General features: G+C 61.0%; 204 protein-coding genes, 6 tRNA genes, 2 other RNA genes and 2 pseudogenes (1 of these 214 cut by a window edge). 64 read left to right on the forward strand and 150 right to left on the reverse strand.

Annotation, left to right across the window (positions count from 1 at the left end; all coding sequences use genetic code 11):
* Positions 1–167: 167 nt before the first annotated feature.
* Genes hemG through pepQ form a run of 4 tightly spaced genes read right to left on the reverse strand, consistent with a single transcriptional unit; the run spans position 168 to position 4,155 of the window.
* Positions 168–701 (reverse strand): menaquinone-dependent protoporphyrinogen IX dehydrogenase, encoded by a 534-nt coding sequence (gene hemG, locus ABTW55_RS09240; RefSeq protein ID WP_033655124.1) that lies wholly within the window; start codon positions 699–701, stop codon positions 168–170.
* Positions 702–722: 21 nt separating this feature from the next.
* Positions 723–2,174 carry a Trk system potassium transporter TrkH gene (gene trkH, locus ABTW55_RS09245; protein ID WP_004934492.1) on the reverse strand — a complete coding sequence of 484 codons (1,452 nt, stop codon included), beginning with the start codon at positions 2,172–2,174 and terminating at the stop codon, positions 723–725.
* Positions 2,175–2,209: 35 nt separating this feature from the next.
* A complete protein-coding gene (locus ABTW55_RS09250) occupies positions 2,210–2,824 on the reverse strand; it encodes an IMPACT family protein (protein ID WP_060423377.1) in 615 nt (204 codons plus the stop codon).
* A complete protein-coding gene (gene pepQ, locus ABTW55_RS09255) occupies positions 2,824–4,155 on the reverse strand; it encodes a Xaa-Pro dipeptidase (protein WP_060423379.1) in 1,332 nt (443 codons plus the stop codon). The genes ABTW55_RS09250 and pepQ overlap by 1 nt, the downstream gene beginning before the upstream one ends.
* Before the next feature lie 430 nt (positions 4,156–4,585).
* Here pepQ and fadB point away from each other — a divergent pair, with 430 nt between their 5' ends.
* The gene (fadB, locus tag ABTW55_RS09260; RefSeq protein WP_041037161.1) at positions 4,586–6,775 is read left to right on the forward strand and encodes a fatty acid oxidation complex subunit alpha FadB; all 2,190 of its coding nucleotides are present in this window, start codon (positions 4,586–4,588) and stop codon (positions 6,773–6,775) included.
* A gap of 10 nt (positions 6,776–6,785) precedes the next feature.
* Positions 6,786–7,949 (forward strand): acetyl-CoA C-acyltransferase FadA, encoded by a 1,164-nt coding sequence (fadA, locus tag ABTW55_RS09265; RefSeq protein ID WP_025304928.1) that lies wholly within the window; start codon positions 6,786–6,788, stop codon positions 7,947–7,949.
* Between the two features lie 172 nt (positions 7,950–8,121).
* Here fadA and fre read toward each other — a convergent pair whose 3' ends face one another.
* From fre to pepE, 3 genes are all read right to left on the reverse strand, one after another.
* The gene (fre, locus tag ABTW55_RS09270; protein WP_004934474.1) at positions 8,122–8,823 is read right to left on the reverse strand and encodes an NAD(P)H-flavin reductase; all 702 of its coding nucleotides are present in this window, start codon (positions 8,821–8,823) and stop codon (positions 8,122–8,124) included.
* A 50-nt stretch (positions 8,824–8,873) separates the two neighbouring features.
* Positions 8,874–10,370, reverse strand: a complete 1,497-nt coding sequence (gene ubiD / locus ABTW55_RS09275) for a 4-hydroxy-3-polyprenylbenzoate decarboxylase (protein WP_025304926.1) — start codon at positions 10,368–10,370, stop codon at positions 8,874–8,876.
* Between the two features lie 86 nt (positions 10,371–10,456).
* The gene (gene pepE, locus ABTW55_RS09280; protein WP_033636709.1) at positions 10,457–11,182 is read right to left on the reverse strand and encodes a dipeptidase PepE; all 726 of its coding nucleotides are present in this window, start codon (positions 11,180–11,182) and stop codon (positions 10,457–10,459) included.
* Positions 11,183–11,427: 245 nt separating this feature from the next.
* Between pepE and rfaH the strand changes: the two genes are divergently transcribed.
* A complete protein-coding gene (gene rfaH, locus ABTW55_RS09285; protein WP_004934466.1) occupies positions 11,428–11,916 on the forward strand; it encodes a transcription/translation regulatory transformer protein RfaH in 489 nt (162 codons plus the stop codon).
* Positions 11,917–11,961: 45 nt separating this feature from the next.
* On the opposite strand, the gene hemB is transcribed toward rfaH, so the two are convergent.
* The 12 genes from hemB to udp all read right to left on the reverse strand — a co-directional run bounded on the left by hemB (position 11,962) and on the right by udp (position 22,582).
* Positions 11,962–12,984: a porphobilinogen synthase gene (gene hemB / locus ABTW55_RS09290; protein WP_033636707.1), complete on the reverse strand. Its 1,023-nt coding sequence runs from the start codon at positions 12,982–12,984 to the stop codon at positions 11,962–11,964.
* A gap of 14 nt (positions 12,985–12,998) precedes the next feature.
* Complete coding sequence (gene tatD / locus ABTW55_RS09295) at positions 12,999–13,781, reverse strand: 3'-5' ssDNA/RNA exonuclease TatD (RefSeq protein ID WP_033655127.1); 783 nt, start codon at positions 13,779–13,781, stop codon at positions 12,999–13,001.
* Between the two features lie 53 nt (positions 13,782–13,834).
* Positions 13,835–14,605 (reverse strand): Sec-independent protein translocase subunit TatC, encoded by a 771-nt coding sequence (gene tatC, locus ABTW55_RS09300; RefSeq protein ID WP_033649673.1) that lies wholly within the window; start codon positions 14,603–14,605, stop codon positions 13,835–13,837.
* Between the two features lie 3 nt (positions 14,606–14,608).
* Entirely contained in the window at positions 14,609–15,178 is a 570-nt protein-coding gene (tatB, locus tag ABTW55_RS09305; protein ID WP_049195236.1) for a Sec-independent protein translocase protein TatB, read from the reverse strand.
* A 3-nt stretch (positions 15,179–15,181) separates the two neighbouring features.
* Positions 15,182–15,445, reverse strand: coding sequence for a Sec-independent protein translocase subunit TatA (gene tatA / locus ABTW55_RS09310; RefSeq protein ID WP_033636704.1), 264 nt, complete (start codon positions 15,443–15,445; stop codon positions 15,182–15,184).
* Positions 15,446–15,525: 80 nt separating this feature from the next.
* A complete protein-coding gene (gene ubiB / locus ABTW55_RS09315) occupies positions 15,526–17,157 on the reverse strand; it encodes a ubiquinone biosynthesis regulatory protein kinase UbiB (protein ID WP_033655130.1) in 1,632 nt (543 codons plus the stop codon).
* Positions 17,154–17,762 (reverse strand): SCP2 domain-containing protein, encoded by a 609-nt coding sequence (locus ABTW55_RS09320; protein ID WP_033636702.1) that lies wholly within the window; start codon positions 17,760–17,762, stop codon positions 17,154–17,156. Before ABTW55_RS09320 ends, ubiB begins: the two co-directional genes overlap by 4 nt.
* 13 nt (positions 17,763–17,775) lie before the next feature.
* Complete coding sequence (ubiE, locus tag ABTW55_RS09325; protein ID WP_025304918.1) at positions 17,776–18,531, reverse strand: bifunctional demethylmenaquinone methyltransferase/2-methoxy-6-polyprenyl-1,4-benzoquinol methylase UbiE; 756 nt, start codon at positions 18,529–18,531, stop codon at positions 17,776–17,778.
* A 78-nt stretch (positions 18,532–18,609) separates the two neighbouring features.
* Positions 18,610–20,157 (reverse strand): DNA recombination protein RmuC, encoded by a 1,548-nt coding sequence (gene rmuC / locus ABTW55_RS09330; RefSeq protein WP_033655131.1) that lies wholly within the window; start codon positions 20,155–20,157, stop codon positions 18,610–18,612.
* 140 nt (positions 20,158–20,297) lie between these two features.
* Positions 20,298–20,828: a DedA family protein gene (locus tag ABTW55_RS09335; protein ID WP_033649669.1), complete on the reverse strand. Its 531-nt coding sequence runs from the start codon at positions 20,826–20,828 to the stop codon at positions 20,298–20,300.
* Between the two features lie 79 nt (positions 20,829–20,907).
* Positions 20,908–21,690, reverse strand: a complete 783-nt coding sequence (locus ABTW55_RS09340) for a tyrosine-protein phosphatase (RefSeq protein WP_033636699.1) — start codon at positions 21,688–21,690, stop codon at positions 20,908–20,910.
* 130 nt (positions 21,691–21,820) lie between these two features.
* Positions 21,821–22,582 (reverse strand): uridine phosphorylase, encoded by a 762-nt coding sequence (udp, locus tag ABTW55_RS09345; RefSeq protein ID WP_004934432.1) that lies wholly within the window; start codon positions 22,580–22,582, stop codon positions 21,821–21,823.
* A gap of 489 nt (positions 22,583–23,071) precedes the next feature.
* Between udp and ABTW55_RS09350 the strand changes: the two genes are divergently transcribed.
* Positions 23,072–23,899 carry a dienelactone hydrolase family protein gene (locus ABTW55_RS09350; protein ID WP_033655132.1) on the forward strand — a complete coding sequence of 276 codons (828 nt, stop codon included), beginning with the start codon at positions 23,072–23,074 and terminating at the stop codon, positions 23,897–23,899.
* Between the two features lie 84 nt (positions 23,900–23,983).
* Here the strand turns inward: ABTW55_RS09350 and metE are convergent, their stop codons facing one another.
* Positions 23,984–26,272, reverse strand: coding sequence for a 5-methyltetrahydropteroyltriglutamate--homocysteine S-methyltransferase (gene metE / locus ABTW55_RS09355; RefSeq protein WP_080289932.1), 2,289 nt, complete (start codon positions 26,270–26,272; stop codon positions 23,984–23,986).
* A 90-nt stretch (positions 26,273–26,362) separates the two neighbouring features.
* Between metE and metR the strand changes: the two genes are divergently transcribed.
* Positions 26,363–27,307 carry an HTH-type transcriptional regulator MetR gene (gene metR, locus ABTW55_RS09360; protein ID WP_033655133.1) on the forward strand — a complete coding sequence of 315 codons (945 nt, stop codon included), beginning with the start codon at positions 26,363–26,365 and terminating at the stop codon, positions 27,305–27,307.
* Positions 27,308–27,329: 22 nt separating this feature from the next.
* Here the strand turns inward: metR and ABTW55_RS09365 are convergent, their stop codons facing one another.
* The gene (locus ABTW55_RS09365; protein WP_033649666.1) at positions 27,330–28,190 is read right to left on the reverse strand and encodes a carboxylate/amino acid/amine transporter; all 861 of its coding nucleotides are present in this window, start codon (positions 28,188–28,190) and stop codon (positions 27,330–27,332) included.
* Between the two features lie 151 nt (positions 28,191–28,341).
* On the opposite strand from ABTW55_RS09365, the gene ABTW55_RS09370 reads away from it, so the two are divergent.
* Positions 28,342–28,671 carry a hypothetical protein gene (locus ABTW55_RS09370; protein ID WP_033649665.1) on the forward strand — a complete coding sequence of 110 codons (330 nt, stop codon included), beginning with the start codon at positions 28,342–28,344 and terminating at the stop codon, positions 28,669–28,671.
* Here the strand turns inward: ABTW55_RS09370 and ABTW55_RS09375 are convergent.
* The 12 genes from ABTW55_RS09375 to ABTW55_RS09430 all read right to left on the reverse strand — a co-directional run bounded on the left by ABTW55_RS09375 (position 28,652) and on the right by ABTW55_RS09430 (position 40,939).
* Positions 28,652–29,608 carry an AEC family transporter gene (locus ABTW55_RS09375; protein WP_033655134.1) on the reverse strand — a complete coding sequence of 319 codons (957 nt, stop codon included), beginning with the start codon at positions 29,606–29,608 and terminating at the stop codon, positions 28,652–28,654. The two genes, ABTW55_RS09370 and ABTW55_RS09375, sit on opposite strands and share 20 nt — an antisense overlap.
* A 60-nt stretch (positions 29,609–29,668) precedes the next feature.
* Positions 29,669–30,406, reverse strand: a complete 738-nt coding sequence (gene ugpQ / locus ABTW55_RS09380; RefSeq protein WP_033649663.1) for a glycerophosphodiester phosphodiesterase — start codon at positions 30,404–30,406, stop codon at positions 29,669–29,671.
* Entirely contained in the window at positions 30,406–31,476 is a 1,071-nt protein-coding gene (locus tag ABTW55_RS09385) for a sn-glycerol-3-phosphate import ATP-binding protein UgpC (protein WP_033649662.1), read from the reverse strand. Before ABTW55_RS09385 ends, ugpQ begins: the two co-directional genes overlap by 1 nt.
* A 5-nt stretch (positions 31,477–31,481) precedes the next feature.
* Positions 31,482–32,327: a sn-glycerol-3-phosphate ABC transporter permease UgpE gene (gene ugpE, locus ABTW55_RS09390; RefSeq protein ID WP_019455301.1), complete on the reverse strand. Its 846-nt coding sequence runs from the start codon at positions 32,325–32,327 to the stop codon at positions 31,482–31,484.
* Positions 32,324–33,211, reverse strand: a complete 888-nt coding sequence (ugpA, locus tag ABTW55_RS09395; protein WP_060423382.1) for a sn-glycerol-3-phosphate ABC transporter permease UgpA — start codon at positions 33,209–33,211, stop codon at positions 32,324–32,326. Before ugpA ends, ugpE begins: the two co-directional genes overlap by 4 nt.
* Positions 33,212–33,289: 78 nt before the next feature.
* Positions 33,290–34,609, reverse strand: coding sequence for a sn-glycerol-3-phosphate ABC transporter substrate-binding protein UgpB (gene ugpB, locus ABTW55_RS09400; protein WP_033636688.1), 1,320 nt, complete (start codon positions 34,607–34,609; stop codon positions 33,290–33,292).
* A gap of 188 nt (positions 34,610–34,797) precedes the next feature.
* Positions 34,798–35,985: a PLP-dependent aminotransferase family protein gene (locus ABTW55_RS09405; protein ID WP_033638994.1), complete on the reverse strand. Its 1,188-nt coding sequence runs from the start codon at positions 35,983–35,985 to the stop codon at positions 34,798–34,800.
* A 44-nt stretch (positions 35,986–36,029) separates the two neighbouring features.
* On the reverse strand, positions 36,030–36,731 hold the full coding sequence (livF, locus tag ABTW55_RS09410) for a high-affinity branched-chain amino acid ABC transporter ATP-binding protein LivF (RefSeq protein ID WP_033636687.1): 702 nt from the start codon (positions 36,729–36,731) through the stop codon (positions 36,030–36,032).
* A 1-nt stretch (position 36,732) separates the two neighbouring features.
* A complete protein-coding gene (livG, locus tag ABTW55_RS09415) occupies positions 36,733–37,503 on the reverse strand; it encodes a high-affinity branched-chain amino acid ABC transporter ATP-binding protein LivG (RefSeq protein WP_043148327.1) in 771 nt (256 codons plus the stop codon).
* Entirely contained in the window at positions 37,500–38,783 is a 1,284-nt protein-coding gene (locus ABTW55_RS09420) for a high-affinity branched-chain amino acid ABC transporter permease LivM (RefSeq protein ID WP_060423385.1), read from the reverse strand. The genes livG and ABTW55_RS09420 overlap by 4 nt, the downstream gene beginning before the upstream one ends.
* Complete coding sequence (livH, locus tag ABTW55_RS09425) at positions 38,780–39,706, reverse strand: high-affinity branched-chain amino acid ABC transporter permease LivH (RefSeq protein WP_015376290.1); 927 nt, start codon at positions 39,704–39,706, stop codon at positions 38,780–38,782. Before livH ends, ABTW55_RS09420 begins: the two co-directional genes overlap by 4 nt.
* Positions 39,707–39,823: 117 nt before the next feature.
* Positions 39,824–40,939, reverse strand: a complete 1,116-nt coding sequence (locus ABTW55_RS09430) for a branched-chain amino acid ABC transporter substrate-binding protein (protein WP_033636684.1) — start codon at positions 40,937–40,939, stop codon at positions 39,824–39,826.
* A 405-nt stretch (positions 40,940–41,344) separates the two neighbouring features.
* Here ABTW55_RS09430 and panM point away from each other — a divergent pair, with 405 nt between their 5' ends.
* Genes panM through ABTW55_RS09445 form a run of 3 tightly spaced genes read left to right on the forward strand, consistent with a single transcriptional unit; the run spans position 41,345 to position 45,010 of the window.
* On the forward strand, positions 41,345–41,737 hold the full coding sequence (gene panM, locus ABTW55_RS09435) for an aspartate 1-decarboxylase autocleavage activator PanM (protein WP_033636683.1): 393 nt from the start codon (positions 41,345–41,347) through the stop codon (positions 41,735–41,737).
* Entirely contained in the window at positions 41,734–42,951 is a 1,218-nt protein-coding gene (locus tag ABTW55_RS09440; protein WP_033655139.1) for a DUF3142 domain-containing protein, read from the forward strand. The genes panM and ABTW55_RS09440 overlap by 4 nt, the downstream gene beginning before the upstream one ends.
* A gap of 43 nt (positions 42,952–42,994) precedes the next feature.
* A complete protein-coding gene (locus ABTW55_RS09445; protein ID WP_110620907.1) occupies positions 42,995–45,010 on the forward strand; it encodes a hypothetical protein in 2,016 nt (671 codons plus the stop codon).
* Between the two features lie 63 nt (positions 45,011–45,073).
* On the opposite strand, the gene rpoH is transcribed toward ABTW55_RS09445, so the two are convergent.
* The 4 genes from rpoH to ftsY form a co-directional block, all read right to left on the reverse strand.
* Positions 45,074–45,931: an RNA polymerase sigma factor RpoH gene (gene rpoH, locus ABTW55_RS09450; protein WP_004934345.1), complete on the reverse strand. Its 858-nt coding sequence runs from the start codon at positions 45,929–45,931 to the stop codon at positions 45,074–45,076.
* Between the two features lie 317 nt (positions 45,932–46,248).
* On the reverse strand, positions 46,249–47,202 hold the full coding sequence (ftsX, locus tag ABTW55_RS09455) for a permease-like cell division protein FtsX (RefSeq protein ID WP_033636680.1): 954 nt from the start codon (positions 47,200–47,202) through the stop codon (positions 46,249–46,251).
* Positions 47,192–47,863, reverse strand: a complete 672-nt coding sequence (ftsE, locus tag ABTW55_RS09460; protein WP_004934337.1) for a cell division ATP-binding protein FtsE — start codon at positions 47,861–47,863, stop codon at positions 47,192–47,194. The genes ftsX and ftsE overlap by 11 nt, the downstream gene beginning before the upstream one ends.
* 5 nt (positions 47,864–47,868) lie before the next feature.
* Positions 47,869–49,629: a signal recognition particle-docking protein FtsY gene (gene ftsY / locus ABTW55_RS09465; RefSeq protein ID WP_060423390.1), complete on the reverse strand. Its 1,761-nt coding sequence runs from the start codon at positions 49,627–49,629 to the stop codon at positions 47,869–47,871.
* Between the two features lie 242 nt (positions 49,630–49,871).
* On the opposite strand from ftsY, the gene rsmD reads away from it, so the two are divergent.
* Positions 49,872–50,492 (forward strand): 16S rRNA (guanine(966)-N(2))-methyltransferase, encoded by a 621-nt coding sequence (gene rsmD / locus ABTW55_RS09470; RefSeq protein WP_033636678.1) that lies wholly within the window; start codon positions 49,872–49,874, stop codon positions 50,490–50,492.
* Positions 50,482–50,754, forward strand: a complete 273-nt coding sequence (locus ABTW55_RS09475; RefSeq protein ID WP_004934327.1) for a DUF1145 family protein — start codon at positions 50,482–50,484, stop codon at positions 50,752–50,754. Before rsmD ends, ABTW55_RS09475 begins: the two co-directional genes overlap by 11 nt.
* A gap of 3 nt (positions 50,755–50,757) precedes the next feature.
* Here ABTW55_RS09475 and ABTW55_RS09480 read toward each other — a convergent pair whose 3' ends face one another.
* Entirely contained in the window at positions 50,758–51,114 is a 357-nt protein-coding gene (locus tag ABTW55_RS09480; protein WP_033649654.1) for a DUF2500 domain-containing protein, read from the reverse strand.
* A 159-nt stretch (positions 51,115–51,273) separates the two neighbouring features.
* On the opposite strand from ABTW55_RS09480, the gene ABTW55_RS09485 reads away from it, so the two are divergent.
* Positions 51,274–51,900 (forward strand): lysoplasmalogenase, encoded by a 627-nt coding sequence (locus tag ABTW55_RS09485; RefSeq protein WP_033636676.1) that lies wholly within the window; start codon positions 51,274–51,276, stop codon positions 51,898–51,900.
* A 40-nt stretch (positions 51,901–51,940) separates the two neighbouring features.
* On the opposite strand, the gene ABTW55_RS09490 is transcribed toward ABTW55_RS09485, so the two are convergent.
* Complete coding sequence (locus ABTW55_RS09490; RefSeq protein WP_060423392.1) at positions 51,941–52,318, reverse strand: AprI/Inh family metalloprotease inhibitor; 378 nt, start codon at positions 52,316–52,318, stop codon at positions 51,941–51,943.
* Between the two features lie 55 nt (positions 52,319–52,373).
* The gene (locus tag ABTW55_RS09495) at positions 52,374–53,837 is read right to left on the reverse strand and encodes a serralysin family metalloprotease (protein WP_033636674.1); all 1,464 of its coding nucleotides are present in this window, start codon (positions 53,835–53,837) and stop codon (positions 52,374–52,376) included.
* A 681-nt stretch (positions 53,838–54,518) separates the two neighbouring features.
* Here ABTW55_RS09495 and ABTW55_RS09500 point away from each other — a divergent pair.
* Positions 54,519–56,828, forward strand: coding sequence for a zinc/cadmium/mercury/lead-transporting ATPase (locus ABTW55_RS09500; RefSeq protein ID WP_060423395.1), 2,310 nt, complete (start codon positions 54,519–54,521; stop codon positions 56,826–56,828).
* Positions 56,829–56,887: 59 nt separating this feature from the next.
* Here ABTW55_RS09500 and ABTW55_RS09505 read toward each other — a convergent pair whose 3' ends face one another.
* The 3 genes from ABTW55_RS09505 to tusA all read right to left on the reverse strand — a co-directional run bounded on the left by ABTW55_RS09505 (position 56,888) and on the right by tusA (position 57,667).
* Positions 56,888–57,163, reverse strand: coding sequence for a type II toxin-antitoxin system mRNA interferase toxin, RelE/StbE family (locus tag ABTW55_RS09505; RefSeq protein WP_060423398.1), 276 nt, complete (start codon positions 57,161–57,163; stop codon positions 56,888–56,890).
* On the reverse strand, positions 57,163–57,360 hold the full coding sequence (locus tag ABTW55_RS09510) for a hypothetical protein (RefSeq protein ID WP_033649649.1): 198 nt from the start codon (positions 57,358–57,360) through the stop codon (positions 57,163–57,165). The genes ABTW55_RS09505 and ABTW55_RS09510 overlap by 1 nt, the downstream gene beginning before the upstream one ends.
* A 61-nt stretch (positions 57,361–57,421) precedes the next feature.
* Positions 57,422–57,667: a sulfurtransferase TusA gene (gene tusA / locus ABTW55_RS09515; protein WP_025304890.1), complete on the reverse strand. Its 246-nt coding sequence runs from the start codon at positions 57,665–57,667 to the stop codon at positions 57,422–57,424.
* Between the two features lie 220 nt (positions 57,668–57,887).
* On the opposite strand from tusA, the gene ABTW55_RS09520 reads away from it, so the two are divergent.
* The 3 genes from ABTW55_RS09520 to ABTW55_RS09530 all read left to right on the forward strand — a co-directional run bounded on the left by ABTW55_RS09520 (position 57,888) and on the right by ABTW55_RS09530 (position 59,667).
* Positions 57,888–58,547, forward strand: coding sequence for a 7-cyano-7-deazaguanine/7-aminomethyl-7-deazaguanine transporter (locus tag ABTW55_RS09520; RefSeq protein ID WP_033636672.1), 660 nt, complete (start codon positions 57,888–57,890; stop codon positions 58,545–58,547).
* Between the two features lie 41 nt (positions 58,548–58,588).
* On the forward strand, positions 58,589–59,023 hold the full coding sequence (locus ABTW55_RS09525) for a GNAT family N-acetyltransferase (RefSeq protein WP_060423401.1): 435 nt from the start codon (positions 58,589–58,591) through the stop codon (positions 59,021–59,023).
* 80 nt (positions 59,024–59,103) lie between these two features.
* A complete protein-coding gene (locus ABTW55_RS09530; RefSeq protein WP_033636670.1) occupies positions 59,104–59,667 on the forward strand; it encodes a DcrB family lipoprotein in 564 nt (187 codons plus the stop codon).
* A gap of 35 nt (positions 59,668–59,702) precedes the next feature.
* Here the strand turns inward: ABTW55_RS09530 and glpC are convergent, their stop codons facing one another.
* The 3 genes from glpC to glpA are packed head-to-tail and all read right to left on the reverse strand — an operon-like array spanning position 59,703 to position 63,806.
* The gene (gene glpC, locus ABTW55_RS09535; protein ID WP_060423404.1) at positions 59,703–60,902 is read right to left on the reverse strand and encodes an anaerobic glycerol-3-phosphate dehydrogenase subunit GlpC; all 1,200 of its coding nucleotides are present in this window, start codon (positions 60,900–60,902) and stop codon (positions 59,703–59,705) included.
* Entirely contained in the window at positions 60,899–62,167 is a 1,269-nt protein-coding gene (gene glpB, locus ABTW55_RS09540; RefSeq protein WP_060423407.1) for a glycerol-3-phosphate dehydrogenase subunit GlpB, read from the reverse strand. Before glpB ends, glpC begins: the two co-directional genes overlap by 4 nt.
* A complete protein-coding gene (glpA, locus tag ABTW55_RS09545; protein WP_060423410.1) occupies positions 62,157–63,806 on the reverse strand; it encodes an anaerobic glycerol-3-phosphate dehydrogenase subunit A in 1,650 nt (549 codons plus the stop codon). Before glpA ends, glpB begins: the two co-directional genes overlap by 11 nt.
* Positions 63,807–64,170: 364 nt before the next feature.
* Here glpA and glpT point away from each other — a divergent pair, with 364 nt between their 5' ends.
* A complete protein-coding gene (glpT, locus tag ABTW55_RS09550; protein WP_033636663.1) occupies positions 64,171–65,526 on the forward strand; it encodes a glycerol-3-phosphate transporter in 1,356 nt (451 codons plus the stop codon).
* An 82-nt stretch (positions 65,527–65,608) separates the two neighbouring features.
* The gene (gene glpQ / locus ABTW55_RS09555) at positions 65,609–66,688 is read left to right on the forward strand and encodes a glycerophosphodiester phosphodiesterase (RefSeq protein WP_033649644.1); all 1,080 of its coding nucleotides are present in this window, start codon (positions 65,609–65,611) and stop codon (positions 66,686–66,688) included.
* A 54-nt stretch (positions 66,689–66,742) separates the two neighbouring features.
* Here glpQ and yigL read toward each other — a convergent pair whose 3' ends face one another.
* Together yigL and pldB are read right to left on the reverse strand one after the other, a co-directional pair.
* On the reverse strand, positions 66,743–67,540 hold the full coding sequence (yigL, locus tag ABTW55_RS09560) for a sugar/pyridoxal phosphate phosphatase YigL (protein WP_033636660.1): 798 nt from the start codon (positions 67,538–67,540) through the stop codon (positions 66,743–66,745).
* A gap of 4 nt (positions 67,541–67,544) precedes the next feature.
* Positions 67,545–68,588, reverse strand: coding sequence for a lysophospholipase L2 (pldB, locus tag ABTW55_RS09565; protein WP_060423412.1), 1,044 nt, complete (start codon positions 68,586–68,588; stop codon positions 67,545–67,547).
* Between the two features lie 148 nt (positions 68,589–68,736).
* Between pldB and rhtB the strand changes: the two genes are divergently transcribed.
* Positions 68,737–69,357, forward strand: a complete 621-nt coding sequence (rhtB, locus tag ABTW55_RS09570; protein ID WP_025304879.1) for a homoserine/homoserine lactone efflux protein — start codon at positions 68,737–68,739, stop codon at positions 69,355–69,357.
* A gap of 47 nt (positions 69,358–69,404) precedes the next feature.
* Here rhtB and rhtC read toward each other — a convergent pair whose 3' ends face one another.
* The 3 genes from rhtC to pldA are packed head-to-tail and all read right to left on the reverse strand — an operon-like array spanning position 69,405 to position 72,792.
* Positions 69,405–70,025 (reverse strand): threonine export protein RhtC, encoded by a 621-nt coding sequence (gene rhtC / locus ABTW55_RS09575; RefSeq protein ID WP_016929486.1) that lies wholly within the window; start codon positions 70,023–70,025, stop codon positions 69,405–69,407.
* Positions 70,026–70,037: 12 nt separating this feature from the next.
* The gene (gene recQ, locus ABTW55_RS09580) at positions 70,038–71,870 is read right to left on the reverse strand and encodes an ATP-dependent DNA helicase RecQ (RefSeq protein ID WP_033636658.1); all 1,833 of its coding nucleotides are present in this window, start codon (positions 71,868–71,870) and stop codon (positions 70,038–70,040) included.
* Positions 71,871–71,913: 43 nt separating this feature from the next.
* The gene (gene pldA / locus ABTW55_RS09585) at positions 71,914–72,792 is read right to left on the reverse strand and encodes a phospholipase A (RefSeq protein WP_039568129.1); all 879 of its coding nucleotides are present in this window, start codon (positions 72,790–72,792) and stop codon (positions 71,914–71,916) included.
* A 203-nt stretch (positions 72,793–72,995) separates the two neighbouring features.
* Here pldA and ABTW55_RS09590 point away from each other — a divergent pair, with 203 nt between their 5' ends.
* Together ABTW55_RS09590 and rarD are read left to right on the forward strand one after the other, a co-directional pair.
* On the forward strand, positions 72,996–73,466 hold the full coding sequence (locus ABTW55_RS09590; RefSeq protein WP_033636656.1) for a thioesterase family protein: 471 nt from the start codon (positions 72,996–72,998) through the stop codon (positions 73,464–73,466).
* A gap of 65 nt (positions 73,467–73,531) precedes the next feature.
* Positions 73,532–74,419: an EamA family transporter RarD gene (gene rarD, locus ABTW55_RS09595; protein WP_033636655.1), complete on the forward strand. Its 888-nt coding sequence runs from the start codon at positions 73,532–73,534 to the stop codon at positions 74,417–74,419.
* A gap of 16 nt (positions 74,420–74,435) precedes the next feature.
* Here the strand turns inward: rarD and corA are convergent, their stop codons facing one another.
* Positions 74,436–75,386 carry a magnesium/cobalt transporter CorA gene (corA, locus tag ABTW55_RS09600; protein ID WP_004934262.1) on the reverse strand — a complete coding sequence of 317 codons (951 nt, stop codon included), beginning with the start codon at positions 75,384–75,386 and terminating at the stop codon, positions 74,436–74,438.
* Positions 75,387–75,831: 445 nt separating this feature from the next.
* Here corA and ABTW55_RS09605 point away from each other — a divergent pair, with 445 nt between their 5' ends.
* Positions 75,832–76,305, forward strand: coding sequence for a WbuC family cupin fold metalloprotein (locus ABTW55_RS09605; protein WP_033636654.1), 474 nt, complete (start codon positions 75,832–75,834; stop codon positions 76,303–76,305).
* Positions 76,306–76,351: 46 nt separating this feature from the next.
* Here the strand turns inward: ABTW55_RS09605 and uvrD are convergent, their stop codons facing one another.
* The 6 genes from uvrD to ABTW55_RS09635 all read right to left on the reverse strand — a co-directional run bounded on the left by uvrD (position 76,352) and on the right by ABTW55_RS09635 (position 82,029).
* The gene (uvrD, locus tag ABTW55_RS09610; protein WP_033649640.1) at positions 76,352–78,514 is read right to left on the reverse strand and encodes a DNA helicase II; all 2,163 of its coding nucleotides are present in this window, start codon (positions 78,512–78,514) and stop codon (positions 76,352–76,354) included.
* Between the two features lie 78 nt (positions 78,515–78,592).
* Positions 78,593–79,309 (reverse strand): 5-amino-6-(5-phospho-D-ribitylamino)uracil phosphatase YigB, encoded by a 717-nt coding sequence (gene yigB, locus ABTW55_RS09615; protein ID WP_060423415.1) that lies wholly within the window; start codon positions 79,307–79,309, stop codon positions 78,593–78,595.
* On the reverse strand, positions 79,309–80,220 hold the full coding sequence (xerC, locus tag ABTW55_RS09620) for a tyrosine recombinase XerC (protein ID WP_016929495.1): 912 nt from the start codon (positions 80,218–80,220) through the stop codon (positions 79,309–79,311). Before xerC ends, yigB begins: the two co-directional genes overlap by 1 nt.
* Positions 80,217–80,930: a DUF484 domain-containing protein gene (locus ABTW55_RS09625; protein WP_033636652.1), complete on the reverse strand. Its 714-nt coding sequence runs from the start codon at positions 80,928–80,930 to the stop codon at positions 80,217–80,219. Before ABTW55_RS09625 ends, xerC begins: the two co-directional genes overlap by 4 nt.
* Positions 80,927–81,751: a diaminopimelate epimerase gene (dapF, locus tag ABTW55_RS09630; protein ID WP_004934244.1), complete on the reverse strand. Its 825-nt coding sequence runs from the start codon at positions 81,749–81,751 to the stop codon at positions 80,927–80,929. Before dapF ends, ABTW55_RS09625 begins: the two co-directional genes overlap by 4 nt.
* 71 nt (positions 81,752–81,822) lie before the next feature.
* The gene (locus ABTW55_RS09635) at positions 81,823–82,029 is read right to left on the reverse strand and encodes a lipoprotein (RefSeq protein ID WP_004934241.1); all 207 of its coding nucleotides are present in this window, start codon (positions 82,027–82,029) and stop codon (positions 81,823–81,825) included.
* Between the two features lie 78 nt (positions 82,030–82,107).
* On the opposite strand from ABTW55_RS09635, the gene cyaY reads away from it, so the two are divergent.
* Positions 82,108–82,428, forward strand: coding sequence for an iron donor protein CyaY (gene cyaY, locus ABTW55_RS09640; protein WP_033649637.1), 321 nt, complete (start codon positions 82,108–82,110; stop codon positions 82,426–82,428).
* Between the two features lie 36 nt (positions 82,429–82,464).
* Here the strand turns inward: cyaY and ABTW55_RS09645 are convergent, their stop codons facing one another.
* Positions 82,465–85,017, reverse strand: coding sequence for a class I adenylate cyclase (locus ABTW55_RS09645; protein ID WP_019452546.1), 2,553 nt, complete (start codon positions 85,015–85,017; stop codon positions 82,465–82,467).
* 316 nt (positions 85,018–85,333) lie between these two features.
* Between ABTW55_RS09645 and hemC the strand changes: the two genes are divergently transcribed.
* The 4 genes from hemC to hemY are packed head-to-tail and all read left to right on the forward strand — an operon-like array spanning position 85,334 to position 89,359.
* Complete coding sequence (hemC, locus tag ABTW55_RS09650) at positions 85,334–86,275, forward strand: hydroxymethylbilane synthase (protein WP_060423418.1); 942 nt, start codon at positions 85,334–85,336, stop codon at positions 86,273–86,275.
* Positions 86,272–87,012: a uroporphyrinogen-III synthase gene (gene hemD, locus ABTW55_RS09655; protein ID WP_060423421.1), complete on the forward strand. Its 741-nt coding sequence runs from the start codon at positions 86,272–86,274 to the stop codon at positions 87,010–87,012. Before hemC ends, hemD begins: the two co-directional genes overlap by 4 nt.
* A 22-nt stretch (positions 87,013–87,034) precedes the next feature.
* Positions 87,035–88,159 carry a uroporphyrinogen-III C-methyltransferase gene (gene hemX, locus ABTW55_RS09660; RefSeq protein WP_033636648.1) on the forward strand — a complete coding sequence of 375 codons (1,125 nt, stop codon included), beginning with the start codon at positions 87,035–87,037 and terminating at the stop codon, positions 88,157–88,159.
* 3 nt (positions 88,160–88,162) lie between these two features.
* Entirely contained in the window at positions 88,163–89,359 is a 1,197-nt protein-coding gene (gene hemY / locus ABTW55_RS09665; protein ID WP_033649634.1) for a protoheme IX biogenesis protein HemY, read from the forward strand.
* A gap of 727 nt (positions 89,360–90,086) precedes the next feature.
* Here hemY and ABTW55_RS09670 read toward each other — a convergent pair.
* The 19 genes from ABTW55_RS09670 to trxA all read right to left on the reverse strand — a co-directional run bounded on the left by ABTW55_RS09670 (position 90,087) and on the right by trxA (position 107,683).
* A tRNA-Pro gene (locus tag ABTW55_RS09670) sits at positions 90,087–90,163 on the reverse strand.
* 74 nt (positions 90,164–90,237) lie between these two features.
* Positions 90,238–90,324 (reverse strand) — tRNA-Leu (locus tag ABTW55_RS09675).
* A 41-nt stretch (positions 90,325–90,365) separates the two neighbouring features.
* A tRNA-His gene (locus ABTW55_RS09680) sits at positions 90,366–90,441 on the reverse strand.
* Between the two features lie 59 nt (positions 90,442–90,500).
* Positions 90,501–90,577: transfer RNA gene (locus ABTW55_RS09685), tRNA-Arg, on the reverse strand.
* 135 nt (positions 90,578–90,712) lie between these two features.
* Positions 90,713–92,116, reverse strand: coding sequence for an amino acid permease (locus ABTW55_RS09690; protein WP_060423426.1), 1,404 nt, complete (start codon positions 92,114–92,116; stop codon positions 90,713–90,715).
* A 365-nt stretch (positions 92,117–92,481) separates the two neighbouring features.
* Entirely contained in the window at positions 92,482–93,222 is a 741-nt protein-coding gene (gene wecG, locus ABTW55_RS09695) for a lipopolysaccharide N-acetylmannosaminouronosyltransferase (protein WP_060423429.1), read from the reverse strand.
* 14 nt (positions 93,223–93,236) lie between these two features.
* A complete protein-coding gene (wzyE, locus tag ABTW55_RS09700) occupies positions 93,237–94,604 on the reverse strand; it encodes an ECA oligosaccharide polymerase (protein ID WP_033649865.1) in 1,368 nt (455 codons plus the stop codon).
* Positions 94,601–95,686 carry a TDP-N-acetylfucosamine:lipid II N-acetylfucosaminyltransferase gene (locus ABTW55_RS09705; protein WP_047569827.1) on the reverse strand — a complete coding sequence of 362 codons (1,086 nt, stop codon included), beginning with the start codon at positions 95,684–95,686 and terminating at the stop codon, positions 94,601–94,603. The genes wzyE and ABTW55_RS09705 overlap by 4 nt, the downstream gene beginning before the upstream one ends.
* A complete protein-coding gene (wzxE, locus tag ABTW55_RS09710; RefSeq protein ID WP_047569829.1) occupies positions 95,683–96,933 on the reverse strand; it encodes a lipid III flippase WzxE in 1,251 nt (416 codons plus the stop codon). Before wzxE ends, ABTW55_RS09705 begins: the two co-directional genes overlap by 4 nt.
* A gap of 1 nt (position 96,934) precedes the next feature.
* Positions 96,935–98,065, reverse strand: coding sequence for a dTDP-4-amino-4,6-dideoxygalactose transaminase (rffA, locus tag ABTW55_RS09715; RefSeq protein ID WP_041037217.1), 1,131 nt, complete (start codon positions 98,063–98,065; stop codon positions 96,935–96,937).
* The gene (rffC, locus tag ABTW55_RS09720; RefSeq protein WP_033654007.1) at positions 98,052–98,783 is read right to left on the reverse strand and encodes a dTDP-4-amino-4,6-dideoxy-D-galactose acyltransferase; all 732 of its coding nucleotides are present in this window, start codon (positions 98,781–98,783) and stop codon (positions 98,052–98,054) included. The genes rffA and rffC overlap by 14 nt, the downstream gene beginning before the upstream one ends.
* Positions 98,761–99,642, reverse strand: a complete 882-nt coding sequence (gene rfbA / locus ABTW55_RS09725) for a glucose-1-phosphate thymidylyltransferase RfbA (RefSeq protein WP_033654006.1) — start codon at positions 99,640–99,642, stop codon at positions 98,761–98,763. The genes rffC and rfbA overlap by 23 nt, the downstream gene beginning before the upstream one ends.
* 49 nt (positions 99,643–99,691) lie before the next feature.
* Entirely contained in the window at positions 99,692–100,759 is a 1,068-nt protein-coding gene (rffG, locus tag ABTW55_RS09730; RefSeq protein ID WP_060423432.1) for a dTDP-glucose 4,6-dehydratase, read from the reverse strand.
* Positions 100,756–102,018: a UDP-N-acetyl-D-mannosamine dehydrogenase gene (wecC, locus tag ABTW55_RS09735; protein WP_033654004.1), complete on the reverse strand. Its 1,263-nt coding sequence runs from the start codon at positions 102,016–102,018 to the stop codon at positions 100,756–100,758. The genes rffG and wecC overlap by 4 nt, the downstream gene beginning before the upstream one ends.
* The gene (wecB, locus tag ABTW55_RS09740) at positions 102,015–103,145 is read right to left on the reverse strand and encodes a non-hydrolyzing UDP-N-acetylglucosamine 2-epimerase (RefSeq protein ID WP_033654003.1); all 1,131 of its coding nucleotides are present in this window, start codon (positions 103,143–103,145) and stop codon (positions 102,015–102,017) included. Before wecB ends, wecC begins: the two co-directional genes overlap by 4 nt.
* 84 nt (positions 103,146–103,229) lie before the next feature.
* A complete protein-coding gene (gene wzzE / locus ABTW55_RS09745; protein WP_060423435.1) occupies positions 103,230–104,282 on the reverse strand; it encodes an ECA polysaccharide chain length modulation protein in 1,053 nt (350 codons plus the stop codon).
* Between the two features lie 20 nt (positions 104,283–104,302).
* The gene (gene wecA, locus ABTW55_RS09750) at positions 104,303–105,400 is read right to left on the reverse strand and encodes a UDP-N-acetylglucosamine--undecaprenyl-phosphate N-acetylglucosaminephosphotransferase (protein ID WP_049233749.1); all 1,098 of its coding nucleotides are present in this window, start codon (positions 105,398–105,400) and stop codon (positions 104,303–104,305) included.
* 296 nt (positions 105,401–105,696) lie between these two features.
* Positions 105,697–106,956, reverse strand: coding sequence for a transcription termination factor Rho (gene rho, locus ABTW55_RS09755; protein WP_004934188.1), 1,260 nt, complete (start codon positions 106,954–106,956; stop codon positions 105,697–105,699).
* Positions 106,957–107,356: 400 nt separating this feature from the next.
* A complete protein-coding gene (gene trxA / locus ABTW55_RS09760) occupies positions 107,357–107,683 on the reverse strand; it encodes a thioredoxin TrxA (protein ID WP_033636629.1) in 327 nt (108 codons plus the stop codon).
* 131 nt (positions 107,684–107,814) lie between these two features.
* Here trxA and rhlB point away from each other — a divergent pair, with 131 nt between their 5' ends.
* Positions 107,815–109,101, forward strand: coding sequence for an ATP-dependent RNA helicase RhlB (gene rhlB / locus ABTW55_RS09765; RefSeq protein WP_004934183.1), 1,287 nt, complete (start codon positions 107,815–107,817; stop codon positions 109,099–109,101).
* Between the two features lie 5 nt (positions 109,102–109,106).
* Complete coding sequence (gene ppx, locus ABTW55_RS09770) at positions 109,107–110,603, forward strand: exopolyphosphatase (protein WP_033636627.1); 1,497 nt, start codon at positions 109,107–109,109, stop codon at positions 110,601–110,603.
* Between the two features lie 177 nt (positions 110,604–110,780).
* Here ppx and rep read toward each other — a convergent pair whose 3' ends face one another.
* Positions 110,781–112,805 carry a DNA helicase Rep gene (gene rep / locus ABTW55_RS09775; protein ID WP_033654001.1) on the reverse strand — a complete coding sequence of 675 codons (2,025 nt, stop codon included), beginning with the start codon at positions 112,803–112,805 and terminating at the stop codon, positions 110,781–110,783.
* A gap of 109 nt (positions 112,806–112,914) precedes the next feature.
* Between rep and ppiC the strand changes: the two genes are divergently transcribed.
* Entirely contained in the window at positions 112,915–113,196 is a 282-nt protein-coding gene (gene ppiC / locus ABTW55_RS09780) for a peptidylprolyl isomerase PpiC (RefSeq protein WP_004934175.1), read from the forward strand.
* A gap of 25 nt (positions 113,197–113,221) precedes the next feature.
* Here the strand turns inward: ppiC and ABTW55_RS09785 are convergent, their stop codons facing one another.
* The 9 genes from ABTW55_RS09785 to bcsR form a co-directional block, all read right to left on the reverse strand.
* Positions 113,222–114,724 (reverse strand): pitrilysin family protein, encoded by a 1,503-nt coding sequence (locus ABTW55_RS09785; protein WP_033636624.1) that lies wholly within the window; start codon positions 114,722–114,724, stop codon positions 113,222–113,224.
* A gap of 260 nt (positions 114,725–114,984) precedes the next feature.
* Positions 114,985–116,271: a dicarboxylate/amino acid:cation symporter gene (locus ABTW55_RS09790; protein ID WP_033636623.1), complete on the reverse strand. Its 1,287-nt coding sequence runs from the start codon at positions 116,269–116,271 to the stop codon at positions 114,985–114,987.
* Between the two features lie 274 nt (positions 116,272–116,545).
* Positions 116,546–118,552: a biofilm formation regulator HmsP gene (gene hmsP / locus ABTW55_RS09795; RefSeq protein ID WP_049301567.1), complete on the reverse strand. Its 2,007-nt coding sequence runs from the start codon at positions 118,550–118,552 to the stop codon at positions 116,546–116,548.
* Positions 118,553–118,781: 229 nt separating this feature from the next.
* Positions 118,782–122,255, reverse strand: a complete 3,474-nt coding sequence (gene bcsC / locus ABTW55_RS09800) for a cellulose synthase complex outer membrane protein BcsC (RefSeq protein ID WP_060423438.1) — start codon at positions 122,253–122,255, stop codon at positions 118,782–118,784.
* Positions 122,237–123,349 carry a cellulose synthase complex periplasmic endoglucanase BcsZ gene (gene bcsZ / locus ABTW55_RS09805; protein ID WP_039568333.1) on the reverse strand — a complete coding sequence of 371 codons (1,113 nt, stop codon included), beginning with the start codon at positions 123,347–123,349 and terminating at the stop codon, positions 122,237–122,239. The genes bcsC and bcsZ overlap by 19 nt, the downstream gene beginning before the upstream one ends.
* A gap of 5 nt (positions 123,350–123,354) precedes the next feature.
* Positions 123,355–125,661: a cellulose biosynthesis cyclic di-GMP-binding regulatory protein BcsB gene (gene bcsB / locus ABTW55_RS09810; protein WP_033649878.1), complete on the reverse strand. Its 2,307-nt coding sequence runs from the start codon at positions 125,659–125,661 to the stop codon at positions 123,355–123,357.
* A 62-nt stretch (positions 125,662–125,723) separates the two neighbouring features.
* Entirely contained in the window at positions 125,724–128,327 is a 2,604-nt protein-coding gene (gene bcsA / locus ABTW55_RS09815; RefSeq protein ID WP_060423441.1) for a UDP-forming cellulose synthase catalytic subunit, read from the reverse strand.
* Complete coding sequence (bcsQ, locus tag ABTW55_RS09820) at positions 128,324–129,064, reverse strand: cellulose biosynthesis protein BcsQ (protein ID WP_033653997.1); 741 nt, start codon at positions 129,062–129,064, stop codon at positions 128,324–128,326. Before bcsQ ends, bcsA begins: the two co-directional genes overlap by 4 nt.
* A gap of 3 nt (positions 129,065–129,067) precedes the next feature.
* A complete protein-coding gene (bcsR, locus tag ABTW55_RS09825) occupies positions 129,068–129,259 on the reverse strand; it encodes a cellulose biosynthesis protein BcsR (RefSeq protein ID WP_033649881.1) in 192 nt (63 codons plus the stop codon).
* A gap of 189 nt (positions 129,260–129,448) precedes the next feature.
* Between bcsR and bcsE the strand changes: the two genes are divergently transcribed.
* Genes bcsE through bcsG form a run of 3 tightly spaced genes read left to right on the forward strand, consistent with a single transcriptional unit; the run spans position 129,449 to position 132,859 of the window.
* The gene (gene bcsE, locus ABTW55_RS09830) at positions 129,449–131,017 is read left to right on the forward strand and encodes a cellulose biosynthesis protein BcsE (RefSeq protein ID WP_033649882.1); all 1,569 of its coding nucleotides are present in this window, start codon (positions 129,449–129,451) and stop codon (positions 131,015–131,017) included.
* Complete coding sequence (bcsF, locus tag ABTW55_RS09835) at positions 131,004–131,207, forward strand: cellulose biosynthesis protein BcsF (protein WP_004934139.1); 204 nt, start codon at positions 131,004–131,006, stop codon at positions 131,205–131,207. Before bcsE ends, bcsF begins: the two co-directional genes overlap by 14 nt.
* Complete coding sequence (gene bcsG / locus ABTW55_RS09840) at positions 131,204–132,859, forward strand: cellulose biosynthesis protein BcsG (RefSeq protein ID WP_041037239.1); 1,656 nt, start codon at positions 131,204–131,206, stop codon at positions 132,857–132,859. Before bcsF ends, bcsG begins: the two co-directional genes overlap by 4 nt.
* Positions 132,860–133,157: 298 nt before the next feature.
* On the opposite strand, the gene dppF is transcribed toward bcsG, so the two are convergent.
* From dppF to ABTW55_RS09915, 15 genes are all read right to left on the reverse strand, one after another.
* Positions 133,158–134,147, reverse strand: a complete 990-nt coding sequence (gene dppF, locus ABTW55_RS09845; RefSeq protein WP_033636613.1) for a dipeptide ABC transporter ATP-binding subunit DppF — start codon at positions 134,145–134,147, stop codon at positions 133,158–133,160.
* Entirely contained in the window at positions 134,144–135,124 is a 981-nt protein-coding gene (gene dppD / locus ABTW55_RS09850; protein ID WP_004934132.1) for a dipeptide ABC transporter ATP-binding protein, read from the reverse strand. The genes dppF and dppD overlap by 4 nt, the downstream gene beginning before the upstream one ends.
* Before the next feature lie 15 nt (positions 135,125–135,139).
* Positions 135,140–136,042, reverse strand: a complete 903-nt coding sequence (dppC, locus tag ABTW55_RS09855; RefSeq protein ID WP_025304838.1) for a dipeptide ABC transporter permease DppC — start codon at positions 136,040–136,042, stop codon at positions 135,140–135,142.
* An 11-nt stretch (positions 136,043–136,053) separates the two neighbouring features.
* On the reverse strand, positions 136,054–137,073 hold the full coding sequence (dppB, locus tag ABTW55_RS09860) for a dipeptide ABC transporter permease DppB (protein WP_319864525.1): 1,020 nt from the start codon (positions 137,071–137,073) through the stop codon (positions 136,054–136,056).
* Between the two features lie 170 nt (positions 137,074–137,243).
* A complete protein-coding gene (gene dppA / locus ABTW55_RS09865) occupies positions 137,244–138,851 on the reverse strand; it encodes a dipeptide ABC transporter periplasmic-binding protein DppA (RefSeq protein WP_019452584.1) in 1,608 nt (535 codons plus the stop codon).
* A 601-nt stretch (positions 138,852–139,452) separates the two neighbouring features.
* Positions 139,453–141,144, reverse strand: a complete 1,692-nt coding sequence (locus tag ABTW55_RS09870; RefSeq protein ID WP_060423443.1) for a glycosyl hydrolase family 18 protein — start codon at positions 141,142–141,144, stop codon at positions 139,453–139,455.
* Positions 141,145–141,569: 425 nt separating this feature from the next.
* Positions 141,570–141,698, reverse strand: a non-coding RNA gene (locus ABTW55_RS09875) — RtT sRNA.
* Between the two features lie 36 nt (positions 141,699–141,734).
* A non-coding RNA gene (locus ABTW55_RS09880) (RtT sRNA) lies at positions 141,735–141,863 on the reverse strand.
* 36 nt (positions 141,864–141,899) lie between these two features.
* A tRNA-Pro gene (locus tag ABTW55_RS09885) sits at positions 141,900–141,976 on the reverse strand.
* A gap of 120 nt (positions 141,977–142,096) precedes the next feature.
* Positions 142,097–143,428 (reverse strand): MFS transporter, encoded by a 1,332-nt coding sequence (locus tag ABTW55_RS09890; RefSeq protein WP_041037243.1) that lies wholly within the window; start codon positions 143,426–143,428, stop codon positions 142,097–142,099.
* Positions 143,429–143,523: 95 nt separating this feature from the next.
* On the reverse strand, positions 143,524–145,068 hold the full coding sequence (uhpB, locus tag ABTW55_RS09895) for a signal transduction histidine-protein kinase/phosphatase UhpB (RefSeq protein WP_033653994.1): 1,545 nt from the start codon (positions 145,066–145,068) through the stop codon (positions 143,524–143,526).
* Positions 145,065–145,655: a transcriptional regulator UhpA gene (gene uhpA, locus ABTW55_RS09900; RefSeq protein ID WP_060423446.1), complete on the reverse strand. Its 591-nt coding sequence runs from the start codon at positions 145,653–145,655 to the stop codon at positions 145,065–145,067. The genes uhpB and uhpA overlap by 4 nt, the downstream gene beginning before the upstream one ends.
* Before the next feature lie 124 nt (positions 145,656–145,779).
* Entirely contained in the window at positions 145,780–147,474 is a 1,695-nt protein-coding gene (gene eptB, locus ABTW55_RS09905) for a kdo(2)-lipid A phosphoethanolamine 7''-transferase (protein ID WP_033650007.1), read from the reverse strand.
* A gap of 226 nt (positions 147,475–147,700) precedes the next feature.
* On the reverse strand, positions 147,701–148,126 hold the full coding sequence (locus ABTW55_RS09910) for an organic hydroperoxide resistance protein (RefSeq protein ID WP_004934114.1): 426 nt from the start codon (positions 148,124–148,126) through the stop codon (positions 147,701–147,703).
* Positions 148,127–148,286: 160 nt separating this feature from the next.
* Complete coding sequence (locus ABTW55_RS09915; protein ID WP_060388282.1) at positions 148,287–148,751, reverse strand: MarR family winged helix-turn-helix transcriptional regulator; 465 nt, start codon at positions 148,749–148,751, stop codon at positions 148,287–148,289.
* A 97-nt stretch (positions 148,752–148,848) separates the two neighbouring features.
* On the opposite strand from ABTW55_RS09915, the gene ABTW55_RS09920 reads away from it, so the two are divergent.
* Positions 148,849–149,448, forward strand: coding sequence for an HD domain-containing protein (locus tag ABTW55_RS09920; RefSeq protein WP_033636604.1), 600 nt, complete (start codon positions 148,849–148,851; stop codon positions 149,446–149,448).
* Here ABTW55_RS09920 and ABTW55_RS09925 read toward each other — a convergent pair whose 3' ends face one another.
* The 4 genes from ABTW55_RS09925 to ABTW55_RS09940 form a co-directional block, all read right to left on the reverse strand.
* A complete protein-coding gene (locus ABTW55_RS09925; protein ID WP_373681961.1) occupies positions 149,449–150,819 on the reverse strand; it encodes a carbohydrate porin in 1,371 nt (456 codons plus the stop codon). It abuts the gene before it with no gap.
* 151 nt (positions 150,820–150,970) lie between these two features.
* Positions 150,971–152,374 carry a glycoside hydrolase family 1 protein gene (locus ABTW55_RS09930; protein WP_041037251.1) on the reverse strand — a complete coding sequence of 468 codons (1,404 nt, stop codon included), beginning with the start codon at positions 152,372–152,374 and terminating at the stop codon, positions 150,971–150,973.
* A 14-nt stretch (positions 152,375–152,388) separates the two neighbouring features.
* The gene (bglF, locus tag ABTW55_RS09935; RefSeq protein ID WP_033650002.1) at positions 152,389–154,251 is read right to left on the reverse strand and encodes a PTS beta-glucoside transporter subunit IIABC; all 1,863 of its coding nucleotides are present in this window, start codon (positions 154,249–154,251) and stop codon (positions 152,389–152,391) included.
* Positions 154,252–154,508: 257 nt separating this feature from the next.
* Complete coding sequence (locus tag ABTW55_RS09940) at positions 154,509–155,267, reverse strand: SDR family NAD(P)-dependent oxidoreductase (RefSeq protein ID WP_060423449.1); 759 nt, start codon at positions 155,265–155,267, stop codon at positions 154,509–154,511.
* A gap of 114 nt (positions 155,268–155,381) precedes the next feature.
* Between ABTW55_RS09940 and ABTW55_RS09945 the strand changes: the two are divergent.
* Both ABTW55_RS09945 and ABTW55_RS09950 read left to right on the forward strand, forming a co-directional pair.
* Positions 155,382–156,223, forward strand: a pseudogene (locus tag ABTW55_RS09945) (LysR family transcriptional regulator).
* 93 nt (positions 156,224–156,316) lie between these two features.
* Positions 156,317–157,066 carry an NAD(P)-dependent oxidoreductase gene (locus ABTW55_RS09950; protein ID WP_060423452.1) on the forward strand — a complete coding sequence of 250 codons (750 nt, stop codon included), beginning with the start codon at positions 156,317–156,319 and terminating at the stop codon, positions 157,064–157,066.
* A gap of 32 nt (positions 157,067–157,098) precedes the next feature.
* Here the strand turns inward: ABTW55_RS09950 and ABTW55_RS09955 are convergent, their stop codons facing one another.
* The 8 genes from ABTW55_RS09955 to ABTW55_RS09990 all read right to left on the reverse strand — a co-directional run bounded on the left by ABTW55_RS09955 (position 157,099) and on the right by ABTW55_RS09990 (position 165,049).
* Positions 157,099–158,265 carry an MFS transporter gene (locus ABTW55_RS09955; RefSeq protein ID WP_047569876.1) on the reverse strand — a complete coding sequence of 389 codons (1,167 nt, stop codon included), beginning with the start codon at positions 158,263–158,265 and terminating at the stop codon, positions 157,099–157,101.
* A 173-nt stretch (positions 158,266–158,438) separates the two neighbouring features.
* Positions 158,439–159,164, reverse strand: coding sequence for a nucleotidyltransferase domain-containing protein (locus tag ABTW55_RS09960; protein WP_230199964.1), 726 nt, complete (start codon positions 159,162–159,164; stop codon positions 158,439–158,441).
* Between the two features lie 19 nt (positions 159,165–159,183).
* A complete protein-coding gene (locus ABTW55_RS09965) occupies positions 159,184–159,696 on the reverse strand; it encodes a DUF962 domain-containing protein (RefSeq protein ID WP_060423458.1) in 513 nt (170 codons plus the stop codon).
* A gap of 71 nt (positions 159,697–159,767) precedes the next feature.
* Entirely contained in the window at positions 159,768–160,211 is a 444-nt protein-coding gene (locus ABTW55_RS09970; protein ID WP_060423462.1) for a universal stress protein, read from the reverse strand.
* Positions 160,212–160,232: 21 nt separating this feature from the next.
* Positions 160,233–161,006 carry a siderophore-interacting protein gene (locus ABTW55_RS09975; RefSeq protein WP_060423466.1) on the reverse strand — a complete coding sequence of 258 codons (774 nt, stop codon included), beginning with the start codon at positions 161,004–161,006 and terminating at the stop codon, positions 160,233–160,235.
* Complete coding sequence (locus ABTW55_RS09980) at positions 160,987–162,432, reverse strand: efflux transporter outer membrane subunit (RefSeq protein ID WP_060423469.1); 1,446 nt, start codon at positions 162,430–162,432, stop codon at positions 160,987–160,989. Before ABTW55_RS09980 ends, ABTW55_RS09975 begins: the two co-directional genes overlap by 20 nt.
* A complete protein-coding gene (locus ABTW55_RS09985; RefSeq protein ID WP_060423472.1) occupies positions 162,429–163,472 on the reverse strand; it encodes an HlyD family secretion protein in 1,044 nt (347 codons plus the stop codon). The genes ABTW55_RS09980 and ABTW55_RS09985 overlap by 4 nt, the downstream gene beginning before the upstream one ends.
* Positions 163,473–163,513: 41 nt before the next feature.
* Entirely contained in the window at positions 163,514–165,049 is a 1,536-nt protein-coding gene (locus ABTW55_RS09990) for an MFS transporter (RefSeq protein WP_033653979.1), read from the reverse strand.
* A 140-nt stretch (positions 165,050–165,189) separates the two neighbouring features.
* On the opposite strand from ABTW55_RS09990, the gene ABTW55_RS09995 reads away from it, so the two are divergent.
* Positions 165,190–166,092, forward strand: a complete 903-nt coding sequence (locus ABTW55_RS09995) for a LysR family transcriptional regulator (RefSeq protein WP_033653977.1) — start codon at positions 165,190–165,192, stop codon at positions 166,090–166,092.
* A 235-nt stretch (positions 166,093–166,327) separates the two neighbouring features.
* Positions 166,328–166,687, forward strand: coding sequence for a TonB family protein (locus tag ABTW55_RS10000; protein ID WP_060423474.1), 360 nt, complete (start codon positions 166,328–166,330; stop codon positions 166,685–166,687).
* A gap of 293 nt (positions 166,688–166,980) precedes the next feature.
* Here the strand turns inward: ABTW55_RS10000 and ABTW55_RS10005 are convergent, their stop codons facing one another.
* From ABTW55_RS10005 to ABTW55_RS10030, 6 genes and pseudogenes are all read right to left on the reverse strand, one after another.
* Positions 166,981–167,931, reverse strand: a complete 951-nt coding sequence (locus ABTW55_RS10005) for a retron St85 family RNA-directed DNA polymerase (protein WP_072021595.1) — start codon at positions 167,929–167,931, stop codon at positions 166,981–166,983.
* The gene (locus ABTW55_RS10010; protein ID WP_047569890.1) at positions 167,918–168,871 is read right to left on the reverse strand and encodes a retron St85 family effector protein; all 954 of its coding nucleotides are present in this window, start codon (positions 168,869–168,871) and stop codon (positions 167,918–167,920) included. Before ABTW55_RS10010 ends, ABTW55_RS10005 begins: the two co-directional genes overlap by 14 nt.
* Before the next feature lie 414 nt (positions 168,872–169,285).
* Positions 169,286–169,436, reverse strand: a pseudogene (locus ABTW55_RS10015) (Arm DNA-binding domain-containing protein); the annotation flags it as partial.
* A 149-nt stretch (positions 169,437–169,585) separates the two neighbouring features.
* Positions 169,586–169,680: transfer RNA gene (locus ABTW55_RS10020), tRNA-Sec, on the reverse strand.
* 98 nt (positions 169,681–169,778) lie between these two features.
* Positions 169,779–171,122: an esterase-like activity of phytase family protein gene (locus tag ABTW55_RS10025; RefSeq protein WP_049235498.1), complete on the reverse strand. Its 1,344-nt coding sequence runs from the start codon at positions 171,120–171,122 to the stop codon at positions 169,779–169,781.
* Positions 171,123–171,197: 75 nt separating this feature from the next.
* Positions 171,198–172,397 carry a cyanate transporter gene (locus ABTW55_RS10030; RefSeq protein ID WP_048322035.1) on the reverse strand — a complete coding sequence of 400 codons (1,200 nt, stop codon included), beginning with the start codon at positions 172,395–172,397 and terminating at the stop codon, positions 171,198–171,200.
* A 126-nt stretch (positions 172,398–172,523) separates the two neighbouring features.
* Between ABTW55_RS10030 and ABTW55_RS10035 the strand changes: the two genes are divergently transcribed.
* A complete protein-coding gene (locus ABTW55_RS10035) occupies positions 172,524–173,378 on the forward strand; it encodes a LysR family transcriptional regulator (RefSeq protein ID WP_033649519.1) in 855 nt (284 codons plus the stop codon).
* A 6-nt stretch (positions 173,379–173,384) separates the two neighbouring features.
* Here ABTW55_RS10035 and ABTW55_RS10040 read toward each other — a convergent pair whose 3' ends face one another.
* A complete protein-coding gene (locus ABTW55_RS10040) occupies positions 173,385–173,825 on the reverse strand; it encodes a hypothetical protein (RefSeq protein ID WP_041037267.1) in 441 nt (146 codons plus the stop codon).
* Positions 173,776–174,396, reverse strand: a complete 621-nt coding sequence (locus ABTW55_RS10045; protein ID WP_041037269.1) for a nucleotidyltransferase domain-containing protein — start codon at positions 174,394–174,396, stop codon at positions 173,776–173,778. The genes ABTW55_RS10040 and ABTW55_RS10045 overlap by 50 nt, the downstream gene beginning before the upstream one ends.
* Before the next feature lie 206 nt (positions 174,397–174,602).
* Here ABTW55_RS10045 and ABTW55_RS10050 point away from each other — a divergent pair, with 206 nt between their 5' ends.
* From ABTW55_RS10050 to ABTW55_RS10060, 3 genes are all read left to right on the forward strand, one after another.
* A complete protein-coding gene (locus ABTW55_RS10050; protein WP_060423477.1) occupies positions 174,603–175,991 on the forward strand; it encodes an amidohydrolase family protein in 1,389 nt (462 codons plus the stop codon).
* Between the two features lie 100 nt (positions 175,992–176,091).
* Complete coding sequence (locus tag ABTW55_RS10055; protein ID WP_060423479.1) at positions 176,092–176,643, forward strand: isochorismatase family protein; 552 nt, start codon at positions 176,092–176,094, stop codon at positions 176,641–176,643.
* Between the two features lie 2 nt (positions 176,644–176,645).
* A complete protein-coding gene (locus tag ABTW55_RS10060; protein ID WP_047569911.1) occupies positions 176,646–177,569 on the forward strand; it encodes a GlxA family transcriptional regulator in 924 nt (307 codons plus the stop codon).
* On the opposite strand, the gene ABTW55_RS10065 is transcribed toward ABTW55_RS10060, so the two are convergent.
* Positions 177,564–178,556 carry an acyltransferase gene (locus tag ABTW55_RS10065; RefSeq protein WP_060423481.1) on the reverse strand — a complete coding sequence of 331 codons (993 nt, stop codon included), beginning with the start codon at positions 178,554–178,556 and terminating at the stop codon, positions 177,564–177,566. The genes ABTW55_RS10060 and ABTW55_RS10065 overlap by 6 nt on opposite strands.
* A 217-nt stretch (positions 178,557–178,773) precedes the next feature.
* Between ABTW55_RS10065 and ABTW55_RS10070 the strand changes: the two genes are divergently transcribed.
* Entirely contained in the window at positions 178,774–180,021 is a 1,248-nt protein-coding gene (locus ABTW55_RS10070; RefSeq protein ID WP_033638635.1) for an MFS transporter, read from the forward strand.
* Between the two features lie 53 nt (positions 180,022–180,074).
* Here ABTW55_RS10070 and ABTW55_RS10075 read toward each other — a convergent pair whose 3' ends face one another.
* Complete coding sequence (locus tag ABTW55_RS10075) at positions 180,075–180,701, reverse strand: LysE family translocator (RefSeq protein WP_043148290.1); 627 nt, start codon at positions 180,699–180,701, stop codon at positions 180,075–180,077.
* Between the two features lie 121 nt (positions 180,702–180,822).
* On the opposite strand from ABTW55_RS10075, the gene ABTW55_RS10080 reads away from it, so the two are divergent.
* Positions 180,823–181,734, forward strand: a complete 912-nt coding sequence (locus ABTW55_RS10080; RefSeq protein WP_033636572.1) for a LysR family transcriptional regulator — start codon at positions 180,823–180,825, stop codon at positions 181,732–181,734.
* Positions 181,735–181,745: 11 nt separating this feature from the next.
* Here ABTW55_RS10080 and ABTW55_RS10085 read toward each other — a convergent pair whose 3' ends face one another.
* From ABTW55_RS10085 to fdnG, 10 genes are all read right to left on the reverse strand, one after another.
* A complete protein-coding gene (locus tag ABTW55_RS10085) occupies positions 181,746–182,021 on the reverse strand; it encodes a type II toxin-antitoxin system RelE/ParE family toxin (RefSeq protein WP_033636570.1) in 276 nt (91 codons plus the stop codon).
* Positions 182,021–182,281, reverse strand: a complete 261-nt coding sequence (locus ABTW55_RS10090) for a CopG family ribbon-helix-helix protein (RefSeq protein ID WP_041037283.1) — start codon at positions 182,279–182,281, stop codon at positions 182,021–182,023. The genes ABTW55_RS10085 and ABTW55_RS10090 overlap by 1 nt, the downstream gene beginning before the upstream one ends.
* A gap of 82 nt (positions 182,282–182,363) precedes the next feature.
* Positions 182,364–184,205 carry a selenocysteine-specific translation elongation factor gene (gene selB, locus ABTW55_RS10095; RefSeq protein WP_060423484.1) on the reverse strand — a complete coding sequence of 614 codons (1,842 nt, stop codon included), beginning with the start codon at positions 184,203–184,205 and terminating at the stop codon, positions 182,364–182,366.
* Positions 184,202–185,596 (reverse strand): L-seryl-tRNA(Sec) selenium transferase, encoded by a 1,395-nt coding sequence (gene selA, locus ABTW55_RS10100; RefSeq protein WP_033649528.1) that lies wholly within the window; start codon positions 185,594–185,596, stop codon positions 184,202–184,204. The genes selB and selA overlap by 4 nt, the downstream gene beginning before the upstream one ends.
* Before the next feature lie 69 nt (positions 185,597–185,665).
* Entirely contained in the window at positions 185,666–186,271 is a 606-nt protein-coding gene (locus ABTW55_RS10105; protein WP_033636563.1) for a glutathione S-transferase, read from the reverse strand.
* Positions 186,272–186,311: 40 nt separating this feature from the next.
* On the reverse strand, positions 186,312–186,962 hold the full coding sequence (locus ABTW55_RS10110) for a DcrB-related protein (RefSeq protein WP_033636562.1): 651 nt from the start codon (positions 186,960–186,962) through the stop codon (positions 186,312–186,314).
* 114 nt (positions 186,963–187,076) lie between these two features.
* Entirely contained in the window at positions 187,077–188,006 is a 930-nt protein-coding gene (gene fdhE, locus ABTW55_RS10115; RefSeq protein WP_033649531.1) for a formate dehydrogenase accessory protein FdhE, read from the reverse strand.
* A complete protein-coding gene (gene fdoI, locus ABTW55_RS10120; protein WP_004934017.1) occupies positions 188,006–188,641 on the reverse strand; it encodes a formate dehydrogenase cytochrome b556 subunit in 636 nt (211 codons plus the stop codon). Before fdoI ends, fdhE begins: the two co-directional genes overlap by 1 nt.
* Positions 188,638–189,540, reverse strand: a complete 903-nt coding sequence (gene fdxH, locus ABTW55_RS10125) for a formate dehydrogenase subunit beta (protein WP_004934014.1) — start codon at positions 189,538–189,540, stop codon at positions 188,638–188,640. Before fdxH ends, fdoI begins: the two co-directional genes overlap by 4 nt.
* Before the next feature lie 12 nt (positions 189,541–189,552).
* Positions 189,553–192,600: a formate dehydrogenase-N subunit alpha gene (gene fdnG, locus ABTW55_RS10130; protein ID WP_094887892.1), complete on the reverse strand. Its 3,048-nt coding sequence runs from the start codon at positions 192,598–192,600 to the stop codon at positions 189,553–189,555.
* Between the two features lie 415 nt (positions 192,601–193,015).
* Between fdnG and sodA the strand changes: the two genes are divergently transcribed.
* The 4 genes from sodA to ABTW55_RS10150 all read left to right on the forward strand — a co-directional run bounded on the left by sodA (position 193,016) and on the right by ABTW55_RS10150 (position 197,343).
* A complete protein-coding gene (sodA, locus tag ABTW55_RS10135; RefSeq protein WP_004934003.1) occupies positions 193,016–193,636 on the forward strand; it encodes a superoxide dismutase [Mn] in 621 nt (206 codons plus the stop codon).
* A 126-nt stretch (positions 193,637–193,762) separates the two neighbouring features.
* Positions 193,763–195,691 (forward strand): methyl-accepting chemotaxis protein, encoded by a 1,929-nt coding sequence (locus ABTW55_RS10140; RefSeq protein ID WP_049215033.1) that lies wholly within the window; start codon positions 193,763–193,765, stop codon positions 195,689–195,691.
* A gap of 99 nt (positions 195,692–195,790) precedes the next feature.
* Positions 195,791–196,462 carry a 6-hydroxyaminopurine reductase gene (yiiM, locus tag ABTW55_RS10145; RefSeq protein ID WP_033649535.1) on the forward strand — a complete coding sequence of 224 codons (672 nt, stop codon included), beginning with the start codon at positions 195,791–195,793 and terminating at the stop codon, positions 196,460–196,462.
* 101 nt (positions 196,463–196,563) lie between these two features.
* A complete protein-coding gene (locus ABTW55_RS10150; protein WP_033653965.1) occupies positions 196,564–197,343 on the forward strand; it encodes a class I SAM-dependent methyltransferase in 780 nt (259 codons plus the stop codon).
* A gap of 11 nt (positions 197,344–197,354) precedes the next feature.
* On the opposite strand, the gene ABTW55_RS10155 is transcribed toward ABTW55_RS10150, so the two are convergent.
* Together ABTW55_RS10155 and ABTW55_RS10160 are read right to left on the reverse strand one after the other, a co-directional pair.
* A complete protein-coding gene (locus ABTW55_RS10155) occupies positions 197,355–197,717 on the reverse strand; it encodes a YibL family ribosome-associated protein (protein WP_004933989.1) in 363 nt (120 codons plus the stop codon).
* Positions 197,718–197,790: 73 nt separating this feature from the next.
* The gene (locus ABTW55_RS10160; protein WP_033636555.1) at positions 197,791–199,257 is read right to left on the reverse strand and encodes a PLP-dependent aminotransferase family protein; all 1,467 of its coding nucleotides are present in this window, start codon (positions 199,255–199,257) and stop codon (positions 197,791–197,793) included.
* A 142-nt stretch (positions 199,258–199,399) separates the two neighbouring features.
* On the opposite strand from ABTW55_RS10160, the gene ABTW55_RS10165 reads away from it, so the two are divergent.
* Positions 199,400–200,008, forward strand: coding sequence for a LysE family translocator (locus tag ABTW55_RS10165; RefSeq protein ID WP_033649537.1), 609 nt, complete (start codon positions 199,400–199,402; stop codon positions 200,006–200,008).
* On the opposite strand, the gene ABTW55_RS10170 is transcribed toward ABTW55_RS10165, so the two are convergent.
* The 7 genes from ABTW55_RS10170 to ABTW55_RS10200 form a co-directional block, all read right to left on the reverse strand.
* A complete protein-coding gene (locus ABTW55_RS10170) occupies positions 200,005–200,559 on the reverse strand; it encodes an MltR family transcriptional regulator (protein ID WP_033638634.1) in 555 nt (184 codons plus the stop codon). The genes ABTW55_RS10165 and ABTW55_RS10170 overlap by 4 nt on opposite strands.
* 91 nt (positions 200,560–200,650) lie before the next feature.
* Positions 200,651–201,796: a mannitol-1-phosphate 5-dehydrogenase gene (locus tag ABTW55_RS10175; protein WP_033649538.1), complete on the reverse strand. Its 1,146-nt coding sequence runs from the start codon at positions 201,794–201,796 to the stop codon at positions 200,651–200,653.
* 58 nt (positions 201,797–201,854) lie between these two features.
* On the reverse strand, positions 201,855–203,774 hold the full coding sequence (locus ABTW55_RS10180) for a PTS mannitol transporter subunit IICBA (RefSeq protein WP_060423488.1): 1,920 nt from the start codon (positions 203,772–203,774) through the stop codon (positions 201,855–201,857).
* A gap of 542 nt (positions 203,775–204,316) precedes the next feature.
* Entirely contained in the window at positions 204,317–205,036 is a 720-nt protein-coding gene (locus tag ABTW55_RS10185; RefSeq protein ID WP_033636551.1) for a DUF3053 domain-containing protein, read from the reverse strand.
* Positions 205,037–205,381: 345 nt separating this feature from the next.
* Complete coding sequence (gene glyS / locus ABTW55_RS10190) at positions 205,382–207,451, reverse strand: glycine--tRNA ligase subunit beta (RefSeq protein WP_033649541.1); 2,070 nt, start codon at positions 207,449–207,451, stop codon at positions 205,382–205,384.
* A gap of 9 nt (positions 207,452–207,460) precedes the next feature.
* Positions 207,461–208,378, reverse strand: a complete 918-nt coding sequence (gene glyQ, locus ABTW55_RS10195; protein WP_004933966.1) for a glycine--tRNA ligase subunit alpha — start codon at positions 208,376–208,378, stop codon at positions 207,461–207,463.
* Between the two features lie 754 nt (positions 208,379–209,132).
* Entirely contained in the window at positions 209,133–211,121 is a 1,989-nt protein-coding gene (locus tag ABTW55_RS10200) for an autotransporter outer membrane beta-barrel domain-containing protein (protein WP_060423495.1), read from the reverse strand.
* 196 nt (positions 211,122–211,317) lie between these two features.
* On the opposite strand from ABTW55_RS10200, the gene ABTW55_RS10205 reads away from it, so the two are divergent.
* The 8 genes from ABTW55_RS10205 (at position 211,318) to ghrB (ending at position 218,757) form a co-directional block, all read left to right on the forward strand.
* Positions 211,318–211,884, forward strand: coding sequence for a DNA-3-methyladenine glycosylase I (locus ABTW55_RS10205; RefSeq protein WP_033636547.1), 567 nt, complete (start codon positions 211,318–211,320; stop codon positions 211,882–211,884).
* Positions 211,881–212,333, forward strand: coding sequence for an N-acetyltransferase (locus ABTW55_RS10210; RefSeq protein ID WP_060423498.1), 453 nt, complete (start codon positions 211,881–211,883; stop codon positions 212,331–212,333). Before ABTW55_RS10205 ends, ABTW55_RS10210 begins: the two co-directional genes overlap by 4 nt.
* Positions 212,334–212,582: 249 nt before the next feature.
* A complete protein-coding gene (locus ABTW55_RS10215) occupies positions 212,583–213,245 on the forward strand; it encodes an OmpA family lipoprotein (RefSeq protein WP_033631402.1) in 663 nt (220 codons plus the stop codon).
* Positions 213,246–213,371: 126 nt separating this feature from the next.
* Positions 213,372–214,406 carry a LacI family DNA-binding transcriptional regulator gene (locus ABTW55_RS10220; RefSeq protein ID WP_033653960.1) on the forward strand — a complete coding sequence of 345 codons (1,035 nt, stop codon included), beginning with the start codon at positions 213,372–213,374 and terminating at the stop codon, positions 214,404–214,406.
* A 166-nt stretch (positions 214,407–214,572) separates the two neighbouring features.
* Positions 214,573–215,325, forward strand: coding sequence for a sugar phosphate isomerase/epimerase (locus ABTW55_RS10225; RefSeq protein ID WP_033653959.1), 753 nt, complete (start codon positions 214,573–214,575; stop codon positions 215,323–215,325).
* 7 nt (positions 215,326–215,332) lie between these two features.
* Complete coding sequence (locus ABTW55_RS10230; protein ID WP_060423538.1) at positions 215,333–216,298, forward strand: sugar kinase; 966 nt, start codon at positions 215,333–215,335, stop codon at positions 216,296–216,298.
* A gap of 140 nt (positions 216,299–216,438) precedes the next feature.
* Positions 216,439–217,707: an MFS transporter gene (locus ABTW55_RS10235; protein ID WP_033636543.1), complete on the forward strand. Its 1,269-nt coding sequence runs from the start codon at positions 216,439–216,441 to the stop codon at positions 217,705–217,707.
* A gap of 72 nt (positions 217,708–217,779) precedes the next feature.
* Positions 217,780–218,757 (forward strand): glyoxylate/hydroxypyruvate reductase GhrB, encoded by a 978-nt coding sequence (ghrB, locus tag ABTW55_RS10240; RefSeq protein WP_016929588.1) that lies wholly within the window; start codon positions 217,780–217,782, stop codon positions 218,755–218,757.
* 1 nt (position 218,758) lies between these two features.
* Here ghrB and ABTW55_RS10245 read toward each other — a convergent pair whose 3' ends face one another.
* Positions 218,759–218,911, reverse strand: a complete 153-nt coding sequence (locus ABTW55_RS10245; RefSeq protein WP_019455508.1) for a hypothetical protein — start codon at positions 218,909–218,911, stop codon at positions 218,759–218,761.
* Between the two features lie 196 nt (positions 218,912–219,107).
* Between ABTW55_RS10245 and ABTW55_RS10250 the strand changes: the two genes are divergently transcribed.
* From ABTW55_RS10250 to ABTW55_RS10265, 4 genes are all read left to right on the forward strand, one after another.
* Entirely contained in the window at positions 219,108–221,171 is a 2,064-nt protein-coding gene (locus ABTW55_RS10250) for an alpha-amylase (RefSeq protein WP_060423501.1), read from the forward strand.
* A gap of 135 nt (positions 221,172–221,306) precedes the next feature.
* Positions 221,307–222,557, forward strand: coding sequence for a valine--pyruvate transaminase (locus tag ABTW55_RS10255; RefSeq protein ID WP_350429251.1), 1,251 nt, complete (start codon positions 221,307–221,309; stop codon positions 222,555–222,557).
* A gap of 75 nt (positions 222,558–222,632) precedes the next feature.
* Positions 222,633–222,854 carry a ribbon-helix-helix protein, CopG family gene (locus ABTW55_RS10260; RefSeq protein WP_039568270.1) on the forward strand — a complete coding sequence of 74 codons (222 nt, stop codon included), beginning with the start codon at positions 222,633–222,635 and terminating at the stop codon, positions 222,852–222,854.
* Positions 222,854–223,234 (forward strand): type II toxin-antitoxin system VapC family toxin, encoded by a 381-nt coding sequence (locus tag ABTW55_RS10265; protein WP_033649548.1) that lies wholly within the window; start codon positions 222,854–222,856, stop codon positions 223,232–223,234. Before ABTW55_RS10260 ends, ABTW55_RS10265 begins: the two co-directional genes overlap by 1 nt.
* A gap of 10 nt (positions 223,235–223,244) precedes the next feature.
* Here ABTW55_RS10265 and ABTW55_RS10270 read toward each other — a convergent pair whose 3' ends face one another.
* The 3 genes from ABTW55_RS10270 to ibpA all read right to left on the reverse strand — a co-directional run bounded on the left by ABTW55_RS10270 (position 223,245) and on the right by ibpA (position 226,012).
* Positions 223,245–224,903 (reverse strand): putative transporter, encoded by a 1,659-nt coding sequence (locus ABTW55_RS10270; protein WP_033649549.1) that lies wholly within the window; start codon positions 224,901–224,903, stop codon positions 223,245–223,247.
* A 166-nt stretch (positions 224,904–225,069) separates the two neighbouring features.
* Positions 225,070–225,498 (reverse strand): small heat shock chaperone IbpB, encoded by a 429-nt coding sequence (ibpB, locus tag ABTW55_RS10275; RefSeq protein WP_004933922.1) that lies wholly within the window; start codon positions 225,496–225,498, stop codon positions 225,070–225,072.
* Positions 225,499–225,598: 100 nt separating this feature from the next.
* Positions 225,599–226,012 carry a small heat shock chaperone IbpA gene (gene ibpA / locus ABTW55_RS10280; RefSeq protein ID WP_047569943.1) on the reverse strand — a complete coding sequence of 138 codons (414 nt, stop codon included), beginning with the start codon at positions 226,010–226,012 and terminating at the stop codon, positions 225,599–225,601.
* A gap of 310 nt (positions 226,013–226,322) precedes the next feature.
* Between ibpA and ABTW55_RS10285 the strand changes: the two genes are divergently transcribed.
* Entirely contained in the window at positions 226,323–226,670 is a 348-nt protein-coding gene (locus tag ABTW55_RS10285) for a YceK/YidQ family lipoprotein (protein WP_033636538.1), read from the forward strand.
* A 30-nt stretch (positions 226,671–226,700) separates the two neighbouring features.
* On the opposite strand, the gene ABTW55_RS10290 is transcribed toward ABTW55_RS10285, so the two are convergent.
* Positions 226,701–227,981 (reverse strand): DUF3748 domain-containing protein, encoded by a 1,281-nt coding sequence (locus tag ABTW55_RS10290; RefSeq protein WP_060423504.1) that lies wholly within the window; start codon positions 227,979–227,981, stop codon positions 226,701–226,703.
* A 90-nt stretch (positions 227,982–228,071) separates the two neighbouring features.
* On the reverse strand, positions 228,072–228,806 hold the full coding sequence (locus tag ABTW55_RS10295) for a phosphatase PAP2 family protein (protein WP_033636536.1): 735 nt from the start codon (positions 228,804–228,806) through the stop codon (positions 228,072–228,074).
* A gap of 218 nt (positions 228,807–229,024) precedes the next feature.
* Between ABTW55_RS10295 and ABTW55_RS10300 the strand changes: the two genes are divergently transcribed.
* Positions 229,025–229,993, forward strand: coding sequence for a threonine/serine dehydratase (locus tag ABTW55_RS10300; protein WP_039568273.1), 969 nt, complete (start codon positions 229,025–229,027; stop codon positions 229,991–229,993).
* Positions 229,980–230,686: the 5' portion of an ornithine cyclodeaminase family protein gene (locus ABTW55_RS10305; protein WP_060423507.1), read on the forward strand. 235 nt of this gene lie beyond the right edge of the window; only the first 707 of its 942 coding nucleotides appear in the window; it begins with the start codon at positions 229,980–229,982; the stop codon falls past the right edge of the window. The genes ABTW55_RS10300 and ABTW55_RS10305 overlap by 14 nt, the downstream gene beginning before the upstream one ends.

The following is a 230,686-nucleotide window of genomic DNA, read 5'->3' on the forward strand; positions in this document are numbered from 1 at the left end:
AGCGTTTATTTCGCTGTCTTCTCGCTGACCCGGCGGCTTGTCAGTCGTTGTTCCCGGTCAGTGGAGGCGCATTATAGGGAGTTCTCGGCAGGCCGCAACCCCTAAATGCAAAAAACTTTTCAAGCGCGGATTTTTTCGGCAAAACGCTGGCCAAACCCGCGTTTTTGTCACTTTTCGTACGGGATCTGGCTAAATTCCTGGGCGAAACGATCGACCTGCTGCCAATCGGTGTACTCCACTTCCTTACTGGTATCCGTTTCACCACCCGTCATACGCATAATAAATTGAATCATGATGCGGTCGAACCAGCGATAGCGCGGATAACGCAATGCGCCGGCAAACACCGCGCACTGTTTTGGCTGCCACGGCGAGGTCAGCAGAAACTTGCGGGTATAAGCGTTGGTTTGCGGCGAGCGCTTTTCCGGTTTGCGCGCCGTCAGGTTCACGGCAAAGAACGCGCTCGGCATTCGATTCAGCTGCTCGGCATGACGTTTGACGAATTTATCCAGCGCCGGGTTAAAGTGCCCGTAACGGATAGAAGCACCGATCATCACCAACTGATACTGATTAAGGTCGACCTGTTCCGCCTGCAGCAGATCGATCACCTCACAGCGCAGCGTATCCTGCAATTTGCTTGCTATATAAGAAGCGATAGCACGTGTTTGCCCGTCACGGCTCGAATAAAGTATCAATGCCTTCATGGCGTACTCCTTATATCAGGCTCACTCACGCCAGAAGGTTGGCGTGAACAGCACCAGCAATGTAAACACTTCCAGGCGCCCGAACAGCATCGTCACCACCAGGATCCACTTGGCCGCCGCCGGCATCGTGGTGAAGTTATCCGCCACTACGCCCAGGCCGGGGCCGAGGTTATTCAGCGTTGCCGTCACTGCGGCAAACGCGGAGAAATCATCAACGCCGGTAGCAATGATCGCCAGCATGCTGACGATAAACACCAGCGCATAGGCGGAGAAAAATCCCCACACCGCCTCCAGAATGCGTTCCGGCAGCGCGCGGTTGCCCAATTTGATGGTATAGACCGCGTTAGGGTGCACCAGCCTTTTCAACTCGCGCGAGCCCTGCAGGTACAACAGCAGAATACGGATCACCTTCAGGCCACCGCCGGTCGAGCCGGCGCAACCGCCGATGAACGCCGAGCACAACAACAGCATCGGCAGGAACAGCGGCCACTTGGCGATGCTGTCGGTCGTAAAACCGGCCGTGGTCGCCATCGATACCACCTGGAAGAACGCCTGATTGAGCGTTTCCATACCGCTCTTATAGACGCCATGTCCCCAGAGCACCAACGTGCACACCACCACCAGCGTCAGCTGGACGAAGATGAACATGCGGAATTCAGGATCGCGCCCGTATACCTTCAGACTGCGGCCGCTGAGCAAAGCAAAGTGCAGGCCGTAGTTACAGCCGGAAATCAGCAGGAACACGGCGATGATGGTGTTGATGGTCGGACTGGCGTAATAACCGATACTGGCGTCGTGGGTAGAAAAGCCGCCGATGGCGATGGTCGAGAAACTGTGGCCGATGGCATCGAACACCGACATTCCGGCTCCCCAGAGCGCCAGCGCACAGGCTACGGTCAGCAACACATAGATTAGCCACAGGGTTTTGGCTGTTTCGGCGATGCGCGGGCGCATCTTGTTATCTTTCAGCGGCCCGGGCATTTCTGCCCGATACAGCTGCATGCCGCCGACGCCGAGTATCGGCAGTATCGCCACCGCCAACACGATGATCCCCATGCCGCCCATCCATTGCAGCATTTGGCGATAGAACAGAATGGCCTTCGGCAGCGAATCCAGTCCCACCAGCGTCGTCGCACCGGTGGTCGTCAGCCCCGAGAAGGATTCAAAGAAGGCGTCGGTCAGCGACAAGTTGGGCCGTTCAGAAAACAGGAACGGCAATGCCCCCACGCTGCCCAGCACGGTCCAGAACAGCACGACGATCAGAAAGCCTTCGCGGGGTTTCAGTTCGTGTTTCTGTTTGCGGTTCGGCCACCACAGCATCAGACCGATGGTCAGCGCCACGAAGAAGGTTTGGCTGAACGCGCGCCCCGCCCCATCGCGGTAAATCAATGCCACCAGGCCGGGAATAAACATCGTCCCGGAGAACAGGATGACCAGCAGACCAACGATACGGGTTATGGCGCGAAAATGCATTTCAGCACGATCCTTAGCAATTCAATTGGGAGGAATTATTGCGAAATGGGGGTTAATTGCAAATTACCGCGACTAAGATCACGCAATTTATTCCCAAACAGCTCGACCTCCGTGGCCGGCAACGCCAGATGCAGCACGACGGCGGCGCCGTATTCACCCTGCAGGATCCGACCTGCGGTTTGCTGCAGCAAGTTCTCCACCAACGCCAACTGCGCATAGTCGCACTGCAAGATATATTCGGCTTCCGGCACCTTTTGAGTCAACGCCAGCTGCTTCAACGCCTGTTGAACACCGTTGCCATAGGCTTTCACCAATCCGCCGGTGCCCAACTTGACGCCGCCGTAGTAACGAACGACCACGGCGGTCACTTCCCCGATGCCGCTGCCCATGAGCTGCGCGAGGATCGGTTTGCCGGCGGTACCCGACGGCTCTCCGTCGTCGGAGAATCCCAACTGCTGCGAGTCATCGGGGCTGCCGGCGACGAAGGCCCAACAATGGTGCCGCGCCGCCGGGTGTTCATCCCGCACCTGCTGAATAAACGTCTTTGCCGCTTCTACCCCGCTGGTCGACGCCAGCAGGGTGATAAAACGGCTCTTCTTTATTTCTTCGGTAAAGCAGGTTGCTTCCGCCGGTATCGGATACGGCCGCATCAGGCCAGGTTCAGATCGCGCGTCATGTTCTCGATGCGCTTTTCGTGGATCACGATGTTGTCTTCGATGCGGATGCCGCCATACTGCTTCAGCGCATCGATGCGATCCCAGGCGAAGTGCTGCTTGAACTCACCGCTGCGCCACGGCGCCAACAGAGACTCGATGAAGTACAGACCCGGCTCGATGGTCAATACCATGCCCGGCTGCAACACGCGGGTGCAACGCAGGAACGGATACTTGGCCGGCGCCGCCAGATGGGTGCCTTGCTCGTCCTGCATAAAGCCGGCGGCGTCGTGCACCTGCAGGCCCAGCGGGTGGCCCAGCCCGTGCGGCAGGAACGGCGTGGTGATACCCGTTTCTACCATCGCCTCTTCGCTGAGGCCGTTCACCAGCTTGTGATTCTTGAGCAGCTTGGCGATGCGCTGGTGCATCTGCACATGGTAGTCGGTATAGCGCACGCCGGTTTTGATAGTGTCGATCAGCGCCAGCTGTTCACCGTTGAGATCTTTCAGCAGATGGGCGAATTCGCTGCCGCTTTGCGCTGCGTAGGTGCGGGTCAGATCGGCGGCGTAGCCGTTGTATTCCGCGCCGGCGTCGATCAGGAAACTCAGGGATTCGGCCGGCGGCTGATGATCCAGCTTGGTGTAGTGCAGTACCGAAGCGTGTTCGTTCAGCGCCACGATGTTGTCGTAAGGCACGTCGGTATCGCGGTGGCCTGTCGCCGTGAGGTAGGCCAGATTGATGTCGAACTCGCTCATGCCGGAGAGGAAGGCTTCATGCGCCGCACGATGGCCGATTACCGCCGTCTTCTGCGCTTCGCGCATGCAGGCCAGCTCGTAGCCGGTTTTGATCGAACGGTGGAAATCCAGGTAGTTCAACACCGCTTTCGGGTTGATGTTTTCCGAAGGGATGCCGAGATCGCGGGCGCGCTGTTGCGCATAGCCGATATAGCCCACGCGCTCGCGCTGCGGCAGAAGCTGCTGGGCGATAGCGTCGGTGTTGGCCAGCGGCATCAATTCAAGGGATTTGGTCCAGAAACTGTCCGGCAGCGGCTCTACACTGTGCCAGTAGTCGACTGGGGAGTAGAACCACAGCTTCGGCTTGTTGACGCCATCAATCCACAACCAGCAGTTCGGCACCGACGTCACCGGCACCCAGGCTTTGAAATGCGCGTTCACTTTGAACGGATAGCTATGGTCGTCCAAAAATACCTTTTGCAGTTCACCGGAGTGAATCAGCAGCGCATCCAACTTGTTGCGCTCCAGCACTTCGCGCGCGCGTTTTTGCAGCTCTGCCAGGTGGTCGTTATACAAAGAAGCCAGCGTTTCCATCACATTACCCTTATGCCTTAGCACGAAAGAAGTCATCTTAACACAGCGCTCCGGCGCACCAACCTCATCGCGTTGGGCATGCGGAGCCGCTCGCAATTCCCGGCAAATGCCTTTACATCCGCAGTTTAACCTTAGCCAGCCGAGTGCCATCGTCAGCCCCGCATCGTCGTCGCCATGACCCCAGCCGCCTTGTTCATACCTAACCTCGCCTGAATGATAAATCGCCGCTGGCAAGTGTATGAAGGCCGACAACCGCCAGCAAATGCCGATAGCACATAAAATATAACTTCGTTTTAAATCAAAACGCTAACTTGGTGAGATGTGATCCGACCAGCAAATATGCAATCTCTCATTTGCATATTTTTAACATAAAAACCACACTCCTCATCATCTGGTCATACCAGATCATACGCTGATTCAGGAGATAGACATGCTCTACCAAGGCGAAACATTACAACTGCACTGGCTCGATAACGGCATCGCCGAGCTGGTGTTCAACGCACCGGGCTCGGTCAACAAGCTGGACACCCGCACCGTCGCCAGCCTGGGCGAAGCGCTCACCGTGCTGGAAAACCAGCCTGAGCTGAAAGGGCTGCTGCTGCGTTCCTCCAAAGCCGCGTTTATCGTCGGCGCCGATATCACCGAATTCCTTTCTCTGTTCGCCGCACCGGCTGAAAAGCTGCAAGAGTGGCTGGTGTTCGCCAACAACGTCTTTAACCGGCTGGAAGATTTGCCGGTGCCGACCATTTCGGCCATTAACGGCTATGCGCTCGGCGGCGGTTGCGAATGCATTCTGGCGACCGATTTCCGCGTCGCCTCACCGGACGCGCGCATCGGCCTGCCGGAAACCAAATTGGGTATCATGCCGGGCTTCGGCGGTTCCGTCCGCCTGCCGCGCCTGCTGGGTAACGACAGCGCGCTGGAAATCATCGCCGCCGGCAAAGACGTCAGCGCCAAAGAGGCGCTGAAAGTCGGCCTGGTGGATGCGGTGGTGGCACCGGAAAAACTGGCCGAAGCGGCGCTCAACATGCTGCAACAGGCGATCGACGGCAAGCTGGACTGGCGCGCCGCGCGTCAACCTAAGCTGGAGCCGCTGAAGCTCAGCCCGATTGAAGCGGCGATGAGCTTCACCACCGCCAAAGGCATGGTGCTGCAGACCGCCGGTAAACATTACCCGGCGCCGATGACCGCGGTGAAGACCATTGAAGCCGCCGCCAAGCTGGGCCGCGATGAAGCGCTGAAACTGGAAACCGCCAGCTTCGTGCCGTTGGCGCGTTCCAACGAAGCGCGCGCGCTGGTCGGCATCTTCCTTAACGATCAGTTCGTGAAGGGCCAGGCGAAAAAGCTGGCCAAGAATGTGGATGCGCCGAAACAGGCGGCGGTGCTGGGCGCCGGCATCATGGGCGGCGGCATCGCTTACCAATCGGCGCTGAAAGGCGTGCCGGTGATCATGAAAGACATCAGCGACAAGTCGCTGACGTTGGGCATGAGCGAAGCGGCCAAGCTGCTCAATAAGCAACTGGAACGCGGCAAGCTGGATGGCCTGAAAATGGCACAGGTGCTGTCGACCATTCAGCCGACGCTGGACTACGCCGGCATCGAGCGCGCGCAGGTGATCGTCGAAGCGGTCGTCGAGAACCCGAAAGTCAAAGCCGCCGTGCTGTCGGAAGTGGAAACCCTGATCGGTGAGGACACCGTGCTGGCGTCGAACACCTCGACCATTCCGATTAATCACCTGGCAAAATCGCTGAAGCGCCCGCAAAACTTCTGCGGCATGCACTTCTTTAACCCGGTACACCGCATGCCACTGGTTGAAATCATCCGCGGCGAACAGACCAGCGACGACACCATCGCCAAGGTGGTGGCCTACGCCAGCCGCATGGGCAAAACGCCGATCGTGGTGAACGACTGCCCGGGCTTCTTCGTCAACCGCGTGCTGTTCCCGTATTTCGCCGGCTTCAGCCTGCTGCTGCGCGACGGCGCCGACTTCCGTCAGATCGATAAAGTGATGGAAAAACAGTTCGGCTGGCCGATGGGCCCGGCCTACCTGCTCGACGTCGTGGGCATCGACACCGCGCATCATGCGCAGGCGGTAATGGCCGCCGGCTTCCCGGATCGCATGAGCAAAGACTACCGCGACGCCATTGACGTGATGTTCGACAACCAGCGCTTCGGTCAGAAAAATCAGCTGGGCTTCTACCGCTACAGCCAGGACAGCAAAGGCAAACCGCGCAAGGACAACGACGAGCAGACCGATGCGCTGCTGGCCGAAGTGAGCCAACCGCGCCAGACCATCAGCGACGAAGAAATCATCGCGCGCATGATGATCCCGATGATCAACGAAGTGGTTCGCTGCCTGGAAGAGAAGATCGTCGCCAGCCCGGCGGAAGCCGATATGGCGTTGGTCTACGGCATTGGCTTCCCTCCGTTCCACGGCGGTGCGTTCCGCTATCTGGATACGCTCGGCACCGCCAACTACGTTGAGCTGGCCCAGCGTTACGCACACCTCGGCGCCCTGTATCAGGTGCCGGCCGGTCTGCGCGCCAAGGCCGAACGCAATGAAAGCTACTACCCGGTGGCGACACCGCTGTCCGACGTCGCTACCCGCCAACCGGCATGAGGTCATAAAGATGGAAAACGTAGTTATTGTTGATGCCGTACGCACGCCGATGGGCCGCTCCAAGGGCGGCGCCTTCCGCCAGGTGCGCGCCGAAGATCTCTCCGCTCACCTGATGCGTGAAGTACTGAGCCGCAACCCGGCGCTGGACGCCGCCGAGATCGATGACATTTACTGGGGCTGCGTGCAGCAGACGCTGGAACAAGGCTTCAACATCGCCCGCAACGCCGCGCTGCTGGCCGAGATCCCGCACCGCGTGCCGGCGGTGACCGTCAACCGCCTATGCGGCTCTTCGATGCAGGCGCTGCACGACGCGGCGCGCGCCATCATGGTTGGCGACGCACACGTCAGCCTGATCGGCGGCGTGGAACACATGGGCCATGTGCCGATGAATCACGGCGTGGACTTCCATCCGGGGCTGAGCCGCAGCGTGGCCAAAGCCGCCGGGATGATGGGGCTGACCGCCGAAATGCTGGCCAAGATGCACAACATCAGCCGCCAGATGCAGGATGAGTTCGCCGCGCGCTCCCACCAGCGCGCGCATGCGGCGACGCTGGCCGGCTACTTTAAAAACGAGATCATACCGACCAACGGTCACGACGCCGATGGCGTGCTGACCCGTTACGATTTCGATGAAGTCATTCGCCCGGAAACCACCGTCGAAAGCCTGTCGGCCCTGCGCCCGGCGTTCGATCCGGTCAACGGCACCGTCACCGCCGGCAGTTCTTCCGCCCTGTCGGACGGCGCTTCCGCCATGCTGCTGATGAGCGAATCGCGCGCCAAAGCGCTCGGTTTGAAGGCACGCGCCCGCATCCGCTCGATGGCGGTCGTCGGCTGCGATCCTTCCATCATGGGTTACGGCCCGGTGCCGGCCAGCAAACTGGCGCTGAAACGCGCCGGTCTGAGCGTGCAGGACATCGATCTGTTCGAGCTGAACGAAGCGTTCGCCGCCCAGTCGCTGCCGTGCATCAAGGATCTGGGGCTGATGGACAGCATCGACGACAAGATCAACCTGAACGGCGGCGCCATCGCGCTCGGCCACCCGCTGGGGTGTTCAGGCTCCCGCATCTCGACCACCCTGTTGAACAACATGGAACGTCGCGACGCGCAGTTCGGCCTGGCGACCATGTGCATCGGCCTGGGTCAGGGCATCGCCACCGTCTTTGAACGCGTTTAGCTGTGTCTATCTTGGGATGACCGCGTCACCACTTCAAATCGCGGCATCCCGCCAAGTTTAGTTGCCGTTCTTCCCGCCTGTCAGGGGCGGGTTTTTTATGCCTGACGTTTGCCGGCGCCCAAATAAAAACGGGGCGACCCTCGGCCACCCCGTTCACTGCGCATCGCATCGGTCAGATAAACGAAAACGCGTCACCGAACATATGCGCTTCCAGCGCGCCGCGCTCGGCGCAGAAACGCTCACGGGCGATTTTCGCCATCTCGAAACGCCCGGCGATATAGATGTCGTGCTCCGCCAGCGTGCCGAAATCCTGCAGCACCGCGCTGAGCACGGTGCCGCTGCGGCCACGCCATTCGGCTTCCGGCTGCTCGACCACCGGGATCACCTTCAGATTCGGATGCTGCAACGACAGCGCTTCCAGCTCGCTCAGATCGTACAGGTGCTTCAGCTCACGCCCGCCCCAGTAGATAGAAATATCTCGATCGGGCTGCTGCTCCAACGCGGTCAACAGGATTGAACGCGCATAAGAGAAACCGGTGCCGCCGGCAATCAGCACCAGCGGACGGCTGCCCTCTTCCCGCAGCCAGGCGTCGCCGTGCGGCACGTCGACGGTGATCGCCTGCTCTTTCAGAATGCGATCCATCACCGCCATGGCGTACAGATTCAGCTCCGAAGCGCCGATGTGCAGCTCGATGTAATCTTGCTGCGTCGGGGTAGATGCCAGCGAGAACGGGCGCTTGTCGCGCTCGTCCATTACCACCATCAGATATTGCCCTGCCTTGAAAGAAAACGGCTGCTCGGGCACCAGACGTACCCGATAAACCGTATCGGTAATGGCCTCTACCGAGGTCACTTTACAGCTCAATATTGTCATGCGTTCCCTCTGTCGGGTCATCAATGCAAAGCTGAGAACAGGGTCTGACGCTACAGCGTCGGTTCCCTGTCACTGAAGATTGCGAGCTCATCCCAGATTTCGTCGACGCGCGCACGTACCTTTTCATCCATCTGAATCGGACGGCCCCATTCGCGATCGGTTTCACCCGGCCATTTATTGGTGGCGTCCAGCCCCATCTTCGAACCCAGGCCGGAAACCGGTGAGGCGAAGTCCAGATAGTCGATCGGCGTATTCTCCACCAGAACGGTATCCCTTGCCGGATCCATTCGTGTGGTGATCGCCCAAATTACGTCGTTCCAGTCGCGCGCATTGACGTCGTCATCGCAGACGATAACAAATTTGGTGTACATAAACTGCCGCAGGAACGACCAGACACCCATCATCACGCGTTTAGCGTGGCCGGCGTACTGTTTCTTCATGGTCACTACCGCCAGGCGGTACGAGCACCCTTCCGGCGGCAGATAGAAATCGACGATTTCCGGGAACTGCTTTTGCAGAATCGGCACGAACACTTCATTCAGCGCCACGCCCAGGATCGCCGGCTCATCCGGCGGCCGGCCGGTGTAGGTCGAGTGGTAGATCGCGTTGCGGCGCTGGGTGATGTGGGTGACGGTGAATACCGGGAACTGGTCGATTTCATTGTAGTAACCGGTGTGGTCGCCGTACGGGCCTTCCGGCGCCATTTCACCCGGCTCAATATAGCCTTCCAGCACGATTTCGGCGCTGGCGGGCACTTCCAGATCGTTGGAAAGGCACTTGACCACTTCGGTTTTATTGCCGCGCAGCAGCCCGGCAAAAGCGTATTCAGACAGGGTATCCGGCACCGGCGTCACCGCGCCGAGGATGGTGGCGGGATCGGCGCCCAGCGCCACCGCAACCGGGAAACGCTCGCCGGGGTGCGCCTGGCACCACTCCTGATAATCCAGCGCGCCGCCGCGATGCGACAGCCAGCGCATGATCACTTTATTCTTGCCCAGCACCTGCTGGCGATAGATGCCGAGATTTTGCCGTTCCTTATGCGGGCCGCGGGTCACCGTCAGCCCCCAGGTGATCAGCGGCGCGGCGTCTTCCGGCCAGCAGTGCATCACCGGAATACGGCCCAGATCGACGTCCTCGCCCTGCCATACCTGCTCCTGACAAGGCGCGGATCCCAGCACCTTGGTCGGCATGTTCAGCACCTGCTTGAACTTCGGCATTTTGTCGAACAGATCGCGGAAGCCTTTCGGCGGCTCCGGCTCTTTGAGGAACGCCAGCAGTTTGCCGACTTCGCGCAGCGCGCTGATGTCTTCCTGCCCCATGCCCATCGCTACGCGATTGGCGGTGCCGAACAGGTTGCACAGCACCGGCATGTCGTAGCCTTTCGGGTTTTCAAACAGCAATGCCGGACCGCCCGCCCGCAGGGTGCGATCGGCAATCTCCGTCATTTCCAGGTAAGGATCGATCGGCTGGCTGATGCGTTTTAGTTCCCCTCTCTTCTCCAGCAACGAGAGGAAATCGCGTAAGTCACGGTATTTCATGCTGATCATTATAACGGCCAGTGGGGAGGGCATTATAAGCCCTCTTCACGGTTGTTGCTGCAATTTTGTTAACGCCGCCCGCCATCGGGTAGCCCTCAGCCGCAGTTGAACGGCACCAGCGCAGCCAGCGCACGCGTATCCTGATATTCGCGCGTCTCCTCGCCGTGGCGGAACACCTTGAAGCCCTGCCCGTTGGCGCTGAAGTAACGCAGCTCGTTGCCTTCAACGTGCAGCAGGCTGCCTTCACGCAACGCCACCACCGATTCGCTCGGGTTGATCGCGCAGAACTCCGCCAGGCGCTCGTCACGGGTTTCGCCCATGTGGCCGCTGATATGCGCGTCGATGTAATGCGGGTTGATTTGCACCGGGAACAGCCCCAGCGCCGGCAGCACCACGCTGCAGCGCACCGGCATATCATTGGTGGTGCGAATGCTCGGCGTGGCCACGTTGCAACCGGCGCTCCAGCCGACGTAAGGCACTTCACGCTCGCGCACCGCGCGCTGGATGGGCACGATCAGGCCTTGCTCGTGCAGCATTTGGTTCAGCAACCAGGTATTGCCGCCGCTGACCAAAATGCACTCCGCCTGCGCGATCGCCGCCGCCGGCGAAGCGGCGTGGTGGATGCTGGTGACTTCGATACCCAGCGTTTGCGCCAGCTCCTGCGCACGCTGGTCGTAGTCGTAACGGATCAGCGCATAAGGGATAAAGACGGCGGATTTGATGCCGCGACGCGCAATCATCGCCAGCAGTTGGCTTTTGGCATACCCCAGCAGCTCGGCTTCGCCAGACAGCTTGCCGTTGCTCAACAGAAACAGCTCCATTTATCTTCCCTCGGTCAAAAACGATGAATAGCGTCACAGCTGGTGGCGCAACGCCTTGCCATACTGTGACGGTAACAAATTTTTAGCCCTCTGTTATACCAGCGCCGTATCGATAAGTGTGTGACCCCTCGCTAATAGCCGCATATTCATAGAGATAGGTGATGTTACACGCTGAAACTTGCATCACTATGTATCCGGAAGCGCTTTTGATATGCTTACCGGCTGGCAGAAAGGCATGTGAAATTATGGAATCCTGGTATCTACTTTATTGCAAACGCGGTCAGCTGTTGCGGGCGCAGGAACATCTGGAACGGCAGCAGGTAAACTGCCTCAGCCCGATCATCACGCTGGAAAAGATCGTGCGCGGCAAGCGTATCGCGGTCAGCGAACCCCTGTTTCCCAACTATCTGTTTGTGGAGTTCGACCCGGAGCGCATTCACACCACCACCATCAGCGCCACCCGCGGCGTCAGCCACTTCGTGCGCTTCGGCGCGCTGCCGAGCGTCATCCCGAGCAAGGTGATCGATGAGCTGCGCACGCACGCCAGCGAAACCTATGTCGATCCGGAAACCCCGCAGCCGGGGGATACCGTCCTGATCGTCGACGGCGTGTTCGAAGGGCTGCAGGCGATCTACACCGAGCCGGACGGCGAGGCCCGCTCGATGCTGTTGCTGAACCTGATCAACAAACAGGTCAGCCAAAGCATCGACAACCGACAGTTCCAGAAGATGTAATGCAAAAGGCGCCCTCAGGCGCCTTTTTGTTGGCTCATTTCACGCCTAGCGACGCATCGCGTCGTCGTGCAGCCACTGGGCGACACGCTTGGCGAAGTAGGTCAGCACGCCGTCGGCGCCGGCGCGTTTGAAGCACATCAACGACTCCATCACCGCAGGCTGCTCCTGCAGCCAGCCGTTCTGAATCGCCGCCATATGCATGGCGTACTCGCCGGACACCTGATAAGCGAAGGTTGGCACGCCGAAGGTATCCTTCACGCGGCGCACAACGTCGAGGTACGGCATGCCCGGTTTCACCATCACCATATCCGCGCCTTCCTGCAGATCCTGTGCAATCTCCTGCAGCGCTTCATCGCTGTTGGCCGGATCCATCTGATAGGTCTTCTTGTTGCCACCCTTCAGATTGCCGCTGGAACCCAACGCATCGCGGAACGGGCCGTAGTAACAGGAAGCATACTTGGCGGAGTAGGCCATAATCTGGGTATTCACCAGACCCTGCAATTCCAGACGATCGCGGATCGCCCCGATGCGGCCGTCCATCATGTCACTCGGCGCCACGATTTCCGCGCCCGCTTCGGCATGGGAAAGCGCCTGACGCACCAGGATGTCTTTGGTCACATCGTTAATCACATAACCCTGCTCATCGATTACCCCATCCTGCCCGTGCGTGGTGTAGGGATCGAGCGCTACGTCAGTCAGAATGCCCAGCTCAGGCACCGCGTCTTTCAGCGCGCGCACCGTGCGCTGCACCAGCCCTTCCGGGTTATAGGCTTCTTCCGCATGCAGCGATTTCAGACCTGGCTCAATCACCGGGAACAGGGAGATCACCGGCACGCCGAGTTTGGCGATAGTTTCCGCTTCCTTGACCAGCAGATCGATCGTCATGCGCGATACGCCCGGCATCGAGGCCACTTCTTCCTGACGGTTGCTGCCTTCCATGACAAACACCGGATAAATCAGGTCGTTGACCGTCAGTTGGTTCTCGGCCACCAGGCGGCGGCTGAAGTCATGACGGCGCACGCGGCGCATACGGCGACCAGGGAAGGTGCCCGGAAATGCATAGCTCATAGTTTTCTCCTAGCTCAAACCAGCCGGAATAGCCGGCGGGCGTTCTCATCGGTTTTTTGCCCCAGCCATTGCGGCTCTTCCTGTCGCCAGACGGCGACCTGATGCACGATATGGGGCAGGAAACAGGGTTCGTTGCGGCGAGATGCGGGTTTAGGCTGTAAATCCCGGGGCAACAGATAAGGGGCGTCAGTTTCCAGCAGCAGACGCTCGGCCGGGATCTGCGGCAACAGGGCGCGCAATTCCAGGCCGCGCCGCTCGTCGCAGACCCAACCGGTAATCCCGATCGACAGGCCCAGCGACAGGCAGCTAGTTAATTCTTCGGCGGTGCCGGTGAAGCAGTGCACCACGGCCGCGGGCAGTTTATCCAACCACGGCGTCAGTAGCTCGGCAAAACGTGCGTGTGCGTCGCGGCAATGAAGAAACACCGGCAGCGCCAACTCCGCCGCCAGCGCCAGCTGCGCGGTGAACGCCGCTTCCTGCTGCGCGGGCGTCGAGAAATTGCGGTTGAAATCCAGGCCGCATTCGCCGATCGCCGCCACTTCAGGGCGCGCGGCCAACGCATAAATCTGCTCGGCGGTGTGTTCATCCCAGCCGCTGGCGTAGTGCGGATGCACGCCGGCGGTAGACCAACAGTAGCCCGCATGTTGCCGCGCCAGTTCGGCGGCCTCGCGGCTCTCCGCCAGATCGGTGCCGGTAATCAACATCCCCGTCACGCCCGCGGCGCGGGCGCGTTCCACCACCGCCTGGCGATCTTTGGCGAATTGGCTGCTGGTGAGATTAACGCCGATATCAAACATGGTTTTTTCCAAAGCAAAAGCCGCCCAGTGGGCGGCTTAGCAATCAATATGGATCAGGAGGCTGGGGGTTCGTCACCCTCGTCTTCTTCTTCCGCTTGCGGACGACGCTTGCCGGTATAGAAGCGAGCGAAGAATACCCCCACTTCAAACAGCAGATACATCGGTATTGCCAACAGGGTTTGCGAGAACACGTCCGGCGGCGTCAACAGCATGCCGACCACAAACGCGCCGACCAATACATACGGCCGTTTCTTCTTCAGATCTTCCGGCGAGGTGACACCACTCCAGCACAGCAGAATGATGGCGACCGGCACTTCGAAGGCGACGCCGAACGCCATAAACAGCGCCATGACGAAATCGAGGTAGTTTTTAATGTCGGTCGCAATGGTCACCCCCATCGGCGCGGTCTTGGCAAAGAAGCCAAAGGCCAGCGGGAACACGATGAAGTAGGCGAAGGCCATGCCGAGGTAGAACAGCAGGCTGCTGGACACCAGCAGCGGCATCATCAGGCGGCGTTCATGCTTGTACAGAGCCGGCGCGATGAATGCCCACACCTGATACAGAATCATCGGCGCGGAGACAAACACCGAGACGATCATGGTCAGCTTGATCGGCGTAAAGAACGGTGACGCCACGTCGGTGGCAATCATGCTCGCCCCGGCCGGCAACTGCTTGAGCAGCGGTGCAGAAACCAGCTGGTAGATGTCGTTGGCGAAAAACACCAGCACCACGAACACCGCCAGCACGCAAATAATCGAGTTCAACAGCCGCTTGCGCAGCTCTATCAGATGACTGATAAGGGGTTGGGTATCTTCAACAGCCATGTATTAACGATCGCCACTAGGTTGGTGAGACGCTGGGGTTTTATCCGCAACAGGTTCGACAGGTGCCGGCGCGGTTTCCACCGGTGCTTTAGCCGGTTGCGCCGCCACGGGCGCAGCCGGGGATGCAGCCGCAACGGCCTCAGGTTCCGCTGCCGGTTTTGGCACGGCGGCGGGCGCGCTGGCGCGGGTTGCCGCTTCCGCCGGCGTCACGCCGTCGTGCAAAGCTTCCGGATCGGTGATCTGCGGGTTATGAATGGTGTTCGCCAGCTCTTCTGTCTCGCCCCGGTAGGTGCGTTTCAATGATTCCGCCGCGTCTTTCAGCTCATCCATCGATGCCTTCAGTTCCGGCGTCAGGTTCTGCAGGCCGGCCTGTTCGGCTTTTTTCAGGCTGTCCTGCAGCTCCTGCAGCTTCAGTTCCTGAGACAGTTCGTGCTGCACCGAGGCCGCCAGCGAGCGCAGCGCGCGGATCCAGCCCGACACCGTTCTGACCGCGACCGGCAACCGTTCCGGCCCCAGAACAATCAGGCCGATCACCAGCACCAGCAGCAGCTCACTAAACCCAATGTCAAACACGGTTTATACCTGCTCTTTGTTCTTCGACTCTTCCGGTTTCACTTCCGGCTGCTTATCGGTAATAGGCTTGGCCGCGAAGTCAGCGTCATCCAGGCTGCTTTTTTCAGCCGTGTTGGGGTTCGACGGCGTATCGTCGCCGATCGCCTTTTTGAAGCCCTTGATCGAGGCGCCGAGATCGGAGCCCAGCGTGCGCAGTTTTTTGGTGCCGAACAGCAGCACCACGATCACTGCGATGATCAACAATTGCGTAATACTAATACCGCCCATTTCAATTACCTCTAATTTTAAAGGGTCTTTTAAAGCCAGCCCGCATTATAGGCTCGGCCTTACCAGAGTAACGAATTAAATCAGGTGGTTCGCTTCCAGCCAATCACCCAGCATACGATGCCGGCGGCCATCATCCAGGCGGGAAACACCTCGATTTGCCCCAGCAGCAACAGCGTACCGCTTACTAACAGTGTAGCGCCAACGCCGAACAAATAACGTGACTGCCCCTGACGAACCCGCTGAGCCTGCATTTGGTTGGTCAGCTTATCAACGCTTTGTTGCAACAGTTTATGCTGCTGCAGGCTGTCGTAAAACAGCTCGGGCAGTTCGGGCAGCTTCTCCGCCCAGAACGGCGCTTTCTCTTTCAGCGCGCGCACCACGGCAGGAATGCCGACCTGATCGCGCAGCCAGCTCTCGAGGAACGGCTTAGCGGTAGTCCACAGATCCAGCTGCGGGTAAAGCTGGCGCCCCAGCCCTTCAACATACAGCAAGGTCTTCTGCAATAACACCAGCTGCGGCTGCACTTCCATATTGAAGCGGCGCGCAGTGTTGAACAGGTTGAGCAGCACGTTGCCAAAGGAAATTTCCGCCAGCGGCTTCTCGAAAATCGGCTCGCACACGGTGCGAATGGCGAATTCGAAGTCTTCCACGTTGGTGTCGCGCGGCACCCAACCGGAGTCGACGTGCAGTTCCGCCACCTTGCGGTAATCGCGGTTGAAGAAGGCGATGAAGTTTTCCGCCAGATAGCGCTTGTCATCCTTGTTCAGCGAGCCGACGATGCCGCAGTCGATGCCGATATAGCAAGGATCTTCAGGATGTTCGTAGCTGACGAAAATATTACCGGGATGCATGTCCGCATGGAAGAAGCTGTCGCGGAATACCTGGGTAAAGAACACCTGGACGCCGCGTTCCGCCAACAGTTTCATGTTGGTGCCCTGCCGTTCAAGCGTGGCGATGTCCGAGACCGGAATGCCGTAGATGCGTTCCATCACCAATACGCTTTCACGGCAGTAGTCGGAATAAACTTCCGGTACGTACAGCATCGGGCTGCCGTCGAAATTGCGGCGCAGCTGAATGGCGTTGGCCGCTTCGCGCAGCAGGTTCAATTCGTCCAGCAGGGTTTTCTCGTACTCGCGCACCACTTCACGCGGGCGCAGACGGCGGCCGTCCGGCAACAGCTTCGGCACCCAGCCGGCCAATCGGTACATCAGCCGCACGTCGGCCTTGATGATCGGCCCGATATCCGGCCGGATCACCTTCAGCACCACTTCCTGGCCGGTGGTTTTCAACCGCGCGGTATGCACCTGCGCGATCGAGGCAGAGGCCAACGGCTGCTGATCGAAATCGTCGAACCAGGTTTCCAGTGGGCCACCCATCGCCAGCTCGATATGTTTACGCGCCAGCGCGCCGTCGAAAGGCGCCACCCGATCCTGCAGCAACGTCAGCTGATCGGCAATGTGCGGCGGAAACAGATCGCGACGGGTCGACATCATCTGGCCGAACTTGATCCATACCGGCCCCAGCTCCTGCAGCGCCAGCCGCAGACGTTCGCCCAGCGGCTTGTCCTTGTGCCGATTCGGCATCCAGAACAGCAGACGGCGGCCAAAGCGCAGCGGCAGCGTCAAACGCATTTTAGGGATCAGTTCGTCCAGCCCATAGCTGAGAAAAACGCGGACGATAAAATACAAACGGCGCAGTTCGCCTGGGGTCATCGCTTGCCCTCCAACTTGTCCATGCGGGCAAACAGCGCTTCCGCGCTGCGGGCGAGAGCATCAACTTCTTCGTTGAACCACACCACTTCCAGTGGCCCCGGCGCCAGGCGCCACTCTTCCGTCAACGTCTCCGCCATGTCCTGCTGCCGGCGCATAAAGCCGGCTTTCAGCAGCGAGGCGCCTTTTCCCAGCGCCTGCGTAATGCCCTGGGCGGCGATATCGCCGATGTAAGGCGCCAGCCACTCCGCCGGGTCCCACTCCGCCAGATCGAGCAGGCCAACCAGCTGTTGCACCACCTGAATATCGCCTTCCACCGTCAATTCGCCGCTGCGCATCAGCACCGGCAACTGCTGGCGATCGCGCAGCTTCAGTAAGACGGGAATGCGGCTGCGCACCGTGCAATCGGCGCTGTCTTCGGACTGCCCAAGCACGTCTACGCGCAGTTCGCTGAACACCAGCACCAGCGGTGAAGCCAGCTCTTCCAGTTCGATGCGCAGCACCTTGCCCGCCAGGCGTTGGCGAGCGGCTTTCATGCTGCGATCGCGAAACAGCAGGTTATTCAGCGAGGTTTCCAGCGCAGCGGTCAGCAGAGGGGTAAACAGCATCGGCATCTCCCTCTCAGAACTTGAAGCCGCGATGCAGGGCAACAATCCCACCGGTCAGGTTGAAATAGGTGACGTTTTCAAAACCGGCGTTGCCCATCATGCCCTTCAGGGTTTCCTGATCGGGGTGCATGCGGATCGATTCCGCCAGGTAGCGGTAGCTGTCCGGATCTTTCACCACCAGCTCGCCGATCTTCGGCAGCACGTGGAAGGAGTAGGCATCGTAAGCCTTGCTCAGCGGTGCCAGCAGCGGCTTGGAGAACTCCAGCACCAGCAGGCGGCCGCCCGGCTTGAGCACGCGGAACATCGAGCGCAGCGCTTTGTCTTTGTCGGTGACATTGCGCAGGCCGAAGGAGATGGTGATGCAATCGAAGTAGTTGTCCGGGAACGGCAGCGCTTCGGCGTTAGCCTGCACGTAATTGATGTTGCCGACGATGCCGCGATCGCGCAGTTTCTCGCGCCCCATCTTCAGCATCGAATCGTTGATGTCCGCCAGCACCACCTGCCCCTGCTCGCCGACCATGCGGGAGAACTTGGCGGCCAGGTCGCCGGTACCGCCGGCCAGATCCAGCACGCGCTGCCCGCGGCGCACGCCGCTGCAGTCAATGGTGAAACGCTTCCAGATACGGTGGATGCCGAACGACATCAGGTCGTTCATCACGTCATACTTTGCCGCTACCGAATGAAAAACGTCCGCCACCATGGCCTGTTTTTCGTCTCTAGCGACGGTGCGAAAACCGAAATCGGTGGTTTCCTGCGGTTGATCTGCCATTGTCCTGCCTGCTATTCAGTCAATTTTGTGTGGATGAGTGTACCAGAAGCTCGGAGAATACCCCACCTCGCCACGGCCTCAGCCGTGCGAAACGAAGCCCGGTTCCCCGGCGGTATCGTCATCGTCTTTCGTCTGCGGCAGCGCGGCGACATCGTCGTCGTTCGCCTCTTCCGCTTCATCGTGTTGCGCGCCGGCTTGCTGCGCCAACAGCGGGTTTATCGGCCGTTTGACCTCAACCCCCAGCGCGCGGAAACCTTCAATTTGGCCGATAAGATTACCACGGCCTTCGCTCAGTTTGTTCATCGCCTGACGATAACTGCCCTGCGCCTTGTCCAGGCTCTGCCCCAGCGCGGACATATCGTCCACGAACAGCCGCATCTTGTCATACAGTTTCGCCGCGCGATCGGCGATGCGCTGCGCGTTCTGGCTTTGATGCTCATAGCGCCACAGGTTGGTGATGGTGCGCAGCGCCACCAGCAACGTGGTCGGGCTGACCAGCATGATGTTGTGCTTGAGCGCTTCGCTGATCAGCTCCGGTTCGCGATCGATAGCCAGCAGGAAGGCGGGCTCGACCGGAATGAACATCAGCACATAGTCCAACGAGCGCAGCCCCGGCAGCTGCTGATAGTCCTTGCGGCCCAGCATGCGAATGTGGCCGCGCAGCGAGGCGATATGTTCGCTCAGCGCCGCTTCGCGCTCCACCTCGTCTTCACCGTTGAAATAGCGCTCGTAGGCAATCAGCGACATCTTGGCGTCGATCACCACGTCCTTGCCCTGCGGCAAGCGCACGATCACATCGGGCTGCATGCGGCTCTGGTGATCCACCCGCACGTTGACCTGCGTTTCATACTCGTGCCCTTCGCGCAGGCCGGAAGCCTCCAGCACCCGGCTCAGCACCACCTCGCCCCAGTTGCCCTGCGTCTTGTTGTCGCCTTTGAGCGCCTTGGTGAGGTTGATGGCTTCGCGCGCCATCTGCGCGTTCAACTGCTGCAGATTGCGTATCTCGTGCGTCAGCGTGTGGCGCTCCCGCGCCTCCTGACCAAAACTGTCCTGCACCTGCCGGCGGAACCCGTCCAGTTGTTCACGCAGCGGCAGCAGCAACCGATCCAAGCTTTGCTTATTTTGCTCGTCCACCTTGCGGCCACTGTGTTCAAAAATGCGGTTGGCGAGGTTTTCAAACTGGGTGGTGAGGCGCTGTTCGCTGTTGATAAGCAGGCGCTGCTTCTCTTCCGCCGCCATGCGCGTCTCTTCCAGACGGATGGTGACTTCGCGCAGCTCGGCCTCCTGCGCGCTGTTGACCTCGCGCTGGGCGCGCAGCTCCTGATTAAGCAGTTCACATTCGTTGCGCCAATGGTTGAGCTGTTGCAGCTTTTCATGCCCGGCCGCCAGCTGGCTGTGCAGGTTGCGTAGCTCCAGCTCGCTCTGCCGCAGCTGCTGCTCGTGGCGCTGCAGAGCCTCTTGCCGCGCCGCCGTTTCCTGCTGCGCCTGCTGCAACGCTTGCTCCAGCAACCGCAGTTCGGTTTCATGTTGCGCATTCGCCTGCTGCACCCGCAGACTGGCGATCAGCCACCCCAACAGCATGCCGATCGCTACGCCGCCAATCCCATAAATCAGACTGGTATCCACCCTGCCTCCTGTTGCACCTTGCCGTTCCGGCGTTTCGCACGCCCATTGCCCGTCACGTTAAGGGGAGGCTGTATGGATGTCCAGCCTGATTTTGCCCGCCGAGCACAATATTGCGCGGCGCTGCGCAATTTAGCGAGAAATCAGCCAAGCCACTGGCTGAGCCACTTGATGCCGAATGCCCCCGGCGCCAGAATGCCGAACGCCCAGATCATCGCCGACGTGACGTTGGCTAACTGGAAATAACGCTGCGGCATGCCGCAAATGCCGCCCACCAGCGGCACCACGGCGCGCAGCGGGCCGAAGAAGCGGCCGATGAAAATGCCCAGCACGCCCCAGCGTTCAAAGAACGCGTGGCCGCGCACCAGCAGCTGCGGATTGCGCGACAGCGGCCACATATGGGCCACGCGATCCTGATAGTGATAGCCGATCCAGTAAGAGAGCCAGTCGCCGAAAAACGCCCCGACGGCGGCGGCGGCCCAAATCGGCCAAAAGGCGATGCCGCTTTCGCCGATCAGCGCGCCCAGCGCCAGCAGGATCACCGTGGCCGGCAGCAGCAGCGACAAAAACGCCAGCGACTCGCCGAACGCCAGGAAGAAGATGATGGGAATGGCCCAGCCTTCGTGCTGACGCACGACGTCGCTGACCCAGTTGATAACGTCATTGAGGCTCAATGCGGGGCTCCTGATACGCGATAATTCGCCGCCTAGGATAGGCCGGGGCGAGTTAAACCCCGGCTAAACGCGCGGCGATTTACTCGAGGTAGAACGCCTGCAGCGCTTCGCGCTGGGCTGCGCCCAGGCCGTATTCCGCTTCCAGCCAGCGGTCGGTGGAACCGTATTGCTGACGGATGCAGCCCAACGCCGTCATCAGGAACTCCTCGCGCGCGCTGAGCACGTAGGCGAATTGCTCCAGCGCCGCCGCATTCAGCTTGATAGACAGCTGATCCAGCATCTGCTCGCGGAAAGTGGCCAGCGTGGTTTCGGTCAGCAGATAGTCTTCCAGCACCGTCGCTTCGTCTGCCCCCAGCGCGAACAGCACCAGTGCCGAACCGACCCCGGTGCGATCCTTGCCGACCGCGCAGTGCTGCACGATGGCGCCGCCGCCAGGATTGCTCAACAGCTGCGCCAGCCGCTGATAGGCCGCATTGCCGAACGGCAGGCGGCGATACAGCTCCAGCATGAACGCGCGGGCGTCGAAGGCGGCCAGCGTTTCGTTGGTGAGCTTCTCCAGGTTGGCGTTGACTTCGCTGCTCAGCGGGTTAGCCGGCACGTGGTGATAGTCGGCGCCACTCCACAGAATATCCGGCTTGGCCTGCACCTCGTCGGCATCACGGTAGTCCAGCACCGAGCGCACCGGCACGCCGGCGAGAAAGGCGCAGTCGTTTTCCGTCAGCCGCTCGAGGGAACCGGAGCGGAACAGCAGGCCGCGCTTGATGCGGCGCCCGTCGGCCACGCCGTTGCCGCCGAAGTCGCGGAAATTGATGCCGCCGTCGAGCGGCGCGAGCGAAGGATGAAGCAGGATCTGGGCGGTCATAAACGTCCTCGTTGTTTTTGTTATGACAACGCGCGGCGGCCATCGGCGCAGCGCTGAGGAGTATCACCGTAACAGATTCGCCGCGAATGGAAAAACGGGCCGCGTCGGCGGCCCGTTGGGGGAAAGGCGATTACAGCAGGCGGCGGGCGGCGTCCACCACGATCTGCACCGCTTTGCTTTCGGTGTTTTTCATGGTCTCGGCGTTCGGGATCTCTTGCTGGGTGCGGTTGACGATCACCCCGGCCACCATGCCGGCACGCAGGCCCTGGCTGGCGCACATGGTCAGCAGCGTGGCGGATTCCATTTCATAGTTCATCACGCCCATCGCCTGCCACTCTTCCATCGAGCCTTTGAAGCGGCTGACCACGCGGCCGGAGTAAGTGTCGTAACGCTCCTGGCCCGGATAGAAGGTATCGGAGGAGGCGGTCACGCCGATGTGCGTGGTGGCGCCGCTGGCCTTGGCCGCTTCCACCAGCGCGGTGGTGCAGGCGAAGTCCGCGACCGCCGGGAACTCCATCGGCGCGAAGTGCAGGCTGGCGCCGTCGAGGCGTACCGCCGCCGTGGTGACCAGTACGTCACCGACGTTGATGTTTGCCTGAATGGCGCCGGTGGTGCCGATGCGCAGGAAGGTGCGAATGCCCAGCTGCGCCAGCTCTTCCACCGCGATAGAGGTAGACGGGCCGCCGATACCGGTAGAGCAGACGATCACCGCCTTGCCGTCCAGCTCCGCGCGCCAGGTAGTGAATTCACGATGGGAGGCCAGATGCACCGGATTTTCCATCAGCTTGGCAATCTTCTCTACGCGCTGCGGATCGCCCGGCACGATGGCAAGCTGGGCCCCTTGTAAATCGTTCTTGGTGAGGCCGAGATGAAAAACGTCAGACTGAGACATACGAGACTCCTCATGGATCATGTTTATTGGGAGGAACAAAAAAGCACTCTACTGAAAATCGCCGCTTAATTACGTGACGACAATCACTATGAAAAGAGAAACAAATTACATGCTACATATTTTTTGTGATTTTTATCACAAAAAAAAGAACTATGACGCATCCGGAACGCGCCGCTAAACCTCAGTCTAGCCGACAAACTCGGCTGCTCCTCGCCCGTTGGTTGCCGGCTGAAACTATTTAGCTCATCAATCCGAAATAACCCCAACTTATCGGTTGCTTAGGGACAAAAAAGCCCTCTAACGCACCTTATGGCACTTACGCGGGGCAAAACGCGTAATAACATGATAAAAAGCGCTTAAAAATGCCGCAAAGCCAGATAATTAGCCGTTTTTTATCGACTTGTCCGAAAGTGCGCCACGCAGCGCCAATAATGGGTAATCTTTCCTATAGTTAATCTCAGCGCTTTTTTCTATTGCACGGAGACCGCAATGAAAACCGAACATGTGATGACATTAGAACAGGCTCAGGGGGGATTCGCCCCGGCCGCCGCGCCATTGGCCGCCTCCGCGATTATCACCGACGAACAGGGCATTCACGCCGGGCAAACGACCATCCCTTCCCAAGGCGATGCGCTGCCGGCCTACGTCGCCAAACCCGCCGACCAGAGCGGCCCTTTCCCCATCGTGCTGGTGGTGCAAGAAATCTTCGGCGTCCATGAACATATTCAGGATCTGTGCCGCCGCCTGGCCAAGCAGGGCTATCTGGCGATCGCGCCCGAGCTCTATTTCCGCCAGGGCGACGCCAACGACTACACCGATATCGGCGAGCTGTTCCAGCAGTTGGTGACCAAGGTGCCGGATCGTCAGGTGCTGTCGGATCTGGATCACGCGGCGCACTGGGCTATTCGCCACGGCGGCGACGCCGGCAAGCTGGCGATCACCGGTTTTTGCTGGGGCGGCCGCATCACCTGGCTGTACGCGGCGCATAACCCGCAGTTGAAGGCGGCGGTCGCCTGGTACGGCAAACTGGTCGGCGAGAAAACGCTGAACTCGCCGAAGCATCCGGTCGATGTCGCCACCCACCTGTCGGCGCCGGTGCTGGGGCTGTATGGCGGGCAAGACAGCGGCATCCCGCTGGAGACGGTGGAAACCATGCGTCAGGCGATCCGCGCCGCCAACGCCGAGGCCGAAATCGTGGTGTATCCCGAGGTCGGGCATGCGTTCAACGCCGATTATCGTCCCAGCTACAACGCCGAAGCGGCGGAGGACGGCTGGCAGCGCATGCTGGCGTGGTTTGCCCAGCACGGCGTCAAATAATTTCCCTCGCATAAAAAAGGGCGCCGAAGCGCCCAATCATCACACCAGTAAATCTATAAGCGGCGGTTTATCCGCCGCACGACATCACGCTTGCTCGCGCAGGCGCTGTGCCGCCAATACCATGTTGGCCAGCGACTGCCGGGTTTCCGGCCAGCCGCGGGTTTTCAGGCCGCAATCCGGGTTAACCCACAGGCGTTCCGCCGGGATGTTCTGCGCCGCTTTACGCAGCAGCGCTTCAATCCATTCCACGCTCGGCACGTTCGGCGAGTGGATATCGTAGACGCCCGGTCCGATTTCGTTCGGGTATTCGAACTCTTTGAAGGCTTCCAGCAGATCCATATCGGAACGCGAGGTCTCGATGGTGATCACGTCGGCGTCCAGCGCGGCGATGGAGTCCATGATGTCGTTGAACTCGCAGTAACACATGTGGGTGTGGATCTGGGTGTCGTCCCGCGCCACGGCGGCGTTCAGTTTGAAGGCGTCCACCGCCCAGTTCAGGTACGCCGCCCAGTCGGATTGGCGCAGCGGCAGCCCTTCGCGCAGCGCGGGTTCGTCGATCTGGATGATGCCGATGCCGGCTTTTTCCAGATCTTCCACCTCATCGCGCAGCGCCAGCGCAATCTGCTTGGCAATCACTTCGCGGGTCACGTCTTCACGCGGGAACGACCAGCACAGGATGGTCACCGGCCCGGTCAACATGCCTTTCACCGGCTTGTCGGTCAGCGACTGGGCGAATTTGGCCCATTCGACGGTGATGGCTTCCGGGCGGCTGACGTCACCGATGATCACCGGCGGCTTCACGCAGCGGGAGCCGTAGCTCTGCACCCAGCCATTCTGGGTAAACACGAAGCCGTCCAGGTTCTCGCCGAAATACTCCACCATGTCGTTGCGCTCGGCTTCACCGTGCACCAGCACGTCCAGCCCAAGGCGCTCCTGCTCGACGATCGCCTGTTTGATGTGCTCACCGATGCTGGTGCGGTAGTTGTTGCCGTCCAAACGGCCCTGTTTGAAGTCCAGACGCAGGCCGCGGATCTCGGTGGTCTGCGGGAACGAACCGATGGTGGTGGTCGGCCAGGCCGGCAGGTTGAAACGTTCGCGCTGCGCCCTGGCGCGCTCGGCGTAAGCGCTGTGGCGTTCGCTGTCCTGCGCGGTGATCGCCGCCAGGCGGCGCTCGACCTGTGGGTTGTGCACGCGGCTCGACTGACGGCGGGCGCGGATCGGCGAGCTGTAGGCGTCCAGTTCGGCCCGTTTCGTCGCGTCAGGCGCGTTCAGCGCCGAGCTCAACAGCGCCAGCTCGGCGCATTTTTGCAGCGCGAAGGCGAACCAGCTTTTCACTTCTTCGTCCAGACGGCTTTCCACGCTCAGATCGATCGGGCTGTGCAGCAGCGAACAGGAGCTGCCGATCCACAGTGGGCGGCTGCCCACCAGCGGCTGCAGACGTTCGAACCAGCGGCTCAGATCGGCGCGCCAGACGTTGCGCCCGTTGATTACCCCCAGCGACAGCAGCCAGTCTTGCGGCAATGCGGCGCTCAGCGCGGCGATATCGTCATGGCCGGCGACCAGATCGACATGCAGCCCCTGCACCGGCAGCGTGCGGACGGTATCGAGGTTGTGGCCGACGCTGTCGAAATACGTGGTCAGCAGCAGCTTCACCTGCCCCTGCAGCGCGTCGTAAGCCGGTTTGAACGCATCCAGCCAGGCTTGCGGCAGTTCCAGCACCAGCGCAGGCTCATCAATTTGCACCCACTCGACGCCGCGTTTCGCCAGCTCGGCCAGCACCTGTTGGTAAACCGGCAGGATGTCTTTCAGCAGCGACAGGCGGTCGAACGGCTCGCCCTTCACCTTACCCAGCCACAGATAGGTCACCGGGCCCAGCAGCACCGGCTTGATGCGATGGCCGAGCGCCAGCGCTTCGTCCACTTCGTCCAGCAACTGAGTCCAGCCCAGCTTGAACTGCTGGCCTTGCTGGAATTCGGGCACCATGTAGTGATAGTTGGTGTTGAACCATTTGGTCATTTCCGCCGCGGCCGCCGGCTCGCCGGTCGGTGCGCGGCCACGGCCGATGCGAAACAGCGTGTCCAGATCGATCGTGCCATCCGCATTCTGATGGCGCGCCGGCACGTTGCCCAGCAGCAGGCTGGTGGTCAACACATGATCGTACCAGGCGAAATCGCCGACCGGCACCAAATCCACCCCGGCCTGCTGTTGCTGTTGCCAATGACGAGCGCGCAGCTCGCGGCCAACCGCCAACAGCTCTTCCTGCGTTGAGTTGCCGGCCCAGTAGCTTTCCTGAGCTTTTTTCAGCTCACGTCGTAGCCCAACGCGAGGAAAACCCAGTGTGTGATTCAAAATTGCCATCGTCATATTCCCCATTTAGCCGTCCAGATGTTTACACATCCATAATCAGCAGGTACTGTATTAACCACAAGCGCAATTTATTCACTGTCAATGTGAAGGACTCTCATGATCGAACTGAAACATTTACGGACGCTGCAGGCCCTGCGCAACAGCGGTTCGTTGGCGGGGGCGGCGGCCCAACTTCATCAGACGCAGTCTGCCCTGTCGCACCAGTTCAGCGATCTTGAGCAACGTCTGGGCTTCAAGCTGTTCGTGCGCAAGAGCCAGCCCCTGCGCTTCACCGCCCAGGGCGAGATCCTGCTGCAGCTGGCGGAGCAGGTGCTGCCGCAGATCCAGCAGGCGCTGCAGGCCTGCCACGAGCCGCATCAGACCACGCTGCGCATCGCCATCGAATGCCACAGCTGCATTCAGTGGCTGACGCCGGCGCTGGACAACTTCCGCCGGCGTTTCCCGCAGGTGGTGATGGACTTTACTTCCGGCGTGACTTTCGATCCGCAGCCGGCCTTGCAACAGGGCGAGCTGGATCTGGTGATGACGTCGGATATTCTGCCGCGCAGCGGCCTGCACTATTCACCGATGTTTGATTTCGAGGTACGCCTGGTGCTGGCGCCGGATCATCCGCTGGCCGGCAAGCCGCACATCGAGCCGGCAGACTTGAGTGACGAAACGCTGTTGATTTACCCGGTGCAGCGCCAGCGGCTGGATATCTGGCGGCATTTTCTGCAGCCGGCGGGCGTTAGCCCGGCGTTGAAGAACGTCGATAACACGCTGCTGCTGATCCAGATGGTATCGGCGCGGATGGGGATTGCGGCGCTGCCGCACTGGGTGGTGGAAAGTTTCGAACAACAGGGGCTGATAGTGACCAAAACCCTGGGTGACGGCCTGTGGAGCCGCTTGTACGCCGCCGTGCGCGACGGCGAACAGCGCCAGGCGGTGACCGAAGCCTTTATCCGCTCGGCCCGCCAGCACGCCTGCGATCATCTGCCGTTTGTGCGCGACGCGGCACGCCCTGGCGCTGCCGGCGCCAAAGCGTTGACGGCCGACGTATAAACGTGCCGGGTGGCCCGCCCGCTTAGCCGAGCCGTTTCGGCGCCACCCAGCGGCGATGCACCCACAGCGAAGCGACGATCACCGCCCCGCCGATGATAAAGCTCGGCCAATGCGGTTGCTGTTGCCAGATGGCCAGGTTGACCAACAAACCGGCCGGCACATGCATGTTGTTCATGATGCCGAGCGTGCCGGCATCCACCTGCGTCGCGCCATAGTTCCACATGAAGTAGCCCAGCCCCGATGCCACCACGCCCAGCCAGATCAGCACGCCCCACTGCAGATTGGTGGTCGGCAGTTGCTGCGGATTGCCCCACAGGAACCAGGCCACCACCGCCACCACCGCCGCCCCCAGGTAGAACCAGGAAAAGGCGGTGTGCTGCGGCAAGGGGTGCACTTCCATCAGGCGCTTATAGCCGACCATGCCGATGGCGAAGCTGATATTCGCCGCCTGCACCAACAGCAGCCCCCACCAAAAGTGTTCGCTCAGCTGGTGATAGCGGATGATCGCCGCGCCCAGCACCGCCAGCAGCGCGCTGAATACGTAGCCCCACCGCAGACGCCGGCCGCTCAGCAAATCGTAGATCAAGGTGATGTACAGCGGCGTCAGCACGGTGAACAGCAGGAATTCGGGCACCGTCAGGTAGAGATAGGCGCGGAAGCTGAACAGGTACATGATGCCCAGTTGGAAGGCGCCCACCAGCATATACAGCAGGATCACCCTGGGCTTGATATTGCGCCAGCGCAGAAACGGCAGGAACACCAACGCCGCCAGCCCGATGCGCACCAGCGCCGAGAACCCGCTGTCGACCTGGCCCGCCAGGTACTCGCCAATCAGGCTGAAAGAAAACGCCCACAGGATGGTGGTTATAACCAAAAGCAGCACGATGGGTTCACCCTAAAAAGACCGAAAGGGCGATTGTAACGGAAGATGCGCGCCGCGTTGGCGAAAAGGCGGTTTACATCTGAACAAAAGACAAACTACCGGCAAAATTTCACCGTTGGGTTAGGCTTAATAAAAAGGCGAGGTAACCATTATGAAAACTTCTCACATCCTGTTTGTTCTGCTGTGGCTGCCCGGCCTTGCTGCGGCGGCCAACGGCGTAACCGACCTGCGCTCACAGCAGCAGTTGCTCAACCAAAACAGCCAACAGGCTCAGCAACAGCGCCTGTTGAACAATCGGCAGATGGATCAACGCCGCCTGCAGCAGCAACGGCAGTTCGACAATCAACGGCAGCAGCTGTTGCAAACCACGCCGAACGGCGGGCAGCTGCTGCCCAACGGCAACCAGCCGCGCGATCCGTTCAATCGCACCGCGCCGGCGGTGCCGCAGGCGCCGATGCCGGCTACGCCCGCACGCCCATAACGGTGAGGATCAGCGGCGTAGTGATCGCCGCCAGCACGGTGGACATCACCAGGCTGGTGGCGGCCGGGCCGGTGAGCGTATTGAACTGGCGCGACATCAGGTAGACGTTCACCCCCACCGCCATCGAGCCCAGCAGCACCACAACGCGGGTTTCCATCGGCGGCAGATCCATCATCCAGGCCAGCAGCCAAATCACTAATGGCTGCACCAGCAGTTTCAGCACGCAGATGGCGCTGCTCAGCCGCCAGCCTTCGCCGATGCGGTACTCCGCCAGCCCCATGCCAAGCACCACCAGCGACAGCGGCGCCGCCACCTGGCCGAGCATGCTGATCGGCCGATCGACGAAGGTCGGCAGCGGCAGGCCGGTCAGGCTGAACAGGGTGCCGGACAGAATGCCGACGATCAGCGGATTGGTCAGCACGCTGCGCGCGGTTTTAACGAAACCGCTCAGCGTCGGCGAGCCGTTGCGCGCCCATTCGATCGACACCGTCACCAGCGTCCACAGGATCAGGCCGTTGAACACCAGCACCAGCGCCACCGACGGGATCGCCGCCTCCCCCAGCATTACGCCGGCGATCGGCAAGCCGAGCATCACGTTATTGGAGAAAATGCCGCCCAGCGCAAACACCGATCCGGCGACGCCATCCAGCCGAAAGAGGTGCCGGGCGACGAGACGGCCGAGCACGAACACGATCAGGCAACTGCCGAAAAACGCGATCAGCAGCCGGGCGTCGACCGCCGGGCGCTGCGAGAAGTCGCACATCATGCGAAACAGCATGGCGGGCAAGGCGAGGGAAAACACGAAGCGCGTCAGGCCATCGGTGATGCCGGCAGGCCATTTCCCCCAGCGAATCAGCCCATAACCCAACGCGATCAGCACAAACAGCGGTAAAGACAGCACGATCTGGTGCCACAGTGACATCATAAAGCCAGGCATCGCATTCCTTCCGGTGGTGCGGCGGCAAGGCTTGTCGTCGCGGGATTCATCGGCGCCGGATTAAAAATCCGGGCCGATTAAATCTATCCGGTCGGTGCAAATGCAGTCAACGCCCCAGTCGAGCAGCAGGCGCGCGCGATCCGGCTGGTTGACGGTATACACCAGAATGCGCAGCCCGGCGTCTTTCAACGCTTTTACCCGCTCGGCGGTCAGCGCTTTGTGATCGATATGCAGCGAGACGCAATCCAGGCGTTCGGTCAGCTCGCGCCAGTTGTCGTCCCAGTCCTCCAGCAGCAGGCCGCGCGGCAAATCCGGCACGGTGCGCTGCGCCGCCGCCAGCGCGTCCACCGAGAAGGAAGAAAGCAGCGGATCGGTCTGCCCTTGCCACAGCAGCCGCGCCGCCAGCGCCACCACCCGGCCGGTTTCATCGTCGCTGCCGGTGGTCGGCTTGATCTCGATATTGGCCATCAGACCGTGTTCCTGGCAGCGTTCTGCCACCTCCGACAGCAGCGGCAGCCGCTCGCCCTTGAAGGCCGAGCTGTACCAGTTGCCGGCGTCCAGCTGCACCAGTTTGTCCCACGGCAGCTCGCCCGCCACGCCCCAGCCGTTGCTGGTGCGATCCAGCGTGTCGTCGTGCAGCAGGAAAATTTGCCCGTCCTGCGCCAGCTTGGCATCGAACTCGATCATCTTGTGGCCGTGGCGCGCGCCGACGTCGATCGCCGCCAGGGTGTTTTCCGGCGCCAGAGAACCGCCGCCGCGGTGGGCGACAATATGAGGGTAAGGCCAGTGTCTGGTCATCAATCCATCCGTAATCCGCTGTCGGTGTCAAAGAAGTGCAGCGCCTGAGCAGGCAGCTGCAAATATAGCGTACTGCCCGCCGCCGGCAAGGTTTCATGCGACAGCCGCACGATCACCCCGTGGCCGCCCCACTGGCCGTGCGCCAGATTATCGGCCCCCAGCAGCTCCAGCGTCTGCAGCTGCAGCGGCACGCCCTGGCCTTGCGCCACCAACTGAATATGCTCCGGCCGAATGCCCAACGTCAACGGCCGCCCCGCCCACTGCGGTTTGGCCACCGGCAACGGCAGCGCCATGCCGTCCGCCAGCAGCAGCTGGCCGCCGTCGGCGCTCAGGGTGCCTGGCAGCAGATTCATCGCCGGCGATCCGATAAAGCCGGCGACGAACAGCGAAGCCGGCCGCTGATACACCTCGCTCGGGGTGCCGATCTGCTCCGCCACGCCCTTGTTCATTACGATCACCCGCTGCGCCAGCGTCATCGCCTCCACCTGATCGTGGGTCACGTACAGGCTGGTGGTTTTCAGACGGCGGTGCAGCTGTTGCAGCTCCAGGCGCATCTGCACCCGCAGCTTGGCGTCCAGGTTGGACAGCGGCTCATCGAACAGGAATACCGCCGGTTCGCGCACGATGGCGCGCCCCATCGCCACGCGCTGGCGCTGGCCGCCGGAAAGCTCGCGCGGTTTGCGTTTGAGCAGCGGCTCCAGCTCCAGGATGCGTGCCGCTTCTTCCACCCGCTGGCGGATATGATCCTTGCCGAAACCGCGGATCTTGAGGCCGTAGGCCATGTTGTCGTACACGCTCATGTGCGGATAGAGCGCGTAGTTCTGGAACACCATCGCGATGCCGCGATCCTTGGGTTCCAGATCGGTCACGCGCCGGGTATCGATATAGATATCGCCGCTGGTGGTGCGTTCCAGCCCGGCCACCATCCGCAGCAGCGTGGATTTGCCGCAGCCGGACGGGCCGACCATCACGATGAATTCGCCGTCCGCCACGTCGAGGTCGATCTGTTTGATCACCGGCGTTTTACCGTCGTAAGACTTGGTGACCGCCTGTAGTTTTAATCCTGCCATCGTCGTTATTTCTCGCTATCAACCAGACCGCGCACAAACCAGCGCTGCATCAGAAGCACCACCGCCAGCGGTGGCAATAAAGTCAGAATCATCGCCGCCATCACCTGGTTCCACTGGGTCGGCGCGCCGGAGGTGGAGATCATGCTCTTGATGCCCGCCACCGCGGTGCCCATCGAGGCGTCGCTGGTGATCAGGATCGGCCACAGGTATTGGTTCCAGCCGTAGATAAAGGTGATGACGAACAGCGCCGCCAGATTGGTTTTCGACAGCGGCAGCACGATGTCCCAGAAGAAACGCATCGGCCCGGCGCCGTCGATACGCGCCGCCTCCAGCAGCTCATCCGGCAGCGTCATGAAGAACTGGCGCAGCAGGAAGGTCGCGGTGGCCGAGGCCATCAGCGGCAGCGTCAGGCCGGTGTAGCTGTCCAGCAGGTTGAGGTTGGAGATCACCTCCACCGTCGGGAAGATACGCACCTCCACCGGCAGCATCAGGGTGAGGAAAATCAGCCAGAAGAACAGGCTGCGCAGCGGGAAGCGGAAGTACACGATGGCGTAAGCCGACAGCACCGACACCGCGATCTTGCCGAAGGTGATCGCCAGCGCCATGATCACGCTGTTCAGCAGCAGCAGCGAGAACGGCACCTTGAGGTTGCCCACGCCGCCCTGCCAGATATTGCGGATGTTCTCCCACAGGTGGCCGCCGGGCACCAGCGTCATCGGCACCTGAAACACCTGCTTGTCGTCCAGCGTGGCGGCGACAAAGGCCACGTACAGCGGGAACAGCACCACCAGCACGCCGATAATCAGCATCACATGGCTGAAGATATCCAGCCCGCGTCGATTCTCAATCATTGATAGCGCACCTTACGTTCAACGAAGCGGAACTGGATCACCGTCAGGCCGATCACCAGCAGCATCAGGATCACCGACTGCGCGGCGGAGCTGGAGAGATCCAATCCGGCGAAGCCTTCGCGGTAGATCTTGTAGATCAACGTGGTGGTGGACTGCACCGGCCCGCCGCCTGTGGCGGCGTCGATCACCGGGAAGGTATCGAAGAAGGCGTACACCAGATTGACCACCAGCAGGAAGAAGCTCACCGGCGCGATCAGCGGCAGCACCAGATGGAAGAAACGCCGTATCGGGCCGGCGCCGTCGATGGCCGCCGCCTCCACCAGCGAGCGCGGGATCGACTGCAGCGCCGCGAGGAAAAACAGGAAGTTATAGCTTATCTGCTGCCATACCGAGGCCAGCACCACCAGGAACATCGCCTGGCCGCTGTTTTGCGCATGGTTCCAGTTATAGCCCAGCCCGTTGAGGAAATGGGTGATCAACCCCAGGCCGGGGTTGAACAGAAAGATCCACAATACCGCCGCCACCGCCGGCGCCACCGCATAGGGCAGGATCATCAGCGTGCGATAGAGGCGGCTGCCGCGCAGCACGTAGTCCACCAGCGCGGCGAAGAACAGCGAAACCGCCAGCCCGATGCCCGCCACCAGGAAGCTGAAGATCAGCGTGGTGTAGAACGAGTCGAGGTAGTAAGGATCCTGAAACAGCTGCTTAAAGTTATCCAGCCCGACAAACTGGCTGGACAGGCCGAACGGATCGAGACTCTGCACCGAATACCACAGCGCCTCGCCGGCGGGCCATAAAAAGAAGACGGCGGTAATCAGCAGCTGCGGCAGCACCAACGCATAGGGCAACCAGCTGCAGCCGAAACCGGGACGGGAAGATGACATAGCAGTTAAACCATTAATCGGGTACGGAAGGATCGGCGTGAAGACGCGAGCCCGGTCTGCCGGGCCCGCGACGCAGGGTTACTTGGTCGATGCTTCGAAACGGCGCAGCAGCACGTCACCGCGCTGCACGGCGGCGTCCAACGCCTGCTGAGGCGTTTTCTTGCCGGTCCATACGCCTTCCAGCTCCTCATCCACCACGCTGCGGATCTGCGGCATGTTGCCGAGGCGCAGGCCCTTGGTGAACGGCAACGGCGGCTTGTTCAGCATCTGGCGAGTGGCGACGTCGGCCCCCGGGTTCTTGTCGTAGAAGCCCTGCTGCTTGGTCAGATCGTAAGCCGCGGTGGTGATCGGCAGATAGCCGGTCTTCTGGTGCCATTCGGCGGCGATTTCCGGCTGCGCCAGGTACTGCAGGAACTCGGCCACGCCCTTGTAGGTGGCGGCGTCTTTGCCGTTCATCACCCACAGGCTGGCCCCGCCGATGATGGCGTTCTGCGGCGCGTTTTTCGCATCGGCGTCGTACGGCATCATGCCGACACCGTAGTTGAATTTGGCGTAGTGCTTGATGTCCGCCAGCGAACCGGATGACGCGGTGGTGATGGCGCAGTCGCCGTTATAAAACTTCTCGGTGGATTCGTCTTTGCGGCCGAAGTAGGTGAAATCGCCCTTCTTGTTCATCGCTTCAAGCAGCGCGATATGCTTGACCTGCAGCGGCTTGTTGAACTCCAGCTTGGCGTTGGTGCCGCCGAAACCGTTGTTTTCGCTGGCGAACGGCACGCCGTGCCAGGCGCTGAAGTTCTCCAGCTGGATCCAGCCCTGCCAGCCGCTGGCGTAGCCGCACTTCATGCCGGCCTCACGCAGTTTGGCGGTATCCGCCGCCAGCTCTTGCCAGGTTTTCGGCGGCTGATCCGGGTTCAGGCCGGCCTTCTTGAAGGCGTCTTTATTGTAGTACAGCACCGGCGTGGAGCTGTTGAACGGCTGCGATAGCAGATGGCCGCTCTTGTTGTCGGTGTAATAGCCGGCTACCGTCGGCACGAACACCGACTCGTCGAAGTTGATGCCGGCCTCTTTAAACACTTCATAGACCGGTTTGATGGCCTTGCTGGCCATCATGGTGGCGGTGCCCACCTCGTAAACCTGCAGGATCGCCGGCGCCTTGCCGGAGCGGTAAGCGGCGATGCCCGCCGCCAGGCTCTGTTCGTAGTTGCCTTTGTAAACCGGCACAATCTTGACGTCGCTGTGCGACTGGTTGAAGCGATCCGCCAGGGAGTCCACTTCCTTACCCAGTTCGCCTTCCATCGAATGCCAGAACGGGATCTCGGTCGCCGCCAGCGCCTGAGTGCTGACCGCCAGGGTCAATGCGACGCACAGCGTGGTTTTGCGAATAGCGTAGGTGAGCATGCCTAACTCCTGAAAAAAGCTGGTGTAAAAGCGCGTGAGCGAAAAGAATCAGTTTTTTGTTCGGAAGCTAACATGCCATGCGCGGATGACAGAAAAATAACTAAAAAGTGACAGCCATGTGACAGGAGAGTGAAGTGAAGATGGCAGTTTGATGTCGGCGGCGGGCATGCGCTCCGCCGCCGCGGGGATTACAGCGAACGACGCAGGCGCGCCACCGCTTCCTGCATTTGTTGCTCGGTGGCGGTGGCGAACGACAGGCGGAAGGTCGAACGATCCGGATTGTCGGAGAAGAAGTATTCCCCCGGCACGAACACCACGCCCTGCTGCAGCGTGGTATTCAGCCATTCGGTGGCGTTGAACGGCTGGCGGAAACGCGCCCACAGGAACATGCCGCCCTTCGGCTTATCGAAGGTGATGTAGTCGCCCAGCTCCTGCTCCACCAAACCGGCCAGGATCTCGCCCTTTTGCTTGTAGGCGGCGCGGATCTTGTCGATCTGCGCCGGCAGGCGATCCAGGCCGAGGTAGCATTCGACGATGCTCTGCGACAGCGCGCTGGCGTGCAGATCCGCCGCCTGCTTGATGATCGCCACTTTATGCAGCAGGAACGGCGGCAGGATCGCCCAGCCCAACCGCAGGCCCGGCGCCAGGATCTTGGAGAAGGTCGAGGTATAAATGATGTGGTCGGTGTTGCCCAGCACCCGCTGCGACACCTGATGCAGCGTCGGGTGGCGCTCTTCGGTGAAACGCAGCTCGCCGTACGGATCGTCTTCGATGATCAGGAAGTTATGTTCAGCGGCCAGTTTCACCAGCAGTTCGCGGCGCGCGGCGCTCAGGGTGATGCCGCTGGGGTTGCCGAAGTTCGGCACCACGTACACGCCCTTGATGCGCTGGGTTTTCAGCAGCTCGGCCAGCTCTTCCACCACCATGCCGTCGCTGTCGGACGAGACCGACATGATGTTGGCCTCCGCCAGCTCCAGCGTTTGCAGCGCCGCCAGGTAGGTCGGGCGCTCCACCACGAACACGTCGCCGGGGTTGACGATGGCGCGCATCACCAAATCCAATGCCTGCTGCGAGCCGGCGGTGACCATCACCTCTTCCGCACCAGCGGTGACGCCGCGCTCGGCGCACAGCGCGCAAATGCGCTCACGCAGCAGCGGGCTGCCCTCGGTCAGGCCATACTGGAACGCGCTTTTCGGCTGTTCGGTGATCGCCTGCTGGGTGGCGATGCTCAATCCTTCGAAATCGAACAGCGCATCAGAGGGGATGCCGCCCGCCAGCGAAATGACGTGTTCCATCTTGCTGTGTTTAAGCAATTCACGGATGGCCGAACTTTTTACGTTAACGATGCGCTGCGCGAGTAACCCTTCTGTCTTCATTTCTTCTTCTCGTACCTGATTATTTTAATTCGTAGGGGGGCGGATTAACCGCCCAGATACGCCGACCTCACTGCTTCGTTGGCTAACAATGCAGCCCCCGTATCTTCCAACACCACGCGGCCGTTTTCCAGCACATAACCGCGGTCCGCCAATTTCAGCGCCTGATTGGCGTTTTGCTCCACCAGGAAGATGGTCATGCCCTCTTCCCGCAGCTGCTGAATGATGTCGAAGATCTGCTGGATGATGATCGGTGCCAGCCCGAGCGAGGGCTCGTCGAGCAGCAGCAGCTTCGGCTGGCTCATCAGCGCGCGTCCGATGGCCAACATCTGCTGTTCGCCGCCGGACATGGTGCCGGCGCGCTGGTTTCGGCGCTCCAGCAGGCGCGGGAACAGAGTGAACACCCGTTCGATGCGCTGTTGATACTGCCGGCGATCGGCGAAGAAGCCGCCCATCGCCAGGTTTTCTTCCACCGTCATGCGCGAGAAGACGCGCCGCCCTTCCGGCACGATCGCCACCGCTTCGCGCATGATGCGCGAGGTTTGCCACTGGGTGATGTCCTGATCCTGAAAGACGATGCTGCCTTCGCTGGCGCGCGGCTCACCGCACAGGGTGCCGAGCAGCGTGGTTTTACCGGCGCCGTTGGCGCCGATTAACGTCACGATTTCGCCCTGGCTTATCGTGAGACTGACCTGATGCAGCGCCTGAATTTTGCCGTAATGGGCGGATACCTGATTGAATGACAACATATTATTCTTCGCCCAAATAAGCCCGGATCACGTCCGGGTTGCTGCGGATCTCCGCCGGTGTGCCCTGCGCCAGCGGCGTGCCCTGATTCACCACGTAAATGCGGTCGGAGATGCCCATCACCAGCTTCATGTCGTGCTCGATCAGCAGCACCGATACCTTATGCCGATCGCGCAGCTCGACGATCAGGTGATCCAGTTCGTCGGTCTCTTTCGGGTTGAGGCCGGCGGCCGGTTCGTCCAGCATCAGCAGCTCCGGCCGGGTCACCATGCAGCGGGCGATCTCCAGCCGCCGCTGCTGCCCATAGGCCAGGTTGCCCGCCGAACGGTTGGCCATCTCCAGCAGGCCGACGCGCTCCAGCCACTCCGCCGCGTGCGTCAGCGCCTCGGCTTCGGCGCGGCGGAAGGCCGGGGTTTTCAACAGCCCGGCAAACACGCCGCTTTTCAGGTGCTGATGCTGCGCCACCAGCAGGTTCTCGATCACCGTCATTTCACGGAACAGCCGCACGTGCTGGAAGGTGCGCACCACGCCCATGCGGGCGATGGCCTGCCCCGCCAGCCCTTCCAGGTGGCGATCGCGCAATTTGATGGTGCCGCCGGTCGGGCGGTAAAAACCGGTCAGGCAGTTGAACACCGTGGTCTTACCGGCGCCGTTGGGGCCGATCAGCGACACGATTTCGCCTTCGTTCAGCGTCAACGCCACGTTGTTGACCGCCAGCAGCCCGCCGAAACGCATCGACAGGCCTTCCACCTGCAGTAAAGGTTGAACGCTCATGCCTGCTCCCCCTTGCCCGCGTGAATGTCCGCCGCCTGCAGCTTCAGCTGCGGCCGTTTCATCGGCAGCAGCCCCTGCGGCCGCCAAATCATCATCAACACCATCAGCGCACCCAGCAGCAACATGCTGTATTCATTCAGATCGCGCATCAGTTCGCGCGACACCACCAGCAGGATCGCCGCCAGAATGACCGCGAACTGCGAGCCCATGCCCCCCAGTACGACGATCGCCAACACGAAGGCCGATTCGACGAAGGTGAAAGATTCCGGGCTGACGAAGCCCTGGCGCGCGGCGAACAGCGTGCCGGCAAACCCGGCGAAAGCGGCGCTGATGGTAAAGGCGGTCAGCTTGATGCGCGTCGGGCTGAGGCCCAGCGAGCGGCAGGCGATCTCGTCTTCGCGCAGCGCTTCCCAGGCGCGCCCCAGCGGCATGCGCAGCAGGCGGTTGATGACGAACAGCGTCAGCACCACCAGCAGCAGCGCCACCAGATACAGGAATATGATGCGATCGCTCGGATCGTATTTCAGGCCGAAGAAGTTATGGAAGGTATCCCAACCGTCGTCGCGCACGCTGCGGTTGAACTCCAGGCCGAAAAAGGTCGGTTTCGGGATCTGGCTGATGCCGTTCGGCCCGCCGGTGATCTCGGTATTGTTCAGTAGCAGGATGCGCACGATCTCACCGAAGCCGAGCGTCACGATCGCCAGATAGTCGCCGCGCAGCCGCAGCACCGGGAAACCGAGCAGGAAGCCGAAGGCGGCGGTGACGATGCCCGCCAGCGGCAGGCTCTCCCAGAAGCCGAGGCCGTAATAGTGATTCAGCAGCGCGTAGGTGTAAGCGCCGATGGCGTAGAAACCGCCGTAGCCGAGCACCAGCAAGCCGGACAAGCCCACCACCACGTTGAGGCCGAGGCCCAGCATCACGTAGATCAGCGTCAGGGTGGCGATATCCACCGTGCCGCGCGATACCAGGAACGGCCAGGCGACCGCCGCGACGATGAGCAGAGCCGCCAGCAGCTTTTGCCGCGGCGTGGTGCCGTCGAAACTCGGCAGCACGAACGCCGGGCCGGAGACTTTTTTCAATCCCTGCTGCAGCAGCGGGCGCAACAGCTGGAAGAAAAAGACGATGACGCAGCCGATGCCGATCCACATCCAGCGCACTTCCGCCGCGCCGTGCACCACCAGCTTGGTGCCGTCCAGGCTAAGCTGCATGCCCATCAGGAACGACGCCATCACGAATAGCACCGCCGTGGCGATCAGCGCATTGAGCAGATTGAGTTTCATACTTTCTCAACCTCCGGACGCCCGAGGATGCCGGTCGGCATGATCAGCAGCACCACGATCAGCAACGCGAACGACACCACGTCTTTGTATTCGGTGCTCAGGTAGGCGGAGGTCAGCGCTTCCGCCACGCCCAGCACCAGGCCGCCGATCATCGCGCCGGGAATGCTGCCGATGCCGCCCAGAACCGCGGCGGTGAAGGCTTTCATGCCGGCCATAAAGCCGATGTAGGGGTTGATGACGCCGTAGAACTGGCCGAGCAACACCCCGGCCACCGCCGCCATCACCGCCCCGATGACGAAGGTCAGCGAGATCACCCGGTCAGTGTTGATGCCCAGCAGGCTGGCCATCTTCAGGTCTTCCGCACAGGCGCGGCAGGCGCGGCCCATGCGCGAATAGCGGATAAACAGCGTCAGCGCCAGCATCGCCAGGAAGGTCACGAGCCAGATGGTCAGCTGCATGGTGCTGATGGTGGCGGCGAAGCCGTTGCTTTCCCCCAGCACCCACTGGCCGGTCACCAGGCTGGGCAGCGCCAGATCGCGTGAGCCCTGCGTCAGGCTGACGTAGTTTTGCAGGAATATCGACATGCCGATGGCCGAGATCAGCGCAATCAGGCGCTTGGAGTTGCGCACCGGCTTGTAGGCCACCCGCTCGATGCTCCAGCCGTAGGCGCTGGCGATGACGATCGAGACCAGAAACGCGGCACCGATCAGCAACCAGCCGACGTCGATGCCGAGCATCATCAGGGCGGCGATAACGATAAAGGAGACATAGCTGCCGATCATGTACACCTCGCCGTGGGCGAAGTTGATCATGCCGATGATGCCGTAAACCATGGTGTAACCGATGGCGATCAATGCATAGGTGCTGCCCAACGTTAAGCCGTTGAACATCTGCTGCAGAAAATAGAGGAGCTGCTCTGACATACTCTGAACCCTTGGCTGCGAAACCCGCCGGCGGAGAACCGGCGGGTAAAGGGAGACGGGGCCGGCAAACCGACCCGCCGGGCGCAGCGAGCCGCGCCCCACCCTAATCATTATGGCTTATTTGATCGGTGTGGACGTGCCGTTGGCATGCCACTCGAACACGCCGAACTCGAAGCCTTTCAGATCGCCCTTGTCATCCCAGCTCAGCGGCCCCATCACGGTCTCCACCGGCTTGCCGGTTTTCAGATCCTTGACGATGTCCGCCGGCTCCTGGCTGCCGCTGCGCTCCATGCCGGTGGTCAGCGACTGCAGCGCGGCATAGGTGGTCCAGACGAACGGGCCGGTCGGATCCAGCTTCTTGGCTTTCAACGCATCGACGATCGGCTGGTTGGCAGGCACCTGATCGTAGCGCTTCGGCAGCGTCACCAGCATGCCTTCCGAAGCGGCCCCGGCGATGTTGGACAGCGAGGAGTTGCCCACGCCTTCCGGCCCCATGAAGCGGGTGGTCAACCCGGCCTGCTTGGCCTGGCGCAGGATCTGGCCCATTTCCGGGTAGTAACCGCCGAAATACACGAAGTCGATATTCTCTTTCTTCAGGCGCGCCACCAGGGTGGAGAAGTCTTTGTCGCCGGCGGTGATGCCTTCGAACATCGCCACTTCGGTGCCCTGTTTTTTCAGGCTGTCGCGCACCGAGCGCGCCAGGCCTTCGCCATATTGCTGCTTGTCGTGCACCACGGCGATGCGCTTCGGCTTGATGTCGCTGAGGATGTATTTGGCGGCGGTCGGGCCCTGATCCGAGTCCAGGCCGGTGGTGCGCATGATCATCTTGTAGCCGCGGGTGGTCAGATCGGCGTTGGTGGCCGCCGGGGTAATCATGATCACGCCTTCGTCTTCATAAATATCGGACGCCGGCTGGGTGGACGAGGAGCACAGGTGGCCGATCACGTAGCGAATGCCGTCGTTGATCACCTTATTGGCGACCGCAACCGCCTGTTTCGGGTCGCAGGCGTCGTCGTATTCCACGCCGACCAGCTTGTCGCCCTTGATGCCGCCCTTGGCGTTGATGTCGGCAATCGCCTGGCGCGCGCCGGTAAACTCCATGTCGCCATACTGCGCGACCGGGCCGGACATCGCCCCGACGATCGCCACCTTGATGTCTTTCGCCATGGCCGCCTGGCTCATGGCCATCGCAATACAACCCGCCAGCAGTGCCTTACCTGTTGTTAATTTCATCCGCAAATCCCCATCTGTCGTTGTGAACGTACCTGTTGTGTTTGCCTGCACCGGATCGTTATTGACCGCTTTTGTTATAAGTAATAATGATTTAGGCGCTTTGTCGGCATTATTTTCTAATAAGACTTTATTTTTCATGCCATTAAACAGGAATTTTCTTCTGCAAATCAACTTCATCAGGCAGAAACAAGCGGTGTAAACAGGATAAAATTCGAATTAAATCTGCGCTCTTTACCTTGAGGCGTAGTGCGTTGTGCTGGTTAACAATCCGTTTACTAACTATTTACTCGGAAAATGCCCCGTGCAAAAAACATATTGCACAGTAATCGTACAGAAAAACTTACACAACGCTCTGCACAAGATCTATTACACTGTCGGCATCATTTAGCTGCGCGGAAATTCTGCATGAAACTGACCATCGAGCGCCTGACCGCGCTGTCCCCGCAAGACCTTATCGACCTCGGCAAAATTTGGCCGCACCAGCAGCCGGAACAGTGGCAGAGCTGGCTGAGCGACGGCAAGGCGCTGTTCGCCGCCCGCTTCAACGAGCGGCTGCTGGGGGCGGTGAAAATCGCGCTGCAGAACGACCGCGCCGAGCTGCAGGACCTGCTGGTACGCGAAGTGACGCGCCGCCGCGGCGTCGGTCTTTACCTGGTACAGGATGCGCAGCGTCAGCTGCCGCAGATCGCCCACTGGCAGCTGTCGACCGCCGGCCTGGCGCCGCGCGAACGCGGGGAAGTCGATAACTTCATGCGCGCCTGCGGCTTCGCACCGCAGGGCGATCTCTGGCAAAAATGAAACGCCGGCTGGCGGCGCTGATCTTGATTGCGCTGGGGCTGGCGGCCGCGCTCCTCGGGCGCCAGCAGGCGCTGCGCCTGGCCTCAGGCTGGGATCAGCAGGTTTATATCTGGCAGCGGGTCTGGACGCCGCAGCACGCCGATGCGCTGGCGCGCAGCCGCGATCTGTTCGGTGGGCTGCGCGTGCTGGCGCTGCAGGTGCATCCGCGCGAAGGCTGGCGGGAGATCCCAGCCGATCTCAGCCTGCTGAAGCAGGACGGCCGCCCGCTCTGGCTGGTGGCGCGCCTCGACGGCCAGCTGCCACAGCTGGACCAAGAAGCCATTATCCAGCGTCTGCTGGCGCTCACCCAACGCTGGCAGGCGGCCGGGCTGCCCGTCACCGGCGTCGAGATCGATCATGACGCCGCCACCGCCCGCCTGCCGGACTACCAACGCTTTCTGCAGCAACTGCGCCAACGGCTGCCCGCCGCTTTGCAGCTCGGCATCACCGCCCTGCCGGCCTGGATCGGCTCACCCGCTCTGCCCGGCGTACTGCAACAGGCCGACAGCTCCGTCCTGCAGGTACATGCGGTGCTCTCGCCGCAGCAGGGGCTGTTTGACGGCTCCTTGGCGCTGCGCTGGGTGCGGCAGTACGCCTCCGTCACACCGAAGCCGTTTCGCGTCGCGCTGCCGGCCTACGGCATGGCGCTGCTGGGGTTTGATGCGCAGGGCGCGCAGGTGGAGAGCGAGTCCTCGCTGCGCGTGGCGGGCAACGGCCGCGAGCTGACGGTCGCGCCGCAGCAGATCGCCGATTTTCTGCAGACGCTGGCGCAGCAAACGCCGCCCCGGCTGCGCGGCATTATCTGGTTCCGCTTGCCGCTGGCGGACGATCGGCGCGCCTGGTCGCTCGCCACGCTGCGAGCGGTGATCGAACGGCAGCCGCTGAACGTCGACTGGCAGATAAAATTTAGGCCTCAGCCACAGCAAAACGGGCTGTATGATCTGATAATTCATAACAACGGGCCGGTGGACGCCCCGCTGCCGCAAGAGGTGGCCATCCGCGCCGACGACTGCCTGGCGGCGGATGCGGTCGGCAACTACCGGCTGGAATCCGCACCGCAGCGGCAACGCTTTATTCGCATCAGCGGCGATCAGCTGCGCGCCGGGCAATCCCGGCCGCTGGGCTGGCTGCGCTGCCAACAACTGACGCCAGGAGGCACCCTTGTCACACCTTGATACGCGCGCGGCACGGAACACCCGCCGCCTTCTTCCGCTGGCCATGCTGATCGGCGCCGCGCTGCCGCTGAGCGGCTATGCCTGCGGCCCGGATTTCCCTAACCGGCTACTGATCGACCGCAACGGCACCCTGCTGTATATGCCGGAGGGCAATTTCGCCTTCGAAGCCGGCCGACTGGTGCCGGCGGATAAGCAGCTGCCGCACTGGCAAGCCCCGCCGCCGCCGATGCCGCCGAAACCGATGCCGCAGTCGCCGGAAACGGTGGCGATCGGCAAAATGCGCGCCGCCAAAACGGTGGAAGAGGCTGACGCCGTCAATACTCAGGGGTTGTCCAACGCCGCACGCCTTTATCAACTGGGCGCCGTCGCTTTCGCCAGCCAAGATCCGCGCGCCACAGACTATTTCCAGCAGGTGCTGAAGCTGCCGGCCGCCGAACAGGGCGACTGGGGGCTGCGGGCGCAGTATTCACTTGGGCGGGTGTTGATGGCTGACCACGGTACGCCGGTGAATGAATCGGGTGAAGCGGCCCCCGCCGCCGAGCATCCGCCTAAAGCCGAACTTGAACAGGCGCTGGCGGCGTTCCAGCAGGTGATCGATCGGGTGAAAAGCGGCGCCGCCGATCCCGACCAGCTGGCGCTGAGCAGCCTCGGGCAGCAGGCGCGCATCCACCTGTGGCTGGGTGACGTCGCCCCCGCTGCCCACCTGTACGCACAGCAGGCGGCGCAGGGCGATCCGAGCGGCGGGCAGTCGCTGCAGTACGTCTCCAGCTACCTGGTCAATCCCGACCATCTGGAAACGCTGAAGCAGGTGATCGGCGATCCGTTGATCCAGCAGCTGGTGACCATTGAGCTGTTCGCCCGCAGCGGCAACCTGCAAATGGCGGATACCGACGGCAACGGCCGCTCTGCCCAGATCATCAGCCAGATCCTGACGCTGCTGGACGGCACGGTGAAAAGCGGCTTCGCCGGCAGCGATCGGCTGGCGGCATTGGCCTACCGTTCCGGGCAGTACCCGATGGCGGCGAGCCTGCTGAAAAACGCCGGCGACAGCGGCCTGGCGTGGTGGCTGCGCGCCAAAATGGCGCTGCGCGACGGCGACGTGAAAGCCGCCACCGCCGCCTACGCCAAGGCGGCAAGCGCGTTCCCCGCCGACGAAAGCTGGGGCGAACAGCGCAACGCCGACTTCGTCGCGGAAACCATCGTCCCCGAGTGCCGGGTGGCCGGCGAACAGGCTATCCTGGCGCTGAACCGCGGCGACTATCTGCAGGCGATGGACCTGCTGTATCGCGGCAAGGCGATCTACTGGGCCGACGTGGCCGACGTGGCGGAGCGCGTGCTGACCGTCGATGAGTTGAAAGGCTTTGTCGATAAGTACGCCCCGGCGCCGACGACGCCGCTCAAGCCGGTTAACCCGGACGACTACGGTGGTGGCCAGCAAATCACGCCGGAAGTGCAGCTGCGCGAACTGCTGGCGCGGCGCTTGATGCGCGCCGGGCGGGCCGCGGAAGCGCAGGCCTATTTCGATATCCCTAACTACCGGCAAGCGGCGCAGCAGTACGCCGATGAGCTGAAGGCCGCCAAGGACAAGTCCGCCGCGCCGCTGGCACGCGCGCAAGCTTACTATCGCGCGGCCAACCTGCTGCGCGCCCAGGGGCTGGAGTTTACCGGCTATGAGATGACGCCGGACTACGCCATCTATGGCGCCGGCTATTCCTATCTGGGGGATGCGTTCGATACTCGCGAGCTGAAGCACAAAAGCTGGATCGACAGCGCAGAAGCGGCTCGCGCCAAGGCGGCGCTGCCGGCGCAGGACAACCGTTTCCTGCACTATCGCTGGCAGGCAGTGGGGCTGGCGCAACAGGCGGCCGATCTGCTGCCGCCGAAGAGCCAGGCCTATGCCGCCGTGCTGTGTAACGCCGCCAGCTGGGTTATCAAGCGCGACGCCAAGACCGGCCGGGCGCTTTATCAACGCTACATCAACACCGGCACTCGCTACCCGTGGGCGGCGAAATTCGGCTACGACTGCCCGGCGCCGGACTTTACCGCCGTGGCGCCATAACGCCGAATTTCAGGCATGAAAAAGCCCGGCTTGCCGGGCTTTTTTTTCGAATATCGCATCGACTCAGGCTTCGATCGCCATTTTCAATTTCTTCATGGCGTTCTTTTCCAGCTGGCGCACGCGTTCGGCGGAAACGCCGTACTGATCGGCCAGCTCCTGCAGCGTCGACTTGTTGTCGTCGTCGAGCCAGCGGGCGCGGATGATATGCTGGCTGCGCTCGTCCAGACCTTCCAGCGCATAGGCCAGTTTGTCTGCGGCGTTGCTTTCCCAGTTATCTTCCTCAATGCCTTCAGCGAAGTCGGAGCTCTTGTCCTGCAGGTACAGCACCGGCGCCATCGACTGGCCATCGCGGGCCTCGTCGTCCGGAGTCGGATCGAACGTCATGTCCTGCGCCGCCATGCGAGATTCCATCTCGCGCACGTCTTTGCTGGTTACGCCCAGCTCGCGGGCCACCAGTTCCACTTCGTCCTGGTTGAACCAGCCCAAACGCTGTTTGGTTTTGCGCAGGTTAAAGAACAGCTTGCGCTGCGCTTTGGTGGTCGCCACTTTCACGATGCGCCAGTTGCGCAATACGTACTCGTGGATTTCGGCCTTAATCCAATGCACCGCAAAGGAAACCAGACGCACGCCGACTTCAGGGTTGAAGCGGCGAACGGCTTTCATCAGGCCGATATTGCCTTCCTGAATCAGATCCGCCTGTGGCAGACCATAGCCTGAATAGTTGCGGGCAATATGAGCGACAAAGCGCAGGTGAGACAGGATGAGCTGCTTAGCGGCATCCAGATCGCCCTGATAATGCAGCCGTTCAGCCAGCTCCCGCTCTTCCTCTGCCGTCAGCATCGGATAGGCGTTGGCTGCCCGGATATAGGCTTCCAAGCTACCTTGGGGTACTAAGGCTAAAGTTTGCATTTCTTTGGTCATTCAAACCCTCTCTATGAGAATACAAAATCATGCAGGTGATTATTACAGCGGGGAAATGATTGATTCTACGGCAGTTGCTGAAGCAAAAGCGGTTCCACACGCCGGGCACCTTAACATTTGCTGCAATTTTTGACCGTACTCCGCCCTATAAGTTCACCCTTTTTTGCAAGCATTGTTGCTGACAATACGTGACGAAGGTGCAGGCCGATAGGGAATTTGTGCGCTAAGAAGAGAGGTGTGGTGCTGACTTCGCTTGAGGTCACTCTTCTCCCGCAACGCGATCAAAAGCAGCAGGAGAAGAGTATACCAAAAAAATCTTACTGTGGTGTAAATCGGCGTAAATGTTGCACCGTCGCCAGCCAGGCGGCGATCCAACCGATCATCGCGGAGATGATCAGCAGCAGCAGCGCCTCGTCCCAGCCCAGCCCGTGCAGGGTGAAGGTGGTGCCGAACACCTTGGCTACCCCGGCGACTACCGACTCCAGCTGCCACACCAGCGCGCCGGAGAGCACCAGCGACAGCAGCGCGCCGGCAAAGCCGAGCATCGCCCCGCCGTTAAGGAACGGCCGCAGGATAAAACCGTCGGTGGCGCCGATCAGCTTCATCACGTTGATGGTGTCGCGGCGGCTGAAGATGCTCAGACGCACGCTGTTGCCGATCACCAGGAACACCGCCACGATCATCAGCACGCCGATGATCGCCGCGATCTGGCCCGCCAGCCCGGTCAGCGCCGCCAGGCGGGCAAACCAGCTGTCATCCATACGCACTTCTTCCACGCCCTGCACCGCCGCCACGCGATCGCGCAGGGTGTTGAGGGTATCCGAACTCTGGAAGCTCATCTTCGGCGTAACGATCGCCACCGCCGGCAACGGGTTCTCTTCCAGCATGTCCAACGCGCCGCCAAAGCCAGACCAGTTGCGGAACTCGCCGCGCGCTTCTTCACGCGACAGGTAATTCACCTTCTCCACGCCGGCTTCCGCCTTGATGGCGTCGAGCACTTTCAGCGCCGCGTCGTCGTCGAGCGATTTATCCAGGTAGACCGTCAGCTGCGGCGTCGGGTACCACTGGCTGGCCGCGGTGCTGACGTTTTTCCACACGATGTAGCACACGCTCGGCAGCGTCAGGGAGATGGCGATCACCATCACCGTCAACAGCGTCGCCAACGGCTGGCGCAGCATGTCTTTGATGGCATTCATCCAGGCGTAACGCCACTGCTCGCGCCAGCCGCCGCGCAGCGCCTTGCTCTTGGCGGTTTTTGCGTTATTGGCCATGGTGAGCGCCCCCTTGCATGCGGCCCTGGCTCAGCGTCAGGATGCGGTAATTGCGGCGGGCGATAAGCCCGGTGTCGTGCGTCGCCATTAATACGGTGACGCCGACGCGGTTGAATTCTTCAAACAGGCGCAGAATGCCTTCCGACAGCGCGTCGTCCAGGTTGCCGGTCGGTTCATCCGCCAGCAACACCGCCGGCTTGTTCACCACCGCACGGGCGATGCCCACGCGCTGCTGCTCACCGCCGGACAGTTGAATCGGGAAGTTCTTCGCTTTATCCAGCAAACCGACCTTGTCCAGCGCGGCGGAGACGCGGCGGCGGATGTCTTCGGTACTGGCGCCGGCGATGATCAGCGGCATCGCCACATTGTCATACACCGTGCGATCCAGCAGCAGGTGGTGATCCTGGAAGATCATGCCGATCTGCCGACGCAGGAACGGCACCTCGCGGTTTTTCAAACGACTGATGTCGTGGCCGCCAAACCAGATGTGGCCGGCGCTGGGCCGCTCGATACCGCAAATCAGTTTCAGCAGGGTACTTTTCCCCGCGCCGGAATGGCCGGTCAGAAACGCCATTTCCGCCGGGCGCAGATGGAAATCGACCCCCTGCAGCGCTTGCCGTCCGCCCAGATAAGCTTTACTGACCTGTTCAAAGCGAATCATCCGTATTAATCCTCTCGGGCAAAAAGTGCCTCAATAAAATCGTCAGCCTTAAACGGCCGCAAATCTTCGATGCCTTCCCCGACGCCGATATAGCGAATCGGGATACCGAACTGATCGGCGATGGCGAAGATCACCCCGCCCTTGGCGGTACCGTCCAGTTTAGTCAGCGTGATGCCGGTTAAGCCCACGGCCTCATTAAATAATTTCGCCTGGCTGACCGCATTCTGGCCGGTGCTGGCATCGAGCGTCAGCATAACCTCATGGGGGGCCTGGTCGTCCAGTTTTTTCATGACGCGGACGATCTTCTTCAGCTCTTCCATCAGGTGCGATTTGTTCTGCAGACGACCGGCGGTATCGGCGATCAAGACATCGATGCCGCGCGCCTTGGCGGCCTGCACCGCATCGAAGATCACCGAAGCGGAATCCGCCCCGGTATGCTGCGCCACCACCGGAATGCGGTTGCGTTCGCCCCACACCTGCAGCTGCTCCACCGCCGCGGCGCGGAAAGTATCCCCCGCCGCCAGCATCACCGACTTGCCTTCCGCCTGGAATTGGCGCGCCAGCTTGCCGATGGTGGTGGTTTTACCCACGCCGTTCACGCCGACCATCAGAATGACATACGGGGTTTTCCCGCTGACATCCAGCGGCTGATCGACCTTGGCCAGAATTTCGGACATTTCCTCCTTCAGCTTGCCGTACAGTGCTTCGGCGTCTTTCAGCTGCTTGCGGCTGGCGTGCTGGGTCAGGGAGGTGATGATCTTGCGCGTGGTCTCCACGCCGACATCGGCGATCAGCAGCTGTTCTTCCAACTCGTCGAACAGGTCGTCGTCGATCTTTTTACCGCGGAACAGCCCCATAAAGCCGGAGCCGAGGTTTTGCTTGGTTTTCAGCAGGCTACGTTTCAGGCGAGCGAAGAAGCCCTCTTTGGTCGGCCGCTCCTGCTCTTGCGCAGCGGCCGGCACCACAGGTTCAAGCGGCGCTTCTTCTTCCGGCTCCGATTCTGGTTCGACGACCGGCTCGGGCTCAGCGGCTGGCTCGGGCTCAGCGGCTGGCTCGGGCTCAGCGGCTGGCTCGGGCTCAACAACCGGCTCGGGCTCGACAACCGGCTCGGGTTCAACGACCGGCTCAGGCTCGACAACCGGCTCAGGCTCAACAACTGGCTCAGGTTCAACGACCGGCTCTGGCTCGACAACCGGCTCGGGTTCAACGACCGGCTCAGGTTCAACGACAGGCTCGGGCTCAACAACCGGCTCGGGCTCGACAACCGGCTCAGGCTCAACAACTGGCTCAGGCTCAACAACTGGCTCAGATTCGACGACCGGTTCGGGCTCAACAACCGGCTCAGGCTCGGCGATCGGCTCGGGTTCAACGACCGGCTCTGGCTCAACGACCGGCTCAGGTTCGACAACCGGCTCGGGTTCGACGACCGGCTGCTGTTGCGCCACTACCTGCTCGGTCACGCTGACAATCTCTTCGGCCAACGCTTGCGCCGTCGGGTGTTCGGCCGCCGCCGGCAGGTTTTCCGCGATGGGTTCGCCGGCCTGGCCGCTATCCCACTCTCCCGGGGTGTCGACGGAGGCGGCAGGTTCAGATTCCTGGGCGGGGAGCTTGTCATCCAGCTTGGCGGTGGCCGGTTCAGCCGGCGTCTCCGCGGCCTGAGGCTCCGCCTGCTCTACCGGCTGCTCAGGTTGCTGTTGCTCTTCTTCCTTTTCCTTCTGGCCAAACCCCAGCCAGGAGAAAAACCCACGTTTCTTATCTTTTGCCATGTTATGACTCTACTCCGTACCGAAGGCTCGCTTACCCTACATACCTGAAGGATATATGCTGACAATAATCCGCCGAGTCTATCACTTTCCCTCGCGCAGCAACACGCATCCGGCATGCTTTCCGGTGTGAAATCAGACAACAAAGTTTTACCGTTCCCCCCGAAGCCCGTCACCGGTAGAATAGGGGCAACTTTTCGTTAACCTCTACGGCTCCGCGCCGCAAAAGAAATCAAACAACGCTTATGACAAGACTCTCGCCACGGGCGGCGGCCAAAAAACCGCCCCAGGCCGCAGCCGGACAGATCCGCATCATCGGCGGCCAATGGCGCGGTCGCAAGCTTCCGGTGCCGAACAGCCCGGGGCTGCGCCCCACCACCGATCGGGTGCGCGAAACCCTGTTCAACTGGCTGGCGCCGGTGATTCAGGGCGCGCGCTGCCTGGACTGTTTCGCCGGCAGCGGCGCATTAGGGCTGGAAGCGCTGTCGCGCTACGCCGGCAGCGCCACGCTGTTGGAATTCGAACGGCCGGTGGCGCAGCAGCTGGAAAAAAATCTGGCGCTGCTGCAGGGCAAGGGGGTGGTTATCAACACCAACGCGCTGAGCTGGCTGGCGGGCGAGGGCCAACCGTTCGACGTGGTGTTCCTCGATCCGCCGTTTCGCAAAGGCCTGCTGGCAGAGACCGCCTTGCTGCTGGAGCAGCGTGGCTGGCTGGCCGACGAGGCCTGGATCTATGTAGAAGCCGAGGCGGAAAGCGCCGCGGCGGACGTGCCTGCCAGCTGGCAGTTGCACCGGGAGAAGGTCGCCGGCCAGGTGGCCTATCGCCTTTATATTCGTTCGCAAGAGAAAACCGACCATGCTGATTAATCTGGGCCGCCTGCTGATGCTGTGCGTGTGGGGCTTCCTGCTCTCTAACCTGTTCCATCCTTTTCCCAAGCCGCTGAAGTATTTCATCGACGTGGCGCTGTTCTTTATGGTGGTGATGCACGGCCTGCAGCTGGTGCTGTTGAAATCCACCCAGCCGAAGGATCAGCCAATCAGCTACTGGCAAGAAGCCAAGATCTTTATCTTTGGCGTGTTCGAGCTGCTGGCCTGGCAAAAGAAACAGCCGCCCATCAAGAAGAAATGACCGCTACGGCTGAACGCTGAAAGAGACGAAGCGCGTGCCCTGCATGTTCAACGTGCCCTGCGCGCCTTTTTCTATCGGGTTGTATTGCCACTGTTTCAGCCGAAGCGTGATGTCTTCACCGCCCTGGTTCGGGCTGAACACCACCTCGTAATACATCGGCTCATTGACCAGCGGTTCGCGCTGCGGCGCGCGGGTCCTGGCGACCGGGAAGCTGCGCTTGTCGCTCACCGTCACCTGCAGGCTGCGCATCGGCGCGCGATCGTTTTCCGCCTCCCGCTGGCGCTGTTTGAAGTAGCGTTGCGTGGCCAGCACGGCGATCAGCGCAATCACGGCGACAAAAAATAACGGTGGTTTGCTCATCGGTTTCCCATTTCCTTCACGGCCAAATCGGCGTAAACATAGCATTCTCAAGAAAGCATTGTCGATCGTCGGCAGGCTACCTACACTGAAATAAGAAGTGACATTGGTGACAGTTTGGAGCCGGTTGTTGCGGCTCCCTCATGCATAAGGAAGACATAAATGAGTTGGCCGTTCCTTGCCGTATTCTTTTCCGGTTGGCTGTTCGTCGACGCCTCATACCGTGGCCCGCGCTGGCAGCGCTGGGTGTTCAAACCCGTCACGCTGCTGCTGCTGTTGCTGTTGGCCTGGCAGGCGCCGGTGCTCGGCGCCGCGGGTTATCTGATCGTGCTCGGCCTGCTGGCGACGCTGATCGGCGACGCGCTGCTCCTGTTGCCGCGCGAGCGGGTGCTGTACGCCATCGGCGCCTTTTTCCTGTCCCATCTGCTGTATACCCTGAGCTTCGCCAGCCAGATGACGTTCAGCCTGTTCTGGCCGCTGCCGCTGGCGCTGCTGGCGATCGGCGCGTTGCTGCTGGCCACCCTTTGGACCCGGCTGGAAGAGATGCGCTGGCCGATCGTCACCTACGTGGCGATGACGCTGCTGATGGTCTGGCTGGCGGGCGAGCAATATTTCCTGCGTAGCACCGATTTCGGCTTCTCGCTGCTGACCGGCACCTCGCTGCTGCTGCTGGCCAACGTGGTTTGGCTGCTCAACCGCTACCGTTTCACCTTCCGCGCGGCGGACGCCATCGTGGCTTTCTGTTACTTCTCCGGCCACTTCCTGATCGTGCGTTCGCTCTACCTGTAACTCTCTGCCGCGGGTTCGGTGCGCCGAACCCGTTTCCACATCAAGCCAGCGCTTTCAACGTCAGGGCATCATCGGCGCCCAGCTGATTGCGATACAGATCGCCGTCGCGCGAGAAGAACGCCAGCGTGCTGCCATTCGCCCGCAGCAGAGCGATGCCGTCCGGCGCCGGGCGCCAGCCCACCACCTCGGCCGCAAACACGCTTTGCAGACAACGTTGCCGATCCACCAGCTGATAGCCGTTGGTCTCGCTTTGTTCATTCGCCAGAAATTCGATTTGGCATTGCCGCTCGCTGTCGGCAACCTGCCATTGCCCCGCCAGCGACTGCGCGGTCGGCAGCGCCAGGCTGCCGGCCATAACCGCACTCGTCACCATCATGCCGCCCGCCGCCAAAGCGGTGCGCGTTAAAGTACCTTTCATACCGGGCTCCCGCATCACGCCCGGCCGAGACTGCGCCGGGCGTTCCGTTGCTGTGTTACACGATAAAGTCAGTGGCGACGTCAACCTGGCCGACGATTTTCACCAGGAAGTCCGGCGCCTGATGGCCACCGATATTCACCGACAAATCGGTCACGTTGTTGGAAGCGTTGTAGCTGAGCAGCGCTTCGCCGGCCGTGCCGCTGAAGTGATCGACGAAGTGAATGAAATCGCTGCTCTGCGCCTCTTTGTTGAAGAACGACAGGTCAATTTTGTCGATCCCTTTCTGGAAGTCGCGGATCCAGTCTGAAGCGCCCGGTGCGGAATCGCCGGCGGCAGAGAACACGAAGATGTCTTTGCCGGCACCGCCCCACAGCTCATCCGCCCCGCCGCCGCCGAACAGCACGTCGTTACCCGCGCCGCCTTTCAGCACGTTGTTGGCCGCGTTGCCGACAATCACGTCGTTGCCGGAACCGCCAATGGCGTTCTCAATGGTCACACCGGCGGCGATCGAGACGTTGCCCTTCAGGCCGCCCACGTCGGAGAACGATTTCTCGTTCAGGTTGATGCGCTGGTTAGCGGTGTAACCGGAGAAGTCGAAGGTATCGTTACCGCCCGCATCCCAGGCCGCAAAGATCACTTTCTGCGAGTTGCTGGTGGTGCTGAGGAAGTCGCGACCGGTGTTGGAGTTAAAGCCGTACACGGTGTCGCCGGTGCGGGTCGACAGGTTGGCGCCATACAGATGCTGAATGGCGGCGATGTCATCCAGCAGCGGAGCCGCGGCATAGTGGCCGCCGTTGTCGCCACCGGTGTTGGTTTCACTCCAGTAGCTCATCAGGCTGAACTGGCGGGTATCCTCCGCATAAGTGACGTCGCGATAGGTCGGGTTGCCCTCACCGGCGTTGTAGTCGCCCGGGTGGCTCAGGCCCAGCGCATGGCCAATCTCATGGGTGAACGTCTGACGGCCGTAGTCTTCGGTCGCCGGATGCTTCACGTTGGATTGGTTGACGTTGTACCAGGTCTGGCCGCCCAGATCCTGGCCCTGCCAAATGGTGTTCGGCAGGAAGGCGTAGGCCTGGGTGCCGTAATCATAGTGGCCGGGACGATCCTGGCTGTAGTTGCCGAAGGTGATGTTGGCCTTTTGACCGGCCGCCACTTCGGTGAAGGTGATATTGGCGACGTCCGCCCAGGACTGCAGCGACAGCTTAGCCTGCTGCTGCTGTTCTGCGCTGAACTTGCTCAGCCCGGTGTCGCCGGCGACGTTGGTGGAAGAGAACTTATAGTCCGGGAAGGAGAAGGTTAATTTGACCGGCTGGCCAAATACCTTGTAACCGTTCCAGGTTTGGTTCTCACGGGTAATAAACAGCCCAGCTTGCTCGTTAGAAAATGAATCCTTGCCATTAATCTGAATCCCGTTGCCCCGCTCATGATAATGCAGCAGGTCGTCTACAGCATCGTAGCCAGTTGTTGCGGCTGCAAGGCTGGATTCAGTAATTTCAATTGCCTTTTTAGTAGATTGCATTGGTTCGATTCCACTCATTACCTGATTGATATCAATCAGACAGATAGACATAACCTCCCCGTAAGCCAGGGCTAATGAACCTCAGGCCTGCTGGAAGGGGCTTATGCGCCGTTGCCGGCAGTGTGTTAGGTAGAATTAATGCATATATATCAGCAAATAAGATCACCATTAAAAATGGTAATCGATTCCAATTATAGGCAGGGTCGCAAAACTGCACATAAAATAATCAACCATTTATTATCGCAACGAAAGTTTGTTATGCTGCTTTTCTGGCTTCTTTACAAAACAAATGAAACTTGATGGGGAGAAGTTGGCACCAAACTTCAATAGCAATGCGGCCTGCAGACTCAAGCGAATCATGCTGGCTTTCCCTAGGGTAAAAGGTAAATTTTGCTAAAGCGTTATAGATTAATAACTCTTTATTATTAGGTCGGGCGATTTTTTAGTTTCTATAGGAATATTATTTTCTTATTTAAACTATCGGCGGCGAGCCTGTTTCCCCAAATAGGGGATAAGAAAAGCCGATAGATTAAAATTCGCATTATTCATTATTGAATGAATCCCCCTTTCTACGCTTGAACGCCGTTAGCAATAATTCTCATCGGGCGCTTGACTCTGGAGTGGACTCCAGGGTGTAGAGTCAGTTGAGCAAACCCGTTTAACAGCCCGAAGGGGGACGTTATGCACAATCAGCAAAACCATAATCATCAGGAACATCACCACGCCGAAGGCGGATGCGGCTGCAACCACAGCCACAGCAAAACGCAGCATGGCTGCAGCAGCGAACCGAAAAACGCCGCCGAACAGGCCCACCATCATCACGATCATGGCGATAGCGGCTGCTGCGCCGCCACGCCCGACGATCCGGACGAGGAAAGCGACAGGCTGGCCGCCGCTCCCCCTTCCGGTAGCCAACGTTTCAGCTGGAAAGTCACCGGCATGGACTGCCCCAGCTGCGCCAAGAAAATCGAAAATGCCGTCACCGCACTCCCCGGCGTCGACAGCGCGCGCGTGTTGTTCGCCACCGAAAAGCTGGTGGTCGACGCACAGTCCGACATCAGCCTGCGGATCCAGGACGCGGTCGCCCAGGCCGGCTTTACCCTGCTCGGCACTCAGAACGCCAAAGCCGCCGCGCCGAAAACCTCACGCTTCGGCGAATTCGCACCGCTGCTGCTGTTAACTACCCTGATGGTCGTCAGCTGGGTGCTGGATCGGGTTAACCCGGAGCTGGGGCGCATCGCCTTTATCGCCACCACGCTGGTCGGATTGGCGCCGGTCGCCGCCAAGGCGCTGCGTTTGATCCGCTCCGGCACGCCATTCGCCATCGAAACGCTGATGAGCGTGGCGGCCATCGGCGCGCTGTTCATCGGCGCCACCGCCGAAGCGGCGATGGTGCTGCTGTTGTTTATGGTCGGCGAACTGCTGGAATCCTACGCCGCCAACCGCGCGCGACGCGGCGTGACGGCGCTGATGGAGCTGGTGCCGGAAGACGCGCTGCTGCTGCAAGGCACGGAACGCAAACGCATGCCGGTCGCCAGCCTGCGCCCTGGCGACGTGATTGAAATCGCGCCCGGCGGGCGCCTGCCGGCCGACGCCGAGCTGCTCAATCCGTTCGCCAGCTTCGACGAAAGCGCCCTGACCGGCGAATCGGTGCCGGTCGAGCGCCAGCAGGGCGAGAAAGTGGCCGCCGGCAGCCTGTCCGTCGATCAGGCGGCGCAGATGAAGGTGATCTCCGAGCCCGGCAAAAACGCCATCGACCGCATTCTGCAGCTGATTGAAGAAGCCGAAGAGCGCCGCGCGCCGATCGAACGCTTCCTCGACCGGTTCAGCCGTTATTACACCCCGGCCATTATGCTGCTGGCCGTCGCGGTGATCCTGGTGCCGCCGCTGCTGTTCTCGCAGCCGTGGGATACCTGGATCTATCGCGGCCTGACGCTGCTGCTGATCGGCTGTCCGTGCGCGCTGGTGATCTCGACCCCGGCGGCCATTACATCCGGGCTGGCGGCCGCCACGCGGCGCGGCGCGCTGATTAAAGGCGGCGCGGCGCTGGAGCAACTGGGCCAGATACAAACCATCGCCTTCGATAAAACCGGCACCCTGACCGAAGGCAAGCCGACGGTGACCGACGTGCTGCCGATAGGCACACTCACCGAACAGCGGCTGCTGCAGCTTGCCGCCGCGGTGGAAGCCGGTTCACATCACCCGCTGGCGCAGGCGATTATCAATCGCGCCGCCGCAAGCGGGGCCGAGCTGCCGCTGGCGCAGGCGCGCCGCGCGCTGGCCGGCGTCGGCGTGGAAGGGATCGTGGACGGCAAGACCGTGCTGATCAGCGCGCCGGGCAAGCTGGCGCCTGGCCTGCTCGACGTTCAATGGCAGAGCAAGGTAGACAAGCTGGAAAACGCCGGTAAAACGGCGGTGGTGGTGCTGGAAGACGGCGCGCCCATCGGCTTGCTGGCGCTGCGCGACACGCTGCGCAGCGACGCCAAACAGGCGATAGCCGAACTGAACGCGCTGGGTATTCGCGGCGTGATGCTGACCGGCGACAACCCGCGCGCCGCCGCGGCGATCGCCGGCGAGCTGGGCCTCGACTATCGCGCTAGTCTGTTGCCGGAAGATAAGGTCAACGCGGTCACCGAGCTGAGCGAACTGCGCCCGACGGCGATGATCGGCGACGGCATCAACGACGCCCCGGCGATGAAAGCCTCCAGCATCGGCATCGCCATGGGCAGCGGCACCGACGTGGCATTGGAAACCGCCGACGCCGCCCTGACCCACAACCGGCTGCTGGGCGTCGCGGAGATGATTCGCATCTCGCGCGCCACCCACGCCAATATCCGGCAAAACATCACCATCGCGCTGGGGTTGAAAGGGATCTTCCTGATCACCAGCCTGCTGGGGCTGACCGGTTTGTGGCTGGCGGTGCTGGCGGACTCCGGCGCCACCGCGCTGGTCACCGCCAACGCGCTGCGGCTGTTGAGAAAGCGCCAATAACGCGGCGCCAGGCCGGGTTCCTCAATGGGAACCCGGCATTATCGATTGCAGCGGCAGTATTAAGGATATTGTCGGCGCGTATGTAAAACCCGCAACACCCGGATGTGAGTTTCCAGCACCTGGTAAACCAGGAGATAATGGGGATGTAGGGGGATTTCATGCGTGCCGTCCACTCTGCCGCGCCGGAAAATTCGAGGATGTCTGGCGGCGGGAATGACGGCCTCCATGATGAGAACCTTCATTTTTCTGGCCGCCAGAGGGTTATCATTGGCGATGAATCCCACAATCTCCACCAGATCCTGACGTGCGGCTCGAGTCCATTCGATGTTGAGCATTATGCCTGCTTCGCTTTGATCCTGGCTTCTGCAGCAGCGATAACAGCATCCATTTCAGCCATCACGTCATCATGAGGAATGCCGGGCCGCGGCTCATCCATGGCTTCCTGAACTCTTTCAAGAAACCAGCGCTCATAGCCCTGTGTACGTTCCTCATTTTCCATCTTGGCAACCGTAGGCAGTAGTAAAATACTCATCGTTTGTCCCCTTCGAACGCTCCCCGATCGCAGGGAGCTTATCTCACGAGGCGATTAAAAACTATACACCTTTACGTAACAGATAACGGTATGGCGCCTGCTCGGTCTCCTGCGCCACCAGCGTGTGCTCCATAAAGCGGCAGAACCCCGGAATATCGCGGGTGGTGGCCGGATCGTCGGCGATAATCAGCAGCGTTTCGCCGTTGTCCATATGGCGCACGGTTTTGCGCACCATCATCACCGGTTCCGGGCAACGCAGGCCCAGCGCGTCGAGCGTCTGGTCTGCCTGGGCAAATAAGTCAGTCATGCAATTTTTCTCGTTCAAAAACGATCGGCGAACGCTCGCCGCATCTCATTAGCGCCTAGTTTACGCCGGTAGTTTTTCTGCGCAAGATGCGTTAACGTTTGCGTTAAATTTAACCATTGCATTGGTTGCGCAAACGCGTATCATGCCGCCGCGCAGCGTTTTTTGCTGTTTTGACAAGACACACTGGGTTCCCTCACCCCACTGCTAAAAAGGCTACAATATGTATTCGTTTACCGCACAGCAGCGCTTCACGGCGTTGGTCTGGCTTTCGCTGTTTCATATCGCCATCATTACCTCCAGCAACTACCTGGTGCAGTTGCCGATCACCGTTTTCGGCTTCCATACCACCTGGGGCGCCTTTACCTTCCCGTTTATCTTCCTCGCGACCGATCTGACCGTGCGCATCTTCGGCGCGCCGCTGGCGCGGCGGATTATCCTGGCGGTGATGGTGCCGGCGCTGTTCATCTCCTACGTGATCTCCACCGTCACCTATCAGGGAGAATGGCAGGGCTTCGCGGCGCTGGGCAGTTTTAACCTGTTCGTGGCGCGTATCGCCGTCGCCAGCTTTATGGCCTACGTGCTCGGCCAGATCCTCGACGTTCACGTCTTCAATCGCCTGCGCCAACGCAGCGCCTGGTGGGTGGCGCCGGCGGCGGCGATGTTCTTCGGCAATATCAGCGATACGCTGGCGTTCTTCTTCATCGCCTTCTACAAGAGCAGCGATCCCTTCATGGCCAACAACTGGGTGGAGATCGCGCTGGTGGATTACAGCTTCAAGGTGATGATCTGCCTGCTGTTCTTCCTGCCGATGTACGGCGTGTTGCTGAACATGCTGCTCAAACGCATCGCGGCGCGCAGCGGCAGCCTGCAGCCGGGCTGAGCCGTGTTATTCTGGGCGGCCCTATCCTTTGGAGGCCGCCCATGATCCCAATCGTCCGCATCGCCACGCTCGAAGAAATCCACCGCCTTTACCAACGCATCCCCGAATTCGGCGGCCTGCATAGCCTGGCCGATCTGCAGCGGCGCATCGGCGGTGCCCCCGCCAGCCTGTTGATCGCCGACATCGACGGCCAGCCGGCCGGTTTCAAACTCGGTTATCAACAGCGGGAAACGGTGTTTTACAGCTGGCTGGGCGGCGTGCTGCCGGCATTTCGTCGCCACGGCGTGGCGCAGGCCTTGTTGGCCGAACAAGAGCGCTGGGCGCGGGCGCAGGGCTATCGCCGGCTGACAGTCAAAACCCGTAACCGGTTCCGCGCCATGCTGACGATGCTGCTCGCCCACCACTATCAGATTGTTCAGCTGGAAAAGAAAGGCGAAGTGGCTGATTATCGGCTATTACTGGAGAAAAACTTGTGACAACATCTGCCTTGCATTTCAACCTGGAATAGGTTGCGATACGACAGTGAATCCCTACCGGAAAGGAAGAAGGAAGCCCGATGCGTAAAGTAGCGAAATTGATGGGTATCAGCCTGCTGGCGCTTGGCCTCGCGGCCTGCGACGGCGACACCAAAGACACCAAGGCAGCGTCTGACGGCGCGGCGGCCAGCGCGCCGGCCGGGCAGCAGGTCAGCCTGCTGGACGGTAAACTGGCGTTCACCCTGCCGGTCGGCATGGCGGATCAGAGCGGCAAGCTGGGCAACCAGGCCAACAACATGCATGTTTACGCAGACAGCACCGGCCAGCGCGCGGTGATCGTGATCCTGGGCGACAAGACCGCCGACAGCCTGGAGACCCTGGCCAAGCGCCTGGAGAATACCCAGCGCGCGCGTGACGCCAACCTGCAGGTGATCACCAACAAGGCGCTCGACGTCAACGGCGTGCCGCTGCGTCAGCTGGACAGCATCATCACCAGCGGCGGCGAAAAAGCCTATTCCTCCGTCCTGATCGGCTCGCTGAACAACAACATGCTGACCATTCAGGTGACGCTGCCGGCGGACAATCAGCAGCAGGCGCAGGCCGAAGCCGAAGGCATCATCTCCACCCTGAAGCTGAAGCAGTAATCCCACAGAGGGCCGGCTTGCCGGCCCTCTCGTTTTTATACCAGCGCCTGCGCCAGCAGGGTGATCGGATGCTCGCAGCGCTTGCTGGTGGACATTTCTATCTGCCATTTGCAGGTCTCGCAGTCGGTCACCACCAGATCCACTCCGCTCTCTTCGATCTGCCGGAACAGCGGCGCGCCGATGCCTTGCGAGGTGGCGTAGTTCTCCGATTTGAACCCGTAGGTGCCGGCGATGCCGCAGCACTGCGAATCCAGCACCACCAGCTCCAGCTCCGGTATCTGCCGCAGCAGCTCCAGCGTGTAGGCGGTCCAGCCCATCTTCTCCATATGGCAAGGCGTGTGATAAGCCACCCGCAGCGGCGTGCGCTTCAGCGGCAGGCTGCGCCCCTGATTGATCAGGCGATAGAGATAGCGCGTCGCCAGCTCCACCCGATCGCGCACCGGGGTGGTGTCCACGTCCAGCAGATGAGGATATTCGTCGCGCAGGGTGAAGGTGCAGCTCGATGAGGTCGCCACCACCGGAATGCCGCGCTCAAGCACCGCTTCATGCAGCGACTCGGCGTTAACCCTGGCCTGCTTTTTGGCCTGCTCGATAAACCCGTTGGCGATCAGCGGCACGCCGCAGCATTTCTCGCGTTTCAGCAGCTGCACGCCGATATCCAGCGCGTTGAATACCCGGATCAAATCCTTGCCCAGCTGCGGATGGTTATAGTTGACGAAGCAGCCGTGGAAAAACGCCACCTGCTCGGCATAGCGCCGCTGAGCCTGCGCCTGTTGCCGGTACCAGCGGCGGAAGGTGCCGAACGAGTATTTCGGCAGTTCGCGACGGTGATCGATCTTCAGCGCCTTGTCCAACAGCTTGCGCACCGGTTTCAGCCCGGTGGCGGCGTTGACGATCGGCGCGAACGGCGTCGACAGCGAGCCCATGATATCGGTGTGGCTGAGGATGGCGTCGCGCAGCGTCGGCTTGCTCTGGGCGAAGTCGGCGCGGGCGCGCTGAATGATATCGCCGATTTTGACGTCGGACGGGCAGGCCACTTCACAACGTTTGCAGTTGGTGCAGTATTTCAAGGCTTCGTCGTACAGCGCCGGATCTTTCAGCCGCAGCCGCTCGCCGTCCGGCCCCGCCTGTTTCGGCCCCGGATAGAGCGGGTTCACTTTGGCGACCGGGCAATAGGTGGTGCAGACGGTGCATTTGATGCAGCTTTCAAAGCTGTGGTCCTGATGCAGGCTCATGCGTTTTCCTCCGCGGCGATCTGCTGCGCGACGTGCAGCGCACCGATCAATGACACGCCGGCGCCGCAGCCTTGCTGCAGCGGATCGTAGCCGCCGGCGACCGCGCCGATGGCGTACAGATTGTCGAACGGCATGCCCTGCTTCATCGCCCGCAGCCTGCCGTCGGTGCGCACGCCAAACTGCAAATAAGGCTGCGGCGCGAACAGCTCGCGCCGGCTCCAGTCGGCGCGATCCGCGCGGCTGTGTACGTCCAGCCCGAAGATCGGCTCGCGCACCCCGTCGAAATCCGCCACCAGCCCGTTGCTGAAGAAGCTGCCGCTGGCCAACACCACCTGCTGCGCCCGCAGCGGAATATCACCGTGGTTGCGGGTATACAGGCCCGTGACGCGGCCGGCTTCGCACTCGGCGCGCAGCACGCTGTCGCCGGGCATGAAAACGCCGCCCAGCTGTTGAAAACGCCGCCGCAGCGCCTGATGCAAGCGCATGCCGGGCACCGAAGGCGGCAGCGTCGGCAGCAGCCGGATCGGCTTGCCGACCGCATCCTGCAGCACCGCCAGCGACGCGTCGTCCTCCAATCCCAAACAGGCCGGCAGGAAGAGCGCGTCGGCTGCCCCCGCCAACCGCCGCAGTTCCTCGGCCATTGGCGGCAGGCTTTCCATCAAATCCAGCACCCGGGCGATGTTTACCGCGCGGAACTCGCTGGGGTTATTGCGCAATCTGTCCAGCGCCGGCATGTGCAGATAGGCCACCTCCGTCTCTACGCCGAGCTCCCGGCTCAGAGAGTCGGCGGCCATCTGCGGCTGGAAGTCGAGGAAGCCTTCGATGCCGATCACCGCAATGCGCCGCCACGGCAGTTGGCCGGTCAGCGGCAGCGTCGGGATCGCCTGCGGGCTGAGCCAGGTGGCGCGGCGCGTGCCGAGCGGCGTAATGCGCAGATGGTTGTTGGTGCCCTCGCCCTGCAGGTTCAGCCCGCAGCGCTCCAACAGCCGCTGCGCGGCGGCGGACAGCGTCGCCACCCGGCCGGGCCCGATCAGGGCATACGGATGCTGCGGCGCCTGCTGCGCCAGCTGCGGTAGCGCCGCCAGCGGCATCTCGACCGGCGTGCCGTCCGGCAATCTCGCCAGCAGGTCGAGCGAGCCGGAGGAGAAGTAGAGCGCGCTCTGGCCGGAACTGACCACCGCACAGCGCTTGCCCTGTTCGGCCACGGCAATGGCGCAGCTCAGGCCCGCCAGGCCGCCGCCAATCACCACTACGTCAAATCGCATCATCCGCCTCCTGCTCCTTGTCGGCCTGGGCCTCAAGCCCGCATAGCCCCTGGTAAACCCAGCTGGTAAATTCACTCTCGCGCAGCGCATCGCCCCAGGCGATCGGCCGTACGCCTTTCCACCGTTCGTTGAGGAACTGCGACAGCTGCGCGATGGATTGCTGCGGCGTGCTGACGTTAAAGCGCGTCAGCAGCCCGGCGGCGCGGCAGGCGCAGAGTTCGCCCTGGCAGGTGCCCATGCCGACGCGGGTGCGGCGGCGCAGATCCACCAGGTTATTGACGGTCAGCGAGTTGACCGCATAGCGCACTTCCCCGGCGGTCACCGCCTCGCATTCGCACACCAAGCTGGTGTCGAGCCGATCGGCCGCCGGCACCTGGCTGGCGCGATCGCCGTGGCGGTAAATTGCCGAGCCGCGAATGCTGGCGGGCAGAGAAACCACGCTGCGCACCGTCTCCTCCGCCGACTGGCGGGAGCCGGGCAACGCATCCTGCGCGGTGGTGCACGGGCGGTTTACGCCAAGCTTTTCGCACACCTTGTCGGTGGCCCACTCCGCCATCAGGCGGTAGGTCATCAGCTTGCCGCCGGTGATGGTGATAAACCCTTCCAGCCCGTCGCGGGCGGCGTGATCGAGCAGCACGATGCCGCGGCTGACGTTGCGCCCGCTGGGGTCGTCGTCGCTGGCCACCAGCGGCCGTACCCCGGCGTAGGCGCGCAGAATGCGGGTCTGCGCCAGGGTGGGCGCCAACAGCGCCCCCTCGCGGATCAGAATGTCCACTTCCTGCGGGGTCACCAGCATGTTGTCAATTTGGTCGTAGTCGATATGGGTCGAGGTAGTACCGATCAGCGAGATGGTGTCGCCCGGCACCAGGATGTCGGCGTCTGCCGGTTTGCGGCAGCGGTTGATCACCATGTTGTTGATGCGGTGGCCGAGGATCAGCAGCGCCCCCTTGGCCGGGAACATGCGGATGCGCAAATCGGCGTATTCGGCGATCTGCTGGCCCCAGATGCCGGCGGCGTTGACCACCACCGGCGCATGCAGCGCATAGCGCCGCTGATTCTGATGGTCGTAAACGCGCACGCCCGTCACCCGATCGCCGCTGCGCAACAATCCCACCACCTGGTGGTAGGTCAGGATCTGCGCGCCGTGCTCGCGCGCGTCCAACATGTTGGCGGCGGTCAGCCGGAAGGGATCGACGGTGCCGTCCGGCACGCGCACCGCGCCGATCAGCGCCGGGTTAGCCGCCGGTTCCAGCCGCAGCGCCAGCTGCGGGTCGATCGCTTCGGCGTTGATGTCGGCCTGGCGACAGGCGGCGATAAACTGTTGCTGATAGTCCAGCGAGTCCTGCGGCAGGGTGATGAACAGCCCATCGGTGCGCTCGATGCAGTGGTGGGCGATGCGTTTCAGGATGCGGTTTTCTTCGATGCACTCGCGCGCCGACTCGCCGTCGGTCACCGCATAGCGCGCGCCGCTGTGCAGCAAACCGTGGTTGCGGCCGGTGGCGCCGGTAGCGATGTCGTGGCGCTCCAGCAAAATGCAGCGCAAGCCGCGCCGCGCGCAGTCGCGGGCGATGCCTGCGCCGGTGGCGCCGCCGCCGATGATGATCACATCCGTTTCGCCGCCGTCAAAATAGCTGCTCATGTCGCTCCCTCAGGATCGGTAGTTATGAGCCTATTGAGCCACGGTTATAAGGGTCTTTGTTTGATAAGGAACAAGAACGAACATCAAACGAAATAAAAATGTCCACAAAAAACCATCAATGTGATCATAATCACGATTTTTGGACGTTTTTCTATTTCATAACGTTAACGAATCGCTCAAAATCCGCCGTGGTTTCATAAAAGTGTAACAATTGCGCCATTCGTCACAGCGACACCAGGCGTATTTGACGACAATGGCGCTCGTTATGGAACACAAAAACACCACATTCGATATCCGCTCAATCATCAAATGAACGTAAAAGGTCATATTGATGTGATAACAGATAAAGCCATCGGAGGCGCTCATGTTGAGTATTTTTAAGCCGGCCGCACACATCGCCCGTGTGCCGAGCGATAAGGTAGACCCGCTCTACCGTAAGCTGCGCTGGCAAATTTTCCTGGGGATCTTCTTCGGTTACGCCGCTTACTATCTGGTGCGTAAGAACTTCACCCTGGCCATGCCTTACCTGATCGAACAAGGCTTCAGCCGCGGTGACCTCGGCTTCGCGCTGTCGGGCATTTCCATCGCCTACGGCTTCTCCAAATTCATCATGGGTTCGGTCTCCGACCGTTCCAACCCGCGAGTGTTCCTGCCTGCCGGCCTGATCCTGGCGGCGGCGGTGATGTTGTTCATGGGCTTCGTGCCGTGGGCCACCTCCAGCATCGCCATCATGTTCGTCCTGCTGTTCCTGTGCGGCTGGTTCCAGGGCATGGGTTGGCCGCCGTGCGGCCGCACCATGGTGCACTGGTGGTCGCAGAAAGAACGCGGCGGCATCGTCTCCATCTGGAACTGCGCCCACAACGTGGGTGGCGGCCTGCCACCGCTGCTGTTCCTGCTGGGTATGGCCTGGTTCAACGACTGGCACGCGGCGCTGTACATGCCGGCCTTCGGCGCCATCCTGGTGGCCCTGATCGCCTTCGGCCTGATGCGCGACACCCCGCAATCCTGCGGCCTGCCGCCGATTGAAGAGTACAAAAACGACTACCCGGACGACTACAGCGAAAAAGACGAAGAAGAGCTGACCGCCAAGCAGATCTTCATGCAGTACATCCTGCCGAACAAGCTGCTGTGGTACATCGCGGTCGCCAACGTGTTCGTCTATCTGCTGCGTTACGGCATTCTGGACTGGTCGCCGACCTACCTGAAAGAAGTGAAGCACTTCGCGCTGGACAAGTCTTCCTGGGCCTACTTCCTGTATGAATACGCCGGTATCCCGGGCACCCTGCTGTGCGGCTGGATGTCGGACAAAGTGTTCAAAGGCAACCGCGGCGCCACCGGCGTGTTCTTCATGACGCTGGTGACCATCGCCACCGTGGTGTTCTGGATGAACCCGCCGGGCAACCCGACCGTGGACATGATCTGTATGCTGGTCATCGGCTTCCTGATCTACGGCCCGGTGATGCTGATCGGCCTGCACGCGCTGGAGCTGGCGCCGAAGAAAGCCGCCGGCACCGCCGCGGGCTTCACCGGCCTGTTCGGCTACCTGGGCGGCTCGGTCGCGGCCAGCGCCATCGTCGGCTACACCGTAGACTTCTTCGGTTGGGACGGCGGCTTCATGGTGATGATCGGCGGCGGCGTGCTGGCGGTTATCCTGCTGCTGCTGACCATGCTGAACGAAAAGAAACACCACGCGGAAATCGCTGCCGGCAAGCGCGGCTAACCGTCACACGACTTTTGCATGATTTAAAGGCCGCCCTGCGGCCTTTTTACTACCCTGCCCCCAACAACAAGGAGAAAACGGAATGCGGACTCAAGTCAAAGCCCTGCTGACAGGGATCATTCTCGCTACCTCAATGGTCAGCGCCGCGCAGGCGGCGGACAAAGTAGTGATCGCCCACCGCGGCGCCAGCGGCTACCTGCCGGAACACACCCTGCCGGCGAAGGCGATGGCCTACGCGCAGGGCGCCGATTACCTCGAACAAGATCTGGTGATGACCAAAGACAACGAGCTGGTGGTGCTGCACGACCATTACCTCGATCGCGTCACCGACGTCGCCGAACGCTTCCCGGACCGCGCGCGCAAGGACGGCCGTTATTACGCCATCGACTTTACGCTGGCGGAGATCAAATCGCTGAAGTTCACCGAAGGCTTTGAAATCGAAAACGGCAAGAAGGTGCAGGGCTACCCTGGCCGCTTCCCGATGGGCAAATCCGACTTCCGCGTACACACCTTCCAGGAAGAGATCGAGTTCGTGCAGGGTCTGAACCATTCGACCGGCAAGAACATCGGCATCTACCCTGAAATCAAGGCGCCGTGGTTCCACAAACAGGAAGGCAAGGACATCTCCAGCAAAGTGCTGGCGGTGCTCAAGCAATACGGCTACACCGGCAAAAACGACAACGTCTACCTGCAGTGCTTCGACGCCAACGAGCTCAAACGCATCAAGAACGAGCTGGAGCCGAAGCTGGGCATGGATCTGAAGCTGGTGCAGCTGATCGCCTATAACGACTGGCAGGAAACCTACGAGCAGAAAGCCGACGGCAAGTGGGTAGAATACGACTACGACTGGATGTTCAAGCCGGGCGCGATGCAGAAAATCGCTCAGTATGCCGACGGCATCGGGCCTGACTACCACATGCTGGTGGTGGCGGATAAATCCAAGCCGGGCCACATCGTGCTGACCGACATGGTGAAAGAAGCGCACGCCAGCAAGCTGGCGGTGCATCCGTTCACCATCCGCGCCGATGCGCTGCCGAAGTACGTGACCGACGTGAACCAGCTGTATGACGTGATTTACAACCAGGCCGGCGTCGACGGCGTGTTCACCGACTTCCCGGACAAGGGCGTGCAGTTCCTGCAGAAGCAGGGCCAGCACAAGTAATGCCAAGGGCGCCGCAAGGCGCCCTTGTTATTTCCGAGAAACGTCCGGGTTATGTCAGAGGAACATCTTGCGCAGGTAGTGCGGCACCGCGTTATCGACGTTGGAGCCGATCACTTCCAGCTCCGGCAACATATCCTTCAAGCGCTGATGCGCGTCGCGCATGATGCAGCCCTTGCCGGCCATCGACAGCATCTCCAGATCGTTCATGCCGTCGCCGAAGGCGATGCACTCTTGCAGCGTATAGCCGATGATCTTTGCCACTTCTTCCAGCGCATGCCCTTTCGACACGCCGCCCGCCATCACTTCCAGGCAGGTCGGGAACGAGAAGCTGACGTTGACCCGATCGCCCCAGCGCGCGTTGATGGCGTCTTCCACCTGCAGCAGCCGCTCGTGATCTTCACAGGTGAAGTAAACCTTGCAGACGCCGTCGGTTTCCAGCAGGCCCGGTTCGAACAGCTGGTATTTGAACACCGACTCCTGGAAGAATTCTTCCTGCTCCGGGCTTTCGCGGTTGGTAAACCAATCGTCGTTGCGATAGACGTTGGTGGTGATCTCCGGATCGTCGTGCAGCATGCCGTACAGATCGCGGGCGATATCCTCGTCCAGGTTGTGGCTGAAAATCAGCTCGCCGGCGGTGTTGTGCACCCGCGCGCCGTTGGAGGTGATCATAAAGGCGCTGATCTCCAGGCTGTCGCGGATCTGCGCCACGTCGATATGGTGGCGGCCGGTGGCGAATACGAAATGCACGCCGCGCTGGGTCAGCAACTTCAGCGTTTCTTTGGCGTACGGCGACAGGGTATGGTCGGGAGACAGCAGCGTGCCATCTAAATCGGAAGCGACGACGTGATACATAGCGTTATGTTCTAACCTCTGATGGAGTTGTCGGCGGCAGCGCGCCGCCTAAGTGTTGAGCAAAGAAGCGCAGGATTGCGTTCAGTGCTTCGGCGCGCATCGCGTCCCGCTCGAACAGGATCTCATGGCGTGCGCCGTTGATAACCCACGGAAGCCGCCCTTCGCAAGGGCGCCCCGCGTCTGACAGAGCCTGACAAAAAGCCTGGTGCGAACGGTTGTCGACGACTCGTTCTTCACCGGCTTGCAAAAGCAACAGCGGCGTTGTGATCGCCCCGGCCCGAGCGATAATCTGCCGGCCGGCGCGGATGCTCTCCCGCACCCAATGGTAGGTCGGCCCGCCCACCTGCAGCTCGGGGTAATCGGCGTAATAGCGCAGGCTGCGCCGGTAGCGTTCGCGGCTGTGGGTCAACACGTTGACCACATACGGCAGCGGCCGCCACTGGCCGGTGCCCACCGCGTAATAGTCGCGGATCGCCGGGCGGCTCTCCGCCCAGTCGAGAATGCGGTCGGCCAGCCAATCCGGCATCGGCAACTGGATGCCGAACATCGGCGCGCAAAACGCCGCCGCGTCGAACGCCTGCGGCCGGCGCTGCAGGAACTGCGCCAGGATCGCGCCGCCCATCGAATGCGCCAGCGCGAAGCGCTGCCGATAACCGCGCGATTCGACCTCGCGCTGCCAAAGCTGCTCGAAATCGTCCACGTAGTCGGCGAAGTTTACCACATGACCGCGGTGCGTATCCGCCAGTAAACGGCCGGAGCGCCCCTGGCCGCGATGATCGACAATCACCACGTCGTAACCGCAGTGGAACAGATCGTAGGCCACCTCGGGGTATTTCACGTAGCTTTCGATGCGGCCGGGGCTGACCACCACCACCCGCTGATGCCGCGCGGAACTGAAACGCACAAAGCGGATCGGCACGCCGTCCACGCCGCTGAACTCGCCCTCTTCCCGCAGCCGCCAGAAGTCCAACAGCGGCCCGGTGGCGAAGGCAGCGAACTGCGTTTCACGCGTTAACCAGTCATCGGAGCTGAGAGTGAACGAGGTCATCGAGAGCGTTTTCCCTGTGGGGCCGGCGGAAAATGTGACCGCTGGCACAAGAAATCATACTAGCGTATTGTGATTCAATTCTTACAAAAAACGGCGCCGCCTCGGCGCATTGTGGCACAAAACGACACTTTCAGGGAGCCGAAGAACCATGACCTTGGACTGGTGGTTAACCTATCTGCTGACCACGCTTATCCTCAGCCTGTCCCCCGGCTCAGGCGCCATCAACACCATGAGCACCGGCATCAGCCACGGCTATCGCGGCGCCGCCGCGTCGATCGCCGGGCTGCAGGTCGGGCTGAGCGCGCACATCGTGCTGGTAGGCATCGGCCTCGGTGCGCTGATATCGCAATCGCTGCTGGCGTTCGAGCTGCTGAAATGGCTGGGCGCCGCCTACCTGGTGTGGCTCGGCATCCAACAATGGCGCGCCGCCGGGGCGCTGGATCTGCATGCGCTGGCGGGCAGCATGCCGCGCCGCCGTCTGTTCCGCCGCGCGGTGCTGGTCAACCTGACCAACCCGAAAAGCATCGTGTTCCTCGCCGCGCTGTTCCCGCAGTTCATTTTGCCCAATCAGCCGCAGGCCGAGCAGTATCTGGTGCTCGGCGTCACCACCGTGGTGGTGGATATTCTGGTGATGATCGGTTACGCCACCCTGGCGACGCGCATCGCCGGCTGGCTGAGAACGCCGCGCCAAATGCAGCTGCTCAACCGGGTATTCGGTTCGCTGTTCATTCTGGTGGCGGGGCTGCTGGCGACCGCCCGCAAGGCCTGAAAAAAAGGCCGGGCATCGCTGCTCGGCCTTGGGCATGTCACTGCCGATCAGCGGGTAAAGATCAGGTGTAACCCGAAGCCGGTGAACAGCACCCCCGCCACCCCGTCGATCCACTTGGCCAACCGCTGGTAGCCACGGCGCATCGCCGGCAGCGCGAACACCACCGCCACCAGGCTGAACCAGACGAAGGTCTCGGCGACGATCAGCAGGAACAGTCCCCAGCGCGCCCCGGCGCCGACGCTGTCGCCGACGAACAGCGAGAACACGCTGCCGAAATAGATCACCGCCTTCGGGTTGGACAGATTGGTCAGGAAGCCGCGAATAAAGCTGCGCCCGGCCTTCGGCAACGCCACCTGGGCCTCCGCCGCCGGCTGCGCTTGCTGCGCCCGCGCGGAACGCAGCAATTGCCACCCCATCCAGCACAGGTAAATGCCGCCGCCGACCATGATTATCTGATGCAGCCAGGCCATCTTCTGCAGGATCAGATGCAGCCCCATCAACGCCACGCCGGCCCATACCACGATGCCGAGAGAAATGCCGACCACGCCCATCATCGCCTCGCGGCGCGAGCGGCTGGCAGCGGTTTGCGACACGAAAAAGAAGTCCGGCCCCGGGCTCATCAGCGCAATCAGATGCACCAGCGCCACGGTGAGAAACAGCATCAGCATGATTTATCGCCCTCAGTCTTCATCATTGTCGAGATGGTCGCGGATCATCGCCATAAAGGGCGCGCCGAAACGCTCCAGTTTGCGCTGGCCGACGCCGTTGACGCTCAGCAGATCGCCGGCCTTGATCGGCATCTGCTCGGCCATTTCCAGCAGCGTGGCGTCGTTGAACACCACGTAGGGCGGAATGTTTTCTTCATCGGCGATCGATTTGCGCAGTTTGCGCAGCTTGGCGAACAGCTTGCGATCGTAATTGCCGCCGTAGGATTTTTGGTTGGCGCTGCCGCGCGACTTCAGGCTCTGGATACGCGGCACCGCCAGCTGCAGCGCCACTTCGCCGCGCAACACCGGGCGCGCCGCCTCGGTCAATTGCAGCGCCGAGTGCATGGCGATGTTCTGGGTGATAAAGCCCAGGTGGATCAGCTGGCGCAGCACGCTGGTCCAGTGTTCGGTGGTCTGATCGCGGCCGATGCCGTACACCGGCAGCTTATCGTGGCCGTATTCGCGAATGCGCTGGTTGTTGGAGCCGCGCAGCACTTCCACGATGTACCCCAGGCCGAAGCGCTGGCCGACGCGGTACACGCAGGACAGCGCCTTGCGCGCATCCTCCAGCCCGTCATAGCGCTTGGGCGGATCGAGGCAGATATCGCAGTTGCCGCAGTTCTCGTGCTTGCCTTCGCCGAAGTAGTTGAGCAGCACCAGGCGGCGGCAGGTTTGCGCCTCGGCGAACGCGCCCATGGCGTTCAGCTTGTGGCGCTCGATGTCCAACTGCTGCCCGGCGGGTTTTTCCTCCAGACAGCGGCGCAGCCAGGCCATGTCGGCCGGATCGTACAGCAGGATGGCTTCGGCCGGCAGACCGTCGCGCCCGGCGCGGCCGGTCTCCTGATAATAGGATTCGATATTGCGCGGAATGTCGAAATGCACCACGAAGCGCACGTTGGGTTTGTTGATGCCCATGCCGAAGGCGACGGTGGCCACCACCACCTGCAGATCGTCGCGCTGGAACGCTTCCTGCACCTGCGCACGGCGATCGTTGTCCAGCCCGGCGTGGTAGGCGCCGACGCTCAGCCCGCGGCTTTGCAGACGCGCGGCGGTGTCTTCCACCTTGGCGCGGCTGTTGCAATAGATAATGCCGCTCTTGCCGCGCTGATCCTGCACGAAGCGCCACAGCTGATCGAGCGGCTTGAATTTTTCCACCAGCGTGTAGCGGATGTTCGGCCGGTCGAAGCTGCTGACCTGCACCAGCGGATCCTGCAACGACAGCAGGCGCACGATATCGCCGCGGGTGGACTCGTCGGCGGTGGCGGTCAGCGCGATCACCGGCATCGACGGGAAGCGCTGTTTCAGCTGACCCAGCGCGCGATATTCCGGCCGGAAGTCATGGCCCCACTGCGAAATACAGTGCGCCTCATCCACCGCCAGCATCGCCGGTGGGCAGTGGTCGAGCAGGTTGAGGAAGCTTTCCATCATCAGCCGTTCCGGCGCGATGTACAGCATCTTAATGGTGCCGTTGCGGCAGCCGGCCATGACGTCCAGCTGCTCCTCGCGGGTTTGCGTCGAGTTGTAGCAGGCGGCGGAAACGCCGTAGGCCAACAGTTGGTCGACCTGGTCCTTCATCAGCGAGATCAGCGGGGAAACCACCAGGGTCAGGCCGTCCATCACCAGCGCCGGGATTTGGTAACACAGCGACTTGCCGCCGCCGGTCGGCATCACCACCAGGCAATCCTGCCCGCCGATCGCGGCGTTGATAATCGTTTGTTGGCCCGGACGGAATTGCTGGTAGCCGAAGGTATCGCGCAATACCTGCTCGGCCAGCAACTCTCTGTTAATCACTGCTGCGGTTGACACACACTTCCCCATTTTTTCATCGGTACACACCCACCGGGTATGATTACATAATATCGTTCAGCATGACACCAACGCCCACCCGTGTCTGCCGGAAGTTATAGTCGATCAGCGATTCGCCGTAGCCGCTGAACACCTGGGTATAGAATCGCACGTTGCGGGTGATCGGGTAGCTCCAGCCCAGTTCCGCGCCGCCGTAGCCGCTGTTCCAGTTGTAGTGGCTGTCGACGCTGAACACGCTGTCGCCCCAGGCGTAACCGACCTTCAGCCGGTAGTATCCCATGTATTTGGTGATGTCCGGGTTGTCGTCGTTGCTCGAGCTCTCCGAGAAACGGAACCAGGGCTTGAGATCCACCTGCCAGTTGCCGTTTTGCGCCATCAGCCGCGCATAGCCGCGATTCCAGCTGCGCGACGTCGGGTCCGAGCGGCCGTTGGATTGATGGTTAACGCCGATTTCAACATCGCGCAGCGTCCAACCGGCAAAGCGGTAATCGGTCGCCCACCCCACGAACAGCTGCGGCTCGTAGTTGGTCTCGCGGAACGGTGAAGACTCGCCGCGGTTGGACAATTGCCACCAGGAGCGCTGAGTATAAGACGCGCCGAGCACCGAGTTGTCGCCGGCAATGCCCCGCCACAGCGGAAACGCCAGGCTAAGCTGGTATTTCACCTCGTCCTTGCGCGCCTTGTCGGCCCAGTTGTATGTCTTGATGGCCTCTTGGTTGATATCGCTGGTGTCGGTGTACAGCAGATAATTGGGATCGTAAGGGTACAGCGTGAACGGATTATCGTGCTCCTGCAGCAGGTTGGCGATAATGCTGCCGCGCACCGCCGGCTTATCGTGAATCTGCTGCTCTTTGGCTTCCGCAGCCAATGCCAGCGCCGGCATCAGCAGCGTGGCGGAAACGATCCCTGACAAAATGCGCATAACCTCTCCTCACTCCAACGAAAAAGGGCAATCCCGGAAAAAATCAGGCCATTTTACACACAAAGGAGGCTTTACCGCAGCGCAGGCCGGTTTTATTGGAATAGTCTGGAAAGCAACAAAGGTTAAGCATAAAATCAACATTCCATTAACCTGGACTGACCAGTTAGCTCCCTTAAAACGCAAAAGAAAAACGGAAACCCGCTATGTCGACCACACCACTGACCCTGGAAGCCGCCCGCCGCAAGATCGGCGAAATCTTTGTCTACCACATGCCGTTCAACCGCGAGCTTGGCCTAGAGCTGCGCCGCTTCGACGATGATTACGTCGAGCTGAGCTTCACCAACCAGCGCAAGCTGGTGGGCAACGCCGCACAGGAAATTCTGCACGGCGGCGTGATCGCCGCGGTGCTCGACGTCGCCGCCGGGCTGGCCTGCGCCGGCGGGGTGCTGACGCGCATGGAGCCGCTGATCGAAGAAGAGATCGCCGCCAAACTGTCGCGCATGGGCACCATCGATCTGCGCGTCGACTACCTGCGCCCCGGCCGCGGCGAACACTTCGTCGCCTCCGCCAGCGTGCTGCGCAGCGGCAATAAGGTCGCCGTCGCGCGCGTAGAACTGCATAACCACGACGGCCTGCATATCGCGACCGCGACCGCCACCTATCTGGTCGGCTGATGATTGTGTGCGGTGGGCGTCTTCAGTACACTCACCGCATCTTACGTTCCCCACCGAGTGACGTCATGGACGCAAAGCAAACGCGTCAGGGCATTTTCTTCGCCCTGGCCGCCTATTTTATGTGGGGCATCGCCCCGGCCTATTTCAAACTGATTCAGCAAGTATCCGCGGACGAGATCCTGACCCACCGGATCATCTGGTCGTTTTTCTTCATGCTGGCGCTGATCACGCTGGGCCGCAACTGGCCGAAAGTGCGCGCCGCCTGCCAAAATCGCAAACGGCTGCTGCTGCTGGCGGTCACCGCGCTGTTGATCGGCGGCAACTGGCTGCTGTTCATCTGGGCGGTGAACAACCACCATATGCTGGAAGCCAGCCTGGGCTACTTCATCAACCCGCTGGTTAACGTGCTGTTGGGGATGCTGTTTCTCGGCGAGCGCTTTCGCCGCATGCAGTGGGTGGCGGTGGCGCTGGCGTTCACCGGGGTGCTGGTGCAGCTCTGGCAGTTCGGTTCGTTGCCGATCATCGGTCTAGGGCTGGCGTTCAGCTTCGCCTTCTACGGCCTGCTGCGCAAGAAAATCGCCATCGACGCCCAGACCGGCATGCTGATCGAAACGCTGTGGCTGCTGCCGGTGGCGGCGGCCTATCTGTTCCTGTTCGCCGACAGCCCCACCAGCCACCTGAGCGCCAACCCGTGGTCACTGAACCTGCTGCTGGTCGCCGCCGGCATCGTCACCACCGTGCCGCTGCTGTGCTTCACCGCGGCGGCCACCCGGCTGCGCCTGTCGACGCTCGGTTTCTTCCAGTATCTCGGCCCGACGCTGATGTTCCTGCTGGCGATCACCTTCTACGGCGAAACCGTCGGCCAGGACAAACTGGTGACCTTCGGCTTTATCTGGGCGGCGCTGATCCTGTTCACCCTCGACGCGCTCTACACCCAGCGCAAGCTGCGCTGAGCCCGGCGCCGCCGGGTTATAGCCAGTTCTTGCGCTTGAAGTACAGGTAAGGGGCCAGACCGGCCAGGATCATCAAGGTGATGGCGCCCGGGTAGCCGAACGACCATTTCAGCTCCGGCATGAATTCGAAGTTCATGCCGTAGCTGGAGGCCACCAGCGTCGGCGGCAGGAACACCACCGACACCACCGAGAAGATCTTGATGATGCGGTTCTGTTCGATATTGATGAAGCCCATCGCCGCCTGCATCAGGAAGTTCACCTTCTGGAACAGCGATTCGTTGTGCGGCAGCAGGGATTCGATGTCGCGCAGCACTTCACGCGCCTGCTCCAGCTGGCCGGTCGGCAAACGCGCCTTGCGCACCAGGAAGTTGAGCGCGCGCTGGGTATCCATCAGACACAAACGCACCTTCCAGCCGATATCTTCCAGCTCCGCCAGCGTCGATAGCGCGGCGTCGTATTCATCGCCCTGATGCCCTTCCATGATCACCCGGCTGAGCTGTTCCAGATCGCTGTAGATGTTCTCTATCTCGTCCGCCAGCTGTTCAATCTTGGTTTCGAACAGATCCAGCAGCAGTTCGTAGGCGTTGCCTTCGAGCATGGTCTGGTTGCGGGCGCGCATGCGGTACAGGCGAAACGCCGGCAGTTCACGCTCGCGCAGGGTATACAGGCGGCCGTCGCGGATGGTGAACGCCACCGTGGAGTTGCCGGCATGATCTTCCGCATCTTCAAAGTAGAAGAAGGAGTGGATATGCAGACCGTCTTCATCTTCGAAGAAACGGGCGGAGGCTTCGATGTCGTCCAGTTCGGGACGCGTCGCCAGGCTTTGTCCCAGCTCATTCTGCACGCGCTCACGCTCGCCCTCTTCCGGCTCGACCAGATCAACCCACAGCGATGACGTGAGATCATCCGAGTCGTCCAGCTCCAGACGGGACAAGCGGCGGTTATCTAATTTAAAAGCGCTCAGCATGTGCCAAAACTCCGTGAAGGTAACGGGTGCGGACAACGCGTTGAAGCACAGAAACAGAGGGGATGCGTATCACCGATTTGTTTCAGACCATGAAGAGATCTGACTCATAGCGACGCTTTGCGGGGTCGCCGACAACCACGAAGGCTATCAGCAAAAACGGAAAGCCTTAGAAGTTATACCTGCGGCGCAGGTCAGTGAGCCAGTATCTACTGGGTGTGTCCAAGGCGTCTGTCCTCAATGATAATAGTGCGCGCATGTTACGCCGAGAAGAAAAAGCCTGTCAACACGTTAGGCGGGATAATTGCGCAACAAATCATCACGATGTTCAATGGCAAAAATGGCGCCTAAACCGTACTGAAAAAGTCGCGGCGATCGCTTACCGCCACCAAGAATGTTGCTAAGATGACATCACCCTAATGGTACGACAAGCATGCGGATTTAAACGATGAAACAGATTACCGCCCATGAACTGACCGCGATGAGCGAACAGGCCGCCAGCGTGCCCCGCCTGCGCGCGCACCGCACCTTACACGAAGAGTTGAGCGACCCGGTGCAACGCCTGGCGATCGCCATGGAACCCGGCACCTATATCCGCCCGCACCGTCACCCGCAAACCTGGGAACTGCTGACGCCGCTGCGCGGCCGTTTTGTCGTGCTGCAGTTCAACGATGACGGCGTCGTGACGCAGCGCACCCTGCTCGGCGAAGAAACCAAAGTGCTGGAGATGCCGGCATTTACCTGGCATGCGGTGTTGTCGGTCGATGCCGGCGGCGTGGTGTTCGAAGTAAAGCAGGGCCCGTATCAGGCGTTGACCGAAGAGGACTGCATGCCGTGGGCACCGCAGGAAGGCGGTGAAGGCACCGAAGCGGTGATGCGCTGGTATGCCACCGCGCAGGTCGGCGATCGCTACCCTCACTGATCCTGAACGATTGCAGGGGCTGCCCCCTGCAACGCGCCCCTCTCTTTTATACCGTTTCCAGGCGAGCGTAAGCCGCCACCAGCCACTTGATGCCCTCGCCCGGGAAGGCGATCTGCAGCCGGCTGTGCTCGCCGCTGCCCTCCAGATTGACGATGGTGCCTTCGCCAAACTTGGGATGGCGCACGCGCTGGCCCAGCTTGTAACCGGTATCGTTCTCGCTGATCGGCGTGCCCATGCGGCGGTGATTGACCGGGCGCGATACGCTGGCGCGCAGGCGCACTTCTTCCACGCACTCTTCCGGCAGTTCGCCGATAAAGCGCGACGGCCGGTGGTAAACCTCTTTGCCATACAGACGGCGCGTTTCGGCATAGGTCAGCGTCAGCTTCTGCATGGCGCGCGTTACGCCCACATAGGCCAGGCGGCGCTCCTCCTCCAGACGGCCGCCTTCATCCAGCGACATCTGGCTCGGGAACATGCCCTCTTCCATGCCGACGATAAACACCAGCGGGAACTCCAGCCCCTTGGCCGAGTGCAGGGTCATCAGCTGCACCGCGTCCTGATAGGCGTCGGCCTGGCCTTCGCCCGCTTCCAGCGCCGCATGCGACAGGAACGCCTGCAGCGGCATCAGATCCTGATCTTCGTCCTGATAGCTGAACTGGCGCGTCGCCGTCACCAATTCCTCAAGGTTTTCGATGCGCGCCTGCCCCTTTTCGCCTTTCTCCTGCTCATACATGATGAACAGCCCGGAATCGCGGATCACCCGGTCGGTCTGCACGTGCAGCGGCATGTCGGCAGTTTCGTGCGCCAGCGACTCCACCAGTTCGATAAAGCGCTGCAGCGCCGACGCAGCGCGGCCGGCCAACACCTTGTCCTGCATCAGCTCGCGCGTCGCCTGCCACAGCGTCAGCTGGCGATCGCGCGCCGCCTGGCGCACCACGTCGAGGGTGCGATCGCCGATGCCGCGCGTCGGGGTGTTGACCACGCGCTCGAAGGCTGCGTCGTCGTTGCGGTTGGAAATGAGGCGCAGGTAGGCCAGCGCATCCTTGATTTCCTGGCGTTCGAAGAAGCGCTGGCCGCCGTAGATGCGGTACGGCATCGCCGTCTGCAGCAGCGCCTCTTCCAGCACGCGCGACTGGGCGTTGCTGCGGTACAGGATGGCGCAGTCGTTCAGCGCGCCGCCGTTGTCCTGCCAGGTCTTGATGCGGTTGACCACGAAGCGCGCTTCGTCGAGTTCGTTGAAGGCGCAGTAGATGGAGATCGGTTCGCCTTCGCCGCCTTCGGTCCACAGGTTTTTGCCCATGCGCCCGTCGTTGTTGGCGATCAGGGTGTTGGCCGCTTTCAGGATGTTGCTGGTGGAACGGTAGTTCTGCTCCAGGCGGATGGTTTCCGCGCCGGGGAAATCTTTCAGGAAGCGCTGGATGTTTTCCACCTGCGCGCCGCGCCAGCCGTAGATCGACTGGTCATCGTCGCCGACGATCATCACGTTGCTGTTGCCGCCCGCCAGCAGGCGGATCCAAGCGTACTGGATACTGTTGGTATCCTGGAATTCGTCCACCAGCACGTTGGTGAAACGTTCGCGGTAGTGGTTGAGGATATGCGGCTTGTTCAGCCACAGCTCGTGCGCGCGCAGCAGCAGCTCGGCGAAATCCACCAGCCCCGCGCGATCGCAGGCTTCCTGATAGGCCTGGTAGATGCGCAGCCAGGTGGCTTCTACCGGGTTGTTGTAGGTCTCGACGTGCTGCGGGCGCAGGCCCTCGTCTTTCTTGCCGTTGATGTACCACATCGCCTGACGCGGCGGCCACTGCTTCTCGTCGACGTTCAGCGCCTTGATGATGCGCTTGAGCAGCCGCAGCTGGTCGTCGCTGTCGAGGATCTGGAAATCCTGCGGCAGGTTGGCTTCCAGGTGGTGGGCGCGCAACAGACGGTGCGCCAGGCCGTGGAAGGTACCGATCCACATGCCGCCCTGGCTGGTGCCGATCAGATGTTCGATACGGTGGCGCATTTCCGCCGCCGCCTTGTTGGTGAAGGTCACCGCCATGATCGAATACGGCGAGCAGTTCTCCACCGACAGCAGCCAGGCGATGCGATGCACCAGCACCCGCGTCTTGCCGCTGCCCGCTCCGGCCAGAACCAACAGGTTGCTGCGCGGCGCCGCCACGGCTTCACGTTGTTTTTCATTCAGGCTGTCGAGCAGATCGGAGACGTCCATAGGCACCACTAATGGTTAAGGGAAAACCCGCCGCTGACGGGTTTTTCACTGGAAATTTATACAGAGTTCTGGCAGGGATTATAACAATGCTGTCAGCGATGCCAACTGCGAAATCTCAATATGCGGCAGCAGGCGGCTGTCGGCGGCTTGCATCAGGCAGCGTTGCCGATCGTTGATCCAACAGGCCTGCAGCCCCGCGCGCAACGCGCCGGCGACGTCGGTGGTCAGATCGTCGCCCACGTGCAGGATCTGCTCGGGCGCCACGCCCAGCCGCTCGACGGCCAGGTGATACATGTCCTGGTACGGCTTGGCGCGCCCGTCCGGCCCGGAGCGCAACACGAACTGGAAATAACCGTCCAGGCCGCACTGCACCGGATCGGCGTTGCCGTTGGTGATCGCCACCAGCGGGTAGCGCGCGGCCAGCGCCTTCAGCGTGGCGTGGGTCGCTTGCGGCACCTCGATGCGGCTGCGCCACAGCGCGAAGTTTTGCATCGCCGCATCGGCCCCAATCGCCGCGTCGGCATCGCGCAGCCCCTGCCGGCTCAGCGCCAGATGAATGGCGCGCCAGCGCCACTGGGTGACGTCGTGGTAAATCTCCGGATCCTGCTCGCGCAGCTCCTGGCGCAGGCGGTGGAAATCCGCCGACTGGAAGCTGTTCAGACCGGGATGGTAGCTCTGCAGGAAGGCCACCGACTGTTGTTCGGTTTGCCGGATCACCGGGCGATTGTCATACAGCGTGTCGTCCAGATCGAAAGTCAGCGCCGCCAGCGGGCGCAGCGGGCGATAAAAATGCATCAGGATTTCCCCCGTTTGGCGCGCGGATGCGCGGCATCGTACACGTTCGCCAGATGTTGAAAGTCGAGGTGGGTATAAATTTGCGTGGTGGTCAGGTTGGCGTGGCCGAGCAGCTCCTGCACCGCGCGCAGATCGCCGCTCGACTCCAGCATGTGAGTGGCGAAGGAGTGACGCAGCTTGTGCGGGTGAATATGGCTGTTGACGCCCTGTTTCACGCCCCATTCGGCGAAGCGCTTTTGCACGTTGCGCGTCGAGATGCGCCGCCCCTGATTGGACAGGAACATCGCGTCATCTTCCGGCCCGAACAGATCGCGCATCGCCAGCCAGTGTTCCAGCCAGGTGACGGCGGTGCGCCCGATCGGCAATTTGCGCTCTTTACTGCCTTTCCCCATCACCCACACCTCGCCGGCCGCCATATCGACATGGCGGCAATCCAGCCCCACCAGCTCGGAGAGGCGCAGGCCGGCGCCGTACATCACCTCCAGCATGGCGCGATCGCGCACCGCCAGCGGATCGTTGAGATCGATCTCCAGCAGCTGATTCATTTCATCGACGTCGATGTTTTTCGGCAGATGGCGGCCGCTGCGCGGCGTGCGGATGCCTTTGGCGGGGTTGGCGTGCAATACGCCCTGGCTGACCAGCCAGTCGAGGAAACTGCGCAACGAAGAGAGCCGCAGCGCCAGGCTGGCGGACTGCAGACCGGCGCGTTTGCTGCGCGCCGCCAGCATGCGCACCCGGGCGGCGTCCAGCGCCGCCCAGTCGGTGACGCCGATCTCCTGCGCCAGGCGCATCAGCGCCGCCAGCTGGCGCGAATAGCTGAGCTGCGTCAGCGGGCTGAGTTGCCGTTCTACCTTGAGATAACGCAGAAAAGCGTCCACCGGCTGCTGCAGGCTGGGCGCAATCGGCGTCATGCGCGTTCGACCCAGCGTTCCAGCAGCGCCGGCAGCATGCGCGCCAGTTGATTGAGCATCACCGTGCCCATGCCCTGCTGATAATGTTGCGTATCGCGGCTGCTGAAGATCACCATGCCCAGTTCGCCATCGTCGCCCAGCATCGACAGCGCCACCGAGCCAATCTGGCCAATCTGTTTGGCCTGCGGCAACAGCAGCAGCAGTTCGGGGCCGTTCAGGCCGCCGAGGTAATGTTGTTCGCTGCCCAGCCGCTGAATGCGAAACGGCTCGAACGCCGAACGCGTCAGCGCCAGGTGGGTAAAGTCGGAAGGCGCGCCGATCTTCCAGCGCTCGGCGAACAGGCGCACCGTGGCGCCGGCCAAACCAAAACCGCGCGCCCAGCGCTGCAGCCGGTTGAGCATGTCCTGCAGGCTGTCGGCGGTGGCCAGATCGGCCTGCAGGTGCAACAACCGGGCGAACAGCCCTTCGTTGGCGCTGGCCTGCTCCATCAACAGCGTGATCTCTTCTTCCAGCCGCTCGATGTGATTGCGCTGGCGGGCCAGATGCCATTCCACCAGCGAAACGGTGCCGCGCACCGGGTGAGGCACGCGCATCTGCTCAACCTGGCGCGCGTTGCGAATAAAGAAATCCGGGTTCTGCAGCAGGTACTGCATCACGGTGTCGTCATCCAGCGCCAGGCCGGCGACGCTCTGTTCTTCTACGCTTTTCATAGATGAATAAATCCGTCATAGACATGGGTTGCCGGGCCGGTCATAAACAGCGGGTTGCCCGGCCCTTTCCAGCGAATATGCAGGCTGCCGCCCGGCAGTTCTACATGCACCTCTTCTGACAGCAATTCCTGTTGGATCCCCACCGCCACCGCCGCACAGGCGCCGCTGCCGCAGGCCTGCGTTTCGCCGGCGCCGCGCTCGTAAACGCGCAGCTTGATGTGATCGCGGCTGACCACCTGCATAAAACCGATGTTGGCCCGTTCCGGGAAGCGCTCATGCCCTTCCAGCACCGGCCCGAGCAGCTCCACCTTGGCGGTTTTTACATCGTCCACCTGCAAAACACAATGCGGGTTGCCCATCGACACCACGCCGCACAGCACGGTGTGTTCCGCCGCGCGCATGATGTAGGTCTTTTCAGCCTTGGCGGCGCGGAACGGCACCGCCTGCGGATCGAAATTAGGCTCGCCCATGTTGACGCACACCAGATCGTCGTCGGTGACGCTGAGCACCATGCGCCCGGTTTGGGTGCTGACGCGGATGTCGCGTTTGTTGGTCAGCCCTTTCAGCCGCACAAAGCGCGCGAAGCAGCGCGCGCCGTTGCCGCACTGCGCCACTTCGCTGCCGTCGGCGTTGAAAATTCGGTAGTGAAAATCCAGCTCGGGATCGTAAGGCGGTTCTACCACCAGCATCTGGTCAAAGCCGACGCCCAGGTGCCGATCGGCCAGCCGGCGGATCAGCTCAGGTGAAAAATAGACATTCTGTGTAACGGCATCGACCACCATAAAGTCGTTGCCCAGACCGTGCATTTTGGAGAACTGCATATCATACTCCGCTATCTGGACGCGCTATCCGTCTTGATTTTACGGCGGCGCTCGCCACCGTAAACAGGGTGTTACTGGTCGACCATCGACGGTTTTTGCTGAGAGCCAGACTGCTCCTGCTGGTTCTTTTGCACCTGATCGCCCGTTTGCACCGGCGGCTTGGCCGGTTTTTGGCTGGCGGGGTCGGCAGGCGGGAAGTAAAGCGGGCCTTTCAGACCACAGCCGGCGAGGCCGGTAACCAGAACGGCCATCAGCGCATAGCGTAGTTGTTTTTTCATTTGCATTAATGCCTGTAATTCATGCGTCCAAGGTCTCTATAATCGCAGGTGGATCATGAAAAGCAATAGGAATTGAATATGAACGACAGCGAGTTTCACCAGTTGGCCGACCAGCTGATGCTGAATATTGAAGAGACACTGGACGATTTTGACGGCGATGCGGACATCGATTACGAAACCAATGGCGGCGTAATGACGCTGAGCTTCGAAAACGGCACCAAAATCGTCATCAACCGCCAAGAGCCGCTGCACCAGGTGTGGCTCGCCACCAAGGCCGGCGGCTACCACTTCAACTACCGCGACGGCGCTTGGCTATGCGATCGCAGCGGGCAGCCGTTTTATCAGCTGCTCAGCGAAGCGGCCAGCGCGCAGGCCGGCGAGGAACTGCGTTTTTCCTGAGGCTAAGCAGGGCTCGGCAACCGAGCCCTTGCGGCGTCAATGTAGCTGGAACTGCTGTTTCAGCGGCTGAGCGGCGCCATCGGCCACCGTCACGCACAGGCTGGACAGCACGTTGCTGCGGAACGGGATCACCTGCGTGCGCCCGTCGAGCTGCACGATCTGATAGAACTGCGGCAGGTTGAAGTTGATGAAGCTGGAGCCGTAGGTGAAGCGATCGTGCGAGGATGAATAGAAGCGGCTGACGTCGCGCACCAGCTCCTCTTTACTGCCCTCGCAGTGGTGATACACCTCCACCCGATTCGACTCGTCCAGAATATAGATGTTGAAGCCCTTGTCGTCTGAGGTGTCTTCGAAGAAGAACTGGATGATCCCCTCGCTGGCGAAGCCGTCCACCACCGGCGGCAAATGCACCTGATCGGTTTCCACCTTGATAGACAGGCCGTGCAGCTTGTTGTTGGAGATGGCGCCGTAAAACTCCACCGCGTTCTCCAGCTTTTGCACCGATACGCTCAGGCGCTCGAAGAACAGCCCCCAGGTCTGCCCGGCGACGCGCACCGCCTTGAAGCGGCCGGGCTCCAGGCGGGTGCTGGACAGGCGCAGCTCGATGCACTCCGACACCAGCTGCTGGATACGGGTGCGGATCAGGCCGCGCAGGTGCTGGCTGTAGCAGAACACTTCCACCGACTCCGGCGGCGCGGCGTCCTGGTGCATTTTGCCGAGAATGGTTTTCAGCGCTTCCAGCACCGACTGCTCGCCGCTGAAATGCAGGGTGCGCACTTCGTTCCAGGAGTTGCGGTACAGCAGATCGATGCTGCCCACCAGGCACTGCTGCTGCTGGCCGAAGCTGAACACGTCCAGCTTGCGGAAATCGAAATGCACCACCTGATTGCGGAAGGCGGCGGTCGGATCGTTTTCCAGATTGACGATGATCGCCAGATGGCGGATCTCGCACGGGCTGTACAGCGCTTTCGGCGTCGGCGCCGGCAGGCGCAGCGGGAAGTGATGAGAAACGTCGGCCACCAGCTCCTGCAGCTTGGCGGTGTCGCACAGGTTGCCGCTCTTGATGTGCAGGCGGGTCTGCGGCGTCAGCAGGCCGTTGAAATAGGCCCAGGCCACCAGCTTGTTCAGGTAGCGGTTATATTCCAGCGGCTGATGGCTGACGATCGAATCCATAGCCGGCGCCTGATTATACAGGTACCAGCCGGTGCGGTTGGCGCGGCCAACCGGCACGTGAATAAAGGTTAAGTCGTTTTCCGACAGGTCCGGCGAAATCTGCGGGTTCACCAGCGTCACCTTGCCGGGCAGCGCTTCGAACGCCGCGTACAGTTTGCGGGTCAGCACGCCGATATCCTGCGGGCTGGCGCTGACGCTGAGGTTGTTGCGGCGGGCGAAACGGATCAGGTTGCGGTAGCTCTGCATCATCGCGTCGAGCAGCTCGTTATGCGCTTCGCGCACCCGTTCGATTTTCCAGTTGGCGCGGTTGTCCAGCATCGCCAGACGCTCTTCGCTCCAGCCCCATTCGCTGACCAGCTGGCTGAGGATCTCGCGCCGCCAGCCGACGCAGGCCTTGGCCAGCGACAGCTTTTCACACACTTTCAGGTAGAAACAGCGGCGGGCCAGATCGAGACGGGTGGTGTCGTTGATGTCGGTCAGGTAGCGGGTGACGCGCTCGAGCATCATGCAGTAGGCGTCGAGCCCGAAGCTGACGATCTCGCCCTGATGCAGGCGATGTTTGATGTCCGTCGCCAGCAGTTGGGTATTGGGATATTCCCAGGAATAGGCTTCCAGCAGCAGGGTCTTCAGCACCGCCTTGTAAGGCGAATCGATGCTCTTGTACAGCTGCCACAGGCTGGCGCCGAAGTACTCTTCCGCCGACAGCGAACTCAGGCCGCCGAGATCCAGCCACTCGTTCGGCGTCAGCGCGCCCTGCGCGTACAGCGACAGCACGTATTCATCGTAGTGCGCTTCTTCTTCGCCCGGCACCATGTTCCACAGGATGCGCTTGCCGGCCAGGCGCACCGCGGTGCGGTAGAATTCGTCGAGCAACAGGATATGCTGCGTCGAGCCGCAGTCTTCGCCGCCCAGGCTGCCGCTTTCATTATGGCGGAAGCGGTTTTCGTCGATCAGGAAGAAGCTGACTTCCACCCCCATCGAGGCGGCCCACTTCTCAAGCAGGCTGCATTTTTGCTGCAGGCGGGTGCGTTCTTCGTTGTCCAGCCAGGACTGGTGGCAGACCCAGATGTCGAGATCCGAGCTGCAGCTTTGGCCGATAGACGAGGTGCTGCCCATCGAATAGACGCCGGTGATCGGCAGCTCACCGCTGGCCGGTTTGTCAAACGGGCTGCCCCATTTGTCTTCTAAATCGTTCAGGTAATCTTGTTGAGTTTCATCAGGCGTGTAGAGGCAAATGCCGTGGGGAACGTTACCGTTCAGGTAACCCGGCATCAGCGGGTGATGGTGGTGCAGTAAGGTGGGCAGCAGACTGTATACCCGTTGAAACGCGGGCTTCATAGCCGCCAGGGCGCGATCGACGCGTAGCTGATTGATCGCATCCAGTCTCTGCTTCAATGTCTCGATGTAGAGGTACAAGACGTCTCGCCTGATTATCCCGGTGTTTAGAAAAAAACCCGTATTCCATAAGCGCCGTTAGTGTAAGAAGAATATTTGGCGACTTATTGCTGGAAACGTGATCAATTTAACACCTTGCTGATTGACCGTAAAGGAGGTAACGCTTCACAATTATTGTAGCGCTTCCCTAAACGATTTACCCGCAGTGTTAACTGCCCCAAAGCACATCACACGTCCCTTTGATTCCGTTGTCCTTTTTCCGCCTCCGGCTTCTTGCACTGACAGTATTGGCTCTCAGTGGTAGGATGGATGGCGAAATATAAAAACGGTAACAAGCATGTTAGACAAAATTATTCGAATTGCCACCCGACAAAGCCCGCTTGCACTCTGGCAAGCACATTATGTGCAGCAACGTCTGATGGCCTGCCATCCCGGCCTGCAGGTCGAGTTGGTGCCGATGGTGACGCGCGGCGACGTTATTCTGGATACGCCGCTGGCAAAAGTCGGCGGTAAAGGCCTGTTTGTTAAAGAACTCGAGCTGGCGCTGCTGGAAGGCCGCGCCGACATCGCCGTGCACTCGATGAAAGACGTGCCGGTCGATTTCCCCGCCGGCCTCGGTTTGACCACCATTTGCGAACGCGAAGATCCGCGCGACGCTTTTGTTTCCAACCGTTTCGCCTCGCTCGATCAACTGCCGCAGGGCAGCGTGGTCGGCACTTCCAGCCTGCGCCGCCAGTGCCAACTGCGTGAACGCCGCCCGGATCTGATCGTGTGCGACCTACGCGGCAACGTCGGCACTCGCCTGGCCAAGTTGGACAACGGCGACTATGACGCAATTATTCTGGCGGTGGCCGGCCTGAAACGCCTGGGACTGGAGCAACGCATCCGCAGCCCGCTGAGCGCCGAAGAGTGCCTGCCGGCGGTCGGCCAGGGTGCGGTCGGCATTGAATGCCGTCTCGACGACAGCGTCACCCGCGCGCTGCTGGCGCCGCTGAACCATGCGGCCACCGAAACCCGCGTGCGCGCCGAACGGGCGATGAACACCCGTCTGGAAGGCGGCTGCCAGGTGCCGATCGGCAGCTATGCCGAACTGGAAGGCGACAGCCTGTGGCTGCGTGCCCTGGTCGGTGCCCCGGACGGCAGCCAGATGGTGCGCGGCGAACGCCGCGGCCCGGCCGCCGAGGCCGAACGGATGGGCGTTGAGCTGGCGGAAGAGCTGCTGGCGCGCGGCGCGCGCGAGATCCTGCGTGAGGTTTATCAGGGAAACCCGCCGGCATGACGATCCTGGTAACCCGCCCATCGCCTTCGGGCGAGCAATTAGTGAGCCGGCTGCGCGCACTCGGCCGGGTTGCCTATCATGCACCGCTGATCGACTTCGCCCCCGGCAACGATCTGCCGCAGCTGCCGCAGGCGTTGCAGCAGTTGAACGCCGGCGATCTGGTGTTCGTGCTGTCGCAGCATTCGGTGAACTATGCCGATTCGGTCATCGGCCGCGCCGGGCTGAGCTGGCCCGCGCACCTGACTTATTACGCCATCGGCCGCACCACCGGGCTGGCGCTGCACCGCATCAGCAGTTTGCCGGTGGAATACCCGCGCGAACGCGAGATCAGCGAAACGCTGCTGCTGCTGCCGGCGCTGCAAAAGCTGGCGGGCAAACGCGCGCTGATTTTGCGCGGCAACGGCGGCCGTGAGTTGCTGGGCACGACGCTGAGCGAGCGCGGCGCCGACGTCAGCTATTATGAATGCTATCAACGCAGCCCGGTGCACTACGACGGCAGCGAGCAGAGCGCCCACTGGCAGCGCGCCGGTGTGGATACGCTGGTGGTGACCAGCGGTGAAATGTTACAACAGCTCTATACTTTAGTTCCTGATTACTATCGTTCTTCATGGCTGCTGCGTTGCCGCCTGGTAGTAGTGAGCGAACGCCTGGCTACCCTCGCCCGGGATTTGGGCTGGCGTACGATTCGGGTAGCTGACAACGCCGATAATGACGCGCTGATCCGCGCGCTACAATAATCTGACTATGGGATGTGCCACTATGACGGAACAAAATACCCCATCCGCCCCGGTTGAAGAGCCAACCACCGCGGTTGAGAGCTCCCAGCAGCCAGCCGCTGCCAGCCGCAAAGGCAAGAACACCGGCCCGGTGCTCGGCGCGATCGCTATCGTGCTGGTCATCGCCCTCGGCGCGGGCGGCTATTACCACACGCACCAGCAGGCGCAACAGCTGATCGCCGCCAATCAGGCGCTGCAGCAGCAGCTTGAAGGCGTGAAGCAGAGCCAGCAGCAGGAAAGAAATGCGCTGGAAGGCCTGTTGCAGCAGCAGGGTAAAACCCTGGACGCCGCCGATCGCGAGCAGGCTAACCTCGCGCGCCAACTGAGCGAGCTGCAGGAAAAAGTGGCGACCATCTCCGGCAGCGACGCCAAAACCTGGCTGCTGGCGCAGGCCGATTTCCTGGTGAAAATGGCCGGCCGCAAGCTGTGGAGCGATCAGGACGTGACCAGCGCCGCCGCGCTGCTGAAAAGCGCCGACGCCAGCCTGGCGGACATGAACGATCCTAGCCTGCTCGACGTGCGCCGCGCCATTACCGAAGACATCGGCACGCTTGCTACGCTGACCCAGGTCGATTACGACGGCATCATCCTCAAGGTCAATCAGCTGTCCAATCAGGTGGATAACCTGCGCTTGGCGGACAACGACACCGACGAAGCGCCGATGGATCAAAACAGCAGCGAGCTCTCCGGTTCGATCGCCGAGTGGCGGCAGAACCTGGCCAAGAGCTGGCGCAATTTCATGGCCGACTTCATTACCATCCGCCGCCGCGACGCCAGCGCCGAACCGCTGCTGGCGCCGAACCAGGACATCTACCTGCGCGAAAACATCCGTTCGCGCCTGCTGGTGGCCGCGCAGGCCATCCCGCGCCACCAGAACGAGACCTACAAGCAATCGCTGGAAACCGTCTCCACCTGGGTGCGCGCCTATTTCGACACCACCGATCCGGCGACCAAGGCCTTCCTGGAAGAGCTGGACAGCCTGAGCCAACAGTCGATCTCGATGGACGTGCCGGATCAGCTGAAAAGCCAGCCGCTGCTGGAAAAAGTGATGCAGACCCGGGTGCGCAACCTGATGACCCAGTCCCCTGCCGCTCACCAGGAGGGTTAAGCCATGTTACGCGTGCTATTTCTGTTCCTGGTGGTGATCGCCAGCGTGGTGCTCGGGCCGATGTTGGCCGGGCATCAAGGCTATGTGCTGATCCAGACCGACAACTACAATATCGAAACCAGCGTCACCGGCCTGGCGATCATGCTGGTGCTGCTGTTCGTGGTGCTGCTGGCGATCGAGTGGATCCTGCGCCGTCTCTTCCGCACCGGCGCCCGCACGCGCGGTTGGTTTATCGGCCGCAAGCGCACTCGCGCGCGCCAGCAAACCAAGGCCGCGCTGATCAAGCTGGCGGAAGGCGACTACAAGCAGGTCGAGAAGCTGATGACGCGCAACGCCGATCATGCCGAACAGCCGGTGGTGAACTACCTGCTGGCCGCCGAAGCCGCACAGCAACGCGGCGATGACTTCCGCACCAACCAATATCTGGAGCGCGCTGCCGAAGCGGCCGACACCGATCAGCTGCCGGTGGATATCACCCGGGTTCGCATCCAGCTGGCACAGGGCGAGAACCACGCCGCGCGCCACGGCGTCGATCGCCTGCTGAACCAGGCGCCGCGTCATCCGGAAGTATTGCGCCTGGCGGAACAAGCCTATCTGCGCACCGGCGCCTATGCGTCGCTGCTGGAAGTGCTGCCGTCGATGCGTAAAATCGAACTCCACAGCGAAGAGCAACTGCAGGCATTGCAGCAGCAGGCTTATATCGGGCTGATGAATCAGGCGATGGCGGACGAAGGCAGCGAAGGCCTGAAGCGCTGGTGGAAAGATCAGAGCCGCAAGACGCGTCACGAAGTGCCGCTGCAAATCGCGATGGTGGAACACCTGATCGAATGCAACGACCACGAACTGGCGCAGGAGATCGTGCTCGACAGCCTGAAGCGCCAATACGACGAGCGCCTGGTGCTGCTGCTGCCGCGGCTGAAGTCCGGCAACCCCGAGCAGTTGGAGAAAGCGCTGCGCCAGCAGATGAAGCAGCACGGCGCGACGCCGCTGCTGAACAGCACGCTGGGGCAGCTGCTGATGAAACACGGCGAGTGGCAGCAGGCGGCCGACGTCTTCCGCGAAGCGCTGAAACAGCGCCCGGATGCCTACGACTACGCCTGGTTGGCCGATACGCTGGAAAAACTGCATCGTTCGGATGAAGCGGCGCAGATGCGGCGCGAAGGACTGATGTTGACGCTGAAACAGAACGGCGGCGAATAGCGCCCTGCACGATTGAAGAACAGCGCGGCTCTTGATGCCGCGCTTTTTTTTTGCCAGTTAACATCCTGAGGCGCAAAAAAAAAACACTTGCCGCAGGGCAAGTGTATAAAGAAGCAATCAGGTCTAGGACAACAGGGGCGGTGCCTCACTCAACGTTTTGCCCTGAGCGTGATGACGGGTTAGTCATCGTTCTCGTGGGCGATAGGCACCCTAAATCGGCTCTGCGTCATTCCCAGGGTTTATGAGGCCTAAGGCGAACATAAGAGGTGGAATGAGCATCTACGCTATAGATATTGCACTTGGCGTGCCAACTTTAAGGCTAAGGCCATTCCCAATAAAAAACGGGTCTCAATGCATTGAAATATATTAATTTTTAATTTAACCCTGTCTTTCCTGTTATATGCCACTCTCTGGCATTCCATGCCAGCAGCCGTAATAGGAATGTCGCCTCAAAACGACGACTTAAGCCAAAGCCCATTTTATCTTTTTAAATCAATCAATTATTTGTCTCAACCTGACGACAACGCTGGATGGCGCTGTCGCTGAAAACCAACACGCTTGCCGACAGAGACAAAGTGCCCATCCTTAGATATGCAAAAAGCCCGCGCATTGCTGCACGGGCCTACCTTCGTCTCGCTTCGCGAGGCTCGAACCTCCTGCGGAGGTGCTCATCCTCATAAACTACAGACGAAAAAAAACCTGCTTTAAAAAGCAGGTTTTTCGAATGTGGTCGGCGAGAGAGGATTCGAACCTCCGACCCACTGGTCCCAAACCAGTTGCGCTACCAAGCTGCGCTACTCGCCGATTTGTGTTGCTCATACTACCCGATTTATCAGACCATTGTCCATATAAATCTTATATTTATCAGATATTTTGCGTGGTGCGAAGAGAGGGACTTGAACCCTCACGTCCGTAAGAACACTAACACCTGAAGCTAGCGCGTCTACCAATTCCGCCACCTTCGCACTGTCACAAAATACTGCTAAATCGTCACTTCGTCAGGAAGTGGGGTGGCTAATGGGACTCGAACCCACGACAACTGGAATCACAATCCAGGGCTCTACCAACTGAGCTATAGCCACCATTACTACTTCTTACTCACGCGGTAATATACCACCGCAGCTCCTGCGCACAAACTTAATGGCGCGCCCGACAGGATTCGAACCTGAGACCTCTGCCTCCGGAGGGCAGCGCTCTATCCAGCTGAGCTACGGGCGCGTAGCGCCGTTGCGGGAGGGGATACTACGGATTTACGCCAATCCTGTCTAGTGCTTTTTCGCAGAAATGTTGCGTTTGATTACGCTTTGCTCACTCCCGCGCACAAAAGCGCACTCCGTAGCCCCTTTTCGCCGTTTATTGGCGCGTTTCTACCCGATTTTCAACCGGATGATGTTTCTTGTGCATGCCGAAAGCGAAGTAGCACAGGCTGACGCCGGCTAAGAAAATCGCCCCGACCAGCAGGGAAATGCGCGTATCCGGGTTGATTCCCATGCCGACCAGCACGCAAACCAGAAAAGCGATGGTCAGATAGTTCACATACGGGAACATGATCGACTTAAAGCTGTGGTTTTTGATCGCTTCCTTATGGGCGCGGCGGAAATAGAGTTGGCTTATCAGCACCACGAACCACGGCACCATGCCCGGCAGCACGCTCGCGCTGTAGACATAAACGAACACCTGCTCCGGATTCGGGATGATGTAGTTCAGCGCGGAGCCCACCAACAGGCAGCCGATGGTGACGGCGATGCAGTTCACCGGCACGCCGCTGGCGGAAAGCTTGGTAAGCGCCGCCGGCAGTTGGCGGTTCTTGGCCAGGGCGTACAGCATGCGGCCGCCGCTGTACATGCCGCTGTTGCAACCGGAGAGCGCGGCGGTCAACACCACGAAGTTGATGATGCCGGCGGCGGCAACGATGCCGATCTTGGCGAAGGTCAGCACGAACGGGCTGCCGGTGGTGCCGATGCCGTTCCACGGGAAGATGGTGACAATGACGAAGATCGCACCGACATAGAAGATCAGGATGCGCCACAGGATATTGTTGATCGCGCGTTTCAGCGTCACCTGCGGGTTCTTGGCTTCCCCGGCGGTGATGCCCACCAGTTCAACCCCCTGATAGGACGCCACCACGATGCACAGCGCAAACAGGAAGCCTTTCCAGCCGCCGGCAAAGAAACCGCCGTGCGCCGTCAAATTGGCGAAACCGATAGGTTCACCGCCGTTGCCGAAGCCGAAGAGGATCACCCCCAGCCCCACCAGAATCATCACGATGATGGTGGTGACCTTGATCATGGCGAACCAGAACTCCAGCTCACCGTACAGGCGCACCGCCGCCAGGTTGGCCAACGCGACCATCGCCACGGCGATCAACGCCGGCACCCACTGCGGTATTTCCGGGAACCAGAACTGCACATACACCCCGATGGCGGTGATTTCAGAAATGCCGACGGCAATCCACATAAACCAGTAGCCCCAGGCGGTCAGGTAACCGAAGTAGGGATTCATGTACTTATGCGCGTAAACGGCAAACGACCCGGCGACCGGCTCGAGGAACAGCATTTCCCCCATCGAACGCATAATGAAGAACACGAACAGCCCGGCGATAATGTAAGCCAGCAGCACCGACGGCCCCGCCCATTTCAGCGTACTGGCCGAGCCCATAAACAGGCCGACACCGATGGTGCCCCCCAGAGCGATAAGCTCGATATGCCGGGCCTCAAGGCCCCGGTGTAGCCCTTGCGGTTTCTCTTTGTGTGCCATAAATCCTCAATAATTTTTCTCGGGTCGTGTTTGCCTGCCGGCCGCTGCCGGTCGTTATTGTCATTATTAAAAGAATAAATCATCCCCTGCCGATCGGATTGGCATCAACGGGTTGTCGGAGCGAAGTGACCGTGAGAAGGACATCGTTCAGCGCTGTCGCATCAAGCTTCAGCGGCCAGGGATAATTTCCGGGCGGTATCGTTTCGCATTTCGCCGCTATAAGCAAACCGCAATTTAAAACTTTATGGAATAAATGCGACGACGTTTAGGGCCGAGGGTTATAGATATGCGGGAGAAACGCGCAAAAGCAGATTATTGGTACAGCAGACCGGGGCGGAACAGCACTTTCCGCCCCGGATGAGGGGTTACATCTTGCCGCTGTAGTAGTAGCCGACAAACTTCAACAGCTTCAACTGCCGGCCGATGCGGCTGGGTTGGCTGAGCAGGCGGTAGAGCCATTCCAGACCGAGGTTCTGCCACACCTTGGGCGCACGCTTCACATGGCCGGTAAAGACGTCGTAGGTGCCGCCCACGCCCATATACAGCGCCTGCGGATGCACCTTGCGGCAGTCGCGCATCAGAATCTCCTGCTTCGGCGATCCCATCGCCACCGTCACGATCGCGGCGCCGCTGGCACGAATACGCTCGAACAGCGCCTCGCGCTGATCCGGTTTGAAGTAGCCGTCCTGGCTGCCCACCAGGTTGACATTCCACTGGCTGCGCAGCTTTTGCTCGGTTTCCGCCAAAACCTCCGGCTTGCCGCCGACCAGGAAGACCGGCGTGCCTTCACGGCCGGCGCGTTGCATCAAGGCTTCCCACAGATCGGCGCCCGCAACGCGCGAAACGTCCGCCGCCGGGTATTTGCGGCGAATCGAGCGCACCATGCTGATGCCGTCTGCGTACTTGTACTCCGCATCATCCAGCAACGCATGCAGCGCCTGGTCCTCTTCCGCCTTCAGGATCTTTTCCGCGTTCATGGCCACCAGCGTGCCCTGTTTTACCCGGCCGCCGTCGAACAAAAAGTCCATGCAATGCGCCATATCGCGAAAGCCCCACAGGCTGAAACCGCGCAGCTCATACTGCGGCACCGAAATCTTTGCTTCCATCGTTCTCATTACCCTTACAAAAGACCGTTGGCCCGAGGCGGCGACGCCAGCGCGCGGGTGCGCGTCACTCTGGCCTTGATCAGCCCGGCGGTATCGAACAGCCAATACAGCAACTTCGCCAGCACCAGACAGGCGCCGAAAATAATGCAGAAGAACACCACGCGCGACACGAATGAATCCACCCCTTCCCGCGCCAACACGATCATGTTGAACACCGCGCCGAAGCAGAACCCCTGCAGAATGGCCGCCTTATAGCGGTTCGGCTCGGTTTTGCCCAGCTCATACAGCCAGTCGAACCACTTGATGATCATGCCCACCAGAATCGCGCCGAGCGGGATAAACAGCGCGCCGCCCATCACCACCAGCGAACCGATCAGCGTCGGCGAAATCGCCAGCCCGGAGTGGTTGTTCAGCACTTCCCAGGTGAAGTAGTTGGCCGAGTTCAGCACCACGTCCGGCCGGCCGGGCCAGAGCCAGGTAGGGATAAAGACGTAGAAATCACGCAAGATCGGCGCCAGGCCCTGGAAATCGATCTTGTCGTAATTTTGCAACAGCAGCGCCAGGTTTTCCCACGGCGAGAAGGTATCGCGGGTCAGGTAGAGGAAGGTATAAAACGCCTCCGCGCCGCTGACGTCCAGGCTGTAGCGCTTCAACGCCAGCCAGAACATGCCGACCACGCCGAATATGCCCGCCGCCGCCAGCATCCACAGTGTGATCCAGCCGCGCACGATGCCGATAAACAGGAACAGCGCGAAGGCGATGATGATGTTGGCGCGGGTGCCGCCGACGATCACGTAGGTCAGAATGCCGAACGCCACCGTCGCCACCAGGAACAAGAACCAGGCGCGCAGATCCTGCCGCAGGAAATAGACCACCAGCATCGCCGGAATGAAGAAGTAAAAGAACCGCTTGAGCGCCACGCCGGACACGTCGCTGGAGAAAATCTGGCTGTAGGAATTGAGCTTGAACAGCAGGAAGCCGTTCTGCATGAAGAAGATCCCAACGGTACCGATCGCCACCAGCGCCAGCAGCACCCAGGTCATATGGGTTTCCACCCGGTTCATGGTAAACAGCGCAGCGCGCGGCTGCGTGCGGCGCTTGCGCAGCCGGGTCTTGTAGGTAACGTAATAGATGGCGTAAAACGCCGTCGCCGACAGCAGGGCGTACAGCAGAAACTCCACCGGCACTACCTCGACGTCAAACTGGAACACCAGCAGGCAGGTCAAAGGAAAACCGAAATAAAACGTCAGCAAATACAGCAGCGAGAAGAAGACGTTGAAGTTAAAGCGCACGCGCCGAAACTCCTGATAGGTCAGCGTCAGGATAAACGTCAGGCTGACCAGATAGACGACGAACAGGCCGCCGAATTGCGCCAACGTCATGAGTGCTCTCCCGCCGCCAACGCCAGGGCTTGCTGCCAACCGTCGACATAGTTCGGATTGAAGAAGGCGATCGCCTGTTTATCCACCGCCGCCAGCTGACGCTGCGCTTCACGCACCACCGCCTCGTCCAGCGAATCGCCATAGAACAGCACCGGCAGATGCTGTTCCGCCAAATCCTGCCAGAACGGGTTTTGCCGGCTGAGCACGAAAGGCACGCCGAACTGAATCAGCAGGCACAGGGTGCCAATCCCCTGCTGGCGATTGAAAATGAAATAGCCGAGATCGCAGGCGCGCAGAATATTGAGGTAGTCCTCAAACGCCACCTGCTGCGTGAGCAGCTGCAGGTTTTTCTCGCCGAACAGCGGCAACCCGGCGGCGCGCACCTGCTCGATGTAGGCGTCGTTATTGGTCGGATAGCCCATCGGCAGGATCACGCGCACGTCGGCGCCGAACTGCTGATGAATCGCCTGCAGCGCTTCGATATGCCGATTGCTGCGATCGCCGGAGTTACCCACCAGAATCGTCATCGGCCCGGCCAGGTTTTTCTCGACGTGAACGTCGGTCAGCGCCGGATCCATGCGGGTCGGGAAGTACAGCAGCGAGGCCGGCACCCGCGCATGGCGCTGCTGGTAGTGGATCACGTCGCCGCGGGTAGCAAACACGTTCCCCACCCGCCCCTGCGCAATGCGGCGCAGCAAATAGAACAGCCGGAATTTCCAGCTGGTGGCGTCTTCATACAGATCGGCGCCCCAAATATGCCAACTGACCTGACGCGCCTTGATCTTGCCGTTCAGCAGCGCCAACCACAGCCCCGGATTGAACTGGCCGTGCAGGAAGAAGCGCGCATTGCGATCGGCCTGAGCGCGCGCGATGACCGCCGCCGCCAGGCTTTTCTTGTCTGCGTAGGGCGCAATGTTCAGGGCGGGGAAATCTCCCAGTGCCGCCACATCCTTGGCCGCCACCATAAAATGCCGCGTCTGCTCAGCCGGCAAACGCGGCGCCAGCACGTCGTTGAAGAAGCGCAGCACCGTCTGGTTATGATGCGGGATATCGGATCCCAGAACGTGAATCAGTGTGGTCATACTCGTCTACGATAGATAAGAAATACGCAGCTACAGAGCGCGAAATACACGATGTAGGTTGCCATATAGGCCTGAGCCGCCCCCAACGCGCCGTGCAGCGGGATCAGCCAGTGCGAGAACAGCGTCAGCAGCAGAAACTGGCTGACTTCCGTCAGGATATAGAAGCGCAGCGACGCTTTGGCGATCACCAGATAGCCGAACACATAAGCCCCGACTTTCAGCACGTCGCCCACCAGCTGCCAGGCAAACAGATCGCGCATGGCGACGAATTTGTCCGAGAACAGCAGCCAGATGGCGAAATCACGCAGCAGCCACACCGTAAAGCTCGCCGCCGCTACCGCCGGCAGCACGAATTTCAACGAGCGCACGATCTCCCGCGAGATGGTGCCCTTGTCCGTCAGCCGCGACAGCGTCGGCAGCAGATAGACGGTAAACGAGGCGGTGATGAACTGCAGATAGGCATCGGAAATGCTGCTGACGCCCTGCCAGATCCCCACTTCATCCCAACCGTAATGCGCGGCCAACAGGTTACGCATCATCACATAGGCCACCGGCAGCGTCACCGAAGTGATCAGCGCCATGACGGTGAACTTGCCGAGGTTGCCGGCCACGAGTTTGTCCCAGCGCGGCGCCAGGTAGCGCAACGGCAGCGTTTTGCGCCGCCACAGCATCAGCCCGGCCGGCAGTACCACCAACGCCGGCACCAGTGCCAGCCCCGCCAGCGCGCCTTCATAACCGCCCAGCTTGAAGCACAGGTAATAAGCCACCACGCCGATCAGGCTGCCGCCGATCACCGCCAGCGCATTGCCCATCGCGTCGCGATAGCCTTTCAGCACCGCCATAAACAGGTTGGCGTAGGCGATGCCCATCTGAATGAAAGCGACGGCGCGCACCACATCGACGTAATCGGCATGCCCGAACAGCCCGATGCTAATCGGTTCGGCGGCGAACAGAAACACCAGCGCCAGCAAGGTCGAAAAGCCCAGCACGATGCTCGACGCGGTGCCCACCGCCAGACGCAGACGCTGCGGATCCTGGTGGTACTCCGCCACGTATTTGGTGATACCGTTAAAAATGCCCGCGCCGGACAGCACGCCCAGCACGGTAATCAACTGGCGGAAGTTACCCGCCTGCCCCACCCCGCTGGGGCCAAACGCCACCGCCAACAGTTTCACCACCAACAGCCCCACGCCGATTTTGATCAGCGTGGAGCCGGCGGTCCATATCGATGCTTTTGCCAACGACATATCAGGCAAAGAAACTCAGGATGGTATTGATTACCGTACGCTGATTGACATCAGACATATTGTAGAACAGCGGCAAGCGCACCAGGCGCGCGCTTTCCTGCGTGGTGTAACGATCTTCGCCGGCAAAGCGGCCAAAGCGTTCGCCGGCCGGGCAATCATGCAGCGGGATATAGTGGAACACCGCCATGATTTCGGCTTCCTTCAGGTAGTCGATAAAGGCCGTGCGCTCTTCGATATCGCGCAACTTGATATAGAACATGTGCGCGTTATGCACGCAGTCGGCCGGGATGACCGGCAGTTCGATGCGGCCTGACCGGGCCAACGGCAGGAAGCTGTCGTAGTACTTCTGCCACAGAGCCAAACGGCGCTGGTTGATGCGCTCCGCCACCTCCAGCTGGCCCCACAGGTAGGCGGCCTGCAGGTCGGACATCAGATAGCTGGAACCGATGTCGCGCCAGGTATATTTGTCTACCTGGCCACGGAAGAACTGGCTGCGGTTGGTGCCTTTTTCGCGGATGACTTCCGCCCGATCGATCAGGGCCGTATCGTTCACCAGCGTCGCGCCGCCTTCGCCGCCGGCGGTGTAGTTTTTGGTTTCATGGAAGCTGAAGCAGCCGATATGGCCAATGGTGCCCAATGCCTTGCCTTTGTAGGTCGACATCACGCCCTGCGCGGCATCTTCCACCACGAACAGGTTATATTTCTTCGCCAGCGCCATGATGGTATCCATCTCGCAGGCCACGCCGGCATAGTGCACCGGCACAATCGCGCGGGTTTTATCGGTGATCGCCGCTTCGATTTTGGTTTCGTCGATGTTCATGGTGTCTGGACGCAGGTCGACGAACACCACTTTGGCGCCGCGCAGCACAAAGGCGTTGGCGGTGGAAACGAAGGTAAAGCTTGGCATGATCACTTCGTCACCCGGCTGGATATCCAGCAGAATGGCGGCCATTTCCAACGACGCGGTGCAGGAAGGCGTCAACAACACTTTCGCGCTGCCGAAACGCTGTTCCATCCACTGCTGGCAGCGACGGGTGAAACCGCCGTCGCCGCACAATTTGCCGCTGCCCATGGCAGCCTGCATATATTCGAGTTCAGTGCCAACAACCGGTGGAGCGTTAAATGGAATCATGTCTACCTCTGTATAACCAGTACGCGGTGCTTTCAATCACGGCACCCTGTCGTTGATAGAGTCGTAATGCGGCGATATTACCCACCTGGGTCGCAACCCGCAGGCGCTGCATCCCCTGCTGCCGACATTCGGCGATCGCCGCCGTCATCAGCCTGGCGCCTACACCCCGGCCGGATGCGCCGGGGAACGCCGCCAACAGGCCAATGCGCATTTCCTGGCCGCCAATGTCACGCAGGCTGACAAAGCCTTCGGGTTGCCCCTGGCTATCCAGCACCAGCAAGCATTGATGATCAAAGGTGCCCTGCACCGCTTTTTCGATCCAGGCCGCATAGAATCGCCCGCTATCGGCGCGATCGTACCACGGGGCGCGAAATCGGCTGGCAGCGAACACCTCACCGGCGGCAGCGCGCAATGACGGGATGTCCTCGGGAACGGCCTGACGCCCCGCAACCGCCGAAGCGGCATCGGCCGTCGCGCTTTCAGGCGCAACGTTCACCACCAGATCCACTTCCCCTTCGACCAGCCGGAATCCCAGCGTCGACAGCGCGTCGGCCCATCCCAAGCGATAAGCGGGAATTTTGGCCTGCACCAACGCATAGGCATCCAAATCAGCCTCGGCTACGGGTGCCGCCGAGCTATCGAAATGTAATTTGGCGCTCTCTAATTGGAAGAAGTCGCTCTCCCAAACCAGCGGCTCAATACTGGCGTGGACGCGCATGCAGTAAATCCAGTAAATATTTGCCGTAACCGGTTTTGGCCAGCGTCTGAGCCGCGCGTTTTACGCCCTCATCATCCAGCCAGCCATTGCGCCAGGCGATCTCCTCGAGACAGGCGATTTTAAAGCCCTGGCGTTTTTCTACCGTCTGCACGAAGCTGCTGGCTTCCAGCAGACTGTCGTGCGTGCCGGTATCCAACCAGGCGAAACCACGCCCCAACAGCTCGACGTTCAGCTCTCCGCGTTCCAGATACATCTGGTTAATGCTGGTGATTTCCAGCTCGCCGCGCTCCGAAGGCTTCACCTGTTTGGCAAACTCCACCACCTGGCTATCGTAGAAGTACAGGCCGGTCACCGCCCAGTTAGACTTCGGTTTAACCGGTTTTTCTTCGATCGACAGCGCGCGGAAGTGGTCGTCAAACTCCACCACGCCAAAGCGCTCGGGATCCATCACCTGATAGCCAAACACGGTCGCGCCGGTGGAACGAGCCGCAACGCTTTTCAGCTTGGGACTGAACCCCTGCCCAAAGTAAATATTGTCACCCAATACCAGGCAGCTCGGCTCACCGGCCAAAAATTCTTCACCGATCAAAAATGCCTGAGCCAGGCCATCGGGACTTGGCTGTTCGGCATAGCTGAGAGTGATGCCAAACGCTTCTCCGCTGCCTAACAAACGCTTGAATGAAGGCAAATCTTCCGGCGTGGAGATAATCAGAATGTCGTTGATCCCCGCCAGCATCAGCACCGACAAGGGGTAATAGATCATCGGCTTATCGTAAATCGGCAACAGCTGTTTCGATACGCCGCGCGTGATCGGATGCAGACGCGTACCGGAACCGCCGGCCAGAATAATACCTTTCATACTTGCTCCCAAATCCACAGTGCCTGCTAAAGACAGCACTGTGCTACATTCACTCGGACAGCCCCAAACGCTCGCCGGCATAAGAGCCGTCTTGCACCCGGCGCCACCAGGTTTCGTTGTTCAGGTACCAAACCACGGTTTTGCGAAGGCCGCTTTCGAAGGTTTCCTGCGGCCGCCAGCCCAGCTCACGATCGATTTTGCCGGCGTCGATGGCGTAACGCATATCGTGACCCGGGCGATCCTTCACGTAAGTGATCAGATCGTGGTAGTTTGCCACGCCCTGTGGCTTGTTCGGCGCCAGTTCTTCCAGCAGATCGCAAATGGTCTGCACCACTTCGATATTCTTGCGCTCGTTATGGCCGCCGATATTGTAAGTTTCGCCTACCACACCTTCGGTCACGACCTCATAGAGCGCGCGCGCGTGATCTTCGACATACAGCCAGTCACGCACCTGCGCGCCGTTGCCGTATACCGGCAGCGGTTTGCCGGCTACCGCATTCAGGATCACCAGCGGAATCAGCTTCTCCGGGAAGTGATAAGGGCCGTAGTTGTTCGAGCAGTTGGTCACGAGGATCGGCAAACCGTAGGTGCGCAACCAGGCGCGCACCAGATGATCGCTCGACGCCTTGGAGGCGGAATACGGACTGCTCGGCGCATACGGCGTGGTTTCGGTGAATAGATCGTCGGTGCCGTGCAGGTCGCCGTACACTTCGTCGGTGGAGATATGATGGAAACGGAAAGCCTGCTTCTTCTCTGCAGCCAACGGCTGCCAGTAATGGCGCGCCGCTTCCAGCATAGTGTAAGTGCCCACCACGTTGGTCTCGATAAAGGCCGCCGGGCCGTCGATAGAGCGATCGACGTGGCTTTCCGCCGCCAGGTGCATCACCACGTCCGGCTGATACTGGGCAAATACCCGATCCAGCTCGGCACGATCGCAGATGTCAACCTGCTCGAAAGCATAGCGCTCGCTCTCGGCCACCACCGCCAGCGACTCGAGGTTACCGGCATAGGTCAGCTTATCCACCACCACCACGCTATCGCCGGTGGCCTCGATGATGTGCCGCACAACCGCGGAGCCAATGAAACCGGCACCACCGGTAACTAAAATACGTTTCAACGCCAGACTCCCTTAGTATCCACCACCCAGCTTTGCTTGATCTCTTCCGGCCGGATAGCCTTGAACTGCTGGTGATCGACCAACATCACGATCACATCGGCCTGCTGCAACGCCTCGGCAATCGTTTTCAACGCCACATGCCCCACCAGACATGCCGGCAGGTGTTCGACGTTAGGTTCCACGACCAGTGTTTCCCCCGAATGCCAATCCGCAATCAAATGGGCAACTTCCACCGCCGGGCTTTCACGCAAATCGTCGATATTCGGTTTAAAGGCCAGGCCGAAGCAGGCAATTCTCAACTCGGACGCGCGCTTGTTAGTCGCGGCCAGACAGTCAGCTACCGCCGTTTTCACGCGGTCGACCACCCACAGCGGTTTGCCGTCGTTCACCAGGCGTGCGGTGTGGATCAGACGCGCCTGCTGCGGATTCTGTGCCACGATAAACCACGGATCGACGGCAATGCAGTGACCGCCGACGCCCGGACCCGGCTGCAGAATATTCACCCGCGGATGACGGTTCGCCAGGCGGATCAGTTCCCAGACGTTGATTCCCTGCTCGGCGCAAATCAGCGACAGTTCATTGGCAAAGGCGATGTTCACGTCGCGGAAGCTGTTTTCCGTCAGCTTGCACATCTCGGCAGTACGCGCATTAGTCAGCACGCATTCGCCCTCGAGGAAAATCTTGTACAGCGCGCTGGCTCGTTCCGAGCACTTCGGCGTCATGCCGCCGATCACGCGGTCATTTTTAATCAGCTCCACCATCACCTGCCCCGGCAGCACGCGCTCCGGACAGTAGGCGATATTCACGTCCGCCGCTTCGCCCGCTTGCTGCGGGAAGCTGAGATCGCTGCGCGTTTCAGCCAACCATTCCGCCATCTGTTCGGTGGCGCCCACCGGCGAGGTGGACTCCAGGATCACCAGATCGCCTTTTTTCAGCACCGGCGCCAGCGATTTCGCCGCCGCTTCGACATAGGCCAGATCCGGCTCGTGATCGCCCTTGAACGGCGTAGGCACCGCGATCAGAAACGCATCGGCCGCCAGCGGTTTGGTCACCGCCCGCAGGAAACCGCCGTCGACGGCGCCCTTGACCACTTTATCCAGATCCGGCTCGACGATGTGGATCGCACCACGGTTAATGGTATCTACCGCATGTTGGTTAACATCAACACCTACAACTTTTTTCTTGCGGGAAGCGAACGCCGCCGCCGTCGGCAAGCCGATATACCCCAGACCAATGACAGAAATAGTGTCAAAGCTCATAGTGTCACCTGATGATTCTTTAAAGCTTCAAGGATACGCTGGCAGGCATGTCCGTCACCATATGGGTTATGCGCCCGACTCATGGTTTGATATTCGCTTTCGTCCATCAACAACTGAGTTACCGCATCAACAATTTTGGCCACATCGGTACCCACCAGGCGCACCGTGCCTGCATCCACCGCCTCCGGACGCTCGGTGGTGTCGCGCATCACCAGCACCGGTTTACCTAACGACGGCGCCTCTTCCTGAATGCCGCCGGAATCGGTCAGGATCAGATGCGCTTGAGTCATGAGATAAATAAACGGCAAATAATCCTGCGGTTCGATCAGCATGATGTTATCGATGCCTTTCAAAATGCGATTCACCGGCTCGCTGACGTTCGGATTGAGATGCACCGGATACACCACCTGTACTTCCGGGTGATTGCGGGCAATCTCCGCCAGCGCGCTGCAAATTCGCTCAAAGCCGCCGCCGAAGCTTTCCCGGCGGTGACCGGTGACCAGGATCAGCTTCTTGTTGGCATCGAGGAACGGATAACGCTGCGCCAGGCCAGCCCGCAGCGCGGCATCGCTCATTACCCGATCGCGCACCCAAAACAGCGCGTCGATTACCGTATTGCCGGTCACGAAAATCTGATTATCCGGCAGTGTTTCTCTCAGCAGGTTTTGACGTGAATTCTCGGTCGGCGCGAAGTGGAATTTCGCCAAATGCCCCGTCAGAGTTCGGTTGGCCTCTTCCGGCCAAGGGGAATACAAATCGCCAGTACGCAATCCGGCCTCAACATGCCCGACGGGGATGCGTTGATAGAATGCAGCCAGACTGGTCGCCAGCGTAGTGGTGGTATCGCCGTGCACCAGCACCACGTCCGGTTTGAAGTCTTCCAGCACTCCTTTCAGCCCTTCCAGGATACGACAGGTGATTTCCGTTAGCCCCTGGCCGGGTTTCATGATGTTCAGGTCGTAATCCGGCGTAATCTCAAACAACCGCAATACCTGATCCAACATCTCACGATGCTGCGCCGTTACACAGACCCTTGCGTCAAAGGCCTCATCCTGAGCCAAAGCATGTACCAGCGGCGCCATTTTAATGGCTTCAGGTCTGGTGCCGAAAACAGTCAACACTTTCACAGAGAATCTCTTTTTGGTCAGTTAAGCGCAGGCGGACCTGCGAACCGAGCGCACTAAGCGCCCATCGGTAAGTTAAATCTAAGGTTAATTCGATGGTCGACGCGCCAAGGCAACGCCCGCGCCAACCAAAGCGCCCATCGCGCCCCACAGAATCAGCCAGAATACCCGGCGCGGGCTGTCGCGTTTTACCGGCTCCTCCGGCGTGCGCAAATAACGATAGGTCTGGAACTTCTCATCCAACGTCGGGCCAACGTTCAGCGTCGCCAGCATCGCGCGGTTCTGATCGTAATCCAGGTCATAGGTCGGGCCGGAGGCCTGCAGACCTTCCAGACGCGCCTGCAGCATTGGCCGGCCCAGCAGGAACAGATCCGAATCCGGCAGTTGCTCGGCCGGGGTGTCGGTCTGCGCGCGGCTGATCCCTTGGCTTTCGGCGATTTTCAGCGCCTGCTGCGTGGTGTTCAGCTCGCGCTTGTAAACCGACTCCGCCACCGCTTCCTGCCGCTTGACCTGCGCCTTCATTGAGGTAGTGCGAGCGGCCCACGCCCCCTGGATCTCTTCGTTCAGGTGCAGGGCAGCGCGGTGGCTGGCGAAGGCCACGTATTGACGCAGCAGGCGGTTGGCGTCCGCGGCAGTTTCCGCCGTCAGCCTCACGCCGTCGTTCGGCACTTTCTTGTCGTCGCGCGGCGTGAACAGGATGTTGTTGATCAGCTCGTCGAGCAGCGCCGCATCCGCGCGGGCATCCCCTTCCTGACGTTGCTTGTAGTAATCGCTCTGCAGCCAGAAATCGCGACGCGTATCGTAAGCCGCCAGCTGCATGATGAACTCATTGTAGGCTTCGTCCGCGATGCTCGGCTGATCGCCGGCCGTCGCCGGCAGCGTGCGCACATCCAGATTGCGCAGGAATTGCTGCTGGGAGTAGTAACCGCCCAGCGCATTCACCGTGGGTTTGTCGGTGATTGCGGTCGCGCTCCATTCTTGCTTAACCAGATAAGAGACGATCAGCGCGACCGCCGCGAACAGCACCGCAATGCCGATAATCCACGGTTTGCCGCGCCACAGGGTGCAGCACAGGCCGCGGATATCGAGTTCGTTATCCACCGCCGGGGTATGCTTGTCAGACGTTGTTTCTGGATTCATCACAGCCAAAAAGCCTCTGGTTAAGATACTTGCTTGTTATCGCTCGAACGCCGCAGGCGACGCTTGATACGCTTAATGTACCGCGCAACCCGCCAGGCGCGCTTGATGCAGTAACCGTACAGGAAGAAAGCAAGCAAGAATAATGCCAACATAACCCACTCTGGGATAAAAGTCAGGCGTTCGCCGATCACGCCAACCGCCGCCAGCAATGCGGCCGCCAGGGTAATCAACACAAAAGCCTGCCGCGGCGTAAAGCCGGCGCGCATGATCAGGTGGTGAATATGTTGACGATCGGGAGAGAAGGGGCTCATCCCCTTGCGTAAACGACGATACATGATTGCTATCATGTCCATCAGCGGAATAGCGATGATCCACAGTGCGGTCACCGGATTAATCGAGTGTGCCTTGCCCTGCGAGCTTTGCAGCAGCAGCCAAATGGCGGTAAAGCCGATCAGGGTACTGCCGGCGTCCCCCATGAACACCTTATAACGGCGGCCGAGAATGCCGAGGTTGAGCAAAATATAGGGAACGATGGTGGCGATCATCGCAAAGCACCAGAACGCCATCTCATGGTGGCCGCTCAGGTACAGCAACAGACCCAGCGCGCCGAAGGAGACGCACGACAGCCCACCCAGCAGGCCATCAATGCCGTCGACCATGTTGAAGGCGTTGATCGCCGCCCATACCGCAAACAGCGTCACCAGATAGCCGAACGGCCCCAGCAACATCTCCCAGTCGCCCAGTACATGGCCGAAGCTGCGCAGATACAGACCGGCGAACACCATCATGGCGATGCCGACCAACGCCTGCACCAGGGCGCGGATTTTAACGCTGATGTCGAAACGATCGTCGAGCGCGCCCACAAACACCAGAATGCCGGCGCAGGTAAGATAAAGCTTGGCGTGCGCGATAGGTTGTTCGGAAATCCAAAACGCGAAGCACAATCCGGCATAAACGGAAATACCGCCGACCAGTGGAATCAGCCCCTGATGGCGTTTGCGATAATTGGGTTTATCTACCAGACCAATACGTTTTGCCGCCTTGCGGGCAACAAAGAGAAAAGCCAAAGAAAACAGGAAAACAAATAGAATTTCAGTACTCATAGTGAGTAAGTTCACAGTTAACAGATCTCTGTAGAAGATAAGGCAGCTTACCACGGGCAATAGCTTGTGCCATCGACCCCCGCCACCTTTCGGTCATTTCCTATGACAACGGTGATTCATGCCTATTTTCTTCGCATCGGCTGACAAAACGACAGCAGCAAAGCCGACCGGCGCAGAGCCGACCGACAAACAAGATGAATTCTCAATAAGTCGAGGAAACAACTTACTTTTCCATTACTGCTACTTATCGTATCCGCCAAAAGCGAAAAACGCCACGACTAGGCGTGGCGTTCAGCGAATTTTTTAACGAATTATGAGCGTTTCATCATATCGAAGAATTCATCGTTGGTTTTAGTCATCGCCAACTTATTAATGAGGAACTCCATCGCATCAATCTCACCCATCGGGTGAATGATTTTGCGCAGGATCCACATTTTTTGCAGCTCTTCGGAAGTGGTGAGCAGCTCTTCTTTACGGGTACCGGAGCGGTTGTAATCGATCGCAGGGAATACGCGCTTCTCGGCGATTTTACGCGCCAGGTGCAATTCCATGTTGCCGGTACCTTTGAATTCTTCGTAGATCACTTCGTCCATCTTCGAACCGGTATCGACCAGCGCGGTCGCGATGATGGTCAGGCTGCCGCCCTCTTCCACGTTACGCGCCGCACCGAAGAAACGCTTCGGACGATGCAGGGCGTTGGCGTCCACACCACCGGTCAGCACCTTGCCGGAAGCCGGTACCACGGTGTTGTAGGCACGCGCCAGACGGGTGATGGAGTCGAGCAGAATGATCACGTCTTTCTTGTGCTCAACCAGGCGCTTGGCCTTCTCGATCACCATTTCGGCCACTTGCACGTGGCGCGAAGCCGGCTCGTCGAAGGTCGATGCGATCACTTCGCCTTTCACCAGACGCTGCATCTCGGTCACTTCTTCCGGACGTTCGTCGATCAGCAGCACCATCAGCACGCAGTCTGGGTGGTTGTAGGCGATGCTCTGCGCAATGTTCTGCAGCAGCATGGTTTTACCGGCTTTCGGCGGCGCCACGATCAGGCCGCGCTGGCCACGGCCAATCGGTGCCGCCAGATCCAGTACGCGCGCCGTCAGGTCTTCGGTCGAGCCGTTGCCGCGCTCCATCCGCAGACGGGAATTGGCGTGCAGCGGCGTCAGGTTCTCGAACAGGATCTTGCTGCGGGCGTTTTCCGGCTTGTCGTAGTTGACTTCGTTGACTTTCAACAGGGCAAAATAGCGCTCGCCTTCTTTTGGCGGGCGAATCTTACCGGAAATGGTGTCACCTGTGCGGAGGTTGAAGCGGCGGATTTGGCTAGGGGATACGTAGATGTCGTCGGGACCGGCGAGGTAGGAACTGTCTCCAGAGCGGAGGAAACCGAATCCATCCTGCAATATCTCGAGCACGCCGTCGCCGAAGATATCTTCTCCGCTTTTCGCATGTTGCTTCAGAATGGAGAAGATAATGTCCTGCTTGCGCATGCGGGCAAGGTTTTCCAGCCCCATATTTTCGCCGAGAGTAATCAGCTCAGAAACCGGCGTATTCTTTAATTCGGTAAGATTCATAGTGGTGGGTTCTTAAACTCGGGGTATGTCTCGAACTTGTATCGTGAATGGTATGGCAGCGAGATGCGTGCCTGTTTACTGGACGTTCGATCACCGGGCGCAGAGCCGTCGCGGTAAGAAATGGCTTACATCGGGCGCACGCATTGACGGTTGAAGATCGAAGGTACCTTAAAAATGATTTTTGCAAAACCGTTTGATTGCCAAAACACGGGCTGAGTTCAGTTTACTTTCAACGCCAGTGATTCGACACAGAGTATAGCTTTAGATTCAAACTCTTTAGATTTAAAACTTCGGGCAAGTTCTATATGCAGTGTGGTTAAACTTAACACGCTTCTTGGCAGGCGTCTAGCGGTGAATTGAACATCACCGCCAGGCGCCTGATACTGGGCTTCCCGCCCGATTACAGATTCGCGTTCAGGAAATCTTTGAGCTGACCTTTGGACAACGCGCCAACCTTGGTCGCGGCCACTTCACCGTTCTTGAACAGCAACAGCGTAGGGATGCCACGGATACCGTACTTGGGCGCGGTAGCCGGGTTCTGATCGATATTCAGCTTGGTGATGGTCAGTTTGCCTTCGAACTCTTCGGCAATCTCATCCAGAATCGGAGCAATCATCTTGCACGGCCCACACCATTCAGCCCAGAAATCGACCAGGATCGGCCCTTCCGCTTTCAGCACGTCAGCGTCGAAGCTGCTGTCAGTCAGGTGAATAATTTTATCGCTCATGTTCTACTCCACAGGATTATGTCTACCTTGTTGGTGTAGCATTAACCAACTCAAGGTGATTTTATTGCACCGCGTTTATTTCAACGGATGTGCTTTCGTAAAGCAATAGTTAGCTGATATTCTACCACACTATGAGCAAAACACACTTGACTGAACAGAAGTTTTCCGACTTCGCCCTGCACCCGTTAGTCCTTGAAGCCCTTGAGAAAAAAGGGTTTCACAATTGCACGCCCATCCAGGCGTTAGCATTGCCGCTCACGCTCTCCGGGCGTGACGTTGCAGGTCAGGCGCAAACCGGTACCGGAAAGACGCTGGCGTTTTTGGCGTCTACTTTTCACTATTTGCTGACTCACCCGGCGAAACAGGATCGCCAGACCAATCAGCCGCGCGCCTTGATCATGGCGCCTACGCGTGAACTGGCGGTGCAAATCCACTCCGACGCAGAAGCGCTCTCCCAGAGCACCGGCCTGAAACTGGGCCTGGCCTACGGCGGCGACGGCTACGACAAACAGCTGAAAGTGCTGGAAAGCGGCGTGGACATTCTGATTGGCACCACCGGCCGTTTAATCGATTACACCAAGCAGAACTATGTCGATCTCGGCGCGATGCAGGTTGTCGTGCTGGATGAAGCCGATCGCATGTACGATCTCGGCTTTATCAAAGACATCCGTTGGCTGTTCCGCCGCATGCCTGCGGCCGATCAACGCCTGAACATGCTGTTCTCCGCCACCCTGTCCTATCGCGTACGCGAGCTGGCCTTCGAGCAGATGAACAACGCCGAATATGTTGAAGTGGAACCGGAACAGAAAACCGGCCACCGCATTAAAGAAGAGCTGTTCTACCCGTCCAACGAAGAAAAAATGCGTCTGCTGCAGACGCTGATCGAAGAAGAGTGGCCGGATCGCGCCATCATCTTCGCCAACACCAAGCACCGCTGCGAAGACATCTGGGGCCATCTGGCCGCCGACGGTCACCGCGTGGGCCTGCTGACCGGTGACGTGGCGCAGAAAAAACGCCTGCGCATTCTTGACGACTTCACTAAAGGCAACCTCGACATCCTGGTCGCCACCGACGTCGCCGCGCGCGGTCTGCACATTCCTGCCGTCACCCACGTCTTCAACTACGATCTGCCTGACGATTGCGAAGACTACGTGCACCGCATCGGCCGTACCGGCCGCGCAGGCGCCAGCGGCCACTCCATCAGCCTGGCGTGTGAAGAGTACGCGCTCAACCTGCCGGCGATCGAGACCTATATCGACCACAGCATTCCGGTAAGTAAGTACAACAGCGATGCGCTGCTGACCGATCTGCCGGCGCCGAAACGCCTGTCGCGCCCGCGCGGCGGCAACGGCCCACGTCGCAACTCCGCGCCACGTCGCGGCGGCGCGCCGCGCAACAACCGTAAACGCTCGAGCTGATCGCCATGCTCAGTTCCAGCACGCTTTATGCTGCCATCGATCTCGGCTCCAACAGCTTCCACATGTTGGTGGTGCGCGAGGTGGCCGGCAGCATTCAGACCCTGGCGCGGATCAAGCGCAAGGTGCGCCTGGCGGCCGGGCTGGATCAGAACAATCACCTGTCGCATGAGGCCATGCAACGCGGCTGGCAGTGCCTGCGGCTGTTCTCCGAACGCCTGCAGGACATTCCGCGCGAGCAGATCCGCGTCGTCGCCACCGCCACGCTGCGCCTGGCGTCCAACGCCGATGAGTTCCTGCAGGCAGCCGAGCAAATCCTCGGCTGCCCGGTACAGGTGATCAGCGGCGAAGAAGAAGCACGGCTGATTTATCATGGCGTCGCGCACACCACCGGCGGGCCGGATCGGCGGCTGGTCGTCGACATCGGCGGCGGCAGCACCGAACTGGTCACCGGCACCGGCGCACAGGCATCGCAGCTGTATAGCCTGTCGATGGGCTGCGTCACCTGGCTGGAGCGCTACTTCAGCGATCGCAACCTCGGGCAAGAAAACTTCGAGCGCGCCGAACAGGCCGCGCGCGAAATGGTGCGGCCGATCGCACCGCAGCTGCGCCAGCAAGGTTGGCAGATCTGCGTCGGCGCTTCCGGCACCGTACAGGCGCTGCAGGAGATCATGGTGGCGCAAGGCATGGATGAGCGCATCACCCTGCCCAAGCTGCGCCAGCTGAAACAGCGCGCCATTCAGTGCGGCAAGCTGGAAGAGCTGGAGATCGAAGGGTTGACGCTGGAGCGCGCGCTGGTGTTCCCGAGCGGCCTGTCCATTCTGTTGGCCATCTTCCAGGAACTGGGCATCGAGAGCATGATGCTTGCCGGCGGGGCGCTGCGTGAAGGCCTGGTTTACGGCATGCTGCATCTGCCGGTGGAGCAGGATATTCGCATCCGCACCATCCGCAACCTGCAGCGCCGCTACCTGATCGACACCGAGCAGGCCGAACGCGTCAGCCAACTCGCCGCCAACTTCTCGCAGCAGGTCGCCAACGAGTGGCAGTTGGATGCGCGATGTCGCGAGCTGTTGCACAGCGCCAGTCTGATCCACGAACTCGGCCTCAGCGTCGATTTCAAGCAGGCGCCGCAACACGCCGCCTACCTGATCCGCCACCTGGACTTACCCGGCTTTACCCCGGCGCAGAAAAAACTGCTGGCCACCCTGCTGCAAAACCAGAGCAACCCCCTCGACCTGTCGCTGTTGAACCAGCAAAACGCCCTGCCGCCGCGCACTGCGCAGCGTCTGTGCCGCATTTTGCGCCTGGCGATCATCTTCGCCAGCCGCCGCCGCGATGACACGCTGCCGGCGGTGCGGTTGCGCGCCAATCAGGACGATGAACTGACGGTGATCTTGCCGCCGGGTTGGCTGGAACAGCATCCGCTGCGCGCCGAGGCGCTGGAGCAGGAAAGCCACTGGCAGAGCTACGTCCACTGGACGCTGCGATTGGAAGAACAGCGTTGAAATGACCAGGGCGCGATTCACGCCTGAGGTTAATGGCAAACCTGATGACATTGCCAGGTTTACAGAAGACAGCATATAAAAAATAAGGAAAATCAATTCATTGATTTTCGGCTGATAATCACAAAGGAGGAAAAACCACGCTTTTTCCTCCTTTGTCAGTCATCTAGCCCTGTCTTTTTAATTCCCGCCTTTGGCCTTGGCCAGCTGGGCGCGGATATTGGCCAGATGGCTCTGCCCTTTCTGCATCCGCTCCTGCGGGCTCACCACTTTGCGCTCGGTTTCCCATGCCAAATCGTCCTGCGGCAGCTCCAGCAGGAAGCGGCTCGGCTCCGGCCGCACCAGCTCGCCGTACTGACGGCGCTCGCGGCACAGGGTGAAAATCAGCTCTTTTTGCGCGCGGGTGATCCCCACATAGGCCAGACGCCGCTCTTCATCGACATTGTCTTCATCGATGCTGCTCTGGTGCGGCAGCAGGCCCTCTTCCATGCCCACCAGGAACACATAAGGGAACTCCAGCCCCTTGGAGGCGTGCAGCGTCATCAGCTGTACCTGATCCAGCTCTTCTTCACTTTCACCGCGTTCCATCATGTCGCGCAGGGTGAAGCGCGTCACCACCTGGGTCAGCGTCATCGGCTCGTCCAGATCGCTGCCTTCCAGCATCTCCGTCATCCAGCCGAACAGCGTATTGACGTTCTTCATTCGCATTTCGGCGGCCTTCGGGCTGGTCGAGGTTTCAAACAGCCAGCTCTCATAATCCACGCCGCGGATCAGATCGCGCACCGCCGCCACCGGCTCACGCTCCGCCTGCTGGGCGATGCCGCCCAGCCAGTGGGTGAAACGCTGCAACGATTCCAGCCCGCGTCCGGTCAAGTGCTGGCTCAGCCCCAGATCGAAACTGGCGTGGAATAAACTCTTGTTGCGCTGGTTGGCCCACTCGCCGAGCTTCTGCAGCGTCGCCGGGCCGATCTCGCGCTTGGGGGTATTGACGATGCGCAGGAAGGCGCTGTCGTCCTCCGGGTTGGTCAGCACGCGCAGGTAGGCCAGCAGATCCTTGATCTCTGGGCGCGAGAAGAATGAGGTGCCGCCGGAAATCTTGTACGGGATGCGGTTCTGCATCAGCATCTTTTCAAACACCCGCGACTGGTGGTTGCCGCGGTACAGGATCGCATAGTCGCCGTAGTTGGTCTTTTTCACGAAGTGGTGGGCGATCAACTCCCCCACCACCCGCTCGGCTTCGTGATCCTCGTTGTTGGCGGTCACCACCTTCAGCTCTTCGCCATACCCCAGCTCGGAAAACAGCCGCTTTTCAAACACGTGCGGGTTATTGGCGATCAGAATGTTAGCCGCCTTCAGAATGCGCTCGCTGGAACGGTAGTTTTGCTCCAGCTTGATCACCTGCAGCGCCGGGAAATCTTCCTTCAGCAGCACCAGGTTCTGCGGCCGCGCGCCGCGCCAGGAGTAGATCGACTGGTCGTCGTCACCCACCACGGTAAAGCGCGCGCGGTTGCCCACCAGCAGCTTAACCAGCTCGTACTGGCTGGTGTTGGTATCCTGATACTCATCCACCAGCAGGTAGCGGATGCGCTGCTGCCAGCGTTCGCGCACCTCTTCGTTGCGTTGCAGCAACAGCGTCGGCAACAGGATCAGGTCGTCGAAGTCCAGCACGTTGCACGCCCGCATATGGGCGTGGTACAGGCCGTAGCAGTGGGCAAACAGCTTGTCGCGCTCCGAGCGCGCCAGCGCCGCCGCCCGCTGGGGATCGATCAGGTCGTTTTTCCAGTTGGAAATGGTCGAAATCAGCTGCGCCACCAGCGTTTTGTCACTTTCCAGCCACTTTTCGGTCAGCTCTTTCAACAGCGCCAGCTGATCCTGATCGTCGAACAGCGAGAAGTTGGACTTCATCCCCAACGCCACGTATTCCCGCTTGATGATCTCCAGCCCCAGGGTATGGAAAGTGGAAATCATCAGCCCGCGCGCTTCTTTGCGCCCCAGGGTTTGCGATACGCGCTCTTTCATCTCGCGCGCGGCCTTGTTGGTAAAGGTCACGGCGGCGATGTGCCGCGCCTGGTAGCCGCAATGGTGGATCAGGTGGGCTATCTTGTTGGTGATAACGCGCGTCTTGCCGGAACCGGCACCGGCCAACACCAGGCAGGGCCCGGTAACGAATTCGACGGCTTGTTGTTGGCTGGGGTTTAATCGCATGGTGCTGGCTTGCTCGGCTGTAAAACGTGGAAGGGAATTGTAGCAGAAAGCGCCGATGAGATTTAGCGGGTATAATCAGCGCAATTTTCGCATCGACAAAGGCAATACCATGGCAAAAACGGCGTGCGCCCTGCACATTCTGGTAGACAATGAAAAGCTGGCCAACGAGCTGCTGGCCAAGCTGAAGCGCGGCGTCAGCTTCGACACGCTGGCGCGCAAATACTCGAGCTGCCCGTCAAAACGCAACGGCGGCTCGCTGGGCGAATTCAACAAGGGCGCGATGGTGCCGGCGTTCGATAAAGCGGTGTTCAGCATTCCGCTGCTCAAACCTTATGGCCCGGTCAAAACCCAGTTCGGTTACCACATCATCAAGGTGCTGTACCGCAACTGAGGGGGCCTGAGCCCCCTGTTGGGCATTACTGCGCGCCGGCGTCCGTCGCCGGTGCAGCCACCGCGGCGTCGGCCGGTTTGGCTTCCTCCGTCACCACTGCCGGCGCAGGCATCATGATGCCGTCATAGGTTTCCTGCAGCTGCTTCATGCTCATTTCCGGCTCGCCCTTCGGCTGCATCAGCACCAGCGTCGCCTCCTGAGAAAGCTGCAGCTTCAGCGCCTGATTCAGCGTCTCCAGCGTCAGGCTGGACAGGAACTCCTGACGCAGCTTCTGATACAGTTCCGGCGCGATATCCACCACCCCGCTCTGTTGCGAACGCAGGCGCTGGCTCATCAGCACATCGGTGTCGGTGCGGGCGTAGGTCGCGAACAGCTTGCTCAGCTGATCGTTTTTCTGCGCCAGCAGCGCATCGAATTCTTCTTTCGACAGGCCGTTGTCACGCACGTTGGCCAGCTCGCGGGCGATAAAGCCCAGGCTGCCGTTCAGGTTGTTGTTCGGCGTATCCAGATGGATGGCGCACTGCCCGCGCTGGTACTGCACGCGGCAGTCAAAGCCCAGATGCAGGCTCTTCTGGTCGCTTTTTTCCAGCGTCTGCTGGAGATGCCAGAACAGCGCCTCGCGGGCGAGATCGCCACGCCAGTAACGGAGCAGGCTCTGCGAATCGCGAATCGGATGCCACGGCGAATCCCACATGATCGACAGCGTATCCTGTTTCACCTGCTCGCTGATCAGGCTCACCGGCTGTTGCGGCAGCGGCGTCAGAGTCGGCATCGGGGCCGGGGTTTCACGTTTGCCCTGCAGCGGCGAGAACGCCTTGTTGATCTGCTCGCCCAGGCTGCGGCTGTCGACCTTGCCGACAACGAACAGCGTCATGGCATCCGGGGTATACCACTGTTGATAGAATTTCTTCAGCTGTTCGAGGTTGACCGGCCGTTTCGCCGGCTGCGCCGGATCGTGCGCCAGCAGCGTCGAGCCTTTCAGGCGGTAACGCCACCAGACGTCTTGGGTATTGGGCGGGAACGTGCCGACCGGATTGATGGTGGAGTTCATCACCGCGTGCACCGTATGCTCGTCGATCGCCAGTTTGCCGGTGGTGTCCGCCAGCCAGGCCAGCGCTTCTTTCAGCAGGTCAGGCCGGTTATTCGGCAGGCTGAGATTATACATGGTGAAATCATACGAGATGATAGCCGGCGGCAGCGGCCGCTCGTTATCCACGCTCTGCTGCCACAGGGCGCGCAGCTGCGGCGCGGTAAAGCTTTCACTGCGCGTCAACGCCAGCCGCGGCAACAGCTGGGCGAAGCCGGTCTGTTGCGAAGACTCCACCAGAGAGCCGGTATTGACGATCAGCCGCAGTTCCACGCGGTCGCTTGGCCGCTGCGGCGTATCGAGAATTTGCCATGAAAACCCGTTGGCCAGCGCCCCCTGCTGCCAGGCAGGATCGGGTTGTAGTGCTTCAGCCTGCACGCTGCTACTGGCTGCAGCCAATAGCAGCCCACCAACTATAAGATGAATTCTGGTGCCCTGCATGTGAACCCCTACTTAATGACTATCCAATTTCTTATGCAAATGCGTGTATTCCATTCAATGGAATCATAAAAATACGCCCTGAGTTTCACAGTGGGGCGGAAAGCAGAAAGTGTACCATCGTGTTAGACCGCGCGCCTTTGCGGATGTCACTCATTAGAGTGAAAAATAATAGATAGCGGGGTTTTTAATGCAAGAAATCGTTACGAGGCAGGGGGAAAACCTCACCGGCCGCGGCTGCGGCCGGTGATTCGCCGTCAATATCAGGCGGAAGGCAGCGTTTTGTCCGCGCCGGCGTTTTTGTTGTTCAGCGTGGCTTTCAGCTGTTTCTCATCCAGTTGGCCGCACCACTTCGCCACGACCACGGTCGCCACCCCGTTGCCCACCAGGTTGGTCAGCGCGCGGGCTTCCGACATGAAGCGGTCGATGCCGAGGATCAGCGCCAGGCCGGCCAACGGCAGGTGGCCGACGGCGGAGATGGTGGCGGCCAACACGATAAAGCCGCTGCCGGTCACGCCCGCCGCCCCTTTGGAGGAGAGCAGCAACACCACCAGCAGGGTAATCTGATGCATGATGTCCATGTGGGTGTTGGTCGCCTGCGCGATAAACACCGCGGCCATGGTCAGGTAAATAGAGGTGCCGTCCAGATTGAAGGAGTACCCGGTCGGGATCACCAGGCCCACCACCGATTTCTTGCAGCCCAGCCTCTCCATTTTATCCAGCATGCGCGGCAGCGCGGACTCGGACGACGAGGTCCCCAGCACGATCAGCAGCTCTTCTTTGATGTAGTTGACGAATTTGAAAATGCTGAAGCCGTTGGCGCGGGCGATGCTGCCCAGCACCACCACCACGAACAGGATACAGGTGATATAGAAGCACACGATCAGCTGGCCGAGTTGCACCAGGGTGCCAACGCCGTATTTACCGATGGTAAACGCCATGGCGCCGAAGGCCCCCAGCGGCGCCAGGCGCATGATCATGTTGATGATGCCGAAAATCACCCGCGAGAAGCTGTCGATCACGTTGAAGATCAGCTGCCCCTTTTCACCCAAGCGATGCAGGGCGAAGCCGAACAGCACCGCGAACAGCAGCACCTGCAGAATGTTGCCGCTGGCGAATGCGCCGATCACGCTGCCGGGGATGATGTCCAGCAGGAACGGGATGATGCCCTGCTGCTGCGCCTGCTCGGCGTAGACTGCCACCGCCTTGGCGTCCAGCGTGCCGGGATCGACATTCATGCCGGCGCCCGGTTGCACCAGGTTGACGATCACCAGGCCGATAATCAGCGCGATGGTGCTGACGATTTCAAAATACAGCAGCGCGATAGCGCCGGTGCGCCCCACCGCCTTCATGCTTTCCATGCCGGCGATGCCAGTCACCACGGTGCAGAAGATCACCGGGGCGATAATCATCTTGATCAGTTTGACGAAGCCATCGCCCAGAGGTTTCATCTCGGCGCCGAGGTCAGGGTAGAAATGGCCAAGCAGGATACCCAGCGTGATCGCCGTCAGCACCTGAAAATAGAGGCTCTTAAAGATCGTTGTTTTCATATGAACATCCTATGGGGGGAAGACACGCACCAGGCAGCAGTCTAAAAATCCAGCCTGTTCATTGCTTGCGCGGAAAATAACACCCACTTAACAACATGGAAATAATTTGTTGCACCCGCCCCTGGGAGTTGATGTGAATTTAAGAGCTGAAACGCGTCAGTCGGGGTGCAAAGCTGAAAATTGCGTAATGCTTTGTTTGCACTAACGCAAAAGAGGTAGAGGAGAAATAGCGATTTTCGGACGGGGAAAAGTACCGGAAAGGTAAACGCGGCGCTTACGGCGCCGCGCGGCAAAACTCGGCTTCGAACGCTACGCGCGGCAGCGGCCGGGCGAACAGGAATCCTTGCCCGCTGCGAATGCCGTGCTGCAGCAGGCAGTCGCGCTGCTCGGCGTTTTCCACGCCTTCGGCCATCACCGGCAACGCCAGCACTTCGGAGATCGCACTGACGATGCGCACCATCGCATCGTCGGCCGGCAGCCCCTGAATGAAGCTGCGGTCGATTTTAATCAAATCGATCGGCAGGGATTTCAAGCGGTTCAGGTATTCCAGACTGGAGTAGCCCATGCCGAAGTCGTCCAGCGCGATCGACAATCCCAGATCGTGCAGCTCGCGCAGCAGCGCCAGCGCGCGGTCGAGATCGTCGATGCGCACCGTCTCGGTGATCTCCAGCAGCAGCTTGCGCGGGTCTATCCGATACTGCGCCAGCAGGTTTTTCAGATGCGGGACGAACGCCTCATGCTGCATCTGTATACCGGAAACGTTGACCGCCAGCGGCAGCGCAATGCCGCGTTGCTGCCAGTCCGCCAGGATGCGGCAGGACTCTTCCAGCACCCAGTTGCCGAGAGGCACGATCACGCCCAGCTCTTCCGCGAGCGGAATAACGTCGGCCGGCAGGGTATAGCTGCCGTCATACTGCTGCCAACGCAGCAGCGCTTCGGCGCCGATCACCTCGTTGGACTGCATGTCGATCTGCGGCTGCAGGAACAGCGTAAAATGCCGCTGCTCGATGCCGTGCAAAATCTCGCTCTCCTGCGTCAGCCGCTTCTGCGTGCGTTCCGTCAGGCTGGGCTCGAAAAACAGGATCTGATTTTTTCCTTCACGGTGGGCGGACATCATCGCCGAGGTGGCGCTGCGCAGCAGCTGTTCCGCACTTTCCCCCTGATTGAGGTAGTGCGCGATGCCGATGCTGGCGTTGGGCCGCAGCGCCAGACCTTCCAGGGTCAAGGGCGCGTTGATCTCCGCCATGATGCGTCGCGCCAGCTGCATGGCGTGGAACGGCCGCTCGGTCCCCTTGGCCAGGATGGCGAATTCGGTATTGCTCAGCTGCGCCAGCACGCCGTTTTCGTCGATACAGCCGCGCAGCTTCTTCGCCAGCGCCAACAGCAGCGCTTCACGCATCGCCGGGCTCATCACGCCCGAGGCTTCATGCAGCGTCTCGATGCCGATCACCAGCAGGTTAAAACGCTCGGGGCGCAGGCTGGAGGCGATATGCTGTTCCAGCAACGCGTTCAGCAATGCCGGATTCGGCAGTTCGGTCACCGGATGGCGGGTGCTCAGGCGGCTCATGTCGGCATGCGCCTTGGCCAGCGTCTGTTGATTACGGTTGTAGTTGCGCACCAGCAGGCCGAGCTCGTCGTCCTGGTGCAGCGTCGGCAGCATCAGCTGGTGGTAGGGCGCTTCGTCCTGCGAGATGTTTTCCAGCTCTTTGGCCATCGCGCGCAGCGGATGCACCATCAACCGATTCATGCACCAGGTGATGGCCACCGACAGGATCAGCGCCAACAGCAGGTAGGTCGACAGCATGGTCGACAAAATGCTGCGGATAAACTGGTACATGCGGAACGAATCGGCCTGCAGCACCAGATAGGCCAGCGGCTGCTGGTTGGCCGGCACCCGCTCCAGCGAATAGAGCGGCACGGAAATTTGGATCGGCAGCTCAAACAGCCGGGCGATCAGCGTCGGCACCGGCCGCTCCGGCGGGAAATTGGCGTGCAGCGCCTGAAACTCGTTCGGCAAGACGATATCCGCCCGGCTGAGAATGCCGACCGGCAACAGCGTGTTCAGCACCTTTTTGGCTTCCGGCACGTCCATGCGCAGCACCGCTTCCGCCAGCGGCTGGCGCACGGATTGAGCGATATTCTCCAGTTGCTGGGCGTAGTCATCCCTGCGCTGCTGCACAAAGTGGAATAACTGGATCACGATAAAGATGCAGATCGTGACCAGCGCCACGCCGGACACCGTCGCCATCTGCTTAATCGTTAACGAACGCCTGACCCGCAAACCTGCTCTCCGTGAAATCGGGCTGAAACAAAAAAGGGGGCTGACTCTCACCCGCCCCCTCGAACCGGGCTGATTATACTCGATCATCGGCTGTTTTTATCTGGCTATGCCGCAGGCAAAACCAAGAAAATCGCGGGTTTCAGTCTTTTCCTAAAGCGAACAAACGCGACCCGGACACAGGGTAACAAAACTCCCCGGTGTCCGACACTCCGAATCTTTCCCCTCCCGGCTACTTGAAGTCGGCGTAAGGCGTCAGCGGCTGCGGCGGCAAATCGAGATCCCCCTGCCAGCCGGCCAGGGAATAGCGCAGATAAATCAACGCGTGGCTCGGCGTATAGTCCTTCGCCTGTTGAATGTCGATACCGGCGCCGAGCGTCCAGTGCGAACTGAGACGGCGTTCGACGATCGCCCGCAGGGTATAACCGACGCCGCTTGAGGAGCTGCCGTCCTCGACGGCGAACTTATCGGGCAGCGAATCCGGGATCAGCCCCTGCAGCGGATAGCGGCGCTGGCTGTCGGTTTTCGAATGGGACAGCGAAACCGAACCGCCCAGCTCCCACGACCAGTTCTCGGTGCGCTGGCGATAGTTGACCGGCAGCGACAGCGACAGATATTGCTGCGGGCTGTAATAGCCGCCCTGCCCCAGCGAATAGCCGCTCAAATCCTTCTGGTAGTGCCACAGCATGGTATTGAGCCCGACGCTCAGACGGCGATTGTCTTCGTTGATCAGCTTGTAGTAGTAGCCAGCCATCAACCGCTGCCGCTGGTTATCCGCCACGTTCTTGCCGGTAATCTGGTGCGCGCTGAGATCGGCCCACACGCCGTTCGCCTCGCCGCGATCGTAGCTGGCGCTCAGGCTGACGCCGGTAGCGCGCACGCCGCCCCAGGTGGTGCCGGTGTTCGGATCCTTGGCGCCGCCGAACGCCAGCAGCGAGCTGGAGATCGGCCGCCGCGAGGCCGCCAGCGTCCAGCCGATGTGGTTCCAGTCGCCGCTGTAGGCCAGGCCGCCGGTCCAGTCGACCACCTCGAAGCCCATCGGCGTCGTGCCGATATCGGCGGCCCAGCGGTCGTTTTTCCAGCCGGCCGCCACGCTGGTGCCGGTGGATTTCTGATGTTCATCGCCGCGGCACCCTTGCGTGTTGCAAGTGCCGAAGGTCTCGTAATAGTGGCCGCTGCCGTCGGTCGAGAAGCGGCCGGCGTCCAACTGCACGGTGTCGGTACGCAAGAAGGCGCGCCCGTCATACAGCGGCATGTCCACCTGCAGCATGGTGTCATGCGCATTGAAGTCGGAAATACCGCCGGTGCCGCTCGAGCGCCAGTAATCGTGATCGAGCGTGACGTTCACGTCTTGCTGCCGGTACAGATCCGCGGCCTCGGAACGGATGCCGCGTTTCAACCAGTCGTCGCCCGGGTTATTGCGCGTCAGAGAGGTGTAGGTGTCATTGTCCTGCGGCAGCGTCGGCGTGATGCCGCCGGCCACCATCGCCTGGCGGTAATCCTGCTGCGCCCGCTCCGGCTGCCGCTGCGCCCGTTCCAGACGGGCGGCGTCGCGGTAGATCAGCGCCTTGGTCTGCCCCACGGGCTCCGCGGCCGCCGCCGTTTTCAGCCGGCCGAAGATAGCTTCGGCATGCTGCGGATCGCCGACCGCGCCCCAGGCGTTGGCGACCCGCCGTTGGCTGTTGAGCGAAGCGTCTTGCGGCTGCGGTTCGGTTTGCAGCCGCTGGCGCGCCGCGTCCAGATCCCCCTGCGCCACATAGGCTTCGATCTCGCCCAGCTGCGCATCCGGGTTGTTCGGTTCGCGCCGTTTCACCCGCTGATAGTCGCCCAGCGCCGCCGCATACTCCCCGCGCGCCAGCGCCCAGTCGGCCAGCAGCAAATCGATGCGGGTGTCCGCCGGCTGCCGGCGCAGATAGGCTTCCGCCGCCGGTTCGTCGCCGGCCGCCCGCAGCCCTTCGGCATGTGCAATCACCGCCTGCATTTTTAGCCGCTGCGCCAGTTCGCGCATGTTGTCGTTCCACTGCGCCGCAGGCAGCGTATTGAGCTGCGCCAGCGCCTGGTCGTCGCGATCGCTGCCGGAAAGGTAGAGCGCATAGGCATAGGCCAACTGCGGATTGGCGCGCTGACGCTGCGCCAGCTGCCGGAATAAGGCGTCCGCCTGTTGCGGCTGCCCGGCCTGACGCAGCGCCTGCGCATAGCGATAGGTTAGCCAAACGTCGTCGGGATCCATCGGCTGGGCGCGGCGATAGATTTCCGCCGCCTGCTGCCACTGCTGCTGCGCCGCCAGCGTCTCCGCCTGTTGCTTCAACATATCGAGCCGCAGCCCGTCGAGGGTGCTGCGCAGCTTGGCCTGTTGGCTGCGCGGCAGGCCGTTGAGGTAGGCCAGCGCTTTTTCCGGCGACTGGCGTTGATAGAGATTCACCAGGCCGCGCAGCGCGCTGCCGTTACCGGGATCGCGCCGCAGCGCCTGCTGATAAAACCCTTCCGCCGCGGCGTCATCCTTGCTCGCCACCGCCACATCGCCCAGGCCGATAAACGCATCGCCGTCACGGTCGTCGAGCTGGCGCGCCTGCTGGTATTTCTGCCTGGCCAGCGCAAGATTGCCGGCCTTCAGCGCCTTGTCGCCTTCGTCTATCGCCAGCCAGTAACTGGTGCTCTTGATCAGGCTTTGCCACTTGCCGCTGTCGTAGCCGTTCGTGTCGGCGGCAAGCGCCTGGCGGAACAGCTTCAACGCCTGCGGGCGGTTGCCGGCGCGCGAATAGGCCTGGCCGAGCGCGCCCAGCACCTCGGCGTCGTTCGGCGTCGCCGCCAGCGCCTTTTGCAACGCCGGAATGGCCGCCCGGCTGCCGCCTTTATCCACCTGCGCCAGGCCGCGCACCCGCGCCTGATACGCCGGATCGGCCAACAGTTTCTGCTGTCTGGCCAGCTCTTCGCGGGCGCTGGTCGCCTGATCGCCGGTATCGAACACGCCGAGGAAACGGTTGAGCGCCGCCACGCTTTGCGCGCTAACCGGCATCGCTTTGACCTTGTCCAACCACAGATCGGCGGCATCGCCGCGCCCGGCCGGATCGGCGGCGATCTTCTGCAGCAGCTCATAGGCCTGCGCGTCCTGGTTCTGACTGAACAGCATGCGCGTCAGCGACATGCGCAGCGCCACGTTGCCGGAATATTGCTGATCCAGCGCCTGCAGCTGCTTCAACGCCTTCGCCTCCTGCCCCGGCAAACGCGCCACCAGCCGCCAATATTCCACCGCCAGATCGAGCGTCGGCGGCTCGCCGTGGAACAGCGCATCGTACTGCGCCTTGGCCTCCGGCAACCGGCCGGCGGTCGCCATCAGGCGCGCCTGCTGCAGCTTCTGCCGGGTTTCCGGCTGGGTCAGCAGCATGTTCATTTGCGCCTGGCGATAGGCGCTGGACTGCGGCGCGAGGGTTTTCAGCTTGTCCAACTGCTGCTGCGCCAGCGCCATATTGCCCTGCCGCAGCGCCAAACGCATGCGCGCGGCGATCACGTCCGGGTTGTTCGGATCCATCAGCTCTAGCCGGTACAGCGACTGGCGCACCAGATCGTCCTTGTTGCCGGCCTCGCCAATGCGCACCTGTTCCAGCAGCCACTGCTCCGGGGCCACGGCTTCCGCAGCGCGCGCCTGCGGCAGCATCGCCAGGCTCAGCGGAATCAAATTCAGCCAGTTTATTTTGAAGTTGTGCATTGGCCGTCCCACGAGGGTTGCAATTCACCCTGACGATTAAAGCGATAACGTTGTTGATCCCACCCCTGACCGAACAGCGTCAGCGAGGCGCTGAAATAGGCGTCGTCCCCCGGCGGATGTTCGCTGATGCGTTGCCGCTGTGTCGCCAGCGCCTCAGCCTGCGTCGCCAACATCGGCAGCATCGAGGCGGAAAAGCCGACCGGGCCGCCGCCGGTGGTTTTGCCGCTGGCGGTATCGGTTTTCTCCGGCGGCACGCCCTGTTTGGCGGTGAGCTGCGCCATCGGCTGAAAACGTTCGAGCAGCGCCGCCTTGTATTCATCGTCGTCCGCCAGCATGCCGGCCCACAGATAAACCCGAATGGCGTCGTAGCTGCCGACGTTCGGCTTGACGGGATCCGGCTGCCAGCCGGCGCCGACCCGCCACACCACCCAGTCCGGCGAGAAACCGTGCGGCGCGGTGTCCAGCCACAGCCGTTGATTGACCTGACGCATCGCGCGCCACGGGCCGTTCAGCGCCGCAAAACGCGCCAACAGCTGCGGCGGCAGGTAGCTGGGATTCAGCCGCCAGCGATCGTCCGTCACGAACCCGACTTTGCCCGGCAGCAGCATCAGGCCCAGGCCGGGAATGTCGGCCACCTCCTCGCGGCCGATGCGTTGCAGCAGCAGCGTCCCCAGGGTTTGATAGCGCCGGCTTTTCCACAAGCGGCCGGCTTCGAGCAGGTTGTAGGCGATCCACAGATCGGCGTCCGACGCCGAGTTGGCGTCCAGCACCTTCCACTGTTTGTCGTCGCTCTCGCCCCACAGCCAGGCGGGCAAACGGGCGCTGAGATCGCCCGCCGCCAGATTGTTCTCCGTCCAGGCCAGCAGCAGATCGAAGGTCGGCCGGTCGTTGGCCACCAGGGCGAAGAACAGGCCGTAGCTCTGCCCCTCGGAGGTGGTGATTTTGTTCGGGCTGCTCGGATCGATCACCCGCCCCTGCGGGCTGATGTAGAACTGCTTGTACTGTTGCCAGCCCGGCCACTCGCAGGCCGCCGCGGCGCTGAAGGCGCACAGCAGCAGCATGCCGAGCGACAGGCGTTGCAGCATGGCGTTCACCGCCGTCAATCCCGATCTTCCGGCGCCAGACGACGCCGGCTGAAGGCCTTCAGGCCACGCCACAGCATCAGCCCCAGGATCACCACCAGCACCACCGCGATCACCGCCAGCAGCACCGGATGGGTGGAGAGGGCATACCACAGCCGCTCCCACCACGGCAGGTGGCCGACATAGTAAATATCGCCGACGCGCAGGCTGTTGACCCCCGATTCGCGGATCACCGCCACCGAGCCGAATACCGCGGCGCGCTTGCCGCTGTCCAGCAGGGCATTGTTCAGCAGCTCATAGCCGCGCGGGCTGTCCGCCAACAGCGCCACGATGCTGCGCTGGTCGTTGAACGGCGACTGCACGCCAATGATCGCCGACATTGCGCCCTCGGAGCTGACGGCAGTCTTGCTGTCCGGCCGGGTGTCCTCCGCCAGCGCTTCCGCGCTGGGCAGCGGCGGCTGCCGCGTCGGCTGTTTCACCCAGCTTTGGGTCGCGTCCACCAGCAGGCTGATTTTCTTGTCGTCGCGCAGCTCCGGCGGAATGGTGCCGACCATCAGGATATCGTCGTCGCGATCCTTGGCCTGCGACCAGTCATCGCTCAGCGTGAAGGCCAGCGCCGGGTAGCCGGTTTGCGCGCCGATCACGCCCAGCGCGTTCAGCAGCGCGCTGACCTGCGCCGGCTGCGGTTTCTGATTCACCAACACCAGCGTTTGCGACAGATCCGCCAGGCGGCTGAACGGGAAGCCGGCGTTGGCGAAGGCGCGCAGATCCGGCATCGCCATAAAGTGGCGGTAGCCGGAGAAATCGATGGTGGACGCGCCGTCGATCACCGCGTGGTTTTGCGTGAAGGAGTAGGTTTCACAGCGCCCTTCCGCGCCGCTGGCCAGCAGCGTGGTGTAATCGAAGTCAAAGCGCAGCTGGTTGGTGGCCCCCAGCCGCAGCGCCGGGATATTGACGTTCTTGTCGGAATCGAGCAGCCCCTGCGTCAACGGCAGGCGCAGCAGCTGCGCGCCCTGCTCGTGCTCCGGCACCAGCGAGTAAGCCTGCACGAACTGGTTGTTCAGGCTGACGCTCAGCCGCGAACCGTCCTGAATGCGCGGCGCGGTGTAACGGTATTTCAGGTGCATGTCGATGCCGGTGCTGCGGATCAGGAACAGGTCCGGCGGCAGGTTCATGGTCAGCGAAATCGGGCCGGGCTCGATGCCGCTGGTTTGCAGCTGCTCGGCGTACTGCTGCAGCTCGGCGAAGGTCATCGGCCGATCGGTGCGCACCCAGTTCGGCGCGTCGTACGGCTGGCGCGGCGCCAGCTGTTCCACCTTGTCCACCGTTACGTTCTGGCCGCGGAACAGGATGTTGCCCTGCGCGATGCCCTTCACCGCGGTGATCAAATCGTTGTCGTCACGCCCCTGAATCAACAGCAGTTTGACGTACGGATTGTCCGGGTGGCTGATCATCTCCACCGTCGGGCCGTTGACCGCCGGATAATCGCGCAGGAAATCCGGGCGCTGCGAGTTGGTGGCGAACACCACCGCGTGCTGCGTCGGCAGCGCATTGTACAGCGTCGGGAAGGATTGCCCGCGCCACTGCGCCTTGCTGCCGAACCAGGACGCCAGAATGCCCGCCGCACGCTGCTGAGCGAGATCCGGCTGGCCGGCGAACACCATCGGCAGCGTCAGCGGCCGATTATCGCGGCTGTCGAAGAACGGCTCAGGGAAGTGCGACAGCTCGTTTTTCACCGGCAGCGTCTGGAAACGCAGCTTCAGCGCGCTGGACTTGCTGACGTCGAGCCACAGCGAGGTGCTGGCCGGGTTTTCGCAGATATTTTGATAATGGCCGACGAACACCAACCGAACGCGGTTAAAATCGGTGATATAGCGCGGATCGATCGCCATCTGGATGCGATTGGGCTTGCCCAGCTGCTCCTTGGCGATCGTGGTCACGCCCATCAGCTCGTCGTTCAGGTAGACCTTGACGTGCGACTCCACCGGGATCAGCGCCGGCGACGGCGTAAACTCCATATCGAGCATCGCCTGCGAGACCACCTCGTCGCTGCGCACGCCGAATTCGATCTGCCCGTCCGGCCGGGTGCCGCGCAGAACAAAGGTGCCCGGCGGCGGCGCTATCTGCGCAAACGGCAGCGACACGTCGCGCACCGGCGCATTCGGATCCTGCGGCGCGGCGGCCGGCGGTGGCGCGATCGCCGTATCGGCCGCCGCGGCGATCGGCGGCTGAGCCGCCACGGTCGGCGCGGTGGCGGTTTCGGCCTGCGACAGGGTGCTGATGCCTAAGGCCAGAGCAGTTAACCAGGTTATTTTTCTCGTCATCGTATCATCATCAATGTTGGAGCCTGTTCACCGGGCGAGTGAGCGGGCGGTTGAACTCGCAGCTAACCCACTGTTTCTTGTTGACCCAAGGTCGGATCCCTGCCGATGCCGCGCGGAATAAACGACACGACCCAGGCGGTCAGCGAGGTGACCCCGACCAGCAGACCGCGCACCAGCGGTGGCGCGTAGTCCGCCATGCGCACATACCCCCGGAAGCCCAGCGCCAGCACGTCGCGCAGGCTTTCGATCGGCCGGTCTTCGGGGAACCCGTCCTGCCACAGCGCCCAGGTATCGGCGCGGGCGAAGGTGCACTGAATGAAATCGATGTGTTCGCGGGTGGAGAGGTCGACCAGGCGCACCCCCACCTTGTTGCCGAAGGCGCGCGTCACCACGCAGGGGAAGCTGTACTCCTGCTGGCCGCGCTTGAGCAGCAGCGAGAGCCTGTCGCCGTCTTTCAACGCGTTTTCCACCCGCATCTCAATGCCCACGCCGCCGTCGGAGTAATCGCGCAGCGTGCAGGGATACAGATGGCCGTCGGCGCGCGCGATCGCCGCCGGCATGGCGATTTCCACGCGGTGCGCCTGACGCACCTGCTTGGCCTCCACCGCCACCGCCACCGCACCGCCGAGAATCGTCATGTTGTACAGCACCCACACCAGGCTGATGATCACCGTCATCACCTCGTCCGTCGGGCCATAGGCCAACCGCCAAACGCCGAACGCCAGCCCGGCCAGGTTCAGGATCACCAGGAACATGTAAGGCCGGGTGATCACCCAGTCGACGTGCTCCTCCTCCACCAGCCCGCCCTTGGCGGTGACGTTGAATTTGCCCTTGTGCGGATTGAACAGCGCCACCGTCGTCGGCCGCGCGATATACCAGGCCAGCACCGTTTCATAGATTTCGCTCCAGAACGAATGGCGGTATTTCCCCTGGATACGCGAGTTGGTCAGGCTGGCGTGGATCATGTGCGGCAGCACGTAAAGCGCGATCGCCAGCGCCGGCGCGAAGATGATGTAAGCATGCAGCAGCAAAAATGCCAGCGGCGCGGTGAGGAAGATCAGCCGCGGAATGCCCGACAGGAAGTGCAGCATGGCGTTGGCGTAGCACAGGCGCTGCGCCAGTTTCAGCCCCTTGCCCAGCAGCGGGTTGTCCAGCCGGAAGATCTGCACCATGCCGCGCGCCCAGCGAATGCGCTGGCCGATGTGCGCCGACAGGCTCTCGGTCGCCAGCCCGGCGGCCTGCGGAATGCGGATATAGGCCGAGGTGTGCCCGCGCCGGTGCAAGCGCAGCGAGGTGTGGGCGTCTTCGGTGACGGTTTCCACCGCGATGCCGCCGATTTCGTCCAGCGCGCTGCGGCGCAGGATGGCGCAAGAGCCGCAGAAGAAGGTCGCATCCCACATGTCGTTGCCGTCCTGCACCAGCCCGTAGAACAAGGTGCCTTCGTTGGGCGTCTGACGGAAGCGGCCGAGGTTGCGCTCGAACGGATCCGGCGAGAAGAAGTGGTGCGGGGTCTGCAGCATCGCCAGCTTTTTGTCTTTGAAGAACCAGCCCATGGTCAGCTGCAGGAAGGATCGCGTCGGCACGTGGTCGCAGTCGAAAATCGCCACGAACTCGCCGGTGGCCTGCTTCAGCGCGTTGTTGATGTTGCCGGCCTTGGCGTGTTCGTGGGTCGGCCTGGCGATGTATTTCACCCCCACTTCGGCGGCGAACGCCCGGAATTCGGGGCGGTTGCCGTCATCGAGGATATAGATATTCACCTTCTCTTTCGGCCAGTCGATGCCCAGCGCCGCGTAGATGGTGGGCTTCACCACCCCGAGATCTTCGTTGTAAGTCGGCACCATCAGATCGATGGTCGGCCAGGTGGCGCTATCGGCGGGCAGCGGCACCGGCTGGCGGTTAAGCGGCCAGATGGTCTGGAAATAGCCCAGCACCAGCACCACCCAGGCGTAGGTTTCCGCCACCAGCAGCAACAGGCCGCACACCAGGCTTAGCGGGTCGTCCCAGTTCAGCGTGGCGGTATAGCGCCACCACAGGTAGCGACAGGAGACGGTCAGCGACAGCACGATCAGCATCAGCGCGGGCAAACGCCCCGGCACCCGGCGCACCACCATCGCGATCCCCCACAGCAGCAGGACGAACACGAACTGCGCCGGCAGATCGAACGGTTGCGAGATGCACAGCATGGCGAGGATCGCCGCCAGCACGCTGACCAGAATAAACAGCGCGCGCCGCATGCCGCGGTTCATGCGGCCGAGGCGCTCCACCGAGCGCTGTTCCACGCCGGCGTTCTTCAGCCGCTGCGGCAGGCCCTGCAGCCAGTCGGCATAGCGCTGCTGCAGGCGGCGCCAACCGGCGAAATAGTCGCGCTGCACCGGCGCGCGGCCGCTGCGAAACAGCAGCAGCCACAGCCCCTGCAGCAGATAACGCAGCGCATCCGCCGGGCGCGGGCGTTCGGCGGACAGATGCGGGAACCAGTAAGCGCGGCCGGTACGCACGCGCTGCCAGGCCGGCGACTCGAAGCGCAGCAACAGCCAGCCCAACGCCACCAGCAGCGTGGCGAAAAAGGCGGTCAGCGCCGATGCGCCATTGCGGCGATAGCCGCGGTAGCGCGTCTGCACCGCCTGACGCACCGGCGGCACCAGCAGCAGGCTCAGCACCCGGCTCATGGCGCAACGCCCCGTTTGAGATTGATCAGGCACCAGTTGGCCAGCGTCAGCACTTCATCCGCCGCCAGGCTCTCGGGGCGGTACTCGCCCAACGGCTGTTTGACCGCCAGCGCTTCCGCCAACGCTTCGTCGCGGTGGATCACCACCGGCAACAGGCCACTCAGCGTTTGCAGCCACAGCTGATGCAGATCCTGCTGCAGCTGGCTGGCGGAGGAGTAGTGATTGACCAGGAAACGGCAGTCGTTCGGCAGTGTCTGCTGATGGAGCCGCACCTGGCAGTTGGCGTCGGGGTTCAACAGCATGAACACGCAGTCGGCAAGCTGCAGCGCCTGCTGCGCCAGCACGCCATCCCCGACCGGAACATCCAGCAGGATCCAGCGCTGCGGATCGCCGGCGATCAGTTGGCGCAGGTTGTCGCGCCAGCGTTCCGGCTGCTCCCGACACTGACGCTGCACTTCCAGCCGTTCCGCCGCATTCAGGCGGCCAAAGGGCAGAAAGTCGAGGTTTTCACAATAACGCAGCGCGCCTTCCTGCCAGCCGCCGCCATCCCGCTCCGCGCGAGCCCAGCCGCGCGCCAGCTCGAACGGCGTGTTGAAATGCAGGCGCAGCAGATTATCCGGCGTGAAATCGATCGCCAACACCGACTCACCCAGCTGCTGCAACGCCCAGGCGAGCGCCGCCGTGACCGACGTCGTCCCCATTCCACCCCGCAACCCTTGCAGCGCGATCACCGGCATAGATCAATGGCTCCCCGTGGTCTGCGCCAATTCGGCCAACAGTGGCCAGCGCGTCATCATTTGCGTTAACCGCTCCTGCCGGGAAATATCGACATAGCTTAATTTCGGCAATGAAAAAGCCTGGCTGAGCGCCTGCAGGTCATCCTGGCTCTCCCCAGGCGCCGCTGCACGAAAATGGGTGGGTGCGTTATTCATTCTTCCGCCTTGGCGAAAATAGGCTATGTTAATTAACTATAGCAACGATACAAAAAGAGAGAGGCAATAAGATGATTCTCAACAAATATTGTTGCAGAGCGTAGGAGATTTGTTATTGCCAGAGTAAAAATGGCTATCTTTATATATAAACGCCTTTAGTCGGCTTTCAACGAAAGTAGAACACATCCTATGGCGCACTCTTTTTCTCTAGGCATTCGGCAGATTTGGGAAGAGCTGTCGGTGATGCAGGCCCCCGGGCTTTATTGGATCAATATCGACAGGCAAAGCGACGCCGCGCTGCTGTGTCGCCAGGTCATTGCCGCCCAGCCGGCCACCCGCAAAGTCGCCCTGATCTGCAGCGGCGACAAACCCGATCGCCTGTTGGCCGAGCTGGCTTCGCCTGCTTTGCAGAAGCTGCCGCTGTATCAATTACCGGAGAAAAAAGCCGCGCTGACGCAGTTGAGCGACGATCTGATGCGCGCCCTGCGGCCGCAAAATCGCTTACTTATCCTGCTGGCCCACGCCAGCCTGTGGCAAACCTTCACCACCGAAGAGCTGCGCGAGTGGACGCGCGCCCTCGCCGCCTGGCTGCGGCGGCAGGGCTGCACGCTGTTGATCCTCAGCCACGGCGGCGGCATCAATAAGCTCAAAGGGCAGCTCAGCGCGCAGCATCGCATCCTGAACGGCCTGTCCAGCCTGCAATGGCAACAGGACAGCGCGCAATATCTGGTGAACTGGTGGAGCACCGAAAACGGCATCAACGCCAATCAGCTGCTGACGCTGTACGCCGCGGAAGGCGGCTGGCAGGGTGAGGATGAAAACAGCCAACCCTCCCCCACCGCCTTGCGCAGCGATGAAGGCCTGTATCTGGCCGAGCGCAGCATCCTGGAAGGCGCGCCGCCGCTGTCCGCCAACTGGCAGCTGCTGGAGAGCAACGACGAACTGGCGCAGCACGGCATGCTGAGACTCTCGGCGACGTTGATTTTCGCGCTGTACCAAAGCGACCAAATCGATCACCTGGCGCACCAGATCCACACCCTGCGCCGCAGCCGCGGCAACGGCCTGAAAATCGCGGTGCGCGAGATGAGTGCCAGCCTGCGCTACAGCGACGAGCGGCTGCTGCTGGCCTGCGGCGCCAACCTGATCGTGCCGCACGTCGCGCCGCTGTCGCGTTTTCTGACCATGCTCGAGGGCATCCAGGGGCAGCGCTTCTCGCGCCATGTGCCCGCCGACATCGATGCGCTGCTGGCCGGCTTGCGCCCGCTGCAGCTCAAAGGCTATATGCGGCCGGAACCGTTCAGCCAGGCGGTGCTTTCGCTGATGGGTAACACGCTGCTGCCCGAGGACGGCAAAGGCGTGATGGTGGCGCTGCGGCCGGCCACCGGCCTGCGCGCCGAACAGGCGATGACCCTGTGCCACCTGCGGCGCTTCGGCGACGTGATGACCGTGGTGCAGGGGCGGCTGGTGCTGTTTCTCTCCACCTGCCGCATCAACGATCTGGATACCGCGCTGAGGTTCATCTTCCGCCTGCCGGTGGATGAAGCCTTCAGCAACCGGGTGGTGTGGCATCAGGACGTCGATATCATTTCGGAAATCAAACGTATGGCCCAGGGGCGCTGGCAGATTTCGGCCACCGGCACCGCCGGCGCCGCGCCGCGCCCCCGCGAGACGGCGGCCGAGGCGCCCGCAGAACGGCGGCAGCCGGTCGCCTTCACGCTGACGCTCGGCCCGCAGGAGGAACCGCATGCTGAACCTTAACGACATCGTGCAACTGATCCTGCTGTGCGCGCTGATCTTCATCCCGCTGGGCTACGCCTTTCACCGGCGTTTTCCGCATTTGCGTCAATACTGGCAAAACCTGTTGTTATCGCCGCGCTATTTGAAATCCGCCGGTTTGTGGGTGCGCACAGGCTCCTCATCTCAGATTAAACGTAAGAAGCAGCCATGAATCCAAACTCGAAGACGCAATCCGATAACGCTCTATGGCGCTACTGGCGCGGACTGGGCGGCTGGAACCTCTACTTTCTGGCCAAATTCGCCCTGCTGTGGTTCGGCTACCTGAACTTCCACGCGCTGCCGAACCTGGTGTTCATGGCGTTTCTGCTGATGCCGATCCCGTCTCAGCGCCTGCATCGCTGGCGCCATTACCTCGCCATCCCGATCGGCATCGCGTTGTTCTACCACGACACCTGGCTGCCGGGCATCAACAGCATTCTCAGCCAGGGTTCGCAGCTGGCCGGCTTCAGCGCCCAGTACCTGCTGGAGCTGATCGGCCGCTTTATCAACTGGCAAATGATCGGCGCGGCCTTCGTGCTGTTTATCGCCTACCTGTTCGTCGCGCAATGGGTGCGCGTCACGGTGTTCACCGTGGCGGCGCTGGTGTGGCTCAATATTGTCAACATCGCCGGGCCGGCAGTCTCGCTGCTGCCCGCGACCTCCACGGCCGCGGCCGGCGGCGCCAATACGCCGGCCACGTCTGCGCCGGCGGCGGGGGATGCTGCGCCGGCAGACAGCCTGCCGCCGACCAGCGCCAACCTGACGGCCTACCTGAACCAGTTCTACGAGCGAGAAAAAGGCCGCACCACCGCGTTCCCGGCCAGCTTGCCCGCCGATGCCCAGCCGTTCGATCTGCTGGTGATCAACATCTGTTCGCTGGCCTGGGCCGATATGGACGCGGTCAACCTGCAAAATCACCCGCTGTGGTCGAAGATGGACATCATGTTCGACAACTTCAACTCGGCCACCGCCTACAGCGGCCCGGCGGCCATCCGTTTGCTGCGCGCCAGCTGCGGCCAGCTTTCGCATCGCGATCTGTATCAGCCGGTGAACCAGCAATGTTACCTGTTCGACAACCTGGCGAAGCTCGGCTTCAAGGAACAGCTGATGCTCGATCACTCCGGGGTGTTCGGCAACTTCCTGAAAGAGCTGCGTGAACAGGGCGACATGCAGGCGCCGCTGATGTCGCAGGCCGGCATCGGCAACGAGCTGACGTCGTTCGACGGCGAGCCGATTTATAACGATCTCGAATTGCTGACCCGTTGGCTGGATCAGCAGCAAAAAGGCGGTGACGGCCGCACCGCCACCTTCTTCAACGTCATCCCGCTGCACGACGGCAACCGCTTCGTCGGCTCCAACAAGAGCGCCGACTACCCGCCGCGCGCGCAGAAGCTGTTCGATCAGCTGAACACCTTCCTCGATCAGTTGGAGAAATCCGGCCGCAAAGTGGTGGTGGTGATCGTGCCAGAACACGGCGCGGCGTTGGTGGGCGACAAGATGCAGATGTCCGGCCTGCGCGACATTCCCAGCCCGAATATCACTCATACGCCGGTCGGCATCAAACTGGTGGGCATGAAGGCGCCGCATCAGGGCAGCCCGCTGCAGATCAAAACGCCGAGCAGCTATCTGGCGCTGTCTGAACTGGTGTCGCGTCTGGTGGACGGCAAGGTCTTCAGCGAACCCAGCGTCGACTGGCAGGCGCTGACCCAGGGGCTGCCGCAGACCCCGGTCATCTCCGAAAACGACAACGCCGTCGTGATGCTGTATCAGGGCAAGCCCTACATTCGCCTGAACGGCGGCGACTGGGTGCCTTATCCGCAATAAGCGCGGCCTCATTCACCCAAAGCACGCCGCCGGCGTGCTTTTTTATTGGGTTTTTATAATAAAAATGGCGAACGCTATCGGCCGAAATAAACTTATTAACAGCAACCCGTTGAATTCTATTATTCGATTACTATTATCATGCGAAGATTCTTAAAAATATAACGTTTTTCAGAATTATGTTAAGAGCATAATTTAAAAGACGGGTTGTCACGATCGTCTACTGACCAACCCTTTGATTGAATAATAAAAAACGCCGGCGCTGTGCCGGCGTTTGGTTTAGACAGGAAAATCCGGCGCTTCACGCCCCCGGATGTTCGTCCTGATCGACCGCAAAGCAGGCCACCATCTGCTCACCGTACTGTTTGAGCTGCGGCTGCAGCTGAACGCAGGTGCCGAAGGCGCGGCGGCAGCGGGCATTGAACGCACAGCCCGGCGGCGGATTCATCGGGCTGGGCAGCTCGCCGGTCAGCTTGATGCGCTCGCGGCGCATATCCGGATTCAATCGCGGCGTCGCCGACAGCAGCGCCTGAGTGTACGGATGGCGCGGATTGTTGAAGATCGCCTCTTTGCTGCCCTTTTCCACGCAGCGGCCGAGGTACATCACCATCACCTCGTCGGCGATGTGCTCCACCACCGACAGATCGTGCGAGATGAACACATAGGACAGCCCCAGATCCTGCTGCAGATCCATCATCAGGTTCAGCACCTGAGCGCGCACCGACACGTCCAGCGCCGACACCGGCTCATCGGCGATCACCACGTCCGGGTTCAGCATCAGCCCGCGGGCGATGGCGATACGCTGACGCTGGCCGCCGGAAAACATGTGCGGATAGCGGTCGTAATGCTCGGTCTTCAGGCCGACCTTCGCCATCATCTCCAGCGCTTTTTCCCGCCGTTCGGCGGCGCTGAGCGAGGTATTGATCAACAGCGGCTCCTCGAGGATCTGCCCGACCTTCTTGCGCGGGTTGAGCGATCCGTAAGGATTCTGGAACACGATTTGGATCTTCTGGCGCCGCAGCTTCTCGGCAGAGGCGTCCGGCTTCAGCAGATCTTGCCCCTGATAGTACAGCTCGCCGCCGGTCGGCACTTCGATCATCGTCAGCAGGCGGCCGAGCGTCGATTTGCCGCAGCCCGACTCACCGACCACCGCCAGCGTTTTGCCGCGCTCCAGGGTGAAGGAGACGCCGTCCAGCGCCTTGACCAGCCGCTCCGGCGCGAACAGGCCCTTTTTCACCGGGTAATGCTTCTTCAGGTCAATCGCCTGCAGTAAAGGTTGATTCTGGCTCATACGGTCGGCCTCCCCGCATCATCCAGCGGTGTGTGACATTTAACCTGACGGCCGGGAATGCTGCGCAGTTCCGGCTCCTCGTTGCGGCAGCGCTCGTTGGCGTAGGGACAACGCGGGTTGAGCAGGCAGCCGGTCGGGCGATCGTATTTGCCCGGCACCACGCCCGGCAGCGAAGCCAGCCGCGCCTTGTCGGCGGCGAACTCCGGCAGCGCGCGCAGCAGCGCCTGGGTATAGGGGTGGCGCGGGGCGCGGAAAATCTCCGCCGCCTTGCCGGATTCCACCACCTGGCCGGCGTACATCACGATGATGTGGTGCGCGGCTTCCGCCACCAGCGCCAAATCGTGGGTGATCAGCAGCAGCGCCATGTTTTCGCGCTGCTGCAGGTCCAGCAGCAGTTCGATGATCTGCGCCTGGATGGTCACGTCGAGCGCGGTCGTCGGCTCATCGGCGATCAGCAGCTTCGGCCGACAGGCGATGGCCATGGCGATCATCACGCGCTGGCTCATGCCGCCGGAAAGCTGGTGCGGGTATACGTCCAGCCGCGAGGCCGGATCGGGAATGCCCACCTGGGTCAGCAGGTCGATAGCGCGCTGGCGGCGAGTGCGGCGGTTGCCGCCCTGGTGCACCTTCAGCGCCTCCATGATCTGATAACCGACGGTATAGCACGGGTTCAGGCTGGTCATCGGATCCTGGAAGATCATCGCCACTTCGGAGCCCACCAGCTGGCGGCGCTCTTTTTCGGAGATCTTGCGCAGATCCTGGCCGTTGAACTCCAGCTTGTCGGCCATCACCTTGCCGGGGAAATCGATCAGGCCCATGATCGCCAGCGAGCTGACGGATTTGCCGGAGCCGGATTCACCGACGATGCCGACCACCTGACCTTGCTCCACGCTGTAACTGATGCGGTCTACCGCGCGGAACGGGGTGCCTTCGTCACCGAAGTGCACCGAAAGCTTGTCTACATTCAATAACGCCATCTCTCTCGTCCTCTGTTACTGCTTGAGTTTGGGGTCGAGAGCGTCACGCAAACCGTCCCCCATCAGGTTGAATGCCAGCACCGTCAGCAGGATCGCCACGCCGGGGAAGGTCACCACCCACCAGGCGCTTTGCGCGAACTGCAGCACGTCGGAGAGCATGGTGCCCCACTCCGGCGTCGGCGGCTGCGCGCCCATGCCCAGAAAGCCGAGAGCGGCCATGTCCAGAATGGCGTTCGAGAAACCGAGAGAAGCCTGCACGATCAAAGGCGCCAGGCAGTTAGGCAGAATATTGACGAACATCTGGCGCAGCGCGCCGGCGCCCGCCACCCGCGAAGCGGTGACGTAGTCGCGGTTCACCTCCACCAGCACCGCTGCGCGCGTCAGACGCACATAGTGCGGTAGGGCGACGAAGGTCAGCGCCAGCGAGGCGTTGACGATCGACGGCCCGAATACCGCCACCAGCACCAGCGCCAGCAGCAGGCTCGGCAGGGCCAGCATGATGTCGACGACGCGCATGATAATCGCGTCCACCACGCCGCCGAAGTAACCGGCCAGCAGGCCGAATATCACGCCCATGATCAGCGACAGCACCACCACCAGGCAGCCGACCAGCAGCGACAGGCGCGCACCGTACATCAGGCGCGACAGCACGTCGCGGCCCACGTCGTCGGTGCCGAGGATATATTGCCAGCTGCCGCCCTCTTGCCACACCGGCGGCTTGAGCAGCGCGTCGCGGAACTGGTCCGCCGGCGCATGCGGCGCCAGCACGCCGGCGCCGAGCGCGATCACCAGCATCAGAACGATATACACCAGGCCGACCACGGCCCCTTTATTGCGCTTGAAATAGTGCCAGAACTCCTGAAACGGGGTCATCGGCTTCGGCGCACCTTTAACTGCAGACTCAGTGATTTGAGACATGAGAGCGCCCCTTATTTCTTGTGGCGAATACGCGGGTTGACCACGCCGTAGAGCACGTCTACCAGCAGGTTAACCAGAATGATCATACAGGCGACCAGCAACACCCCGCCCTGCACCACCGGGTAGTCGCGGCGCTGCAGCGCGTCGATCAGCCAGCGGCCCAGCCCCGGCCAGGAGAAGATGGTTTCGGTCAGAATGGCGCCGGCCAGCATGGTGCCGACCTGCAGCCCGATCACCGTCACCACCGGCAGCAGCGCGTTGCGCAGCGCGTGAACAACGATCACCCGCATGCGGCTCACGCCCTTGGCGCGCGCGGTGCGGATGTAGTCTTCGCCCAACACCTCCAGCATCGAGGAACGGGTCATGCGCACGATCACCGCCAGCGGGATGGTGCCCAGCACGATGGCCGGCAGGATCATGTGCATCACCGCGTCGACGAAGTCGCCCGGCTCGCCCCAGATCAGGGTGTCTATCAGCATGAAGCCGGTCAGCGGCTGGCTGTCGTCGAGGAAGACCGTGTCGCTGATGCGCCCCGACACCGGCGTCAGGTTAAGCTGCACCGACACCAGCATGATCAGCATCATGCCCCACCAGAAAATCGGCATCGAATAGCCGGTCAGCGAGATGCCCACCGCGGTATGGTCAAAGACCGAGCCGCGTTTGACCGCCGCCAGCACTCCGACCGAGATGCCTACCAGCACCGCGAAGATCATCGCGCAAATGCCCAGTTCCAGCGTGGCCTGAAAGCGCGGAACGAACTCGCTCCAGACGGAGATGCGGCTTTTGAGGGAGGTGCCCAGATCGCCTTGCAGCACGTTGGACACGTAGGAGAAATATTGTTGATAGAGCGGCTTGTCCAGCCCCATTTCCGCCATCAGCTGCGCGTGGCGCTCGGCGGAGATACCGCGTTCCCCGGCCATGATGGTCACCGGGTCGCCGGGGATCATATGGACGAATGCAAAAGTCAGCAATGTAATGCCGATAAACGTTGGGATAACTAACCCCAAACGTCGGAGTATGAACTGCAACATATCCCGAACTCTCTGTATCAATGCCCGGCAGCTCATCGTCCGCCAGGCTTATTAACGCTCACATGCCTTTGAACGATTCGACGGCCATACGCCGGAGACTGGTCAGCAGGGGCGCAAACCTGTTGCGCCCCTGCAAGTCCATTCGTGCGTCTCCGGTAAAGCGGTCGAAATCAGTCTACAGAGACATTCTCGAAGTGATGCTTACCGAGCGGATCCACGACGTAGCCTTTCACTTCCTTACGTACAGGCTCGTACACGGTGGAGTGTGCGACAATCAGCGCCGGAGCCTGATCGTGCATCACCACCTGCGCCTGCTTGTACAGTTCGATGCGCTTGTCGTGGTTGGATTCGGCGCGCGCCGGTTGAATCAGATCTTCAAACGGCTTGTAGCACCAGCGGGAGTAGTTGGAGCCGTCTTTCGCCGCCGCGCAGCTGAACAGCGTGGCGAAGAAGTTGTCCGGATCCCCGTTGTCGCCGGTCCAGCCCATCATCACCGTCTGGTGCTCGCCCGCTTTGGCGCGCTTGAGGTATTCACCCCACTCATAGGTCACGATTTTGGCTTTCACGCCGATCTTGGCCCAGTCGGCCTGGATCATTTCCGCCATGCGGCGCGCGTTCGGGTTGTAAGGACGCTGTACCGGCATCGCCCACAGGTCGATGCTGAAACCGTCGGCCATGCCCGCTTCTTTCAGCAGCTCTTTCGCCTTGGCCGGATCGTAAGCGTAATCCTGCACCGCGTCGTTATAGCCCCACATGGTCGGCGGGATCAGGTTCTTGGCCGCCTGGCCCGCGCCCTGATAAACCGCGTCGATGATCGCCTGCTTGTTGACCGCCATGGTCAACGCCTGACGCACCTTCAGGTTATCCAGCGGTTTTTTCTCGACGTTGAACGACAGGTAGCCCACGTTCAGGCCCGGCTGTTCCATCAGGTTGATGGACTTGTCTTGCTTCATGCGGGCGATATCGGCCGGGTTCGGGTACGGCATCACCTGACATTCGTTTTTCTGCAGTTTGGCGTAGCGCACGGAGGCGTCAGGCGTGATGGAGAACACCAGGCGATCGATCTTCGGCTTGGTGCCCCAGAAACCGTCGAATGCCTTGTACAGGATCTTGGAGTCTTTCTGGTATTGCAGCAGCTGGAACGGGCCGGTGCCGATCGGGTTCAGGTCGACCTTCTCCGGCGTGCCGGCTTTCATCATCACGTCGGCGTATTCGGCGGACAGGATAGACGCGAAGTCCATGCCCAGGTCAGCCAGGAACGGCGCTTCCGGGCGGTTCAGCACGAAGCGCACGGTGTTGTCGTCCACTTTTTCAATCTTGGCGATCAGCTTAGGCATGTCCATGCCTTCAAAGTATTCGTAGCTGCCGCCGGACACTTTGTGATAGGCGTTGTTCGCATCCAACTGGCGTTCAAAGGAGAACACCACGTCGTCGGCGTTGAAATCGCGCGTCGGTTTGAAGTCTTTGCTGCTCTGCCACTTCACACCTTTGCGCAGGTGGAAGGTGTAGGTTTTGCCGTCTTCGCTGACGTCCCACTTCTCAGCCAGGCCCGGCTGCAGTTCGGTGGTGCCGATTTTGAATTCGACCAGGCGGTTGTAGATCGGTACCGAGCTGGCGTCGTAGGTGGTGCCGGAGGTAAACAGCTGCGGGTTGAACCCTTCCGGGGAACCTTCAGAACAGTAAACCAACGTCTTGGCCTGTACGCTGGCCGCCACGGTCAGCGCGATCAGCCCAATGCCGAATTTCAGAACCCCCGATTTACCCAAGGAACGTGTCATCGTTAGTGCTCCATTGTGTGATGTGATGTGTGTCATTGCCGCCAGACCTGTATTTTTTATTGCGTGGCCTGTGCGATCGGTGCCCGAAGGCAGAAGGTGTACGAGGAGAGAATGCCGGATGGAACGCATCGCGGCGGGGACGTCTGAGCGCGTGGAATTCACTCAAACAACTCTCGCTCTTACCCCTGAGGCTATCAAGTTGCCAACTGTTTGGGGTGTCGTCAATATAACCAGTGGGGATTTACGCAGACTGTGAGAAACAGCAAACAAACATAAAAAAAACCTTTTGTTAACACTTCCAGCATGAAAATTTATGCTAAGCGGACATTTTCAGCGCATTGGTCTGACCCTCACAAACTTACTGGTTTTTAACTCCGTTAAAAAACGCCAAAACTTTGTTGCTGAATGATGAATATCTGAACGGTTATTTTTGTGATCGCCGTTAAAGACAGGAGGAAATGCTGAAGGATTACCCAAAAGGGTGAGTCCGATGAGCGCTTTTTGCGCCGGGCAGGCCCACAATCTGTGCGGCGTAAAAAAACTTTCGGCGGCGAAAAAGCCGGGGGCGAAAGGATATCCCCCGGCAACGCACTGCAACCGATTATTGAACGCCGGCGCTGTTGCCCAGGCTGGCGTTCATGCTGTTGAGAATATCGCCGTTGTCCGCATCGATCTCCCAGGAGAACAGGCCGCCCAACTGCTTATCCAGCACGTACTTGCCTTTGGCCTGCACCGAGCGGGCATCGTCGAAGGTGATCAGATCGCCGGTGGAAGGTTTGAACACGTAAGGCGCTTCCGCCGTGGCGTCGTAGGTGTACTGCCACTCGCCGCTCATGAACTGGTTGGCGATTTGGCGGTAGTCCACGATGCCGTTCTCCCAGGTGCCTTTAACCGGCCCGGTGGCGGTGCCGGTGAACGGAATGTTGTTCTGGTAGCCGTTCACCCCGGTCCAGCCGCGGCCATACATGGCGGTGCCGACCACGATCTTGCCCGGCTTGACGCCCTGCGCCAGCAGCGCATTGACGCCGTTTACCGTGGTGTAGGCGGTGTCCGGTTTCCAGGCCGGCGCATTCAGCGCGGTCTGATGCCCCAGGTTTTTCAGATCGAAGGCGCCGTAGAAGTCGTAGCTCATCAGGAAGATGTGATCCATCGAGTTCTGCGCGACGTTGTAAGCCACCTTGTCGATCTTGTCCTTGCCGGCGCTGATGGCGGAGGTCAGCTCATACTTGCGGCCGGTTTCCGCCGACAGCTGATCCAGCATCGCCCGCAACTCCTTCATCAACAGCACATAGGTCTCCCCGTCTTGCGGGCTGCCCAGGTTCGGGTTGGCGCCATTGCCGCCCGGGAACTCCCAGTCGATATCCACGCCATCGAAGAACTTCCAGGTCTGCAGAAACTCTTTCACCGAGCCGACGAAGCGATCGCGCTTCACCTTGTCGCCCATAAAGAAGAACGGGTCGGATAGCGTCCAGCCGCCGATCGACGGCAGGATTTTCAGGTCAGGATGCGCCTGCTTCAGCGCCATCAGCTGGCCGAAGTTGCCCTTGTAGGGGTCATCCCAGGCGGTCACGCCCTTCTGCGCTTTTTGCAGCGCGGCGAACGGATCGTGGATCGAGACTTTGAAGTCCTCGCGGCCCTGGCAGGAGCGCTGCAACGCCTGGAAGCTGCCTTCGATCTCTTTCAGGCTGTCGTTGATGCCGTTGCCGCCGCAGATCGGGATAAAGCCGTACAGCAGATGGGTCAGGTTCTGCGCCGGGATCTTGTCGACGGTGAAATTGCGCCCGTAAACGCCCCACTCGACGAAATAAGAGCCGACCACTTTGCCGGAATTCTGTTTATATGGTTTATTCTTTTCCAGCAGCGGCTCTTTCAACGGTGCCAAATGGCTGCCGTCGGTGTCGGCCACCACAATTTCGGTGGCGTCGCTGGCGGTGCAGCCGTCGGCATTGCACAATGCCACCTGCATTTGATAACGGCCGCCTTTATTCACTTTAAAATTCGCCGTGCCGGAAGCGCCGGTTGAAGGGCCGCTCCACGCCTCTTTGCCATTTAATAAAATTTTTGCCGTCGTACCGGTGTCGCCACTCCATAAATTCCAGGAGACCGAAACGTCGGCAGCATTTTTTACCTTCACCAGATTATTATAAGCGGTGGCTGCCTGATCGACTTCGACGATGGCGAACTTGGTGTTGCCCCAGGCGATGGTCGGCTTGCCCGGCGCGGCGGCCTGCGCCGCGGAACACAGCGTGCTGCCGATCACCAGCGCCAACAGCGGTTTATTAAATTTGCGCATAACTGATTCCTTTATTCCGAGAGGATAAACATAAAAGAGTTAATCGACGCCACGCATTGCCGGAGCTAAATGATTCCGCAATAATCCACGAAGATTAACGTTAATAAATAATCACGGTATTTTCCACGCGGCGGGAATAACACATCCCGCGTTGTCCATTCAGACTATAGGTAAAAAAAGCGTGAAAACAAGAGCGCTATCAACCGGGTTTTATTCGGCAAGCATGAATTTATTTAAATATGGAAATAAGAACCTAAAGGGAATAAGGAATGTGAATTAATTAAGCGTAAAGAATAAATATATTTCACGAGGACGGCAGATTGAGGCACGCCATAAAGCCAAACCGGCCATATCGGCGGAGGTGCTCATCCTCATAAACGACAGGCGAAAAAAAAACCTGCTTTAAAAGCAGGTTTTTCGAATGGTGGTCGGCGAGAGAGGATTACGCGCATCGTTGATGCGCGCCCTGCGGGCCGTTGCTGGAGCAACGTTGTCTCGCTTCGCGAGGCTCGAACCTCCTGCGGAGGTGCTCATCCTCATAAACGACGGGCGAAAAAAAACCTGCTTTAAAAAGCAGGTTTTTCGAATGGTGGTCGGCGAGAGAGGATTACGCGCATCTTTGATGCGCGCCCTGCGGGCCGTTGCTAAAGCAACGTTGTCTCGCTTCGCGAGGCTCGAACCTCCTGCGGAGGTGCTCATCCTCATAAACTGCAGGCGAAAAAAAACCTGCTTTAAAAAGCAGGTTTTTCGAATGGTGGTCGGCGAGAGAGGATTCGAACCTCCGACCCACTGGTCCCAAACCAGTTGCGCTACCAAGCTGCGCTACTCGCCGATGCGGGGCGCATCTTACTGCTGGCGGTTATAGGCGTCAATCACTTTTTTGCCCCTGCATTTCAAGTGGTGATAAAAGCGCCATAATGCGCTGCGCCGGGGGCTGCGCAGCGTATTTTGCTCAGGCTTTGGCCGGTTTCAGCGCCGGCGTCTGCGCGCGCAGGAACGGCAGCAGGAACAGCGCCGACAGGCAGGCGGCGATGGAAATCACCACGAAGAAGCCGTTCCAGTGCCAGATCTCCATCACCCGCGCGATCGGGTAGCCGGACAGCGCCGCGCCCAGGTAGGCGAACAGGCCGACAAAACCGGTCGCCGCGCCCGCCGCATCCTTGTGCGAGCACTCCGCCGCCGCCATGCCGATCAGCATCTGCGGGCCGAAGATGAAGAAACCGATGGCGAAGAAGCAGCAGGCCTGCAGCAGGTAGGTCACGCCCGGCATCAGCCACAGCGCCGCCACCGACAGGAAGATACCGATGGCGAAGATCAGGTTCATCGGGCCGCGGTTGCCGCGGAACAACTTGTCGGAACCCCAACCGGCCACCAGCGAACCGATAAAGCCGCCCACTTCAAACAGCGAGATGGCCGAGTTGGCGGTCATCAGCGAATAGCCCTTTTCCTGCGTCAGGTAGAGGTTGCCCCAATCGTTGATCGCGGTGCGCACGATGTACACCAGCACGTAAGAGACCGCCAGCAGCCAGATGTACTTGTTGGTCAGCACGTAGCGTTTGATGATCTCGCGGTTGCTCAGCCCCTGGCCTTCCGATTCCTGCACCAGCTCCATGGCGTCGTTGCGCCATTTGCCGACGCTCGGCAGCCCCAGGGTGGATGGCTTGTCGCGCAGGCGCCAGCACATCAGCAGGCCAAGCACCACGCCGATGATGCCGGGAATGATCATGCCGTAACGCCAGCTGAAGTGCAGCGAGATAAAGCCCACCAGCAGCGGGATCAGCGCCCCACCGACGTTGTGCGAGGTGTTCCAGATCGCCCACCAGCCACCGCGCTCGGAGCGCGAATACCAGCTGGTGAGGATTTTGGAGCACGGCGGCCAGCCCCAGCCCTGGAAGAAGGCGTTGAGGATCCACAGCGTGCCCAGCATCAGCAGCGACGAACTGAGGCCGAAGAAGATATTCAGCACCCCGGTCATGATCAGGCCCAGCCCCATAAAGTAACGCGGGTTGGAGCGATCGCTGATCATGCCGGAAATGAATTTCGAGCAGCCGTAGGTGATGTAGAACAGCGTGCCGAGGATGCCGACGTCGGACATCGTCAGGCCCAGATCGCTCAGCATCGCCGGCATGATGAAGTTGAAACTTTTGCGCGTGAAGTAAAACGCGGCGTAGCCGATGTACATGGTGCACATCAGCTGGATGCGCCAGTATTTGTAGCTGGCGTCGATCTGCCGTTGATCGGTGACCTGCGGCGCGTCCGGGCGGCTTTTAAGGAAAGACCACATGTGGAACCTCAGAGGATTGAATAAAGTGCCGCTATGATGCTCCTCGCGCGCGCGGGAGGCTTACGCCGGATTCCCGACGCGGTTAGGAGTTTTTCCTAGTTTTGCGTTTGCGCCGGCGAAACTGTGGGCAAGATCACACTCAAACAGGCGCCCCCCTCAGCGGTGAACCGCAGGCTGCCGCCGAGGGCGCTGATGCGCTCCTGCATGCCGCGCAGGCCATAGCCCGGCTGATGGTTTTCCGCATCGAAGCCCACGCCGTTGTCGCGGATGGTCAGGGCGATCTGCGGCGCGGCGCCTTTGCGCGGCTGCAGGCGCGCATCCAGCTCCAGGCGGCTGGCGCCGGCGTGGCGGCACACATTGGTCACCCCTTCCTGGCACACCCGGTACAGCGTGATTTTCAGCGTTTCATCCAGCAGCTCGTCCGGCACCTGCCACTGCAGGCTGCTCACCAGCGACGCGTCCTGCGGCAGCGACTCCCGCAGCATCGCCGCCACCGCCGCCGACAGCGGCAGGTTGTTCAGCGCCGCCGGCCACAGCTGGGTCAACACATCATGCACCCCGTCGTAGACCCGCAGCGCTAACGCATCGATGGTGTCGGCGCAGCCGACCACCGCCGGCTCCGGCGCCAGGCGTTTGACGATGCTGGCCTGGGTGCGAATCACGGTGATGGTCTGCCCCACCTCATCGTGCAGCTCGCGCGCCACTTCGCGCCGGGTTTGCTCCTCCGCCGTCACCAGCGCCCGCGCCAACTGGCGGTTCTCCGCCAGCCGCAGCCTCAGCTGCTGATTCAGCTCGCGCTGGCGCTGAATGCCGGCGCCCAGCAGCAGCCCGGTCAGGCTTTGGGCCAGCAGCGACAACAGCAGATCGCGGTGCGACTCCGGCTGCGGCGGCTCGTTGACCATCAGCGCCACGCCGTTGAGCAGCGTCGCCAACAGCGCGCCCTGCCAGCCGTAGCGGTAAGACATGAACACGATAGGAATGGCCAGGCAGAAAGGCGCAAAGCGCCGCAGCTCGGCGGCGTTCACCTGCTGCTGCAGCCAGATGCTGAACGCAAACAGCAGCAGGTAGCTGGCCAGATGGCCCAGACGCAGCTCCACCGGCTTGTGGATCAGCCCCGGCTCCAGCGGCACCCAGATTTGGCGCGCCAGATAGTGCCACAACAGCAGGCAGGTCGGTGCGATGGTGAAACCGCCGGTCAGGCCGAGCAGCAGCGCGCGGGCGCCTTCACCGCTCACCAGCTGCCACACCAGCGCCTGCAGCAAGGCGGCGGCGCCCACCACCGCGCCCTGCAACAGTGGCCAGCGCCATTCGCTGTCGCTCTGCTGATGGCGCAACAGCCACGGCGAGGCCAGCAGGCTGAGCAGCACCGTCAACACCAGCACCGCCACCGACGCCCACAGCGCCGGGCCGTAGCCGAACTGATCCGCCAGCAGCGCCATCAGCAGCAGATCGGCCAGCAGGATCCCCGGCCAGAAACGGTACGGGCTCTGCAGCAAAATGCCCATGCGCAGGCCGAACGGGAACAGCAGCAGCGCCTGCCAGGGCGGGTCGATCAGCGCGGTGCCGATGCCCCACAGGCAAAACGCGCTGGCGGCGTAGATGAAAAACAGCGCCAGCTGGGTGATCAGGCGCTGCGTCACAGGTTCAGCATCCGTCTGGCCAGCTCGACGTTGTTGTTGATGCCCAGCTTGGCGAACAAATTGGCGCGATGCACATGCACCGTCTTCGGCGACAGCCCCAAGGCGGCGGCGATCTCGCGCACCTCCTGGCCCTGCGCCAGCAACAGCGCGATCTCGCGCTCGCGGCGGGTCAACGGATCGACCCTCACCCGCGCCAGCTGCTGCGCGATTTCCGGCATCAGGTAAACGCCGCCGCCGGCGACGGTGCGCACCGCGGTGATCAAATCTTCCGACTTGCAGCGCTTGGAGAGAAAGCCGCCGGCACCACGATCCAGCGCCATTTCCACCAGCGCCGGGTTATCGTGCATCGACAGCATCACCACGCGGATGCCGGAGGGAATGTCCGCCAACAGATCCAGCCCGCTGCCGTCCGGCATCGAAATGTCGCAGATGCAAACGTCCACCTCCAGCCCCGGCAGGCCGGCGCGCGCCTGCGCCGCACCGCTGAATTCGCCCACCACCTGAATATCGGCTTCCAGCGACAGCAGCTGCACGAAGCCCGAACGCACAATGTCATGATCGTCGATAAACGCCACGCGCAGGGTCATGGAAATCTCCGGTTAACAGGGGGAAGTGCGCAAGTATACCGTATGCACACACCGGAATAATTGATGAAGAGAATGTATTGGGTGAAATTGCCGGGTGCGCAAGGCAGGCACCCGGCGGGCGGGATTACAGGCTAGCGGGCGCCGTTTTATCCTGCGGCAGATGGCACCAGTTGTTTTTATCCACGATGCCGCCATCGGGAGACGTGTAGCCGAGGCAGCCGAGGATGGTGTCAAACAGCTCGACGTGGCGATGCGTTTTGCCGATGCGCTGCTGCGCCTGCAGCTGCTCAAAGGCGCTGAGGTGCTGCGGGTTCTCAAGGAATTTGTCCGACGCCCATACGATCATCGGCACGCGGAACTGCTCCGGCGGCGCCATTTCGCGCGGCGTACCGTGCAGGTGCGTGTTTTCACCGATCGATTCGCCGTGATCGGCGGCATAGAACACGATGGCTTTCTTGTCGCGCACCTGGTCTATCACATTGGCGATAAAGCTGTCGGTATACAGCACGGTATTGTCGAAGGCGTTGATCAGCTGCGCCTTGGTGCAGGAATCGTCCACCCCCATGCACTCCGGCTGATAGCGCGCATAGCTGCGCGGATAACGCTGCGAGTACAGGTAGTGCGAGCCTTTGGTATGCAGGATCACCAGGTGTTTGCCCTTCGGATAGCGCGCCAGCGACTCCTTCATTTCGTCCACCAACAGCATATCGTCGACCGCCTTGCCGTCGTTGCGCTTCTCGGACGCGATCATCTCGCGGAACGAATAGTTGTTCACCTCGGTGTTGTTGTAGAACCACACCTCGCTCTGCATGGCGAACAGCTCGGAAGAGAAGCCCAGATCCTTCAGTACCGCGAACACGTTCTGCTCTTTCAGCGTGCGCTGCGGGTTGTCTTCGGTGCCGCCTTCGCGCACGAACATACAGCGCAGCGACAGCTTGGTGGAGGTGTCGCACGACTCGCCGCGAAACGCCACCAGATTCTTCTCTTTAGACAGCCGCGGCGTGGTATCGCGCTCATAGCCCAGCATGCCCATGTGGTCCCAGCGCGTGGTTTCGCCGATGATGAACACCACGTAGGTGTCGTCGATATCCGCCGGCGGTACGTAGGTGAAGTGTTTGCCCGGATCGAACATCGTGCTCTGATCCTGGCTTTCGTCATAGCGGGTGTAGGCAAACAGCCCCAGCGCCGACAGCCAGTTGGACGGCAGATACGAGTGCGCCACCACGCCGCCGTAGCTCGGCAGATCGACGTTGGAGAGCTTCTCTTGCACGCTCTGCTCGTCGTCCAGCATGCGCAGCGGCAGCCAGACCAGCGCCACCACCGCCAGCAAGACCAGCAGCGGCTTGATGCGATGACCGGGGGTTTTCAGCTGTTCTATCAGGGTGTAACGCAGGCTGTTTTTCCAGATCAGCAGCAGCGGCAAGGCGCTGAGCGCCACCATCCACAGCACGAAGTGCAGGCCGACCACCTCTTTCGACAGATCGATGTCGGTGGTCATCACCGACACCACGATGCCGTAGCCGATCACCACGTTGAAAAACGTCATGTAGTAGCTGGCGGCAACCGAAATCAACACCAGCAGCGAAGCGACGATGCGATAAAACAGCCGGCCGCCGAGCGATACCAGCCGCATGATGAAGAACGTGAACAGGACGATAGCGATGACTTCCGTCACCGCCGAAATCACCTTAATCCCCTGAATGCCGTGCGCCAGCGAATCAAAACGACGATAAAAAACGGACAGGTTGAGAAATATGCCGATATAGATCGCTAACAATAACGATAAATTCTGCTGTGATAGCGATTTAACTTTGTTCATGTAACGCGGTGGCTCCGGGGACGGTGTAGCGGTTCTGGATCAGTCAGACACTTATTAGGGCTTCTGGTTCAGCCAACCGGCAATAAGCGTTATTTTGCGGGTAATAATCAAGAGAATTCTCACAAAACGGGCAATTTTTACGCTTTTTGCAAACGGCTTTCAAGCGGGGCAGATAAGAAAATGGAGGGTCAAACCCTCCATTTTTTTCGCGATAAGGATAAAAATCTTACTTAACGTTCAGAGTCACATCGATATTTCCGCGGGTGGCGTTGGAGTATGGGCACACCACGTGCGCCTTTTTCACCAAATCTTCCGCCACGCTGCGCTCGATGCCCGGCAGAGAAATATCCAGCTGCACTTCGATGCCGAAGCCGTTCGGGATTTCACCGATGCCGACGGTGCCGTCGATCTTCGCTTCGGCCGGGATTTTGACCTTTTCTTTCGCCGCGACAAACTTCAGCGCGCCGAGGAAGCAGGCCGAGTAGCCGGCGGCGAACAGCTGCTCGGGGTTGGTGACTTCGCCGCCGGCGCCGCCCATCTCTTTCGGCACGCCCAGTTTCACGTCCAACACGCCGTCGGAGGAGGTCGCACGGCCGTCGCGGCCGCCGGTTGCGGTGGCGTGAGCGCGGTAAACCACTTTCTCAATAGACATCGTTCATTCCTTCTTGCTGGTTGGCGAGATGACTACGGCTTCCACGAGGTAAAGCCGGTCACATATTTATCTTTTGCGATTAAATCGCGCACTACTTATTTTTGACGCTTATTAACCAGTGTAGACCACCCCTGCCGTTCTTGCGTCCGGCGGCGGCGGGTCAAATCTGATCGATCAGGCTGCCGCGCAGCTTTTCCAGCTGCTGTTTGAGCGAGACGATCTCGTCCAGGCTGCAGTCGGTGGCGCACATCACCGCCTCGGGCACCGATTGCGCCCGCTCGCGCAGCGCGCGGCCGGCTTCGGTGAGTGCAATGATCACCTGCCGCTCGTCGGCGGTGGCGCGATAACGCACCAGCAAACCGGCGGTTTCCAACCGCTTCAGCAGCGGCGTCAGCGTGGCGGAATCGAGGAACAGCCGCTCGCCGATATCCGATACCGTCACCCGATCGCGCTCCCACAGCACCATCATCACCAAGTATTGCGGGTAGGTGAGTTCGAGCTGATTCAACAGCTTGCGGTAGACTTTGTGCAGCGCCAGGTTGGCGGAGTACAGCGCGAAACAGAGCTGCTGATCGAGCTGCAGCAGATGCTTCGCGTGGGGTTGTTCGGTATCGGTGCTTTTCATGTGTCTGAATATAGATAGCGCACGATGTAATCGCAAGCTATTTCTTGTGAGGTATGCTACCTTTTTTTTATGCAGAGGATGCTCGGAGGGAAAGGAAATGACGAACACGCTTGTAGAACGCGCGCGTCGCTACGCCACCAAGGCGCATGCGGCCATCGATCAGCGCCGCAAATACACCGACGATCCGTACATCGTCCACCCACAGGCGGTGATGGAACTGGTGCGCAGCGTGCCGCACACCGAAGAGATGCTGGCGGCCGCCTGGCTGCATGACACGGTGGAAGACACGCCCACCACCCTCGGCGATATCGAAAGCCACTTCGGGCCGAAAGTGGCGGAGTTGGTGCGGATGCTAACCAACGTCAGCCGCGCCGAGGACGGCAACCGCTTCGAGCGCAAAAACCGCGATCGGCGCCACAGCGCCGGCGCATCGCCGCAGGCCAAAACCATCAAGCTGGCGGATCTGATCGACAACACCCGCTCGCTGCTGGACTATGACAGCCACTTCGCTCAGACCTACCTGATCGAGAAACAGCGTCTGCTGGAGGTGCTGACCGAAGGCGACCCGACGCTGTGGCGCCAGGCCAGCCATATCGTTGAGCAAGGGCTGCTCCGCTTGCAGCAGCCGCCGCACAACGTGCCCGCCAGCTGGTTCGAACACGCCCGCCGGCGCTACCGCGAGAGCGACGCGGCCTGATCAGAAGGTCACCACCGTTTTCAACGCCGTCACCCAGGCGTCCTGCGTCTCGCTGACGCCCGCCGGGTGATGCCAGTACTGCAGGCCCGGCTGCAGCTGCAACCACGGCGTGACGTTCACGCGATAATAGAGCTCCGCCGTCACCGAGTGCCCCGGCACCGGCCGGTAGCTCGGATCGTGATAATCGCTGACGCCGTTGATTTGGTTGAGATAACGCTGATTATCTTTATAGCGGTCGCTCAGCTTCACCACCGAGACGCCCAGCCCCAGCCAGTCGTCCGGCCGCGCATCGAACAGCCCGCGATAGCGAATGCCGGTCGAGGTAGACCAGTGCAGGTAGTTGCTGCGCTGATCCCCCAGCCCCAGGCTGTAAAACACGCTCAGACCGCGGTTTATGTCGTCCGCATGGCGCGTCACCTGCTGGTTGAAACCGGTATACAGGAACCAGGTGCGATCGTGGCTGCGATAGCCCTGCGGATCGCTGGCGCCCGGCCCACCGGACACCCCTTCATAAAGATCGCTCTGGCGCGCGTTGGTGAACAGCACGCCCAGGTTATACACCCCCGGCAGCTGGTTGACGGCGTGGGTTTTCAGCTCCAGCTCCATCGGCAACAGGAAGCCTTTGCTGCCCTTGGTGGACCAGCTCCAGGCGTGGCTGCGGCTGGGGGCGCTCGGGTTCTGCTCCATCACGCCGCCCTTGAGGGTCAGGCCGTCGGTCAGCTTGTATTGCAGCGTGGTGCCCCAGTAATGCACGTTCCAGTTGTACCAGGTCAACGAGTTGGCAGACTTGCCGCCGCACAGCGTCAGCGTCTGAAAATCGCAGGGGATGATCTGATCGAAATCCTGCACCTTGTTCATCATGCCGATGCGCCACTGCAGCCGGCGATCGAGGAAGGACCGGCTGAAGGTCAGCCAGCCCAGGCGGGTAATCGACTGCCCGCCAAAGCTCTCCTGCGACAGATCGGTCAGGCCGACGCGCGGATCCTGCAAGCGATCGCGGGTCAGGTTGTTGTCATGGTTGCGGTTGACGATATTGCCTTCGATCGCCGCGTCCGGAATGCCGGTCAGCGCCTGCAAATCCTGGCTGAAGGTCAGCGAGAATTGGTCGATGTACGACGCCTGTTTATCGTGGTTATAACCGCCGCCGGCGTTATACGACAGCTGGCTGAGGTAGCCGAGGTTATAGTGGAAACCGTGATCCTCCAGGATCGGCCTGATCCCCAGCATATCCCCCAACAGCCCGGACTGCGGCGGTTCAAAGCCGAGCGCCACCCCTTCCCACTTGGCGGTGGGGGCTTCGACGTCCTTGCCGGTTTGCAGCGTTTCCGCCTGCGCCTGGCTACAGAGCAGCGCCAGCGCCGCCAGGGTCATGGAACGAGGTAATAAGCTTTTCATCATTATTATATTTCTCCGCATAACGGCTGACTGCGGGCAACAGCATTCCCTGGGAGAGAATTTCCCATCATGAACAGCAGCGAATAACGTTAGGTTAACGCCCGGCGCTTGCCGCCGGGCTTAGAGGTTAGCGTCGGTCTTTCAGGCTGGCGCCGTTGCTGTGGATCACATCGCGATACCAGAAGAAACTCTTCTTGCGGCGGCGCGCGAGGCTGCCGTTGCCGGCATCGTCCCTGTCGACGTGAATGAAGCCGTAGCGCTTCGACATTTCGGCCTTCGAGGCGCTGACCAGATCGATCGGCCCCCAGCTGGTGTAGCCCATCACCTCGACGCCGTCGTCGATCGCTTCCGCCACCTGCACCAGATGGTCATTGAGGTAGTTGATGCGGTAGTCGTCGTGGATGCTGCCGTCGGCTTCGACGCGGTCTTTGGCGCCCAGCCCGTTCTCGACGATGAACAGCGGTTTCTGATAGCGGTCGTACAGCACGTTGAGCAGGTAGCGCAGCCCGATCGGGTCGATTTGCCACCCCCACTCCGAGCTGGCCAGATGCGGGTTCGGCACCATATCGAGAATGTTGCCGCGCGCCGTCTCGTACTGCTCCGGATCGGCGGTGACGCAGCCGCTCATGTAGTAGCTGAACGAGATGAAGTCGATAGTTTCGCGCAACGTTTGCCGATCTTCCTCGGTGATTGCCACCTGAATGCCGTTTTCACGGAAGAAGCGCTGCATATAGGCCGGGTAATAGCCGCGCGCCTGCACGTCGCCGAAGAACAGCCAGTCGCGGTTTTGCCGCTGGGTTTCCAGCAGATCTTCCGGCTTGCAGCTCAGCGGATACAGAATGCCGCCCAGCAGCATGTTGCCGATTTTGCCCTCCGGCACGATCTCGTGGCAGGCTTTCACCGCTTTGGCGCTGGCCACCAGCTGATGATGGATCGCCTGATAGATGGCGCTCTTGTCGCTCTCCTGCGGCAGGCCGACGCCGGTGAAGGGCGCGTGCAGCGACATGTTGATCTCGTTGAAGGTCAGCCAGTGTTTGACCTTGTGCTTGTAGCGTTCGAACACGGTGCGCGCATAGCGTTCGAAGAAATCGATGGTGCGCCGATCGCCCCAGCCGCCGTAGTGCTTCACCAGGCCGTAAGGCATCTCATAGTGCGACAGCGTGATCAACGGCTGAATGCCGTACTTCGCCATCTCGTCGAACAGCCGATCGTAGAACGCCAGCCCGGCTTCGTTCGGCGTCTCTTCGTCGCCCTGCGGGAAAATACGCGTCCAGGCGATCGAGGTGCGCAGGCACTTGAAGCCCATTTCGGCGAACAGCGCGATATCCTCCGGGTAACGATGATAGAAATCGATCGCCACGTCCTTGATGCCGCTGTCGCCCGCCGTGCGCGGCGTGATGGCGCCGAAGATGCCCTGCGGCTGCAGATCGGAGGTCGACAGCCCCTTGCCGTCGGCCTGATACGCGCCTTCTACCTGGTTCGCCGCTACCGCGCCGCCCCACAGAAAATGTTGCGGAAACTTGCCGTTCATCGCTTGCTCCTCAATTAACGTAATAAAGTCAGCAGCGGCGCCTGTTCCTGCACCGGAGACAGACCGCTGGTCAACACGTCCACGTAGTCATCGCTGTTGCTGATGATGATCGGCGTGGTGGTGTCATAGCCGGCGGCATGGATCGCCGCCTGGTCGAACTCGATCAGCAGATCGCCCGGGGCGACCCGCTCGCCTTCCCGCACGTGGGCGGTGAAATGCGCCCCGTCCAGCTTCACGGTATCGATGCCGACGTGGATGAGAATCTCCGCGCCGTCGTCCGATTCGATGCCGATGGCGTGTTTGGTTTTGAACAGCGACGCCACGCTGCCGCTCACCGGCGCCACCACGCGCCCCTGCTGCGGCGCGATCGCCACCCCTTTCCCCAGCAGGCCGCTGGCGAAGGTCGCGTCGTTCACCTGATCCAGCGGCACGATGTCGCCGGCGATCGGGCTGAGGATGGCCTGTTTGCGGTTAAGCGGCGCGGCGGCTTCAGGCTGCGCCGTCTCTTCCGCCGGCGCGACGCCGAACAGGTAGCTGGCCAGCGCAGCGAACACGAACGACAGCAGGGTGCCGCCGATCGCGCCCCATACCGTGGCGTCGATGCCGCCGCCGGGGATGATCTGCGCGAAGGTGAATACGCTCACCAGGCCGAACGAGTAGACCGAGGTCTGGAAGTAGCCGATCACCGCACCGCCCAGCGCGCCGCCGATGCAGCCGAAGATGAACGGGCGTTTGTTCGGCAGCGTGACGCCGTACACCGCCGGTTCGGTGATGCCGAAAATCCCGGCGCCGATGGCAGAAGCGGACAGCGCCCGCAGTTTGGCGTCGCGGGTGCGCAGCATCACGCCCAGCGTGGCGCCGACCTGCCCCATCACCGCCGGCAACAGCAGCGGCACCATGGTGTCGCGCCCCAGCACGCTCAGGTTATTGATCATCAACGGCACCAGTCCCCAATGCAGGCCGAAGATCACGCACACCTGCCACATCGCCCCCATAAAGGCGCCGGCAACGATCGGGTTAAAGGCATAAATGCTCTGATAGCCGTTGGCCAGCAGGTGGCTGAGCCAGGTCGCCGCCGGGCCTATCAGCAGGAAGGTCAACGGCACGGTGATCGCCAGGCACAGCAGCGGCGTGATGAAATTGCGCAGCGCGCTGTGGATCACCCGGTTAAACAGCGGCTCCAGGCGGCAGGATACCCAGGCCGCGAAGATGATCGGGATCACCGACGAGCTGTAGTTGATGAAGGTCAGCGGAATGCCGAAGAAATACTCGCGCACCGCCCCCGGCTGCTGCGCCGCTTCGAAGGCCGCCATCATCAGCGGATGCGTCAACGCGCCGCCGATCGCCATGGTGACGAAGGGGTTGCCGCCGAATTTTTTCCCGGCGGTGTAGCCGAGCATGATCGGGAAGAAGTAGAACAGCGAATCGCTGGCGGCGAACAGCATTTTGAAGGTGCCGCCGCTCTCCAGCAGCCAGCCGCAGGCCAGGCTCAGCGCCAGGAAGCCTTTCAGGATCCCCGAAGCGGCCATCACCCCGAGCAGCGGGGTGAAAATGCCGGACACCAGATCGATAAAGCGGCTGAGCAGGTTGTCTTTTTTGCCGCCCGCGTCGTCGCTCGGCGCGCCGTCGGCCAATCCGCCAACCCGGTTGACCGCGTCGAACACCTCCGCCACGTGGTTGCCCACCACCACCTGGAACTGGCCGCCGCTCTCCACCACCATGATGACGCCAGGATTTTTCTTCAGCGCTGCCGCGTTGGCGCGAGTGTCATCGCGCAGCTTGAAACGCAGGCGGGTGGCGCAGTGCACCAGGCTTTTCACATTGTCGCGGCCACCGACGCCGGCCAAAATCTCACTGGCTAATGTGTCATATTTCATACGGTTATCCTTAGACTTCGCGTTCTGCCGCTCCCCCCGCACTGGCCTGGCGCTGAGGCGGAATTCGGCGCAAAAAAAAACCTAAACCTCGCGGCCTCTGCCCCATCGGGGAACAGAAACGCGAGGTTTAGGTTTTGCCTGCCGTAGCAGTAACAACCCTAAATCGGTTGAGTTATGACGTTAACACCGCGGATTTTGCCGGCGCAAGGCTTTGCACCGGCAAATTGCCGAACTGTGATCGCGGAAGCAAAACGGCCTCAATGCGCGAAATAATGCATGCCGCCATCTACCGGGATCACCGCGCCGGTGATATATCGCGCGAGCGGGGAGCAAAGAAACGCCGCCAGATACGCCATGTCTTCCGGTTCGCCGAAGTAGCCAATCGGGATATGTTGCGCAATGAACGCCTGGCGCGCTTTATCACAAGCGTATAAGCGCTCGCGGATCTGTTCACTGTTGATACGCCCGGGTTGCAGCGTATTGACGGTAATCCCCTGCGCAGCCACGTCGCCGGCCAATCCTTTGGCCCACAGATGCAATGCGCCCTTGGCGGCGCTGGCGGCGCTCAGGCTGCGCGGCTCCATCGAGCCGCTGATATTGATAATCCGGCCCCAGCCTTGCGCCTGCATGGCCGGCAACAGCGCCTGAGTCAATCTACGGGCCGGCGTGAAGTTCAAAGCGAAAGCGTCATCCCAGCTGCGATCGCTGTCGTTCAACGTCGTGGGGTGAAACGCGCCGACCGCGTTGATCAGAATATCGACTGTCCCCACCTGGCGCAGCGCCTGCGCCGCCAAACGGGCGAGAGCCTCAGGCTCGGTCACATCGGCAACGATCGCCTGCGGACGCGCCGCCCCTTGCCGTTCCACCTCATCCGCCAAGGCCTGCAGCCGGTCACCGCGTCGTGCGGTGGCCACTACCTTGACCCCTTGAGCGGCCAATACCCTGACCATGCCGGCACCGATCCCTTCGCTGGCACCCGTGACCAATGCCGTGCGTTGCTGTAATTGCAGATTCATAAGAAACCTTAATTGAATAACTCAATTTAAGAGGAAACGTTCACACATTGAATCACGCCGTTATTCGTGTGAATATTCCCGAAAACCGCATCATCAATGTGCAGGAATTCACCGATGTTTGACTGGCAGGATTTAAAACACTTCGTGGCGCTGGCGCGCACCGGTTCGTTGTCGGCGGCAGCGCGGGAGCTGGGTTGCGATCACGCCACCGTCGGGCGACGCGTAGCGGCGCTGGAACAGGCGCTCGGCCTGCGTTTGATCGTACGGCTGCCGCGCAGCACGCCGTTGACCCAGGACGGACAGGCGATTGCCGGGCTGGCGGCGGAGATCGAGGCGCAAAGCCAGGCTATTGCCCGCCATGCGCGCAGCGCCGGCGCAACGCCCCAGGCCGGCGTGCGCATCAGTGCGCCGCCGTCGATCGCCGCGCATATTCTCGCGCCGCGCATTGCCGCATTTAACCAGGCTTTTCCACAGATCGTCGTCACGCTGTCGGGTGAATCGGCGCTCGCCGAGCTGGATCGCGGCGAAGCCGACATCGCCGTGCGCATGGTGCGCCCGCAGCAGCCAGAGCTGCTGACGCAGCGCATCGGCATGATGCGCTACGCGCTGTATGCCGCACCCGAGCGCGCCGCTTTCTCGCCTATGACCATCACTACCAACAGCAGCCACATCAGCAATGGCTGCAACAGCTGTTGCAGGGGCGTCCGGTGGTCTTTCAGGCCAGCGATCTGTTTTCACTGCAACAAGCGGCGCGTTCAGGGCTGGGTGCCGCCGTTTTGCCGACGTTCGTCGCCGATGGCGATCCGGATCTGGTCCCGTTGCCCACGGCCAATGCCGCGCCAACGCGCGAGCTTTGGCTGGTGACATATCCCGATTTAGCGCGCACCGCTGCCGTGCGCGCGGTGATGAATTTCCTGGTCGAAACGCTCGGCAAAACGTGCCCATTACCGGCATAAAGCATCAGAATGACTAATATAAATACTGGACAAAAGTCACGCGGGGGATTATTACTGGTCAACGCGTAATCGAGAGTAGGGATGGCAGTCATCATGGTGTTGCGTACTGATGTAGGACGGATTCTGATCACCGGCGCCGGCGGCCGGGTAGCCACGGCGTTTCGTCTGGCGATGGGCGATCGCTACCCGCTACGGTTGGCGGAACGAGACATCAGCCTGCTGAGCGATCGGCAGCCGGGCGACGAAGTCATCAGCTTCGACATCGCCGATCTCGATGCCTGCCGCGCGGCCTGCGCCAATATCGACACCGTGTTGCATTTGGCGGCCGATCCCTCCCCCGATGCCGACTTCTGCGGTTCGTTGATGGACAACAACATTCTCGGCACCTTCAATATCTTCCGCGCGGCGAAAGACGCCGGCTGCCGCCGGGTGGTGTTCGCCAGCAGCGCGCAGGCGGTGGAAGGCTATCCGCTCGATTACCAAATCCGCCCGGACGACGCGCCGAAGCCGAAGAACCTGTACGGCGCCAGCAAAGCCTTCGGCGAAGGCATCGCCGCCTACTTCGCCCATCAGGAAGGGCTTTCCGCCCTGTCGGTGCGCATCGCCAACTTCACCACCCTCAGCCCGGGCGATCGGCTCAGCGCTCGCGACATGAGCGCGTTCCTCAGCCATCGCGACGCCGCCGATCTGCTGGAGCGCTGCATTCGCGTCGAAGGGGTGCAATATGCGGTGGTGCACGGGGTTTCCAATAACCGCTACACGCGTTTATCGCTGGAAGAGACCCGTCGCCTGCTGGGTTACGCCCCGCAGGACGATGCGTTCAGCCTGCTCGGCTTTGAGTAGGTGCGGCGAGCAGGCCCGCCGCATCTGCGTATTTAGCCGTTGGCGTAAACGACTTTTGCGGCGGCGCGGCTGGTGAACAACACCAGCAGCAGCGCCAATCCGGCGATAATCGCCCCCATCACCGGCACGAAGCTGTAGCCCAAACCGGCGGAGACCACCGCGCCACCGGCGGCGGCGCCCAGCGCGTTGCCCAGGTTGAAAGCGCCGATGTTGACCGAAGACGACAGCCCCGGCGCGTCGCTGGCCACGCGCATCACGCGCATCTGCAGCGGCGGCACCACGGCAAAGGTCGCCGCGCCCCAAATCACCATGCTCACCGCCGCGCCGATGTCACTGCGCGCCAGCAGCGGGATCAGCAGCATGATGGCCACCAACAGCAGCAGGAAGCCCTTCAGCGTCGCGCTCTCGGAACGGTCGGCGAACTTGCCGCCGAGGTAGTTGCCGATGGAGAAACCGACGCCGATCAACACCAGCATCACCGTCACGAACAGCGGCGTCGCCTCGGTGATGTGCTGCAATACCGGCGAGATGTAGGTATAGAGCGTGAACATCGCGCCCGCCCCCAGCACGGTCGTCAGCAGCGCGGTCAGCACCTGCGGCCGCACCAGCACCGACAGCTCGCGTTTCACGTCAGGGCGCGCGCCGGCGCTGCCTTTCGGCAACGAGAACCACAGCCCCAGCATGGCGATCACGCCCAGCCCGGCCGTCGCCAAGAACGACATGCGCCAGCCGATGGTTTCACCCAGCCAGGTCGCGGCGGGCACCCCGCCGATATTGGCGATGGTCAGCCCCATAAACATGGTCGCCACGGCGCTGGCCTGTTTCTCTTTCGGCACCACGCTGGCGGCCACCACCGATCCGAGGCCAAAGAAGGCGCCGTGGTTCAGGCTGGTGATGATGCGCGACAGCATCAGGGTGGTGTAATCCGGCGCGATGGCCGACAGCACGTTGCCCAGGGTAAAGATCGCCATCAGGAAAATCAGCGCGCTTCTGCGCGCCCGGTGCGACAGCAGCAGCGTCATCAGCGGCGCGCCGACCATCACGCCGACGGCGTAGGCGCTGATCAACATGCCGGCCATCGGAATGGAGACGTCCACCCCTTTGGCGATGGTCGGCAGCAAGCCCATGGGAGAGAATTCGGTGGTGCCGATGCCGAACGCCCCCACCGCCAGCGCTAACAAGGGATAATTCACTTTCATGCAACAACTCCGGTTTACCGCTGCCGAAGCGCGGGAACAGTTAAGATGCCGAAAGTATGACATTGATCACAACAAAGATAAGCAGGCGGGAGGCTAAAAGACTTTTGCAAATTTGTTAAAAGTGCGGCGGGTGGGGCATCCGTCATCCGGTGTGATCACGCATGGCAGCCGCCCTACCGCTGCCCTTCCATCCACGCAAGAAAATCCATCATCCGGTCGGCAAAGGCAGCGTCGTTCGCCTCGCCAACCGCATGAGCCAGCAAGTACGTCATGTCAGCCTGCTGTGCCGGATAGCGCGCCAGCAGCTGTTCGGCATAGTCGGTTAACGTTGTCGGCCAGAATGCGCTGCCCTCGGCGCGCAGCATGTTGGTGGCGCGGATCAGCTTTCTGGCCGCTTCGCGCTTTAAGCGCTTCTCATCCGGCACCGGGCTTGCCTGCAGCAGTAGCTGCTCCCGATAACGCACCAACACGGGCCGTAAATCGGCATTGACCGCCAGCGCGATGCGCCGATCGGGCCGAAACAGCGGAAAAGCGGCGGACACGTCTTCGCCCCACAGGCAGCGGCAGTGATGCTTCAGCCAAAATCCCCAGGAATGGCAATGCTCGGGGTTCAACGCCTCCTCGACGCTGCCGATGTCAAAGTCGACCTTGCTCACGATCCGCTGCTCCAGCTGAAAAGCCTGCCGCCACGCCTCAAGGCGCTGCAACGCCTCGCTATCGGCCGGCTTGGTGAGCAACAGCGTGATGTCCAGATCGGACACGCCGGGAATGGCTTCGCCGCGCGCGACGCTGCCGTAGAGGTAAATGCTGTGGATGAGCGTCGGGAATTGGCGCGGTAGCCCTGTCGTCAGCGCCTCCAGCAGCGGGATAAAAGCCTGCTGCAGCGGAAACGCTGTCACTGTAGGAATCAAGCCCACCTCATGCCCTCCCACTGCGCACTTTGCCCGATCGCATTTCGATGTTCCGCTGCAGTTCGCGCAGCCCGCCGGCCAGGAAGCAGGCTTCCGCCAGTACGAACAGCGGGCCGATGATCAGGCCCGTCACGTCGTCCATAAACGCCGGTTTTCTCCCCTCCCAGAAATGCCCGACAAACTGAAACAGCCAGCCGATGACGAAGCCGCCGATGCCGACGCTCAGCCACGCCGCCGTCGACAGCGACGCCACCCAGGCGCCGAACACGAGGCACACCAGCAACAACGCCAGCATCATGGCGCCAAGGCGCAGATTTAGCCGCAGGTAATAGAAGGCCGCGACGAGCACCACCGCGCAGGCCGGCGAAAACGGCAGCCCTCCCGCGCCCCACGCCGGCCGGGAGAGCAGCGCCAGCAGGCTGACGACGATCAGCGGAATGCCGATGAAATGCGTGGCGATATTGCGCGCATCGCGGTGATAGGCGGCATAAGCGGCAAGTTGATCTTCCAGACTTCGCATGTTGACCTCCGGTATGTACGGCCTTCGTCGCCGAACGCGCGCCGCCGCATGCGGCTGCCCTTACCCATAGCTTAGCGCGGGATCACCAAGACCGGTTGGCCAATCTCATCCAGCAGGCCGCGCGTGACGGAGGCGTTCAGCCAGCGCCCCAACGAAGACAGGTGGCGGTGCGAGATGATCAGCAAATCGCAGTTGAACAAAGCCATCTGGTCCGGGATCACCTCGATGGGCGCCCCCGCAGCCAGCAGGCCCTGGGCGTTGAAGCCCATCTGTTTCAACGCCCGCGTCACCTGCCCGACCTGCTTTTCCGCCAGCGCCTCTTCGCGCTGGGCGGCGGGATATTCTTCGCGCTCGTCGCTGTCGAAGCGCAGGCCGCTGCGGCTGAGCGTGAAGGCATTGTCTACCACCGTCAGTACGATCACGCCGCCGATGCTGCCTTGCAGACGCGCCATAAAATCCAGCGCGTTGCCGCTGTGTTCAAAGCAGTCCACCGCCAATAACACTCTCTCAATCATAACCATCCTCATTCGCCCGAGTTACATCGCGCCCTTGAAATTAGCTTCGCCCTTTTTCCAATAACCTTTGGCAAACAAGGCGGCGCGGGAGATGCCCATTTCGTTGATAAAACGCGCCTTCAGATACGCGGCGACCTGGTGTTCGCAGGCCAGCCACACCTGCCCTTCCCCGGCCGGCAGTTCGCAGTGGCTGACGGCCTGCACCAGCGGGCTGTTCATCACGCTGTCGAAATGCCGAGTGCGTATTTGCCAGCTGTTCATCTGCAAAAAGGAGCAATCGACATCCTGAATCTCCTGCGCATCGCCCACTTCGGCGAACCACAGCACCGGCAGCGGGGTAGACAGCGAGGCGAGGATAGTGCGCATGGCGGGCAGCGCGGTCTCATCGCCCAGCAACAGTAGCCAGCGAGTTTGCGGCAACAGCCGGAAGCCGCCGGAGCAAGGGCCGGCGAACCCCAGCTTGTCGCCCGGCATCGCGTCGCGCGCCCAGTTCGACGCCGGGCCTTCGCCGTGCAGCACCATATCGATATCGAAGGTGCGGGCGAGTTTGTCGATGCCGCTCAGGGTATAGGCTCGCCCGGCCAGCGTGTCGCGCCACGGGAAGAACACCTTGATCCAACTGGCCGGCTCCTGCGCGCGCGGATCGGCGATAAACTTATCCACATCGTCACCGCTCAACGTGATGCGGCGGATCCGGGCGGTGACTTGCCGCACAGCGCTCACCCGGGCCTCCCGTTTGCGGCGGGTATCCCTTTCCAGCATCTCGTCGACAATCTTATTCAGCGTGTTGTGCATCAGCCTTCTCCTGTGGCGCCGCAGACGGGTAGGTGTGTTCCCAGCCGCCGCCCAGCGCTCGATAGATATTCACCACGGCGATCGCCGTCTCCTCCTGTGAAACAATTTGCGCGGACTGCAGATCCAGCAGCGCGCGCTGCGTGCTCAGAACGTGGATAAAATCGCTGGCGCCGTTCAGATAGCTGTCGCGCGCCAGCGCAAACGCGTGTCGGTTGGCGGCCAGCGCCTCGGCCAGATGCGTCTGGCGGCGCTGCTGGGCGCGGTAACCGGAAAGCGCGTCGTCGATCTCATGCCAAGCGCGCAGCACCGTTTGCTGGTAGGCGATGGCCATTTCCTGCTGCCGGTATTCGCTCAGGCGCACCCGCTGGGTGATTTTCCCCCCGTCGAACAGCGGCAGATACAGGGCGGGGCCGATGGCGAAGGTATGCGTGGACCAGCTGCCCATATCCGCCAGCGCCAATGCCTGGTAGCCCGCGTTGCCGGTCAGCGTGATGCGCGGATAGTAGTCGGCGGTGGCGACGCCAATCTCGGCGGTCGCCTGATGCAAACGCTCCGCCGCTTCGCGAATATCCGGCCGGCGTAATGCCAGATCCGACGGCACACCCATCGGCACCGCGCGCACCAGCGCCGGCAGCGGCCCCGTCGGCGACAACATCGCTTTCAGCGCGCCCGGCCGCTCGCCCAACAGCAGGCTGATGGCGTTGTTCAAGCGTTCCTGTCGATCGAACAGCGTCGGCAGCAGGGCATCTACCTGCGCCAACTGCACCTGCGCCTGATCGATATCCAGTTCGTTGCCCGCACCGCTTTGATAACGGCTTTGCGTCAGCTGCAGCGTGCGCAGCGCCGTGGCGCGGTTTTCCTGCGCCACCGCCAGCTGCTGCTGCGTGGCGCGCAGACGCAGATAGTCGCTCGCCACCTCCGCCGTCACCGACGTCAGCAGCGCGCGCCGATTCTCCTGCGAAGCGGCGAAGCCGGCGCGCGCGCTTTCCGATGCGCGACGCAGCTTGCCCCACATGTCCAACTCCCAGGTGGCGCTGAATCCGCCGCGCCAGAGGTTGTAATCCGCCTCTCCGCCGTTGCCGGACGGATCCATGCTGCCCACCGAGGTGGCGCGCTGGCGCTGATAGGCGCCGTCCAGGCTCAGATCCGGCATCAGCGCCGCCTCGGTCACGCCCAGCAGTGCGCGGCTTTGCTGCATGCGCGCCGTGGCGAGCTGCAGATCCAGGTTGCCGGCCGCCGCGCGCTGCACCAGTTGCGTCAGCGACGCATCGTTGAATATCGACCACCAGGCCACCGGCAGCGCCCCGCCGCCGGCCTGCTGACCCCAGCTCTCGGGCAGCGCGTTTTGCGGCCGAGCGTAGTCCGGCCCTACCGCCCGGCAGCCGCTCAGCGCCATCAACAGCAGCGGGATCACGGCCCTGTTCATTGCACGCCTCCGTCCAGCGTATTGATGCTGACGTCTGCGGACATGCCGACGCGCAGGGCGCTCAGCAAGGTGGCATGCTCTTTATTGATATCGAACACAATCTTCACCGGGATGCGCTGAACGATCTTGGTGAAGTTGCCGGTGGCGTTCTCCGGCGCCACGGCCGCGAAGCTGACGCCGGAAGCCGGCGCAATGCTGTCCACCTGCCCTTTCAGCGTTTGGCCGGGAAAGGTATCGATATGGATGTCTACCGACTGCCCGTGCGCAATTTTTTCCAGCTGGGTTTCCTGGTAGTTGGCGATGATGTACAGCTTGTCCTGCGGCACGATGGCCAGCAGCGCATCGCCCGGTTTGACGAACTCCCCGACCCGCAGGCTTTTCTTGCCGACCACGCCGCCGATCGGCGCGGTGATGCGGGTATAAGACAGGTTCAGTTCAGCCATCGCTTTCTTCGCCTGCGCCAACATCAGCTCGGCATCGCTGTCCGCCAGCTTGGCTTGTAGCACCTGCTCCATGTTTCGCGCCGCTTTGAGCGTCGCCTCCGCCTGCGCCACATTGGCGGAAAGCGTGTGCACCCGCGTTGTCGCCTGCTGCGCCGCCTGCTGCGAACCCGCGCCGCTGCTGGCCATTCTCTGGTAGCGGTTCTGCTCCTGGCGCGCAAACGCCAGCTCCGCCTGCGCCGCCTGCCGCTCCGCCTGCGCGGCGGCGATCAGCGCACTCTGGCGGGTGAGGTTAGCCCTGGCGTCGTCCTGCCGGGCGCGGGCGGATTGCTCCTGCGCCGTCGCCTGCGCCAGCGCGACGTTGAATTCACGCGGGTCGATCACCGCCAGCAATTCCCCCTGTTTGACCCACTGGTTGTCCCTGACCAACACCTGCGCAATTTCACCGGCAATCTGCGGAGAAATACGCGAGATATCGGCGCGAATATAGGCGTCGTTGGTATTCTGCTGTGTCTCTTTAATAAAGAATTTATTGATTAATAACCCCAGCGTAATGACGGTAACCGCCAATACGGCGACGGCGACTTTCTTGTTAGCCATAAAAGTGACTCCACTTAATATTTATTTCTGATGATAAAATGTCAGGCGGCGACCGAACGCGGCGGATAAATACGGGTCGGCATAAATAAAATCAGCGCGGTCAGTAATAACGCCAGGCCGGCAACCAACAGATAAAGATCGGCGCTGGCCAGCACGTGGCCCTGCCGGGCGGCAAGCTGCGCCAACTGCTCCGCCGACCCCGATGCGCGGCTGTAGGCCGAGCCAAAACCGTCGGCGATCGTGCCGGCGTGATAGTCCCCGCGCTGCCGACTGAGCAGCGCGATGGCGCCGCCGGCCGCGGTGGCGGCGAAACCCTTCACCGCGTTGAACCAGGCCGCCGCAAACGGCCCGTCGGTCGGCAACAGCCCGCCGGTCGCCTGCATCAGCAGGGGGATGATCGCCATCGGTTGAGCGACCGCCTGCAACAGCGCGATAACGCGAAACGTGTCGCCGTTCCATTCCGGCGTCAGCTGGGCGGCCAGCACGCAGGCGGTGGCCATCAACAGCAGGCTGATCGCCAGCACCCAGCGGCAATCCACCCGCGGCGTATTGCAAATAATGGCGACAATCGGCAGCGTAATTAATTGCGGCAACGCCACCCACAGCATTAAGTCGGAGGTTTGTTCCTGCCGATAGCCCTGAATCGCGGCTAAATATCCCGACGTAATATTGACCAGCGACACCATAATTAACAGCACGCCACCCAGCGTAATTAAGGAGAAAGACAAATTCCTTTTGCTTAATAGCTGCAAATTGAAAAAGGGCAGCGGGTGATACCATTCGTTAATCAGAAATAATGCCAATAGCCCGATGCCGCCCAACAATAAAACGTAGATCAGCGGCGAGTTCAGCCAGTCGAGGCGCTCCCCCTGTGAGATGCCCATCGTCAGCATGCCGAGTGCCATGCCGCCGAGCAGCAGGCCGCGCCAGTTGAACTGCCGCAGGCGCTCCAGCCGCAACGGATCCTGCGGCAGACCGTAGCCGATACACACGGCGGCGATCGCCATCAGCGGCAGGTTCCAATAGAAGTACCCGCTCCAGCCCCAGTGAAAGGCAAAGGCGGCGGCAGTGGCGCCCAGCGTGGCGCTCCAGGCGGAGACCCAGCCATAGGCGCCCAGCCCCAGCACCTTGATCAGCGGCGGCATAAAACGCAGCACCACCGTCATCAGCATCGGTGGCAACGCGCCGCCGGCGAAGCCCTGCAGGCTGCGCACCGCCAGCAGCGCGCCATACTGTTCTCCCAACCAGGGCGTCAGCAGTCCACCGGCCAGGTAAATGCCGCACATCGTCAACGCCACCCGGCGCAGCGAAAAGGTCGGCCAAAAACAGGGCGTGAACCCGGAACCGATCACAAAGCCGGTGACATAACAGGTGGTCAGCCAGCTGCCGGCATCGAAGCTCAGCAGCATGCCGCCCTGTATATCCGCCAGCGCGAACTTGCTGGCGTTTTCCCCCACGCCGCTGGCCATCACCGCCAAAAACACGCCGAACAACCCCAGCCAGGTTCGGCCGTTGATTTCGCCGGCGCTGGCGAGCCATCGATTTTTGTGGTGCGGCGTAACAGACACCTCAACCATTCCCCACTCCTGCTGTTTCAGCCTCAATCTTTGTTGTCGTGGGCAGTATCCGGGCTTACTTCGATTGTTTAAAATGAAATGATGTAATTAACTAGTTGCACAAAACGCAATCCATAGAGCGCACCATTACCGGAGAGGCCATGCCGCAAAAAATTGATTTCAACCTGATCTATGCGCTGAATCTGCTGCTGGAAGAAGGGAGCGTGAGCGGCGCCGCCGAAAAGATGAATCTGAGCGCGCCGGCGATGAGTCGCATTCTGGGGCGCATCCGCCGGCAGTTCGACGACCCGATCATGGTCAGAGCCGGTAAGCATCTGGTGCCGACGCCGCGTGCGCTGGAGTTGAAACGCCAGCTCGGCGAGATCATCGAGCAGGCCGCCGCGCTGATCGCGCCGAATGAATCCTTCGAGCCCGGCAAGCTGACCAGAACCTTCACCATTCGCGCCAACGACATTTTTATCGGCGCGCTGGCAGGCGGCTTGCTGGAGACGCTGCGGGACATGGCGCCGCTGAGCGGCCTGAAGTTTATCGCCGAAAGCGACGGCGAGGATGACGCGCTGCGCAGCGGCAAGGTGGATCTGGTGATCGGTTCCTCACGCGACTGGCACCCGGAAATCAAGACGCAGAGCCTGTTCACCAGCACCTTTCAGGCGTTGGTGCGGCCGGGGCACCCGATCATTGGCCGGGTAACGCCCGAAACCCTGACCCATTACCCGCATATCAGCGTCTCCCGCCGCGGGCGCACCCAGGGGCCGATCGACGACGCGCTGCGCGATCTTGGCCTGCAGCGCAACGTCGCCCTGACCCTGCCGGGCTTCCATTCAGCAATGATGCTGACCATGAAATCGGACTTTATCCTGCCGCTGCCGCGCCACGTGCTGCAGGGGGTGAGCAACATCCACCTGCCGTTGGCGGAGATCGAGCTGCCGCTCGAGCTGGAATCAGTATTTATCGTGCAGGCCTGGCACCCTCGCCTCGATCGCGATCCGGCGCACCGCTGGCTGCGGCAGACCATCAAGCAGTTCTTTTTGCAAAGGGAGTGAAGAGGTTAGGTGTTGGGGAGAGGGACGATCGCGGCAGAACCCAAATACGTCTGCCAGATAAGCCGGTAACATGGCATTTTGCCGAAGCCCTGCGCATACTCAGACGTCTTGGGTAAAAACATCAGTTATTCACTGGGTTACCAAATCAGCATTTTGAGATCTGCTCTATATTTAGTTAGGAATGAATTCTCAGCCTTAGACTATACTTGCTATTTTTTAACCAATGGATCATGACATGAGAAAATCTACGTTTGCGGCTCTGCTGTTACTGGGCCTGACGCCGGCGCTGGCGCTCGGTGCAGCACCGGCCCCCCACGCCATCATCAAAACCGCCCCTGTTTACCCCGAACAGGCCCTGTCGAAAAGCACCAGTGGCGTCGTCAAAGTGAAATACGATATCGAGCGCGACGGCACGGTCAGGCATGTGCGTATTGTGCAGGCGAAGCCTGCCGGTGTCTTTGACGAGGCGGTGCTGACCGCCATGAAAAGCTGGCGCTTTGAACGCGATCAGCCGGTGAAGGATCGCGAATTTACCTTTAACTTCACCACCAAACCGACCAACTCGGTCTATGGCAACGGGGTTCCGTTTCGCTGATCGTACGCTAAATTTTCTCTACCCACACAAGCCGTGCTATCACAAAAGGAAAGAAGCAAATTACCCTTACCGGAGCTGGCAATCGCAGAAGAGATTGGGAGATACTGATTGGCGATCACAAGAGTTGAATTTTTCATGTAACCATATGGCAAATAATATTTTATTATAAACTTATGGTGGGGCTATGCACATTTCTATACGTGTATTAAGCTCTTGATGTAATTATGGAACAACCTCAAATTAAAGAAATATAGGGTTATAGATTTACAGATACTTGTGAACGTATGATTTCATTAAATTACCTTATTATGTGAGTTTTCAATACCTCTAATCTCTTGAAAATACTTTCTGTTTAATTTTGTATAAAAATGAGGGTCAATACTCTTGGCATAAGCAATGTAACCTGAAAGTTTATTATAATCCTCTTGCTTTAATCTGCCCTTAGATAATAGAGATATATATAACCGTATTTTATCTTTCATTGACCTATGTAAAGTAACATGGAAATCATGGCATATTTTTAATCCTGTGGCAATTATACTTCCACCTGAAGCACTACAAATATGTATCTTGTCATTATTTATTTTAAAATTAGGCTCAATTCTTTTTATTGTGCTTTTTATAGCATTTAATATTTTAACGCTCGCTCCCTTCAGATTAGTAGATATGATAATATCATCTGCATATCTAGTATATACAGCATTAAGCCTGTCTATCGAATTTAGTTTCAAAGTAAGTTTTTCGTCAAACTCTCTTGCGACAAAATTCGCAATTATAGGAGATGTCGGAAATCCAATTGGAAGGCTTTCATCTGAAATGAAGCATATACTTTTTATCAGTTGCAATAACTCTGCATCATATACATCCGAAAATTCTATGCGATCGCGGTATAATTTAAATGCATACTCAAAGTTACTGTATTTTATTGAGGGAAAAAAATCTTTTAAATCGACTTTGACATAATATTTATTTTTAGCCGTTGCATGCAGAAGAGCATTACTTTTGATCGAACGTCCATTAACAAATGCATAAGCTGAATTATGAATCGGCAGATTTGAGAATATATTACTTATAAGCCAATATTGGATAAGCTTTACTTTGGATGAAGGGTGATAAATCGTCCTGACACCACCATTCCTTTTAGGAATATGCCATTTTTTAGGCAATTCGGGAGATCGCATTACCTCGCTGGTAAATCCCTTTCTCATCAATGTTTCACTGTCAATCAACTTATATATTTCCATTAATATTAACCCTACCCAATTTATTTTTAAGAAAAAAAACTTTAAACATTGATGATATGTTATCCATATCAAAATCATATTTAAAATAATATTGCTTATAAAGGGAATAGTAAAGTTCATCCTTACATGAAATGATTTTTATAGCCATTAAAATACCAAGATGTTTTAGCAGTTCTTTCCTATAGAGCCTATCCTTTCCAAATATCTTTATCGCTATTTCAATGAGCTCACTTAGTTTTAACGGGCCACAAGCTAAAATTATATCATGAATAAATCTAACTGAATCTTTATTAAAGTTATTGGAAGGATCTAGGTCCTCCTTCTTAAGTGTCCTAGCAATTGCACGTTCATTTTTTGATAATATTTCATGTAAGGGATTAAATATCTGACCTACTCCATCTGAACGCTCGATGCTTTCATATCCTTCAACCATCTTATAATGCAAGAAGTGGCCTGATTGTTGGGACTGTTGTGTAATTGCCTTTATAGGCCCCATGTTTATAAAAGATTTTTCATTAATAAATTTTGTGTTATTAATAATGATAAGCTTCTTACGTAAATGCTTACTGTATGCAAATGCCCCAAGTTCGGTAAAAGATGAAAAACTTTCTAAAACAATTATAATATGATCGGCAAGTTTTGAAAGGTCAGCTTCTATATCTAATAAGTTATCAGAGGATGATTCCTCTTCATCTTTACTAAGCTCTTTGAATACCAGTTCGGCAAGAAAGAAATGACAATTGCTAAGATGTTTCTCAGAAAAGTCTATCAGTTCTATGCGCCTTGCAGAAGGCTCACCATTATTTTTATTGGCTCCGCATAGAAAAATAAATTTTTTCACATCCCCGGGACATTTTACTTTGTTTTTTTCAACATAAGTTGCAAACAAATTAGTAGCTCTATGAACTTCTGTACCGACTTTTTTGAGCTGGGTTAACATTGGTCAGATCCTTACACACCAAAATGTTAGGGGACAGAAAAAACCAAACCTACTTGAGCACGTCGATCAGTTATCGGATCGGTGGCCCCCAGCCGCCGCTCCGATAACTGAACGACGGGCATAGTTAAAATACTAGGCGAAACCATGACTCATGGCCCGATGGGCTGTTAACCCATAAAATGCTAGGTTTGGCTACACAAAGCTCTCATATTTGGCGTATAGATTCAAGTCGATGAGAGGAGGAATAGACGTGAATTATTCTTTATGTAGTTATTGGTCACACTATTCACTATGTTTTTTATGAAAATATTTCAATGGATTGCTTGGTGAGGCTTAAGTGACCGGTGAATACCCTACTCATCACTCGCAACGTGTAATTATTAAAAGACCGGTTATTGCCGGTCAGAGATTGTTTAAGCGGGCTTTATCTGCAAACCGGTAGCGGAATCCCCATCCTTTGCTACCGTCGGGGTTTAAGAGCAAGGATAAGCCTTGTTAATCATTGATGAGTGTAGGGCTTGTCTTGTGCCTTGGCGCGTAGGATTTGTACGTCTGTAAGTGCCATATGTATAAGTGAAATCAGTGTATAAAAATTATACATATTTTTCATGGATTCAGGGAGATGCCCTTGGACTGATACGGACAGCAATGTCATTTAATTTACTGTAATTTATGATTTTATTTGGTTTCCTAGGACGTGATAAAAATATAATTTGGCGGAAGATCACAGGAGTCGAACCTGCCCAGGACCGCTGGCGGCCCCAACCGGATTTGAAGTCCGGCCGCCCCACCGGGGACGAGGATCTTCCTTGGAGAAGAGAAGAAGTAAGGCGCTGATTATAGCGCAGTTTGTTCGCTGCGCTAAGCGGGAAATGGCGGCCGCCGGCGATGCGGCGGCCGGGGAGCACTACTTCAGGAAATCCTTCACGTCCAGCAGGATGAACTCGTTGTCATCCGCCATATTGGGCTGGCGGCTGGAGGAGAACGGGAAGTTGTTGTCGTTGCCGACGATGATGTGGTTGGCGTCCACCACGTCTACGTTCTCGATGGTGAAGAACGGGAAGGTCAGCACGCCGTCATTCAGCGGCTTGCGCGCCAGCTTGTTCGGATCCTGAATGTTCATCAGGTCGATATAGCCCAGTTTCTCGACCGGTTTGCCGACGTTGGCGTCCGAGAAGGCGATTTTATACACCCGTTTGAACTTGGCCACCTGGCTGAAGCAGTTGTCGGTCGGCGCGCCTGCGGCGCAGGCTTTATCCGGCGTTCCTTCCCCATTGTCGCGCTCGATCACCAGCCCGTGGGTGGCGTCGATCATGTTGAAGTCGCCGATGGCGTTCTGGTTGTCTTCCAGCACGTACTGCCAGCTGCGGCCGGTCCAGGCCTGCTGTTTCACGTCGAACTCCAGCACCCGCAGATAGCGTTTGCCGCCGACGTTCTCGAACTGCTCGCCGTCCCACAGCGCCCCTTCCAGCAGCGGGTACAGCTTGCTGCCGTCCGGCGAGGCGGCCATGCCTTCAAAGCCTTTGGAGCGCGCCACCTGGAAGTTCTGCTTGCCGTCCGGCGCGCCCGGCAGGGTCAGCGTCGGGTTGTCCGGCGATTTCACCACCTTGCCGTCCACCTGGGTGTCGAACACCGCCAGCACTTTGCCGTTCAGGTCGGCCTTGATCAGGTAAGGCCCGAATTCTTCACCGATCCACAAGGCATCGTCGGCAAACTGGAAGCTTTCCGGATCGAAATCGCTGCCGGTCAGATAACGCTGCTCGGTGCTCTCGTTGATGATGTGGAACGGCACCTTTTTATCCGGATCGTGCAGGAAAACCGTCTTCAGCGGCGCGACCGTGCCGTCTTTGAAATCGATCTTGTAGTGGTTGAGATACAGCATGGCGTCCGGCGAGTTGGCCTTGCTGCCGAAGCCGTTGTCGGTCAGCACCCAGTAGGTGCCGTCGGGCATGTGTTTGATGCCTGAGTGGCCCTGCAGCGGCTGGCCTTCGATCGGCAGGCCGAGGCCGGTCAGGCGATCGGCGGATTTGCCCGCCACGCTGCCCAGCTCGGTGACGCGTTTGCCACTGGTGTACTTACCGCTCAGCTGCAGATCGCTCGGCGCGTCCTTCGGCGTGGAAACGGTGGATTTCACCGGCAGCAGCGCATGCCCCGCCAGCGTCGCCGGTACCGGCTGCGCCTCGGCCCACAGGTTGGCGCTCAGCGCCATGCAGCCGACCAGCAGCGCCAGCCGGGTTTTGGTGTTGTGCATGTCATTGTCCCTTTTCGTTGTTATCGCCCAGAAGTAAAAGCAACGTCACTATAGGGAGCGGCAATGACAGAAATATTATTCGGCGAACGCCCGCCGGTAGCTGTGCGGGTGGAAGCGCCAGGTGATGGCGATCAGCACCACCACCAGCAGCGCGTGGATCTGCCAGTCCAGCACGAAGCCACCGCTGTAGTCGCGCAGCAGGCCGGAGAGGTAGGGTGTCACGCCCGCCAGCAGGAAGCCGACGCCCTGCATAAAGGCCACCAGCCGCCCGGCCGCCGCCGGCTGGTGCAGGTGATCGAGCGCCAGCACCAGGCACAGCGGGAACGCGCCGCCCAGCCCCAGCCCAGAAACCAACACCCACAGCCACGGCAGCGTCTGCGGCAGGTAAATCAGGCCGATAAAGCCGATCAGTTGCATCATCAGCGCCAGCAGCAGCAGCGGCCTCCGGTCATGATTGCGCGCCAGCGCCGGCAACAGCAGCGCGCCCACCACCTGGCCGAAGGTCATCAGCGCCAGCAGCGAACCGCTGGCCTGCGGCTGCCAACCGAGCTGCATGTAATACGGTGGCAGCCAGGCGATCAGGCTGGTATAGCCGCCGTTGATCAGGCCGAAATAGGCGCCGAGCAGCCAGGCGCGCCGGTTGCGCAGCAGGCTTGGCCCACGGTTTTCTCCCGCCGCGCCCAGGCGCGACAGCCCGCGACTGACCGGCCACCAGGCCAGCAGCGCCACCAGCGCCGGTAACGCCCACCAGGCCAGCGCGCTGTGCCAGTCGTGCCCCGCACTCATCAGCCACGGAGTGATCGCCGCGCCCAGCCCGCCGCCGCCCATCAGCGCCGCCGACCACAGCCCGGCCACCAGCGCCATGCTGTTGAGGAAATGATGCTTGATGATACCGGGCATCACCGCCTGGATTACCCCGATGCCGAGCCCGCCCAGCACCGCGCTCATCAGCAGCTGCACGCTGCCGGGGGCCAGCTCGCGCCAAAGTGCGCCCGACCCAATCGCCAACAGGCTCAACGCCACGGCGCTACGTTCGCTGAACAGCCGGTTGATGGCGCCACCCGCCAACGCCATCAGGCCCATCATCAGCACCGGCAGCGTGGTCAGCAGCGCCGCGCCGCCAAAGCTCAGCCCGGTAGCCTGGCGCAGCGTCGGCAGCAACGGGCCAATCGAGGTCAACAGCGGCCGCATGTTCAGGCCGATCAACACCAGCGCCAGCAGCAGAGGGTTGAACCAGCGGCGCGAAGAAGGTGAATTAACAGAATGATTTAACACGGTATATTCCTGGTACTGCAAAATGAAGAGTGCGGCGTCACAGCGCGATCGCCGCAGCGTTGCGTTACTGTAGGCAACGCCGCTAGTATTGGGAAATTAAATAATAAAATAGCCAACAGTGGGAAAATGAATCGCTACCCGATGTTCAATCCGCAGCTGCTGCTCAGCTTCGTCGCCGTATGCGACAGCAACAGCTTCACCCGCGCCGCAGAGCGGGTGTTTTTGTCGCAGTCCACCGTTAGCCAGCAGGTGCGCCGGCTGGAAGAGATGCTGGGCAAACCGCTGTTTGAGCGCTCCTCGCATCAGGTGCTGCTGACCGAAGAAGGCGTCAAGCTGTTGAGCTACGCGCGCCGCATCATCGCGCTGAATGAAGAGGCCCACGACGCGCTAACCGGCATCTGGCGCGACGGCGTGCTGCGGATCGGCATGCCGGAGGATTTCGCCGTGCCCACCACCGAGCTGCTGGCCGACTTCAGCCGCGAGCACCCACACCTGCGATTGGACGTCGCCAGCGGCCTGAGCGCCGATCTGCACAGCGCCTACGCGCGTGAAGAGCTGGATCTGATCCTGGTGAAGCAGCGCCGCCGACAACCGCCGCGCGCCGCGCGGCCGGAACCGCTGCTGTGGTTGGACAGCCTGGCCTTCCCGGCCATAGAGCAATCGCCGGTGCCGCTGGCGGTATTTCCGCTCAGCGGCCTGTACCGCGACGAGCTGTGCCAGGCGCTGGACAACCTCGGCAAACGCTGGCGCATCGGCTACAGCAGCGCCAGCCTGGCGGCGCTGACCGCCGCTTCCGCCGCCGGGCTGGGCGTCACCCTGTTGCCGGCCGGCTGCCGTCTGCCGACGCATCGGGTGCTGGGCGAAGCCGAAGGATTGCCGCCGATAGACAACTTCGAACTGGCGCTCTACTACCGCGACGGCGCCCCCGCCGCCACGCTGTCGCTGGCCCAGCGGCTGGCGGTGTTTTGCGGGTTGAAGTGAGGCCGCTTACGCCACTATCTGCGGATATTCACGTTGCAGCCAGTCGATAAGCCGCCCCCACAGCGCCTCTGTCTGCTCAAGGCAAGCCTGTACCGCCGCGTCCGTCACCAAGTCGCCGGAGTAATCCGCCACGTTGCGCTGCTTTCGCAATGCGTCCAGGCAGATCATTTCCTCGCGCGGCAGCCCTACGGTGAGCGGCAACGATTGGATCATGATCTGGTGATGGCCGGGCTTGCTGGTCAGCGTGCGGTATCCTTTGGCTTGTAAAGCGGCATTAGCCATTTGCATGACCGCCTTATATGCCGTGTCGAAACGGCTCTCATTGCTGAGCTGAGTGATACCCGCATCGCGTCGGTTGCGAGCGGCGGCGGCCAGCAATTTTTTAATCGCCCCCGCGTCAGGCGTTATCACCTCCAGTCCCAGCCCGACCAGATTGTCCAGCGTCATCCTTGTCTCCCGCAATCCAAAGTTGGGGTTTATCCATAATGTCCTGAATAAACGCGGAGTTCTCGGCCAAAGCCGCTCGCCACTCTTCCGGCGAGTACAGTTTGGGGTTAATTTCCCGACCCAGCGTTTCCTGCAGCGGATAAACCGCCTGAATCACATCCGCAAAAGACAGTTTACCGACGATCAGAACATCAATATCACTGGCCGCCGTCGCTTTGCCACTGGCGACGGAACCAAAGATGAAAGCCCGTTCGATGTCTTCCCCAAATCCAGTCAGTACCTGCCGTAAGCGCGCAGCCGGCCCGCAAGCCTTGCGGAAAATCGCCGCCAACTCGGGAAAAATCAGGCAATCGGCGTTAGCCTGATAGCAAATTTGGTTGCCCTGCCGCTGCCTGAGCAAGATGCCGCCTTCAGCCAGCCTGCTCAACTCTTTATGTAAAGTCCCGGCCTGAGTTGCGGTGCGCCGCGCAATTTCTCGCACATGAAACGCCTGCCCGGCTTCAATAAACAGCAGGCTTAGCACTTTTCTACGGTATTCGCTGAACAGTAATTCGAGCATCGGATCGTGCATCACGCTGGCCTCAATGTAGCTTTAATGACTACAAATGTAGCCATTAAAGCTGCGAAAGAGCAAGCCAGGAGAACCATCCCACCAGCACACGCCGATCATTACCAAATCGAATAGTCACCAGTGGCAAATGTCGCTGCCAACCGGCCGGTTCCTCTCCTAAATTGGGGGATGTTTTCACCCCTCACCTCTGGATTAAGGAACCGAACGTGGAAAACCCTCAACAACCGGGCCGCAGAGCCTTCCTCAGCCAAACCGGCAAACTTACCACCGCCTGTGCGGTGATCGGCCTTACGGGCGGCATGGCGCAGGCCGCGTCACCGGGCGACGGGCAGTGCGCACCGGCACCGATGACCCTGACCGATCGCCACTACTGCCTGAGCGAGGTGCGGCTGGAAGACGGCTTTGAATACGACGGCGAAACGGTGATCGGCACCCGCACCGCGCTGTACACGCTGGAGATCAAAGACGGCAAGATCGCCGCCATTCACGCCGCCAACGCCGCGTTGCCCGCCGGCGTGCCCCGCTATAAGGCGCAGGGCCAGCTGCTGCTGCCGGCGTTTCGCGACATGCACATCCACCTGGACAAAACCTTCTACAGCGGCCCGTGGCAGGCGCCGCGCCCGCGCCAGGGCAAGACCATCATGGACATGATCGCACTGGAGCAGACGCTGATCCCGAAACTGCTGCCCACCTCGCAGCAGCGGGCGGAAAATCTGATCGCCCTGCTGCAGTCCAAAGGCAGCACCGTGGCGCGCAGCCACTGCAATATCGATCCGGTCAGCGGCCTGAAAAGCCTGGAACACCTGCAGCGCGCGCTGGAAAACCACCAGGCGGACTTCAGCTGTGAAATCGTCGCCTTCCCGCAGCACGGGCTGTTGCACTCCAAAGTCGATGCGCTGATGCGCGAAGCGATGCAGATGGGCGTGCAGTACGTCGGCGGGCTGGATCCGACCAACGTCGACGGCGCGATGGAGCAATCGCTGGACGCCATGTTCCAGATCGCCCTCGATACCGGCAAAGGCGTGGATATCCACCTGCATGAGACCAGCCCGGCCGGGGTCGCCGCCATCAACTACATGATCGCCACCGTGGAGCAAAACCCGGCGCTGCGTGGCAAGGTCACCATCAGCCACGCTTTCGCCCTGACCACGCTGACGCCGGGCGAACTGGCGGAAACCGCCACCCGGCTGGCGGCGCAGCAGATCACCATCGCCTCCACGGTGCCGATCGGCGGCCTGATGATGCCGCTGCCGCAGCTCAGCGAGAAAGGGGTGTTCGTGATGACCGGCACCGACAGCGTGATCGACCACTGGTCGCCGTTCGGCACCGGCGACATCCTGGAGAAGGCCAACCTGTACGCCCAGCTGTACCGTGGCGCCGACGAGTATCACCTGTCGCGCGCCATGGCCATCTCCACCGGCGGCGTGCTGCCGCTGGACGATAAGGGCCAGCGCGCCTGGCCAAAAGCCGGCGATGCCGCCGAGTTCGTGCTGGTCAACGCCAGCTGTTCCGCCGAGGCGGTCGCCCGCCTGCCGGCGCGCAGCGCCACCTTCCATCAGGGGCGTCTGGTAGCCGGCCAGGTGAGCAAAGCCTAAGGTCGGTCCGCTGTTGTCATCATGATGACCGTTTTTGGCCTTCTGCCAGAGTAAGGCGCGGCGCAAGATGGTCGCTACACACACTGGCGGAGGGCCGAAAATGTCACAGAGCGCGTTATTGATCATCGATGTCCAGCAATCATTCCAGCACCGTCCATTCTGGCAGGAGGACGATCTGCCGGCGTTTCAGCAGGCGCTGACGCGCCTGATCGCGGGTTGCCAACAACGCGGCGCAGCGCTGGTCGATGTGCTGCACGTTTCGCCGCAGGGGCCGTTCTCGCTGGCTTCGGGCCATGTGCAGCGCCTGCCGTTCCTCACCCACCAGGCGGATATCACCGTGCATAAGCACGTACACAATGCGCTGACCGAATCCGGCCTCGACGCCTGGTTGCGCGAGCGGGATATCAACCACCTGATCGTCTCCGGCATCCGCACCGAACAGTGCTGCGAAACCACCACCCGGGTAGCGTCCGATCTCGGTTATCGGATGACCTTCGTCACCGAGGCGACGCTGACCTTCCCGATGCGTCATCCCGACGGTGAAACCTTTACCCCTGCACAGCTGAAGCGGCATACTGAAACCGTACTGGTCGATCGTTTCGCCCGCATCGCCAGCGTGGATGAGGCGCTGGCGCAACTCGCACAGGAGTAACCATGTCGCAGGCCGTCTATTTTCTGCTGTTGCCCAACGTGCTGTCGCTGGACGTCAGCGGCCCGGCGGAAACCCTGCGCCTCGCCGGGCAGTTCAGCCTGCATTATCTCAGCCCGGCGCCGCAGATCGTCTGCTCCATCGGCATGACGCTGAGCGGCCTGCAGCCGTTGCCCGAACGCCTGGAAGACGGCGCCATTCTGGTGCTGCCGGGCGTCGGCGATTCGCAGCGCTATTTCGCCGGGGAAGAGGCCGAGCAGGCGCGCCGCTGGCTGGCGACGCTGCGGCCCGATCTGCAGCGGCAGCGCATCACCCTGGTGTGCATCTGTTCCGGCGCGCTGCTGGCGGCGCAGGCCGGGCTGCTCGACGGCTATCAGTGCACCACCCACCACGACGTCATCGAACGTATCCGCCGGCAGGCGCCGGCTGCGCAGGTGAAAGAGAACCGTATCTTCGTCGAAGATCGCGGCGTCTACACCAGCGCGGGCATCACCACCGGCATCGATTTGGCGCTGCACCTGGTCCACCGCCACTGCGGCTCCGGCCGGGCGCGCGACGTCGCACGCGACATGGTGGTCTATTTCCGCCGCGCCGGGGACGATCCGCAGCTGTCGCCCTGGCTGCGCTATCGCAACCACCTGCACCCGGCGGTACACCGCGCGCAGGACGTGATGGCCGCCGAGCCGGAGGCCGACTGGTCAGTGCCGCAGGTGGCGGAGAAGGCGCACGTCAGCAGCCGCCACCTGGCGCGGCTGTTTCGCAACCACGTCGGCATCAGCGTGCGGGAGTATCATGAGCAGCTGCGGTTGGCGGTGGCGCAACAGCGCCTGCAGCAAGGGTATGGGTTGGAGAAGGCCGCGCTGGCGGCCGGCTTTTCTTCCGGGCGGCAGCTGCGCCGCGCCCAGCAGCGCCAGCGCTCGCCGCTATGACACCAGCCGGCGGGTATCCAGCCGCTGCAGGCCGACAGACAGCAGCAGGCTGAGCCCCAGCGCCACGCCGAACACCCAGAAGATATCCAGCAGCGGGTGGCCGGTGAAATCCAGGTGCCGGCTGCGCATCACGTTGACGATAAGGGCGTGAAAACCGTAGATCGCCAGCGAATGGCGGGAGAACGCGCTCAGCCAGCCGATCGGCTGCGGCAAACAGTGTTTCACCCACACCAGCAGCGCCACCGCCGCCATAAACACCAGCGGGCCGCTGTAGATGTAGTAGGTATCGGCGAAGTTGCCGTTGATGAACAGCTGGTGCTTGGTGCCGCGCGCGATCAGCGCCACGCACAGCGCAAATCCCAGCGCCGCCAGCCAGCCCACGGCGCGCCCGCGCGCCTCCATCATGCCAATCGCCCGCCCGGCCAGTGCATACAGCAGGTAGTAGAAGGTATCGCCGTAGATATACAGGTTAACCGGCAGCAGGTGCGCATTGCCGAAGGTCAGCTTGTCGGTATTCGGGTTGGCGATCGCCGCCAACACCACCAACGCGGCGGCCAGGTAACGGCGCGACACCGGCTTGACGCTGATCAGCGGCGACAGCAGGTAAATCACCGTAATGGCGTAGAAAAACCACAGATGATAGAACACCGGCTTTTGCAAAATGCCGCGCAGCGACGGCCAGAAGCCGATCTTGGTAAAGGCCGCGATATAGATCAGCGCGATGGCGCTGTAGAACAGAATGCAGCAGGCGATACGGATGAAATGCCGCCGGCCGGCGCTCTTTTCACCGAAGAACAGGTAGCCGGAAATCATGAAGAACAGCGGCACCGACACGCGCGACAGCGAGTTCAGCGCGTTGGCGATATCCCAGTTGTGCAGCCCTATCGCCGCGCCGTTGGTGACGTAATAGGTGGTGGCGTGGATCATCACCACCATCATGCACGCTATCGCCCGCAGATTGTCTATCCAGCCGATTTTCTCGCTCAAACGCTCGCCCGATCTTGTGTCATATTGATATGTTAAGAAGAGGTTATCGGGCACGGCGTTCGGCGACAACCCAAAAGCGAAATATCAGAATGCACTTAAACAACACCTTATGATTGCGAAGGTGAACAATTGGCGGCAAAATAGCCGCCACAACTCGCTCAGTTTGCGCTTCCCGCCCTGGCAGTTCCTTTTTCTCTTTTACTATCAGTACAATAATATGAAAACGACATTACCACCTGCGGCACGTTTGGGCCGACAGGCGCTTTTATTCCCTCTTTGTCTGGTGCTGTTCGAGTTCGCCACTTATATCGGCAACGATATGATTCAGCCGGGCATGCTGGCCGTCGTGGCGGATTTCAACGCCGGCGAAGAGTGGGTGCCCACCTCGATGACCGCCTATCTGGCCGGCGGCATCTTCCTGCAGTGGCTGCTCGGGCCGCTGTCGGATCGCCGCGGCCGCCGCCCGGTGATGCTGGCCGGAGTGGCGTTCTTTATCGTCTCCTGCCTGGCGATCCTGTTGGTCACCACCATCGAGCAGTTCATCGCCATGCGTTTCCTGCAGGGCATCGGCCTGTGCTTTATCGGCGCGGTCGGCTACGCCACCATCCAGGAGTCGTTTGAAGAATCGGTGTGCATCAAGATCACCGCGCTGATGGCCAACGTGGCGCTGATCGCCCCGCTGCTCGGGCCGCTGGCCGGCGCGGCGCTGATCCACGTCGCGCCGTGGCAGAGCATGTTCGTGCTGTTCGCCGCGCTGGCGGCCATCGCCTTCTACGGCCTGTGGAAAGCCATGCCGGAAACCGCCACGCTGCAGGGCGAGGCGTTTTCCGCCGCCAACCTGTGGCGCGACTACCGTCAGGTGCTGGGCAACCGCCGCTTCCTGTGCGGCGCTTTGGCGATCGGTTTCGCCAGCCTGCCGCTACTGGCCTGGATCGCCCAGTCACCGGTGATCCTGATCAGCGGTGAGTCGCTGTCGACGCTGGATTACGGCCTGCTGCAAATCCCGGTGTTCGGCGCGCTGATCCTCGGCAACCTGACGCTGGCGCGCCTGACCGGCAAAAACAGCGTGGAGCGCCTGATCAAGCTGGGCGCGGGCCCAATGCTGCTGGGGCTGCTGATCGCCGCGCTGGCGACCCAGTTCTCCAGCCATGCCTACCTGTGGATGACCGCCGGCCTGAGCCTGTACGCCTTCGGCATTGGCCTGGCCAACGCCGGCCTGTACCGCCTGACGCTGTTCTCCAGCACTGTCAGCAAAGGCACCGTGTCGGCCACCATGGGCATGCTGAGCATGATGGTGTTCACCGTCGGCATCGAGCTGGCCAAGGTCGCCTACGTCTGGGGCGGCAGCGGGCTGTTCAACCTGTTCAACCTCATCAGCGGCCTGTGCTGGCTGACGCTGGTGGCGCTGTTTATCGGCAAACGCCGCAACGGTGACCCCACGCCGCAGCCGACCGGCGCGGCTTAAACGCCACGATAAACGCCGGTCCGGTTTCCCGACCGGCGTTTTTTTATGCGGCTTCAGCCGAGCAGCCCCCACAGCGCATACCCCGCTCCCACCACCGCCACCCCCAACAGCAGCAACGCCGACAGGACAGAGATCGCCCGCCGCGCGCGCTGCAGCGCCGTTCCCGACAGCAGGGTGATATAGGCCAGCAAGATGGCGAAGTCCGCCAGCACCCACAGCGCGGTCAACAGCGTCAGGCTGGCGCCGATCGAGGGGGTGACGGCGATAAACTGCGGGAAAAAAGCGACGAAGAAGATAATGTCTTTGGGGTTGGCGATGCCCACCAGAAAACCGGTCAGGATCGCCGAGCGTTTTTGCGGCGGCGCAACGGGCTGCGCATCCGGGGTTCGCGCGGATAAATCCTCATACAGCGAGACGATCGCCATACGGCCGATAAACAGGCAACCCAGCAGGCCTATCCACTGCAGCAAGCGCATATCCACCGCGAACAGCCCGGTGATAATCAGCGCGGCGATGCCGATCAGCAACAAGGAGGCCCCGTTGCTGCCCAGCGCAGTCAACAGCGCGCGCCGGGCACCAAAGCGCGCCGCGGTGTTGGCCACCATCGCCACCACCGGCCCCGGCGTGGCGATCAGCAAGAAAATGGCGGCGAAATACGCCGCCAGCAACGACAGGTTCATCTTTATTTCACTCACATTCAGTCAGTTGGCTTCGCGCCATTATCCTGCCGCCGCCCCCGCCTTGAAAAAGGAGTAATCCTGTCGTTTACTGTGAATCAGACTCATTATTAGAGACGCCGCGATGGCCAGTTCCCTTCCGCCGCTTTACGCCCTGCGCGCCTTCGAAAGCGCCGCCCGCACCGGCTCGTTCACGCTGGCCGCCGAGGAGCTGCATCTCACCCCGAGCGCCGTCAGCAAGCACATCAAAACGCTGGAGCAGCACTTCGGCTGTCGACTGTTCCAGCGCAACGGCCCGCGCATCGAGGTCACGCCGCAGGGGAAAATCTTCGCCGCCGAGCTGCAGCAAGGGTTTGGCCGCATCGAGCAAGCGTGCGAGTTGTTCAGAAGCCACCGCGATCTGCTGCGGCTGAAGGCGCCCTCCACGCTGACCCTGCGCTGGCTGCTGGACTGCCTGAGCCGGTTCCGGCAAACGGCGCAGGCGTTCGAGGTGCAGGCAGCCAGCGTCTGGATGGACATCGACAGCGTGGATTTTTTCAGCGAACCCTACGACTGCGCCATCCTGCTCGGCAACGGCCACTTCGGCGCCAACACCGCCGCCGCCAAGCTGTTCGACGAATGGCTGATCCCGATTTGCGCCCCCGCTCTGCTCGCCGACGGGCAGCGCGATCTCGCCGCCTGCCCGCTGATCCACCCTTCGCCCGATCGGCGCGACTGGCGGCGCTGGCTGCAAAAAAGCGGCATCGCGGCCCCGATCGATCTCACGCGCGGCCAGGTATTTGATTCGCTGGAACAGGGCAACACGGCGGCCATCGCCGGGCACGGCGTCTCGATCGGCGATCTGGCGCTGAGCCTGCGGACGATTGAGGAGGGGTTATTGGCGCTGCCCTGTGACGCCGCCGTGCGTACCGGCGACGGTTACTATCTGGTTTGGCCGGAAGAATCGGCGAAGCGGCCGCTGATCGAACGCTTACAGGCGTTTCTGACCGCCCAGACGCCAGACGTCAGCCGGGCCGCCGTCAGATTTATCGGGTAGGGGAATTCGGCCTATCGCTCTTCGCGGGTATGCCAAATACGCAGAACATAAATCGTTGCCGGCTGCACCTGGTAACGTATCTCATAACGGCCGACCAGAATACGCCTCACTTCCTGCGGTAAAAACTCGTCCAGTCTTTCACCCAGGCGAGGATTATCAAGCAACGCTTTAGGCGCGGCGACCAAGGCCTTCACCGAATTCGCTGCCGCAGTACGGTTAGCCAAGGCAAGAAACTCAAACAAACGCGCCAAATCCGATAGCGCCTTACTCGTCCATTTTAACTCCATCAGCGCGGTACCGGCAGCGGATCGTCACTGTCCAGGCTGGCAGCCCAGGCTTCTACCGATTCATGATCGATAACGTTTTGCTGTTCGACATCGGCCAGCGCCGCCAGCGTTAATCGACGGCGCTCTTCCTCTTGCTCAAGCCAGGCGGCGAGGGCTTGCTTCACTATCCATCCCCGTGAGCGGTCAAGTTTGGCGGCCATTTCATCCACCTTTTCAGCCAAAGGCAGCGGCACATGAGCGGTGATGACTTTCGTATTCATCGTCTTGCTCCTCAGTACAATCAATATCAATCAAAGTGATTAAAGCTGATTATACCGCCATCAGAGAACAAAAAACACGCAATCAGTTGCCGAACAACCCGCCGTCGCGCAGCAGATGCTCGTTACCCTTGCGGCGGGTAAAGCCGCTGCGATCGAAGAACTCCAGCACCTGGATCGCCAGCTTGCGCCCGACGCCGAGCCGATCGCGGAAGTCGGCGGCGTTGGCGCCGCCCCGCTCCGCATCCAGCTCGCGGATCAGCGCCGCGAACTGTTCGATGCGTCGGCTGAGGTAATAGCGATCCACCACCACCGCCGTCACATGGCCCAGCTGGGCCGCCTTGCGCAGCAGCGCCCGCACCCGGCTCTCCTCCTCGCCCAGTTCGCTCGCCAGATCGCGCACCCACCACGGCTCGTCGCCAAACAGCGGTTCGATGCGCGCCCACAGCGGCGCCTCTTCGGCGCTGAACGCCAGGCCGTGTTCCGGCAGGTGCAGCCAGCCGCGCGTATTGCGCAGCGCGCCGGCCTTCAGCAGCCGATCGATCATCATAAACACCAGCGTTTCCGGCTGCTGAGGCAGGGCCATGCGCCGCAGGCGGGCGCGCCCTAACCCCAGCTGGTCGGCGTGCTGTTGGTGGTACTCCGCCAGCACCTGCAGCAGCCGGCTCTCCGCCTGTTGCACCTGATCCTGCGCCAGCGCCCGGTCACCGACGATCAGCAGATCGCGGTTCGCCAGCAGTGCCGCCAGGCCGTCGTCGGTCAACTGACGCGCCCAGGCGAACGCCGTCAGAGACAGCGCGCCGTGCGGCAGCTCAAGCGTCAGCGCCTGCGCATCGTCCTGCGCGTTCGCCAGAGCCTGCAGCCATGCCAGGTAGTCCGGCTGGCGTTTGCCGCGCTTGGGCGCGCTCAGCCTGAGCACCCGGGCCGCGCCCAGCGTTTGCCGTGCGCCGATATCGCGCAGCACCAGCCGATCGTTCTCCGCCAGCCACAGCGGGCGATCGAGGATCAGTTCCGCCAGCCCGTCGTTCAGCAGCGAAATGCGCCCGGTGATGTGGCTGGCGGCATGGTGCAGGTGCAGCGGCTGCCAATGGCGGATCGGCCGATCCGCTTCCAGCGCCACCAGAATACGTTCCGCCGCCTCCGGCGGACGCTGCGCCAGCAGCCAGTCGCCGCGCGCGACACGGTCTTTATCGACATCGCCGCTGATGTTCAGCGCGATGCGTTGCCCGGCCTGCGCCTGCTCCACGGCCTGATTTTGGGCGTGCAGGCCGCGCACCCGCACCGGCGCGTCGGCGCCGGTCAGCCACAGCGTATCCCCCACCTGCACCCGGCCGCCGAGCGCGGTGCCGGTCACCACCAGCCCCGCCCCTTTGACGCTGAACGCACGGTCTACCGCCAGGCGAAAACGGCGCGTCAGCGCGTGCTCGCCGGAGGGTAGCGCCAGCAAATGCGCGCGCAGCGCCTCGATACCCTCTCCCGCCGCCGCCGCGGTAACAAACAGCGGTGCATCGGGCCAGCCCTGGCGCGCCAGTTCGTCGCGCACCTGGCGGCGTACCTCGCCGACACGCGCCGCGTCCACCCGGTCGGCCTTGGTCAGCGCCACCGTCAGCGCCGGGCGCCCGCTCAGGCGCAGGATCGCCAGATGTTCGCGGGTTTGCGCCATCACGCCGTCGTCGCAGGCCACCACCAGCAACGCATGGTCGATGCCGCCGACGCCCGCCAGCATGTTGGCGAGGAATTTCTCGTGGCCGGGCACGTCGATAAAACCCAGCACCCGGCCGTCCGGCTGCGGCCAGTAGGCGTAACCCAGATCGATGGTCATACCGCGGCGCTTCTCTTCCGGCAGGCGATCCGCGTTGATCCCGGAGATCGCCTGCAGCAGGGTGGTTTTGCCATGATCGACATGGCCGGCGGTGGCGATGATCATGAGGCGCTCAGCGCGTCGATCAGCGCCCCTTCCTGTTCCAGACAGCGCAGATCCAGCCACAGCCGGCCGTCACCGAGGCGGCCAATCACCGGCTGCGGCAAGCGGCGCCAGCGTTCGGCCAACGCTTCCAGCGTGGCGCCGCGGCCGTCGCGCGGCGTGAAGGTCAGCGCATAGCTGGGCAGGCGATCCACCGGCAGCGAACCGCTGCCAATTTGCGACCAGCACGGTTCGGCGCGCAGCTCGAAATCGGCGGTGAACCGCGGTGCCAGCGCCGCCAGCAGCCGTTCGGCCGCCTGTTGCATCTCCTGCTGCGGGCGGGTCAGCAGCCGCAGCGTCGGCAACTGCTCAGCCAGTTTTTCCGGCTGCAGATAGAGCCGCAGCGTGGCCTCCAGGGCCGCCAGCGTCAGCTTGCCGACGCGCAGCGCGCGCTTGAGCGGATGCTGCTGCAGGCGGGCGATCAACGCCTTTTTGCCGACGATGATCCCGGCCTGCGGGCCGCCCAGCAGCTTATCGCCGGAGAACGTCACCAAGTCGACGCCGGCGGCCAGCAGCCGCTGCGGCATCGGTTCGGCGGGCAGGCCGTACTGCGCCATGTCGATCAGCGAGCCGCTGCCCAGATCGGTGGCGGTCGGCACGCCCTGTTCGGCTCCGAGCTGCGCCAGTTCAGCCTCGTCGACCGCCGCGGTAAAGCCCTGAATGCTGTAGTTGCTGGTGTGCACTTTCATCAACAGGCCGGTCTGCTCGTTGATAGCCTGGCGGTAATCTTTCAGATGGGTGCGGTTGGTGGTGCCGACCTCCACCAGTTGGCAGCCGGCCTGGCGCATCACGTCGGGTATGCGGAATGCGCCGCCGATCTCCACCAGCTCGCCGCGCGACACCACCACCTCTTTACCGGGGGCGATCGCCGCCAGCATCAGCAGCACCGCCGCCGCGTTGTTATTGACAATGCAGGCGTCCTCCGCGCCGGTCAGCCGGCACAGCAGATCCGCCACCGCCCGATCGCGATGGCCGCGCCCGGCGCCGTCCAGATCGTACTCCAGCGTCACCGCCTCCCCCATCACCGCGCTCACCGCCTCCTTCACCGGCTGCGCCAGCAGGGCGCGCCCGAGGTTGGTGTGCAGCACGGTGCCGCTGAGGTTGAACACCGGCAGCAAAGCCGGGCGTTGCTGCCGGGCCAGCTCGGCCCGCAGCGCCTGCGGCCAGTCGCCGCACCAGGCGGGTAAACGTTGCTGTTGCCCGATCGCGTCGCGCGCCTGGGCCTGCAGCCGGCGCAGCAGTTCGCCGATCAGCGTCTGGCCATGCTGCGCCACCAGCGGTTCAATCGCGGGTTCACGCAGCAGGCGGTCGATGGCGGGCAGTTGGCTGTAAAGAAGGTGGGATTCAGTGCTCATGGTCGCTCGGTTTTCAATTTAGACGTATCGGCATAGCAAAACCCCGCCGCGGCGGGGAGAAAAGAACGTTCAGGGCGGCGCGGTGCGGGCGAAGCTTTCACGGGCGAACAGGCGTTCGGCCAGCTTGACCAGCGCCGGGCGCCCGACGCACCAGTTGGGCAGGATGCGGCGGAAATTGAGGTAGCCCAGCGCGCAGCCGGTGGCGATATCCGCCAGCGTCAGCCGCTCGGCATTGAGCCACGTTTTGTCCCGCGCCAGCGCCTCCAGCGCATCCAACCCGTGCGTCAGTTTGTCACGCTGGCGCAGCATCCAGTTTTCGTCCTGTTTTTCCGGCGCGCGCCGGCTTTCGCGAAACAGGGTCGCCGCCGCTTCGGTCACGCCGTCCGCCAGCGCCGCCACCTGGCGGACGCGCAGCGCGGCGGCGCGTTCGGCCGGCAAAAACGCCGGCTCCACCGTCAGCAGTTCGAGGTATTCGGCCACCACCGGCGAGTCGTAAAACACCTCGCCGTCATCGGCGATCAGCACCGGCACCTTGCCGAGCGGGTTAAGCTCCTTCACCCGGCTGCCTGGCTCATACGGCGGATCGTTGACGAATTCGAACGCGATCCCTTTTTCCAGCAGCATCACGGAAATCTTGCGCACAAAGGGGCTGGTATAACTACCGATAAGCTTCATCCGGTCTCCTCCGCTTCGTCCTGGCCGCAGCGCGGCGCCCTTACTTCACCGCCAGGGTATCGATAATCCGCTGCACCAGCGCCTGATGCACTTCCGGCGTTTTGGCCGGCGACAGCATTTGCAGCGTCACCACCCGCTTGTTGAACACCGTCAACACCAGCGTGGAGACCACCTTTTGCCCGTTGACGGTCTGCTCGGTATCCACCCGGCGAAACTTCTGTTTGCCGACGCTGAAGTTCTCTTCTTTGGTGGTCTGGATATTCTGATAGCGCTCGGCCAGCACCGTGATGGCGCTCTGCGCCAGCTCTTTCAGCATTTTGTCGCTGGTATTGAGCTTCATGCCGTCCGGCGGGATCACTTCGGAAGAGACCGCGCTCTGGCGCGACTTGCCGTCGAGAAAGCGCTGAATGGTGGAGGTGCTGTCGTTGATGATGCCGCTGTTCAGCGTTTGATCGCTAAAGCCCGGCGGCAGCTCGAAGGTGATTTTGCCCTTCTGCAGCGACACGTTCAGCCCCGGCGGCGCGGGCGGGGTTTCTACCGGCGCAGGCGGCGGCGGTGGCGCGGGCTGCGTCACGGTCGGCTTGGTGTCCGGTGGCGGCACCGCCGGTTTGGTGTCGTCTTTGTTGTCGCAGGCCGCCAGTCCGACCGCCAGCACGGCGACCGCGGTCAGTTTTGCCAGGGTGTTTAACATCGTGGTTCCTTTCGCTTGGCGCGTTATGGCCTAAACGTAGCAACTCGTCCGGGCGAATGCCAGAAGCCCGTGCTGAAATTGCTGGTCCGGCCCCGCGCGAACGGGGCCGGGCGGTTACTCCGCCGGGAACAGGAACGGATTGATGCTGCTGCGGCCGAAGCCTTCTTCTTCCATGCGGGCGTCCAGCACCAGCGAAGCCAGATCGTCGGCCACCGCTTCGACCTGCGGGTCTTTTTCCTGATATAGGATCTTCAGGTAAGTGCCGCAGTCGCCGCAGCTTTCCGCCTTCACCGCCGCCTGCTCGCTGTCCAGCGACCAGTAGTTGAGATCGCGGGTCTGCTCGCAGTTGCTGCACTTCACCCGCACCACGTGCCATTCGCTTTCGCACAGGTTGCAGTGCAGGTAGCGCAGGCCGTTGACGGTGCCGATGTGCACCATGCTGGAGACCGGGATGCTGCCGCACACCGGGCAGAACTGGCGCTGCTCGCCGTATTCGGCGCGCGCCTTGCCGGGGATCAGGCTGGCCATCTGCGCCCAATAGAGCGACAGCGCGGCCCAGAGGAACGGCGCCTTCTCGCTGCCCACCTTGCCGAACTCGCGGTTGAGCAAGGCGTCGGCCATCAGCTCCAGCTCGTGCGCCGAGGCTTTCTCCAGGTTGTCCAGCACCGCCAGGATATGCTCCGGCGCCTGCGGGCGCAGCTCGGCGATCAGCGACGCCAGCAGCTTGCGCCAGTGCTCGCTGCGCGGGAACACGCTCAGATCGAGCGGCGGTTTGCCGCTGGCGGCGCCCTGCGCCAGCGCTTCGCTCAGATCGAGCTGCAGCGGATTATCGTGCAGCGCATGCTGCTGCGCCTGCGCCAGCTCGGCGGCGAAGTTCAGATAGTCGCCCAGCGGATTGTCGACAGCCAGCTGACGCAGGCGATCGGCGCGGCGGCTGTACAGGCTTTTCAGGTTGGCGAAAAGTAACGGCGGGATGTTCTCCGCCGTTGAGGACTTCTCACGCTGTGCCCCTAACTGCTCTTTAGGAACGATGCGGATACTCATCAGGGTTTATCTTCCTGTCGTTTCTCGCGGACCTCACGGTACCAGCGCGGATGATGTTTCTTGGCCCAGGCCGCTGGCACCCAGCCTTCCACCATCGCGGTAATGGTGCCTTTTACCCACAATGCGGCGTAAATGTGCACCATAATCACGATAATCAGGCCGACCGCGGCCAGCGAATGCACCAGCAGCGCGATGCGGATCAGCGGGATGGAGAACGACGGCGCAAAATACGGCCGCCAGATCACCACGCCGCTGGCCAGCAGCAGCACCAGGCTGATAATCGCCGCCCAGAACACGCACTTCTGGCCGAAATTATAGCGCCCGGTGTCACCCACTTCCTCGTTCATGGCGATTTTGTGGATGTTCTTGGCCCAGACGATATCTTCCCGGTTGATCAGGTTATGCTTCCAGTAGCGCAGGAACATCAGCAGGAACGCGGCAAACATGATCACCCCGACAAACGGGTGCAGAATGCGCGCCAGCTGCGGCGTCCCGAAGATGTTCATCAGCCAGTTGAAGGAGGGGAAGAAGAACCCCAGCCCGCTGATGGCGGCGAACACAAAGCAGAACGCCACGATCCAGTGGTTGATGCGCTCCGGTGCGCTGTAACGCTGAATGGGCTTTTCCTTTCTCATTTGCGCGTCTCCTCGTCGTGCGACTCGTCGTGCTCGTCCTCATCTTCGACGCGGTTAGGCCCGACGCCGACATAGTGGAACACGCTGGCCGCGAAGGTGGCGGCAAAGCCGATGGCCGCCAGGGGTTTCCACACGCCCTTCCAGAAGGTCACCGCCGGGCTGATGCTCGGGTTGTCCGGCAAACCGTGGTACAGCTGCGGTTTGTCGGCGTGGTGCAGCACGTACATCACGTGCGTGCCGCCCACCCCCGCCGGATCGTACAGACCGGCGTTCTGGTAGCCGCGGGTGTTCAGCTCGCTGACGCGATCCGCCGCCACCTGCTTCATCGCTTCCTTGGTGCCGAAGTGAATGGCGCCGGTCGGGCAGGTTTTCACGCAGGCCGGTTCCTGGCCGACGTCCACGCGGTCGACGCACAGGGTGCACTTGTACACCCGGTTGTCGTCCTTGTTCATGCGCGGCACGTCGAACGGGCAGCCGGCGATGCAGTAGCCGCAGCCGATGCAGTGCTCGGACTGGAAGTCGACGATGCCGTTGGCGTACTGAATGATCGCGCCTTCCGACGGGCAGGCCTTCAGGCAGCCCGGATCGGCGCAGTGCATGCAGCCATCCTTGCGGATCAGCCATTCCAGCTTGCCGTTTTCCTCCACCTCGGAGAAGCGCATCACCGTCCACGACTTGGCGGTCAGATCGGCGGGGTTATCGTACACCCCGACGTTGTGCCCCACTTCGTCGCGGATGTCGTTCCATTCGGAACAGGCCACCTGACAGGCCTTGCAGCCGATACAGGTGGTGACATCGATCAGTTTGGCCACTTCTTCCTGGTGGTCACGGGCGCGCGGCGCCGGCGTGAAACCATTGGTGGCGGATTTACGAATGATGTCTTGAGATTGCATGGCCATAATTCGTCTCCGTTACACCTTTTCCACGTTGACCAGGAACGCCTTGAACTCTGGCGTTTGCGTATTGGCGTCGCCGACGAACGGCGTCAGCGTGTTGGCGATAAAGCCTTTCTTCGCCACCCCTTCGTAACCCCAGTGGATCGGGATGCCGATGGTGTCGACTTCTTGGCCGTGCACCTGCAGCGTGCGAATACGCTTGGTCACCACCGCCTTGGCCTTGATGTAGCCGCGGTTGGAGCTGACCTTCACGGTATCGCCGTGCTTGATGCCTTTTTTCTCAGCCAGCTTCTCGCCGATCTCCACAAACTGCTCAGGCTGCGCGATGGCGTTCAGCAACGCGTGCTTGGTCCAGTAGTGGAAGTGCTCGGTCAGACGATAGGTGGTGCCGACGTACGGGAACTTATCGGATTTGCCCATCGCCGCCAGATCGTCCTTGAACACGCGCGCCGCCGGGTTGGACACCACGTTCGGGTGCAGCGGGTTGGTGCCGAGCGGCGTTTCGAACGGCTCGTAGTGTTCAGGGAACGGCCCTTCCGCCATCTTGTCGGTGGCGAACAGGCGGCCCATGCCTTCCGGCTGCATGATGAACGGCCCGACGTCGCTGCCCGGCGCGGCGGTGCTGTAGTCCGGGATATCGGCCCCGACCCACTTGGCGCCGTCCCACTCCAGCAGCTGGCGTTTCGGATCCCACGGTTTACCCTGCGGATCCGCCGAGGCGCGGTTATACAGGATGCGGCGGTTGAGCGGCCATGCCCAGGCCCAGCCCAGCGTATTGCCGAGGCCGGACGGATCGGCGTTGTCGCGCCGCGCCATCTGGTTGCCGGCCGGCGTCCAGCTGCCGGCGAAGATCCAGCAGCCGCTGGCGGTGGTGCCGTCGTCGCGCAGCTGCGCGAACGAGCTGAGCAGCTCGCCTTTTTTCACCAGCACCTTGCCGTCGGCATCCAGCAGATCCGCCAGCGCCTTGCCGTTGTTTTCCTGCGCCACCTCTTCCGGCGCCGGGTTGTCCGGCGTCAGGTAGTCCCAGGTCATGTTCAGCACCTGTTCCGGCACCGCACCGCCGTCGCGCGCATACATCTCGCGCAGGCGGCTGAAGATGCCCGCCAGGATCTCGCCGTCGTTCAGCGCTTCGCCCGGGGCGTCCGCGCCTTTCCAGTGCCACTGCAGCCAGCGGCCGGAGTTGACGATCGAGCCGTTCTCTTCGGCGAAGCAGGTGGACGGCAGGCGGAACACTTCGGTCTGGATCTGCGCAGGATCCACCTCGTTGAACTCGCCGTGGTTCTGCCAGAAGTTGGAGGTCTCGGTGTTCAACGGATCGATGGTCACCAGGAACTTCAGCTTGGACAGCGAAGCCACCACCTTGTTTTTGTTCGGGAACGACGCCACCGGGTTAAAGCCCTGGCAGAAGTAGCCGTTGACCTTGCCCTGCGCCATCATCTCGAAGTACTGCAGCACGTCGTAGCCTTTGTCCCACTTCGGCAACCAGTCAAAGCCCCAGCTGTTGTCCTTCTGCGCCTTGTCGCCGTAGAAGGTCTTCATCATGCTGACGAAGAATTTCGGGTAGTTACCCCAGTAGTTAACCTGGCCCGGCAGCAGCGCCTTCGGCGTGTTGGCCTTCAGGTAGGTGTCGAGATCGGTCTGTTTCTCCGACGGCAGCGTCAGGTAGCCCGGCAGGCTCTGCGACAGCAGGCCGAGATCGGTCAGACCCTGAATGTTGGAGTGGCCGCGCAGCGCGTTGACGCCGCCGCCCGCCATGCCCATGTTGCCGAGCAGCAGCTGGATCATCGCCATGGTGCGTATGTTCTGCGCGCCGACCGAGTGCTGAGTCCAGCCCAGGGCGTACAGGAACGAAGCGGTTTTATCCGCGACGCAGGTTTCGGCGATGTATTCGCACACCTTGAGGAAATCATCCTTCGGCGTGCCGCAGATGTTGGTCACCACGTCAGGCGTGTAGCGGCTCACGTGCTGTTTCAGCATGTTCCACACGCAGCGCGGATCCTGCAGCGTGACGTCGCGCTTGGCGAAGCCGTTCTCGTCGAACTGGTAGTTCCAGGTGGTTTTGTCGTACTTGCGGTTTTCCGCGTCGTAGCCGCTGAACAAGCCGTCTTCGAAGGCAAAGTCTTCCCGCACCAGCAGGCTGGCGTTGGTGTAGGCCTCGACGTACTCGCGGTTAAACTTGTTGTTGGTCATCAGATACAGCAACACGCCCGACAGGAAAGCGATGTCGGTCCCGGAGCGGATCGGCGTGTAGAAGTCCGCCACCGATGCGGTTCGGGTAAAGCGCGGATCGATCACGATCAGCTTGGCATTGTTGTGTATTTTGGCTTCCATCGCCCAGCGGAACCCCACCGGATGCGCTTCCGCCGCATTACCGCCCATGACGATAATCAAATTCGCGTTCTTGATATCAACCCAGTGGTTGGTCATCGCACCGCGACCAAATGTTGGAGCAAGACTTGCTACCGTTGGTCCGTGTCAGACACGCGCCTGGTTGTCTACGGCAAGCATGCCGAGAGCGCGACTAAATTTTTGCGACAGAAAACCGGTTTCGTTGCTGGCGGCCGAGGCGCACAGCATGCCGGTGGTCAGCCAACGGTTGACGGTAACGCCCTGATCGTTGGTTTTGATGAAGTTGGCGTCGCGGTCTTCTTTCACCAGCTTGGCGATGCGGGTAAAGGCGTCGTCCCAGCTGATGCGTTGCCATTTGTCCGATCCTGGCGCCCGGTATTCCGGGTACTTGAGGCGGCTTTCGCTGTGGATGAAGTCAACCAGGCCGGCGCCTTTCGGGCAAAGCGCGCCGCGGTTTACCGGATGATCCGGATCCCCTTCGATATGGAAAATGCTTTCTTTGGCGTTTTTGGCGCCATCACCAAGGCTGTACATCAACAGCCCACAGCCGACGGAACAATACGTACAGGTATTACGGGTCTCGCGGGCGCGCAGCAGTTTGTACTGCCGGGTTTCCGCCAACGCCACTTCGGGGGCAAAGCCCAGCGCGGCCACCGTCGTTCCTGCCATACCGCCAGCGCAGATCTTAAAGAACTGCCTTCTGCTGACCTGCATGGGGGTCTCCTTTACTCTCGATTGTCACATTGTTCAAAGGCGCCTGCCCGCTAGCGCGGCAAACGCGAATGTCACTGTTGTTATGCTTGCTACGAACGCCGGCCATATTACCACAGCGTGCTTGTGGTTGTTACACACTCGTGCTCATTCAGTGAACGCTTTGGCACATTTCGATACATTTCGGCGTTGGCGCTCCCTACAGTATAGAGAGTAACCCGCGCGCCGGGGCGACGGCTTCACGCAGCCATCCGCCCCTTCTTCTATCAGTAGGTTAGCGCAGCGATTTGATCGTTAACCACACAGTTCACAGGGCATTGATAATCATTTTCAATATCATTTAATTAACTATAATGATCCGACTGCTTACGCGGTGCTCACGCTTTGCGCCGCCCATACACCACTGGAGATGATGATTATGAGTTATTCACTGCCATCCCTGCCGTACGCTTACGACGCACTGGAACCGCATTTCGACAAGCAGACGATGGAAATCCATCACACCAAACACCATCAGACCTACGTCAACAACGCCAACACCGTGCTGGAAGCCTACCCTGAGCTGGCCAAATACAGCGTTGAAGAGCTGATCCAGGATCTGGATAAAGTGCCTGCCGACAAACGCACCTTCATGCGCAACAACGCCGGCGGCCACGCCAACCACAGCTTCTTCTGGAAAAACCTGAAAACCGGCACCACGCTGGGCGGCGATCTGAAAGCGGCCATCGAGCGCGATTTCGGCAGCGTTGAGAAATTCCAGGAAGAGTTCGAGAAAGCCGCTGCCACCCGCTTCGGTTCCGGTTGGGCCTGGCTGGTGCTGAAAGACGGCAAACTGGCCGTGGTGTCTACCGCTAACCAGGACAGCCCGCTGATGGGCGAAGCGGTCGCCGGTGCTTCCGGTTTCCCAATCATCGGCCTGGACGTGTGGGAACACGCTTACTACCTGAAATATCAGAACAAACGTCCTGACTACATCAAGGCGTTCTGGAACGTGGTCAACTGGGATGAAGCCGCCGCACGCTTCGCCGCGAAGAAGTAATTCGCCCCCGTTGATGCAGATGCCCGCCACCGGCGGGTATTTTTTTGCCTGAAATCCGCTAAAGTTTGACCACGTCTTGCCGATGGTTTGTTCAATTGACGTTCGCCCGGAGAAGGAAAAAACGCTATGGCGGCATTGCAAGCATTGGCAGGAAAGTTCACTCATCTCACCGTAGGTAAAAAGCTCGGTCTCGGCTTCGCACTGTTGCTGCTGTTGGCGGTCATCATCGCCGGCACCGGGGCGCAATATCTGCATATCATCGAATCACGCGCCGATCGCATCGACTTCAGCAACCGGCTGAACGAAGAGATCAACCAGGCCAAATACAACCGCGCCATGTACGGCCAGACCTACCGGCCGGAGTATATTCAGAACAACCGCGCCAATATTGAAAACGCCGTCAAACTGATAGACCACGGGCAGGCGCTGGACTGGGACGCCCAAAGCCGCAAGGATCTGCAGCGTCTGGTGACGCTGATCGGGGAATATCAGCAGCAGCAAAAAGAGTTTGAACAGGCGGTCACGGCGAAAGACGCGGTGCGCCAGAGCTGGAACATGTCGGAAGTGCAGGCCAGCCTGAGCCAGGTGGAGCGCCAGCTGACCAACGGCGATCTGCAGTTGGCCTTCATCCAGCTGAACCAGAAGCTGACCCAGGTGCGCTACGGCGCGCGCGGCCTGCTGCTGAGCCTGAACAAGGAAACCGAAGCCCCGCTGATGGCGGCCATCGACGATGCGCGCGACGCGGCCAATGCCTTGAGCCGCCGGGTCAGCGACGCGCAGCGCCCGCAGCTGCAACCGCTGCTGGCCGCGCTGGACGATTACAAAAACCGCATCGCGGCCTACCTGCCAGCCTATGAGCACGAACAGCAAATCAGCCGGCGGCTCGGCGAACGCGCGCAGGCGATCGGCATGCTGGTGAACGCCTTTATGCAGGACGAGCTGGCGCAGACCCACAATGATATCAATCTGGCGCAGCTGCAAATGGGCATCACCACGCTGATCGCCATCATCGCCGGGGTGCTTATCGCCTGGCGCATCACCCTGCAGATCACCCGTCCGCTGCACAGCACGCTGGCCATGGCGGAACGCATCGCCAGCGGCGACCTGCGCCAGGCGCAGACCAGCACCCGCCGCGACGAGCTGGGGCAGTTGCTGAACGCGGTGGCGGCGATGAGCCAAAACCTGCGCACCATGATTGAGAAGATCCAGATGGGGGTCAGCCAGGTCTCCACCGCCTCGGCGGAAATTGCCGCCGGCAACACCGACCTCTCCTCACGCACCGAACAGCAGGCGGCGGCGGTCGAGGAAACCGCCGCCAGCATGGAACAGCTGACCGCCACGGTGAAACAGAACGCCGACAACGCCCATCACGCCAATCAGCTGGCCACCGACGCCTCGCAGACCGCGCAGCAGGGCGGCAAGCTGGTGGAAAACGTGGTCAGCACCATGCGCGATATTTCCAGCAGTTCGCAGCGCATCGCCGAAATTACCACCCTGATCAACGGTATTGCCTTCCAAACCAATATCCTGGCGCTCAACGCCGCGGTGGAAGCGGCGCGCGCCGGCGAACAGGGCCGCGGCTTCTCGGTGGTCGCCAGCGAAGTGCGCAGCCTGGCGAGCCGCAGCGCCCAGGCGGCCAAGGAGATCGAAGGGCTGATCGCCGAATCGGTCAGCCGGGTGAAAACCGGCACCGAGCTGGTGGAAAGCACCGGCAACACCATGGAACAGATCGTCCGCTCGGTCACCCACGTGCGCGACATCATGGCTGAAATCGCCGCCGCTTCCGATGAGCAGACACGCGGCATCGCCCAGATTGGCCAGGCGATCGTCGAGATGGACCACACCACCCAGCAGAACGCCGCGCTGGTGGAAGAGTCCGCCGCCGCCGCCGATTCGCTGGAAGAACAGGCCGACATGCTGCTGCAGAGCGTCTCGGTGTTCCGTTTGGCGGAGCAGACTGAACCCGCCGCCGTGAAAGCCGCCGCGCCGAAAGCGCCGGCGGTAAAACCCGCAGCCGCCAACGCCGCAGCGGAAGAGAACTGGACCACCTTCTGACGCCCCGCCGCCCGCCCGAGGATTTTCGGGCGGGTTGTTATGTCCCCCCGGCGCAACTCAGGCTATGCTGAGCCTTCGACGCGAGACACGGAGGCGCACATGCATCACCCAGACGTTTACATCGGCAGCATCCAACCCTATGAAGGCGGGCGCCCCAGCGCCATCGCCAAACGCCAGGTGGATGGCGCCATCCGGCTCACGCCGCTCGGCCTGGAAGGCGACGAGCAGGCGGAAAAAAGCTACCACGGCGGGCCGGACCGCGCGCTGTGCCACTACCCGCGCGAGCATTACGCCCACTGGCGCGCGCAGTTTCCGGCGCAGGCCGAGCAATTTTGCGCCCCGGCCTTCGGCGAGAATATCTCCACCGAAGGGCTGACCGAACACAATGTGTTTATGGGCGACATTTTCCGCTGGGGCGAGGCGCTGATCCAGGTCACCCAGCCGCGCTCGCCGTGCTTCAAGCTCAATTATCACTTCGCCATCGAGGACATTTCGGTGCTGATGCAGCAAAGCGGCCGCTGCGGCTGGCTGTATCGGGTGGTGTCGCCCGGCGCGGTCAGCGGCGATCGTCCGCTGGCGCTGGCGGCGCGCAACAGCGACGTGTCGGTGGCCGAAGCCATCGCCATCGCCTGGCATATGCCGTTCGACGCGGAACAGTATCGCCGCCTGTTGGCGGTCGCCGGCCTCTCCGCCAGCTGGAGCAAGACCATGCTCACGCGGCTTGCCGAAGGGCACCTTGAGGACTTCAACCGCCGCCTGCTCGGCCGTTGAAAGCGCGGGCGGAAAAGATGAAAAACGTGCGCCGAATGCCGCGTTAACCCTGTTCTTCCGCCTATACTGTAGCCGCGTGTTTTTCAGCCAGGAGCCAGGTAATGACCACCCCGACCCATTCGATTCATCACGCCGCCGCCGAGGGCTATCAGGCCAATGCCGATCGCTATGTGAAGGGCCGGCCGGATTATCCGCCGGAAATCGCCGCCTGGCTGCGCGAGACTATCGGCCTGCACGCCGGCATGACGGTCATCGATCTCGGCGCCGGCACCGGCAAGTTCACCCCGCGCCTGCTGGAAACCGGCGCTCAGGCGATCGCCGTCGAACCGGTGCCGCAAATGCTGGAAAAACTGTCGGCGGCGCTGCCGCAGGTGAAAACGCTGGCGGGCACCGCCGAGGCGATCCCGTTGCCGGACGAGTCGGTCGATGCGGTAGTGTGCGCCCAATCCTTCCACTGGTTCGCCACGCCGCAGGCGCTGGCGGAGATCCGGCGCATTCTCAAACCCGGCGGCAAACTCGGTCTGGTGTGGAACATGCGCGATGCGCGCGTCGGCTGGGTGCGTAAACTGAATCAGATCGTCGATCGCCACGAAGGCGATGCGCCGCGTTTCTATACCGGCGAATGGCGCAAGTTCTTCCCGTTCAAAGGCTTTGAACCGCTGCAGGAGCAGGTCTTTATGTTGAGCCACCGCGGCGCGGTGGAGGACGTGATCTACAACCGGGTGCGTTCAACCAGCTTTATCGCCGCGCTGCCGCAGCCGCAACAGGAGCAGGTTATCGATCAATTGCGCCAGCTGGTGGCGGAAGAAGAGGAGCTACGGGGCCAGGACACGGTCACCGTGCCCTATCAGACCAAGGCGTATTTCACCACCAAGGTCTGACGCCCGGGGGTTCAGAACGCTTTCTTGGCGTAACCGGTGACCGCTTTCAGGCCCATCTCGCGGCCCAGCGCGGTCATCGGATGCACCACGATCAACCCGCGCGCGCTTTTCTTCAGCGCGCCCATGTCGGCCTGCTCTTTCTTGGTGATTTCGCGGCTGAACGGCAGCTTGCTCAGCTTCTGCGCTTCGGCGCTCAGCTTCTCGCCGCGCACGTTTTTCAGGCGCTCTATCTCCGTCGCCAGCTTCTCTTTCTCTTTGGTGTGCTGCGCAATCAACTCAGGGTTGCCCTGTTGGATCACGGTGGCGTCTTTGTGGTTCAAGGCGTCCAGCAGGTCGCTCAGGCGCTTGATCTCTGCCTTTTCTTTCTCTTTCATGGTCTCTGGCCCGTTGTGCCCAAAATGGCACGCTAATCAATGATACCGGCATTGTAGCAAAAGGCGCGCGCCGTTACCCGTCCTGCGCAATGCCGGGCGGCAGGCCGCTCATCTCGCAGGCTCTGGCGCCGAGCCGGGCCAACGCCTGGGTGTAGCGCGCGTTGAACGGGTAGCAACAGGAGAGCCGCAGCGCGTTGCGGTAGCGCCCGCTGGGGGAATACAGGGTGCCCGGCGTCAAACAGATCTGCTCTTCCAGCAGTTGGTGGAACAGCGCTACGCTGTCCACGTTGGGGGGGAACTCGACCCAAAACACGAAGCCGCCCGCCGGCTGCGTGGCCAGCGTGCCGCGCGGGAAATGCCGGGCGATCAGCGCCCGCGCCTCGTCTACCTGCGCCGCATAGCGCTTGCGCAGGTTGCGCAAATGGTGATCGTAACCGCCGCTCTCCAGGAAGGTCGCCAGCGTTTCCGACAGCAGCTGCGACTCGGACATCGACGACACCGCCTTCAGCTTGCGCAACGCCTCGTGAAAGCGGCCGCCGCAGATCCAGCCGACGCGAAAATCCGGCGCCAGCGTTTTGGTGAAGCTGGAGCAAAACAGCACCCAGCCGTCGCGATCGAACGCCTTCACCGCCGGCGACAGCGCGCCGCCGAACTGGATCTCGGCATACAGCCCGTCTTCAATCAACGGCACCTGATGATCGTTCATCAGCCGCGCCAACCGCTTTTTCGCCGCCAGCGGCATGGTGCAGCCCAGCGGGTTTTGCACCGTCGGCATGGCAATCACCGCGTTCAGCCGTTTCTCATTCAATAGCAGCTCCAGCGCGTCCAGCGACAGCCCCAGCTGCGGATCGGTGGGGATTTCCAGCGCTTTCAGCCCCAGGCTGGCCAGCAGCGGCAGCAGGTAGAAGTAGGTCGGTGACTCCAGCCCGACACAGTCGCCCGGTTTGGTGGTGACGCGCAGCGCCAGCTGCAACGCCTCCATGCAGCCGTGGGTCAGCACCACGTCGCCCGGCTCCAGCAGCATGCCCAGCGTCATCGAACGGCGGGCGATCTGCTGACGCAGCCGCAGGCTGCCGGGCGGCAACGAATACTGTCCGATCAGATCCGGTTGACGGCGCAGCTGAGAGGACAGCATGCGCCCCAGCTTGCCGCCGGGATAAAAATCGCTGGTCTGCGGGCAGGCCAGCGCAATGTTGGTGAAGGCCGGATTCTGCTGGGCGGCGAACACGGTATCGATCAGCGCCAGCACGTCGTCCGCCGGCGGTTCGATGCGCCCGCTGGGCGCCGAGGCCATCTTCAGCGCCGGCAGCGTGCTGCGGACATAAAACCCCGATTGCGGCCGCGCTTCGATCAGCCCGCGATCCTCCAGCGTGCGGTAAGCCGACACCACGGTATTAATACTGACGCGATGGGTTTGCGCACAGCGCCGCACCGAAGGCAAGCGGTCGCCGGGCAGCAGCGTGCCGCGGCGAATGGCCTCGGCCAGCGTATCCGCCAGCTGCAGGTAACGAGTATCCGGGGTTTCATCGAGCAGGGTCACAGTTTCTCTCCAGGCAATGGGTACAGTTTACATTTTGCACAACTGTAACCATGACAATATCCAATTTGTGGTTCTGTCACCACCCCATTGCAGCGATTATGCTGATCCTCTCGTTATTACCGTCATTTTCAAGGAACCTGCCATGCTGGACTCCGCCTTTGTCAGCTACGTCACCGTCATGTCGATTACCCCCGGCCCCAACAACCTGCTGCTGGCCTCGTCGGGCGTCAACTTCGGCCTGCGCCGCACCCTGCCGATGCTGTTCGGCATCGGCGCCGGCTGCGCGGTGCAGTTGGCTATCATTATCCCGCTGCTGGCGCTGGCGCTGAGCTGGGCCGGCGTCATCCGCTTCCCGCTGGCGGTGATCGGCTGCGCCTACCTGCTGTGGCTGTCATGGAAACTGTTCAAGGCGGCCTCGCCGGACGCCAAAGAGCAGGTGAGGCCAATGAGTTTCCTCAACGGCGCGCTGTTTCAGGCGGTCAACCCCAAGGCCTGGCTGATGGTGATCAACGTGGCGATCCTGTTCACCCCGCGCGAAGGCGCCACCTTCTTCCATACGCTGAGCGTCATCGCAGGTTTCGTCGTGCTGAATTTACCCTGTGTGCTGCTGTGGGCGGTGCTGGGCGACCGGTTGCGCAACGCGCTCCAGGTCGCCTGGAAGCTGCGCGCGTTTAACGGCGTCATGTCCGGCCTGATGGCCGCCACCGCGCTGTGGTTGCTGTTCGACGAGTGGCGCGCGGCCTTTGCTTAGCCGCGGCCGAGAGGAGAGAGTCGGGAAGGTTGTTTGGCGCCGATGCCGGCGATCAGATCGGTAATGGACAGCACCATGGTGGAGCGCACCATCTGCTGATAGCGCTGACGCTGCATGGCGATCAGCGCTTCATCCGCTTCGCCCGGCTGCAGGAAGGTCGGCGCCGGCGGCAGCGCGGCCACGCAGTGCAGCTCGCCAAACGGCCCGAGGATTTCGTCGTCGACGAAGCGGTATTCCGCACCGTCGTGATTCAGCTCTTCGCGCATCGCCATCAGCAGCTCGGCGTCTTCATATTCGTGGCGGGAGATCACCCCCAACCCATACATCAGCTTCAGGCGCACCGACAGCTCCCCCAGCGGGCCGCTGCCGGACAATAGCGGTTCGACGGCATATTTCACCGCATAGTCGTCCTTGCGGAATACCTGCACCACCAGCACGTTGAGCGCTTCCGCCAGCAGCTCTACCGCCGCGATCAGGAAACTGCGCACCGTTTTGCCCGCGTTCAGCTTTTCCAGAACCTGATTTTCAAATGCCTGTGCTTCTTCCATCATCGCTTTTCGAAAGGCGTGGGGAGGGCCGTCGATGTCGAACTCGGATTGCAGGAGCGCAGCAAGCTGCGCTCGGGTGTTCATCATCACGATTCTACTTGTGCATGGCGTTATACACAGCAACGGCCTCTTCTACAACCTCGCTTTCCGCCGGCAGGCCGGAAATTTGCGCCAGCGCGGCTTTCGGCCCGAGCGTGTTCAGCAATTCCGCCAACTCCTGCGCCTGCGGATCCTGTTCGCTGCGGTAGCTCATGGCGGCGGCGATGCCCTGGATCAGGTTGGCGTGCGGCAGGCCGTATTCCAGCGTGCCCAGCAGCGGTTTGATCAGGCGATCGCCGGCGCTCAGTTTGCGCAGCGGCTGGCGCCCCACGCGCTCGACGTCGTCGTGCAGATACGGGTTTTCGAAGCGGCCGAGGATTTTGTTGATGTAGGCGGCGTGCTTGTCGGCGTCGAAGCCGTAGCGCTTGATCAGCACCGCACCGCTCTCTTCCATCGCTCCTTTCACCACGCGGCGGATCGCCGGGTCGAGAATGGCGTCGCGAATGGTTTGCAGCCCGGCCCGTTGGCCAAGGTAGGCGGTGATGGCGTGGCCGGTATTGAGGGTGAACAGCTTGCGCTCGACGAACGCCATCAGGTTATCGGTCAGCTCCATGCCGGCGATCGCCGGAGGCTGGCCCTTGAACTGGGTCTGATCGACGATCCATTCGCTGAAGGTTTCCACCGTCACTTCCAGCGGATCGCTGCTGTCCGCCGGCGGCACGATGCGGTCGACGGCCGAATCGACGAAGCCGACGTGCTGCTCAACCCATGCCTGCTCGTCCTGCGGCAGCGCAGCGAACACATGCTGCTTCAGCTGGCTGGTGCCGCGCACCATGTTCTCGCAGGCGATGATATTCAGCGGCTGCGCATTGCCCTGCTGATGACGCAGCACCAGCCCTTTGGCGATCGTGCCGGCGATTTTGCCGAGAATTTGCGGGCCAACGGCAGTGGTCACCAGATCCGCCTCGGCGATCAGCGCCACCGCCGCCTCGCTGCCGCTGTTGACGGCGCTGACGTTGTTGACGCTCTCCACGCGTTCTTGCTCGCCCACCACGTGCACCTGATAACTTTTACGGCTGTTCAACAGATCCAGCACCGTTTGATTGACGTCGGCGAAGGTCAGCTCAACCCCGGCGTCCGCCAGCAGCTTGCCGATAAAACCGCGGCCGATGTTCCCTGCGCCAAAATGTAATGCTTTCATAACTCTACCTTCTTAATGTCGAAGGGTGCAGCAAGCTGCACCCTTTAAAATGATTCCGTTATCCGGCTTTTTTGCCGCCGAGCAGGTCCAGCACTTCCTGCACGCTGGTGGTATTCGCCAGCCGCTCGATCACGCTCTCGTCATCCAGCGCGTTGGTCAGGCTGGTGATCACCTGGATATGCTCGTTGTTGCGCGCGGCGATGCCGATCACCAGACGGGCCACTTCATCCTCTTCCTCGCCGAAGCGCACGCCCTGCGGGTACTGGCAGAACACCACGCCGGTGCGCAGCACCCGGTCTTTGGCCTCGATGGTGCCGTGCGGCACGGCGATCGACTCGCCCAGGTAGGTGGAGGTGAGTTTCTCGCGCTCCAGCATCGCCGGCACGTACTCCGCCTCGACGTAGCCGCCTTTCACCAGCTGCTCGCCGGCGAAGCGGATCGCCTGCTCTTTGTCGCTGGCCTGCAGGTTGAGGAACACGTTGCTCTCGCTCAGCTTGAACAGGTTCGATTCACCGGCTTCGAAGCTGTCGTCCAGCGCGCCCAGTACCTTTTGTTGGTTGTCGCTGGTTTTGTTGGCCGCCAGCAAACGGTCGACCAAATCGCTGTACAGCTTGCTGTCGAGGAAGTTGGTCAGCGAGATGTGCTGTGCCTGCGGCGCGTGGCGCATCGCACGCTCGGTCAGATCGCGGTGGGTAATCACCAGATCCACATCGTCCGGCAGGCTGTTGATGGCGCTGTTGGTCACCGAGATGTTCTTCAGCCCGGCGTCGGCCACTTTCTTGCGCAGCACCCCGGCACCCATGGCGCTGGAACCCATGCCCGCATCGCAGGCGACGATGATTTTGCGCACGGTGCTCAGATCGCCGTCGACCGATGCCGGCGTCGCCGCGCCGCCTTTGGACTGCGATTTCATCTCTTGCATGCGACGGGTCGCGGCTTCCAGATCGTCATCCTCTTTCACCTTGGAGGTTTTCAGCAGGAAAGCGGACACCACGAAGGAGACGGCAAAGGCTGCGCACACCGCCGCAATGTTGGCGAAGTAGGCGCCTTTCGGGGTCATCGCCAGCACTGCCAGGATCGAACCCGGAGAAGCCGGAGAAACCAGGCCGCCGTTCAGCATCGTCAGGGTGAAGACGCCGGTCATGCCCCCCAGGATCACCGCCAGCAGCAGGCGTGGGTTCATCAGCACGTAAGGGAAGTAGATTTCGTGGATGCCACCCATGAAGTGAATGATTGCCGCACCGCCGGCGGATTGCTTGGCGCTGCCGCGACCGAAGAACATGTAGGCCATCAGTACGCCCATGCCCGGGCCTGGGTTGGCTTCGATCAGGAAGAATACCGACTTGCCGACTTCCGTGGCCTGCTGGATACCCAGCGGCGAGAAGATGCCGTGGTTGATGGCGTTGTTCAGGAACAGGATTTTCGCCGGTTCAACGAAGATGGACGCCAGTGGCAGCAGGTTGTTCTTCACCATCACGTGCACGCCCGCCGCCAGCAGCTTGGAGAGCACCTCCACCAGCGGCCCGATGCCCAGGAAAGCCAGGATCGCCAGCAGCATGCCGATGATGCCGGCGGAGAAGTTGTTCACCAGCATTTCAAAACCGCTTTTGATCTTGCCGTCCACCCAGCGGTCAAAGTGCTTGATAGCCCAGCCGCCCAGCGGACCGGCGATCATCGAGCCGAGGAACATCGGCATGTCGGCGCCGACGATGACGCCCATGGTGGTGATAGCGCCGACCACACCGCCGCGCTCGCCGCCCACCAGCCGCCCGCCGGTATAACCGATCAGCAATGGCAGCAGGTAGGTGATCATCGGGCCGACCAGCTTGGCTAAGGTTTCATTCGGCAGCCAGCCGGTTGGAATGAATAGCGCGGTGATAATCCCCCAGGCGATAAAGGCGCCGATGTTGGGCATCACCATGTTGCTCAGGAAGCGGCCAAAGTTTTGTACTTTAACCTTGATGTCTGGTGAAAACATAAAACACACCCCTATTGTTACGCGCTGACAATAGAGCGCGTGATTATTGTTGTGACGATCCAGCCGTGTTGCCGCTGTATGCGAAACGGACTCTATCACGCTGTTTTTGTCACGCGAACTTCACGGATTTTTTGTGACACAAATCACATACAACACCCCAACAAACCACCCTTTATAGTGATAAAGATCACACTTATGGCGTGTAAAAAAAGCACAGTGAGAAAAAAATCGCCTGAAAACCCACAATAAAGTGATGTTGATCACATTTTTAAACTGATGGTTTGTTTTTAAATTGCGATAAACATCACAATTTATTTTCAACTGCGGCGCCGATCGCGACGCTCTGTTTGATCATCCCTGTGAGCATTCATCCCGCCGGGAACTAGCGAAGTGATGAATGAAAGAAAACTACATTGCCGAATGAATGGATTAATTGAAGTGTAGTACAGAAGCCTGCGCAATAAACCAGCAAGCTATTGGAAACGCTGAGGGGAAATAAAACGGGCCGGCAATACCGGCCCGTATGTCGTGCATGCGGTGCGTTATTGCGTCACGCTTTGAACGGCTTTCTGCGCATTCAGCAGGTTCTGCTGCTTGGCCACCAGATTCGACATCATGGTGTTGTACTGCGCCACCTGCTGCGCGGTGCGGAACTGCACGCCGTTGTTGTTGAAACTGACCTGGTTGCCCTGGCTCTGCAGGAAATCGCCAACCTGCACCAGATCCTGCACGAAGCCGGCGGTGGTCGGGATCGCCGGCATCAAGGCGTTGGCCGGTGCGGTAACGATCTTGTCATAGGCCTGGTTGTACACCGCCTTCAGATCGTCGGGCTGCTTCAGCGCCGCGCGGGCGGTATCCGCCTGCGATTTAGCGGACTGGATCTGCTGACCCAGCAGGTTCAACGCGCCGACCGATTGCTGCAGCGCGTCGCGTTTGTTCAGGTAGTCCTGCGCGGTGCGGATCTGGTTAATCTGATCCAGCGCCGGCGTCAGGCTGGCGCCGACCGACTTGGACAGCTGCTGCGAAAAGCCGACCAAAATCGCGTAATCGCCGGCATAGTTGCCGAACTTCTGCTTCTGGTCTTCGCTCAGCGTGGGGATGTTCGCCCCGCTGCGCATCACGGTATTCTGTAAGTAATCGATAAATGCTTTGCGCTGTTCCGGCTCTTTATCGCCGCAGGCGGTCAATTGCATGACCACCAACAATGCCAATACCGGTGCCAACCAACGCGCGAAACCTCTGCTCTGGATCCCTACCGCCATGTGACATAACTCCTGTTATAAACCTGCTTTTTCATTGGACTCCGCCCCTTTTTCCGCACTCCGTGCGCCTATAAGAATAGATCAACTGGCGGCATTCCGATACGCGATTCCGCTTGCGATGAGCATTGCCCCGGCCGGATGCGGTTGAAAATCGTGCGCAAAACGCACTGAGGTTCATTGCCATCGGCGACCGGACGCTTCAATTTCCCCAAGTCGCCCCCTAAGTCGCCCCCTAAGTCGCCCCCTAAGTCGCCCCCTAAGTCGCCAGGCGACCTTGCCTTCGCCCCCAGGAAACGGAAATAAAAAAAGGCGCCCGCAGGCGCCTTTTCACAGCAGAGAGGCCACTTACTGCAGCACGGAGATATCCGCCACCTGCAGGAACAGTTCGCGCAGCTTGCTCAACAGCGTCAGACGGTTCACGCGCACTTCCGCATCGTCCGCCATGACCATCACGTTGTCGAAGAACGCATCCACCGGCTCGCGCAGCGCAGCCAGCTCCACCAGCGCTTCCTGGTAGTTGCCCGCCGCGAAGTACGGCTGCAGCTTGTCGCGCAGCACCACCAGGTGAGTCGCCAACTGAATTTCCGCTGCATCCTTCAGCACCGAGGCGCGCACGCTGTCGTTCAGCGTTTCGGTAGACTTGGCCAGAATATTGGAGACGCGTTTGTTGGCCGCAGCCAGCGCCGCCGCCGCTTCCAGCGTACGGAAGTGGGAGACCGCCTTGACGCGCGCGTCGAAGTCGGCCGGCTTGGTCGGACGGCGCGCCAGCACCGCCTGAATGGTATCGACAGCGTGGCCTTCTTCCTGATACCAGGCGCGGAAGCGGCCCAGCATGAATTCCACCACCTCGTCGACCACCTTGGCGTTGGTCAGCTTGCTGCCGTACAGGCGCACGGCCTCTTCGGTCAGGGTCTGCAGATCCAGCGGCAGGTTTTTCTCGACGATGATGCGCAATACGCCCAGCGCGGCGCGGCGCAGCGCGAACGGGTCTTTATCGCCTTTCGGATGCTGCCCGATGCCGAAGATGCCGGCCAGGGTGTCCATCTTGTCGGCGATCGCCAGGGAACAGGCCACCAGCGACTGCGGCAGCGCATCGCCGGCGTAGCGCGGCTGATACTGCTCGTTCAGCGCAACGGCGACGTCTTCCGCCTCACCGTCGTGGCGCGCGTAGTGCATGCCCATCACGCCCTGGGTGTCGGTGAATTCGAACACCATGTTGGTCATCAGGTCGCACTTCGACAGCAGGCCCGCGCGGGTGGCGTGGTTGACGTCGGCGCCGATCTGGCCGGCAACCCAGCCCGCCAGCGCCTGAATGCGGTCGGTCTTGTCGCGCAGGGTGCCCAGCTGCTGTTGGAACAGCACGGTTTCCAGGCGCGGCAGGTTGTCTTCCAGGCGTTTCTTGCGGTCGGTGTTGAAGAAGAACTCGGCGTCGGCCAGACGCGGACGCACCACTTTCTCGTTACCGGAGATGATCTGCTGCGGGTCTTTCGACTCGATGTTGGCCACGAAGATAAAGTTCGGCAGCAGTTTGCCCGCGGCGTCGTACACCGGGAAATACTTCTGGTCGCCCTTCATGGTGTACACCAGCGCTTCCGCCGGCACCGCCAGGAATTTCTCTTCGAATTTGGCGGTCAGCACCACCGGCCATTCCACCAGCGAGGCCACTTCTTCCAGCAGGCTGTCGCTCAGATCGGCCTTGCCGCCAATCTTCTGCGCCGCCAGCTCGGCGTCGCGCTTGATGAGGGCTTTACGCGCTTCATAATCGGCGACCACTTTGCCGCGCTCCAGCAGGATCTGCGGGTATTGGTCGGCGTTGTCGAGGGTGAACTCGGCTTCGCCCATGAAGCGGTGGCCGCGCACGGTGCGCGCAGAGTCGATGCCCAGCACGGTGCCCGGGATCAGATCGGCGCCCAGCAGCATCGTGACGGTGTGCACCGGACGCACGAACTGCACGTCGGAGTCGCCCCAACGCATCAGTTTCGGAATCGGCAGTTTAGCCAGCGCGGTGCTGACCATGCCGGCCAGCAGCGCCTGCGCCGACTGGCCTTTGACGTGGGCGCGGTACATCAACCACTCGCCCTTGTCGGTCACCAGGCGTTCAGCCTGATCGACGGTGATGCCGCAGCCGCGCGCCCAGCCTTCGGCCGCTTTGCTCGGTTTGCCTTCGGCGTCGAACGCCTGGGCGATCGCCGGGCCGCGTTTTTCAATTTCGCGATCGGCCTGCGCCGCGCTCAGGTTGGCCACTTTCAGCGCCAGGCGGCGCGGTGCGGCGAACCAGCTCACGTCACCGTGTTCCAGGCCGGCGTTGTCCAGCTCGGCGGTGAAGTTGGCGGCGAAAGATTCCGCCAGGGAACGAAGAGCCTTCGGCGGCAGCTCTTCCGTGCCGATTTCCACCAGGAAAGTCTGTTGAGTCATGGCTGCCTCTTAGTTCTCGTTCTTCTTGTTGCACATCGGGAAGCCCAGCGCTTCGCGGGAAGCGTAGTAGGCTTCGGCAACGGCTTTGGTCAGCGTGCGGATGCGCAGAATGTAGCGTTGACGCTCGGTCACCGAAATCGCCTTGCGCGCGTCCAGCAGGTTGAAGGTATGGCCCGCCTTCAGGATGCGTTCGTAGGCCGGCAGCGGCAGCGGTTTTTCCAGCGCCAGCAGCGATTGGGCTTCTTTCTCGTACTGCTCGAAGCAGGAGAACAGGAAGTCGACATCGGCGTATTCGAAGTTGTAGGTGGACTGCTCCACTTCGTTCTGGTGGAACACGTCGCCGTAGGTGGTGACGCCCAGCGGGCCGTTGCTCCACACCAGATCATATACGCTGTCCACGCCCTGGATGTACATCGCCAGGCGCTCCAGGCCGTAAGTGATCTCGCCGGTCACCGGCTTGCACTCCAGGCCGCCGACCTGCTGGAAGTAGGTGAACTGCGTCACTTCCATGCCGTTCAGCCACACTTCCCAACCCAGGCCCCAGGCGCCGAGCGTCGGGTTTTCCCAGTTGTCTTCCACGAAGCGAATGTCGTGGATGGTCGGATCCAGACCCAGCTCTTTCAGCGAGCCCAGGTAGAGTTCCTGAATGTTGTCCGGCGATGGCTTAATCACCACCTGGAACTGGTAGTAGTGCTGCAGACGGTTCGGGTTTTCACCGTAGCGGCCGTCGGTCGGGCGGCGGGATGGCTGCACATAGGCGGCGGCCATCGGCTCCGGCCCCAGTGCGCGCAGGCACGTCATCGGGTGTGAGGTTCCCGCGCCGACTTCCATGTCCAATGGTTGAACGATGGTGCAGCCCTGGCGCGCCCAATAATCCTGCAGTGTCAGGATCAGGCCCTGGAAGGTCTTGGTATCAAACTTTTGCATGTTGAATTCGCACGCGATACAAGTGGATTTAGATGGAATGCGCCAGTATACCCTTTGACCGTAAGATATACAGCCAGAATCCGGCAACAAGTGCGAATCGGGACGAGAAGCGCTGGATTTTCCCGCGCCGGGCGCAGCGGGAAGGACAACACGCCGGCCGGTTACCTTGCCGTTCAGAAAGGCATACCCGGCACACACATTAGATCCCCTTAACAAAAATATCACTTACCGCCGTTTAAATAGTCAATTGGCTGAACGCTATTTCCCTCTTCATCGACCAAATTTAAGCTGATTTACGTACGTATATCCTTATATTTCCCACGAGATAAAGTTGCACCAATGTTATTTTTGTTAATTTTATCAACTAAAAAACTCCCTTCATCGAGAGATAATGTGATCAAGTGCCAGATTATTTCTTATGTCGTGAAAAATAAGGCGATATCGCGCGGCGTGCCGACGCGTTGGGTATGGAAGGAATGACCATGGATGAAATACGGCGCTAACGGGCCACAGAAACAAATTGACAGTTAATCTTTGGTTATACAATAATAAATAAAATTTTCCCTGGTGTTGGCCAAGTGGCTACCTGATCCTTTATAGGATCAGTTTTTTTTTGTAGTGCTGTATTTTATCGTTATGCAACAACGATAAGAGCTTTTAGCGACAAATGATAGTTGTACTAAAGTACAGTCTCACTCACATGCACCGCCTTGCCACCCCGCCTTCCATTAGCCTCATTCTCTGTCCGATTCGTTCAAAAGCGCGCGCTGACGCCTACGTTATACATAAACTGCTCGCCGCTGCTTAGCCCGCCGGTTTGCGAGACGGTGGCGAAGGCCGATACCCTGTCCGTCAACGGCATGTTGGCCCCCAACGTGACATCCACCCAGTTTTTGTCCTGGCCCGCACTGTCGCGGGTGAACGAGGTTTGCGTCGATTTCAGGCCGCCGCCGGCGCGGTAGACGTCGTCGCCGAACTGGTGCTGATAACTCACTTCCGCATAAGGGTTAAACACGCCGAATTGCGTATCCAGCCGCCAGCCCAACGCGCCGATCTGCGAGTGGTAGGTTTGATCGTTGAAGCGCATGGCGGTGCTGTCATCGCCATCTTCGCTGTAGCCGGAAACACGGCTGTAATCCCAGGCGAACTGCGCCACCGGCCCGGTGGTCAGGTAAGAAGCGATCGGGAAGTCATAGCCGGCGGTCACGCGCGCGCCCCACTGCCTGCCGGTGGTCGAACCGGTTTCGGTGCGCGTCAGCGGCCCCAGCCGCAGGCTGCGGCGGATTTCGTCATAATCCATCGTCGTATAGTGCAAATCGGCGTTGACCCAGCCCTGCTCGAATATCGCCAGTGAACTGAAAGCCGACAGCAGCAGCCCGCGCGCCTTGTAATCAAAGCGGCTGGAAGGATGTTGATCGTCGTTGGAACCGGCGATCAACGCGCCGATCAGCCAGCCGTCGGTCAGCTGATAGTCCACCCCGACGGTCAGGTTGTGGGTGGTGGCGTTGCCGTCCCCCGCCGCCCGGTTATCGGCATAGTCATAGTGCTGGCCGGCGTAACCGCCGAACACGCCCAGCGAACCCTGCGGGTTTTCGCCGTGGCGCAGCTGCTGGAAGCGGCTGTCGAGCGTGGCGCGGCTGTCGCGCGCCATCGCCGCAGTCGCCTGATTCAGCGCCACCACCTGCGCCGGGCCATCCAACACCGCCTGGATATAATCCGCAATCAGCAGGTGCGCCTGCGGGCTCGGGTGGAAATGGTCGGAGAACAGATAGGACTGGCCGGCGTCGAAGCCGGGCATATCGGAGCTGCAGACCGCCGAGGAAACGCCCGGCGGGCAAGCCATGCCGGCGGTGTTGGCGAAGCCGAACTGCGCCGGATTGGCGATCGCTTCGGCGAACAGCTTGTTGACGTCCACCCGCACGATATTGCCGCCGCCCTGCGCCAGCAAACGGTCTTCACTTTGATTATAGAAATCGGTCAGTTGGGCGGCCTGCGCGCTCAGGCTGTCATACGCCGCGATAAGCTGCGTGGCGATCGCCTGCTGCACCTGAGGAATGGCGCTGCCCTGCTTCGCCGCGGCGGCCAACGCCGCGTGGATCGCCTGCGTGCGTGAAGCGTTGTCTGGCGTCGCCACCGAATTAAGCGTGGCATAGGCCGCCTGGATCGCCGCCCCCTGCACCGGCGACAGCGCCTGTTGAATGATCAATTCCATCAGCTGCGGCGTGGAGCCGATGTTCGGCACCGTCGGCACGATCACCGTGCCGGCGCCGGCGTTCAGCAGCGAATGCACCTGCGCGGCTGCCGCGGCGGCGCTGTTATAGGCCACGCCGGGCGCGGTAGCGGCATTTAATGCCGCCGCCGCCAGATCGTTGCCGCCGATCCAATGAACGTACAAACCGTCGCCGTCGGCCTGACCGTTGACCCGGTTCAGATAGCGCTGCACCTGATCCTGGGTGTTGTCGGCCGGGTTCAGGCCCGGCACCGCCACGGCGCCGCCGGCGGCGTAGTTCTCACCGCCGTTGTCCGAAGCCACCAGCGCCGCCCCGATGCGTTGCGCCAACGCTTCGTCGTACAGCAGGTGCTGGTTACCGTCATAGGTGAACCGGCCGTTGTTGCCGGTATCGCTCAGGCTATCGCCAAAGACGTAGAGTTGATCGTACGCCTGAGCCGGAAGGGTCACACTGCAAAGCAACGCCACTGCAAGCGCCGCCGGGCGGGGCATGCACGTTATTTTTAGAGGCATGAATCGACTCCTGAGAGCCTGCAAATGAAGGCAATGTCGTTTTTATCGTTGGCCGGTTTTCCACCGGCCATGTAGTAACTATTGTCGGCTTTTTCGTCACGTCAAGCGGGCTGATGACAAAACAATCAGAGGCTTGCCAAGTTCGGCGCTTCGAGCGATGATTACTGTTCATAAATACAGCATAAGGACAGTCAGGATGGCAGACGAACGTTGCGGTTGGGTGACGGCCGATCCATTGTATCTCGAGTATCACGACCAGGAATGGGGCGCGCCCACCACCGACGCGCGCGAGCTGTTTGAAATGCTGTGCCTCGAGGGGCAACAGGCCGGCCTTTCCTGGATCACCGTGCTGAAAAAGCGCGAGAACTACCGCCGCGCTTTCCACGGTTTCGATCCGCAGCGGGTCGCCGCCATGACCGAACAGGACGTGGAAAACCTGCTGCAGGACAGCGGCATCATCCGCCACCGCGGCAAGATAGAAGCCATCATCACCAACGCCAAAGCCTATCTGGCGATGGAGGCGGCCGGCGAGAATTTCGTTACCTTCATTTGGGACTTCGTCGGCGGCAGGCCGCAGCTCAACCGCTGGCAGGCGCTGAACCAGGTGCCGGCCAAAACCGAGCAGTCCGACGCCATGTCCAAGGCGCTAAAAAAACGCGGCTTCAAGTTTATCGGCTCCACCGTTTGTTACGCCTTCATGCAGGCCAGCGGGCTGGTGAACGATCATCTCACGGGATGCATGTGCTACCCAAAGCCACGGTGATCCGCCCCTGTGGCCCGGAGGATATCGACCGGCTGATGGCGCTGTGGCTGCCCAGCACCATCGCCGCTCATCCGTTCGTGGCGGAAAAATACTGGCGTGAGAGCGCCGCGCTGGTGCGTGAAAACTACCTGCCGCGCGCGCAAAGCTGGGCCTGCTGGCATGACGACGAGATCGTCGGCTTTATCAGCGTGCTGGACGAGCAGTTCATCGGCGCGCTGTTTGTCGATCGGGCGTTTCACGGCCGCGGCGTCGCCCAGGCGCTGATGACGCACGTGCAACAGCGCTACCGCCGGCTCAGCCTGGAGGTGTACCAGCAGAACCTGCGCGCCTGCGCGTTCTACCACAGGCACGGTTTTCAGGTGACGCAGCGCCTGTTCAACGATGAAACCCAGGCCTATACGCTGATCATGAACTGGCCGGCAGTCGAAAATTCAACCCGTTATGCTTAAAAAAGGCGCATCTGCACTCCGGATGCGCACAATTAAGAATCCGCTGCATAGCGCCGCCCGGCGTTTTACCGCATAACTCCCCCAGCACTTACCCGCGCTCATCATTTGTCACGTTTTTCTCCGGAACTGCCGGCGAAACCGCGCGTCATAGGTAGCGCGGCGACGCGGGCTCCCTGCGTCACCCACTTTTTTTTGCGTCCCCGCTTTGGGCCGGCGCGTACAGATTCTGATGCCATTAAGGACAAGAACATGAAAAAACGCATTGCAATTATTGCCGGCGCCGTGAGCCTCACGCTCGCGCTGTCGGCCTGTACCACCAACCCTTACACCGGCGAATCCGAAGCCGGTAAATCCGGCATCGGCGCGGGCCTCGGGGCCGCACTGGGCGCCGGCGTCGGCGTGCTGTCCTCTTCCAAGAAAGATCGCGGCAAGGGCGCGCTGATCGGCGCAGCGGCCGGTGCAGCCCTCGGCGGCGGCGCTGGCTATTACATGGACGTGCAGGAAGCCAAACTGCGCGACAAGATGAAAGGCACCGGCGTCAGCGTCACCCGCCAGGGCGACAACATCGTGCTGAACATGCCGAACAACGTGACCTTCGACAGCAGCAGCGCCACGCTGAAACCGGCGGGCGCCAACACCCTGACCGGCGTCGCCATGGTGCTGAAAGAGTATCCGAAAACCGCGGTCAACGTTGTCGGCTACACCGACAGCACCGGCTCCCGCTCGCTCAACATGAACCTGTCGCAGCAGCGCGCCGACGGCGTAGCCAGCGCGCTGATCACCCAGGGCGTGGCGGCGAACCGTATCCGCACCACCGGTGCCGGTCCGGACAACCCGATCGCCTCCAACAGCACCGCGGAAGGCAAGGCGCAAAACCGCCGCGTCGAGATCACCCTCAGCCCGCTGCAGTAATCCCGTGCGGGGCGCGCAACCGGCGCCCCGCCGCCTCCCTGCGATTTTCGCCTTACCCTTCAACACTCCCGCCCGCACATCGGGTATGGTAGTCTCCTTGGCAATTAACCGCAGGAGGGATCGGCTGTGAGCACAGGCAAGGCAACGCGCGCCTCAGGACGCGCCACCATCAGCGATGTGGCCAGCATCGCCAAAACCGGCAAGACCAGCGTGTCGCGCTATCTGAATGGTGAACAGCACCTGCTTTCCGACGATCTCAAACAGCGCATCGAACAGGCGATCCAGCAGCTCGACTACCGGCCAAGCCAGATGGCGCGCAGCCTGAAGGGCGGCCAGACCCGCCTGATCGGCCTGATCCTCGCCGATATCACCAACCCCTATTCGGTGGACGTGATGCGCGGCATCGAGGCCGCCTGCCGCCAGCACGGCTTTACCCTGCTGGTGTGTAACACCAACAACGAAGTCAATCAGGAACAGCACTACCTGCAGCTGCTCAGCAGTTACCGGGTGGAGGGCATCGTGGTCAACGCGGTCGGCATGCGCGAGGAAGCGTTATCCACGCTGCAGCAGTCGATGCTGCCGATGGTGCTGATCGACCGCAAAATCCCCGATTTCGCCTGCGACGTGGTGGGCCTGAACAACCGCGAAGCCGCCACCGTCGCCACCGAACACCTGCTGCAACAAGGTTTCGAAGCGATTTTGTTCCTCAGCGAGCCGCTCGGTACGGTCAATACCCGTCTCGAGCGCCTGCACGCTTTCAGACATACCATGGCGCAGCACCCCACGCTGTCGGCGGAGCAGGCCGAAACGCCGCTCAACGATCGGCAGAAGCTGGAGCAGGTGCTGAGCGATTTCAGCGGCCGCCATCGCGGCATGCGCAAGGCGGTGATCTCCGCCAACGGCGCCTTGACGCTGCAGGTGGCGCGCGCCATGCGCCGGCTCGGCATCCAGTGGGGCAACGACATCGGCCTGCTGGGCTTCGACGAGCTGGAGTGGGCGGAGCTGGCGGGCGTCGGCATCACCACGCTGAAACAGCCCACCTACCAAATGGGGCACGCGGCGCTGGAGCGGCTGGTGCAGCGCATTCAGGGCCTGGCAGCCCCCAGCGGCGAGCAGATGTTCTCCGGCGAGCTGATCGTCCGCGGCTCCACCACCCGCTAACCCGCCTTCTCCGGGGCCGTTGCCCGCCCCGCCCTCATCGGCTGTTTTTTGCTCAGCTTCGTGATTGCGATCATATTTTTACACTCTGTCGCTTTTCGCTGGAACCGGTTCCATTTAACGTACCGGTAACAGCAGCGGCGGCGACAATGCCGCCTCAGGAGTCAAAATGAAAACAGAAATCATCGTGGTCACCGGCGCCTACGGCACCGATACCGTCAAACAATACGGCGGCCAGCGCGCGCTGTTGCCCATCATCGCCGGCGCGGGCGCCGACGGGGTGGAGATCCGCCGCGAACTGTTCGCCGCCGGCGAATTGGACAGCCTGCCGGCCCTGGCGCAAGAAATCGAACGCCAACAGCTGTTCGCCGTCTACTCCGCCCCTGAGGCGCTGTTCACCCCGCAACATACGCTGAACCCCAACCTGGCGGCGCTGCTGGCGGAAGCGCAGGCGCTGAACGCGCGCCGGCTGAAGTTGTCCCTCGGCCATTTCCGCCCCGGTTTTGATTTTACCGAGCTGAAAGTGGCGCTGGAGCAACACCCGGTCAAACTGGTGGTCGAAAACGATCAGACGCCGGACTGCGGCATTTTGTCGATGCTGAACGCCTTTTTCCACGCCGCGGAAGATAGCCACCTGCCGGTCAGCATGACCTTCGATATGGCCAACTGGCTATGGGTGGGGCAAGACGCTTTCGCCGCCGCCGAACGCCTGGCCCGCCACGTCGGTTACGTGCACGTCAAAGCCGCCACCCAAGGCCCGCGCGGCTGGCGCGCCGTCGCGCTGGACGATACCGACGGCAGCTGGCGCGATCTGCTGGCCCGCCTGCCGCACGATGCGCCGCGCGGCATCGAATTCCCGTTGCAGGGCGATGATCTGGAAGCCGTCACCCGCCATTACGTCAATATTTTGCGTGCGGAGTGACCCCATGATGACAACGTTAACGGCAACGACGGCGCAGCAGGCGCCCCTGGATGTGGTCACGCTGGGCGAAGCCATGGCGATGTTCGTGGCAGCGCAAACCGGCGATTTGGCGGAGGTGGAAACCTTCACCAAACGCATCGCCGGCGCCGAGCTGAACGTGGCGATCGGCCTGGCGCGCCTGGGCATGAATGTCGGCTGGGTCAGCCGCGTCGGCAACGATTCGTTCGGCCGCTTCACCCTGCAGCAGCTGAAAAAAGAAGGCATCAACTACCGGCAGGTGACGGTCGACGGCCACTATCCCACCGGCTTTCAGGTGAAATCCAAAACCGCCGATGGTACCGATCCCAGCGTGGAATACTTCCGCAAAGGCTCGGCGGCCAGCCACCTGTCGGTCGCCGATTTCAACCGTGAGTATTTCGGTTCCGCGCGCCACCTGCACCTGAGCGGCGTGGCGGCGGCGCTGTCCAGCGAATCGCTGGCGCTGTGCCACCATGCGGCGCGCGAGATGCGCGCCATGGGCAAAACCATTTCGTTCGATCCCAATCTGCGCCCGGTGCTGTGGCCCAGCCGCGAGGTGATGATCGAGCAGCTGAACCAGCTGGCGTTCGCCGCCGACTGGGTGCTGCCGGGGCTGAAAGAAGGGCAGATCCTCACCGGCCAATCGACGCCGGAAGGCATCGCCGATTTCTATCTGGAGCGCGGCGTGCAGGCGGTGATCATCAAAACCGGCCCGGACGGCGCCTGGTTTAAAACCGCCGCCGGCGACAAGGCGGCGGTGGCCGCGGTCAAGGTCGACGACGTGGTGGATACCGTCGGCGCCGGTGACGGCTTTGCCGTCGGCACCCTCAGCGCCCTGCTGGAAGGCAAAACGCTGATACAGGCGGTGCAGCGCGGCAACAAAATCGGTTCGCTGGCGATCCAGGCCATCGGCGACAGCGAGGGCCTGCCGACCCGCGCGGCGCTGGCCGAATAACAATAAAAAAAACGACTTCTCCGCATGACGTCAGCCTCTGGCCCTACAACCGGGACGCGTCGGGAGAGCATCTGCCCCTTCCTCTTGCATGCCCAGCGTGCCGGGCGAAGGGGACGCAACACCACTGAAGGATACTGAACATGAACAAAGCGACTGTCGCGGCCAAACGCTGGTGGTACATCATGCCCATCGTGTTTATCACCTACAGCCTGGCCTATCTCGATCGCGCCAACTTCAGCTTCGCCTCTGCCGCCGGCATCAATGAAGATCTCGGCATCACCAAAGGCATGTCCTCGCTGCTGGGCGCGCTGTTTTTCCTCGGTTATTTCTTCTTCCAAATTCCCGGCGCCATCTACGCCGAACGTCGCAGCGTCAAAAAACTGATCTTCTGGTGCCTGATCCTGTGGGGCGGCTGCGCCTCGCTGACCGGCGTGGTGAGCAATATTCCGATGCTGGCCGCCATCCGCTTTATCCTCGGCGTGGTGGAAGCGGCGGTAATGCCGGCGATGCTGATCTACATCAGCAACTGGTTCACCAAATCGGAGCGGTCACGCGCCAATACCTTCCTGATCCTCGGCAACCCGGTGACGGTGCTGTGGATGTCGGTGGTGTCCGGCTACCTGATCCACGCCTTCGGCTGGCGTGAAATGTTCATCATCGAAGGCATTCCGGCGGTTATCTGGGCGTTTTGCTGGTGGGTGCTGGCGAAAGACAAACCGGCGCAGGCCGGCTGGTTGAGTGCCGATGAGAAACAGGCGCTGCAGCAGCAGCTGGACGAAGAGCAGAAAGGCATCAAGGCCGTGCGCAACTACGGCGAAGCCTTCCGTTCGCGCAACGTGATCCTGCTGTGCGTGCAGTACTTCGCCTGGAGCATCGGCGTGTACGGCTTCGTGCTGTGGCTGCCTTCCATCCTGCGCAGCGGCATGCAGATGGGCATGGTGGAAGCCGGCTGGCTGTCGGCGGTGCCTTACCTGGCGGCGACCATCGCCATGATCGTGGTCTCCTGGGCGTCGGACAAAATGCAAAACCGCAAGCTGTTCGTCTGGCCGTTGCTGCTGATCGGCGCGCTGGCGTTCTTCGGCTCTTACGCCGTCGGCGCCAACCACTTCTGGATCTCCTACGGCCTGCTGGTGGTCGCCGGCGCCGCGATGTACGCCCCCTACGGGCCGTTCTTCGCCATCATTCCGGAAATGCTGCCGAAAAACGTCGCCGGGGGCGCCATGGCGCTGATCAACAGCATGGGCGCGCTGGGGTCGTTCTTCGGTTCGTGGTTCGTCGGCTATCTGAATGGCGCCACCGGCAGCCCGGCGGCCTCTTACATGTTTATGGCCATCGCACTGGTGGTGGCGGTGGTGTTGACGCTGATCGTCAAACCCGCCCGCAACGAGATCCAGCCGCAATTGGCTTGATCCGGTTATACTTTTTATCTGTTAACCCAACCGGGGGGCGCCATGCCCCCTTTGGCCCAGCTGGAGTTCGTGATGAAGCCTTCTATCGTATTGTACAAAAGCCTGCCCGCCGATCTGCGTGAACGTCTGGAACAGCACTTCACCGTGCACGCCTTCAACGGCCTGCAGCCGGAGAACCGCGACGAACTGCGCCAGGCGCTGCAGCAGGCCGAAGGGATCATCGGTTCCGGCGGTAAAATTGACGAAGCCTTCCTGCAGCAGGCGCCCAAACTGCGCGCGGCCTCGACCGTTTCCGTCGGCTACGACAACTTCGACGTCGAGGCGCTCAACGCCCATAACGTGCTGCTGATGCACACCCCGACGGTGCTGACCGAAACCGTCGCCGACACCATCATGAGCCTGGTGCTGGCGACCGCGCGCCGGGTGGTGGAAGTGGCGGAACGGGTGAAGGCCGGCGAATGGCGCGGCAGCATCGGGCCGGACTGGTTCGGCGTCGACGTGCACCATAAAACCATCGGCATCCTCGGCATGGGGCGCATCGGCCTGGCGCTGGCGCAGCGCGCGCACTTCGGCTTCGGCATGCCGGTGCTGTACAACGCCCGCCGCACGCACGAAGAGGCGGAGCAGCGCTTTAACGCCCGCCGCTGCGATCTGGATACCCTGCTGGCCGAGTCGGATTTCGTTTGCATCACGCTGCCGCTGACCGAACAAACCTTCCACATGATCGGCCGCGATCAGCTGGCGAAGATGAAGAAAAGCGGCATTCTGATCAACGCCGGCCGCGGGCCGGTGGTGGATGAGCAGGCGCTGATCGAAGCGCTGCAAAACGGCGTGATCCACGCCGCCGGGTTGGACGTGTTCGAGAAAGAACCGCTGCCGGCCAACTCGCCGCTGCTCAGCATGCCGAACGTGGTGGCGTTGCCGCACATCGGCTCCGCCACCCATGAAACGCGCTACGGCATGGCCGCCTGCGCGGTGGATAATTTGATCGCCGCGTTGACCGGCACGGTGAAAGAAAACTGCGTCAACCCGCAGCTGTTGCGGAAATAATTCAGCGCGGCCGGTGGTCTGCGGATAACCGGCCGTGTTGCTCTTCCTGCTGCGGCGCGAACAGCGCCTGCAGCTGATGTTCTTCGGCGAAGTGCTGCAATTCGGCATCCTGAATTGCCTGAACGATCTCTTCTCGCCAGTTTTTGTCCGTCATCGCTAACCTCCTTTGATGTTCATCGTTTAATCTGCCGCAGCGCGCGCGCAAAGCCAAGCCGAATCAATCCGAAAACGCTCCGCCCTTTCTCTCCTCCCCGAAAAACCCTCGCAGGGAGGAGGCTATTTTTCCGCCGTTTGCCACACTGGGCGCTACCCTGCGAGAAAAACGCTTCCTGCCGCGCGTAAGGAGAGCCATGAAACTGTTACCCCTGCCCTTGTTGATGCTGCTGTCGCCTTCGGTGCTGGCCGGCTGGACGCTGCCGGGTTTCCCGGCCTTCGACGAAACTGCCGCCGGGCTGTTTACCAGCCAGGCCGCGCTGCCCAAAGGCCAACTGCCGCTGCGCCTGTATCTGGATAACCACTGCTGGCAGCCGGCCGAGGCGGTGAAGCTTAACCAGACGCTGTCGCTGCAGCCCTGCGGCGCCCATCCGCCGGCCAGCTGGCGGCAGTTCCGCGCCGGCGACTATCAGGTGCGCATCGACACCCGCAGCGGCACGCCGACGCTGCAGCTCAGCCTGCGCAGCGCGCCGGAAAGCGCCGCCGTTGTTGCCCGCAGCTGCCCGCGCTGGGACGGCAAGCCGGTCACGGTCGACGTCGCCTCCACCTTCGCCGAAGGCGAAACGCTGCGCGATTTCTATTCCGGCCAAACGGCGCAGGTGAGCCAGGGGAAAATCACGCTGCAGCCCACCGCCGCCAGCGGCGGCCTGTTGCTACTGGAGTCCGCCGCCACGGCGAAACCGGCGGCGTTCAGCTGGCATAACGCCACAGTCTACTTCGTGCTGACCGATCGCTTTGAGAACGGCAACCCGGCCAACGACCACAGCTACGGGCGCCGCAGCGACGGCCTGCAGGAAATAGGCACCTTTCACGGCGGCGATCTGGCCGGCCTGACGCAAAAACTGGATTATCTGCAGCAGCTCGGCGTCAACGCCTTGTGGATCAGCTCGCCGCTGGAGCAGATCCACGGCTGGGTCGGCGGCGGCACCAAAGGCGATTTCCCGCATTACGCCTATCACGGCTATTACGCGCTGGACTGGACTCGCCTCGACGCCAACATGGGCACCGAACAGGAGCTGCGCACGCTGGTCGAACAAGCGCATCGGCGCGGCATTCGCATTCTGTTCGACGTGGTGGTGAACCATGTCGGTTACGCCACGCTGGCGGATATGCAGACGTTTCACTTCGGCTCGCTGTATCTGCAAGGCGCGGAGGTGGAGAAAACCCTGGGGAAAAACTGGGGCGACTGGCGCCCCGGGCCAGGGCAAAACTGGCACAGTTTCAACGACTACATCAACTTCAGCGACAAGGCGGGCTGGCGCCAATGGTGGGGGAAAAACTGGATCCGCACCGACATCGGCGACTATGACTCACCGGGCTATGACGATCTGACGATGTCGCTGGCCTTCCTGCCGGACATCAAAACCGAAGCGCCCGGCGCCAGCGGCCTGCCGCTGTTCTATCGCCACAAACCCGACACCGCCGCGCGCGACATGCCCGGCGCCACCACCCGCGATTACCTGACCGTCTGGCTCAGCCAGTGGGTGCGCGATTACGGCATCGACGGTTTTCGCGTCGATACCGCCAAGCACGTGGAAAAACCGACGCTGGCGCTGTTGAAGCAGCGCGCCACGGCGGCATTGGCGGCGTGGAAAGCGGAGCATCCGCAGCAGGCGCTGGATGACGCGCCGTTTTGGATGACCGGCGAGGCCTGGGGCCACGGGGTGATGAAAAGCGACTATTACCAAAACGGCTTCGACGCGATGATCAACTTCGATTTCCAGGATCGGGCGTCGCAGGCGCTGGGCTGCTTCGCCGACATCGACGCCACCTACCGGCAGATGGCCGAGCGGCTGCAGGATTTCAATGTGCTGAGCTACCTCTCTTCACACGATACCCGGCTGTTTTTCGCCAGCGACGCCAAAGGCTCGCTGCCGCGCCAACGGCGGGCGGCGAACCTGCTGTTGCTGGCGCCGGGCGCGGTGCAGATTTACTACGGCGATGAAAGCGGCCGCCCGCTCGGCCCCACCGGTTCCGATCCGCTGCAGGGCACCCGCTCCGACATGAACTGGCGTGAGCTGCTGGGGGAAAAAGCCCCGATGCTGGCCCACTGGCAACGGTTGGGGCAGTTCCGCGCTCGCCATCCGGCGATCGGCGGCGGCGTGCAAACCCCGCAGCCACACGCCGCCTACTACGCCTTCAGCCGCCGGCTCGGCGACGATAAGGTGATGGTGGTGTGGGCCGGCGAACGGTCACAATAATCCAGCGTAATATGCTACCAATCGACCAATGGGCGAAGTTTGTGCCCATTGGTCGATTTATCGGCCGCGTTGCAGCGGGATTTGTCTGGCGGTATGGTGGGGGATTACCTGCTAAGAAACAGTACTGCTGCACCTATGACTTTCTCACTTTTCGGCGAAAAATTTACCCGTTATGCGGGCATTACCCGTTTGATGGACGACCTGAACGAAGGCCTGCGCACCCCCGGTGCCATCATGCTCGGCGGCGGCAACCCGGCGCAGATCCCAGAGATGGAAGCCTACTTCAAACAGCTGTGCCAGGAGATGCTCGACCAGGGCAAACTGACCGAAGCGCTGTGCAACTACGACGGCCCGCAAGGCAAAGACGCGCTGCTGAAAGCGCTGGCCAATCTGCTGCGCGACGAGCTCGGCTGGGAGATTTCGCCACAGAATATTGCACTGACGAACGGCAGCCAAAGCGCGTTTTTCTACTTGTTCAACCTGTTCGCCGGCCGCTACGCCGACGGTTCGCGCCGCCGCGTGCTGTTCCCGCTGGCGCCGGAATATATCGGCTATGCCGACGCCGGGCTGGACGAAGGGCTGTTCGTCTCCGCCAAACCGAACATCGAGCTGCTGCCGGACGGCCAGTTCAAATATCACGTTGATTTCGAACACCTCACCATCGGCGACGACATCGGCATGATCTGCGTTTCGCGGCCGACCAACCCGACCGGCAACGTGATCACCGACGAAGAGCTGATGAAGCTCGACCTGCTGGCGCAGCAGCGCGACATTCCGCTGGTGATCGACAACGCCTACGGCGTGCCGTTCCCCGGCATCATCTTCAGCGACGCCACGCCGCTGTGGGACCCGAACACCATCCTGTGCATGAGCCTGTCCAAGCTCGGCCTACCGGGCTCGCGCTGCGGCATCGTGATCGCCGACGAGAAGGTGATCACCGCGCTGACCAACATGAACGGCATCATCAGCCTGTCGCCGGGCAGCATGGGGCCGGCGATGGCGACGGAAATGATCGCGCGCGGCGATCTGCTGCGCCTGTCGAACGAGGTGATTCGCCCGTTCTACAAACAGCGCGTCGAGCACACCATCGAGATTATCCGCCGCTACCTGTCGCCGGAGCGCTGCCTGATCCACAAACCGGAAGGGGCTATCTTCCTCTGGCTGTGGTTCAAAGATCTGCCGATCACCACCGAAGTACTGTATCAGCGCCTGAAAAAGCGCGGCGTGCTGATGGTGCCGGGCCACTACTTCTTCCCGGGGCTGGAGCACGAATGGCCGCACACCCACCAGTGCATGCGCATGAACTACGTGCCCGATCCGGAGAAAATCGAGCGCGGCGTGGCGATCCTGGCGGAAGAGATCGAACGCGCGCATCAGGAAGGCTAACGCCAGCTGATTGAAAATCGACCGATAAAGATATACGATGCATATATCGTATATCTTTTTTTTGGAGGGCTAGCGATGACTCGCATCGTGATCGATTTACCTGAAGAAGACCTGCGGCAGCTCGACAATCTGAAAAATATCCGCCACATTCCCCGGGCCGAAATCATCCGTCAGGCCGTCTCCCGTTATCTGACGGAGAACCACGTTGAAGATCCCAGCAATGCTTTCGGGCTCTGGTCCGGGGCGATGGGCGATGGCGTAGACTACGAAAATCGTCAGCGCGAGGAGTGGGAATAATGGTGGCTCAACGGGCGTTATTCGACACCAATATCCTGATCGATTATCTCAACGGCATTCCTCAAGCCAAAGACGTTCTGACCGAATACCACATCAACCCGGCTATTAGCGCCATTACCTGGATGGAAGTGATGGTGGGTGCCAAAAAACAGGGGCCGGCGCTGGAGTTGAAAACGCGCCAGTTTTTAGGGCAATTCCTGCTGCTGCCTATTACCGATGAAGTTGCCGAACGCGCCGTAGAACTGCGCCACTCACAGCATGTGAAGCTGCCGGACGCCATTGTCTGGGCCACCGCGCAGGTGGGGTTCCGGACGCTCATCTCCCGCAACCCCAAAGATTTTGGCACTGACAACGGCGTGTTAATGCCTTATCGGCTGTAGTCGGGCAGCGTTACAGCGTCCAGAACAGCACCGCCAGCAGCTGCGGCGACATGATGCGCAGGAACATCGCCAGCGGATACACGGTGGCGTAAGACAGCGCGGCGGCGCCGCTGGTAGGATGCAGACCGTTGGCGAAGGCCAGCGCCGGCGGATCGGTCATCGATCCCGCCAGCATGCCGGACAGCGTCAGGTAGTTCATCTTGCCCACCGTGCGCGCCAGAATACCGACGCTCAGCAGCGGAATGGCGGTGATCAACGCGCCGTACCCGACCCACGTCAGCCCCTCGCCGTGCAGCAAGGTATCGATGAAGTTGCCACCCGACTTCAACCCGACCACCGCCAGAAACAGCACGATGCCCAGTTCGCGCAGCGCCAGGTTGGCGCTCGGCGGCATAAACCAGTACAGCTTGCCGATGCTGCCGATGCGCCCCAGGATCAGCGCCGCCACCAGCGGCCCGCCGGCCAGCCCCAGCCGCAATGCCGCTGGGAAGCCGGGCACGAACAGCGGAATGGAGCCGAGCAGCACCCCAAGGCCGATGCCGATAAACACCGGCAGCATCTGCACCTGCTGCAGTTTTTGTTGGGCGTTGCCGACGATTGCCGTCACCGCGTCGATGGCCTCCGGCCGGCCGACCAGGTTCAGAATGTCGCCGAACTGCAGCGTCACGTTGCTGCCGGCCACCAGCTCCACGCCGGCGCGGTTGAGGCGTGAAATTACCACGTCATACTTTTGCTTCAGGTTCAGATCGCGGATTTTCTTGCCCAGCACCTGCTCGTTGGTCACCACCGCCCTCACCACCTGCAGCGCGGTGCCGCGCGTGGACAGCGAGGCGTCCACCTCTTCGCCGATCACCAGTCGGGCGTTCTCCAGATCTTCGCGTTTGCCCACCAGGTGCAGGTAGTCGCCCAGCTCAAGCCGCTCGTGCGGCGCCGGCACCATCAGCAGCTCCCCGCGTTTGAGGCGCGAACAGACGATCGCTTCACCGTTGAGCAGCGGCACCTGCTTGATCGCCATGCCCTGCAGATTGGGGTTGCGCACCGCCACGTTGATGGCGTGCAGCAGCTCACGCTGATTGCCCAGGCTGCTTTCAAACGCCTGCGCCTCGCGCTCGATGTTGATGCGAAAAAACAGCCGAATCAGCCACATCACCAGCAGGATGCCGCATATGCCGAACGGATAGGCCATGGCGTAACCCATCCCCATGCCGTCCACCAACGCCGGATCGGAACCGAGATCGGTCAGGATTTGCTGACCGGCGCCCAGCGCCGGGGTGTTGGTGACCGCGCCGGAGAACACGCCGAGGATGATCGGCAGCGGCACGTCGAACAGCTTGTGTACCGCCGCCGCCACGACGCCGCCGGTCAGCACCAGCAGCACCGCGAAGGCGTTGAGGCGCAGCCCGGAGACGCGCAGCGAAGAGAAGAAACCGGGGCCGACCTGAATGCCGATGGTGTACACGAACAGGATCAGGCCAAACTCCTGAATAAAGTGCAGCATGTCCCCGTTCAGGTTGATTTGCCCGCTCTGGGCGAAGTGGCCGACCAGGATGCCGCCGAACAGCACGCCGCCGATGCCCAGCCCAACGCCGTACAGCTTCCAGTTCCCCATCCACAGCCCAATGACGGCCGCCAGCGCCAACATGCTGACGGTCAGGGCGATATCGCTCATAGGTCACATCCTTGCCAAAGTTGAAAAGGAATTTGCGGCCAAAGACACACAATTAACAAGGATTATGACATCGGACAAACGGGGGGACTGTGGCATGCGCCACATAACGCAGCGGGGGAGACCCGTCTGGATCTCCCCCGCATGATGATGACCGTTTTTCAGTCGGTTATTTGGCTTCCAGCTCCGGCGTCGCCCCGATGGCGATGCGCTGCGGCTGCAAGGCTTCCGGCACCTGACGCACCAGATCGATGTGCAGCAGGCCGTTTTCAAATTTGGCCTCCGACACCTGCAGATGCTCCGCCAGGGTGAAGGTCAACTGGAACTCTTTGCACACCAGGCCCTGATGCAGGTATTCGACCTGTTTTTCCGGCGGAGTGGGTTTACCGCTGACGGTCAGCCGCGGCCCTTCCACTTCAATATTCAGTTCGCTCTGCCGGAAACCGGCCAGCGCCAGAGAAATGCGGTAGTGATTGTCATCGCTTTTCTCGATGTTATACGGCGGGAACCCCTGGGGTTCCTGGCCGCCCATTGAGCTGGCCAATTTATCAAAACCAATCCACTGACGCAGAAGCGGGGATAAATCGTAATTACGCATAGGAACAACTCCTTTCATTAAGCGAGATGTGTTTATTCAGCCCCCTGACGGCAGGCTAGGTATTATTTTCCGGCAGCGTACCTGCCGGCGAAACGGAAATTTATTTAATTTCGATGCGGCGCGGTTTTAATGTTTCCGGCACGATGCGTTGCATGTCGATATACAACAGGCCATTCTCCAGTTTGGCGCCTTTAATTTGAATATGTTCGGCCAGCTGGAATTTACGCTCGAAATTACGCTCGGCGATGCCCTGATATAAATAGGTTTTTTCTGCCGGTTCGCTATTGTGCGCCCCGCGCACGATCAGCAGATTATCTTGCGTGGTGATCTCCAGCTCCTGCTCGGCAAACCCGGCTACCGCGATGGCGATGCGATAATGATTTTCGTCCACCAGCTCGACATTATAAGGCGGATAACCGCCGTTGCCCTGACTCTGGCCGGCTTCCAGCGCGTTGAACAGGCGATCGAAACCAATGGCGGAACGGTATAGCGGGGAAAGATCAAAATTACGCATAAAACAGCCTCCTAAGGCACTTCAGCGAGGTTGAAATAAATACGCCTTCCACTCTGGACAGGCTAATTAAGCCAGAATTCCCTTACGGCGAATTCTCAATTCGGCTCTGATGATAAAATGGGGGTTGATTTCATCAATTCAACAGGCGAGGATCAAAAAAACTTCGCACCGATTAGGCGAAAGTTTTTTTACCACTTACACTAAAGTGAGAGAGCCGCCACAGAGCGGGATTTTGCTTCTTTTAAAGCAGCGACAGGATGTTATAACTCAGCTTAATTTTAGGGGCACAGCAACCCTGCAGGATGGATTAATGACGACGATGAAAGCGATAGCGACGGGCTGCATGTTGTTGGCGACCAGCGGTTGCTCCAGCGTGATGAGCCATACCGGCCCGAATCAGGGTTACTATCCCGGCACCCGCGCCAGCGTGGACATGCTGAAGGACGACAACACCAGCTGGGCGATGATGCCGCTGGTGGCGCTGGATCTGCCGTTCTCTGCGGTGATGGACACCGTACTGCTGCCTTACGACTATCTGCGTTCCGGCAACGACGCCACCGCAGACTCGCCAAAAGCGCGCATCCTGCGCAGCGAGCAGCAGAATCTGGCGGCAACCGGCAATCCCGGCGAAGGCAACGACAGCGCCGCCACCCACTAATCACACACGCAGCGGGCCATCAGGCCCGCCTTACACCTCAACCACAAAGATCTGGTTGAATCCCGCTATCTCGCGCATAAACGCCACTTTCTTGCCGTCCGGTGAAAACACCACGGCGTCCCCTGACGGCGGCTGCGCGCTGCGCTGCGTCAAACGCTGCAGACGGCCGCCGGCGACCTCGCACAGCATCACGCTGTTGTCACACACAAAGGCAATCGCCCCGCCCTGCGGGTGCCAGCTGAAGGCAGACTGGATATCATGCTCGCTGTGGCTCACCTGGCGCGGCTCCCCGCCGTTCGGCGACACCGTCCACAGCTGCACCACGCCGCCGTCATCCTTCATCAAAAACGCGATCTGGCTGCCGTCCGGCGAGCTGCGCAGCCAGTGGCGCGGCGCACCGGCCACGCCCGGAAAACGACGATCGCCGGTAAAGGTCACCCGCCGCTGCCTGACGCCCTGCGGCGGCGCCGGCAGCTCGCTTTCCGTTCCCTGCAGCGGCAGAGCGCCCGCCCTGGCGTAATCGGCATCGTTCTCCGGCAGATCGACGATAAACACCTCCGGCAGCTTTTCACCGGCGGCGGACAGCGTATCGCCGATGAACGCCAGCGCCCAGCGCTGCCGGCTGCCGTCGGCCTTACGGTAACCTTCGCGGCCAATCCAGCCTTCTTCGTAAGCACGATTGATCTGATCGCTGCCCGGCTGCGGCTGCGGCACCGTCTCGCTGACCAGCACGCAATAGTGGCTGCCGTCATACTCACGCGGATGCTGTTTCGGCGGATTGACCCCGTGCAGCGGCACGGCCACCCCAACGTTGCGCAGATCGCGCGCCGGATCGCACTCGTGCATGACGTGATCGTTATAGGTAAAGCTGAGGCGGCTGCCGTCCGGGCTGAATACGTGCACATGGCTGCCGCCGCGCAGCGCGCCGGGGGTGTAGGGGGCGGTGATATCCAGCGCGTCGAGGGTGATGGCCAACTCGCGATCCGGTTCGCTGACGATCACCCCGCGGCGGTGGTGAAAATCATATTGCCAGGCGCTGTCCGGGTGCTCCGGGCCATGGATAAAGGCATAGCGCGCCGGCGCATCGGGGCTGACCGTGACCACGCCGACGTGGGCGCCGTGCTGAGCGCGATAAACCACCTCCACCGCGCCGCTGGCGACGTTGACCCGCTCGATGCTCAGACCGGTGAAAGAGGCGCCGCGCGGGCGCACGTCATAAGCCAGCCATTGGCTGTCCGGCGTCCAGACGTTGATATTGGTTAACTGATGCCCGCGAGGGTCGAAAGTCAGCTGTTTTTCCCGATGGCTCATGGCGGTTCTCCTGCGCATGCCGGCACTGAGTCGCCATCTTACCGGATCGGCGGCAGCGTTTCATATGGCGCGCTGCCGCGTGAAGCAGGGTTATTTTTTCAGGGCGTTGAATTCCGTTTTGGCCCTTTGCAACTGCGCGGCGAAGGTGGGCTCCGCGTGCAGTCGGGCGACGATGGCCGAGGCGACCAAGCGCGCGGCGGTCACGTCGCTTTGCCAGTGATAACCGCAAATCACCCGGCTCTGGCCCATCTCATAGCCGCGCTGCAGTATCGTCCCCTGCCTGGGAGGGTTAATCTCCGCCAGCACCAGCGCGGTCGCCCAACCGATGGCGGTGTGCCCGGAAGGATAAGAGCCGTTCGTCGATAGCGTGCTCTCTTCATCCGGTCGGCAAGTGGGCTCATGGTAAAAAGCGAACGGCCGAATGCGCATATAGTGATTTTTGGCGCTGCGGGTAGCCAGATCGCCGGCGTCTTCACGCATTTTCATCACCAGTTTGAACAGCTCCGGCGTATTATCCTGGGTGATTTCCGTACCGAAAGCGCCGGATAATGCGGCGGCGACGCCATCCCCCGTTACGTGTGCGTCGTGATAAGCCTGTTTGCCCCGTTCGGTATTACGCAATAATTTCCCGGCATCATATTGCGCCTTGTCATTCATAAAATCGATGCTGTCAACGGCGGGCGGCGGCGGCAATAACGCCAGGCTGTCTATCGATTGCGACTCTTGCAGAAAATAGACCTCCGGTTGGGTGGTCACATCTTTTGCGGCGAAACCAAACGGTGTCAGCGCGGCGTAGGTTAATGAGGCGAGTAATATTTTTTTCATTGTCGTTCCCTTATTAAAATAATTGAGCGGTTGCGACTTCCTTAACGCAAATAAATAAAAAATCGTGCCGCTAAACTATACGTTAATGATTATTTTTCGCCGCCAGTGCGATCACATTACGCCGTGCCCGCTTTTGCCCGGCGGCCGGGCGACGGGGTTTACAATCAATACAAAAAAGTACAAACTGGATTTTTAAGTACAAGAACTCTGGAGCCGGTATGAACCCCCTCTTCGATGCCATTGTTTCTGCCCATCAACAGTTGCGCCCTCAGGTACGGGTCACGCCATTGGAGCGCAGCGTGCTGCTTTCACAGCAGCTGGGCTGCGAGCTGTATCTGAAATGCGACCATCTGCAGCACACCGGCTCCTTTAAATTTCGCGGCGCCAGCAACAAGTTGCGGTTACTGGACAGCGAGCAACGCCGGCGCGGCGTGATCGCCGCCTCTACCGGCAACCACGGCCAGGCGGTCGCTTTGGCGGGGCAGCTGATGGGCGTTGGCGTCACGGTTTATGCGCCAGAGACGGCGGCGAGCATCAAGCTAGACACCATCCGCGCGCTGGGCGGCACCGTGGAACGGGTGCCGGGCGATGCGCTGAACGCCGAACTGGCCGGGGAACAGGCCGCCCGCGAACAGGGAAAAACCTATATCTCGCCGTATAACGACGAGCAGGTGATCGCCGGCCAGGGCACCTGCGGCATGGAGCTGGTTGAACAGCTCACCGGTCTGGACGCTGTGTTCGTGGCAGTCGGCGGCGGTGGCTATATCGCCGGTATCGGCACCGTTCTGCGGCAATTGTCGCCGAACACGCAGCTTATCGCCTGCTGGCCGGAAAACGCCACCAGCATGTACAGCGCGCTGGAAGCGGGCCATATCTTCCCGGTGGAAGAGCAAGACACCCTGTCCGACGGCACCGCCGGCGGCGTCGAGCCGGGCGCCGTGACCTTCCCGCTGTGCCAACAGCTGATCGACCGCAAAGTGCTGGTCAGCGAGACGGAGATCAAGCACGCGATGCGCCGGATCGCCGCCAGCGATCGGTGGATTATCGAAGGCGCGGCCGGCGTGGCGCTGGCGGCGGCGATCAAGCTGGCGCCGGAATACCAGGGAAAAAAAGTGGCGGTGGTGCTGTGCGGTAAAAACATCGTGCTGGAGAAGTACCTCAAGGCCATCGCCGATGCACATCCTTAATCGGCAGCAAATCCTCGCCGCGTTCGACGCCGAGGCTATAACCCCGCTGCTTAAGCAGGGTTTTATCGCCTATTCGCAACGGCGGGTGCAACAGCCGCCGGTGCAGCACTTCCTGTTCGAACAAGCCGCCGGCGATTGCTGCATCAAATCCGCCTGGCTGGAAGGCGAAGAGCTGTTCGTGGTCAAGGTCTCCGCCGGTTTCTATCGCAACGCCGAACGCGGTTTGGCCAGCAATCAGGGGCTGGTGGTGGCGTTCTCCGCCCAGACCGGCGAACCTCGGGCGCTGCTGCAGGATGAGGGCTGGCTGACCGCGCTGCGCACCGCACTGGCCGGCCGCATCGCCGCCGAACTGTGCGCGCCGCCGCATATTCAGGCGATCGGCATGGTCGGCACCGGCCTGCAGGCCCGGCTGCAGCTGCAATGTCTGAAACCGGTGACCGATTGCCGCGAAGTGTGGGTGTGGGGCCGCAACGATCAGGCGCTGGCGGCGTATCGGCGCGAAGCCGAGGCCGAAGGTTTTCAGGTGCGGGTTACGCAGGATGCGGCGGAACTGGCGGCGCACTGTCAGCTGATCGTCACTACCACGCCCAGCCGCGAACCGATTTTACAGGCGGCGGATATTCGGCCCGGCACGCACATCACCGCCGTGGGTGCCGACGCGCCCGGCAAGCAGGAGCTGGCGACCGATCTGGT

Origin of the sequence: Serratia sp. SM04, assembly GCF_040280225.1 — a bacterium.
Lineage (GTDB): Bacteria > Pseudomonadota > Gammaproteobacteria > Enterobacterales > Enterobacteriaceae > Serratia > Serratia sarumanii.

Bases quoted from the DNA above. Each gene is read 5' to 3' on its own strand.
- hemG (WP_033655124.1), bottom strand. From the start codon at position 701: ATGAAGGCATTGATACTTTATTCGAGCCGTGACGGGCAAACACGTGCT.
- trkH (WP_004934492.1), bottom strand. From the start codon at position 2,174: ATGCATTTTCGCGCCATAACCCGTATCGTTGGTCTGCTGGTCATCCTG.
- ABTW55_RS09250 (WP_060423377.1), bottom strand. From the start codon at position 2,824: ATGCGGCCGTATCCGATACCGGCGGAAGCAACCTGCTTTACCGAAGAA.
- pepQ (WP_060423379.1), bottom strand. From the start codon at position 4,155: ATGGAAACGCTGGCTTCTTTGTATAACGACCACCTGGCAGAGCTGCAA.
- fadB (WP_041037161.1), top strand. From the start codon at position 4,586: ATGCTCTACCAAGGCGAAACATTACAACTGCACTGGCTCGATAACGGC.
- fadA (WP_025304928.1), top strand. From the start codon at position 6,786: ATGGAAAACGTAGTTATTGTTGATGCCGTACGCACGCCGATGGGCCGC.
- fre (WP_004934474.1), bottom strand. From the start codon at position 8,823: ATGACAATATTGAGCTGTAAAGTGACCTCGGTAGAGGCCATTACCGAT.
- ubiD (WP_025304926.1), bottom strand. From the start codon at position 10,370: ATGATCAGCATGAAATACCGTGACTTACGCGATTTCCTCTCGTTGCTG.
- pepE (WP_033636709.1), bottom strand. From the start codon at position 11,182: ATGGAGCTGTTTCTGTTGAGCAACGGCAAGCTGTCTGGCGAAGCCGAG.
- rfaH (WP_004934466.1), top strand. From the start codon at position 11,428: ATGGAATCCTGGTATCTACTTTATTGCAAACGCGGTCAGCTGTTGCGG.
- hemB (WP_033636707.1), bottom strand. From the start codon at position 12,984: ATGAGCTATGCATTTCCGGGCACCTTCCCTGGTCGCCGTATGCGCCGC.
- tatD (WP_033655127.1), bottom strand. From the start codon at position 13,781: ATGTTTGATATCGGCGTTAATCTCACCAGCAGCCAATTCGCCAAAGAT.
- tatC (WP_033649673.1), bottom strand. From the start codon at position 14,605: ATGGCTGTTGAAGATACCCAACCCCTTATCAGTCATCTGATAGAGCTG.
- tatA (WP_033636704.1), bottom strand. From the start codon at position 15,445: ATGGGCGGTATTAGTATTACGCAATTGTTGATCATCGCAGTGATCGTG.
- ubiB (WP_033655130.1), bottom strand. From the start codon at position 17,157: ATGACCCCAGGCGAACTGCGCCGTTTGTATTTTATCGTCCGCGTTTTT.
- ABTW55_RS09320 (WP_033636702.1), bottom strand. From the start codon at position 17,762: ATGCTGTTTACCCCTCTGCTGACCGCTGCGCTGGAAACCTCGCTGAAT.
- ubiE (WP_025304918.1), bottom strand. From the start codon at position 18,531: ATGGCAGATCAACCGCAGGAAACCACCGATTTCGGTTTTCGCACCGTC.
- ABTW55_RS09340 (WP_033636699.1), bottom strand. From the start codon at position 21,690: ATGACCGCCCAGATCCTGCTTCATCCTTCGCTCGCGCCGCTCGACGGC.
- udp (WP_004934432.1), bottom strand. From the start codon at position 22,582: ATGTCTCAGTCTGACGTTTTTCATCTCGGCCTCACCAAGAACGATTTA.
- ABTW55_RS09350 (WP_033655132.1), top strand. From the start codon at position 23,072: ATGAAAACCGAACATGTGATGACATTAGAACAGGCTCAGGGGGGATTC.
- metE (WP_080289932.1), bottom strand. From the start codon at position 26,272: ATGGGGAATATGACGATGGCAATTTTGAATCACACACTGGGTTTTCCT.
- metR (WP_033655133.1), top strand. From the start codon at position 26,363: ATGATCGAACTGAAACATTTACGGACGCTGCAGGCCCTGCGCAACAGC.
- ABTW55_RS09370 (WP_033649665.1), top strand. From the start codon at position 28,342: ATGAAAACTTCTCACATCCTGTTTGTTCTGCTGTGGCTGCCCGGCCTT.
- ABTW55_RS09375 (WP_033655134.1), bottom strand. From the start codon at position 29,608: ATGCCTGGCTTTATGATGTCACTGTGGCACCAGATCGTGCTGTCTTTA.
- ugpQ (WP_033649663.1), bottom strand. From the start codon at position 30,406: ATGACCAGACACTGGCCTTACCCTCATATTGTCGCCCACCGCGGCGGC.
- ABTW55_RS09385 (WP_033649662.1), bottom strand. From the start codon at position 31,476: ATGGCAGGATTAAAACTACAGGCGGTCACCAAGTCTTACGACGGTAAA.
- ugpE (WP_019455301.1), bottom strand. From the start codon at position 32,327: ATGATTGAGAATCGACGCGGGCTGGATATCTTCAGCCATGTGATGCTG.
- ugpA (WP_060423382.1), bottom strand. From the start codon at position 33,211: ATGTCATCTTCCCGTCCCGGTTTCGGCTGCAGCTGGTTGCCCTATGCG.
- ugpB (WP_033636688.1), bottom strand. From the start codon at position 34,609: ATGCTCACCTACGCTATTCGCAAAACCACGCTGTGCGTCGCATTGACC.
- ABTW55_RS09405 (WP_033638994.1), bottom strand. From the start codon at position 35,985: ATGAAGACAGAAGGGTTACTCGCGCAGCGCATCGTTAACGTAAAAAGT.
- livF (WP_033636687.1), bottom strand. From the start codon at position 36,731: ATGTTGTCATTCAATCAGGTATCCGCCCATTACGGCAAAATTCAGGCG.
- livG (WP_043148327.1), bottom strand. From the start codon at position 37,503: ATGAGCGTTCAACCTTTACTGCAGGTGGAAGGCCTGTCGATGCGTTTC.
- ABTW55_RS09420 (WP_060423385.1), bottom strand. From the start codon at position 38,783: ATGAAACTCAATCTGCTCAATGCGCTGATCGCCACGGCGGTGCTATTC.
- livH (WP_015376290.1), bottom strand. From the start codon at position 39,706: ATGTCAGAGCAGCTCCTCTATTTTCTGCAGCAGATGTTCAACGGCTTA.
- ABTW55_RS09430 (WP_033636684.1), bottom strand. From the start codon at position 40,939: ATGAAATTAACAACAGGTAAGGCACTGCTGGCGGGTTGTATTGCGATG.
- panM (WP_033636683.1), top strand. From the start codon at position 41,345: ATGAAACTGACCATCGAGCGCCTGACCGCGCTGTCCCCGCAAGACCTT.
- ABTW55_RS09440 (WP_033655139.1), top strand. From the start codon at position 41,734: ATGAAACGCCGGCTGGCGGCGCTGATCTTGATTGCGCTGGGGCTGGCG.
- ABTW55_RS09445 (WP_110620907.1), top strand. From the start codon at position 42,995: ATGCTGATCGGCGCCGCGCTGCCGCTGAGCGGCTATGCCTGCGGCCCG.
- rpoH (WP_004934345.1), bottom strand. From the start codon at position 45,931: ATGACCAAAGAAATGCAAACTTTAGCCTTAGTACCCCAAGGTAGCTTG.
- ftsX (WP_033636680.1), bottom strand. From the start codon at position 47,202: ATGGCCAATAACGCAAAAACCGCCAAGAGCAAGGCGCTGCGCGGCGGC.
- ftsE (WP_004934337.1), bottom strand. From the start codon at position 47,863: ATGATTCGCTTTGAACAGGTCAGTAAAGCTTATCTGGGCGGACGGCAA.
- ftsY (WP_060423390.1), bottom strand. From the start codon at position 49,629: ATGGCAAAAGATAAGAAACGTGGGTTTTTCTCCTGGCTGGGGTTTGGC.
- rsmD (WP_033636678.1), top strand. From the start codon at position 49,872: ATGACAAGACTCTCGCCACGGGCGGCGGCCAAAAAACCGCCCCAGGCC.
- ABTW55_RS09475 (WP_004934327.1), top strand. From the start codon at position 50,482: ATGCTGATTAATCTGGGCCGCCTGCTGATGCTGTGCGTGTGGGGCTTC.
- ABTW55_RS09480 (WP_033649654.1), bottom strand. From the start codon at position 51,114: ATGAGCAAACCACCGTTATTTTTTGTCGCCGTGATTGCGCTGATCGCC.
- ABTW55_RS09485 (WP_033636676.1), top strand. From the start codon at position 51,274: ATGAGTTGGCCGTTCCTTGCCGTATTCTTTTCCGGTTGGCTGTTCGTC.
- ABTW55_RS09490 (WP_060423392.1), bottom strand. From the start codon at position 52,318: ATGAAAGGTACTTTAACGCGCACCGCTTTGGCGGCGGGCGGCATGATG.
- ABTW55_RS09495 (WP_033636674.1), bottom strand. From the start codon at position 53,837: ATGCAATCTACTAAAAAGGCAATTGAAATTACTGAATCCAGCCTTGCA.
- ABTW55_RS09500 (WP_060423395.1), top strand. From the start codon at position 54,519: ATGCACAATCAGCAAAACCATAATCATCAGGAACATCACCACGCCGAA.
- ABTW55_RS09505 (WP_060423398.1), bottom strand. From the start codon at position 57,163: ATGCTCAACATCGAATGGACTCGAGCCGCACGTCAGGATCTGGTGGAG.
- ABTW55_RS09510 (WP_033649649.1), bottom strand. From the start codon at position 57,360: ATGAGTATTTTACTACTGCCTACGGTTGCCAAGATGGAAAATGAGGAA.
- tusA (WP_025304890.1), bottom strand. From the start codon at position 57,667: ATGACTGACTTATTTGCCCAGGCAGACCAGACGCTCGACGCGCTGGGC.
- ABTW55_RS09520 (WP_033636672.1), top strand. From the start codon at position 57,888: ATGTATTCGTTTACCGCACAGCAGCGCTTCACGGCGTTGGTCTGGCTT.
- ABTW55_RS09525 (WP_060423401.1), top strand. From the start codon at position 58,589: ATGATCCCAATCGTCCGCATCGCCACGCTCGAAGAAATCCACCGCCTT.
- ABTW55_RS09530 (WP_033636670.1), top strand. From the start codon at position 59,104: ATGCGTAAAGTAGCGAAATTGATGGGTATCAGCCTGCTGGCGCTTGGC.
- glpC (WP_060423404.1), bottom strand. From the start codon at position 60,902: ATGAGCCTGCATCAGGACCACAGCTTTGAAAGCTGCATCAAATGCACC.
- glpB (WP_060423407.1), bottom strand. From the start codon at position 62,167: ATGCGATTTGACGTAGTGGTGATTGGCGGCGGCCTGGCGGGCCTGAGC.
- glpA (WP_060423410.1), bottom strand. From the start codon at position 63,806: ATGAGCAGCTATTTTGACGGCGGCGAAACGGATGTGATCATCATCGGC.
- glpT (WP_033636663.1), top strand. From the start codon at position 64,171: ATGTTGAGTATTTTTAAGCCGGCCGCACACATCGCCCGTGTGCCGAGC.
- glpQ (WP_033649644.1), top strand. From the start codon at position 65,609: ATGCGGACTCAAGTCAAAGCCCTGCTGACAGGGATCATTCTCGCTACC.
- yigL (WP_033636660.1), bottom strand. From the start codon at position 67,540: ATGTATCACGTCGTCGCTTCCGATTTAGATGGCACGCTGCTGTCTCCC.
- pldB (WP_060423412.1), bottom strand. From the start codon at position 68,588: ATGACCTCGTTCACTCTCAGCTCCGATGACTGGTTAACGCGTGAAACG.
- rhtB (WP_025304879.1), top strand. From the start codon at position 68,737: ATGACCTTGGACTGGTGGTTAACCTATCTGCTGACCACGCTTATCCTC.
- rhtC (WP_016929486.1), bottom strand. From the start codon at position 70,025: ATGCTGATGCTGTTTCTCACCGTGGCGCTGGTGCATCTGATTGCGCTG.
- pldA (WP_039568129.1), bottom strand. From the start codon at position 72,792: ATGCGCATTTTGTCAGGGATCGTTTCCGCCACGCTGCTGATGCCGGCG.
- ABTW55_RS09590 (WP_033636656.1), top strand. From the start codon at position 72,996: ATGTCGACCACACCACTGACCCTGGAAGCCGCCCGCCGCAAGATCGGC.
- rarD (WP_033636655.1), top strand. From the start codon at position 73,532: ATGGACGCAAAGCAAACGCGTCAGGGCATTTTCTTCGCCCTGGCCGCC.
- corA (WP_004934262.1), bottom strand. From the start codon at position 75,386: ATGCTGAGCGCTTTTAAATTAGATAACCGCCGCTTGTCCCGTCTGGAG.
- ABTW55_RS09605 (WP_033636654.1), top strand. From the start codon at position 75,832: ATGAAACAGATTACCGCCCATGAACTGACCGCGATGAGCGAACAGGCC.
- uvrD (WP_033649640.1), bottom strand. From the start codon at position 78,514: ATGGACGTCTCCGATCTGCTCGACAGCCTGAATGAAAAACAACGTGAA.
- yigB (WP_060423415.1), bottom strand. From the start codon at position 79,309: ATGCATTTTTATCGCCCGCTGCGCCCGCTGGCGGCGCTGACTTTCGAT.
- xerC (WP_016929495.1), bottom strand. From the start codon at position 80,220: ATGACGCCGATTGCGCCCAGCCTGCAGCAGCCGGTGGACGCTTTTCTG.
- ABTW55_RS09625 (WP_033636652.1), bottom strand. From the start codon at position 80,930: ATGAAAAGCGTAGAAGAACAGAGCGTCGCCGGCCTGGCGCTGGATGAC.
- dapF (WP_004934244.1), bottom strand. From the start codon at position 81,751: ATGCAGTTCTCCAAAATGCACGGTCTGGGCAACGACTTTATGGTGGTC.
- ABTW55_RS09635 (WP_004934241.1), bottom strand. From the start codon at position 82,029: ATGAAAAAACAACTACGCTATGCGCTGATGGCCGTTCTGGTTACCGGC.
- cyaY (WP_033649637.1), top strand. From the start codon at position 82,108: ATGAACGACAGCGAGTTTCACCAGTTGGCCGACCAGCTGATGCTGAAT.
- hemC (WP_060423418.1), top strand. From the start codon at position 85,334: ATGTTAGACAAAATTATTCGAATTGCCACCCGACAAAGCCCGCTTGCA.
- hemD (WP_060423421.1), top strand. From the start codon at position 86,272: ATGACGATCCTGGTAACCCGCCCATCGCCTTCGGGCGAGCAATTAGTG.
- hemX (WP_033636648.1), top strand. From the start codon at position 87,035: ATGACGGAACAAAATACCCCATCCGCCCCGGTTGAAGAGCCAACCACC.
- hemY (WP_033649634.1), top strand. From the start codon at position 88,163: ATGTTACGCGTGCTATTTCTGTTCCTGGTGGTGATCGCCAGCGTGGTG.
- ABTW55_RS09690 (WP_060423426.1), bottom strand. From the start codon at position 92,116: ATGGCACACAAAGAGAAACCGCAAGGGCTACACCGGGGCCTTGAGGCC.
- wecG (WP_060423429.1), bottom strand. From the start codon at position 93,222: ATGGAAGCAAAGATTTCGGTGCCGCAGTATGAGCTGCGCGGTTTCAGC.
- wzyE (WP_033649865.1), bottom strand. From the start codon at position 94,604: ATGACGTTGGCGCAATTCGGCGGCCTGTTCGTCGTCTATCTGGTCAGC.
- ABTW55_RS09705 (WP_047569827.1), bottom strand. From the start codon at position 95,686: ATGACCACACTGATTCACGTTCTGGGATCCGATATCCCGCATCATAAC.
- wzxE (WP_047569829.1), bottom strand. From the start codon at position 96,933: ATGTCGTTGGCAAAAGCATCGATATGGACCGCCGGCTCCACGCTGATC.
- rffA (WP_041037217.1), bottom strand. From the start codon at position 98,065: ATGATTCCATTTAACGCTCCACCGGTTGTTGGCACTGAACTCGAATAT.
- rffC (WP_033654007.1), bottom strand. From the start codon at position 98,783: ATGCGCGTCCACGCCAGTATTGAGCCGCTGGTTTGGGAGAGCGACTTC.
- rfbA (WP_033654006.1), bottom strand. From the start codon at position 99,642: ATGAAAGGTATTATTCTGGCCGGCGGTTCCGGTACGCGTCTGCATCCG.
- wecC (WP_033654004.1), bottom strand. From the start codon at position 102,018: ATGAGCTTTGACACTATTTCTGTCATTGGTCTGGGGTATATCGGCTTG.
- wzzE (WP_060423435.1), bottom strand. From the start codon at position 104,282: ATGAATCCAGAAACAACGTCTGACAAGCATACCCCGGCGGTGGATAAC.
- rho (WP_004934188.1), bottom strand. From the start codon at position 106,956: ATGAATCTTACCGAATTAAAGAATACGCCGGTTTCTGAGCTGATTACT.
- trxA (WP_033636629.1), bottom strand. From the start codon at position 107,683: ATGAGCGATAAAATTATTCACCTGACTGACAGCAGCTTCGACGCTGAC.
- rhlB (WP_004934183.1), top strand. From the start codon at position 107,815: ATGAGCAAAACACACTTGACTGAACAGAAGTTTTCCGACTTCGCCCTG.
- ppx (WP_033636627.1), top strand. From the start codon at position 109,107: ATGCTCAGTTCCAGCACGCTTTATGCTGCCATCGATCTCGGCTCCAAC.
- rep (WP_033654001.1), bottom strand. From the start codon at position 112,805: ATGCGATTAAACCCCAGCCAACAACAAGCCGTCGAATTCGTTACCGGG.
- ppiC (WP_004934175.1), top strand. From the start codon at position 112,915: ATGGCAAAAACGGCGTGCGCCCTGCACATTCTGGTAGACAATGAAAAG.
- ABTW55_RS09785 (WP_033636624.1), bottom strand. From the start codon at position 114,724: ATGCAGGGCACCAGAATTCATCTTATAGTTGGTGGGCTGCTATTGGCT.
- ABTW55_RS09790 (WP_033636623.1), bottom strand. From the start codon at position 116,271: ATGAAAACAACGATCTTTAAGAGCCTCTATTTTCAGGTGCTGACGGCG.
- bcsC (WP_060423438.1), bottom strand. From the start codon at position 122,255: ATGCACAACTTCAAAATAAACTGGCTGAATTTGATTCCGCTGAGCCTG.
- bcsB (WP_033649878.1), bottom strand. From the start codon at position 125,661: ATGACGAGAAAAATAACCTGGTTAACTGCTCTGGCCTTAGGCATCAGC.
- bcsA (WP_060423441.1), bottom strand. From the start codon at position 128,327: ATGAGCCGGGTGCTGAGCCTGCTGCTGGTGCCGCCGGTGCGTCAGGCG.
- bcsQ (WP_033653997.1), bottom strand. From the start codon at position 129,064: ATGCCGGTGATCGCGCTGCAAGGGTTGCGGGGTGGAATGGGGACGACG.
- bcsR (WP_033649881.1), bottom strand. From the start codon at position 129,259: ATGAATAACGCACCCACCCATTTTCGTGCAGCGGCGCCTGGGGAGAGC.
- bcsE (WP_033649882.1), top strand. From the start codon at position 129,449: ATGGCGCACTCTTTTTCTCTAGGCATTCGGCAGATTTGGGAAGAGCTG.
- bcsF (WP_004934139.1), top strand. From the start codon at position 131,004: ATGCTGAACCTTAACGACATCGTGCAACTGATCCTGCTGTGCGCGCTG.
- bcsG (WP_041037239.1), top strand. From the start codon at position 131,204: ATGAATCCAAACTCGAAGACGCAATCCGATAACGCTCTATGGCGCTAC.
- dppF (WP_033636613.1), bottom strand. From the start codon at position 134,147: ATGAGCCAGAATCAACCTTTACTGCAGGCGATTGACCTGAAGAAGCAT.
- dppD (WP_004934132.1), bottom strand. From the start codon at position 135,124: ATGGCGTTATTGAATGTAGACAAGCTTTCGGTGCACTTCGGTGACGAA.
- dppC (WP_025304838.1), bottom strand. From the start codon at position 136,042: ATGTCTCAAATCACTGAGTCTGCAGTTAAAGGTGCGCCGAAGCCGATG.
- dppB (WP_319864525.1), bottom strand. From the start codon at position 137,073: ATGTTGCAGTTCATACTCCGACGTTTGGGGTTAGTTATCCCAACGTTT.
- dppA (WP_019452584.1), bottom strand. From the start codon at position 138,851: ATGACACGTTCCTTGGGTAAATCGGGGGTTCTGAAATTCGGCATTGGG.
- ABTW55_RS09870 (WP_060423443.1), bottom strand. From the start codon at position 141,144: ATGCGCAAATTTAATAAACCGCTGTTGGCGCTGGTGATCGGCAGCACG.
- ABTW55_RS09890 (WP_041037243.1), bottom strand. From the start codon at position 143,428: ATGTGGTCTTTCCTTAAAAGCCGCCCGGACGCGCCGCAGGTCACCGAT.
- uhpA (WP_060423446.1), bottom strand. From the start codon at position 145,655: ATGACCCTGCGCGTGGCGTTTATCGACGATCATGACATTGTGCGTTCG.
- eptB (WP_033650007.1), bottom strand. From the start codon at position 147,474: ATGAACAAAGTTAAATCGCTATCACAGCAGAATTTATCGTTATTGTTA.
- ABTW55_RS09910 (WP_004934114.1), bottom strand. From the start codon at position 148,126: ATGTCTATTGAGAAAGTGGTTTACCGCGCTCACGCCACCGCAACCGGC.
- ABTW55_RS09915 (WP_060388282.1), bottom strand. From the start codon at position 148,751: ATGAAAAGCACCGATACCGAACAACCCCACGCGAAGCATCTGCTGCAG.
- ABTW55_RS09920 (WP_033636604.1), top strand. From the start codon at position 148,849: ATGACGAACACGCTTGTAGAACGCGCGCGTCGCTACGCCACCAAGGCG.
- ABTW55_RS09925 (WP_373681961.1), bottom strand. From the start codon at position 150,819: ATGACCCTGGCGGCGCTGGCGCTGCTCTGTAGCCAGGCGCAGGCGGAA.
- ABTW55_RS09930 (WP_041037251.1), bottom strand. From the start codon at position 152,374: ATGAACGGCAAGTTTCCGCAACATTTTCTGTGGGGCGGCGCGGTAGCG.
- bglF (WP_033650002.1), bottom strand. From the start codon at position 154,251: ATGAAATATGACACATTAGCCAGTGAGATTTTGGCCGGCGTCGGTGGC.
- ABTW55_RS09940 (WP_060423449.1), bottom strand. From the start codon at position 155,267: ATGAATCTGCAATTACAGCAACGCACGGCATTGGTCACGGGTGCCAGC.
- ABTW55_RS09950 (WP_060423452.1), top strand. From the start codon at position 156,317: ATGGTGTTGCGTACTGATGTAGGACGGATTCTGATCACCGGCGCCGGC.
- ABTW55_RS09955 (WP_047569876.1), bottom strand. From the start codon at position 158,265: ATGAAAGTGAATTATCCCTTGTTAGCGCTGGCGGTGGGGGCGTTCGGC.
- ABTW55_RS09965 (WP_060423458.1), bottom strand. From the start codon at position 159,696: ATGCGAAGTCTGGAAGATCAACTTGCCGCTTATGCCGCCTATCACCGC.
- ABTW55_RS09970 (WP_060423462.1), bottom strand. From the start codon at position 160,211: ATGATTGAGAGAGTGTTATTGGCGGTGGACTGCTTTGAACACAGCGGC.
- ABTW55_RS09975 (WP_060423466.1), bottom strand. From the start codon at position 161,006: ATGCACAACACGCTGAATAAGATTGTCGACGAGATGCTGGAAAGGGAT.
- ABTW55_RS09980 (WP_060423469.1), bottom strand. From the start codon at position 162,432: ATGAACAGGGCCGTGATCCCGCTGCTGTTGATGGCGCTGAGCGGCTGC.
- ABTW55_RS09985 (WP_060423472.1), bottom strand. From the start codon at position 163,472: ATGGCTAACAAGAAAGTCGCCGTCGCCGTATTGGCGGTTACCGTCATT.
- ABTW55_RS09990 (WP_033653979.1), bottom strand. From the start codon at position 165,049: ATGGTTGAGGTGTCTGTTACGCCGCACCACAAAAATCGATGGCTCGCC.
- ABTW55_RS09995 (WP_033653977.1), top strand. From the start codon at position 165,190: ATGCCGCAAAAAATTGATTTCAACCTGATCTATGCGCTGAATCTGCTG.
- ABTW55_RS10000 (WP_060423474.1), top strand. From the start codon at position 166,328: ATGAGAAAATCTACGTTTGCGGCTCTGCTGTTACTGGGCCTGACGCCG.
- ABTW55_RS10005 (WP_072021595.1), bottom strand. From the start codon at position 167,931: ATGGAAATATATAAGTTGATTGACAGTGAAACATTGATGAGAAAGGGA.
- ABTW55_RS10010 (WP_047569890.1), bottom strand. From the start codon at position 168,871: ATGTTAACCCAGCTCAAAAAAGTCGGTACAGAAGTTCATAGAGCTACT.
- ABTW55_RS10025 (WP_049235498.1), bottom strand. From the start codon at position 171,122: ATGCACAACACCAAAACCCGGCTGGCGCTGCTGGTCGGCTGCATGGCG.
- ABTW55_RS10035 (WP_033649519.1), top strand. From the start codon at position 172,524: ATGAATCGCTACCCGATGTTCAATCCGCAGCTGCTGCTCAGCTTCGTC.
- ABTW55_RS10040 (WP_041037267.1), bottom strand. From the start codon at position 173,825: ATGACGCTGGACAATCTGGTCGGGCTGGGACTGGAGGTGATAACGCCT.
- ABTW55_RS10045 (WP_041037269.1), bottom strand. From the start codon at position 174,396: ATGCACGATCCGATGCTCGAATTACTGTTCAGCGAATACCGTAGAAAA.
- ABTW55_RS10055 (WP_060423479.1), top strand. From the start codon at position 176,092: ATGTCACAGAGCGCGTTATTGATCATCGATGTCCAGCAATCATTCCAG.
- ABTW55_RS10060 (WP_047569911.1), top strand. From the start codon at position 176,646: ATGTCGCAGGCCGTCTATTTTCTGCTGTTGCCCAACGTGCTGTCGCTG.
- ABTW55_RS10070 (WP_033638635.1), top strand. From the start codon at position 178,774: ATGAAAACGACATTACCACCTGCGGCACGTTTGGGCCGACAGGCGCTT.
- ABTW55_RS10075 (WP_043148290.1), bottom strand. From the start codon at position 180,701: ATGAACCTGTCGTTGCTGGCGGCGTATTTCGCCGCCATTTTCTTGCTG.
- ABTW55_RS10080 (WP_033636572.1), top strand. From the start codon at position 180,823: ATGGCCAGTTCCCTTCCGCCGCTTTACGCCCTGCGCGCCTTCGAAAGC.
- ABTW55_RS10085 (WP_033636570.1), bottom strand. From the start codon at position 182,021: ATGGAGTTAAAATGGACGAGTAAGGCGCTATCGGATTTGGCGCGTTTG.
- ABTW55_RS10090 (WP_041037283.1), bottom strand. From the start codon at position 182,281: ATGAATACGAAAGTCATCACCGCTCATGTGCCGCTGCCTTTGGCTGAA.
- selB (WP_060423484.1), bottom strand. From the start codon at position 184,205: ATGATCATCGCCACCGCCGGCCATGTCGATCATGGCAAAACCACCCTG.
- selA (WP_033649528.1), bottom strand. From the start codon at position 185,596: ATGAGCACTGAATCCCACCTTCTTTACAGCCAACTGCCCGCCATCGAC.
- ABTW55_RS10105 (WP_033636563.1), bottom strand. From the start codon at position 186,271: ATGAAGCTTATCGGTAGTTATACCAGCCCCTTTGTGCGCAAGATTTCC.
- ABTW55_RS10110 (WP_033636562.1), bottom strand. From the start codon at position 186,962: ATGTTAAACACCCTGGCAAAACTGACCGCGGTCGCCGTGCTGGCGGTC.
- fdhE (WP_033649531.1), bottom strand. From the start codon at position 188,006: ATGAGTATCCGCATCGTTCCTAAAGAGCAGTTAGGGGCACAGCGTGAG.
- fdoI (WP_004934017.1), bottom strand. From the start codon at position 188,641: ATGAGAAAGGAAAAGCCCATTCAGCGTTACAGCGCACCGGAGCGCATC.
- fdxH (WP_004934014.1), bottom strand. From the start codon at position 189,540: ATGGCCATGCAATCTCAAGACATCATTCGTAAATCCGCCACCAATGGT.
- sodA (WP_004934003.1), top strand. From the start codon at position 193,016: ATGAGTTATTCACTGCCATCCCTGCCGTACGCTTACGACGCACTGGAA.
- ABTW55_RS10140 (WP_049215033.1), top strand. From the start codon at position 193,763: ATGGCGGCATTGCAAGCATTGGCAGGAAAGTTCACTCATCTCACCGTA.
- yiiM (WP_033649535.1), top strand. From the start codon at position 195,791: ATGCATCACCCAGACGTTTACATCGGCAGCATCCAACCCTATGAAGGC.
- ABTW55_RS10150 (WP_033653965.1), top strand. From the start codon at position 196,564: ATGACCACCCCGACCCATTCGATTCATCACGCCGCCGCCGAGGGCTAT.
- ABTW55_RS10155 (WP_004933989.1), bottom strand. From the start codon at position 197,717: ATGAAAGAGAAAGAAAAGGCAGAGATCAAGCGCCTGAGCGACCTGCTG.
- ABTW55_RS10165 (WP_033649537.1), top strand. From the start codon at position 199,400: ATGCTGGACTCCGCCTTTGTCAGCTACGTCACCGTCATGTCGATTACC.
- ABTW55_RS10170 (WP_033638634.1), bottom strand. From the start codon at position 200,559: ATGATGGAAGAAGCACAGGCATTTGAAAATCAGGTTCTGGAAAAGCTG.
- ABTW55_RS10175 (WP_033649538.1), bottom strand. From the start codon at position 201,796: ATGAAAGCATTACATTTTGGCGCAGGGAACATCGGCCGCGGTTTTATC.
- ABTW55_RS10180 (WP_060423488.1), bottom strand. From the start codon at position 203,774: ATGTTTTCACCAGACATCAAGGTTAAAGTACAAAACTTTGGCCGCTTC.
- ABTW55_RS10185 (WP_033636551.1), bottom strand. From the start codon at position 205,036: ATGGCGGTAGGGATCCAGAGCAGAGGTTTCGCGCGTTGGTTGGCACCG.
- glyS (WP_033649541.1), bottom strand. From the start codon at position 207,451: ATGACTCAACAGACTTTCCTGGTGGAAATCGGCACGGAAGAGCTGCCG.
- glyQ (WP_004933966.1), bottom strand. From the start codon at position 208,378: ATGCAAAAGTTTGATACCAAGACCTTCCAGGGCCTGATCCTGACACTG.
- ABTW55_RS10200 (WP_060423495.1), bottom strand. From the start codon at position 211,121: ATGCCTCTAAAAATAACGTGCATGCCCCGCCCGGCGGCGCTTGCAGTG.
- ABTW55_RS10205 (WP_033636547.1), top strand. From the start codon at position 211,318: ATGGCAGACGAACGTTGCGGTTGGGTGACGGCCGATCCATTGTATCTC.
- ABTW55_RS10215 (WP_033631402.1), top strand. From the start codon at position 212,583: ATGAAAAAACGCATTGCAATTATTGCCGGCGCCGTGAGCCTCACGCTC.
- ABTW55_RS10225 (WP_033653959.1), top strand. From the start codon at position 214,573: ATGAAAACAGAAATCATCGTGGTCACCGGCGCCTACGGCACCGATACC.
- ABTW55_RS10230 (WP_060423538.1), top strand. From the start codon at position 215,333: ATGACAACGTTAACGGCAACGACGGCGCAGCAGGCGCCCCTGGATGTG.
- ABTW55_RS10235 (WP_033636543.1), top strand. From the start codon at position 216,439: ATGAACAAAGCGACTGTCGCGGCCAAACGCTGGTGGTACATCATGCCC.
- ghrB (WP_016929588.1), top strand. From the start codon at position 217,780: ATGAAGCCTTCTATCGTATTGTACAAAAGCCTGCCCGCCGATCTGCGT.
- ABTW55_RS10245 (WP_019455508.1), bottom strand. From the start codon at position 218,911: ATGACGGACAAAAACTGGCGAGAAGAGATCGTTCAGGCAATTCAGGAT.
- ABTW55_RS10250 (WP_060423501.1), top strand. From the start codon at position 219,108: ATGAAACTGTTACCCCTGCCCTTGTTGATGCTGCTGTCGCCTTCGGTG.
- ABTW55_RS10255 (WP_350429251.1), top strand. From the start codon at position 221,307: ATGACTTTCTCACTTTTCGGCGAAAAATTTACCCGTTATGCGGGCATT.
- ABTW55_RS10260 (WP_039568270.1), top strand. From the start codon at position 222,633: ATGACTCGCATCGTGATCGATTTACCTGAAGAAGACCTGCGGCAGCTC.
- ABTW55_RS10265 (WP_033649548.1), top strand. From the start codon at position 222,854: ATGGTGGCTCAACGGGCGTTATTCGACACCAATATCCTGATCGATTAT.
- ABTW55_RS10270 (WP_033649549.1), bottom strand. From the start codon at position 224,903: ATGAGCGATATCGCCCTGACCGTCAGCATGTTGGCGCTGGCGGCCGTC.
- ibpB (WP_004933922.1), bottom strand. From the start codon at position 225,498: ATGCGTAATTACGATTTATCCCCGCTTCTGCGTCAGTGGATTGGTTTT.
- ibpA (WP_047569943.1), bottom strand. From the start codon at position 226,012: ATGCGTAATTTTGATCTTTCCCCGCTATACCGTTCCGCCATTGGTTTC.
- ABTW55_RS10285 (WP_033636538.1), top strand. From the start codon at position 226,323: ATGACGACGATGAAAGCGATAGCGACGGGCTGCATGTTGTTGGCGACC.
- ABTW55_RS10290 (WP_060423504.1), bottom strand. From the start codon at position 227,981: ATGAGCCATCGGGAAAAACAGCTGACTTTCGACCCTCGCGGGCATCAG.
- ABTW55_RS10295 (WP_033636536.1), bottom strand. From the start codon at position 228,806: ATGAAAAAAATATTACTCGCCTCATTAACCTACGCCGCGCTGACACCG.
- ABTW55_RS10300 (WP_039568273.1), top strand. From the start codon at position 229,025: ATGAACCCCCTCTTCGATGCCATTGTTTCTGCCCATCAACAGTTGCGC.